197 protein-coding genes and 3 pseudogenes (2 of these 200 only partly in view) are annotated in these 230,686 nt (G+C 43.9%); 102 read left to right on the forward strand and 98 right to left on the reverse strand.

Annotation, left to right across the window (positions count from 1 at the left end; genetic code table 11):
• Positions 1-343, forward strand: partial view of a 23S rRNA (adenine(1618)-N(6))-methyltransferase RlmF gene (gene rlmF / locus ONE56_RS06180; protein ID WP_423840427.1) — the 3' portion only. The gene continues 785 nt to the left of window position 1, outside the view; the window shows 343 of its 1,128 coding nt (coding positions 786-1,128); the start codon falls outside the window, past its left edge; it ends in the stop codon at positions 341-343.
• Between the two features lie 178 nt (positions 344-521).
• On the opposite strand, the gene ONE56_RS06185 is transcribed toward rlmF, so the two are convergent.
• Together ONE56_RS06185 and ONE56_RS06190 are read right to left on the reverse strand one after the other, a co-directional pair.
• Positions 522-1,289, reverse strand: a complete 768-nt coding sequence (locus tag ONE56_RS06185) for an ABC transporter ATP-binding protein (RefSeq protein ID WP_423840428.1) — start codon at positions 1,287-1,289, stop codon at positions 522-524.
• Positions 1,290-1,291: 2 nt separating this feature from the next.
• Entirely contained in the window at positions 1,292-2,344 is a 1,053-nt protein-coding gene (locus ONE56_RS06190) for a FecCD family ABC transporter permease (protein WP_423840429.1), read from the reverse strand.
• A 191-nt stretch (positions 2,345-2,535) separates the two neighbouring features.
• Here ONE56_RS06190 and ONE56_RS06195 point away from each other — a divergent pair, with 191 nt between their 5' ends.
• Positions 2,536-3,618, forward strand: a complete 1,083-nt coding sequence (locus ONE56_RS06195; protein WP_423840430.1) for an ABC transporter substrate-binding protein — start codon at positions 2,536-2,538, stop codon at positions 3,616-3,618.
• A gap of 145 nt (positions 3,619-3,763) precedes the next feature.
• Here the strand turns inward: ONE56_RS06195 and ONE56_RS06200 are convergent, their stop codons facing one another.
• The 12 genes from ONE56_RS06200 to proV all read right to left on the reverse strand — a co-directional run bounded on the left by ONE56_RS06200 (position 3,764) and on the right by proV (position 14,824).
• The gene (locus ONE56_RS06200) at positions 3,764-4,201 is read right to left on the reverse strand and encodes a hypothetical protein (protein WP_041157058.1); all 438 of its coding nucleotides are present in this window, start codon (positions 4,199-4,201) and stop codon (positions 3,764-3,766) included.
• Positions 4,202-4,340: 139 nt separating this feature from the next.
• Positions 4,341-4,724, reverse strand: coding sequence for a hypothetical protein (locus ONE56_RS06205; RefSeq protein WP_041157057.1), 384 nt, complete (start codon positions 4,722-4,724; stop codon positions 4,341-4,343).
• 199 nt (positions 4,725-4,923) lie between these two features.
• Complete coding sequence (locus ONE56_RS06210; protein WP_423840431.1) at positions 4,924-6,336, reverse strand: ATP-binding protein; 1,413 nt, start codon at positions 6,334-6,336, stop codon at positions 4,924-4,926.
• Positions 6,326-6,982, reverse strand: coding sequence for a response regulator (locus tag ONE56_RS06215; protein ID WP_041157055.1), 657 nt, complete (start codon positions 6,980-6,982; stop codon positions 6,326-6,328). Before ONE56_RS06215 ends, ONE56_RS06210 begins: the two co-directional genes overlap by 11 nt.
• A gap of 3 nt (positions 6,983-6,985) precedes the next feature.
• Positions 6,986-7,621, reverse strand: a complete 636-nt coding sequence (locus ONE56_RS06220) for a tetratricopeptide repeat protein (protein WP_423840432.1) — start codon at positions 7,619-7,621, stop codon at positions 6,986-6,988.
• Positions 7,622-7,648: 27 nt separating this feature from the next.
• Complete coding sequence (locus ONE56_RS06225) at positions 7,649-8,443, reverse strand: SDR family oxidoreductase (protein ID WP_041157053.1); 795 nt, start codon at positions 8,441-8,443, stop codon at positions 7,649-7,651.
• 8 nt (positions 8,444-8,451) lie between these two features.
• Positions 8,452-9,135 carry a TenA family transcriptional regulator gene (locus tag ONE56_RS06230; protein ID WP_423840433.1) on the reverse strand — a complete coding sequence of 228 codons (684 nt, stop codon included), beginning with the start codon at positions 9,133-9,135 and terminating at the stop codon, positions 8,452-8,454.
• A 10-nt stretch (positions 9,136-9,145) separates the two neighbouring features.
• Positions 9,146-10,678: an AMP-binding protein gene (locus ONE56_RS06235; protein WP_423840434.1), complete on the reverse strand. Its 1,533-nt coding sequence runs from the start codon at positions 10,676-10,678 to the stop codon at positions 9,146-9,148.
• Entirely contained in the window at positions 10,653-11,297 is a 645-nt protein-coding gene (locus ONE56_RS06240; protein ID WP_041157050.1) for a thermostable hemolysin, read from the reverse strand. Before ONE56_RS06240 ends, ONE56_RS06235 begins: the two co-directional genes overlap by 26 nt.
• A gap of 249 nt (positions 11,298-11,546) precedes the next feature.
• Positions 11,547-12,554: a glycine betaine/L-proline ABC transporter substrate-binding protein ProX gene (proX, locus tag ONE56_RS06245; RefSeq protein ID WP_041157049.1), complete on the reverse strand. Its 1,008-nt coding sequence runs from the start codon at positions 12,552-12,554 to the stop codon at positions 11,547-11,549.
• Entirely contained in the window at positions 12,547-13,632 is a 1,086-nt protein-coding gene (proW, locus tag ONE56_RS06250; protein WP_041157048.1) for a glycine betaine/L-proline ABC transporter permease ProW, read from the reverse strand. Before proW ends, proX begins: the two co-directional genes overlap by 8 nt.
• Positions 13,633-13,636: 4 nt before the next feature.
• Positions 13,637-14,824 (reverse strand): glycine betaine/L-proline ABC transporter ATP-binding protein ProV, encoded by a 1,188-nt coding sequence (gene proV / locus ONE56_RS06255; RefSeq protein WP_041157047.1) that lies wholly within the window; start codon positions 14,822-14,824, stop codon positions 13,637-13,639.
• 522 nt (positions 14,825-15,346) lie between these two features.
• Here proV and ectA point away from each other — a divergent pair.
• The 4 genes from ectA (at position 15,347) to ONE56_RS06275 (ending at position 19,129) form a co-directional block, all read left to right on the forward strand.
• On the forward strand, positions 15,347-15,880 hold the full coding sequence (gene ectA, locus ONE56_RS06260) for a diaminobutyrate acetyltransferase (RefSeq protein WP_041157046.1): 534 nt from the start codon (positions 15,347-15,349) through the stop codon (positions 15,878-15,880).
• Between the two features lie 50 nt (positions 15,881-15,930).
• Complete coding sequence (ectB, locus tag ONE56_RS06265) at positions 15,931-17,196, forward strand: diaminobutyrate--2-oxoglutarate transaminase (protein ID WP_041157045.1); 1,266 nt, start codon at positions 15,931-15,933, stop codon at positions 17,194-17,196.
• Between the two features lie 15 nt (positions 17,197-17,211).
• Positions 17,212-17,598: an ectoine synthase gene (locus ONE56_RS06270; protein ID WP_415679477.1), complete on the forward strand. Its 387-nt coding sequence runs from the start codon at positions 17,212-17,214 to the stop codon at positions 17,596-17,598.
• A 91-nt stretch (positions 17,599-17,689) separates the two neighbouring features.
• Entirely contained in the window at positions 17,690-19,129 is a 1,440-nt protein-coding gene (locus ONE56_RS06275) for an aspartate kinase (protein ID WP_041157043.1), read from the forward strand.
• A gap of 203 nt (positions 19,130-19,332) precedes the next feature.
• On the opposite strand, the gene ONE56_RS06280 is transcribed toward ONE56_RS06275, so the two are convergent.
• On the reverse strand, positions 19,333-19,830 hold the full coding sequence (locus ONE56_RS06280) for a fasciclin domain-containing protein (RefSeq protein ID WP_041157042.1): 498 nt from the start codon (positions 19,828-19,830) through the stop codon (positions 19,333-19,335).
• A gap of 137 nt (positions 19,831-19,967) precedes the next feature.
• Here ONE56_RS06280 and ONE56_RS06285 point away from each other — a divergent pair, with 137 nt between their 5' ends.
• From ONE56_RS06285 to ONE56_RS06305, 5 genes are all read left to right on the forward strand, one after another.
• The gene (locus ONE56_RS06285) at positions 19,968-20,558 is read left to right on the forward strand and encodes a DJ-1/PfpI family protein (protein ID WP_331439239.1); all 591 of its coding nucleotides are present in this window, start codon (positions 19,968-19,970) and stop codon (positions 20,556-20,558) included.
• A gap of 39 nt (positions 20,559-20,597) precedes the next feature.
• Positions 20,598-21,293: an aspartate/glutamate racemase family protein gene (locus ONE56_RS06290; RefSeq protein WP_331439238.1), complete on the forward strand. Its 696-nt coding sequence runs from the start codon at positions 20,598-20,600 to the stop codon at positions 21,291-21,293.
• Positions 21,294-21,302: 9 nt separating this feature from the next.
• Entirely contained in the window at positions 21,303-21,740 is a 438-nt protein-coding gene (locus ONE56_RS06295; protein WP_041157039.1) for a GNAT family N-acetyltransferase, read from the forward strand.
• A gap of 135 nt (positions 21,741-21,875) precedes the next feature.
• A complete protein-coding gene (locus ONE56_RS06300; RefSeq protein WP_041157038.1) occupies positions 21,876-22,205 on the forward strand; it encodes a zinc ribbon domain-containing protein YjdM in 330 nt (109 codons plus the stop codon).
• A 57-nt stretch (positions 22,206-22,262) separates the two neighbouring features.
• Complete coding sequence (locus tag ONE56_RS06305; protein ID WP_041157037.1) at positions 22,263-22,658, forward strand: ACT domain-containing protein; 396 nt, start codon at positions 22,263-22,265, stop codon at positions 22,656-22,658.
• Here the strand turns inward: ONE56_RS06305 and ONE56_RS06310 are convergent.
• The 5 genes from ONE56_RS06310 to ONE56_RS06330 all read right to left on the reverse strand — a co-directional run bounded on the left by ONE56_RS06310 (position 22,655) and on the right by ONE56_RS06330 (position 27,823).
• Complete coding sequence (locus tag ONE56_RS06310) at positions 22,655-23,776, reverse strand: ABC transporter permease (protein ID WP_415679478.1); 1,122 nt, start codon at positions 23,774-23,776, stop codon at positions 22,655-22,657. The two genes, ONE56_RS06305 and ONE56_RS06310, sit on opposite strands and share 4 nt — an antisense overlap.
• Positions 23,773-24,939, reverse strand: a complete 1,167-nt coding sequence (locus tag ONE56_RS06315) for an ABC transporter permease (protein ID WP_423840435.1) — start codon at positions 24,937-24,939, stop codon at positions 23,773-23,775. The genes ONE56_RS06310 and ONE56_RS06315 overlap by 4 nt, the downstream gene beginning before the upstream one ends.
• 22 nt (positions 24,940-24,961) lie before the next feature.
• Positions 24,962-25,945 (reverse strand): HlyD family secretion protein, encoded by a 984-nt coding sequence (locus ONE56_RS06320; protein ID WP_041157036.1) that lies wholly within the window; start codon positions 25,943-25,945, stop codon positions 24,962-24,964.
• A gap of 3 nt (positions 25,946-25,948) precedes the next feature.
• Positions 25,949-27,364 (reverse strand): TolC family protein, encoded by a 1,416-nt coding sequence (locus tag ONE56_RS06325; protein ID WP_331439235.1) that lies wholly within the window; start codon positions 27,362-27,364, stop codon positions 25,949-25,951.
• A 231-nt stretch (positions 27,365-27,595) separates the two neighbouring features.
• The gene (locus ONE56_RS06330; protein ID WP_041157035.1) at positions 27,596-27,823 is read right to left on the reverse strand and encodes a hypothetical protein; all 228 of its coding nucleotides are present in this window, start codon (positions 27,821-27,823) and stop codon (positions 27,596-27,598) included.
• A gap of 442 nt (positions 27,824-28,265) precedes the next feature.
• On the opposite strand from ONE56_RS06330, the gene ONE56_RS06335 reads away from it, so the two are divergent.
• The gene (locus ONE56_RS06335; protein WP_423840436.1) at positions 28,266-29,885 is read left to right on the forward strand and encodes an ATP-binding protein; all 1,620 of its coding nucleotides are present in this window, start codon (positions 28,266-28,268) and stop codon (positions 29,883-29,885) included.
• On the forward strand, positions 29,882-30,568 hold the full coding sequence (locus tag ONE56_RS06340) for a response regulator (RefSeq protein ID WP_041157033.1): 687 nt from the start codon (positions 29,882-29,884) through the stop codon (positions 30,566-30,568). Before ONE56_RS06335 ends, ONE56_RS06340 begins: the two co-directional genes overlap by 4 nt.
• Before the next feature lie 125 nt (positions 30,569-30,693).
• Here ONE56_RS06340 and ONE56_RS06345 read toward each other — a convergent pair whose 3' ends face one another.
• Positions 30,694-32,829, reverse strand: a complete 2,136-nt coding sequence (locus ONE56_RS06345; protein ID WP_423840437.1) for a TonB-dependent siderophore receptor — start codon at positions 32,827-32,829, stop codon at positions 30,694-30,696.
• A gap of 157 nt (positions 32,830-32,986) precedes the next feature.
• The gene (locus tag ONE56_RS06350; protein WP_423840438.1) at positions 32,987-33,907 is read right to left on the reverse strand and encodes a helix-turn-helix domain-containing protein; all 921 of its coding nucleotides are present in this window, start codon (positions 33,905-33,907) and stop codon (positions 32,987-32,989) included.
• 469 nt (positions 33,908-34,376) lie between these two features.
• Between ONE56_RS06350 and zwf the strand changes: the two genes are divergently transcribed.
• From zwf to ONE56_RS06370, 4 genes are all read left to right on the forward strand, one after another.
• Complete coding sequence (zwf, locus tag ONE56_RS06355; protein ID WP_423840495.1) at positions 34,377-35,879, forward strand: glucose-6-phosphate dehydrogenase; 1,503 nt, start codon at positions 34,377-34,379, stop codon at positions 35,877-35,879.
• The gene (gene pgl / locus ONE56_RS06360) at positions 35,876-36,592 is read left to right on the forward strand and encodes a 6-phosphogluconolactonase (RefSeq protein WP_423840439.1); all 717 of its coding nucleotides are present in this window, start codon (positions 35,876-35,878) and stop codon (positions 36,590-36,592) included. Before zwf ends, pgl begins: the two co-directional genes overlap by 4 nt.
• Before the next feature lie 39 nt (positions 36,593-36,631).
• Positions 36,632-38,080, forward strand: a complete 1,449-nt coding sequence (gene gnd / locus ONE56_RS06365) for a decarboxylating NADP(+)-dependent phosphogluconate dehydrogenase (protein ID WP_423840440.1) — start codon at positions 36,632-36,634, stop codon at positions 38,078-38,080.
• A 567-nt stretch (positions 38,081-38,647) separates the two neighbouring features.
• The gene (locus tag ONE56_RS06370) at positions 38,648-38,785 is read left to right on the forward strand and encodes a hypothetical protein (protein WP_164833058.1); all 138 of its coding nucleotides are present in this window, start codon (positions 38,648-38,650) and stop codon (positions 38,783-38,785) included.
• A gap of 88 nt (positions 38,786-38,873) precedes the next feature.
• Here ONE56_RS06370 and ONE56_RS06375 read toward each other — a convergent pair whose 3' ends face one another.
• A complete protein-coding gene (locus ONE56_RS06375) occupies positions 38,874-40,643 on the reverse strand; it encodes a sigma-54-dependent Fis family transcriptional regulator (RefSeq protein ID WP_423840496.1) in 1,770 nt (589 codons plus the stop codon).
• A 322-nt stretch (positions 40,644-40,965) separates the two neighbouring features.
• Here ONE56_RS06375 and exaC point away from each other — a divergent pair, with 322 nt between their 5' ends.
• Positions 40,966-42,486 (forward strand): acetaldehyde dehydrogenase ExaC, encoded by a 1,521-nt coding sequence (gene exaC, locus ONE56_RS06380; protein WP_041157025.1) that lies wholly within the window; start codon positions 40,966-40,968, stop codon positions 42,484-42,486.
• A gap of 75 nt (positions 42,487-42,561) precedes the next feature.
• On the opposite strand, the gene ONE56_RS06385 is transcribed toward exaC, so the two are convergent.
• The 3 genes from ONE56_RS06385 to ONE56_RS06395 all read right to left on the reverse strand — a co-directional run bounded on the left by ONE56_RS06385 (position 42,562) and on the right by ONE56_RS06395 (position 45,847).
• Entirely contained in the window at positions 42,562-44,088 is a 1,527-nt protein-coding gene (locus tag ONE56_RS06385; protein ID WP_041157024.1) for a tripartite tricarboxylate transporter permease, read from the reverse strand.
• A 19-nt stretch (positions 44,089-44,107) separates the two neighbouring features.
• Positions 44,108-44,602: a tripartite tricarboxylate transporter TctB family protein gene (locus ONE56_RS06390; protein WP_041157023.1), complete on the reverse strand. Its 495-nt coding sequence runs from the start codon at positions 44,600-44,602 to the stop codon at positions 44,108-44,110.
• Between the two features lie 273 nt (positions 44,603-44,875).
• Positions 44,876-45,847 (reverse strand): tripartite tricarboxylate transporter substrate binding protein, encoded by a 972-nt coding sequence (locus ONE56_RS06395; RefSeq protein ID WP_041157022.1) that lies wholly within the window; start codon positions 45,845-45,847, stop codon positions 44,876-44,878.
• A gap of 270 nt (positions 45,848-46,117) precedes the next feature.
• On the opposite strand from ONE56_RS06395, the gene ONE56_RS06400 reads away from it, so the two are divergent.
• The 10 genes from ONE56_RS06400 (at position 46,118) to ONE56_RS06445 (ending at position 58,358) form a co-directional block, all read left to right on the forward strand.
• On the forward strand, positions 46,118-46,516 hold the full coding sequence (locus tag ONE56_RS06400) for a GFA family protein (protein WP_041157021.1): 399 nt from the start codon (positions 46,118-46,120) through the stop codon (positions 46,514-46,516).
• A gap of 264 nt (positions 46,517-46,780) precedes the next feature.
• Complete coding sequence (locus ONE56_RS06405; RefSeq protein ID WP_331439149.1) at positions 46,781-47,500, forward strand: GntR family transcriptional regulator; 720 nt, start codon at positions 46,781-46,783, stop codon at positions 47,498-47,500.
• A gap of 12 nt (positions 47,501-47,512) precedes the next feature.
• Positions 47,513-48,409 (forward strand): methylisocitrate lyase, encoded by an 897-nt coding sequence (gene prpB / locus ONE56_RS06410; RefSeq protein WP_423840441.1) that lies wholly within the window; start codon positions 47,513-47,515, stop codon positions 48,407-48,409.
• 134 nt (positions 48,410-48,543) lie between these two features.
• Entirely contained in the window at positions 48,544-49,686 is a 1,143-nt protein-coding gene (gene prpC, locus ONE56_RS06415; RefSeq protein WP_331439147.1) for a bifunctional 2-methylcitrate synthase/citrate synthase, read from the forward strand.
• Between the two features lie 176 nt (positions 49,687-49,862).
• The gene (gene acnD, locus ONE56_RS06420; RefSeq protein ID WP_423840442.1) at positions 49,863-52,466 is read left to right on the forward strand and encodes a Fe/S-dependent 2-methylisocitrate dehydratase AcnD; all 2,604 of its coding nucleotides are present in this window, start codon (positions 49,863-49,865) and stop codon (positions 52,464-52,466) included.
• A 9-nt stretch (positions 52,467-52,475) separates the two neighbouring features.
• Positions 52,476-53,672, forward strand: coding sequence for a 2-methylaconitate cis-trans isomerase PrpF (gene prpF, locus ONE56_RS06425; protein ID WP_423840443.1), 1,197 nt, complete (start codon positions 52,476-52,478; stop codon positions 53,670-53,672).
• Positions 53,673-53,751: 79 nt separating this feature from the next.
• Entirely contained in the window at positions 53,752-55,644 is a 1,893-nt protein-coding gene (locus ONE56_RS06430; protein WP_423840444.1) for a propionyl-CoA synthetase, read from the forward strand.
• Between the two features lie 201 nt (positions 55,645-55,845).
• Positions 55,846-56,322, forward strand: coding sequence for an N-acetyltransferase family protein (locus ONE56_RS06435; protein WP_423840445.1), 477 nt, complete (start codon positions 55,846-55,848; stop codon positions 56,320-56,322).
• 282 nt (positions 56,323-56,604) lie between these two features.
• Positions 56,605-58,062, forward strand: coding sequence for an NUDIX hydrolase (locus tag ONE56_RS06440; RefSeq protein ID WP_041157015.1), 1,458 nt, complete (start codon positions 56,605-56,607; stop codon positions 58,060-58,062).
• 74 nt (positions 58,063-58,136) lie between these two features.
• Complete coding sequence (locus tag ONE56_RS06445; protein ID WP_041157014.1) at positions 58,137-58,358, forward strand: VF530 family DNA-binding protein; 222 nt, start codon at positions 58,137-58,139, stop codon at positions 58,356-58,358.
• Positions 58,359-58,475: 117 nt separating this feature from the next.
• Here the strand turns inward: ONE56_RS06445 and ONE56_RS06450 are convergent, their stop codons facing one another.
• The 3 genes from ONE56_RS06450 to ONE56_RS06460 form a co-directional block, all read right to left on the reverse strand.
• Positions 58,476-60,632 (reverse strand): TonB-dependent receptor, encoded by a 2,157-nt coding sequence (locus ONE56_RS06450; RefSeq protein WP_423840446.1) that lies wholly within the window; start codon positions 60,630-60,632, stop codon positions 58,476-58,478.
• A gap of 251 nt (positions 60,633-60,883) precedes the next feature.
• Positions 60,884-61,840: a GntR family transcriptional regulator gene (locus tag ONE56_RS06455; protein ID WP_041154943.1), complete on the reverse strand. Its 957-nt coding sequence runs from the start codon at positions 61,838-61,840 to the stop codon at positions 60,884-60,886.
• 189 nt (positions 61,841-62,029) lie between these two features.
• A complete protein-coding gene (locus ONE56_RS06460; RefSeq protein ID WP_331439140.1) occupies positions 62,030-62,839 on the reverse strand; it encodes a Cof-type HAD-IIB family hydrolase in 810 nt (269 codons plus the stop codon).
• A gap of 175 nt (positions 62,840-63,014) precedes the next feature.
• Between ONE56_RS06460 and queE the strand changes: the two genes are divergently transcribed.
• Complete coding sequence (queE, locus tag ONE56_RS06465; RefSeq protein WP_041154942.1) at positions 63,015-63,665, forward strand: 7-carboxy-7-deazaguanine synthase QueE; 651 nt, start codon at positions 63,015-63,017, stop codon at positions 63,663-63,665.
• Positions 63,666-63,679: 14 nt separating this feature from the next.
• Complete coding sequence (queC, locus tag ONE56_RS06470) at positions 63,680-64,375, forward strand: 7-cyano-7-deazaguanine synthase QueC (protein ID WP_423840447.1); 696 nt, start codon at positions 63,680-63,682, stop codon at positions 64,373-64,375.
• Here the strand turns inward: queC and ONE56_RS06475 are convergent.
• From ONE56_RS06475 to ONE56_RS06490, 4 genes are all read right to left on the reverse strand, one after another.
• Positions 64,335-66,335, reverse strand: coding sequence for a tetratricopeptide repeat-containing diguanylate cyclase (locus ONE56_RS06475; RefSeq protein ID WP_423840448.1), 2,001 nt, complete (start codon positions 66,333-66,335; stop codon positions 64,335-64,337). The two genes, queC and ONE56_RS06475, sit on opposite strands and share 41 nt — an antisense overlap.
• 274 nt (positions 66,336-66,609) lie before the next feature.
• On the reverse strand, positions 66,610-66,963 hold the full coding sequence (locus ONE56_RS06480) for a DUF2750 domain-containing protein (protein ID WP_041154940.1): 354 nt from the start codon (positions 66,961-66,963) through the stop codon (positions 66,610-66,612).
• A gap of 147 nt (positions 66,964-67,110) precedes the next feature.
• A complete protein-coding gene (locus ONE56_RS06485) occupies positions 67,111-67,731 on the reverse strand; it encodes an OmpA family protein (RefSeq protein WP_423840449.1) in 621 nt (206 codons plus the stop codon).
• Positions 67,732-67,733: 2 nt separating this feature from the next.
• Entirely contained in the window at positions 67,734-69,050 is a 1,317-nt protein-coding gene (locus tag ONE56_RS06490) for a TolC family outer membrane protein (protein ID WP_423840450.1), read from the reverse strand.
• A gap of 399 nt (positions 69,051-69,449) precedes the next feature.
• Here ONE56_RS06490 and ONE56_RS06495 point away from each other — a divergent pair, with 399 nt between their 5' ends.
• Positions 69,450-77,099 carry a Calx-beta domain-containing protein gene (locus ONE56_RS06495; RefSeq protein ID WP_423840451.1) on the forward strand — a complete coding sequence of 2,550 codons (7,650 nt, stop codon included), beginning with the start codon at positions 69,450-69,452 and terminating at the stop codon, positions 77,097-77,099.
• Positions 77,100-77,179: 80 nt separating this feature from the next.
• Here ONE56_RS06495 and ONE56_RS06500 read toward each other — a convergent pair whose 3' ends face one another.
• Positions 77,180-78,373 (reverse strand): class I SAM-dependent methyltransferase, encoded by a 1,194-nt coding sequence (locus ONE56_RS06500; protein ID WP_423840452.1) that lies wholly within the window; start codon positions 78,371-78,373, stop codon positions 77,180-77,182.
• Between the two features lie 169 nt (positions 78,374-78,542).
• Positions 78,543-79,946, reverse strand: a complete 1,404-nt coding sequence (locus ONE56_RS06505) for a methyl-accepting chemotaxis protein (protein WP_423840453.1) — start codon at positions 79,944-79,946, stop codon at positions 78,543-78,545.
• A gap of 89 nt (positions 79,947-80,035) precedes the next feature.
• Between ONE56_RS06505 and yccX the strand changes: the two genes are divergently transcribed.
• Positions 80,036-80,308: an acylphosphatase gene (yccX, locus tag ONE56_RS06510; RefSeq protein ID WP_423840454.1), complete on the forward strand. Its 273-nt coding sequence runs from the start codon at positions 80,036-80,038 to the stop codon at positions 80,306-80,308.
• A 2-nt stretch (positions 80,309-80,310) separates the two neighbouring features.
• Here the strand turns inward: yccX and ONE56_RS06515 are convergent, their stop codons facing one another.
• From ONE56_RS06515 to ONE56_RS06540, 6 genes are all read right to left on the reverse strand, one after another.
• Positions 80,311-80,640: a TusE/DsrC/DsvC family sulfur relay protein gene (locus ONE56_RS06515; protein WP_014231912.1), complete on the reverse strand. Its 330-nt coding sequence runs from the start codon at positions 80,638-80,640 to the stop codon at positions 80,311-80,313.
• 347 nt (positions 80,641-80,987) lie between these two features.
• Positions 80,988-81,650, reverse strand: a complete 663-nt coding sequence (locus ONE56_RS06520) for a Bax inhibitor-1/YccA family protein (RefSeq protein ID WP_331438873.1) — start codon at positions 81,648-81,650, stop codon at positions 80,988-80,990.
• Positions 81,651-81,895: 245 nt separating this feature from the next.
• Positions 81,896-82,645 (reverse strand): amino acid ABC transporter ATP-binding protein, encoded by a 750-nt coding sequence (locus ONE56_RS06525; RefSeq protein ID WP_331438872.1) that lies wholly within the window; start codon positions 82,643-82,645, stop codon positions 81,896-81,898.
• A gap of 23 nt (positions 82,646-82,668) precedes the next feature.
• Positions 82,669-83,766 carry an amino acid ABC transporter permease gene (locus ONE56_RS06530; protein ID WP_041154327.1) on the reverse strand — a complete coding sequence of 366 codons (1,098 nt, stop codon included), beginning with the start codon at positions 83,764-83,766 and terminating at the stop codon, positions 82,669-82,671.
• Position 83,767: 1 nt separating this feature from the next.
• Positions 83,768-84,973, reverse strand: a complete 1,206-nt coding sequence (locus tag ONE56_RS06535) for an amino acid ABC transporter permease (protein ID WP_423840455.1) — start codon at positions 84,971-84,973, stop codon at positions 83,768-83,770.
• A 216-nt stretch (positions 84,974-85,189) separates the two neighbouring features.
• The gene (locus ONE56_RS06540) at positions 85,190-86,218 is read right to left on the reverse strand and encodes an amino acid ABC transporter substrate-binding protein (protein WP_423840456.1); all 1,029 of its coding nucleotides are present in this window, start codon (positions 86,216-86,218) and stop codon (positions 85,190-85,192) included.
• A 461-nt stretch (positions 86,219-86,679) separates the two neighbouring features.
• On the opposite strand from ONE56_RS06540, the gene ONE56_RS06545 reads away from it, so the two are divergent.
• Positions 86,680-87,600, forward strand: coding sequence for a bifunctional precorrin-2 dehydrogenase/sirohydrochlorin ferrochelatase (locus ONE56_RS06545; RefSeq protein ID WP_331438869.1), 921 nt, complete (start codon positions 86,680-86,682; stop codon positions 87,598-87,600).
• A 98-nt stretch (positions 87,601-87,698) separates the two neighbouring features.
• Here the strand turns inward: ONE56_RS06545 and ONE56_RS06550 are convergent, their stop codons facing one another.
• Positions 87,699-88,181, reverse strand: coding sequence for a YajQ family cyclic di-GMP-binding protein (locus ONE56_RS06550; protein ID WP_041154325.1), 483 nt, complete (start codon positions 88,179-88,181; stop codon positions 87,699-87,701).
• A 28-nt stretch (positions 88,182-88,209) separates the two neighbouring features.
• Positions 88,210-89,259, reverse strand: coding sequence for a 3-deoxy-7-phosphoheptulonate synthase (locus tag ONE56_RS06555; RefSeq protein WP_041154324.1), 1,050 nt, complete (start codon positions 89,257-89,259; stop codon positions 88,210-88,212).
• Between the two features lie 323 nt (positions 89,260-89,582).
• Between ONE56_RS06555 and ONE56_RS06560 the strand changes: the two genes are divergently transcribed.
• On the forward strand, positions 89,583-90,080 hold the full coding sequence (locus ONE56_RS06560) for a DUF4442 domain-containing protein (RefSeq protein ID WP_331438868.1): 498 nt from the start codon (positions 89,583-89,585) through the stop codon (positions 90,078-90,080).
• An 18-nt stretch (positions 90,081-90,098) separates the two neighbouring features.
• On the opposite strand, the gene ONE56_RS06565 is transcribed toward ONE56_RS06560, so the two are convergent.
• A complete protein-coding gene (locus ONE56_RS06565) occupies positions 90,099-91,451 on the reverse strand; it encodes a hypothetical protein (RefSeq protein ID WP_041154322.1) in 1,353 nt (450 codons plus the stop codon).
• Between the two features lie 131 nt (positions 91,452-91,582).
• Between ONE56_RS06565 and ONE56_RS06570 the strand changes: the two genes are divergently transcribed.
• Entirely contained in the window at positions 91,583-92,416 is an 834-nt protein-coding gene (locus ONE56_RS06570; protein WP_041154321.1) for a CvfB family protein, read from the forward strand.
• Between the two features lie 323 nt (positions 92,417-92,739).
• Here ONE56_RS06570 and rsmF read toward each other — a convergent pair whose 3' ends face one another.
• From rsmF to ONE56_RS06590, 4 genes are all read right to left on the reverse strand, one after another.
• Positions 92,740-94,176 carry a 16S rRNA (cytosine(1407)-C(5))-methyltransferase RsmF gene (gene rsmF, locus ONE56_RS06575; RefSeq protein ID WP_423840457.1) on the reverse strand — a complete coding sequence of 479 codons (1,437 nt, stop codon included), beginning with the start codon at positions 94,174-94,176 and terminating at the stop codon, positions 92,740-92,742.
• A 174-nt stretch (positions 94,177-94,350) separates the two neighbouring features.
• Positions 94,351-97,002: an MlaD family protein gene (locus tag ONE56_RS06580; protein WP_423840458.1), complete on the reverse strand. Its 2,652-nt coding sequence runs from the start codon at positions 97,000-97,002 to the stop codon at positions 94,351-94,353.
• On the reverse strand, positions 96,995-98,263 hold the full coding sequence (locus ONE56_RS06585) for a PqiA/YebS family transporter subunit (RefSeq protein WP_423840459.1): 1,269 nt from the start codon (positions 98,261-98,263) through the stop codon (positions 96,995-96,997). Before ONE56_RS06585 ends, ONE56_RS06580 begins: the two co-directional genes overlap by 8 nt.
• A 24-nt stretch (positions 98,264-98,287) precedes the next feature.
• Positions 98,288-100,084 carry an ABC transporter ATP-binding protein gene (locus ONE56_RS06590; RefSeq protein ID WP_423840460.1) on the reverse strand — a complete coding sequence of 599 codons (1,797 nt, stop codon included), beginning with the start codon at positions 100,082-100,084 and terminating at the stop codon, positions 98,288-98,290.
• A gap of 93 nt (positions 100,085-100,177) precedes the next feature.
• Here ONE56_RS06590 and ONE56_RS06595 point away from each other — a divergent pair, with 93 nt between their 5' ends.
• The 14 genes from ONE56_RS06595 to rmf all read left to right on the forward strand — a co-directional run bounded on the left by ONE56_RS06595 (position 100,178) and on the right by rmf (position 121,650).
• Positions 100,178-100,651, forward strand: coding sequence for a GAF domain-containing protein (locus ONE56_RS06595; protein WP_041154318.1), 474 nt, complete (start codon positions 100,178-100,180; stop codon positions 100,649-100,651).
• A gap of 98 nt (positions 100,652-100,749) precedes the next feature.
• A complete protein-coding gene (gene proQ, locus ONE56_RS06600; protein ID WP_423840461.1) occupies positions 100,750-101,376 on the forward strand; it encodes an RNA chaperone ProQ in 627 nt (208 codons plus the stop codon).
• A 17-nt stretch (positions 101,377-101,393) separates the two neighbouring features.
• A complete protein-coding gene (gene prc, locus ONE56_RS06605) occupies positions 101,394-103,403 on the forward strand; it encodes a carboxy terminal-processing peptidase (protein WP_331438864.1) in 2,010 nt (669 codons plus the stop codon).
• A 194-nt stretch (positions 103,404-103,597) separates the two neighbouring features.
• A complete protein-coding gene (locus ONE56_RS06610; RefSeq protein WP_331438863.1) occupies positions 103,598-104,284 on the forward strand; it encodes a hypothetical protein in 687 nt (228 codons plus the stop codon).
• Positions 104,285-104,623: 339 nt separating this feature from the next.
• Entirely contained in the window at positions 104,624-107,230 is a 2,607-nt protein-coding gene (pepN, locus tag ONE56_RS06615) for an aminopeptidase N (RefSeq protein WP_423840462.1), read from the forward strand.
• Between the two features lie 68 nt (positions 107,231-107,298).
• Positions 107,299-107,520, forward strand: coding sequence for a DUF2835 domain-containing protein (locus ONE56_RS06620; RefSeq protein WP_423840463.1), 222 nt, complete (start codon positions 107,299-107,301; stop codon positions 107,518-107,520).
• Positions 107,521-107,720: 200 nt separating this feature from the next.
• Positions 107,721-112,562, forward strand: a complete 4,842-nt coding sequence (locus tag ONE56_RS06625) for an NAD-glutamate dehydrogenase (RefSeq protein ID WP_423840464.1) — start codon at positions 107,721-107,723, stop codon at positions 112,560-112,562.
• Positions 112,563-112,933: 371 nt separating this feature from the next.
• Positions 112,934-113,944 carry a quinone-dependent dihydroorotate dehydrogenase gene (gene pyrD, locus ONE56_RS06630; protein WP_423840465.1) on the forward strand — a complete coding sequence of 337 codons (1,011 nt, stop codon included), beginning with the start codon at positions 112,934-112,936 and terminating at the stop codon, positions 113,942-113,944.
• 170 nt (positions 113,945-114,114) lie between these two features.
• Positions 114,115-114,657 carry a cell division protein ZapC gene (locus tag ONE56_RS06635; RefSeq protein ID WP_041154312.1) on the forward strand — a complete coding sequence of 181 codons (543 nt, stop codon included), beginning with the start codon at positions 114,115-114,117 and terminating at the stop codon, positions 114,655-114,657.
• A gap of 613 nt (positions 114,658-115,270) precedes the next feature.
• Complete coding sequence (rlmKL, locus tag ONE56_RS06640) at positions 115,271-117,394, forward strand: bifunctional 23S rRNA (guanine(2069)-N(7))-methyltransferase RlmK/23S rRNA (guanine(2445)-N(2))-methyltransferase RlmL (RefSeq protein ID WP_423840466.1); 2,124 nt, start codon at positions 115,271-115,273, stop codon at positions 117,392-117,394.
• A 26-nt stretch (positions 117,395-117,420) separates the two neighbouring features.
• Complete coding sequence (locus ONE56_RS06645; protein ID WP_041154310.1) at positions 117,421-117,663, forward strand: glutaredoxin family protein; 243 nt, start codon at positions 117,421-117,423, stop codon at positions 117,661-117,663.
• On the forward strand, positions 117,641-119,560 hold the full coding sequence (locus tag ONE56_RS06650) for an ABC transporter ATP-binding protein (RefSeq protein WP_041154309.1): 1,920 nt from the start codon (positions 117,641-117,643) through the stop codon (positions 119,558-119,560). The genes ONE56_RS06645 and ONE56_RS06650 overlap by 23 nt, the downstream gene beginning before the upstream one ends.
• Positions 119,561-119,567: 7 nt before the next feature.
• Positions 119,568-121,310 (forward strand): DUF3466 family protein, encoded by a 1,743-nt coding sequence (locus tag ONE56_RS06655; RefSeq protein ID WP_423840467.1) that lies wholly within the window; start codon positions 119,568-119,570, stop codon positions 121,308-121,310.
• A gap of 166 nt (positions 121,311-121,476) precedes the next feature.
• Complete coding sequence (gene rmf / locus ONE56_RS06660) at positions 121,477-121,650, forward strand: ribosome modulation factor (RefSeq protein ID WP_014231881.1); 174 nt, start codon at positions 121,477-121,479, stop codon at positions 121,648-121,650.
• 139 nt (positions 121,651-121,789) lie between these two features.
• Here the strand turns inward: rmf and fabA are convergent, their stop codons facing one another.
• Both fabA and ONE56_RS06670 read right to left on the reverse strand, forming a co-directional pair.
• On the reverse strand, positions 121,790-122,308 hold the full coding sequence (gene fabA / locus ONE56_RS06665) for a bifunctional 3-hydroxydecanoyl-ACP dehydratase/trans-2-decenoyl-ACP isomerase (RefSeq protein WP_041154307.1): 519 nt from the start codon (positions 122,306-122,308) through the stop codon (positions 121,790-121,792).
• A gap of 64 nt (positions 122,309-122,372) precedes the next feature.
• Positions 122,373-124,019 (reverse strand): Lon protease family protein, encoded by a 1,647-nt coding sequence (locus ONE56_RS06670; RefSeq protein WP_331438857.1) that lies wholly within the window; start codon positions 124,017-124,019, stop codon positions 122,373-122,375.
• 235 nt (positions 124,020-124,254) lie between these two features.
• Between ONE56_RS06670 and matP the strand changes: the two genes are divergently transcribed.
• From matP to ONE56_RS06700, 6 genes are all read left to right on the forward strand, one after another.
• Positions 124,255-124,704 (forward strand): macrodomain Ter protein MatP, encoded by a 450-nt coding sequence (gene matP / locus ONE56_RS06675; RefSeq protein ID WP_041154305.1) that lies wholly within the window; start codon positions 124,255-124,257, stop codon positions 124,702-124,704.
• 9 nt (positions 124,705-124,713) lie between these two features.
• Positions 124,714-125,025 carry a DUF3634 family protein gene (locus ONE56_RS06680; protein ID WP_331438856.1) on the forward strand — a complete coding sequence of 104 codons (312 nt, stop codon included), beginning with the start codon at positions 124,714-124,716 and terminating at the stop codon, positions 125,023-125,025.
• A gap of 145 nt (positions 125,026-125,170) precedes the next feature.
• The gene (locus ONE56_RS06685; protein WP_423840468.1) at positions 125,171-125,494 is read left to right on the forward strand and encodes a hypothetical protein; all 324 of its coding nucleotides are present in this window, start codon (positions 125,171-125,173) and stop codon (positions 125,492-125,494) included.
• Positions 125,495-125,577: 83 nt separating this feature from the next.
• The gene (locus ONE56_RS06690; RefSeq protein ID WP_423840469.1) at positions 125,578-125,904 is read left to right on the forward strand and encodes an antibiotic biosynthesis monooxygenase family protein; all 327 of its coding nucleotides are present in this window, start codon (positions 125,578-125,580) and stop codon (positions 125,902-125,904) included.
• A gap of 134 nt (positions 125,905-126,038) precedes the next feature.
• The gene (locus ONE56_RS06695) at positions 126,039-126,584 is read left to right on the forward strand and encodes a DUF2726 domain-containing protein (RefSeq protein ID WP_423840470.1); all 546 of its coding nucleotides are present in this window, start codon (positions 126,039-126,041) and stop codon (positions 126,582-126,584) included.
• A gap of 225 nt (positions 126,585-126,809) precedes the next feature.
• Positions 126,810-127,325 carry a hypothetical protein gene (locus tag ONE56_RS06700; RefSeq protein WP_423840471.1) on the forward strand — a complete coding sequence of 172 codons (516 nt, stop codon included), beginning with the start codon at positions 126,810-126,812 and terminating at the stop codon, positions 127,323-127,325.
• A 66-nt stretch (positions 127,326-127,391) separates the two neighbouring features.
• Here ONE56_RS06700 and ONE56_RS06705 read toward each other — a convergent pair whose 3' ends face one another.
• The 5 genes and pseudogenes from ONE56_RS06705 to ONE56_RS06725 all read right to left on the reverse strand — a co-directional run bounded on the left by ONE56_RS06705 (position 127,392) and on the right by ONE56_RS06725 (position 133,110).
• Positions 127,392-127,820 (reverse strand): phage protein, encoded by a 429-nt coding sequence (locus ONE56_RS06705; protein ID WP_423840472.1) that lies wholly within the window; start codon positions 127,818-127,820, stop codon positions 127,392-127,394.
• Between the two features lie 324 nt (positions 127,821-128,144).
• Positions 128,145-129,459 (reverse strand): annotated as a pseudogene (locus tag ONE56_RS06710) (ISNCY family transposase).
• Between the two features lie 281 nt (positions 129,460-129,740).
• Positions 129,741-131,468, reverse strand: coding sequence for an ATP-binding protein (locus ONE56_RS06715; protein ID WP_423840473.1), 1,728 nt, complete (start codon positions 131,466-131,468; stop codon positions 129,741-129,743).
• The gene (locus tag ONE56_RS06720) at positions 131,458-132,639 is read right to left on the reverse strand and encodes an FIST signal transduction protein (protein WP_423840474.1); all 1,182 of its coding nucleotides are present in this window, start codon (positions 132,637-132,639) and stop codon (positions 131,458-131,460) included. Before ONE56_RS06720 ends, ONE56_RS06715 begins: the two co-directional genes overlap by 11 nt.
• A 114-nt stretch (positions 132,640-132,753) precedes the next feature.
• Positions 132,754-133,110: a hypothetical protein gene (locus ONE56_RS06725; protein WP_041155234.1), complete on the reverse strand. Its 357-nt coding sequence runs from the start codon at positions 133,108-133,110 to the stop codon at positions 132,754-132,756.
• Positions 133,111-133,367: 257 nt separating this feature from the next.
• On the opposite strand from ONE56_RS06725, the gene ccoN reads away from it, so the two are divergent.
• From ccoN to uspE, 10 genes are all read left to right on the forward strand, one after another.
• Complete coding sequence (ccoN, locus tag ONE56_RS06730; protein WP_041157185.1) at positions 133,368-134,795, forward strand: cytochrome-c oxidase, cbb3-type subunit I; 1,428 nt, start codon at positions 133,368-133,370, stop codon at positions 134,793-134,795.
• Positions 134,796-134,808: 13 nt separating this feature from the next.
• Positions 134,809-135,429, forward strand: coding sequence for a cytochrome-c oxidase, cbb3-type subunit II (ccoO, locus tag ONE56_RS06735; RefSeq protein ID WP_041157184.1), 621 nt, complete (start codon positions 134,809-134,811; stop codon positions 135,427-135,429).
• Between the two features lie 9 nt (positions 135,430-135,438).
• Positions 135,439-135,612, forward strand: a complete 174-nt coding sequence (locus ONE56_RS06740; RefSeq protein WP_331439266.1) for a cbb3-type cytochrome oxidase subunit 3 — start codon at positions 135,439-135,441, stop codon at positions 135,610-135,612.
• Positions 135,612-136,586 carry a cytochrome-c oxidase, cbb3-type subunit III gene (ccoP, locus tag ONE56_RS06745; protein ID WP_041157183.1) on the forward strand — a complete coding sequence of 325 codons (975 nt, stop codon included), beginning with the start codon at positions 135,612-135,614 and terminating at the stop codon, positions 136,584-136,586. The genes ONE56_RS06740 and ccoP overlap by 1 nt, the downstream gene beginning before the upstream one ends.
• Before the next feature lie 103 nt (positions 136,587-136,689).
• Positions 136,690-137,166, forward strand: a complete 477-nt coding sequence (locus ONE56_RS06750) for a FixH family protein (RefSeq protein ID WP_041157182.1) — start codon at positions 136,690-136,692, stop codon at positions 137,164-137,166.
• 4 nt (positions 137,167-137,170) lie between these two features.
• Positions 137,171-139,552 (forward strand): heavy metal translocating P-type ATPase, encoded by a 2,382-nt coding sequence (locus ONE56_RS06755; RefSeq protein ID WP_423840475.1) that lies wholly within the window; start codon positions 137,171-137,173, stop codon positions 139,550-139,552.
• Positions 139,553-139,562: 10 nt separating this feature from the next.
• Positions 139,563-139,727 carry a cbb3-type cytochrome oxidase assembly protein CcoS gene (ccoS, locus tag ONE56_RS06760; protein ID WP_041157181.1) on the forward strand — a complete coding sequence of 55 codons (165 nt, stop codon included), beginning with the start codon at positions 139,563-139,565 and terminating at the stop codon, positions 139,725-139,727.
• Positions 139,728-139,736: 9 nt separating this feature from the next.
• Positions 139,737-140,414, forward strand: coding sequence for a sulfite exporter TauE/SafE family protein (locus ONE56_RS06765; RefSeq protein WP_423840476.1), 678 nt, complete (start codon positions 139,737-139,739; stop codon positions 140,412-140,414).
• Positions 140,415-140,504: 90 nt separating this feature from the next.
• Complete coding sequence (locus ONE56_RS06770; RefSeq protein ID WP_041157179.1) at positions 140,505-141,251, forward strand: FNR family transcription factor; 747 nt, start codon at positions 140,505-140,507, stop codon at positions 141,249-141,251.
• A gap of 179 nt (positions 141,252-141,430) precedes the next feature.
• Positions 141,431-142,384, forward strand: coding sequence for a universal stress protein UspE (uspE, locus tag ONE56_RS06775; RefSeq protein ID WP_331439269.1), 954 nt, complete (start codon positions 141,431-141,433; stop codon positions 142,382-142,384).
• A 127-nt stretch (positions 142,385-142,511) separates the two neighbouring features.
• Here the strand turns inward: uspE and ttcA are convergent, their stop codons facing one another.
• The 3 genes from ttcA to ONE56_RS06790 all read right to left on the reverse strand — a co-directional run bounded on the left by ttcA (position 142,512) and on the right by ONE56_RS06790 (position 145,124).
• Positions 142,512-143,405: a tRNA 2-thiocytidine(32) synthetase TtcA gene (gene ttcA / locus ONE56_RS06780; RefSeq protein ID WP_041157177.1), complete on the reverse strand. Its 894-nt coding sequence runs from the start codon at positions 143,403-143,405 to the stop codon at positions 142,512-142,514.
• A 228-nt stretch (positions 143,406-143,633) separates the two neighbouring features.
• On the reverse strand, positions 143,634-144,293 hold the full coding sequence (locus ONE56_RS06785; RefSeq protein WP_331439270.1) for a DUF2987 domain-containing protein: 660 nt from the start codon (positions 144,291-144,293) through the stop codon (positions 143,634-143,636).
• A gap of 21 nt (positions 144,294-144,314) precedes the next feature.
• Positions 144,315-145,124: a hypothetical protein gene (locus ONE56_RS06790; protein ID WP_423840477.1), complete on the reverse strand. Its 810-nt coding sequence runs from the start codon at positions 145,122-145,124 to the stop codon at positions 144,315-144,317.
• 343 nt (positions 145,125-145,467) lie between these two features.
• Here ONE56_RS06790 and potA point away from each other — a divergent pair, with 343 nt between their 5' ends.
• The 4 genes from potA (at position 145,468) to ONE56_RS06810 (ending at position 149,553) form a co-directional block, all read left to right on the forward strand.
• Entirely contained in the window at positions 145,468-146,637 is a 1,170-nt protein-coding gene (potA, locus tag ONE56_RS06795) for a spermidine/putrescine ABC transporter ATP-binding protein PotA (protein ID WP_423840478.1), read from the forward strand.
• Positions 146,618-147,478 carry a spermidine/putrescine ABC transporter permease PotB gene (gene potB / locus ONE56_RS06800; RefSeq protein ID WP_331439271.1) on the forward strand — a complete coding sequence of 287 codons (861 nt, stop codon included), beginning with the start codon at positions 146,618-146,620 and terminating at the stop codon, positions 147,476-147,478. The genes potA and potB overlap by 20 nt, the downstream gene beginning before the upstream one ends.
• Entirely contained in the window at positions 147,478-148,248 is a 771-nt protein-coding gene (gene potC / locus ONE56_RS06805) for a spermidine/putrescine ABC transporter permease PotC (protein ID WP_041157173.1), read from the forward strand. Before potB ends, potC begins: the two co-directional genes overlap by 1 nt.
• Before the next feature lie 267 nt (positions 148,249-148,515).
• Positions 148,516-149,553: an extracellular solute-binding protein gene (locus ONE56_RS06810; RefSeq protein WP_041157172.1), complete on the forward strand. Its 1,038-nt coding sequence runs from the start codon at positions 148,516-148,518 to the stop codon at positions 149,551-149,553.
• Positions 149,554-149,666: 113 nt separating this feature from the next.
• Here ONE56_RS06810 and cobB read toward each other — a convergent pair whose 3' ends face one another.
• Positions 149,667-150,404, reverse strand: coding sequence for a Sir2 family NAD+-dependent deacetylase (gene cobB, locus ONE56_RS06815; RefSeq protein ID WP_331439272.1), 738 nt, complete (start codon positions 150,402-150,404; stop codon positions 149,667-149,669).
• A gap of 173 nt (positions 150,405-150,577) precedes the next feature.
• Between cobB and ONE56_RS06820 the strand changes: the two genes are divergently transcribed.
• Complete coding sequence (locus ONE56_RS06820; RefSeq protein ID WP_164833060.1) at positions 150,578-150,751, forward strand: hypothetical protein; 174 nt, start codon at positions 150,578-150,580, stop codon at positions 150,749-150,751.
• A gap of 104 nt (positions 150,752-150,855) precedes the next feature.
• Here ONE56_RS06820 and ONE56_RS06825 read toward each other — a convergent pair whose 3' ends face one another.
• The 5 genes from ONE56_RS06825 to catB all read right to left on the reverse strand — a co-directional run bounded on the left by ONE56_RS06825 (position 150,856) and on the right by catB (position 155,076).
• Positions 150,856-152,076, reverse strand: coding sequence for an ammonium transporter (locus ONE56_RS06825; protein ID WP_041157170.1), 1,221 nt, complete (start codon positions 152,074-152,076; stop codon positions 150,856-150,858).
• 380 nt (positions 152,077-152,456) lie between these two features.
• Entirely contained in the window at positions 152,457-153,143 is a 687-nt protein-coding gene (locus tag ONE56_RS06830) for a DUF4336 domain-containing protein (RefSeq protein ID WP_423840479.1), read from the reverse strand.
• A gap of 252 nt (positions 153,144-153,395) precedes the next feature.
• Positions 153,396-153,821, reverse strand: a complete 426-nt coding sequence (locus ONE56_RS06835; protein WP_423840480.1) for an N-acetyltransferase — start codon at positions 153,819-153,821, stop codon at positions 153,396-153,398.
• A gap of 86 nt (positions 153,822-153,907) precedes the next feature.
• Positions 153,908-154,291 carry a GFA family protein gene (locus tag ONE56_RS06840; RefSeq protein WP_423839532.1) on the reverse strand — a complete coding sequence of 128 codons (384 nt, stop codon included), beginning with the start codon at positions 154,289-154,291 and terminating at the stop codon, positions 153,908-153,910.
• A gap of 152 nt (positions 154,292-154,443) precedes the next feature.
• On the reverse strand, positions 154,444-155,076 hold the full coding sequence (gene catB / locus ONE56_RS06845; protein ID WP_423839533.1) for a type B chloramphenicol O-acetyltransferase: 633 nt from the start codon (positions 155,074-155,076) through the stop codon (positions 154,444-154,446).
• A gap of 176 nt (positions 155,077-155,252) precedes the next feature.
• On the opposite strand from catB, the gene ONE56_RS06850 reads away from it, so the two are divergent.
• The 4 genes and pseudogenes from ONE56_RS06850 (at position 155,253) to ONE56_RS06865 (ending at position 158,387) form a co-directional block, all read left to right on the forward strand.
• On the forward strand, positions 155,253-155,498 hold the full coding sequence (locus ONE56_RS06850) for a type II toxin-antitoxin system CcdA family antitoxin (protein ID WP_423839534.1): 246 nt from the start codon (positions 155,253-155,255) through the stop codon (positions 155,496-155,498).
• Positions 155,498-155,807, forward strand: a pseudogene (locus ONE56_RS06855) (CcdB family protein). The gene ONE56_RS06850 and the pseudogene ONE56_RS06855 overlap by 1 nt, the downstream one beginning before the upstream one ends.
• Positions 155,808-155,937: 130 nt before the next feature.
• Positions 155,938-157,136 (forward strand): annotated as a pseudogene (locus tag ONE56_RS06860) (IS4 family transposase).
• Positions 157,137-157,343: 207 nt separating this feature from the next.
• The gene (locus tag ONE56_RS06865) at positions 157,344-158,387 is read left to right on the forward strand and encodes an IS110 family transposase (protein ID WP_423839535.1); all 1,044 of its coding nucleotides are present in this window, start codon (positions 157,344-157,346) and stop codon (positions 158,385-158,387) included.
• 487 nt (positions 158,388-158,874) lie between these two features.
• Here ONE56_RS06865 and ONE56_RS06870 read toward each other — a convergent pair whose 3' ends face one another.
• Entirely contained in the window at positions 158,875-159,621 is a 747-nt protein-coding gene (locus tag ONE56_RS06870; RefSeq protein WP_423839536.1) for a helix-turn-helix domain-containing protein, read from the reverse strand.
• Positions 159,622-159,719: 98 nt separating this feature from the next.
• Here ONE56_RS06870 and ONE56_RS06875 point away from each other — a divergent pair, with 98 nt between their 5' ends.
• A complete protein-coding gene (locus tag ONE56_RS06875; protein ID WP_423839537.1) occupies positions 159,720-160,748 on the forward strand; it encodes an IS110 family transposase in 1,029 nt (342 codons plus the stop codon).
• A 351-nt stretch (positions 160,749-161,099) separates the two neighbouring features.
• Here the strand turns inward: ONE56_RS06875 and ONE56_RS06880 are convergent, their stop codons facing one another.
• The 10 genes from ONE56_RS06880 to ONE56_RS06925 form a co-directional block, all read right to left on the reverse strand.
• Complete coding sequence (locus ONE56_RS06880; RefSeq protein ID WP_423839538.1) at positions 161,100-161,885, reverse strand: hypothetical protein; 786 nt, start codon at positions 161,883-161,885, stop codon at positions 161,100-161,102.
• Between the two features lie 334 nt (positions 161,886-162,219).
• Entirely contained in the window at positions 162,220-162,636 is a 417-nt protein-coding gene (locus ONE56_RS06885; RefSeq protein ID WP_041154336.1) for a hypothetical protein, read from the reverse strand.
• Positions 162,620-163,672: a formate dehydrogenase subunit gamma gene (locus ONE56_RS06890; RefSeq protein WP_423839539.1), complete on the reverse strand. Its 1,053-nt coding sequence runs from the start codon at positions 163,670-163,672 to the stop codon at positions 162,620-162,622. Before ONE56_RS06890 ends, ONE56_RS06885 begins: the two co-directional genes overlap by 17 nt.
• A gap of 14 nt (positions 163,673-163,686) precedes the next feature.
• A complete protein-coding gene (gene fdh3B, locus ONE56_RS06895; RefSeq protein WP_041154338.1) occupies positions 163,687-164,295 on the reverse strand; it encodes a formate dehydrogenase FDH3 subunit beta in 609 nt (202 codons plus the stop codon).
• Positions 164,296-164,306: 11 nt separating this feature from the next.
• Positions 164,307-167,162 (reverse strand): formate dehydrogenase subunit alpha, encoded by a 2,856-nt coding sequence (locus ONE56_RS06900; RefSeq protein WP_423839540.1) that lies wholly within the window; start codon positions 167,160-167,162, stop codon positions 164,307-164,309.
• A gap of 10 nt (positions 167,163-167,172) precedes the next feature.
• Complete coding sequence (locus ONE56_RS06905) at positions 167,173-167,373, reverse strand: transcriptional initiation protein Tat (protein ID WP_423840497.1); 201 nt, start codon at positions 167,371-167,373, stop codon at positions 167,173-167,175.
• Between the two features lie 68 nt (positions 167,374-167,441).
• Positions 167,442-168,074, reverse strand: a complete 633-nt coding sequence (locus ONE56_RS06910) for a TorD/DmsD family molecular chaperone (protein WP_423839541.1) — start codon at positions 168,072-168,074, stop codon at positions 167,442-167,444.
• 9 nt (positions 168,075-168,083) lie between these two features.
• Positions 168,084-169,742: a 4Fe-4S dicluster domain-containing protein gene (locus tag ONE56_RS06915; protein WP_423839542.1), complete on the reverse strand. Its 1,659-nt coding sequence runs from the start codon at positions 169,740-169,742 to the stop codon at positions 168,084-168,086.
• A 300-nt stretch (positions 169,743-170,042) separates the two neighbouring features.
• On the reverse strand, positions 170,043-170,855 hold the full coding sequence (locus ONE56_RS06920; protein ID WP_423839543.1) for a DUF3306 domain-containing protein: 813 nt from the start codon (positions 170,853-170,855) through the stop codon (positions 170,043-170,045).
• On the reverse strand, positions 170,845-171,303 hold the full coding sequence (locus tag ONE56_RS06925) for a DUF3305 domain-containing protein (protein WP_041154344.1): 459 nt from the start codon (positions 171,301-171,303) through the stop codon (positions 170,845-170,847). The genes ONE56_RS06920 and ONE56_RS06925 overlap by 11 nt, the downstream gene beginning before the upstream one ends.
• A gap of 397 nt (positions 171,304-171,700) precedes the next feature.
• On the opposite strand from ONE56_RS06925, the gene ONE56_RS06930 reads away from it, so the two are divergent.
• Entirely contained in the window at positions 171,701-172,525 is an 825-nt protein-coding gene (locus ONE56_RS06930; RefSeq protein ID WP_041154345.1) for a formate dehydrogenase accessory sulfurtransferase FdhD, read from the forward strand.
• Positions 172,526-172,860: 335 nt separating this feature from the next.
• Here the strand turns inward: ONE56_RS06930 and ONE56_RS06935 are convergent, their stop codons facing one another.
• Positions 172,861-174,450, reverse strand: a complete 1,590-nt coding sequence (locus ONE56_RS06935) for an ABC-F family ATPase (protein WP_423839544.1) — start codon at positions 174,448-174,450, stop codon at positions 172,861-172,863.
• Between the two features lie 294 nt (positions 174,451-174,744).
• Here ONE56_RS06935 and ONE56_RS06940 point away from each other — a divergent pair, with 294 nt between their 5' ends.
• On the forward strand, positions 174,745-177,090 hold the full coding sequence (locus ONE56_RS06940; RefSeq protein WP_423839545.1) for an ATP-binding protein: 2,346 nt from the start codon (positions 174,745-174,747) through the stop codon (positions 177,088-177,090).
• Between the two features lie 109 nt (positions 177,091-177,199).
• Complete coding sequence (locus ONE56_RS06945) at positions 177,200-178,096, forward strand: mechanosensitive ion channel family protein (RefSeq protein WP_331437445.1); 897 nt, start codon at positions 177,200-177,202, stop codon at positions 178,094-178,096.
• A 91-nt stretch (positions 178,097-178,187) separates the two neighbouring features.
• On the opposite strand, the gene ONE56_RS06950 is transcribed toward ONE56_RS06945, so the two are convergent.
• Both ONE56_RS06950 and ONE56_RS06955 read right to left on the reverse strand, forming a co-directional pair.
• Complete coding sequence (locus ONE56_RS06950) at positions 178,188-180,170, reverse strand: sensor histidine kinase (RefSeq protein ID WP_423840498.1); 1,983 nt, start codon at positions 180,168-180,170, stop codon at positions 178,188-178,190.
• Between the two features lie 49 nt (positions 180,171-180,219).
• Positions 180,220-181,677: a sigma-54-dependent transcriptional regulator gene (locus ONE56_RS06955; RefSeq protein ID WP_423839546.1), complete on the reverse strand. Its 1,458-nt coding sequence runs from the start codon at positions 181,675-181,677 to the stop codon at positions 180,220-180,222.
• 293 nt (positions 181,678-181,970) lie between these two features.
• Between ONE56_RS06955 and ONE56_RS06960 the strand changes: the two genes are divergently transcribed.
• From ONE56_RS06960 to ONE56_RS06985, 6 genes are all read left to right on the forward strand, one after another.
• Positions 181,971-182,789, forward strand: coding sequence for a substrate-binding domain-containing protein (locus ONE56_RS06960; protein ID WP_041154350.1), 819 nt, complete (start codon positions 181,971-181,973; stop codon positions 182,787-182,789).
• Positions 182,790-182,795: 6 nt separating this feature from the next.
• Positions 182,796-183,494: an ABC transporter permease gene (locus ONE56_RS06965; RefSeq protein WP_423839547.1), complete on the forward strand. Its 699-nt coding sequence runs from the start codon at positions 182,796-182,798 to the stop codon at positions 183,492-183,494.
• Positions 183,495-183,541: 47 nt separating this feature from the next.
• Positions 183,542-184,261, forward strand: a complete 720-nt coding sequence (locus ONE56_RS06970; protein WP_041154352.1) for an energy-coupling factor ABC transporter ATP-binding protein — start codon at positions 183,542-183,544, stop codon at positions 184,259-184,261.
• Positions 184,239-184,826 (forward strand): molybdenum cofactor guanylyltransferase MobA, encoded by a 588-nt coding sequence (gene mobA / locus ONE56_RS06975; RefSeq protein WP_331437447.1) that lies wholly within the window; start codon positions 184,239-184,241, stop codon positions 184,824-184,826. The genes ONE56_RS06970 and mobA overlap by 23 nt, the downstream gene beginning before the upstream one ends.
• Positions 184,823-186,601, forward strand: a complete 1,779-nt coding sequence (locus ONE56_RS06980; RefSeq protein ID WP_423839548.1) for a bifunctional molybdopterin-guanine dinucleotide biosynthesis adaptor protein MobB/molybdopterin molybdotransferase MoeA — start codon at positions 184,823-184,825, stop codon at positions 186,599-186,601. Before mobA ends, ONE56_RS06980 begins: the two co-directional genes overlap by 4 nt.
• Before the next feature lie 147 nt (positions 186,602-186,748).
• Entirely contained in the window at positions 186,749-187,012 is a 264-nt protein-coding gene (locus ONE56_RS06985; protein WP_041154354.1) for a DUF2960 domain-containing protein, read from the forward strand.
• A 76-nt stretch (positions 187,013-187,088) separates the two neighbouring features.
• Here ONE56_RS06985 and nagK read toward each other — a convergent pair whose 3' ends face one another.
• Complete coding sequence (nagK, locus tag ONE56_RS06990; RefSeq protein ID WP_423839549.1) at positions 187,089-187,997, reverse strand: N-acetylglucosamine kinase; 909 nt, start codon at positions 187,995-187,997, stop codon at positions 187,089-187,091.
• 167 nt (positions 187,998-188,164) lie between these two features.
• A complete protein-coding gene (locus ONE56_RS06995) occupies positions 188,165-188,920 on the reverse strand; it encodes a tRNA-uridine aminocarboxypropyltransferase (protein WP_423839550.1) in 756 nt (251 codons plus the stop codon).
• Positions 188,921-189,028: 108 nt separating this feature from the next.
• Between ONE56_RS06995 and ONE56_RS07000 the strand changes: the two genes are divergently transcribed.
• Positions 189,029-189,856 (forward strand): sterol desaturase family protein, encoded by an 828-nt coding sequence (locus ONE56_RS07000; RefSeq protein WP_331437450.1) that lies wholly within the window; start codon positions 189,029-189,031, stop codon positions 189,854-189,856.
• 30 nt (positions 189,857-189,886) lie between these two features.
• Here the strand turns inward: ONE56_RS07000 and ONE56_RS07005 are convergent, their stop codons facing one another.
• From ONE56_RS07005 to ONE56_RS07015, 3 genes are all read right to left on the reverse strand, one after another.
• Entirely contained in the window at positions 189,887-190,264 is a 378-nt protein-coding gene (locus ONE56_RS07005) for a hypothetical protein (RefSeq protein ID WP_041154358.1), read from the reverse strand.
• A 229-nt stretch (positions 190,265-190,493) separates the two neighbouring features.
• On the reverse strand, positions 190,494-191,039 hold the full coding sequence (locus tag ONE56_RS07010) for a DUF3750 domain-containing protein (protein WP_041154439.1): 546 nt from the start codon (positions 191,037-191,039) through the stop codon (positions 190,494-190,496).
• A gap of 721 nt (positions 191,040-191,760) precedes the next feature.
• Positions 191,761-193,767, reverse strand: a complete 2,007-nt coding sequence (locus tag ONE56_RS07015; RefSeq protein WP_423839551.1) for a methyl-accepting chemotaxis protein — start codon at positions 193,765-193,767, stop codon at positions 191,761-191,763.
• Between the two features lie 137 nt (positions 193,768-193,904).
• On the opposite strand from ONE56_RS07015, the gene ONE56_RS07020 reads away from it, so the two are divergent.
• Complete coding sequence (locus ONE56_RS07020) at positions 193,905-194,432, forward strand: C40 family peptidase (protein WP_423839552.1); 528 nt, start codon at positions 193,905-193,907, stop codon at positions 194,430-194,432.
• Positions 194,433-194,522: 90 nt separating this feature from the next.
• On the opposite strand, the gene ONE56_RS07025 is transcribed toward ONE56_RS07020, so the two are convergent.
• From ONE56_RS07025 to ONE56_RS07035, 3 genes are all read right to left on the reverse strand, one after another.
• Positions 194,523-194,867, reverse strand: a complete 345-nt coding sequence (locus tag ONE56_RS07025; protein ID WP_041154361.1) for a DUF3802 family protein — start codon at positions 194,865-194,867, stop codon at positions 194,523-194,525.
• A 114-nt stretch (positions 194,868-194,981) separates the two neighbouring features.
• Positions 194,982-195,965 (reverse strand): sensor domain-containing diguanylate cyclase, encoded by a 984-nt coding sequence (locus ONE56_RS07030; RefSeq protein ID WP_423839553.1) that lies wholly within the window; start codon positions 195,963-195,965, stop codon positions 194,982-194,984.
• Positions 195,965-196,939 carry a response regulator gene (locus ONE56_RS07035; RefSeq protein ID WP_423839554.1) on the reverse strand — a complete coding sequence of 325 codons (975 nt, stop codon included), beginning with the start codon at positions 196,937-196,939 and terminating at the stop codon, positions 195,965-195,967. Before ONE56_RS07035 ends, ONE56_RS07030 begins: the two co-directional genes overlap by 1 nt.
• Before the next feature lie 225 nt (positions 196,940-197,164).
• On the opposite strand from ONE56_RS07035, the gene ONE56_RS07040 reads away from it, so the two are divergent.
• Together ONE56_RS07040 and ONE56_RS07045 are read left to right on the forward strand one after the other, a co-directional pair.
• Positions 197,165-198,031 carry a fructosamine kinase family protein gene (locus ONE56_RS07040; RefSeq protein WP_423839555.1) on the forward strand — a complete coding sequence of 289 codons (867 nt, stop codon included), beginning with the start codon at positions 197,165-197,167 and terminating at the stop codon, positions 198,029-198,031.
• A 262-nt stretch (positions 198,032-198,293) separates the two neighbouring features.
• Positions 198,294-198,488, forward strand: coding sequence for a CPXCG motif-containing cysteine-rich protein (locus tag ONE56_RS07045; protein WP_041154365.1), 195 nt, complete (start codon positions 198,294-198,296; stop codon positions 198,486-198,488).
• Between the two features lie 113 nt (positions 198,489-198,601).
• On the opposite strand, the gene ONE56_RS07050 is transcribed toward ONE56_RS07045, so the two are convergent.
• Complete coding sequence (locus ONE56_RS07050; protein ID WP_423839556.1) at positions 198,602-199,213, reverse strand: riboflavin synthase subunit alpha; 612 nt, start codon at positions 199,211-199,213, stop codon at positions 198,602-198,604.
• A 326-nt stretch (positions 199,214-199,539) separates the two neighbouring features.
• On the opposite strand from ONE56_RS07050, the gene ONE56_RS07055 reads away from it, so the two are divergent.
• Complete coding sequence (locus ONE56_RS07055; RefSeq protein WP_423839557.1) at positions 199,540-200,910, forward strand: MATE family efflux transporter; 1,371 nt, start codon at positions 199,540-199,542, stop codon at positions 200,908-200,910.
• A 164-nt stretch (positions 200,911-201,074) separates the two neighbouring features.
• A complete protein-coding gene (locus ONE56_RS07060; RefSeq protein ID WP_423839558.1) occupies positions 201,075-202,088 on the forward strand; it encodes a DUF3080 domain-containing protein in 1,014 nt (337 codons plus the stop codon).
• Here ONE56_RS07060 and ONE56_RS07065 read toward each other — a convergent pair.
• The 5 genes from ONE56_RS07065 to hrpA form a co-directional block, all read right to left on the reverse strand.
• Positions 202,078-202,926: a DNA ligase gene (locus ONE56_RS07065; protein ID WP_331437458.1), complete on the reverse strand. Its 849-nt coding sequence runs from the start codon at positions 202,924-202,926 to the stop codon at positions 202,078-202,080. The genes ONE56_RS07060 and ONE56_RS07065 overlap by 11 nt on opposite strands.
• Before the next feature lie 167 nt (positions 202,927-203,093).
• Positions 203,094-203,495 carry an ATP-binding protein gene (locus ONE56_RS07070; protein WP_041154369.1) on the reverse strand — a complete coding sequence of 134 codons (402 nt, stop codon included), beginning with the start codon at positions 203,493-203,495 and terminating at the stop codon, positions 203,094-203,096.
• Between the two features lie 160 nt (positions 203,496-203,655).
• Positions 203,656-205,239, reverse strand: coding sequence for a BCCT family transporter (locus ONE56_RS07075; protein WP_331437460.1), 1,584 nt, complete (start codon positions 205,237-205,239; stop codon positions 203,656-203,658).
• 370 nt (positions 205,240-205,609) lie between these two features.
• On the reverse strand, positions 205,610-206,089 hold the full coding sequence (locus ONE56_RS07080; protein ID WP_041154440.1) for an outer membrane beta-barrel protein: 480 nt from the start codon (positions 206,087-206,089) through the stop codon (positions 205,610-205,612).
• Positions 206,090-206,367: 278 nt separating this feature from the next.
• On the reverse strand, positions 206,368-210,369 hold the full coding sequence (hrpA, locus tag ONE56_RS07085; RefSeq protein ID WP_423839559.1) for an ATP-dependent RNA helicase HrpA: 4,002 nt from the start codon (positions 210,367-210,369) through the stop codon (positions 206,368-206,370).
• A 184-nt stretch (positions 210,370-210,553) separates the two neighbouring features.
• Here hrpA and ONE56_RS07090 point away from each other — a divergent pair, with 184 nt between their 5' ends.
• Positions 210,554-211,138 carry an FMN-dependent NADH-azoreductase gene (locus ONE56_RS07090; protein WP_423839560.1) on the forward strand — a complete coding sequence of 195 codons (585 nt, stop codon included), beginning with the start codon at positions 210,554-210,556 and terminating at the stop codon, positions 211,136-211,138.
• Positions 211,139-211,159: 21 nt separating this feature from the next.
• Here ONE56_RS07090 and ONE56_RS07095 read toward each other — a convergent pair whose 3' ends face one another.
• Positions 211,160-211,510 (reverse strand): hypothetical protein, encoded by a 351-nt coding sequence (locus ONE56_RS07095; protein ID WP_423839561.1) that lies wholly within the window; start codon positions 211,508-211,510, stop codon positions 211,160-211,162.
• 333 nt (positions 211,511-211,843) lie between these two features.
• Here ONE56_RS07095 and ONE56_RS07100 point away from each other — a divergent pair, with 333 nt between their 5' ends.
• The 3 genes from ONE56_RS07100 to ONE56_RS07110 all read left to right on the forward strand — a co-directional run bounded on the left by ONE56_RS07100 (position 211,844) and on the right by ONE56_RS07110 (position 214,824).
• On the forward strand, positions 211,844-212,194 hold the full coding sequence (locus ONE56_RS07100) for a hypothetical protein (RefSeq protein WP_041154373.1): 351 nt from the start codon (positions 211,844-211,846) through the stop codon (positions 212,192-212,194).
• A gap of 25 nt (positions 212,195-212,219) precedes the next feature.
• Entirely contained in the window at positions 212,220-214,184 is a 1,965-nt protein-coding gene (locus ONE56_RS07105; RefSeq protein ID WP_423839562.1) for an alkaline phosphatase D family protein, read from the forward strand.
• A 199-nt stretch (positions 214,185-214,383) separates the two neighbouring features.
• Positions 214,384-214,824 (forward strand): TerB family tellurite resistance protein, encoded by a 441-nt coding sequence (locus ONE56_RS07110; RefSeq protein WP_041154374.1) that lies wholly within the window; start codon positions 214,384-214,386, stop codon positions 214,822-214,824.
• Between the two features lie 326 nt (positions 214,825-215,150).
• Here the strand turns inward: ONE56_RS07110 and ONE56_RS07115 are convergent, their stop codons facing one another.
• The gene (locus ONE56_RS07115; RefSeq protein WP_423839563.1) at positions 215,151-215,681 is read right to left on the reverse strand and encodes an exonuclease domain-containing protein; all 531 of its coding nucleotides are present in this window, start codon (positions 215,679-215,681) and stop codon (positions 215,151-215,153) included.
• Positions 215,682-216,031: 350 nt separating this feature from the next.
• On the opposite strand from ONE56_RS07115, the gene ONE56_RS07120 reads away from it, so the two are divergent.
• The 3 genes from ONE56_RS07120 to ONE56_RS07130 are packed head-to-tail and all read left to right on the forward strand — an operon-like array spanning position 216,032 to position 221,488.
• Positions 216,032-216,664 (forward strand): DUF2760 domain-containing protein, encoded by a 633-nt coding sequence (locus tag ONE56_RS07120; protein ID WP_041154376.1) that lies wholly within the window; start codon positions 216,032-216,034, stop codon positions 216,662-216,664.
• Positions 216,664-218,616: an Hsp70 family protein gene (locus ONE56_RS07125; RefSeq protein ID WP_423839564.1), complete on the forward strand. Its 1,953-nt coding sequence runs from the start codon at positions 216,664-216,666 to the stop codon at positions 218,614-218,616. Before ONE56_RS07120 ends, ONE56_RS07125 begins: the two co-directional genes overlap by 1 nt.
• 58 nt (positions 218,617-218,674) lie before the next feature.
• Positions 218,675-221,488 (forward strand): Hsp70 family protein, encoded by a 2,814-nt coding sequence (locus ONE56_RS07130; protein WP_423839565.1) that lies wholly within the window; start codon positions 218,675-218,677, stop codon positions 221,486-221,488.
• Positions 221,489-221,597: 109 nt separating this feature from the next.
• Here ONE56_RS07130 and ONE56_RS07135 read toward each other — a convergent pair whose 3' ends face one another.
• A complete protein-coding gene (locus ONE56_RS07135; protein WP_005394200.1) occupies positions 221,598-221,792 on the reverse strand; it encodes a hypothetical protein in 195 nt (64 codons plus the stop codon).
• 85 nt (positions 221,793-221,877) lie between these two features.
• Here ONE56_RS07135 and ONE56_RS07140 point away from each other — a divergent pair, with 85 nt between their 5' ends.
• From ONE56_RS07140 to ONE56_RS07155, 4 genes are all read left to right on the forward strand, one after another.
• Positions 221,878-222,564: a DNA-3-methyladenine glycosylase I gene (locus ONE56_RS07140; protein ID WP_423839566.1), complete on the forward strand. Its 687-nt coding sequence runs from the start codon at positions 221,878-221,880 to the stop codon at positions 222,562-222,564.
• Between the two features lie 280 nt (positions 222,565-222,844).
• Positions 222,845-224,584, forward strand: coding sequence for an ABC transporter transmembrane domain-containing protein (locus tag ONE56_RS07145; protein ID WP_041154378.1), 1,740 nt, complete (start codon positions 222,845-222,847; stop codon positions 224,582-224,584).
• Positions 224,585-224,587: 3 nt separating this feature from the next.
• Positions 224,588-226,363 (forward strand): ABC transporter transmembrane domain-containing protein, encoded by a 1,776-nt coding sequence (locus ONE56_RS07150; protein WP_423839567.1) that lies wholly within the window; start codon positions 224,588-224,590, stop codon positions 226,361-226,363.
• A gap of 187 nt (positions 226,364-226,550) precedes the next feature.
• On the forward strand, positions 226,551-227,099 hold the full coding sequence (locus ONE56_RS07155) for a hypothetical protein (protein WP_041154380.1): 549 nt from the start codon (positions 226,551-226,553) through the stop codon (positions 227,097-227,099).
• Positions 227,100-227,216: 117 nt separating this feature from the next.
• Here the strand turns inward: ONE56_RS07155 and ONE56_RS07160 are convergent, their stop codons facing one another.
• The 3 genes from ONE56_RS07160 to ONE56_RS07170 form a co-directional block, all read right to left on the reverse strand.
• Positions 227,217-227,429 (reverse strand): hypothetical protein, encoded by a 213-nt coding sequence (locus ONE56_RS07160; RefSeq protein ID WP_041154381.1) that lies wholly within the window; start codon positions 227,427-227,429, stop codon positions 227,217-227,219.
• Between the two features lie 311 nt (positions 227,430-227,740).
• A complete protein-coding gene (locus ONE56_RS07165) occupies positions 227,741-228,946 on the reverse strand; it encodes an aromatic amino acid transport family protein (protein ID WP_423839568.1) in 1,206 nt (401 codons plus the stop codon).
• A 207-nt stretch (positions 228,947-229,153) separates the two neighbouring features.
• The gene (locus tag ONE56_RS07170) at positions 229,154-229,756 is read right to left on the reverse strand and encodes a 2OG-Fe(II) oxygenase (protein ID WP_423839569.1); all 603 of its coding nucleotides are present in this window, start codon (positions 229,754-229,756) and stop codon (positions 229,154-229,156) included.
• A gap of 285 nt (positions 229,757-230,041) precedes the next feature.
• Here ONE56_RS07170 and ONE56_RS07175 point away from each other — a divergent pair, with 285 nt between their 5' ends.
• A protein-coding gene (locus ONE56_RS07175; RefSeq protein WP_041154384.1) for a LysR family transcriptional regulator crosses the window boundary here: on the forward strand, positions 230,042-230,686 show its 5' portion. The gene runs 300 nt beyond the window's last position; 645 of the gene's 945 nt are visible here — the first part of the coding sequence; it begins with the start codon at positions 230,042-230,044; its stop codon lies off the right edge, out of view.

A 230,686-nucleotide genomic window follows, 5' to 3' on the forward strand; every position in this document is an offset into this window, starting at 1 on the left:
TCAGCGTAAAAAAGGCGTGAAGCCAACAAGTGCAGACCCGGTTAAGCCAACGCTGAATTTCGGTGGTCAAAATGCCGAACTTTGGTGTGAGGGTGGGGAAGCTGCATTTATCCGTAAAATGGCCAATGAAAGCCAGGCATTCAGCGCTCAAGTGCTTTGGTTTACGACCCTAATTTCTAAGAAAGACAATGTACGCCCTATGCGCAAACAATTGGAAAAATTGGGTGTGAAATCAATCCGAGTTGTCGAAATGAGCCAAGGACAAAAAATCAGTCGATTCATTGCTTGGTCGTACATGGACAAAGAACAAAGAAAGGTATGGCGGTCTCTGAGCTCGCATTAAACCAATCAATAGAGATTCATTCCCGCTTACTAAAATGCTCATTCACTCCGGATCAATGTTATCGAGCCAAAGTGATTGAGCATTGTTATTGCGTGTTGTGTTATTGAGCTGTGAGAATCAATGAGGTGTGAGCCCCGATGGACTGCATTTCGGCAAAGCGTTTTCTTTGCAGTACTTTTTAACTGGCCTTCATGGTACGAACGAAGGGCACGCCATTATCATCATGATGGACGCTTGCTTCCACTTGATAGATATCTTTGACTAACTCAGTGGTCAACACGTCTTTTGGCGATCCTACACAGATTAGCTCACCTTGTTTGATAACTAATAGGTTATCGGCGTATTGAGCCGCGAGATTGAGGTCATGGAGTACCATCACACTCACGTAGTTCTGCTCGCGCGTTTGAGTGACAAGATGGTCGAGCAAAACATGCTGGTGATGGAGGTCCAGCGCACTGACGGGTTCATCAAGCAACATGATTTGCGGATTACGCATAATGGCTTGAGCGAACAAGATCATCTGGCGCTGACCACCACTCAGGGAACTGACGTCACGGTTCGCTAAGTGCGCCATGCCGATGCTGTTCAATATGTGCAAGCCTTCAGCCAGTAATTGGTCATCGATCCGCAAACTCAAGCAGTCTAAGCGCCCCATCAATACCACTTCAATTACACTCAGACTCACTTGCAGGCCAATATCTTGTGGCATGTAGCCAAATTTGGCTCGCCATGAGGACAGCGACGTTGTATCGAATTTGTCGTCGTAATGAGAAATGGAACCACTTTTTAGAGTTACATCACCAAAAATGGCTTTAAGCAACGTGCTTTTACCTGCGCCATTTGGACCCAACACCGCGGTCACCTGACCCGGCTCAAGCGTGAAGTTAAAGTTGTTCGCGAGAGTTAATGACTCAATCTGAATATTGACGTTTTTTGCTGTTAACATGATTAACCTCGCTTCGCCAAGATTAACCAAAAGAAGAAGGGCACACCGATAATCGCGGTAACGATACCGATAGGAAACAGCGCACCCGGCACGATAATCTTAGACAGTACAGACGCGCCCGATAGCAAGAAAGCGCCAATTAAGAAAGAGAGTGGCAGGAAGAATCGCTGATCTTCACCGACCATCGACTTGGCCATGTTTGGCGCAACGATACCTACAAAACCGATGATGCCCACAAAGCTGGTGACCGTAGCGGTGATCACCGCGACGATAAATAGTGTTTTGAGACGTAAGCGAGTGATATTGACACCCACACTTTTAGCTCGCTCTTCACCAAGACGGAGAGCGGTGAGTTTCCAAGCATCTTTCAGTAATAAAAGCCCACCAAGTAGCACAACACCAGTGGTAATCGCGACGGTATTCCACGTTGCTTTGGTTAAACTACCAAACAGCCAAAAGAGTATCTGCTGGCTAAGCTCAGGTGAAGAGACGAACTGAACCAGAGACAGCAAGGATTGGAACAAGAAGAGCAGGGCAATACCAGCCAGAATCAATTGGCCCGAGCTAATGTGACGAGCTGATGCTAATGAGAACAGAAAACAGGCGGATAACATACAACATAGGAATGCCCCTATCGGTACAGCATAATTGCTGCTCAAACCAAAAGAGCCCATGTATAGCGTGATGGCAGCACCAAAACCAGCCGCTGCCGCCATCCCCAACGTATACGGACTTGCCATGGTGTTATTGAGTAAGGTTTGCATCTCTGCACCACCCATGCCAAGGGCACCACCAACAACAATAGCCATGATGGCGATGGGTAATCGTAGCTCGGTGACGATGATCTGTGTTGAGGGCTCAACGTGGAATGGCAAACCGAGAAATTCAAAAATAGAGTGCAGGACTTTGGTCGCATCAAGCAAAGAGGGACCCGTCATAATGTCCAATACGAAGGTGGCGAAAATCAGTGTGCTAAAAGCACCAATAACCATAAATCGACGTTTTTCGCTCTTGCGCTGTTGTTGGATGAGTTGTTCTAAATCTACAGATTGCACGAATTACTACCTAGTTAGTGTCAGCTTAGACTCCTAAACGGTCTATAGAAGAAACCACAGTACCTGTTGGGAGATGCCGATACTACCACTAATGATAGTTAGTTGCATTATCATTAGTAAAAGAATTATGATACGCGAAGCGAAGGCGGACGCGGAACGCCAGACTGATATAATAAAAAGGAATCTTGTTGATGTTGAAACATTTATTGGCGCTTGCAGCGGTGTGTGTGAGCACGATGGCATTTGCCGAACAAACGACGGTTACTGATGTGTTGGGACGAGAGGTAACATTTGACGCTCCTGCAAAAAGAGTCGTGGTTGGATTTTACCCAGAAGACTACATGGCAATTGGTACGGAAGCGGCTTATGACAACGTTGTAGGTATGTCAAAGTATATCTGGCAGGCTCGTACAGCAAGTTGGCAAGCGTATGTAGCGCATCGCCCATCGCTTGATGAGATTCCAGAAATTGGTCGTGTAGACACCAATGCGTTTTCTGTCGAGAAGGTAATAAGCCTGAACCCAGACGTTGTCATGCTAGCGGATTGGCAGTTTAAAGCCTTGGCATCTGAGGTTGAACGCATGCAGAGTGCTGGTATCGCCGTTGTTGTAGTCGATTACAACGCACAAACTGTCGAACGCCATGTCCAAAGTACTAAACTGATTGGTGAAATCACAGGTCAGCAAGCGCGTGCAAAAACCATCGCAAATGAATACCAACAAAATGTCGACATGATCAGTCAACGTTTAGCAAAAGCGAATTTAGATAAACCCAAAGTATATACCGAATATGGTGCTTCAGGTGTTGGTGAAGTTGGTTATACCTTTGGTAAGAATATGTGGGGTGCGATAGCAACAATGGCGGGTGGTGAGAATATTTCCGCGCCGTTCGTTGAATGGTGGGGTAAGTTAAACCCAGAGCAGATCATCGTTGCAAACCCAGATGTGATTGTCATTACTGGCTATGAATCAGGTGGTAGTGATGACGCAATGATAATGGGGGAAGGTATCGACGAAGCTTTAGCGAAAGAAAGATTAGCAGGCTTTAAAAATCGTATCGGCTGGTCTTCAATTTCTGCAGTCAAAAATAATCGTATGTATGGAGCATACCACGGTGCTTGCCGAACGATTATCGATGGCGCATTGATCCAATTTTATGCCAAGATCATGTATCCAGAGGTGTTTAGTGATCTCAACCCCAAAGCGGCCTACGATAGTTTTTATGAAAAGTACCTGCCAGTAAAACCGGTTGGTACCTTTATGACTGAGCTTTAGCTTCATGTCATAGCTTCATGTCATAGTTTCAAGCCTTATCGGCGAGGTTAGTCTAGTGTGATTACCTTTGGCGATAAGGCTTGTTTAATAATGCCACGTTAAGCCTTTTTAATTTTATATCATTCAGTAACTTAACGTTATCCAGTCAAAACGTATTCATCGGAATACCGGCCACTTCAAATCGCGCCATTACGGGTCTTTCACTTTCCTGATACCAGCTTGCTGGCATATTTGGTTTGAGCTTCGCTTGATCGCTCTTGCTGATCACTACGTAGTGCAAAAACTCGTTCAGTGTTTGCTCCATAGCATGAAACGACATATCTCCATCTTTACTTAACGCTTTTAATAAACCGACGACGGTTTCTTCGGGAATCAATGGCTCTATCACGCAGTGCTTACGAGTTTGGATTGTCTTCGAAGCTGGTAGCTCGTTGCGGGCGGACTCCCAACATGGTTTGTTCGTCTTACTGACATGGTTGTATTTGTAGCAGTAAAAGCTAAACAGGAAGCGTGCAATACTGTGCCAGCGTTCCGCTTGTACTTCTAACCAGATATGTTGAAGTTCGATGTCAGCGTCGGTCATAATATTATCGGTAGGTAAGGAAACGATGAGAGCAGATTATACCTGTCCAACATCGGCTTTATGAATGATATTTTTCTTTTCGTTTATCCAAAATAAAAGGAGCTCACAGAGCTCCTTTTAAAACGATGTTTAGAAAACATTAGATTCGCGACGCATCATAGCCTGAAGCAAGCAGCAATTCACGTTCACGTTTAATCAATTGAGCACGATCTTCGATCAACTCATTTAGTGCTTTCGAAGGCTTACCCGCTATCGATTTAAATGCCTCAAACGAGTCTGCTTGGCTGATTTCATCGATCATGCTGCTGATAACATTACGAGCTTCACAAGGATTATCTTCGGTTTTGAAGTATTCGACTTGTTGTGCGGCTGCTTTCATTTCTGTAAGTAGCTCAAGTGGACTGCTGTCTTTTGCCACCGCCATGTAGTTATCCAGCACTCGTTTTGCGTACAAAAGCTCTGTTAGTGGGATATCACGCCCGCTCTCAATTAGGGACTCACTAAGGATCATACTTGCGCTCATTGCCATTCCTTTACTTATCGTCTAAGCAGATATTCATATTAATGTGAGTCTAATTTATTGAAGTCTCAATGGGAATGGCTACGAACTGATTCACCGATGATTTTTTCCAATAACTGTGTGAATGCTCGTATATTGTTCTCACGGCTTAAAGGGGCTTGATATTCAGATGTGATAAGTCCGTTCACTCCGCCACCTGAAGCTAGGTAAGAGGAAAGGTGATCACAAACTTGTTTACGCCATTTTGATGAGGCGCTATTTCAATCGTTGCACCATGTAACGTTGCGATGTCCTTGCATATTGACATCCCTAAACCCGCACCGTCACCTTTCTCTGTATGCCCCCGGTAGAATTGCTCGAAAATTCTTTCACGAGTTTCTTTTGGTATCTCAGGACCAGTGTCTGAAACGAACACTTTGAGTACTTTTCCTTCATTGATTGCACTGACTTCGATTTCGCTATCGGACCCCGAGTATCGAATCGCATTGTCGATCAGGTTTCGGAACAACACTTCTAGCAGAATTCTGTCACCAAGCAACTGCGCTTGGAAAGGTTGTAAGCTAATTTCTTGACCATTACGTAACGCCAACGGGGCTAAATCGGCAATCACGGTTTGCAAAAGCGCTTCCAGCTTGATGTTTTGTACCGTTTGTTCCGACATACTCTCGACTTTGGCTAAGGTAAGCAGCTGTTGAATTAACCTATCCGTTCTATCAATGCCTTGTAATATGTTTTCCAAATCGCGTTTCAGTTGCTCTGGTTCGTGACTTTGGAGTGCATTTTCTGCGTTGAGCCGTAATATTGTTAGGGGAGTTTTAAGCTCGTGTGCCGCTGCACGGGTAAATCGTTTTTCTCGTTGCCAAGCGGATTCTAACTCAGAAAGTAATGAGTTCAATGCATCAACCAATGGCGCCAGTTCGGTTGTGTTGTCAGTCACATGAATGCGCTCAAGATGATGAACATTGCGTTGAGAGATAGCCGTTCGTAAAGCGTTTATAGGGCGGAAATATCGATTGATCAGCCAAAATAGTAAAAGTAGTAAAGTCGGCAACAAAATGATTTGTTCAACGAGTGTCGACAACGCAATTTCATTGATGATTTCTTGTCTTATCTCCTGCTTTTCAGCTACTACGATGTACTCATTTTCGTAGTTAGTATTTGGAAACGCGAGTTGAAATGTTCGCCACTGAACGTCGTCCCGATTAATATCTAAATAGCCGGAGCGGTCGGCGGATGAAGACAAAGATGGCAATTCTGGATCGGAGCTCCATAACAGCACATTGTTACGATAAAACTGGAAAATGATATTTTGTTCGTAAGGGTGTCCGAATTCGGTCGCTTTGTCATCACTACCATTAGATAACTTTTGAATGTTATGTATCCAGCTTTCGAACTGCTTTTTATGCTGAGAGAGTCTGTTTTGCTCCGATGAGATAGAAAGCGTTAGCAGCATAAGTTTTGCCGATTGGCCAAGCCTAGCGTCGTAGACTTCCTCGACTTCATGTTTTGCAGATTGAAAACTGAAGTACAATGAAACGATCAATAGCGTACTAACCAGCAAGCCAACAGACAGTGTCAGTTGACGTTTAATGGAGTAGGGCTTGTTACTTTTCAAGAATGTACCCCACACCCCGTATGTTTTTGATTTCGATGTTTGGGACTTTTTTGCGCAGGTTGTGAATGTGAACTTCTATGGCGTTGTCGCTTGCCCCTTCGTCCCAACCGTGGAGAGATTGTTGCAACTGATCCTTACTCTGAACTCGACCAGCGTTGGTGATCAAACTTGTTAGTATTTTGAATTCATTTCGGGTGAGTTTGAGCGGTGTATCTCCGTATCTGATAGTTTGTTCAGATAGAGATAACGACAACAGCCCAACTTGGATGATCTCATCAGCGCTACCAGATAGTCGGCGGATGATTACTCTAAGCCTTGCGAGAAGTTCTTCTAACGCAAAGGGCTTCCCTAAGTAATCATCGGCACCGCCATCAAGACCTTGCACACGATCGCGTATATCATCTCTTGCAGTAAGTATCATTACCGGTAGCTTAAAGCCGTTCTTACGGATGTTACGCAAGACGTCTAACCCGTCAATATCGGGTAAGGTCAGATCTAAAATGACTGCTGTAAAAGCTTCTGCTTTTAGTGCACTAGTCACACCAGCTCCTTTCTCAAGCCAGTCTACAGTGTAACCATGGCGACTAAGCGAAGTCACCATGGATTGACCGAGGAGTTTGTCGTCTTCTACCAGTAATAAACGCATAGATTATTTTATTTTTCCTAGTGTTGTTTCGATTTCCGATCTCCGTCCTTTATCGGCTAAAGGGCGATCAGGTCGTGGGGACGCTTGCATTGCACGAGTGAGGTACAATTTTGCTTCGTCATATCGGCCTTCTTCTGCTAGATAATCACCATAAAAATAGTTTGGATCGATGCCGTTAGGGTTGATCTCTAACGCTTTTTTTAACATTTGTTCGGCTTTGTCATCATCTCCAAAACCGATTGGCCATCCTGGGACTTTATAATATAGGGATCCCAAGCTTGTGTACGCCGAGCCTTCGAGTGTTTTTGGTGATGTTTCAATCACTTTTTCTAGCAGGGCTTTTGATTCTTTAACTAACGATAATGCACCTAAACCGCCTTGTGCGCCAGCAAGAGATGCTTTATTGATGGCAAGCCAAACGGTGAGCTCTGGATTGTTGGGCTCTCTGTCCAGGTAAATACTGGTTTTTGCGATAGCGCGATGAAAGCATTGCTCTTGCTCATCGCCACTAGGCGTGTTGTATTGACACTCTGCCCACTTTTTTTGTACATCATGAAGTGGTGTATCGGCCGCGAATGTATGGGTTGATGCCAACGTTGAGCATAGGGTTATCGTGTAACATAGCGTTTTAATGTTCATCGTTCGTGTCCTTTTGTCATCAATGCGTTAGTGATGTACGCGATTGACATATTGCTGAATGGTGTCTTGCTGTTTTCTGATCGCAGAAGAAACCACACTGGGTAGCAGTTGATTGATGCGCGCAAACAGTTTTTCTGGCCAACCAATCCACTTCGCTGAAATTTCTTTTTCCAACATAGTGACAACATGTTCAGCGACGACTTGTGGCATATCCATCTTGTTTCCTAGTTGTTGGTTCATTTCGTTGACACTATTGCTGTTTAATGACGTTTTTGTCGCTCTTGGCGCTAAATAGAGAGCGCGAATGCCCGTAGCAAACAGCTCTCGGTCTAATGCTTCAGTAAATCGATGCAGTCCTGCTTTAGCTGCGCAATAGGACGTATAGCCCGGGTAGCCGATGGATCCGAATGTTGACCCAATATTAAGGATGATACCTGGCTGCTTTAACCAACTTAGAGCAGATTTGCACAACAGCATTGGTGCAAGAAGGTTTAGTTGGATATCCGCTTCAATCTGTGCGCTGTTTTTATGGCTCAATAGCGAGAAATCGTTACAGCCCGCGTTGTTGATAATGGCATCCACTTTGTTCACTTGCTTAGCTCGATTGTTAATCTCGCTTCGGCCTTCTATTGTCGTAACATCGGCAACCAACACGTCGTGAACCTCTTGGTTTGGTAGTGATGATTTGAGCGTGAAGAGCGTTTCTTCATGTCGTCCGACGAGGATTAACTGTGCGCCTCTACTCGCGAGTTCTGTTGCAATGGCCTGGCCAATGCCACCCGTTGCGCCAGTGAGTAAAATGCGACTGTTTTCAATCTGCATGGTTCACCTCACGCGGCTTGCTGCTTGGAATAAGATGGCAACTCTCTTAGCATCTGCTCGTAGAGAGAAAACACCATATTGGCGGAATCAATGATCACTTGCTGATCGAGTGGGTCAGTTATTTTGTTCATTAATGACTCAAAAAACTTCAGGTGGTCTTGATCTAATACGCTGTGTGAAACGAGATACGTCATTGCTGAAGGTGGTAAGTTGAGTGTCGATTGGATTTTTTCTGCCATTTGTCCTCCAATACCTACGCTGGTTCCTTCCAATACCCACACCATGCCAAACAATGCCAACGGGTTGTGGCGATCAATATTGTGATACAGATAAGACACCATCAGTTCAATTGCTTGCCCGACACGACCATCTCCCTGATTGTGGCGAACGGCATCAGCATCACCACCACATGCTTCAATGTCATTGAGAATCCACTCTTGATGACCTTTTTCTTCCTCGATGTATTCTGCAATTGCGCTGCGAACCCACTCATATTCTGCAGATAAACGACCACCACAAGCCATGAGAAGAGGAACGGTATGCTTAACGTGATGATAAGCCTGGGTCAGAAATGCGATGTACATTGGTTTAGATATGTGGCCTTGTTGTACTTCCGCAATCACAGGCGCCGTGAGCATTGAGTGTTGAGCGGCAGAAGTCTGTTGTTTGAGTTGTTCAAAAAAAAGGGTCATAACCTTCTCCTTAAGAAGCGATAGATGACTGGAGAGAAAGGTCGATTCGTTGTACCTCTTCGCCTTCCAGTGTGAATTTTGGTATGTCGTGTGCAAGCCATTTAGAGATGCTACGCTCGATTGCGTCACGCTTAAGCTTGCCGTTTTCGGTGTACCAACTCGGAATTCGTTGTGGGTTATCCATCACCAATAAAACTTGAATTCGGGCATAATCAGGAAGCGTGCTATTTAACGCTGAGATTTTTTCTTCTAAACCCTCGCTCTTTGTAACGATTGCACATAAAGCCTGTTGGTCGTCTCCGGTGACGATCAGTGGCGTATTGGGCAAAAATGCTAGCGCTTCAGACTCGACCCATTCTGGTGATACATTTCGTCCGTACGCTGTCACGATAAGATTTTTTTTGCGACCTGATAGAGTGATGTAACCTTGATCGTCAATCTGAGCCAAATCGCCAGTTGCTAACCATTCTTGATGAAAGGGTTCGTTTAAGTAACCAAGGGCGATACTGCCTTTCACAAACAGTTCTCCATCGTCTGCGATTCGGGTTTGAGTATGCGTCAACGGTTTCCCACATGTGCCGGGTTTGAATTCCGCAGGCGTATTCAAACAGACGACGGAACCACACTCAGATAATCCATAACCTTCAAAAGCGGGTATGTTTAAAGCACGGGCTGCACTAATCAATTGTGAAGACACTCTTGCACCGCCGACGGCAACAAATTTTAGAGAAAGCGCGAGGGGTGGCTGAGTTTTTACGATGTGTATTAATGCCAAGAGTAAAGCAGGGGTTAACACTAAGCTGTCTGGTTTAACCTCGGCTAACGTTTTCGTAAATTGAGAGGTATCAAAGTGGCTAGAGCCCATCAGTCCTGTGTGTTTTCCGGGCAGGATCGTCGCGGTTACTCCCAAGATTAATGGTACGTATACACCCGTAATATTTTCCAGCAGAGTAGATAGTGGCAGCAAGACCAAATGAGACTGCGCTAAGCCTTTGACTGCATGTGAGAGCGATGTGGCAACTTGGAATAAATGCTCATTGCTTAAACATACGCCCTTGGGTTGGCCAGTCGACCCAGAGGTAAACGTAATTTTCCCGGTCCCTTCAAGATAAGGGGCATGTACCGTGGGGAATGTATGTGTCAATGGTAAGCCAGAGACTCGTAGTTGTTCGTTTGGCGTTGGCTGAATGATACCGTCAGGTAAGGCAACGTTGTTCCAATCTCCTAGTAAGGTATCGACGTTTGACTGGATTAAAATATGCCTTATTTGGCTATCAGAAAAAAACATTGGGATAGGAACAACAACAATGTTTGCAGCCATTGCAGCAAGATCGATGATGGCCCAATTAATGTTATTTTCTGCACGCAACGCGAGCACTTTAACATTGTGCGCCTTTAGTTGAGACGCAGCATATTGAATTTGATCGAACAACTCAGAGTAGGTTAATTGAACGGTTTTTCCAGTATCGTCCTTTCCCACAAATGCTAAGTGCTCTGGTTGGGTCATTGCCCAATTTTTAATGGTGTCTAGGAGCGTATTCATTATTATTCCATGCTTGTTGACGTTTTCGTTGTTGGAGTGTTCGAAGGCGTTCTAGCCCTTGGATTAAGTTTCCGGCAAGAACTCGAGGCTGGTGCTCGTAGTATGACCCCCAGGTTGATTGAGCATCATGGACTTTGCCAGGGTCGGCATGGGTGATGATTTTTGACTCTAAACCAAAGCGCGTCATCATAGCGTGCAGTGGATCTGTGGCAGTAAAAATGCACCATTCAAAACCAAGTTCCACTAACCGTTCCGCAATGAGGTAGAAGTGAAGACCTGACATGCCTTTAGCAAATGAAGCTAGATGCCCGAATTCCACCAGATTGGAACGCTGCACTTCACATTCAAATAGATTGGAAACCAGTGTTTGTGCCTCTCCCTCTAAGTATTGTTCTAGGAAAAGAGGTTCCTGATCAGCGACGCGAAAGCCGCAAACTGAAATAATATGGTCGTTCTTAATTAGGGTTAAATACTCAGGCATAAATTGCTTAAGTTCAGCGCAGAATGCTTTTTGGTAGCGCAGAGAAACATGATCAATAACGTCGCTCCACAACGGGTGTTTTGAATCAACGATGTCCAACGTAAAGCTATCTTGAGAAGTTCTTACATTGAGTTTCATTTGCGATTCCTTTGACTGAGTGAATACCAATAAAGTAAAACGCAAAACTTAAGGAACTCTTAAGGAGTGAAAATTAAATGAGATAAAGGGAAGTTGGGAGTGAAGATAAGATGTAAAAAATAAGAGCCAATTGCGATGAACAATTGGCTCTTAGCGAGTTTATTAACTAACCGTATTGTTTTGAAAAACAGTGTTGTTTTGAAAAACAGTGTTGTTTTGAAAAACAGTGGTTATGCCTGGTCCTGAGGGCTACATCGCCGCTTTTTTGGCCTCGGCAATCCAACTATCAAACAGGTCTCGGTTAGCTTTAATCCAACCATTTACGTGAGATTTAATGTCAGCTGAGGTATTTTTACCTTTGCTCATCATCATGTTCTCTGCACTCACATCGTTGATGTTAAGCTTCATGATTTCGAAAAGTTTCGCTGCGGCAGGATTTTTTTCTGCAAATTCTTTGTTTGCAACAATTCGCATTGAGTTCATCTCGAAACCATAGTTTTTGCCATTGGCAAGTGTTGTGTCAACGTCTTTACGATCACCAGGAAGCGATGAAAAAGGCACTTCTAACCAAACCACATCTTTACCCGGAACTAAAACGCCACTTACCCAATATGGTGTCCACGTGTAGTAAAGGATTGGGTCGCCTTTTTTGTAACGTGAAATAGTATCAGCGATGATTGCAGCATAGTTACCTTGGTTGTGCGTGACAGTGTCACGAAGGCCGAAGCTATCAAGTTGATGTTCTATGACCATTTCGCAACCCCAACCAGGGTTACAGCCAGTTAAGTCAGCTTTACCATCGTCATTCGCATCAAACAACTTCGCGATCTTTGGATCCTTTAGCTGACCAATGTTAGTGATGTTGTACTTTTCAGCTGTTTTCTTGTCAATCAAGTAGCCTTGAGCGGCACCGCTGATGTACTCGCCTTTAGTGAAAAACTTGTCATCGCCTCCCGCCATTTCGTATTTACCTGAATGGAGTGGATACCAATATACAGCCAAAAACGTTGCATCGCCTTCTGCGATAGACGTGTAGGCGACATTGTAATCAACCTCTTTTGTCGGCTTCACATCGTAGCCAAGCTCTTCGAGTGCTCGATTGACGATCAACGTCTGAAACGTTTCTTCGGCCACCGTCGATTGAACAGGTTGGACGCTAACGCCTTTACCTGGGAGATCTTCTGCGACACTATAAGTGGAAAATGCCATTGTACTAAGTGCGCCTATCGTCAGCGCGTTCTTCCATGAGTTAATCATTAACGTTTCTCCTAGTTTTTAGGTCATCTTGGTTCGTCTTTGTTTTCAATTTTAAAAGGTATGAAACAGGACCTGTGTGATACCAGCGCAGCTTAGTATTGCCTGCATTTACGCCGAGGACTTGGGTAATTCGGTCCAACAAGATCGCCAGTATGACAATCCCAAGACCACCAACTGCAGCAAGCCCCATGTCCAGTCGTCCGATACCACGTAATACCATTTGTCCCAATCCACCGACGGCGATCATGGAGGCAATAACCACCATAGAAAGTGACAGCATTAAGGTTTGGTTTACGCCAGCCATAATCGTCGGTAGTGCGAGCGGTAATTGAACGCGATACAACATTTGCTTTTTGTTTGCGCCAAAAGAGTGGCCAGCTTCGATAAGTTCTTCGGGTACTTGCTGAATACCTAAAATAGTAAGGCGTACTACTGGTGGTAAAGCGAAGATGATAGTCACCACCACGCCAGGAACGTTACCGATACCGAATAACATAACAATGGGCACCAGATAAACGAAGGCTGGGGTAGTTTGCATCGCATCTAAAATTGGTCTGACAAACTTTGCCGCTGTGTTACTACGTGATAACCATATCCCCATGGGGAGGCCTATTAATAAACAGAAAAACACCGCGGTTAACACCAGTGCCAACGTGGTCATCGCTTGCGACCATGCGCCGATTAAACCAATAAACACAAGAGAGACGAGTGTTGAAAGGCCTAATTTGAGGTTCGAAAACTGCCAAGCCAATAAAAATAGAATCAGTACCATGATTGGCGCGGGAGTTGAGACCAAGGCGGTTTCAAATGATGTAAGGATAAAATCAATTGGAATTCTAATCGCTTGAAAGACCGGACGACCGTGTTCAACCAACCAATTTAATCCATTTTCGACCCAATGATCGACAGGAAGAATTGCATCCTGAAAAGGATGCATGATATCGAACGGTGCTTGTTCGACAACTTCTGTATTTAACCAGTCATTGTTTCCCGCAGCTTCACCGCCTTGCGCCCAAGGATCGCTTTGTGCTGGGGCTGTTTGTGACCACGGATCGTTATTTGATTGTTCTGATGACATCGTATTAATCCTTATCTAGCGTTTGCAGAAGACGTGATTTAGTCACGACACCAAAGTAATTACCGTGTTCATCAACCACAGGAACAGAATAGGGAACGCCACCAACAATCCCAAGAATGTCATTGATTGATTGTGTGGGTTCTAGTGTCACCCCATCTTCCAGTAGAGCACTGGCGAGTGAACGGTTTTCCTTGTGAGCTAAACGCAATGAGTCAATAGACACAATGCCGGAGTATTTACTTGATTTGTCAACGACAATGCCATATTCACGGTCGTTATCCATGAGCATCTGCATAGCAGAACCAGGACCATCGTATTCTGACTTTTTGAATACCGCAGCTGGCTTTTTACGCGCGATATCTTTCGCAGTGAGTGCGCTGGCTATGTTTACGCCTCGGAAAAAGGCTTCTACATAATCATTGGCCGGATTGTGTAAAATTTCGTCGGGAGTACCAACTTGAACGACATCACCATTTTGCATGATGGCGATTCTATCCCCGATCCTCATCGCCTCATCCAAGTCATGAGAAATAAATACAATTGTTCGTCTGTCGTCATTTTGGAGTCTGATCAGCTCGTCTTGCATTTCTGTACGAATAAGAGGATCGAGAGCGGAGAAAGCTTCGTCCATTAGCAAAATGTCTGGGTCACAAGCTAAAGCTCTTGCTAAACCGACACGCTGTTTCATACCGCCGGACAGTTCATCTGGGAATGATTCAGAATATGGACCAAGACCGACTCGTTCTAGTGCTGAGAGGGCGCTAGCTTGACGGGTTTCTATGTCTACGCCTGCCAACTCCAAACCAAATGCTGCGTTTTCGATGACACTCATATGGGGCATAAGCGCAAAGTTTTGGAAAACCATGGAAATGTTATTGCGGCGAACTTCTCTGAGTTCATTTTCAGAAATGTGGGCAATATCTTTGCCTTTGAGATAGACATTTCCCTTAGTCGGCTCGATAAGTCGATTGAGTAGGCGAACAAGCGTCGATTTCCCTGAGCCAGAAAGGCCCATGATGACAAAAATTTCTCCTTCGTTGATCGAAAGAGAGACATCATTTACACCAACGGTTAAACCGGTTTGTTCGAATATCTTGTCTTTATCGTTCCCTTTTTCGATAAGAGAAAAAGCACGTTCTGGTGCTTCACCAAACACTTTATAAAGTCCCTTAACTTCCAGTATGGGATCCATGTTTATCGTCCTTTTTTATGTGCTTAACGCTTTGTACTCTAAACAATTTTCTGGAATATTTCAACGTGCTGCAATTATCTTGGAACGAAATAGGCTCATATGTAACCAAAAGGTTACTGTGTGAATTTTGAGTTATTTGTCTTTAAAAACAGTTACTTGATGTGATTTTGATTGTGTTTATTCTATGAATCCATGAATGTGTGAATTAATTTTGAATATTAATTGACCGATTTTGTCGTGTGAGGCTGTTTGCGTGCCTCAGGGGTGTTAGGCGGTTGTGAATTTTTTAAAATTTAGAGCACTAATCTTTTGCTATCTTGGCATGATTTTTGGCAAATATTGTATAATATTCACACAACAATTTAGACCTCAAAGTATTTTAAGATTTGATTAAGGCTGTAAAATATGTGATATTGATCACAATTATTCGCTTAATGCTGTCAAATATTTGATTTTTGGTGGCGATAGATGCGCATAATAATAGCGAAATTTAATTAGACCTCAAAGGATATGGTTTTTCACATGATCACATCAGCACCTTGGGTTCTTTATCCTGAGATTGATAAAGAAACAAACAAAAAATGGATTTTTCGTGAACCTAAAATCTCTGATGGTGACGACATATATAGCTTGATTGCAGACTGTCCACCATTGGACATGAACTCTTCTTACTGCAATTTTTTACAGTCTTCTCATTTTAGCAAAACCAGTGTTTTGGTTGAGCAAAATGGTGACATAGCGGGGTTCATTTCTGGTTACAAAAAACCAGATGAGCAGAACGTTCTGTTTGTTTGGCAGGTTGCAGTTTCTCCTAAGTTTAGAGGGAACGGATTAGCACTTCGTATGCTTAAAGAACTGCTTTCACGAGAAAAACTAAACAATGTCAACATGGTTGAAACGACCATAACGGAAGACAACAAAGCCTCTTGGGCACTTTTCAAAAAATTGGACGCGATGAATGGCAATTTAGGCCAAGTCAGCACATTTTTAGATGAAGATGCCCATTTTAAAGGCAAGCACGATACAGAATATCTGTATCGAATTCCTCTAAAGTAATCCTCAACACAAGTAATCCACAAACAATAGGAATCAAAAACGGTCTTATCATGGATATTTTTAAAAAGCAGGAATCTAACGTACGCTCTTATTCAAATAATTTCCCAGTTGTATTTCGTAAAGCGAAAGGCTGCTGGCTAGAAACAGAACAAGGTGAGCGCTACTTAGACTTCCTAGCTGGCGCAGGATCTCTTAACTACGGACACAATAACCCTGTACTCAAGCAAGCTCTGCTCGAATACATCGAAATGGATGGTATTACTCACGGTTTAGACATGCATTCAGAAGCGAAAGCTGGTTTTCTTGAAGCCTTAAACCGCTACATCCTTGAACCAAGAAAGTTGGACTACAAAGTTCAATTTACCGGTCCAACGGGTACCAACGCAGTAGAAGCTGCTCTAAAACTGGCGAAGAAAGTGACTGGTCGTTCTAGCGTAGTTGCATTCACAAACGGTTTCCATGGCTGTACTGCTGGCGCGCTAGCTGCGACAGGTAACCAGCATCATAGACAAGGTAATGGTTCTAGCTTGCATAACGTTACGCGTCTGCCATATGAAGGATATGCGGGAGTTGATGGTTTGGCTCTGTTTGAGACGATGCTAAACGACAATTCTGCCGGTATGGATAAACCTGCTGCTGTTCTTCTAGAAACGGTGCAAGGTGAGGGTGGCTTAAATGCGGCGTCTAACGAGTGGCTACAACGATTAAGCAAAATCTGTAAAGCGAACGATATATTAGTGATTGTCGATGATATTCAAGCTGGTTGTGGCCGTACTGGTACATTCTTCAGCTTTGAACCATCAGGCATTAAACCGGATATCGTCACTCTGTCTAAATCGATTGGTGGTTACGGACTACCAATGGCGGTTGTATTGCTTAAGCCAGAGCTTGACCAGTGGAAACCTGGTGAGCATAACGGCACGTTCCGTGGCAACAACCACGCGTTTGTGACTGCAGCGAAAGCGCTAGAAATTTACTGGGCAAACGACGACTTTGAAACGCATATTAAACAGTGTTCTGAACGTGTGAGTGAAGTCATTCAGCGTTGTGTGAAGCGCTACCCACAAATGTTCGTCCAAGAAAAAGGGCGCGGCATGATGATCGGCATTGAATGTGTGAATGGTGATATGTCTGCTGAAATTACCAAGGCTTGTTTTGATAACGGCATGGTGATTGAAACCGCTGGACCAGACGATGAGATTGTGAAGTTCTTCTGTCCACTGACGATCAGCGAGTCAGAGCTGGATCAAGGACTCAGCATTTTTGAAAGTGCAGTAGAAACAACTGTTGCAAAACACTTCAAACAAGCATCTTAAAAGGATTTTTAAATTATGATCGTAAGAACTCTTGAAGAGTGTCAAAACAGTGAACGACGCGTTGTATCAGATAACTGGGAAAGCGTCCGTATGTTGTTGAAAGATGACAACATGGGTTTTTCTTTCCACATTACGACGATTTACGAAGGTACTGAAACACATATTCATTACCAAAATCACCTAGAGTCTGTTTACTGTATGAGTGGTGAAGGTGAGATTGAAGTTGTGGGTGGTGAAACGTATCCAATCAAACCTGGTACGCTATACATCTTAGATAAACACGATGAACATTACTTACGCGCTTATAAAAATAAAGAAATGGTAATGGCGTGTGTATTTAACCCACCGATCACTGGCGCTGAAGTACACGACGAAAATGGCGTATATCCACTCGTTGACTAAGCATCAATGACTTAATGTGAGGCGTTTAAACGCCTCACACATCAAATCTCTTTTCTTTTTTTTTAAAGTTACCAATCAAAAAAGGTATATCATGACTTTTACCGTAGAAAAAATCGGCGGTACATCAATGACGGCATTTGACGCCGTTTTAGACAATATTATTCTTCGTCCCAAAACACCCTATAACCGAATCTTCGTTGTTTCGGCTTACGGTGGTATGACAGATGCGCTATTAGAATGTAAAAAAACGAGCAAAGCCGGTGTATACCAACTGGTTGCTAAGCGCGATGACAGCTGGGAAGAGGCTCTAGCGTACGTTGAAAATCGTATGCTACTGACTAACGAAAACATTTTTGCTGATCCAATGAATCGTATGCGAGCAGATAAGTTTATTCGCTCACGCATTTCGGAAGCGAAAAACTGTATTGCCAATATTCTTGAGACATGCCAATACGGTCAATTTTCATTGCGCCAGTATTTGCCTCAAATTCGTGAATTTCTCTCTTCGATCGGTGAAGCACACAGTGCATACAACACCACATTGAAGCTCAAAAATATGGGTATCAACGCTCGCTTTGTTGATTTATCTGGCTGGGATACGCAAGAGCCAATCAGCTTAGACGATTCAATTCGCGACGCGTTTTCAGATATCGATGTGTCAAAAGAGCTACCGATCGTGACAGGATATGCTTACTGTAAAGAAGGGCTAATGCACACTTATGACCGTGGTTATAGTGAGATGACATTTAGCCGTGTTGCTGCGATTACGCAGGCTGACTTAGCGATTATTCATAAAGAGTACCACTTGAGCTCTGCTGACCCACGTGTTGTCGGACCTGAAAAAGTGTTGCCTATTGGTAGTACAAACTATGATGTAGCGGATCAGCTCGCTAACTTAGGCATGGAGGCGATTCACCCTAATGCCGCGGCAGGCTTACGTGAAAGTGGTATCGAACTGCAAATCAAAAACACCTTTGAACCTGAACATGAAGGCACTTTAATTTCTTCTGGTTATCGTCCGGAAGAAGACAAAGTTGAAATCATCGCGGGTAAAGAGAAAGTTTTTGCTTTGCACTTGTTCGACCAAGCAATGGTGGGCAAGGTTGATAACGTGAGTTATGAGTTGATGGAAATTATCTCAGACGCACGAGTCAGTTTGATCGGTAAAGAAATGAACGCAAACTCGATTACCTATTATTTGGGTGGTAGCGCAGACAGCTTGAATAAGGTTCTCTACAAAGCTGAAAAATGCTATCCAAAGGCGTCAATTAAAGGTCGTATGGTGGCATTGATTTCAGCAATTGGTTCTCAGATTGACACGAACAAAACCTTGGCGAAAGGCGTGTTATCGTTGATGAACAGTGGTGTTACTCCGGTTGCTCTTCACTCGTCATTACGTAACGTGAACGTTCAATTTGTGGTGAGTGATAAAGAATACCAACGTGCTATTTGTGCCTTACATGATGAGTTTTTCGAACCGTTGGAAAAGTCTGGATCATTAGAAACGGAATCAATAGAAGACGTTGCTTAGGCTTGATTACCGACCTTAATGAAAACTATGTAAGCAATAAAAGAGTGATAAGTGACAGTCGATCAATAAACGTAAAAATCGATAAATATAAAAAGGGGCTTATGCCCCTTTTTTGCTTATGCCTCTTTTTGTTATAGTTTGACGCCCTATTGTTACAGTCCCGCCCTTGGGACCACCCTTTCAGTTCAAGGTGAGTGACAATCTTATTCAGGCATCAATACGGTATCAATGACGTGAATCACGCCGTTACTCGCTTTTACATCGGCAGCGACAACGTTGGCATCGTTTATCATCACCATATCGCCATCAACCGTGATTTTTACTTCACCTCCCTGTACGGTGTTTGCCGTATCCATTTTGACAACATCGGCCGCCATCACTTCTCCTGGTACAACATGATAAGTCAGAATGGCGACAAGCTTGTCTTTGTTTTCTGGTTTCAACAGTGTTTCAACTGTGCCTTCAGGAAGTTTAGCGAACGCTTCGTCTGTAGGGGCAAATACGGTTAAGGGGCCATCGCCTTTCAATGTGTCGACCAAATCCGCCGCTTTTACTGCCGCGACGAGTGTAGTAAACGAACCATTTTCGATGGCAGTATCGACAATGTCTTTTTTCATACCATGATTGTGAGCATAGGCACTCAATGGCAAGACTAGTGTTGCGGCGAATAGATATGCTAGTGTGACGTATCGTTTAAACATGGTAATTTCCTTTTCTTGATGAATTTTTAACATGGATCACCGTTTATTTACGTCCGTTTTGGCGGATCGATCATAAAGCAGTGTGAACGGCCAATTCTGTTTCAAGATTAATAGCGACCATAAAACATGGAGTGTTGATGAACATTGGAATTTATATTTACGACGACGCCGAGGTATTGGATTTTTCCGGTCCCTTTGAGGTGTTTAGTACCGCAAAGCGATTAGATAACAACGATTGGAACGTATTTTTGGTTTCTGAAAATTCGGCACCGGTTGTCGCGCGTGGTGGTTTTACTGTCTTGCCACATTACGCTATTGACGATCATCCGAATATTGATTTACTGGTCGTTGTTGGTGGTATCCATACAGAAGAAATGACAAAGCAAAATGTACTGAGTTGGATCAATTCGTGCGCTCAACACGCTGAACACGTCGCTTCCGTTTGTACTGGCGCGTTTTTATTGGCTAGCGCAGATTTGTTGAATGGGTTAACAGTGACAACGCATTGGGAGGATATTTCCGATTTGGCTCGTCGCTTTCCTGCATTAACGGTCATCGGAAACCAACGTTGGGTCAGTTCAGGGAAATATACAACATCGGCTGGTATCTCTGCTGGTATTGATATGAGTTTACATCTTGTTGCAAAGCTAGTTAGTGAAGGGTTAGCTAAAAAGGTGGCCCGTCAAATGGATTACCGTTGGCAGATTAACGCTAAAGATATTTGCTGAACAAGTACTTGTGGTTACTTGATTATAGAAGGACGATAGATGAAGACAATTGGATTACTCGGTGGGATGAGTTGGGAGTCAACGGCCAGTTACTATAAAGCGCTAAACGAAGGCGTTAAGTCTCGTCTCGGCGGATTACATTCAGCAAAGATCTGTCTATATAGCGTAGATTTTGCAGAAATAGAGCAACTACAACATCAAGGTAAATGGTCAGAAACAGGTGTGTTACTCTCAGATGCCGCAAAGTCCGTAGAACGAGGCGGTGCGGATTTTTTAATGATTTGCACTAACACCATGCATAAAGTCGCACCAGAGATTGAGGCACAGATATCTATTCCTATATTGCATATTGCTGATGCTACGGCACAAAGCCTAATTCGAGATGGCATCACAAAAGTAGGCCTGTTAGGGACGCGCTTCACAATGGAACAAGATTTTTACAAGGGAAGGATCTCTGAAAAGTTTGGAATCGAAGTTATTGTTCCTTCCAGCAGTGAACAATCGGTGGTTCACGAAGTTATTTATCAAGAGCTTTGCCAAGGTGTTATTAATGACGATTCACGAAAGCGCTATGTAGAAATCATTGGCAACTTACATGCTCAAGGCGCACAAGCGGTGATCTTAGGCTGTACTGAGATTGCACTATTGGTTAAGCAAAGCGATACCGATGTGCCTTTGTACGACACGACAGAAATTCATGCAGCGCATGGTGTGGAATGGGCATTAAATCGCTGAGAGGTTGCAATGAAAACTGTAATTGGAAATAGCCCAGAATTGATACAAAAGGCGCAAGCTATTCGTCATCAGGTGTTTACTGTTGAACAAAATATTCCTAAAGAGCTGGATTTAGATGGGTTAGATGAAGAGTCTGTTCATGCATTAGTTACTGAAAATGAGGCACTCGTTGCGACTGCTCGATTAACGATAACAGCAGAGAACTCTTCTGTTATGGCTCGAGTTGCGGTAACTAAAACCTATCGAGGAATGGGCATTGCGTCTAATGTTGTTCGGTCATTAATGGAGTACGCTAGAAATCATGGAATAAGTTCAATAGAAATTCATGCCCATGGCTATTTACGTGACTATTATGAACAGTTTGGTTTTGTGTTTATTCAAGATGTTGAAATCGTCGGAGAACATCAGTTAATCGAAATGCATTACCAATTTAACCATATCACGTAGTGGTTTTATCTCTAGTGTCTGTTATGTTAGGTGCATCTTGCAGATGCTCATTAACGGGATTCATTAGCACAGCCAAACTGAATATGTTCTAAAACTAGAATGTGTCTCTTAAATAGTAATTTAAAATAGGTAGTTATGTCTTTTCCTCCATGTCCAAACTGTCAATCAGAGTACGTTTATCAAGACCAAAACCATCTTATCTGTCCAGAATGTGGTCACGAGTGGGACCCTTCCGAAGTTGAAGAGGGGTTTAGCGTTAAAGACGCAAATGGTACTTTGTTAGCGGAAGGCGATAAAGTGACTCTCGCCAAAGACCTAAAGGTGAAAGGCAGCTCTCTTGTGTTAAAAATTGGTACCAAAGCGGTTATAAGGCGTATTGTCGAAGGCAAAGACCATCAGCTCGATTGTAAAGTGGACGGTGCTGGTGAGATGATGGTCACCGCTAAATTCGTAAAGAAAGCTTAAGGCACTCAGTGCGATGTTAAATTTAGTGTTAAGTGTTTTGTTGTGGAGAGCAGTTGAATGGCAGGGATAACCCAGTTAGATGACTTATTAAAATCATTAAGTCCCCATTTATTGGAGCCAGAGTTCGTGTTTTGCTCTGTAACAGATGAGATAGCAGATTATGTATCATTTGATCCTGTTGCGACTTTTAAAGAAGCAGAAGGTTTAACACTTGTACTCGAAAAATCGGTCGCTTTGGATGCAGGGTTGGCGTTTGATGGAAGCTTCAAGCAGATTACATTAACGGTGCACTCCAGCCTTGACGCGGTAGGTTTAACGGCTGCGGTTGCCACCAAACTTGCGTCAAAAGGAATCAGTGCCAATGTGATCGCTGCTTTTTATCACGATCACATCTTTGTACCGTCCGCTAAGGCAGAGGATGCGATAGCCGCATTACGCGAGTTGAGCGTTTAAACTCTTCTCGCTCGCCAATACGCAATCCCACCCCATAACACAGTAAGCAACCACAGAGCGGTCCAATGGGTCGCAACTTGTTGCCATGTTGCGCCCATTTGATTAAGAGCAAGAAAGCCTTTGATAGCCCAAGTGCTTGGACTCAAATCTGCTATCCAAAGTAGGGGGCTTGGAATGGATTCCACTGGCCAAATGAAGCCTGCGAGGAAGACCAACGGCATGGAACTCACCAGCACAACCAGTGTGACCAGTTCTCGCCGAGGTAATAGAGTGCCAAGCCAGAACCCTAATCCACAACTACTTAGCAGAAATGGTAACAGCAATGTCAGTAGCTCGCCGGCTTTGCCAATGTGATTGACATCTAAGCGTTCGAAACTTATACCAAAGTAATAGGCGCTGAGAACGTAATAAATGACAACGAAAACCAAGGTCCTGACCAACAACAAAGCAGGGATTGAGGCTTGTGACCAGTAGCCTTTTCCGAGACGTTGTGAACCGGTTTGTAAGCCCACTGCCATTATCAATGTTTGCTGTAAAATAAGGACAAACACAGCAGGAACAACGTAATCGATATAGCCCATTGTGGGGTTAAATGTCGGTTTCATATTGAGCTTAATTGCTGAGTTGTTATGGCTTGCTAGACTAAGGGGCGTGCCATCAATCAACATCTTACTCACTTTGACTTGCGCACCTAAGGTTCCGCCCGCTTTTGCTAACCCTTCTACAACAGTACCATAGACCAAAAAATACGAAGCATCCGCTGCATAGGCTAAGGTTGGGCTTTTCCCCAGCAGTAGATCTTTATAAAAGTGTTCGGGAATGACTAAGAACCCCGTGATATCACGCTTTAAGAACGCATATTTGGCATCCTCAATGGTGCTTAGCCTCGAAACGACGCTTACTTGAGGCGTTGCGTCTACCATTCGCTCTAGTTTAAAACTCGTTTGGCTACCATCGAGGTTAACGATGGCAATGGACTGTTCTCTTGGCGTTTGTTGCGTGTAAGGCAGTGGGTACAAGAACGAATAGAACACAACCCCACCAAAGACCGTTAAGGTCACCACTGGATTCGTCATTACCGAGCGGATTTCTGCCTTAATCAATTGCCAGAGCGTCATGCTATTTCCTCATGTTGGCGTTTATGAGTCGCGCTACGGTGTTTGCCCATTAGAGCTACAGTGATTAACAAAGGCACAATATACGCGCTCATTGGCCATAAGTGACTGAGGGATTGCGCTATTTGTGCACCATAGTTTGCTTGTTCTACTTGAATTTCGATGTAGTGGCTGATTGGCAAGAACGAGCGCCAAAGCATGGCGAGTGTATTCATGTCTGATACAGGAAACGTGATGCCCATAAAAGCAAAACTAGGTGCAGTAAATGCGCCAGCAAAACTCATTGCTCGAGCTGGGTCCATTGTTAGAAAGAAAAACAACGCTCCCATGATGATACAGGCAATAACTGTGGCGAATTGCGCCAAAACTAACACCAAAAAACTGCCCGCCATTGGCCAGTCAAGTAATCCATAGAACCAATACAAATACAGTGCACCTTGCACCATAAATACTGGAATGTATTGTCCTAAAATCATAAACGTTCGAGCGTAGGGTTGATTACCAAGAAACTCGAAACCATTTTTATGTCCGTAAATGCGAAAATTTGCGGCGAGAACCAGTATTGTACTGACCACGATACAAATCTGCCAAATCGCCGGCACGATAGCGGTTACGAGAAACTGCGCATAGTTGTTGTTCTGATTAAACAGGGCTGTTACTTGAGTGGATACCGCAACAGTGTTTCCAATCGCTGACAGTGCGGTTGTATTTCCTTTTGCAAGTCGATTCATGACTTCCAGTTGAGCGTCAAAATAGCCTTGAGCTTGTACAACTGCCGAGTTGATCAACTTAGCCACCAAAATATATTGGCTGTTATAAAATACCGAGAGTTGTGGCTGTCGGTGTTGCAGAATGTCTTGGTCGAACCTTGGCGGGATAACCGCGTATGCGTAGATTTTACCATTGATCATCGCATTTTTGGCTTCGCTTGCATCAGCATATGCATAGCGCACATCTAAGGCAGAAGAAGCGTCTAACGTTTGCGTGAGTTGACGTGACAGCTGCGAATGTTGCAGGTCCACGCCCCCCATGGGCAAGTCACGGGCAATGCCTGATGAGAATACGCCCCAAATGATCAACGCAAGCAAAAGGGGGATACAAGTCAAACAGGATAACAGCCATTTATCGTGCTGTAAGACATGCCGCTGTGAAATATGAATTGTCATCGTCTCGACCGTATGAATATCGTTAAAGTTCAACAACGACGCTCATACCCATGCGCAACGTAGCATCGAGTTGCTGAGTGGGTCTTGCTTCGACTTCAAACGTTCTGAGGTCAAACCCTTGTGAGGCATCTGTCGCACGCCAAGTTGCAAAATCTCCCATTGCAGCTACGTGCGTGACTTTAAACTCAATGTTTTGGTCTAGTGCAGGCAAGTACGCCTCAAATGTCGAACCTTTTGAGAAGTACTTTAAAAGATCTTCACGGACATTCAGTGTGGCCCATGCATCTTTGGTGTCGATCACGGTAACGACAGGAAAGCCTTGCGGAGCCAGTTCTCCACTTTGTAGCAGTACTTGAGACACTTCACCGTCAAACCAGCTGTGTATTTGGGTGTCTTTCGCATACGCTTCCACCTCTGCTACAGCACCGGATGCCATACGTGCTTTCTCGGCTGCGGCTACTTTTGTTTCGCTTCGGGCGCCTTCTCTTGCCATTTCGTACATTTGAAAAGCGGCACTTTCCGTGTACTTTGCGGCTTGCCATTGAGTGAGCGCTTCATCGCGCTTTTGTTCCGCAACAACGCCATCTTCATACAAGTTATTGACTCGGTTATAGGTTTTTTCTCGTAAGTTGGCGGCGGCTTTTGCTTTCAACCATTGATCTTTGGCGGCCCGGATTTGTTGATCGCGAGCGCCGTTTTCTGCTTCTTGTGCGAGTGCGTCTGCCGCTTTTTCACCTGCTTTTGCTTGCTCCAATTTGGCCTCTATTTCTGGGCTATGAAGCGTAAAAATAAGTTGGCCTTTTTGAACCTCTTCGCCTTTACGCACAAGAACCTGGTCAATACGCCCCGGTACTTTCGATGAAATGCTGTATTGCTGTGCCTCAATCAAACCTTGAAGGCGAACTGGGCTTGGCTGATAGGCTTGGTAAAACTGATAGCCAACCCAAGAGGTAATACCCAAAGCACAAAGCGATAGTAAGACGGGTTTCAATGATTTTGTTGCCATACTTTATTGAACCTCTTTGGATTGAATAGCAGGAGAATAGGCGGTGTTTTGATATTGTTGGAAGCTGTTCATCTCGTTGCTGAGTGCCAACAGTTTGGTTAATGATACTAAGTAGCGGAAGCGTGCCGCTGAGATTTGTGTCTCTATACTCGCGACGTAAAGCTGAGCGTCGACAACATCCAGTGAAGAAGAAAGCCCTTGGGTAAACGCTTTTTCTCTGAGCCGTAAATTTTCGTTCGCTAAAGAGATGCTAGACTCCAGCCCTTTAACCTCATCGATTGCTTGTTGTGCTTCTAGGTAGGTCTTTTGAACCAATAAAGAGAGATCTTGCTTAGCTTGGGATTTCAAAGCATTGACTTGTGAAAGTACACTTTGTGCCGCTTTCACTTTTTCGCTTCGTCCAGACGATTCAATTAATGGCACGTTGACACCAACACCAACGAGCCAATCGGGTTTAAGCTGACTAGCAAGGGAGTCATCTTCATACAAGGTGTAATCACCGTATAAGTACACATCGGGATAATATTTGCCTTTTTCTGCTTTGAGTAAGCTGGTGGCTTGTTTGTGTTTGGCGTCGAGCAGAGCTAAACCAGGATAGGTCTGCAATGTCTGTTGTGTAAATGCGCTGAGAGGAGGGAGATGATCGTTTATGAACAACGACTCTGACGGTTCAACCACATCATTTACCGCAAGGAGTTTACCAAGGGCAGCTTGGGCAATGCTTAAGTCACTGGCCGCTTTCCGTCGTTCTACCGATGCTTTATCTAAAGACGCTTCTGCTTGAAGACGTTCAACTCGTGCTATTTGACCTTGTTCTTCGAGCTTTACCGCAAAGTCTCTGTGTTTCTTTAAGCCATTCTCGACCATTTCTCGTGTTGTTAACACTTCTTGCGCCAGTACAACAGAAAAATAATATTTTGATAAATCCTCAAAACGTGCCTGTTGCTCCATCTTAAGCTGGCTTTTCGCTTCTTCTGTTTTTCCTGCTGCTGCAGATTGCGCAGCAGAAATTCGACCACCAGTAAAGATTGGCCATATAGCTCGAATAGACGAAGAAAAAATATCTTGCTCGGTAATGGTTGACGTGGTGCTAGCAAGGCCACTAAAAATAGGCTGAAAAGCGGCAGGTATTGATAGGTTAGTGCCGGTGCTGTCCAGGATTTGCTTACCCGATAGTGTCACATCAGTGTCGAGGCGAGTGTAGTTTGCTCCAACAGTCACTTGAGGTAAGTTAAGGTTGCTGGTCGCCCCCTGTTGATACTGATAGTTTTCCACGTTGGCTTGTTGCGCTTTCAGAGAAAAGTTGTTTTCTAATAGCACTTGCCATGCGTTGTCGAAAGTAATGCGTGAAGCGTAGCTAGCCGGAGAAAGGACACAAGTGATAAGGCCTAGTAGCCAAAATTTTCCAGTAAGTTTCATAATGGCTCTTATTGTAGAGTATTGGCTCTAATATAAAGCAATAAACATTGCGTGTTAAGTATTAACCGCGTTTATACAATCACAGAGTCGCGTAGAACTTTGAGACGTTCGCACGTTTGCGTTTATGTTTATACACTTTGCTTATGTGTTTATACACATTGTCTACAAAGGTACAAAACGTCTCATAATTCTTTAACTACCTACTTTACGGGATGTTACTTGTAGGTTGCATTATTTTTTGCAAGGGCAGTGAAACTCCGCTCTCCACTCCAGTTGTCGTGAGCCTCGTATAGTATTCAACAAGTCCTTACCGCTCATTTGAGGGAAGGACATCAGCACTTTAAAGTCTAATGTGCCTCCATCTTTTTTCTCATAAGCTCTTACATGAGTAAAAGTTGAATACATATTATCCGACAACATGGCCTTATTAAGGCAAATTCCCAAACTATCACGTTCCATTTTTGGTGTTCCTTATAACTATAAATACACCTCTGTTTATAGTTTTCAGTATGCAGGTGGTGTCTAAACATTTGTTATATAGTCAGTATTTTGAAGTTTTTTAGTTTATTAATTGAAATGACTGACAGGTATGTTGAGCTTGTTTTAGACTTCCGATTTCCACTGCTTTATCAAACGGCTCCTTTGGCTTATTTGAATAAAAAGTATACGCCTGAAAATCTAAAAATGCTTCAACATTCATCAAAAATATGACGTGACCGCACTCATGGATTTCGGTCCAATCAGTGTACTGAATAGAGGAAACGTTGCTCTACGAGTGGTGTTGGTCGAATCAGATACGCATATAACTCTTTACTCTTCACAAATTTATGATTTTGCGACAGCTTGACTGTTAGTTAAATGTTAAGTTTCACCTCGGAAGTTTAATGAAAAGGAACAACTCATGAGTTGGAGCACGATCAGCTTTAGAAAGCGTATGCTGATAATTATGACGCTCTCAGGGTTGATTGAGTTATTGGTGCTGGTTGCAGCCGGTGTCACCTATTTAAAAGTAAACCAAGAACAAGAAATGGGTGAGAAAGCGCTTGGCGTAGCCCGTTTCCTAGCGAGTTCATCGATTGTGCGTGAAATCGTACAAAGTCAAAACGGAGAGGCTTATCAGGCCCGATTTTTAGAGCTTACAGATGCTATCGGTGCTGCTTTTATTGTGATTGGAGATAAGGACGGTGTACGTCTGATTCACCCAGTCGAGGATCGCATTGGCAAGCCAATGAAAGGAGGAGACAACCGACGAGCTCTTGAAGAAGGCCTTTCTTATGTTTCGACGGCAAAGGGTTCGCTAGGGTTTTCTATTCGTGGTAAAGCGGCGGTCTTTGACTTGGAAGGGAATGTCATCGGTGTCGTGTCTGTAGGCTATTTGCTGGATAGGCTGCAAGATCGAATTGAACCGTTTTTAGCTTTTTTAATACTCATGGTTGTCATTGTGGTGGTCGCGAACGCACTGGTGTCAAACTATGCGTCTCGCAGATTTCAGCGCGCTATTTTGGGCTTTGAACCAGAGGAAATTGGTCGGCTGTATGGCGAATTAGAAGTGACCATGGGCACGATTAAAGAGGGAGTGCTAAGTATTGATTCACAAGGCGTACTACGTTCAATAAATCGCAGTGCGTGTCAGATCTTGGGAATAGAGCGAGACGCCGCACTCAATAAACCGCTTACCGATACGATTCCTGATAGTGATTTGTATACGGTATTAGAAACCGGACAAGAAGATCATGACATTGAGATATTCTTGAATCACAAGCGGTTGATTGCCAACCGTAGCCCTATCAATGTTGATGGTAAAATTGTTGGTGCCGTTTCGAGTTTTCGTTTGCGTGATGAAATCAACGAACTTACAGAACAATTGTCGCAAACCAAAGAGTATGCCGATCTCTTACGTTCTCAAACTCATGAGCATAGAAACAAACTCAACACCATTAGTGGCCTTGTACAAATGGGTGAGCTGGAAGAAGTGCAAAAGTTAATTGGGCAAGAAGCCGCTCACTACCAAGCCATGATCGAGTTTTTGAGAGATACGATCAAAGATCCTTTAATCGCTGGGATGCTACTGGGCAAAACAGAACGAGCGCGAGAGCTAGGATTGCAATTAGTAGTAGAGGAGGGAAGCCGTTTAGAACCATTGACTGAGTGGTTAAATGCAGAAGATCTCGTGACAATTTTGGGCAATCTCATTGATAACGCGTTTGATGCAACTATGACGGCGATTCGCGACGAACCGAACGTGGCGGCTGACCGCAGGAACATTGATGTTTCGATCAGCGATTATGGTAACGAAGTTATTCTAGAAGTAAGCGATCATGGTTGTGGTTTGCCTAGCGATATAGAGCCTCAAATGCTTTTCGAAAAAGGCATTTCAACGAAATCTCGGCATAACCGTGGCGTTGGTTTGCATTTGGTTAATCAACTCGCGATACGTTATCACGGCCACGTTGAGCTACTACCTAATTTACAACAAGGAACAATAATTACTGTGTATTTGCCGAAGGAAGAACAAGTATGAGTAACGCGACTCGAGTCATGATCATTGAGGATGATTTGGCAATTGCAGAGTTACATCATAAGTATCTAAGCCAACTTGATGGTTTGGATGTGGTAGGTATTGCAACGTCGCGTATGGAAGCAGAAATGCAGATTGACATCCTTAAACCGGACTTATTGTTGATGGATGTTTATCTTCCTGATGGAACGGGATTAGAAATTCTCAATACATTGCGTTCGAGTAACCTGACTTGCGATGTTATTTTAATTACTGCCGCGAGAGACGTGGATACCTTGCAACAAGCGATGCGAGGAGGCGTTGTAGACTATCTGCTCAAGCCCGTTATGTTTCCCCGTTTAGATGCTGCTCTTAAAAAATACATTGCTCAGCGTCAACAACTGGATGTAATGAAAAGTTTGGACCAAAACTTGGTCGACCAAATGCTACGCTCAAGCGATATGTCTGATAGTGCGGTTAAACGTTTACCAAAAGGGATTGACGGCGTAACCTTGGATAAAATTCGGGAGCTATTTACCGGCAGTGAATCACTGACAGCTGACGAAGCAGGCCTAAGAATTGGGGCAAGCAGAACAACAGCAAGACGATATCTCGAATACTTGATCAGTGCCGGTGAACTAGAGGCCGATTTAAACTATGGGACAGTAGGGCGCCCAGAAAGGTGCTATAAAAAAGTGATTCGTTGACACTCAAAACGGCCACTTCAAAAATAAAAGATGATGCAAAAGTAATACAAAACACAAAAAGCGGTGACGAGCTTTCGCCACCGCTTTTTTTGTGTGATAAGAGTGTTCACCTGCTCGTCGAACGACTAAAAGTTATACTCTAACCTCGCTTCAATCGAACGTTCTGCCCCAAACCAGCAGTTACTGCTGTCAAAACACGAGTAGTATTCTTTGTCGAACAGATTGCTCGCGGAGATGGTCACTTTCGCACCATCAAGGGATTGAGATGAAGAAGAAAAGTCATAGCTCGCGGCTAAATCGACCAGTGTATAATCTGGCACTTGATCGCTGTTTTGCGCATCGAGTTGTGTTTCTCCCACGTACCGGACACCGGCACTTGTGCGCAGGCCATTGAGTGTACCTTCGAAGAAGTAATTCGCCCATAAGGAAGCGCTTTGCTCTGGGACCCAAACTGGCACTTTTCCCTCTTGGTTGTAGTAGTTGTCCTTGGTTATTTCCATATCAATATAGCTGTATCCAAGTGTGACATCTGCTTGCGGTGTCGCTTGCCATTTCGTCTCGATCTCCACACCCTTTGATACGACTTTACCTGCCTGATAATTGGGTGCATAAGGATCATTTGGATCCGTTAATACCGCGTTTTTCTTTGTAATATGGAATAACGCTAAGTTGGCAGACAGTGAACGGGTCAATGGTACATACTTCAACCCAAACTCCCACTGATGTCCAGTGGATGGTTCGAATGCAGTGCCATCGGCATTTGCTCCAGCAATTGGCTCAAAACTTTCCGAATACGTCAGATAAGGCGAAACTCCGACGTCCAGTTCGTATAAGCCACCGACGCGGAAGGAAATGTTGTTATCGTCAAGCTCTTCTTTACCATCTGATACCGATCCTAAGTAATCACTCTCTGTATCTGTTTCTGATTCGTATTTATCCCAACGAAGTCCCGCAATCATTATTAGCTTATTGAAACGCATTTGATCCTGAAAGTAGAGACCAATCTGTTTGGTACTAATGTCGAGGTCTTGTTGGTAAGGGAAGTTGAGTGTCTCGCGGTTAATGCTGTTGTGATCGGGATTAAAAATATCCTGAGTCAGCGAGTAATCTAACGTGTCTTTGTATGTTACCTCTGAATCGAGCTGTTGGTAATCCAAGCCGAACAGTAGGTTATGTTCGAGACGACCAGTTGTAACGAGTCCTGAAAGTTGGTTGTCGATGACAAAAGACTTGGACGTTTCATCGGTCAGGTAGGCATTTCGACCAACCGTCCGGTTATCGGTGTTTAAGGCGTTGCTGTAGGTATTTTCTTGGTATGCGTCCGCAGCCATATAACGAGCATTTTGTAAAAACTGCCAGTTGCTGTTGAAATCATGCTGAATCTTATAGCCAAACATCAACACTTCGCGCTCATATGTGTTCCAGTTTTCATCCCCTAGATACGTATTTGGCGACATAGAACCCAAAGGGTTTTTAGCCACAGAGCCGGAGGCTGGAACCGTGGTATAAATCCCCGCTGATGGGTCGTTTTGATAGTAAAGGTTAACGTTGATGAGGGTGTCATCTGTTGCTTGCCAGTTCAGAGAGGGAGCAAGAACGTATCGCTCGTTTTCTGATGTATCAGCTTGACCATCGCGCTGCTTAGCCAGACCAACGATGCGGTAATCTACTTTGGACTCCCCAAGCTGTCCTGTGCTATCAAACGTCAGTTCTTTAAGGTTGTTTGTGCCTGTGGCGACTGATATTGAGTGCGCAGACTTGGATTGAGGTGCTTTGGCAATGATATTAACCATACCACCTGGGGGTATATTCCCGTAAAGGACAGACGTCGGTCCTTTAAACACGTCAATTTGTTCTAGTGCCACCGCATCAATTTGCGGTTGTAGGTTCCATCCGTTGTACAACAATGGCAGTCCATCATAGAAATTAGTGTAATTAATGAATCCGCGAATATTGAATAAATCGAGACGGCTTACCGCGCCACCACGCAACTCGGTATTCACTCCAGGGGCATAACGCAATGCTTCTCCAACGGAGCTGACCCCGCGCAAATCCATCTCATCCTTGGTTAAGGTTGTCATTGCTTGAGGCGTTTCGTAGGGTTCGAGTGCGGTCTTGGTGGCGGTATTTCGATATGTTTCACCCAGCACGGTTACGGTGTCGTACTTTGTGATGTCATCACTTGCGCTAACATGACTGGCAAGTATTGTTGATACCACTATTGCTACCAGAGACCGACGAAGTCGCGTTTGTTTATCCATAATTGTGTTTTCCACTACTGTTACTACTTTTTTTGTTGATAATGATTGTCATTTCTATTTTATAGAGAGTAATAATGAAAACTTAACAATTTGGTGCAAATCGCTCTTTATCTGATTCGAGTAACGAAGCGTGTAAATAAGAAGCGTGTAAATAAAATTAAGACTTGCCGCTGCATTGCAGTGATTTGATTGGAAGCCAGTAATGCATTTTCGCGCTGTCATCATTTAGCTTGTAGTTGCTCGGATAGACTTCTAGCTCATATCCATCAACGCCTCGATAGTTGGAGTTAGGGAGCCATTCGAGAATAAACCAAGTTAATGTGTTCGCTAGCTCAGAAACTTTACCTACATGCGTGATCACCGCATAGGTTTGATGAGGCACGACTAGAGTGTCTAAGTGAAGTTTTCCTAGCTGATCATTGTTTGCACCTTCGCTCAGTTCAAATCCTGCCCAGTATTCGAGTAGACCAGCATTGCAATTGGAGTTTACGACATCAATCACTCCAAGTGATGAGTGGGGCGCATCTATCCCTTTGCTCATGAGCGTATTCCAGACCGATGGAACCTTTTGATGGAAGTCGGGGGTTGGGGAGAGTAACCCGCGGATGGGCTGATGAATACCCGCGAGATGAAACGATGGTTTGGTTTCCACTTTCACTTCAATAAATTGCCCGCTGCGGTGTGGACTCGTAGAGGACCGCTTTTCGGTTAACGGCTGTCGTAAGCCCGTCAATTGCTGCCTTTTACGGTACTCTCTAGGGCTGATTGAGAACATTTGCTTAAAAGCGCGGCTGAATGCAATTTCAGAAGTAAATCCAACGTCTATAGCAATGTCCAACGAGCGCTCGCGGCTGTGAATAAGCTTCTCCGCAGCGAGACTCAATTTTAGGGCTCTGACGTAAGACGCGACGGTCATTCCTGTATGCTGTTGGAAAACACGTTGCAATTGCCAACGTGACCAGCAGCTTTTTTGGGATATTTCATCAACGCTGAGTGGTGACTCTAGGTTGTGATGAATATAATCCAACAACTTTTGGATGCGATTAATTGCGTTCGTGTTAACAGTGCTCAGACTCATACATGGTTGTTATTGATGATCATAAGCTTTATTATCTAATATTGAGAATCATTATCAACAATGTTGAGTGGATTTTTTTCATGACTTATAAACAGCGTGACGATGTTGTCAGGGTGGCGGTTTTTTGTCCTGCTTGCTGTGCCGAGTTAAATGAGCTGCAAAGTAGGGGAAACTTTTTTTATAATTAAAATACAGTTGGTTATGTGAGTTTTTGTAACTTATTTAAACGTTTGCATTCTCAAAGTATTGATGTAAATCAAATTGTCGTGGACAATACTGTCCCGAATCGGACTCTACTCCTTTGAGCTAAAGGTTGTGCTCATAAACAATTATTGGCCAGAGTAAAGTTTACCTATTAGTGTAATAGGTAAGACCAATTTTCTATTTTGAGGTACCATTGATAGGTTGGTTTCCTCCTTTTTAGCCGTATCCGGGCATACAATCAGTACCTCGTTTTAAGGGAAGAATGATGGTAATACCAGAAAACAGCAGCATCGTTATTTTTGGTGCTTCAGGTGATCTAACATATCGCAAGTTGATTCCTGCTTTATACCACCTCTATGCGAGCAAACAGCTTCCAGATAACTTTACGATTCTCGGAGTCAGCCGCACTGAATACAGTGACGAGTCTTACCGTGAAAAACTGCAAAAATCACTTAAAGAAATGGAAAAAACTGAGCCAGAAACGCTCAGCGCATTCATCAACCATCTTCATTATCAAGCGATCAACACCTCTGATACACAAGATTATGGCAAGTTAGCAACACGATTAGATGAGTTAGCTGCTCAATATGGTCATGATCAACGCAACACGCTTTTCTACCTAGCAACACCTCCAAGCCTTTACAGCGTTATTCCAGCTAGCCTCGCAGCGCATGGTTTAAACAGCGAGGAAGATGGCTGGAAGCGATTAATCATCGAAAAGCCATTCGGTTATGATCTCGAGTCGGCGCGTACCCTTGATACGGAAATACACGAACATTTCCAAGAGCATCAGATCTACCGAATCGACCACTACTTAGGTAAAGAAACGGTGCAGAACCTTTTGGTTCTTCGTTTCTCAAATGCGATGTTTGAGCCGCTTTGGAACCGTAACTACATCGAATATGTTGAAATTACAGGTGCTGAGTTCTTAGGTGTTGAAGAGCGTGGTGGTTATTATGATAACTCTGGTGCCGTTCGTGATATGTTCCAGAACCACCTGCTTCAAGTCTTAGCAATGGTCGCGATGGAACCGCCAGCTCAAATTAACGCTGACGCTATGCGTGACGAAGTAGTGAAAGTACTGCAATGCCTTAAACCGCTAGATGACCAAGCACTACGTAACGACCTTGTGTTGGGACAATACACGGCGTCAGAGGTTCGTGGGCAGAGCTTACCTGGGTATCGAGAAGAGCCTGGTGTTGCCGACGACTCGCGCACAGAAACTTATATCGGTTTAAAAACTTACGTTAATAACTGGCGCTGGAATGGTGTGCCTTTTTATGTTCGTACAGGTAAGCGCCTGCCGACACGCGTAACGGAAGTGGTTATCCACTTTAAGCACACACCACATCCTGTTTTTGGCCAGAATGCACCTGAAAATAAGCTGATTATTCGTATTCAGCCAGATGAAGGCATCCAAATGAGTTTCGGTTTGAAAGAACCAGGCGCTGGGTTTAAAGCGAAAGAAGTGAAAATGAACTTCCATTATGCGGATCTTCAAGAAACGCAAATGCTCACCGCTTATGAACGTCTTCTTCTTGACTCGTTAAACGGTGATGCCACGTTGTTTGCGCGCAGTGATGCAGTTGAAGCATGTTGGCAGTATGTACAGCCAATTCTAGACTTCAAACAAGATCCCCAGTCACTCTTTGGATACGCATGCGGTACATGGGGACCAAAAGAGTCTGATGACTTGTTGCAGCGTAGTGATCGCGCTTGGCGTTTCCCATGCAAAAATTTAACAGATACGGATTACTGTGAATTATGATCAACCATAAGATTTATCAAACACCAGAGCAGGTCGTAGAAAGCCTTGCCAATGACATGAAAGCATTCAGCGAAATGGGCAAGCCTATCCATATTTCGCTTTCTGGTGGCAGTACGCCAAAAATGCTTTTCAACTTACTTGCGACGGATGCGTACGCGACTTCAGTTCAATGGCAAAACCTTCACTTTTGGTGGGGTGATGAGCGCTGTGTTGCTCCGGATGATGCAGAAAGCAACTATGGCGAGGCTAATGCGCTTCTTTTCAGTAAAGTTGCTCTGCCCGCTGAGAACATCCACCGCATTCGCGGTGAAGAGGATCCAGAAGTAGAAGCGGAACGTTTTGCTAACGAAATGCTAGACGCAATTCCATCTTTGCACGGTACGCCAGTGTTCGATTGGATCCTACTTGGTGTTGGCGCTGACGGTCATACTGCTTCTTTGTTCCCAGGACAAACGAATTACGATGATGCGAATCTGTCGCTGGTTGCATCACACCCTGAATCGGGTCAGCTTCGTGTGTCAAAAACCGCTCGCGTTTTAGAAGCAGCGAAGCGTATTAGCTACTTGGTACTAGGCGCTGGGAAAGCAGACATTGTTGAAGAGATCAACAGTTCGCCAGCTGAGGCACTGCCATACCCAGCTGCAAAGGTTCAATCCCAGTCTGGTCTCACAGAGTGGTACTTAGATTTAGATGCAGCTGCGAAAATTTCGTAACACGTTGCTCGTCATTAAAAGATTAATTGGAGAGAAATAATGAAAGGTGATATCGGTGTAATTGGCCTAGCGGTAATGGGTCAAAACCTTATCCTAAACATGAACGACCACGGCTTTAAAGTTGTCGCTCACAACCGTACTGCTGCGAAAGTAGACGAGTTCCTGGAAGGTCCAGCAAAAGGCACTAACATCGTTGGTGCATACTCTCTAGAAGAGTTAGTAGAGAAATTAGAAACGCCACGCAAAGTGATGCTAATGGTTCGTGCTGGTGACGTGGTTGATAAGTTTATTGAAGCACTTCTTCCATTGCTAGATGAAGGTGACATCATTATTGATGGTGGTAACACAAATTACCCTGATACAAACCGTCGCGTTGCTGCACTGCGTGAACAAGGCATCCACTTCATTGGTACTGGTGTATCTGGTGGTGAAGAAGGCGCACGTTTCGGTCCATCTATTATGCCAGGCGGAGCTCCAGAGGCTTGGGAAGCGGTTAAACCTATCTTCCAAGGTATCTCTGCAAAAACTGACGCGGGCGAACCGTGCTGTGACTGGGTTGGTAACGATGGTGCGGGTCACTTCGTGAAGATGGTTCACAACGGTATCGAATACGGCGACATGCAGTTAATTACTGAAGCTTACCAGTTCATGAAAGACGGTCTTGGTATGTCTGCTGACGAGATGCAAGCAGTATTTGCCGAGTGGGACAAAACAGAGCTAAACAGCTACCTTGTTGAAATCACCGCTGACATCCTTGGCTACAAAGACGAAGACGGCGAGCCGCTAGTTGAGAAAATTCTAGACACAGCTGGCCAAAAAGGTACGGGTAAATGGACGGGTATCAACGCGCTAGACCTAGGTATTCCTCTAACGCTAATCTCTGAGTCTGTATTCTCTCGTTGTCTATCTGCACTGAAAGACCAACGTGTTGAAGCTGAAAAACTGTTCGGCAAAACCATCACACCTGTTGAAGGCGACAAGCAAGAATGGGTTGATGCACTACGTCAAGCGCTTCTAGCGTCTAAGATCATCTCTTACGCTCAAGGCTTCATGCTAATGCGCGAAGCGTCTAACGAAAACGGCTGGGATCTAAACTACGGTAACGTTGCACTAATGTGGCGTGGTGGTTGTATCATCCGTTCTGCATTCCTAGGCAATATCCGAGATGCATACGAAGCAAACCCTGAACTAGCGTTCCTAGGTTCTGATGATTACTTCAAAGGCATCCTACAAAACAGCCTAGCAGCATGGCGTAAAGTTGCAGCTAAGTCTCTAGAAGCTGGTATCCCAATGCCATGTACGACTTCTGCACTGACGTTCCTAGACGGTTACACGACGGCGCGTCTACCTGCTAACTTACTGCAAGCTCAACGTGACTACTTCGGTGCGCACACTTACGAGCGTATCGATCGTAAACGTGGTGAATTCTTCCACACTAACTGGACAGGTACAGGCGGCGATACGGCGTCTACGACTTACGACGTTTAATCGTTTTAAGTAAACCAGTTTAAGTATAAAAGATGCCCATGTGGCATCTTTTTTATTCATCAAAGATTATATGCAGGTTCTATTGCTTGGTTTTGATGAAGTTGGTTCTGCTTTTTTAGGCAACTAAATACACAGTTTTTGTGTGGAGTATTTTCTTTACATCGTAAATATGAAATTTGTTTAAATTACATATAAAGTGCACTTTGTTGTAATAAAATGTGAATAATTTTTTTGTATTGCTGATTAGAAACAGGTAGTCATCGTGTTAGAACTGCGTGAACTCATCCTTTTCTATGTGAAGCTCTTATAACTATATATGTTTTATATCAATAGTTTACTAATATTTTTTATATGTAACAACTTGCATTTCTAATATTAAATACGCCTCAATGATGAAAATTAACTATATATCAGCCTGCGATCTACGCCTATAATACTCGGCCAAAAGGATGATGCTTAGTTAAACGATCTCCTTTAAATTTGAAATCGATAGGGATCCCGGTGAATGGCTTTCACTGGCTTCACGTATATTGCTATATAAATAACATAACCATTGAGGTTCTCATTATGACTCTTAATAAGTACTTTGTTTTCGTTCCGGTTGCACTTGAAACCGAAATTAAAAAAGAGACTGAAGTTAGTTCAAATAAAGAGGCTCAACGTCAGACACTATTAAAACAGGCGCAACAACAGGGCGGTCTGTAAGCTAGGTTTCAAATTAATAGAGCACCCATTCTTGGGTGCTCTATTTTTACAAGATAACGTCAGTGCTGAGGTTACTTGGCTATATATATTATTTTATTAATCCCAACGTTTTCAGTTTGCGGTAAATTGTATTTCGGCTGACACCCAGCATACGAGATGTTTTGCTTATATTGCCTTGGTTGGCCTGATAGGTTTGAACAAGTTTATCTTCTACCGTACTACGCATATCTCGTATTTCCGATACATCTGTCATCTCTTCCAGTGTGCTCTGAGCTTCGGTGAGTTTCTTCGCTAGGTGGGAGGGAACGTGTACAAGTTCTAGAGTCTCTTCTCCTTGGGCCATCAGAGCCGATACTTTTAATAAACTGTCCAGTTCTCTTAGATTTCCAGGCCATGAGTAGGAGAGAAAGAGAGAAAGAAGATGAGGGCACAGCTGTTGCCCAGGTTCGCCGTGTTTCCGATGAATATTCTCAATCAATTGCTTTTTGTCCGCACGATCTTCAAATTTAGGCAATTCAATGATTAATCCATTGAGTCGGTAATACAAGTCTTGGCGAAATTCTCCTAACTCTACTAATTTCTCGAGGTCTTTATGTGTTGCGGCGATGATTTGGGTATCAACTTGAATGGACTGATTGGAACCAACGGGCAGAACCGTCTTGTCTTGTAGAACATGGAGCAGACGGCTTTGTGCTTCCATAGGTAGATCCGCTATCTCATCGAGAAATAAGATCCCTTTGTGTGCCTGACGGATCTTACCTAGATAGCCTTTGTTACTTGCCCCGGTAAACGCGCCAGCAACATAACCAAACAGTTCAGATTCGACGAGATCTTTTGGTAGAGCACCACAATTTACGGAAACAAGAGGACCGGTTTTTCTTTGGCTATTTTTATGCAGCGCTTTGACGAACTCATTTTTCCCAACCCCTGTTTTCCCCAAAATCAGTAAGCTGATGTCCTTGTCAATCACTCGATTTGCTTGTTGCCAGCAGTGCTCAACACTGGAGTCACCGAAATGAAGGTCATTCGATGCGCTGATAGAGCGGTGTTGTACTTTTTCCTCTGTTAATGACGCTGTTTTATACACGATAGTTTGATCTGAATTCTGGAGGTCGAGAATGTCCTCTATCGATTGTCCGATAACATCACTGCGATGAAGTAACTGTGATGCTACTTGATTATGGGCCAAAACCTCACCGTTTCGGTTAGCAATAATAATGCCTTGCCAGCCACTATTAAGGAGACCTTGTTCACAGGCTATGTCCACGCGTATGTGCCCGTTTGGTACTTGGTTAAGCATTTGATTCTCGACGCGCTGAACCATAGTTTGCAGCAAGACTTGTGTTGATAAGTCATGCTTTTCTTGTTCACTGGTAATATCCAATATGCCAAGCAATCGACCTAGGTGGTCGAAAACAGGGGTGGCTGAACAACTGATGAAGCGGTGGTGCTGAATGAAATGTTGGTCACCAATAACCGATACAGGTTTCGCTTCCACTAGAGCGGTTCCAATCGCATTGGTCCCTTTGACTCTTTCTTGCCAGCAAGCTCCGGAACTGAGTGCGATTTCTGTGAGTCTCTCGCGGAATTTAGGTTGACCCCAACTGCCAATGACGATGCCGTCGCTATCAGTCAGGATTAAGCGACTGTCACTATGTGCAAAAGTCTGATTAAACAAAGGCAACGCAAACTTTGTCACCGCCTCTAAGAGGAAGTTAAGTTGGTGGCGTCGTTCTTCTAGGGTAGCAGGCGTCACCCTAATGTCCTCTGGGCGACGTCTTTGCTTCAAACCGGCTTGCGCACTTCGATTCCAAGATGTAGAAAGCCAGTTATTGTCGGTAAGATGTTGAATTTGCATGACTGTACCATTTTGCCACAATGTGGGTGTGTCATTTTGGAACACTTGAACAGTGCGGAACATAACGGACTTTAGCTCAGGCACTATCCACTCATATTGTTATTGTTTGTTAATCATAGTTTTACAATTAATTAACAACAAGTCACTCTGACTTGGCTTGTGACTTGCGTAATGTTGTTGGTCAACGGTGCGATAGCACACTGATACCTAAATAAACTCAAAAGGTGAACACTTAAGCATTAATGCTCTGATTACTAAGCCTTTAAATCATTTGGGTACATAACAACAAATGCTAAATGAACGAGAAACAAAAGGAAGAGTTATGATCTATGCACAACCAGGTAGTGAAAACGCCATTGTTAACTTCAAATCACATTATGATAACTTCATCGGGGGCGAATGGGTAAAACCGTCGAGTGGTGAGTACTTTGACAATATCTCCCCCGTTAATGGTAAACCTTACTGTAAAGTGGCTCGCTCGGGAGAAGCTGATATTAATTTAGCATTGGATGCGGCGCACAGCATTCGAGAGACGTGGGCAAAAACCAGTGTGACAGAGCGTTCTAATCTGCTGTTGAAAATTGCCGATCGTATTGAGCAGCACATTGAAGAACTTGCTTTGGTAGAAACATGGGAGAACGGTAAGCCAATACGGGAAACGCTCGCAGCGGATATACCACTGGTTGTTGACCATTTTCGCTATTTTGCCGGGTGTATCCGAGCGCAAGAGGGGAGCGCGGCTGAAATCGATCAAAATACCGCGGCGTACCATTTCCCTGAGCCAATTGGTGTCGTCGGACAAATTATTCCGTGGAACTTCCCCATTCTTATGGCTGCATGGAAAATTGCGCCAGCACTTGCAGCGGGTTGTTGTGTTGTACTTAAACCAGCAGAACAAACCCCAACGTCGGTATTGGTTTTAATCGAAAAAATCGCGGATTTGTTACCACCGGGAGTTCTCAATGTGGTGAATGGTTATGGCTCTGAAGCGGGCCAAGCGTTGGCGACCAGTAACCGTATCGCGAAGTTGGCTTTCACCGGATCGACACAAGTGGGTAATCACATTCTAAAATGTGCCGCTGACAACCTCATCCCTTCAACGGTAGAGCTGGGTGGCAAGTCACCGAACATCTACTTCCCGGATGTTTTTAACCACGAAGATGAATTTGTCGACAAATGCATCGAAGGCACACTACTTGGCTTCTTTAATCAAGGGGAAGTATGTACTTGTCCATCCCGCGTTTTGGTTCACGAATCCATCTATGACCAGTTTGTTGCGAAAGTTGCGGAGCGAGCGAAGTTGATTAAGCAAGGCAACCCCCTCGATACGGAAACACAAGTTGGGGCTCAAGCCTCTCAAGAGCAGTTTGATAAGATTCTTAGTTACCTCGAAATCGGTCGAGAAGAAGGTGCAAAAGTGCTCTTTGGGGGGGAGATCGCGACCCAAGAAGGCGATCTTGAGCAAGGCTACTACATCCAGCCAACGCTACTAGAAGGGCATAATAAGATGCGCGTATTCCAAGAAGAAATTTTTGGTCCAGTCATTGCGATAACGACATTCAAAGATGAAGCTGAAGCACTCCAGCTCGCCAACGACACCGAATATGGTCTTGGTGCTGGCGTTTGGACCCGAGATCAAAATCTGGCATATCGAATGGGTCGCAACATTGAAGCTGGTCGAGTCTGGATCAACTGTTACCACGCGTATCCGGCTCATGCGGCATTCGGCGGTTATAAAAAGTCGGGTATTGGACGTGAAACGCACAAAATGATGCTAGGTCATTATCAGAATACCAAGAACTTACTGATCAGCTATAGTATCGATCCTCTTGGCTTTTTCTAGGTAAAACAACCAGAAACGAAAAAAAGCCATCGCTAGGATGGCTTTTGCGTCTATTAGGGGGAGTAATAGACTGAGTTACTGTTTAACTTTCACAGGTTGAGCTCTGAGCTTCTGGAATAAGTTAACAAATAACGGGCTGCTCAAAACCAAAACTGCTAGGACTGTAAAGGTTAAGGAAATAGGACGCTCCCATAAGAAGCTCAACTCGCCATCAGAAATCATTAATGCACGACGTAAGTTCTCTTCCATCAGTCCACCAAGGATAAAGCCAAGCAGTAATGGAGCGAGAGGAAAGTTTGCCAAGCGAAGAGCTATCGCCGCCATGGCTACGAGCAGCATTACAAACACATCCATGGTATTGAACGACACTAAGTACACACCAGTGATTGAGAAGAACAGAATCATCGGAAGGAGGACCGTTCTTGGCACCGCAAGTAATTTTGAGATGTACGGGATAAGTGGTAAGTTCAGAATAACCAGCACGATGTTGCCAAAGTACATTGAGATAATCACCGACCAGAACACATCTGGGTGTTCAACAAACAGGCGAGGGCCAGGCTGAATGCCGTAGGCGATCAATGCACCAAGCATGATTGCAGTCGTGCCTGAACCGGGAATGCCCAATGTTAGCAAAGGTACAAATGAGCCACTTGATGCTGCGTTGTTAGCTGATTCTGGCGCAACCAAGCCACGAATACTGCCTTTACCAAATTCTTCTTTTTTCTCTTTCGGAGCAAGGTTACGTTCCAATCCGTAACTCAAGAAGGCTGCAATTGTTGCGCCCGCTCCAGGAAGTACACCTGTAAAGAAACCAAGAATAGAAGAACGGATAGAGACGGGGGCTACTTCTTTTATTTCTTCTTTGGTGACCTTCATGGATCCTATGTTGCTGAGCTTTTGCTGCTCTTCGTCACGAGTATCGTCAGAAGGCTTAAGAATGCCCATCAACGTTTCGCCCAAAGCAAATGTCGCCATTGCTAACAGCAGGAAGCTAAACCCATCCATTAAGTCGGTCAGTCCAAAGGTAAAGCGTTCCACACCGACACCTTTGTCAATGCCAACCGTTGACAGCATTAATCCGAGAATTGTCATCATCCATGCTTTGATCACTTGACCTTTACCTGCAAACGCTGCAACGGCGGATAAACCAAGTAGCATGAGAGCAAAGTAGTCCGACGACTGGAAGCTAAGTGAAACCTTCGCTAGAGCGGGAGCCGCAACAAGTAACATGATTGCTGACAGTGTACCACCTGTAAAAGAGGAGTAGGCCGCGAGCGCCAGTGCTTTGCCTGCCTGACCTTTTTGTGCCATTGGGTAACCATCAAATGCGGTCACAACGGTTGAAGAGCAGCCCGGAGCATTGATAAGGATCGAGGACGTCGAACCTCCAAATACCGCACCATAATAAACACCTGCCATCAAAATCAGGCCAGATGACGGCTCAAGACCGTAAGTGATTGGGATCATCAATGCGATGGCAGAAATCGGGCCAAGACCCGGCAGCATGCCGATAAATGTACCGACGAAGCAGCCGACGATCACCATCATGATGTTCATTGGCATCACCGCCGTGGATAAACCTTGTAGAATTCCATCTAACATAATTCTTTCCTTTCTTTGGCTACCAGATGGTGAAAATTAAACCTGGCTCGAGGTAGATATCTAAACCTTGAGTGAGCAACAAGTAGAAGGCGATGACAAAAGGGAAAGAAGCGCCAAACAAAATGGGCTTACGTCTTTCACCGAGCAAGTAAAAGCCTGCGAGCAGGAAGAAGCCTGTTGCCAACACAAAACCTAGGTAGGTAAGCCCAAGTCCGTACAGTGCCATCAATGCCAGGAAGGCAATGAGCAATTTCCAGTTGAACGTCAACACCGCTCCGCTCTTTTTATCTGGTTGTCCTGTTACAAGCAGTAAAAGTGCTAATCCGATACCGATATAGGTAAGGATTGTCGGTAACGTACGCGCGGTAAACGGTTCGTATTCATCACCAGGGAATAGAGGGATTTGTGACGTTTGGTAACCGTAACAAAGACAAAAAAGAAGAAAGATCATTGCACCGACGCGATCACGACAGAGCAAATACTCTTTGGTAAAAAAGTTGGTTGAACGAGACATATTCAACTCCTAACAAAATAAAAAATCCGTATATGGGCGTTAATGTGCAAGTAAATTCATTAACAATTAAGCTTTTCGCTGCTAGTCGAGCCGCTTAATAATATCCAAATGACTTCCAGATGCTGGTTTCAGAGCAATCTTGCCCAACCATGCTTCTCGAGGTTGTTTGGGTATATAAACAAAGGAGTTTGTATGCCGAATGCCGACAATGCCCATATACGGTGAAACTTTAAGTGCAGAACACATAGGGGCGAACGGACTCGCCCCTAAGGGTTACTTCAGAAAACCTAATTCACGCATTAGATCGCCCATTTGCTGCTCTTGATCTTCAAGGAAAGCAAAGAACTCTTTATCTGCCTTGTAGTTGTCGATCCATCCATTTCGGTCACGAACAACTTGCCACTCGTCAGTGTTATACATCTTAGTGAAAGCGCTATTCCACTCATCAATCTTTTCTTGGCTGACACCAGGAGCGGCAAAAAATCCACGCCAGTTTGCAAAGACGGTTTCATTACCATATTCGGTGAGTGTTGGAATATTTGGAGCCGCATCTAGGCGTTTTGGTGCTGTGACGGCCAGTACTTTGACTTGTCCAGATTTGGACATTTCCAGTACTTCACCCAAGCCTGTTGATAGCAGTTGAGTTTCGCCAGAGAGCAGGGCCGCCATCGCTTTACCACCAGCATCGTATGCGATGTAACGGACTTTACGTGCATCAAAGCCTTCGCCTTTAAATGCCGCTGCAACAACGAGATGGTCCATTGAACCGCGCGCTGAGCCGCCCGCTATTTTTACGTCGCGAGGATTGGCTTTAAAGGCTTTTACTACATCTTCCCATGTGTTGTATGGAGAATCGGCTGAAGCCACGATTGCACCGTAGTCGGCAATTGTTGCAGCAACTGGTGTTAGATCGCGAAATGATTGTGGGAAGATGCCCGTAAGGGAGCGAACAACAATGGGGGTCGAGTTGACCATCAGTGTGTCTTCTTGGCGATCAGCAGTTTCAATTAGGTGAGCTATCGCTTTACCGCCACCGCCGCCAGAGAGGTTTTGGAAGGAGACCGTGTCAACAATATCTGCTTTCACTAAGACATCGCCAGTTCCACGAGCGGTCATATCCCAGCCGCCACCCGCACCACCAGGAATAAGGAAATGCATTTTTTCTACATCCGCAGCAAAAGTGTTGAATGAAAATGTAGCTGCGATGATTGACGCGGCGAGCGTTGGTTTGAATACCTTTAACATGTTCACGTTCCTTCTTTAGTGTGACCCTATTCTGTGGGTGGGTCTTTTTGTTTTGATGAGTATTACTATTGTTTCAGTTGTAAAGCTGAACTTTGTTGAAAGGTTAATGAACTGTTAATGATGTGTCTGTAAAAGGGAGATAAAGAGAATATTGGTTATAACGGTAATTCTGTTCATAAAGTTCACAGCGAAAAACTGGCGGTTGGTCACGCAGGTATGCCGAACATTAGGTCATAATGTTGCGAGTACCAACTTGATAAGGAGAGCTAAATGAAAGGAACATGTCTGTGCGGCGCAATAGAAGTGGTAGCAGAACCAAAAAATGAGGTGAGCCTATGTCACTGTTCAATGTGTCGAAAATGGTCGAGCGGGGCGCTTCATGCGGTGCACTGTGGCCCAGATGTCACTTTTAAAGGTGCAGAACCTAAACGTTATCAGTCGTCAGAGTGGGCGGTTCGAGGTTTTTGTGGCGAATGCGGTACCAATCTGTTTTATCATCTCCTACCAACCAACGAATACATACTCTCGGCTGGCCTGTTTGATAATCCAGATTTCAAATTGACGCTAGAAATTTTTACCGATGAAAAGCCGGATTATTACGATCTCAATCCACACTCGAAAAAGATGACCGCGCAAGAGGTCTTCGAGCAATTTGCACCCAAAGAATAGCTGGTTGCGGTTTTATGGCTCGGCAACAAGTTGGATTTCCTTTATTTTCAAATCAGTATAAATCTTTTAGTTGTCGACAATTTGTTTATTTTTATAAGTTCCCCCTTCATTAAACCTCTAAAATTTTAATTTTCCCCGCTTAAGACTAAGACCTTAGTCTAGATTGTCGACAATTAACTTGATTGTCGACACTTTGATGGTTTACTTTATATACAGATTAAGAAAATGTAGACATTTTGGTGTCGTTAACACGAGTGGTTGTATATGAACACTGAGTTGAAAACCCGATATAAAGCGATCGCATCCGAGAAAGAGCATACTAAGTCAGAAACGCTGACGGAGTCTCTCATCGAGGCAATCGTTAATGGGGACGTTGAGCCGGGAAGTAAAATCTCTGAGCCAGAGCTTGCAAGGAAATATCAGGTCAGTCGAGGGCCTTTGCGTGAAGCGATCATGCGTTTGGAAGGGCTTGGGTTAATTGAACGTATTCCGCATGTTGGCGCACGCGTAATTACGTTTTCACCAGAAAAGTTGATTGAGCTTTATGCCGTTCGCGAAGCGTTGGAGGGAATGGCGGCGAGACTTGCAGCGCGTCATATTACACAAGAAGAGCTATTGAGTTTGGAGATGCTATTGTCGACACATTCAAAGCATATTGACCAAGTTGAGGGTGCCTCATACTTCCACCAGCATGGTGACTTTGACTTTCACTATCGGATTATTCAAGCAAGCCGAAATAGCAAGTTAATCACGCTTCTTTGTGATGAGTTGTATCACTTGTTGCGTATGTACCGCTACCAGTCACCGCGCGCACAATCTCGTCCTAATGAAGCGCTTCATGAACACAAGTTTATCTTGGAAGCGATTCGTAACCGTGATGAAGAATTAGCCGAAATGTTGATGAGGCGCCACATATCTGGAAGTCGAAAACTCATTCAATCGCAAATTATTCATACAGAAAATGAAAGTATAGATAAAGACTAGAAGGAATTCGTCATGAGCTTAACACCGGGAGCGAAATTCAGACTCGCTATTGAACAAAACAATCCGCTACAAATAGTCGGCACAATTAACCCTTATTGCGCAATGATGGCGAAAAATTTAGGCCACCATGCGATTTACTTGTCGGGTGGTGGCATTGCGAATGCCTCTTATGGTTTGCCAGATTTAGGTATCACAACATTAAATGACGTTCTGGTTGACGTTGACCGTATTACTAACGCGTGTGATTTACCGTTATTAGTGGACATTGATACTGGGTTTGGTGGTGCATTCAATATTGCGCGCACGATTAAATCGATGGAAAAAGCGGGTGCAGCAGCCGTTCATATGGAAGATCAAGTGGCACAAAAACGCTGTGGTCACCGTCCGAACAAAGCCATTGTTAGCCAGCAAGAGATGGTTGATCGCGTGAAAGCTGCAGTTGATGCACGCAACGATGAGAGCTTTGTCATTATGGCGCGTACTGATGCACTTGCAGTAGAAGGCATGGACAACGCCATTGAACGCGCGATTGCTTGCGTGGAAGCGGGGGCGGATATGATCTTCCCAGAGGCGATGACCAAGCTAGATCAATATCTACAATTCTCTAACGCTTTGGAGCAAGCAACGGGCAAGCACGTTCCTATTTTGGCAAACATCACTGAATTCGGAGCAACACCACTGTATGGCTGTGATGAGTTAGCAAAGGCAAAAGTGGACATGGTGTTGTACCCACTCAGCGCGTTTCGTGCCATGAACAAAGCTGCAGAGACAGTATACAAACACCTTTTAGACGTGGGTAATCAGGAAGCATTGGTGGATTCAATGCAAACGCGTAAAGAACTGTATCAGCATCTGAACTATCACGATTACGAAGACAAACTAGACCAACTATTCTCTGAGGGGAAATAGGCGGCACAACAAAATAGTCGGAAGCCCAAGAACAAATTTTAGTCATACGAATATCAATCCAATAACGTGAAAGCCGTCTGGTTAATAACTAACGTTCCACAAGAGAACAAAGCCAGACCCAAAAGGAGTTGAACATGCCTCAATCTGTAGATAAGAAAGCAGAAATAGGTGGCGCAGGCCTGCGCGGTCAAAGCGCTGGAAGCACAGCTTTATGTACTGTCGGTAAAACGGGAACGGGTCTTACATATCGTGGTTACGATATCACTGACCTTGCAAATCATGCTCAATTTGAAGAAGTTGCCCATCTTCTGTTACGCGGTCACTTGCCGAATCAACAAGAGCTAGATGCTTATAAGACACATCTATTGAGCCTTCGGGGCTTACCCACTCAGTTGAAACAAGCTTTAGAACTGATTCCTGCTACTGCGCACCCGATGGACGTGATGCGTACGGGTTGTTCTGTGTTAGGTAACCTAGAACAGGAACTGAGCTTTGATGAGCAACTGCAAGCAACGGAACGTATGCTGGCGCTATTTCCTGCCATTATTTGTTACTGGTACCGTTTCAGCCATGATGGCGTGAGGGTTGACACCGAAGATCAGACCGAAGACTGCATTGGTGGTTATTTCTTGAGACTGCTGACGGATAAAGCGCCGAGTGATTTACATAAGCAGGTGATGCATTGCTCATTGATTCTGTATGCCGAACATGAGTTTAATGCGTCAACCTTCGCAGCACGCGTTTGTGCTTCAACGTTGTCAGACATCCATTCCTGCATTACCGCGGCTATCGGAACGCTCCGTGGTCCTCTTCATGGCGGGGCAAACGAAGCCGCGATGGAGATGATTGAAGATTGGCTGACGCCAGATGAAGCAGAAGCAAACATCATGAAAATGTTGGCAAATAAAGACAAGATCATGGGCTTTGGGCACGCGATTTATCGCGAAAGCGACCCACGTAACGCTTTGATCAAACGTTGGTCTGAAGAGTTGTCGAAGCACGTCGGTGACACGCATCTTTACGCGGTGTCTGAGCGCGTGGAATCGGTCATGAAGCGTGAGAAAGGTCTGTTTTGTAATGCTGACTTCTTTCATGCATCGGCGTACCACTTTATGGACATCCCAACCAAATTGTTCACACCAATTTTCGTGATGAGTCGTCTTACAGGGTGGGCTGCACACGTTTATGAGCAGCGCGCGAATAACCGAATTATTCGTCCGAGCGCGGACTACACGGGGCCAGACCATCAAGAGTGGGTACCGATTGAGAATCGCTAGCGCGTAACGCCTTCTCTTACGTTCTATTCTCTCCGCGTAAGAGAAGGCTCTTTCTCATCACTCACGTTATTAGAATAACGACATCTTAAAAAAGTTCTCCAAACTGCTTGTCGAAAGTGATGTTTCTAGAGTGATGGGGAGAAGGCCAAGATGTACAGATTGAATGGAAGCAAACCATGAGCACAACCATTAATACCCAATATCGTAAGTCGCTTCCGGGGACTCAACTTGATTACTTTGATGCCCGCGAAGCCGTAAATACTATTTCTCCTGGAGCTTATGAAACGCTCCCTTATACCTCACGCGTTCTTGCCGAGCAACTGGTACGCCGCTGTGATCCCAGCGTATTAGAAGACAGCCTTAAACAACTTATTGAGCGTAAACGCGATCTTGATTTTCCTTGGTATCCAGCTCGTGTTGTTTGTCACGACATCCTCGGGCAAACGGCACTGGTTGATTTAGCTGGTTTACGTGATGCGATTGCAGAGCAGGGCGGTGATCCTTCAAAGGTCAATCCGGTGGTAGAAACTCAGCTGATTGTTGACCACTCTCTTGCGGTTGAACACGCTGGTTTTGATCCTGATGCATTCGAGAAAAACCGCGTAATAGAGGAGCGTCGCAATGAAGACCGCTTTCATTTTATTGAGTGGTGTAAAACGGCATTTGAAAACGTCAGCGTTATTCCTGCTGGTAACGGTATCATGCACCAAATCAATTTGGAAAAAATGTCGCCAGTGGTACAAGCGAAGCAGGGTATTGCTTACCCAGATACGTGTGTAGGTACGGACAGTCACACTCCTCATGTTGATGCGTTAGGGGTCATCGCGGTTGGGGTTGGTGGTTTAGAAGCCGAGACTGTTATGCTGGGTCGTCCATCAATGATGCGCCTGCCTGATATTGTGGGTGTCAAACTAACGGGTAAACGCCAGCCGGGCATTACCGCGACAGACATTGTTCTTGCGATTACTGAGTTTCTTCGCAATGCGCGCGTGGTCTCTTGTTACCTTGAGTTCTTTGGTGAAGGGGCGCGAGACCTGACCATCGGTGACCGCGCAACCATCTCTAATATGACACCTGAATACGGTGCATCAGCAGGGATGTTCTACATTGATGAACAGACCATCACTTATCTGAAACTGACAGGCCGTGATGAGCAGCAAGTCGATCTAGTCGAGAAATACGCGAAACAAACAGGTCTTTGGGCAGATGATATGGTCACTGCTGAATATGAGCGGGTCCTTGAATTCGATTTGTCTTCAGTAAGCCGTAACATGGCTGGTCCTTCAAACCCTCACCGCCGTCTTCCAACTGCAGAGCTCGCTCAACGTGGTATTTCTGGCGCGTGGGAAGATAAAGAGGGCGAACTGCCAGATGGTGCAGTGATCATCGCTGCCATTACGTCTTGTACGAACACCAGCAACCCAAGAAACGTGGTAGCGGCGGGACTGTTGGCGAAGAAGGCGAATGAGCTCGGCCTTGTTCGTAAACCGTGGGTGAAATCGTCGTTTGCGCCGGGTTCTAAGGTTGCGCGTTTGTACCTAGAAGAAGCCGGCTTACTACCGGAACTCGAGAAGCTTGGATTTGGCATAGTCGGTTATGCATGTACAACCTGTAACGGTATGAGTGGCGCATTGGATCCAAAAATTCAACAAGAGATAATCGATCGCGATTTGTACGCGACAGCCGTGCTTTCTGGTAACCGTAACTTTGATGGCCGAATCCACCCATATGCGAAGCAAGCTTTCCTCGCGTCACCACCGCTGGTGGTCGCGTATGCGTTAGCTGGCACGATTCGTTTTGATATAGAGCGTGATGCACTTGGTACGGATCAAAACGGTAATCCAATTCATCTAAATGATTTGTGGCCAAGCGATGAAGAGATCGATGCGGTTGTTGGCAAGCACGTTAAGCCAGAGCAGTTTAATCAGGTTTACATCCAGATGTTTAAACTGGGTGACGCGGCGCAAAACACCAATCCACTTTATGATTGGCGCCCTATGAGTACGTATATCCGCCGTCCTCCGTATTGGCAAAAAGAGGGGGAAGGTGCGCTGGCGGGTGAGAGAACCCTGTCTGGCATGCGTCCTTTAGCGGTTCTAGGTGATAATATCACCACCGACCACCTATCACCATCGAATGCGATCATGGCAAGCAGTGCGGCAGGTGAATACCTTGCAAAAATGGGCGTTCCGGAGGAGGACTTTAACTCTTACGCGACCCACCGTGGCGACCACTTAACGGCGCAACGTGCGACCTTCGCTAACCCGAAACTGTTCAACGAAATGGTGAAAGAAAACGGCGAAGTTGTGCAGGGCTCTCTTGCTCGCATTGAGCCAGAAGGTCAGGTTGTTCGCATGTGGGAAGCGATTGAAACTTACATGAATCGTAAACAACCACTGATTGTTGTGGCTGGCGCGGATTACGGTCAGGGTTCATCTCGTGACTGGGCAGCAAAAGGTGTTCGATTAGCTGGGGTAGAAGCGATTGTTGCGGAAGGCTTTGAGCGTATTCACCGTACTAACTTGGTTGGCATGGGTGTGTTGCCACTGCAATTCAAACCGGATGTTAACCGCAATACATTGGAACTGGATGGCACTGAACTTTACGACGTAGTGGGTGATATTAAACCGGGCGCGGATTTGGCTTTGGTAATCACTCGCAGCAATGGAGAGAGGGTCGACGTGCCTGTGACTTGTCGCTTAGATACTGCTGACGAAGTTCATGTGTATAACGCGGGTGGTGTATTGCAGCGTTTTGCTCAAGACTTTTTGGCTCAATAAGGAGTCGCTATGAAAAACATTTCTCCTAACATGATGAGTCAAATAAAAGTACCTGCGACGTATATGCGTGGTGGAACGAGTAAAGGTGTCTTTTTCAATCTCGATGATTTGCCTCAAGAGGCGCAAGTGGCGGGTGAAGCGCGTGACAAGCTGTTATTGCGAGTGATCGGCAGTCCCGATCCTTATGCAAAGCAAATTGATGGCATGGGATGCGCAACCTCAAGCACCAGTAAAACGGTGATTGTATCGCGCAGTTCTCGTGATGGTCACGATGTTGATTACTTATTTGGACAAGTGTCCATTGATAAACCATTCGTTGACTGGAGTGGTAACTGCGGCAACTTGTCTGCTGCAGTCGGCCCGTTCGCGATTCATGCTGGCTTGATTCCGCAAGAATGCATACCTGAAAATGGCATCGTGACAGTGCGGGTGTGGCAGGTGAACATCAGCAAAACGATCTTAGTACATGTGCCTATCGTGAATGGTTTTGTGCAAGAGACCGGAGAGTTTGAACTCGATGGCGTGACATTCCCAGCGGCGGAGATTCAAGTGGATTTTGTAGACCCGGCAGACGGCGAAGGCAGCATGTTTCCAACGGGGAACTTGGTCGATGATTTGGTGGTGCCGGATGTGGGCACCTTCAATGCGACGTTCATCAATGCGGGCATTCCGACCATCTTTATTGATGCAGATTCACTTGGGTATCAGGGAACAGAGCTGCAAGACGACATCAATAACGATGATTCAGCGCTGGCCATGTTTGAATCTATCCGTGCGCACGGAGCTTTAAAAATGGGGTTGATTTCAGATCTTGAAGAAGCTCAAAAACGCCAACATACACCCAAAATAGCCTTTGTTTCTCAACCGAAAAACTATGTCTCGTCGAGTGGTAAGTTGGTCGCCGAAGGTGATATCGATGTGCTGGTTCGCGCTTTATCGATGGGGAAACTTCATCATGCAATGATGGGGACCGCTGCTGTCGCGATAGCCTCAGCTGCCTGTGTTCCGGGGACATTGGTGAACCTAGCTGCTGGGGGGGGAGAAAAAGAATCGGTAGTTTTTGGTCATCCGTCAGGAACGCTAAAAGTAGGCGCAAAAGCGCAGCAAACCGAACACGGCTGGATGGTACAAAAAGCCATCATGAGTCGAAGTGCGAGAATACTGATGGAGGGCTTTGTGCGTGTTCCCTCCGATGTCTTTGAATAAAACGAGAGTATTACCAAAAGTAGCAAATAACCGCTTATTTAGGGTGATAGTAAAGTCAGGACATACTGGAGGAAGCAATATGTCTTCATACGAGCAATCTTTATATGAAAAAGAATACCAATGGGCGCAAACAGAACCAGAGAGTTTTTGGCGTGCTCAAGCAGACAACATTGATTGGTTTGAGTCTCCAAAGACCATTTTGAAAGCGGACGAAAATGGCATCGAACGCTGGTTTCCAGACGGGGTGATGAACACATCTTGGTTGGCGCTAGACTACCATTGTGAGCAAGGTCGTGGTGATAGCATCGCCCTTATCTATGATTCACCAGTGACCGGAATTAAGAAAACGTATACCTACGCTGAACTACGAGACCAAGTGGCGAAGATTGCCGGTATGTTGTCTTTGCAAGGCGTTGAAAAAGGTGACCGAGTGGTCATTTATATGCCGATGATCCCAGAAGCGGCGATGGCCATGCTCGCTTGTGCACGATTGGGCGCAATTCACTCAGTCGTATTTGGTGGTTTCGCACCCAATGAGCTCGCGGTACGGATTGAAGATGCTGAGCCAAAAGTCATCATGACAGCGTCGTGTGGGATTGAAATTAACAAGGTCATTCCTTACAAACCTATGGTCGACCAAGCCATTATGGATAGCCGTTGGAAGCCGGAGAAAGTCTTAGTCTTCCAGCGCCCTGAATGTGAAGCTGAACTTGGCCAAGAACGAGATTTGGATTGGCAACAAGAATACAGCCAAGCACTCCCACACGCTTGTGTCCCTGTTTTAGCCACAGACCCTCTGTATATTCTTTACACCTCAGGTACGACGGGTAAACCGAAAGGGGTGGTCCGTGATAATGGCGGGCATGCGGTGGCGATGAAGTACTCAATGAATGCCATCTACAATATTCCGCAAGATGGCGTATTTTGGGCCGCGTCGGATGTTGGTTGGGTCGTCGGGCATTCGTATATCGTTTACGCTCCACTCATTCATGGATGTACAACGATTCTGTTTGAAGGCAAACCAGTCAGGACCCCCGATCCTGGCGCGTTCTGGCGGGTATGTGAGGAATACAACGTTGATGTGTTGTTTTCCGCTCCAACCGCGTTTCGTGCGATTAAGAAAGAAGATCCGGAAGGTGCGTGCTTAAAGCAGTATGACCTGTCTAATTTGAAAACAATTTTTATGGCTGGTGAACGCTTGGATCCTCCAACGCTTGAGTGGGTCCAAAGCAAAGCTGAAAAACCTGTGATTGACCACTGGTGGCAGACGGAAACAGGCTGGGCGATTTCTGGTAATCCGACGGGGATAGAAATGATGCCAGTGAAAGCGGGGTCATCAACTAAGCCTATACCTGGTTACCAAGTCGACATTCTTAATGAATTTGGTGAAGTAGTCGGTCCTAATCAGCAGGGTTTTGTCGCGATAAAACGTCCCTTGCCACCGAGTTGTTTGCCAACGGTATGGCGCAACCACGACCGATTCGACACGGGGTATCTGAGTCAGTTTCCAGGTTATTATGTGTCGGGGGATGGAGGCTATCTGGACGAGGACGGGTATTTGTTCATTATGGGACGAATTGATGATGTCATAAACGTCGCAGGGCATCGCTTATCTACTGGCGAGATGGAGGAGATTGTCGGTGGTCACCCTGCCATTGCCGAGTGCGCGGTAGTGGGTATCCACGATGATTTAAAAGGACAGCTTCCGCTAGGTTTTGTGGTACTGAAAGACGGTGTCAAAGTAGACGAGCTTGACTTGGAAGGCGAGTTAGTCGGAAAAGTACGCAGTGAGATTGGTGCGGTTGCTTGCTTTAAGCATGCGTTGGTCGTAGACCGATTACCGAAAACCCGATCGGGTAAAATTCTCCGTCGAACCATTCGTCAGATTGCCGATGGTGAGAAGTATACGGTACCTTCGACCATTGATGACCCAACCAGTCTCAATGAAATCGAGCGGGTATTACGCCGTTAGAATCTGTTGTGATTAGCTCCGTACTTTTGCCCCTGTGAATCTCGCCACCACAGGGGCTTTGATAATCCTTCTAGTTACACCAACGAAATTCACACTAATGAAGCAACATTAACCACATAAAATAAAAAGCTTGTGTGCTTGCCATCCTTCCACTTTAGACACAAACTACCAAAATTCCATGATTGGCAGTTGTCCTTATTTATGTCTGAATTTTTAATCAAGCCTGCGCGTTTTGAAGATCTTGAAAGCCTCAACGATCTGATGTTCGATTTGCATGATGAACATCATGTCCAATCTCCAGAATTATTTAAAACAGCGGAGGAGATTGAACAGGAAAAAAGTATCGCTCGTTATATCGATAACCCGGAATGTTTAGTGTACGTTGCAAGAGAGGCTGAGGTGATTATAGGGTTTGTATCAGGCCATTTTTGTGAGCTCATCTCTGCGGTCAGTAACCCTGTTATGATGGGCAGCGTTGACGAACTCTATGTTTTGCCAGCATATAGAAAGCAAGGCGTTGCAATAGCACTACTCGAAAAGATTGAATCAACTTTTACAGACTATGGTGTGAAGCAAATGTTTGTCGAGGTATGGGATTTCAATCAACAAGCACTCGCACTATACAAAAGGGAAGGGTTTGCTCCTCATATCCACTGCCTACGTAAACCGCTTTCGTGACCTCAAATCTTAACAAACTGTTACGCACATAAAGACAATCCACGATTTGATGGCAATATATGACTTTTAGCTGCCTTAAAATTAAGACTTTATGCATTATGCATGTATTTTCCTGACATAAAATTCATATTGGTGGCAGAATTGCCCGCTAAATTTGCGTTGTGTCTGAATATTGTCAGAGTTGCATTAAATCTGATTGTGTATGATGGTTGGTTCGAGTGAGCTTGTTTCTTCCAGTATTAGATGATTACGTAACAACTACTCCAATGAAAGGTTATATCTGTGCTGAGACTGCTGTTTTTTCTCACTGTCTTTTCTTCTCTGTTATCTGTATCACCGACAGTTCTTTCGAAGCCGTCTTCTTCGGAGGAGCAAGGCGCACAGAAAGGAGCGCTGTGTGTTATCCGTGCTGAAGATAAACTTGTTCTCGTTCATGAAATATTAACCGATAAAATATCATTACCCGGTGGGACCATTATAGAGGGTGAACAACCTGAGCAAGCCGCTCAAAGAGAAACCTGGGAGGAAACGGGTTTAGTCGTGACGGTCGGTAATGAGGTGGGGCGAACACCTACTGCGATTTTTTATGATTGTACTTCAGACTCAGAGATTATTGCGTTTGAGCTGGATAATGAGCTGGGAGGTAATGAAGTCCCTATTTGGTTTGCACCGCACTACGGTGTAGAGATCGCGTCTGCCATGCTTTTACCGCCAAATGAGCTCCCTTCTTCTCTCTACCGATACAAAGAGCAGTGGCGAGCTGTTATCCATTATTTTGATCATGCCACTGTTCAACCAGTGCGTTTTGTTGGTCATTTAATTGAGTCTGCCCCTGTGTTTCGACAACTCGAATTATCGTGGATGATGAGCTTACAAAGTTGGGTGGGGTCAGTATCAGAAAGCAGTGGACGAACAGTGAGTGAATTGGCCAGTGTTATCGAGAACCTGTCTTCTGCAACAACGTTGTTACTTTTGTTCCCTTTCGTGCTGATGCGCTTTGGCCATCGTTACGTTTATCAATTATTTTTCGCCATTTCTGTTACGTCACTAATGACTCTTATTGCACAGTTAGGCTTTGCTTTACCTAGCCCTAACGTGTACATACCGATGGCTGAATTAAGCGGTCAATTTGGCTTCAGTTTCCCTTGTTTACCCATTGCGATTTGGAGCTGTGTTTTAACCTTCTTCTTTCAACAAGCAGGTAAAGTCGGAGGGGCGGTGACTGTAGGTATCGCTTTAGGAATCACTTTATTGGTTATATTGGCTAAATTTTTCCTTGGTAATGCATTTATTCTAGACATGTTTTTTGGTGCATTGCTGGGTGTATTAGTCGCATGGCATGTACTTCGCTTGGAAAGTCATTCCGAGATTGACGTGGAACAATTGCTCACTTCTAAAGGTGTCTGGTTTGCGATGACGTTGATTACGGCCGTGGTCTCACTCATTTGGCCTTTACCAGTGTTTGGAAACTGGCTAGCAATACTACTTACGGCTTCTGCGTTAGTTCTCAGCTTTAAAGAGTCATCGACAACGTTGAATGTCCAGCAAGTTGTTTTTCTGTCGTTAACGCTTATTTTAGCCGAACAGTTGTATGCATATTCAGCATCCCAATTTTCGTATAGCGGATTATATTCTTTGGTGTTTGGTACGCTTCATTATCCTCTATTAATGGTTATGTTTGTCCTGCTCGCTAGAAAGCAAACATGTAAACAGAAACTGAAGAATCTGGGCTGCGGTTAAATAATAAAGTGATTTAAAGCAACACACTCTCTGGTACACTTAGCCGCCTCTCTCCGATGATAGAAACGTTAACAATGAGTGCTGAACAACCTAATAACCCGCTGCATGGCTTGACCTTAGAACAAATCCTCGTTCGTTTACAAGAACACTATGGATGGGAGGGCTTGGATGCAGAAATACAGATAAATTGCTTCTATAACAACCCTTCGATTAAATCGTCTCTAAAGTTTTTACGCCGAACACAGTGGGCAAGAGATAAAGTAGAAGCACTTTACATTGAGACGTTTTGTAAGTAGGACTTGAACCGAAGCGAACGTACGAACTTATCGAGAAATCACGGCTTTTCAGAGAAAAGCCGTGATTAATAACTACGTGATTAACAAGTACGTGATTAACAAGTACGTGATTAACAACTAGTAGGTTACTTGGTAATTAAGAGTGTAAGTGCGGCCACGACCTTTATAATCGTAGGCGGCAGAATCATAATGAGATGAGTAAACAATTTGAGCTCTTTGCCCCCAGATAGTGGTGTAGTCTCTGTCAAACAAGTTTTGGACGCCAAAACCGAGACTGCCTACAGGAAGTTGGTAGGAGCCCACTAAATCAAATACTGTGTACCCATTGAGTTTGTTGTGATCCGCATCTTCGTAATCAAACATGGTTTGGCTTTGAACTTTTAGCGCTAAATTTGTATCGTACCAACCCGCCCAAGCTTTGGCTTTTGAAGTACTTGCTTCACCTGCTGTGAAATCTTCCCAACCGTTATCGCCTTTTACTTCCGATACTACGTAATGGCCAGAGGCTCCTATTTGTATTTTGTCATCTAACCAATAGGAGGCAAGGGCTTCCAATCCATAGACACGCTTTTTATCGTCTATTTCATCGATAAGTAGCGTCGTTTTGTTGTAGCTTACCGATTTATCTGATTGAGAGTAATATGCGGCGGTTTGTATATTTAACTCTCCTGTGTCTAGACGATAGCCAAGTTCAAAACTATTCGTTTTTATCCCTGACATTTTTGACTTGTCGACGTTGATGCTTTTGTCCAACGTCCAGTGTTCGCCAACCAATGAATAGTTTCCTTGACCATAGTATTTGGCAGGATCGGCGAGATCGAAACCCTGTGAAAAGTTGGCCCAGATTTGTGAATCTTTATCGAGATGGTAGACCGTACCTAGATTAAAAAGGCCCACACTGTAGTCAGTTTTCCCACCTGGTACTACATCGGCCGAAGTGCCATTGCCTGCGGCAATTTGTTTTTGTTGGCTGTAACCAATGAAATCGTCAATATCGTTAGTGATGTATTGGTATCGAAATCCACCTTCTAGGCTCCAATCATCGGTTAATGCATAGTCGGCTTGTACGAATCCCGCAATAGAGCTCACTTCAACGCCGGGGTAGCGACCAACTTTTGCATAGGTTTTGTTGATTAAATTTCCAGAATTATTAGCCGTAGTTGAATCATAAAGTGCCTGATTGCTATCGAGTTTGTCTTGGTACGCATCAATACCATAAACGAAGTTAAATCGGTCAATGCTTTTCGCGAGTGCAGCTTTCAATGACACCACATCCGTAATTTGTTGGCCTGACGATTGATAATACGGCGTGTACGTTTGGTCTTCCTGACGATATGAGGCTTCAGCTATCAATTGATGACCAAGGAATTGTTCGTCGATATAAGAGGCACTGAACATCATGCGTTCTGTACCGTGTTCGCGATCAGAATCAAAACCTTTTCGTACATCAACAAAGTCTCTTCCGACAATGTAAAGTCCGTAAGGCGAGTCTTGTTGGCTATCATAATATTGCGCTAAAACGTTTAGCTTTTTAGTTTCTGAAATATTGACGCCAATAGTAGTGAGGACATCAACGGTTTGGTTAAATTGCAATGAACCTTGTGAAATGTCTGGTGTAACGAGTTCTCCATTGGCATCGAAGTAACCTTGCGTTTCGCTATAGACGACAGATGCACGCGCCTGTAATTTTTCATTACCTGCTGAAATGGACTGACCAATTTTATAATCAAAATCTTCGTTCGAGTTGAAGCCCGATGACCCGCTGACAAACGTTTCTAGCTCTAGGTCTTCGCTTTGAGCCTTTTTGGTGATGATATTAATGACGCCACCTGATGCACCTGCGCCATAGAGAGATGTTGCGCCTGAAAGTACTTCAATGCGCTCAATATTGAATGGATCAATAGAATCTAAGTAACGACTAATTTGACGAGAGGATTGCAAAGAAACACCGTCGATCATGACAAGCATTTTACGTCCGCGTAAGTTTTGCCCGTAGTTAGTTCGCGCGCCACTACTCACATCCAAAGATGGAATCGCGGAGGCTAGGATTTCACCTAGCGATTTCCCACCACGATATTCCTGTTCAATCAATTCAGATTCAATATACCAAACCGTACCTGGTATATCGCTGATTGCCTTAGGGGTTCGGCTAGAAACGACCACGAGCTTCTCATCGGTTGTGTATTCTTGTGCTTGGGCTGTAAACACTGTGCAAACCGTGCCAACCGCGATTGCTGCGGTGGAAACTTTTAAACGTCCTTTTTTAATGTTCATTTTCTTCTCTATGTTGATACAAAGTCTTTTGAGCAGTAAGCTGACTTTTAATTGCAAATAAGAATCATTATTATTGTATTTTTGGTGCAAAAATACAATATGGGGTTATAATTTTTGTTCGAGCTTGTTAAATTAAGCGGGGAGAAGCCTTAAACTACGAGTGCTACCACTTTAAAAAATCGTTTTGGAAATTAAGCGTATAGCATCAAAAAAGACAGGCCTTAATTAGACGAGAAGGGGATTGGAGCTGATTAGCTCTTCAAATTGGAAATTTTGTTGAGAAGTTGCTGCCGTTGTAACTCTGACGCATTCATCACTTCATTGTAAGTACGTTTCATCACGCGAATATCATTTTCTAATAACTGGGTGAGTTTATCTGCTGCTTGTTGGTTATACCCGCTCAGGAGTAATTCAATGATATCAAGCCTGCGCTGGCAAGAGGTAGTGACTGAAGATTGAAGTTGCATTGAGACAAGATCGGACGCTTTCCGCAGACGATTATGTTGTTGCATAATGCTCAAGAAAAAGCGATTACGTGAACATGCCGCTAGTTGTTCATGAAATTCGGCGCTGAGATTAAATAGTTGGTTAGCAGTGACCGATTTTGGTTTTGCTATAGCCTTTACATGCTTGTCACGGCAACGTTCTAGACCTTTTCGGTTAAGCTTCCAAGTTGGCTCAAGTAAACCGGCAGGTTCAAAAAGTAGGCGACAACGATAACTTTCCGCATGACTATCGAGAGTATTCAAAACTCCGTCAAGCTGCCATTTATAACCTGGACTATGGCGTAAGATGGCGTCGTTTTCCAATAAGCGTAATACATTCTGGACTTCACCGCGATGAGCGTTATAACGCTGCTGCAGGTCTTTCTCTGAAAATGAAGAGTTCAACTTGCCAAAAAACAAGTCTATTAGAATCTGCAAGTATAATTGTTCTTCACGAGATGGTTCATTACTGTTTTGGTAGCAATCGTTAATGTGTTCCGCAGCAATTTGTAATACGAACCCCTTGTAAGGAACTGCTTTAGTGACGCCTTGCGCGCACAGGTGTTTTAAAACGGCACGAACCGGCGTTCGCGAAACTTCGAATTGCTGCGCTAAGGATGACTCATTAAGGCTGCTACCTGCTTGTGCGTTATCGGCTTTAAGCCTTGCGATAAGCTTGGACAACAAATCTTGTTGGAGTCGAGTCATTGCAGTTGTGTTCATGAAACTCTAATCGTTGTTTTAATTACCTTAATTACAAATATGGTAAACATAAACGAATTGTATTGCTATTAATTGTTCTTCCATTACGTAAATGCGATTGGGCGGGTTTTCACAAAAGCGGCACGTAGACTCGCACCGCTTTGCGTATCTGCGAAGTGATTTATGTGAACGGGTAGGGAATATGGGTTATCAAATATCTAAAACAAATTTTTCTATGGCTTTGGCGACGCCGTGGTTGTCATTGCTTTCGGTAATGTAATCTGCGATCTGTTTGGTTTCTTCCATCGCATTTTCCATTGCAATACCGAGTCCCGCAAATTCCAACATATGATGATCGTTCTCTGCATCGCCCATACTGATCACTTCTTCAGCTTTGATTCCTAGGTGCTCTGCAATAGCAGCAATGCCAATCCCTTTATTGCTGAGCGGGTTTAAAAACTCTAAAAAGTACGCGGCACTTTGCACGACGGTGAAGGAGTCGCGTAATTCTTGAGGGACTGCAGCAACTACCTCGGTGAGTTTACTCGGTTCTGCGACCATCATTGCTTTGATGATTGGGTGATCGTCTTCCAATGATTCAAAGTTCATTTCAGTCACTTCGAGACCGTTTATTTTGGCCTCAATATCGGTGTAAGGGTTATTTTCATTGGTAATCAGGCCATGCTCTTGGCTAAATGCATGTACGTAAGCGCCGAGTTCCTTTGCATGTCGTGCAACAAGTTTTGCTGACTTACCATCAATAATGTTTTGATGAATGATCTCATTAGTACCGACGTTCTTTACAATGGAACCGTTGTAACAAAGCACAAAATCTTTATCAGAGCCAATATTTAACTCTTCTAACTTGCTCTGCATACCTTCAATAGGCCTACCGGATGCGAGCACAACAGTAACGCCTGCCTCACGAGCCTTAGCGATCGCTTGTTTGTTTTCTTCAGAGATGATTTTGTCGCTGTTTAACAAGGTACCATCCATGTCGAGGGCGATCAGTTTGTACATTTTACTTACCTTAAAAGTGAGGGAACTAACATCTAGACTCACTATGAAACTACAAAATGGCCTATTTTAACAATTAATTTTTGGTTTAAATTGACCTCGACACGCCGGTCCATTATGGTCTTCGCCTCAAAGTATGATGAGTTGAGTGAGTTCTACGTTGTATAAACTAAATGAGATGTTTGAAACCATCCAAGGAGAAGGAATCTTTACGGGTGTTCCGGCCGTTTTTATTCGTTTACAAGAGTGCCCTGTAGGGTGCTCATGGTGCGATACGAAACAGACTTGGGAAGCCGCAGAATCGGACCAGCGGACAATTGGTGATATTCTGGTTAAGACGGGAGACTCTCCAACTTGGTGTGTTGCATCAGCAAGTGACCTCGTAGAGCAATATAAGCATCAAGGTTTTAACGCAAAGCACATTGTTATCACTGGCGGTGAGCCGTGTATTTACGATTTACGTCCTTTGGCCGAAGCTTTTGAAATTATTGGGTGTCAGTGTCAGATTGAAACCAGTGGCACGTATGAAGTGATAACGACTAATAATACTTGGGTGACAGTGTCACCAAAAGTGGCAATGAAAGGTAAACTGCCAGTATTGAAGAGTGCGTTAGAACGCGCGAATGAAATAAAACATCCGGTAGGTACTCAGAAAGACATTGATCATCTTGATGAATTGTTGGCTTCTGCTGGCGTTTCTCCAAAAACCATAGTTGCACTTCAACCAATCAGCCAAAAACCACGAGCAACACAATTGTGTATTGATACGTGTGTTGAACGGAATTGGCGCTTATCGATTCAAACTCATAAATATTTAAGTATCGCTTAAACTTGGAGAGCAAAATGAAAAAAGCCGTCGTTGTTTTTAGTGGTGGGCAGGATTCAACTACATGCCTAGTTCAAGCACTGAAAGAATTTGATGAAGTTCATGCGATTACTTTTGACTATGGTCAGCGCCATAAGTTAGAAATTGAAGTCGCTCAGAAGCTAACTCAAGAGCTAGGGGTTAAAGCGCATAAAGTGATGGATGTTGGCTTGCTCAATGAATTGGCCATCAGTTCGTTAACCCGAGACGACATCCCGGTGTCTCATGAACTACAAGAGAATGGTTTGCCAAACTCATTTGTTCCGGGTCGCAATATACTGTTTTTAACCTTGGCAGGGATATACGCGTATCAGATTGGTGCAGATACCGTCATCACTGGTGTATGTGAAACCGACTTTAGTGGCTATCCAGACTGTCGTGATGATTTTGTAAAAGCAATGACTTCGGCGCTGGTAAAGGGTATGGACCGAATGCTTAAAATAAAAACGCCGCTTATGTGGTTAAACAAAGCCGAAACATGGGCGCTTGCCGACCAATATGACGCGCTGCAACTCGTGCGCGAAAAAACACTAACGTGTTACAACGGCATCATTGGTGATGGATGTGGAAATTGTCCATCATGTGACTTACGTAAAGTAGGATTAGACGACTACTTGAACAATAAAACAGCCGTTATGGCATCGTTGATTCAAAAGCAGAAGTCTCAAGGCTAATCGGCTCGTCATAAGCTTCGATAATCGTACCGCTACTGTTGTGTTTAGCCTGATACAAAGCTTGGTCTAAGATCGTATACAATTCATCAAAATTGGTTAATGGTTTTGATGTCGATAAATAGGCCAAGCATGCGGAAACGGTTACTGCTTTATTCTCTTCCGTCTCGCTTTTTCCCACATTTATGGTTTGTTCTGAAATGGTCTTATGTAAGCATTGAACACGGAAGGCTACCTCCACGTCATCGACGTTTGTTAGTAAGACGATAAACTCCTCGCCACCTAATCGACCAATGCATTCACCTTTGTTAAGTTGTGCGGCTATGCTGCTACAGACTTGTTGTAACACAAGATCACCGGTCGGGTGCCCGTACGTATCGTTGATGGCCTTAAAGTTATCTAGATCGATTAAAACTAAGACGTAACGCCTATCCGCTTTTGCATGAGTCGTCTGTTCTTTTATCGTTTTGATCGTAGTTGCTCGGTTTAACGCACAGGTTAAACTATCTAAGCGAGCTTTATTTTTTGTCTGGCGTTGAACGAGTAACGCTAAAATTAATAAGGTGATCAAACAGAACACTAATATATTGTAAGCTCGTTTTTGTTCAGTTAGCTTTTTAAATTCACTTTGTTGTAAACGACGTTCATTGTTAAGGCGAATGCGTTGAAGCTCAAATTCATATTCATTCTTGGATAAGCTTAAGGCTTCTAACGCCTTGCTTGTGCTAGCATCTCGACTGGCGAGCTCAAGTTTAGTGTACGACTCTGAATGCAACAGCGCCATTTTATAATTTTGATTGGCAGAATAAGCATCAGCGAGCAATCTTTCTGCTTTGGCTTGGAGAAGTGGTCTGGATATTTCGGTTGCTATAGTTAATGCCTTTTGACCATGTCGTATCGCGTTGGCAATGTCATTGTGTTTAAGATAGGAAAAACCAGCGGTTAAATGAGCCTCGGTTTGCAGATGCATGTTTTCATGGCGTTCACCAAGCCCTAACGCCGCATCAATGTAACTGACGGATTCTTCTAACTTCCCAACTTCAGCCATTGCAGAAGCAAGCCCTAAGTAGACAAGACCCTGCCCATAAGGGTAGTTAAGTTGCTCGAGAAGCATTAAAGAGTTCTGGTAATGAGTTATGGCTTTTTCAAATTTGTTTGCTTTACTGTACATGGCGGCCAGGCTGTGCTCTGTTTGCGCAACCTTTAACTGTTCTTCGTTAGCCTGACGCGCGAGTAGGGCTTGAATTAGGTATTTCTCAGACTGTTCGAATTGCCCCAGCTCTGCGAACAAATTTCCCACATCATTGTAGACACCGGAAGCATCACTTTGTGCTGGCATTACTTCCAACAGATGTCGATAAACACTTAGTGCTTTGTCATTTTCTCCACGAAAGTTGTAATTATTGGCAATGACTCGGAGTGCGAGATCGATGGGGACGCTTTCTTGGCGCTGTTGTTGTAAATGGTTCTCTAATGATGAGCAGAAAAAGTGAGCATTATCGTATCGTCCTTGTTGGTTCAAGGTGTAGCAAAGCTGATAGCTCATCAGCGCTTGGCTATCAATATCTGAGATGTTTTTCATCTCATTGCGCAACGTAATGAAACGGTCCACTGATGCTTCATAACTACCATGTTTACGTTCGTTTAGGGCAAGAATGTATTTTGATTCAAGCTCAGAAAAAGGGTTTTTGATGGTTTGACTGCTGCCATAGTAGGGTTGTTTGATGTTGGTCATATATTCGTAAATTAAACCACTTACATACAGCTTCTCACTGATCGAGTTGACAGTGTGGTATCTGTTTTGAAGCATAGTCAAGGCCGACTTAGAGTTTGTTTTCAATGTAGTTTGATAGACGGCATGCCATTGGGTAACACTTCGGTCTTGAGGTTGGGTTTGAGCTGTGTTCGCATGGACTTGAATGCCAAACAATAGGCATAAAAACAAGGGGGACAAGGTGCGCATTTTTGATCTGCGTTGTGTTTTTTTCATCGTAGGGGATATTATTTAGTGATTACTCATTATGTAATGTTTGGAAGGCGAGAGTGAAGGGTATAAACGTAATAAATAAAGCTAAATTATGAAGTACATCGGAATTTATACAGAAAAGGAAAGTACCTACAATCTAGTTCTAGAGGTTGTGAACTAAAAAATGAGACTGCAAATACAACACGGATATAAAAAGACCTCAGTACTTTGAGGCCTTATACAGTCTTTGGTTAGGATTAAGCTTTGTGGCTTATTCTACGTAAAGCTTGGCGAGATCTTGAGGTTCCATCTCTTTGCCTTCCAACTGATCGTTCCAGTTTGTTCCAACCAGAACGCCGTCCTCAGCAAGAGTGAGCAGCCAATCCTCAACAAAGATATCTAATGGGATTTCTAGAACTGAGAAGTCTGCCCATTCATCGACATTATGCGCTTGAGCATCTTCCTTAGAAGACCAAAAAGGCATGACTTCGCTATTCTCGAACTCAGTTGAATCGCAGGACAGCCAGCCTTCCTCATTACGTAATCCCCAAACCAGCTGGTTTGCTTTGGTTTCTGATACGAAAAGATCAAGGTTTGCCTGAATATCTGATGTAAGTTTGCTCATTTCAAAACTCTCACTATTATGATGCCGCTAGAGTAACACTAAAGGCTCAATTCCTAAAGCTTAATAGGGGGTTGTACAGTTAAAACAAAAGGGACCGAAGCCCCTTTTATATTTTTTTCATTGGTCACTTAAGCAGTGAGAAGATATTTAGTTTTTAGGTAACGTGGTAAATATTGTCCATTCTTTTTCGACTGCACCCTTATGACCGACGACAGTTGCTGTTACTCTTCGGTTTTGGGCATGAGTCACTTCGTCAGTTCCTTGAACTGCTAAAACAGTATCACCATAACCCACAATCGTAACACGGCTTGGACTGATGCCATTTTTGATCAGCTCTTGCCTTACATTTTGCGCGCGACGTTTAGATAAGTCCAAGTTGTGCTCTGCGGTTCCTGTGCGGCTAGCATACCCTTGAATTTCAATCGAGGTACTTGGGTATTCTTTCAGGAACTCAGACAGTTCACGAATTTGGTTAGTGAAAATAGGGTTAATGACGTCTGAGTCGTTGGCAAATAGAACACGAAGCTGCATTTGTTGCGACGTATTCGCATACTTACCACAGCCATCATTATCAATTTCTGCTCCAATAGGAGTGCCAGGGCAGAGATCTCTTTCGTTGATAACACCGTCACTGTCATCATCTACTAAATCAGCGGGTTGATCTGCAACTGGCGTTTCGATGTATTCGTATTCGTCACCATCTTTTTGGTTTGTCGAACTGCAAGCGGAGATGGCGAATGTGAGTGCAATAATAGAGAGGTATTTCATAATTAGTACTCCACTTTCTCTAGCCATTCTTCCGGAACTTCTACTCTTAATGCACTAAGAAGTTGGCCTGTCGCATTCATCACTCGATATTTCGCGTATTGCTCTGCGTACTTAGAATCAAGGTAATCTTTACGCGCTTCAAACAGCTCGTTTTGTGTATTCAAGAGGTCAAGAAGAGTTCGTTTACCAATCCTATATTGCTTTTCATACGCGATGACGGTTTCGGACGCAGAATCAACGTGATCAGCTAAAAATTCTTTTTGTTGCAGCGTCAAATCAAGTGCGCTCCAAGAAAGTTTCAGGCCTTCTTCTACATTTCGGTATGCACCTTCGCGTAAGTCTTTCGCTTTGTTCAATTGATATGCGTAGTTTTCTGCGTTAGCAACGTCACTGCCTCCGTTAAACAAGTTATAACGTAGGCGCAGCATGGCAAGTGTTTCGTCACTTCTGCCTTTTAAACCGTCTGCATCGTCTTTCCAAGTTTGCGAGGCCTCAATAGAGATCGTAGGGTAGTAGACCCCTTTAGATTGTTTGTATTGAAACTTAGCAGAGTCTACATCGGCAAGAGCAATTTGAATCACAGGATGTACTTGGTGAGCCAAACTGACGGCCTCTTCTTGAGTGTGAGGTATAAAATTTTGGTCAGCACGAGGGAAGATTAACCCTTGCGGTGTTTGCCCAACTAAGCGAGTAAACATGGTATGCGAGTCGTACAGGTTATTTTGGGCTGCAGCAAGATTTCCGTGCGCTTTAGCTAAGCGAGCTTCAACCTGCGTCATGTCCGCGGTCGACCCGATGCCAGACGTGACCCGTTTTTTGATGTCAGTATAAATATCTTTGTGTACCGCGAGGTTGTCTTCTGAGAGTTTTAACACCTCATAAGCTTTAACTGCATCTAGATAAACTTTCGCCACTTCAAGTGCCTTATCTGACGCATCAGCCAAGAGTTGGAATCTCACCGACTCAGCATCAGCCGCGGTTCGATCAATATCATTAAGCGTAGCACTGCCATCCCAAATTAATTGGGTTAAAGTGACAGACGCCTCTTTTCTGGTGTAGTCCGTATTGCCTCTACCTACTTCGTCTGATGGGTCAATTCCTTCATAACCAATACCTGCATCTAAATCCAATGATGGTAGGTAAGCGCCTGACGCAGCATCATTTACGTAGCGTCTACTACTGAATTCATTAAATGCACTTTTGATATCTGGGTTATTTTCTAACGTTAGGGCGACAGCTTGCTCTAACGTTTGACCGAAAACGGGTAAAGACACTAAGCAGCAACAGTAAAGAGCAGTGTTGAGTCGGTTCCATTTCACGGTAGCTCTCCTAAAAATCATGTCGATTTTTGTTTAATTATCTCAAATGTGAGATTGCGCATCACAAATAACAGAGTTTGGTAAGAAAATTATCAACCTTCTGTTAAACCAAGGCTTTTTCTCATTTAATTCAAGGCTTCATCGAACCGGATCTTATCATACAATATCAATATACCTAGCCATCAAATTGGCCAAATCTATATAAAGTCTTGAATTTTTAACATCATAGTACCGCTTCCTTGTGTAATACATGTCTGAACATTGAACCCCGCCCCTTGAGTTCATCAGCATGTAAGGCATTACACCTACGACGAAAAAACTATGATTTTGACTAAACTATAGACGTAAATGATGAGGTGACAAACTTTTGACTTAGTTTGATTTGGGGTGAGGTGGATTATGGATCGAGTAACTTTGAGCTCATTAGTGGGCAATATTGTGGTTATCGGACTTGACGGTAACATCAGAACGCTTGAGGAAGGAGAGCAGCCTCTTCCTGGAGAACTGGTAATTGAAGAGGTTTCAGACACTTCGGACATTTCTGATATCGTGGTTGAGCAGGTCACGCCTCAAGGAAGTTCAATAAATGTAACGGGTGACATTACCGCTTTGATTGATGCCATTGCAGCTGGTGAGGACCCAACACAACTCGGTGAAGATTTTGCTGCTGCAGCGGGTGGGGCAAATGGGTCTAGCCCACAAACAACGGGGGCCATCGCTCGAACTGGTGCGGAATCTCTTGCTAATACAAACTTTGAGACTCAAGGTTTAGAAGGTATTGGCTTCTCGGTGACTCAAATTCAAACGATTCTACAAATATTTCAGCCGCCAGAACCTACAGCCGCGCCAATTCCTGCCACGTCAGAAGTCTCTACCATAGACAGCCCAACCGTAAATGAAGGTGACTCTGTTATCTTTGAAGTGACCCTTGATCAAGCCACAGAGCAGGAAACTACGATTGATTTTGCGTTGGCAGATGTGACTGCCATCGGTGGTGAAGAAGGCGGAGATGGCGTCGATTATGTCAACTCACAAGTGTTGATAACTTTGCCAGATGGTACGACTCAACAGGTCGCCGTTAATGAAGATGGTACTTTTAGCGTATCCATCCCGGTCGGTGTTGAATCGTTCACTGTTGGCTTAGAGACGGTTGATGATGATATTTACGAAGGACCAGAGACCTTCACGCTAACAGGGACAACACCTGAGCAATCAACGCCAGCAACAGGTACCGCAACAGTACTTGATGACGGTACAGGCCCTGGACCGGATCCGGATGATGATCGTCCAAGTGTCTCTATCACGGATGCGGGCACCATCAATGAAGGCGAGACCGCAACTTTCACTGTGTCATTGAGTAACGGATCGGAAGATGAAGTGCAGGTACAGTTGGGTTTAAACCCAGACGAAACCGAAGTTGATGATTTAGGTACATTGGAATACAACACCGGCTCTGGCTGGGCAAGTGTGCCGGTCGATGGCGCAGTTACTGTGCCAGCGGGTATGACCGAGTTTGAGGTGCGCATCGCTTCCAATCAGGATGAAGTATATGAAGGTCCGGAAGACTTCAGCGTCACCGTAACCGGTATTGGTGCGGTTCAGGGCAGTGACACTGGCCTTGCCTCGATTGTGGATGACGGCACTGGTCCTGGACCGGATCCAGATGATGACCGTCCAAGTGTCTCTATCACGGATGCGGGCACCATCAATGAAGGCAATACCGCAACCTTTACCGTAACGTTAAGTAATGCGTCAGAAGATGCGGTACAGGTACAGTTGGCGTTAAACCCAGAGGAAACCGAAGCGGGCGACCTGGGCTCTCTAGAATACAACACCGGTGCTGGTTGGGTAGCAGTGCCCGTCGATGGCATGGTTACCGTACCTGCGGGTATGACGGAATTCGATGTGCGCGTTGCGACCATTGATGATGAAGTTTATGAAGGTGCGGAAGACTTCAGTGTCACCGTGACTGGCGTTGGCGCGGTTCAGGGTAGCGACACCGGTCTGGCGACGATCGTTGATGATGGCACATTAATAGACGATGACCGCCCAAGCGTGTCGATTTCTGATGCGGGTACGATTGATGAAGGCAATACCGCGACCTTTACCGTAACGTTAAGCAACGCGTCAGAAGATGCGGTACAGGTACAGTTGGCGTTAAACCCAGAAGAAACCGAAGCGGGTGATCTGGGCACCCTAGAATACAACACTGGCTCTGGCTGGGCAGCAGTGCCCGTTGATGGCATGGTCACCGTACCAGCGATGCTTACCGAATTTGATGTGCGCATTGCGACCATTGATGATGAAGTTTACGAAGGTGCGGAAGACTTCACCGTCACCGTCACTGGCGTTAGCGCAGTTCAGGGCCAAGATACGGGGACGGCGACCATTGTGGACGATGGCACCATTGTGGACGACGACCGCCCAAGCGTGTCGATCTCCGATGCCGGTCTTGTTGATGAAGGCAACACCGCGACCTTTACCGTAACGTTAAGCAACGCGTCAGAAGATGCGGTACAGGTACAGTTGGCGTTAAACCCAGAGGAAACCGAAGCGGGTGATCTGGGCACCCTAGAATACAACACTGGTGCTGGTTGGGTAGCAGTGCCCGTCGATGGCATGGTTACCGTACCTGCGGGTATGACGGAATTCGATGTACGCGTTGCGACTATCGATGATGAAGTTTATGAAGGTCCGGAAGACTTCAGTGTCACCGTGACTGGCGTTGGCGCGGTTCAGGGCCAAGATTCGGGGACGGCGACCATTGTGGACGATGGCACCATTGTGGACGACGACCGCCCAAGCGTGTCGATCTCCGACGCCGGTCTTGTTGATGAAGGCAACACCGCAACGTTTACCGTAACGTTAAGTAATGCGTCAGAAGATGCGGTACAGGTACAGTTGGCATTAAACCCAGACGAAACCGAAGCGGGTGACCTGGGTTCTCTAGAATACAACACCGGTGCTGGTTGGGTAGCAGTGCCCGTCGATGGCATGGTCACCGTACCAGCGATGCTTACCGAATTTGATGTGCGCATTGCGACCATTGATGATGAAGTTTACGAAGGTGCGGAAGACTTCAGCGTCACTGTGACTGGCGTTGGCGCGGTTCAGGGTAGCGACACCGGTCTGGCGACGATCGTTGATGATGGCACATTAATAGACGACGACCGCCCAAGCGTGTCGATCTCCGATGCCGGTCTTGTTGATGAAGGCAATACCGCAACCTTTACCGTAACGTTAAGCAACGCGTCAGAAGATGCGGTACAGGTACAGCTGGCGTTAAACCCAGACGAAACCGAAGCGGGCGACCTGGGCACCCTAGAATACAACACTGGTGCTGGTTGGGTAGCAGTGCCCGTTGATGGCATGGTTACCGTACCGGCGGGCATGACGGAATTCGATGTGCGCATTGGCACTACCGCTGATGATGTGTACGAAGGTGCGGAAGACTTCAGTGTCACCGTGACTGGCGTTGGCGCAGTTCAGGGCCAAGATACGGGGACGGCGACCATTGTGGACGATGGCACCATTGTGGACGACGACCGCCCAAGCGTGTCGATCTCCGATGCCGGCACGATTGATGAAGGCAACACCGCGACCTTTACCGTAACGTTAAGTAATGCGTCAGAAGATGCGGTACAGGTACAGTTGGCGTTAAACCCAGAGGAAACCGAAGCGGGCGACCTGGGCACCCTAGAATACAACACTGGTGCTGGTTGGGTAGCAGTGCCCGTCGATGGCATGGTCACCGTACCAGCGATGCTTACCGAATTTGATGTGCGCATTGCGACCATTGATGATGAAGTTTATGAAGGTGCGGAAGACTTCAGTGTCACCGTGACTGGCGTTGGCGCAGTTCAGGGTAGCGACACCGGTCTGGCGACGATCGTTGATGATGGCACATTAATAGACGACGACCGCCCAAGCGTGTCGATTTCTGATGCGGGCACGATTGATGAAGGCAACACCGCAACGTTTACCGTAACGTTAAGCAACGCGTCAGAAGATGCGGTACAGGTACAGTTGGCGTTAAACCCAGAAGAAACCGAAGCGGGTGATCTGGGCTCTCTAGAATACAACACCGGCTCAGGCTGGATGAGTGTACCAGTCGATGGCATGGTCACCGTACCAGCGATGCTTACCGAATTCGATGTGCGCATTGCGACCATTGATGATGAAGTTTATGAAGGTCCGGAAGACTTCAGTGTCACCGTGACTGGCGTTGGCGCAGTTCAGGGCAGTGATACGGGGACGGCGACCATTGTGGACGATGGCACCATTGTGGACGACGACCGCCCAAGCGTGTCGATCTCCGATGCCGGTCTTGTTGATGAAGGCAACACCGCAACCTTTACCGTAACGTTAAGCAACGCGTCAGAAGATGCGGTACAGGTTCAGTTGGCGTTAAACCCAGAAGAAACCGAAGCGGGCGACCTGGGCACCCTAGAATACAACACTGGTGCTGGTTGGGTAGCAGTGCCCGTCGATGGCATGGTCACCGTACCAGCGATGCTTACCGAATTTGATGTACGCGTTGCAACCATTGATGATGAAGTTTATGAAGGTCCGGAAGACTTCAGTGTCACCGTGACTGGCGTTGGCGCGGTTCAGGGTAGCGACACCGGTCTGGCGACGATCGTTGATGATGGCACCATTGTGGACGACGACCGCCCAAGCGTGTCGATCTCCGATGCCGGTCTTGTTGATGAAGGCAACACCGCAACCTTTACCGTAACGTTAAGCAACGCGTCAGAAGATGCGGTACAGGTTCAGTTGGCGTTAAACCCAGAAGAAACCGAAGCGGGCGACCTGGGCACCCTAGAATACAACACTGGTGCTGGTTGGGTAGCAGTGCCCGTCGATGGCATGGTTACCGTACCTGCGGGTATGACGGAATTCGATGTGCGCGTTGCGACCATTGATGATGAAGTTTATGAAGGTCCGGAAGACTTCAGTGTCACTGTGACTGGCGTTGGCGCGGTTCAGGGTAGCGACACCGGTCTGGCGACGATCGTTGATGATGGCACATTAATAGACGATGACCGCCCAAGCGTGTCGATTTCTGATGCGGGTCTTGTTGATGAAGGCAACACCGCAACCTTTACCGTAACGTTAAGCAACGCGTCAGAAGATGCGGTACAGGTACAGTTGGCATTAAACCCAGACGAAACCGAAGCGGGTGACCTCGGCACCCTAGAATACAACACTGGTGCTGGTTGGGTAGCAGTGCCCGTCGATGGCATGGTCACCGTACCAGCGATGCTTACCGAATTTGATGTGCGCATTGCGACCATTGATGATGAAGTTTATGAAGGTCCGGAAGACTTCAGTGTCACCGTGACTGGCGTTGGCGCGGTTCAGGGTAGCGACACCGGTCTGGCGACGATCGTTGATGATGGCACCATTGTGGACGACGACCGCCCAAGCGTGTCGATCTCCGATGCCGGTCTTGTTGATGAAGGCAATACCGCAACCTTTACCGTAACGTTAAGCAACGCGTCAGAAGATGCGGTACAGGTTCAGTTGGCGTTAAACCCAGAAGAAACCGAAGCGGGTGATCTGGGCTCTCTAGAATACAACACCGGCTCAGGCTGGATGAGTGTACCAGTCGATGGCATGGTCACCGTACCAGCGATGCTTACCGAATTTGATGTACGCGTTGCAACCATTGATGATGAAGTTTATGAAGGTCCGGAAGACTTCAGTGTCACCGTGACTGGCGTTGGCGCAGTTCAGGGCAGTGATACGGGGACGGCGACCATTGTAGACGATGGCACGCTCATCGATGATGACCGTCCAAGTGTCTTTATTGTCGAAGATAGTGTGGGCGTGAATGAAGGTACTGAGGCTGTCTATACCGTCCGGTTGTCAGCGGCTGCCGATATCGATGTGACGGTAAGGTTGATCACATCAACAGGAGGAACTAACACGGCAGAACCTAACGACATCGGTGCTATTAAAGTGACATTATCTGATGGTGTAACAGTAGTGACCGCCAACAGTGATGGTACGTACACGATTCCAGCAGGTGCAACCGATCTCAAATTGTTTGTACCAACCACGGACGATGATGTGTATGAAGGTGACGAAACCTTTACGGTTGCAGTACAAGGCGCTACAGGAGCACTTGGTAACGACACCGCGCTTGGCATTATTTACGACGGTGGTAACGGCCCAGGTCCCGATCCGGATGATGACCGCCCAAGTGTGTCTATCGTTGAAGACAGCGTGAATGTTGATGAAGGTAACAGTGCTACGTTTACGGTTCGATTATCGGCCGCTGCTGATCTCGATGTTACGGTTAATTTACGTACATTGACGGATGGTCTTAACACAGCTGAACCTGAGGATATTGGAGCATTCGTGGTGACGTTGGCGGATGGTGTCACAGTGGTAACTGCGAACAGTGACGGCACCTATACCATCCCTGCGGGTCAGACCGATCTGAAAGTGACGGTACCAACCACGGATGATGACGTTTACGAAGGAGATGAAACTTTCACATTAGAGGTTACAGCAGGTACTGGTGTACTTGGTAGTGATACTAGTATTGGTAACATCATTGAAGATGACCTTCCAAACACCCCTCCAACCGCTCGAGATTTCAACATACTACTCGACGTTGAAGACGGTATTTTCCCTGTTCAGGATGTTGAGTTTGATGGTCTTGGTGCTGAAAATGAGGATGAGATCTTTGATCCGACCCTACAACGTGTTGAAGACCTAGAAGACGATACGAACGCGCCAAACGATGATGACATCAGTATTCAAGTCACTGATCTTCCAGAGTATGGGCAGTTGTACTACTTAGACGGAAACAATCAAGAAGTCATCATTGACGAAGATACAATCTTTGCTGAAAACACTGACGTCAAATATCGTCTGACTGCAGATTTCTTTGAAGAACAGAGCTTTGATTCAAACGATATTATTGATGAATACGATGGTGACTTTATCGATGAATCTGTCAGTGTTAACGGCTTGACTTTCTTTGGAGGTACAATTTCTTTTGCTCCCAATGATGATCCATTGTTTGATTTTAACGGTCAGGTCAAAGTTGATACAGCTGCTCAACAGAAGGGCTTAGCAACAGTTACTAATAATGATACGTCGTCAAGTGGTCAAGGGAACGAAATTAATGAAGGTGAATTCATTACAATCAAATTGGATGAAGGACTCGAGGCGAATAAGGCAAAATTGAGTTTTGCTAGTTTGAATAACCAATTTAACAATAATGCTGCATGGATTACGGTGTACTTCATGTATGACGGAGAAGTCGTCGAGGCGAAAGATCTATATCTAAGTGATATGGATCAGACTGGGAACCATGAAGGTACTGCTAATGTGTCATTGGATAGTGGTAGCTTCGATGAAATTCGTTTAGCGCCACAAACAGACAGTTCGAGTGATAAAGCGAGCTTTACCTTGGTTGGCACAGAAATCACCAGCTTTACGCAGGTGGAAGATGATTTCACTTATCAAGCGATCGATTCCGATGGTGCGGTAAGTAATCAAGCAACTGTTGATGTAGAGTTTAATAACGTCACATCTGAAGAAGCAATCTCAACCGCCAACTATGCTACTCAGTCGAGTACGTTAACGGGCCTCGTCAACTCTGATGCCAATATCATTATGGGTGACGAACAAGATAACGAACTGGTCGGCACTAGTGGTAACGACATCTTAATCGGCGGTTTAGGTAACGACATATTGACCGGTGGCGAGGGTGATGATGTCTTTAAGTGGACAGAAATGAAGTCTGCTACCGATACAGTGACGGATTTCGGATCTGGTGATCAGCTTGATTTCGCAGATTTGTTCGAAGACGTCAGTCAGAGTGATCTCACTGCACTGCTGGATGATTTAGGCTCTGGTGATTACAGGGGAGAAATTGATGATATTAGTATCTCGGTTAAGGATAAAGGACATAACTCTACTTTGACCATTCAAAAAGACGGTATGGATCTGGAGGTGAATTTTGACGGCGCATCGGCTGCAGATATCACTAGCAGTTTGATGAGTAATTTAGAACAGCTCAAAGAGTAATGGCGTAAAGCAAAACTATGAACAAAAACGGAGCGTTGAAACGCTCCGTTTTTATAATAACCGAATATTAGAAATGCTAATTAAAGCACTTTACACGCAAAGCCTTTTAGGTAAAAACCTTCTGGGTAAGCCGTGTCAGTTGGGTGGTCTGCTGCTTGTTCAAAACGCTCTACAAATTTCACTTTTCGATTGGCATCGACTGCGGCATCGGCGATGATTTTTTGGAACAGCACTTGGTCCATTAACCCAGAGCAAGAGTAAGTAAGCAGTGTGCCACCAGGCTTTAGGATCTGCATGGCTAGCATGTTGATATCCTTATAGCCTCTGCATGCACCGTTAAGTTGCGCTTTGCTTTCGGCAAATTTTGGCGGGTCCATAATCACCACATCAAATTTAGTGCCTTGATCGCGGTACTCACGCAGCAACTTAAACACGTCTGCGTTTAGGAAAACAGCGCGCTTCTTAGAAATATCAAACTCGTTCAATTCAGCGTTAAATTTAGCCGTGTCCAGAGCAGGCTGAGAAACGTCCGCGTTAATCACGCGTTTTGCGCCGCCTTTAAGAGCATAAAGGCCAAAACCACCAGTGTAAGAGAAACAGTTTAGGACTTCTTTATCTTTGACATATTTCATGGACTGCTGACGGCTGTCGCGCTGGTCTAGGTAGAAACCGGTTTTATGGCCACCAACGATATCAACACTGATTTTCACGCCGTTCTCTTCGATGACCACAGATTTTGGTGGCTCTTCACCATGTAAAACGCCTGTGGTTTCTTTCAAACCTTCTTTTTTACGGACCGCAACGTCAGAACGTTCGTAAATATTGCAGTCAGGGAAGCACTCAACAAGCGCGTCTACGATTGCCTGTTTATTGTATTCTGCACCTGCACTTAACAACTGACAAACAAAGAAGTTTTGGTAGCGGTCGATTGTGATGCCAGGTAAACCGTCAGACTCAGCTGCGATTAATCGGTAACCTGTTAGGCCATCGCGTTCAATCACATCTTCACGCAGAAGCTGTGCGTCTTTAAAACGTTTAACGAAAAACGCCTTGTTGATGTCTTCTTTTTCAAAGCTCCAAATACGAGCACGAATTTGAGATTCCGGTGAGTATGCCGCTTTTGCTAACCATTTACCGTCGTGAGTGAATACATCAACGGTTTCGCCAAGTGCGGGATCACCCTCAACGTTGTTGATGCCTCGAGAGAAAATCCATGGGTGCTTACGCTTAACCGATTTCTCACGACCTTTTACCAAATAGATAGCAGCTGTCATTTCTTTAGCTCTTGTTGAATTTTGAAAGGGGCGTATTGTCCGGGATGTCGCCAGCAAAAGCAATAATGAATGGGTTTAGAAGGAATGTTGCAATGGAAAAGGGCCACCGAAGTGACCCTTTAAAGTGATTATCTCGAACAAAAAGGAACCTCCGAAAGGTTCACTACATCTAAGCTTTCAAGCCAATAAGTAATGATTCCATGGAATCACTTTGCTTACGTAGCTGATCGATATTTTGGGACGTGGTGTTGATCATATCATTAACGCTGTTTGCCTGGATTCGAATTTCTTCCACGCTCGACGCAATGTTGTCTGCGACGACACCCTGTTCTTCCGCGGCTGTAGCAATTTGCATACTGCTGTCAGAAATGGTTTGGTTTTTATCCGCGAGAGAGCCGATTTCTTGATTAACTTCATCCATCAAAGTATGGCCTTTATTCGCATTAGAAACCGTCACTCCCATGATTTGTGTCAGTGATTGGCTGTTGCGCTGAAGGGATTCAATCATGTTCTGAATTTCTACAGTGGCTTGCTGAGTCCGGCCCGCTAGAGCGCGTACTTCATCGGCAACAACTGCAAAGCCTCTGCCTTGCTCACCTGCACGTGCGGCTTCTATTGCCGCATTGAGAGCGAGTAGGTTAGTTTGCTCGGAGATAGCATTTATCGTCGTAACGACATCATCTATTTTTGCGGCATTTGCATCAAGATCTTCCACCGCTTTAGAGGCAGATTGTATTTCACTAGATAAGTTGGATATTGAGTGAAGTGTATTTTCAACTTTGAGTTGTCCCGATTGTGCCACATTACGCGCATCATCTGTTTGTGTGCTTGAGTCGTGAGCTAAGGTGGCGACTTCACGAATCGTTGAAGCCATTTGTTCTGTCGCGCTTGCTAGTGAGTTTAGGTGCTCTTGCTGCGTATTTGAAATCGTAGAGCTCTGAACAATGGACTGGTTTAGGTCGGAGCTGATTTGCTGCATTAACGCGACGGATTCTTGTATCGATAGAACCTGCTTTTGCTCTCGTTCTGCCACTTTATCAATTGTAATCGCGATTTCACTGAACTCATCTCGTACCGGGAAGAAATTCATACGAGCAGTCAAGTCGCCACTCGCTAATGTGTTGAGTGCCTTGTTCATGGTGAACATCGCGCCGCCGATAAAGGTCATGATGTAGTAAACACCAAGAGCAAATACCAACACACTCACTGCAATAATGCCGATTTGAATGCTAGAAAGCGCAGACCATAAGGTTTGGTTATTGTTTGCCGTGAGGCTGTACGCGCCATCGAGTACGGGTATAGCGTTAGGGCCGTCACCTAGCGTTATCGTTGTCGAGTCCGCGAGAATACCCATCACTTGTGCTTGAGACAAGTTACCGGCCTCGATAATGTCTTTCATCAATACAAGCTGCTCTTGTTTGACGTTGGAGAACATCGTGTTAGCTGCATCGTTGAATACTAGCGTAAGTATTGAGAGAGTGAGCAGTGGTAGGATAAAGAGTAAGTAAAACTTTTCTTGAATTTTTAAGTGAATGAGATATTTATCAATCCAACGAAATGGGATTTCTTTCATAATTATAACAACCTAATAAAAACCACTATTATTAGTGAAGTGAATAGACGTATCGAATATAACACTCAATGAATGGAAGCGGCACAAACATGAACTTAAAGTGTGAAAGATTTATCGTTAAAGGTTTAGTTCAAGGTGTGGGGTTTCGTTATCAAACCTCACACCAAGGTATGACATTGGGATTGACCGGCTATGCGAAGAATTTAAACAACGGTGATGTAGAGGTGATGGCATGCGGTACGGAAGCGCAAATTGCTGAGTTTTCCGAGTGGCTCGAAGAGGGACCGCGGACAGCAACAGTAGAAAGCGTCAGTAAAGAAAGTGCCTCTTATAAGCCTTTCCGCGGGTTCAAAATATTATAGCGCTATAAGCATTTAGCGGGTTTTGGTAGTCCTGCGAGTTTGGTTGCTTGTTTCGCTGGACCTTTCTTAAATAGCTTAAATAGGTACTTGCTGTTACCTTTTTCTGGCCCATGTGCCTTTTCCATTGCTTTTACCAGCATACGTACTGCGGGAGAGGTGTTGAATTCTTCGTAAAAGTCTCTTACAAAGTGCACCACCTCTAAATGTGCCTCAGTTAATTCTATGCCTTCTTCTTCTGCCAACAACTCAATCATACCTTCTTCCCATTGTGTATGGTCTAGTAAGTACCCTTGAGCATCAGTCTCAATTTCTTTGCCGTTATAAACGAACATGTTGTTCTATCCGTTACTGTTCTTTGAAGCCTATAGGTTATCTCACTCATATAGTTCTTCTCAACAAATTAATGAACTCTACCTTTTAAGCGGAGCGAAATCGTACAGGCACTTAAGGACAAACTGACGAATAAGTCGGATAGGATGAGCATATTCACATATCTGAATTTGTATGCGGTTTGTTGGGGATATTCCCGGGCGAGTATTTTTAAAGATGCATAAATATAAAAGGTTAATTCATTGATGGCGACAAAGTAGCGAGTGCTACAACCTTAACGCCAGTGAAAAGAAAAGCCCGAAGCTTCTGAAGCTTCGGGCTTTTTGGAGTTTCATTTAATACGTAGCGATTAGTCGTCGTTCATGATGCCTAAAATGCTTAGTAGGCTAATGAAGATGTTGTAGATTGATACGTACAGAGTAATCGTTGCAGAGATGTAGTTTGTTTCACCACCACGAATGATGCCTTGTGTTGTCATCAGAATAGCCATGGTTGAGAACACGATAAACAAGCTGCTCATTGCTAGATGCAGGATTGTTGATTGAATGAAGATGCTTGCAATCATACCAACCACCAGCACAACAAATAGAGACAACATAAGTCCACCCATCATCGATAGGTCACGTTTTGTTGTAAGCGCGTAGGCTGATGCCGCCATAAACGATAGGGCAGTACCACCCAGAGCGGTCAGTACCACATCACCCATACCTGCACCTATGTACATATTCAGGATTGGGCCGATTGTGTAACCAAGGAAACCAGTAAACAGGAAGGTAAACACCAAACCTAGACTGTTGTTACGGTTTTTCTCAGTCAAGAAAAGTAGACCATAGAAACCAACCAACATGATGATAATACCTGGTCGCGGCAAGTTGAATGCCATGGAGACACCAGCAACTAAAGCAGACCATAGCAGTGTCATTGAAAGCAGTGCGTAAGTATTACGCAATACTTTGTTTGTCTGTAGAGCACTTTCTTGTGTTGAAGTGCGGGTAAACATTGGACTATTCATAATCTTCCTCGATATGAGACTTTCTTTCTTTATATGTACATTTATGGGGTTGAAAGTTCAAAAAATCAAGCCCTAACCATGTATTGCCATGACAAAATAATAATGGAAATAAGGCGTTATGTATGCGGGAACTTGTAACACAATATTACTGTCTCGCATAGTGTAACAACTGCGTTTGCCATGTACCAAAAAGCACTGACGCGATCGCGGTCAGTGCTTATATATTCACACCTTAAAACAAAGACTTAATGATGTAAAATCTGAGCGAGGAAGTTCTTTGTGCGATCAGATTGCGGATTCTCGAAGAAATCGACAGGATTATTTTCTTCGATAATTTCCCCTGCGTCCATAAAGATCACTCGGTCCGCTACTTCTTTGGCAAAGCCCATCTCATGCGTAACACAAAGCATGGTCATACCTTCTTCAGCAAGTTCCACCATAACATCCAACACTTCACGTACCATTTCTGGATCGAGTGCTGATGTTGGTTCGTCAAACAGCATTACTTTCGGGTTCATACATAATGAGCGAGCAATAGCAACACGCTGCTGCTGACCACCAGACAATTGGCCAGGGTACTTATCAGCTTGATCTGGGATTTTAACGCGCTCTAAGTACTTCATTGCAATTGCTTCTGCTTCATCCTTGGGCATTTTCTTCACCCATATTGGCGCAAGCGTACAGTTCTCCAATACTGTCAAGTGCGGGAACAGGTTGAAGTGCTGGAAACACATACCGACTTCTCGGCGAACGGCCTCGATGTTTTTTAAGTCTTCGGTCAGCTCGTTACCTGAAACGTAAATTTGCCCAGCTTGATGCTCTTCCAACCGGTTAATACAGCGAATCATAGTCGATTTTCCCGAACCAGAAGGTCCACAGATAACGATCTTTTCGCCTTTTTTAACGTCTAGATTGATGTTTTTCAGTACGTGAAACTCACCATACCATTTGTTCATATCCTTAAGTTGGATCATGTAGTCTTGTTGTTGCGTCATAATACGTCCTTGATCTTGATGAGTTATCGTTTGTGACCGGTATGAAGTTTATTTTCTAGCCATATCGAATAGCGCGACATGCCGAAACAAAATACCCAGAACACTAACGCGACAAATACATAACTTTCCGTTGCAAAACCAAGCCATTCAGGGTCGGTGTTTGCGGCTTGTCCGATACCTAACACGTCAAACATACCAATGATGAGTACCAGACTGGTGTCTTTAAATAGACCGATAAAGGTGTTCACGATAGAGGGAATAGTGATTTTAAGCGCCTGTGGCAAAATGATAAGTCCGGTCTTTTTCCAGTAACTTAATCCAAGCGCATCAGCTGCTTCATATTGCCCTTTGGGAATCGCTTGTAGACCGCCACGAATGACTTCTGCCATATAAGCTGAAGCAAACATGACAACACCGATCAGGGCGCGAACCAATTTATCGGTATCTGAACCTTCTGACATAAACAGAGGTAGCATTACTGAGGCCATGAACAAAACGGTGATCAATGGAACACCACGCCATACCTCGATGTAGACCGTACACATACTGCGAATAATCGGCATCTCAGAACGTCGACCCAACGCTAGCGCCACACCGATAGGTAGGGACACAACGATACCAACGAGTGCGATGATCAATGTAACCAGTAAGCCACCCCATTTGTGCGTATCGACGACTTCAAGCCCAAATACGCCACCGTAAAGTAATGCAGCGATTAGAAATGGGTAAACATTGACAAAAAACAGCCACAACCAAACGCGTTTCGGTGTTTTTTCGTACGCCAGTAGCGCAGTAATGATAGCAAGTGTGATGTAAAACAGGCGAGGGCGCCACAGTTCGGCTTCAGGATAAAAGCCATACATGAACTGCTCCCAGCGAACACTAATAAAAACCCAACATGCGCCTTCTCGGGTGCAGTCGTCGCGTGTGGTGCCGATCCAATCCGCCTTTATAAACGCCCAGTCTGCGATGTTCCAAAGCGCGGTAATCGCAAAATACGCTAGAACAATCGTTAGGACGGAATTGACTGGACCATTGAATAGGTTTTTACGCATCCAACCAACCACACCAACCGTATTCGACGGTGGCGGGAGATCAGGCTGAAACTGATGTATGCTCATATTATCTCTCCACCAATGCCACTTTACGGTTATACAAGTTCATTAACGCCGATGTGACGAGGCTTAGCGTTAAGTAAACGCCCATCGTCATTGCGATAATTTCGATCGCTTGCCCTGTCTGGTTAAGCGTGGTACCCGCAAAGACTGAAACTAAGTCAGGGTAACCAATCGCCATCGCTAACGAAGAGTTTTTCGTCAAGTTTAAATATTGACTGGTCAAAGGCGGAATAATGATTCGTAAAGCTTGCGGAATGACAACCAGCTTCAGTGTTTTTGAGCGAGAAATGCCGAGTGACATCGCGGCTTCGGTTTGCCCGTGGTTAACGGCGTTAATGCCTGAGCGAACAATTTCAGCAATAAAAGACGCGGTGTAAACACTCAGTGCAATAAGTAACGCAGCCAGCTCAGGAATAATGCTGATGCCACCTCTGAAGTTAAACCCTTTCAGTTCGGGAAAATTAAGAGAAATTGGCATTCCAGCTAGGAGGTATACAACCACAGGGAGTACGATGATTAAGCCAAGTGCTATACGACCCATCGGAGTTTGTTGACCGGTCAAGCGCTGCTTGTTTTTCGCCCATATTGAAATGATGATGGTTGCAATAACGCCGATAACGAAAGCTGCTACTACTATGCCACTGCCGTCTTCCATCACAGGAGCAGGAAAAAATAGTCCTCTGACATTTAGGAATACAGCTTCACCTAGGCTGATACTTTGTCGCGGGGATGGTAATGCCTGAAGTACCGCAAAATACCAAAAGAAAATTTGAAGCAAAAGTGGGATATTTCGAAAAGTTTCAATATAGACAGCGGCAAAGCGGCTCACTAACCAGTTAGTAGAGAGACGAGCAACCCCCATGGTGAAACCAATCACTGTTGCAAAGATAATTCCTAGAAAGGAGACGAGAGCAGTGTTGAGAAGACCAACGATAAAAGTTCTACCGTAAGAGTAGGTTTCATTGTAGTCGATTAATGTTAGCCCTATACCAAAGCCAGCTTCTTGGTTTAAAAAGCCAAAACCTGTTGCTATGCCTCGTGCGTCTAGATTATTTAGAGCGTTGTTAACAATTGTGTAAAAGAAAAGTACCAGTGCTGCTATGGCAATGATCTGGAAAATAGCGGAACGAAAAGCTGGGTTATAGATCAGGCTTTTATTTCCACTTGGTTTGGACATCGTACTTGGCGATGCATCTTTCGTCGGTTTCATACAGCGATAACCTCAAACCTTAGTTATAAATACCATTTGTATGAATAAGAAAATCTCCTGCAGTCTTCATGACGCTCTTATTGCACATCCGACTTCAGTTGTAGGCACACTGATAGATGATGATTAACAAGCTTCAGGCCGACTTAATGAGTGTTCCTTACTCATTCAGGCTACGATCAAAAAAGGGCGGCAAACACCGCCCTGATCAGCTCATTTTTATCGGATTGGTGGCGCGTACATGAAGCCGCCTGCATTCCAAAGTGCATTAACACCACGAGAGATGTCTAGAGGAGAGCCCTTACCAACGGTTCTCTCAAAACTTTCTCCATAGTTACCGACTTGTTTGACGATTTGATAGCCCCAATCATCACGAATGCCTAGACCTTTGCCTTTAGGTCCATCGACACCCAAGATACGTTTGATGTTTGGATCGGTAGATTTCAACATCTCATCCGCATTTTTAGATGTTATACCGTATTCTTCCGCGTTCACCATCGCTGAAAGCGTCCATTTGGCGATGTTGAACCATTGATCGTCACCTTGGCGAACTACGGGGCCTAGAGGCTCTTTAGAGATGATTTCGGGAAGGACTTGAGCAGAGGAAGGATCAGCTAAGTTTAAACGCAATGCGTATAGACCGGATTGGTCTGTAGTTAGCACATCACAACGACCAGAATCGAATCCTTTAGAAGTTTGTGCCGCGGTATCAAATACCACAGGTTTATAAGACATGCCGCTATTACGGAAGTAGTCTGCTAGGTTAAGCTCTGTTGTCGTACCCGACTGAACACATACAGAGGCGCCATCAAGTTCTTTGGCGCTAGTCAGGCCAAGTTCTTTTTTCACCATAAAGCCTTGACCATCGTAGTAGTTGACACCTACGAAGTTAAGTCCAAGTGCTGTATCACGGTGTAGCGTCCAAGTCGTGTTGCGAGAGAGAACATCAATTTCGCCAGATTGCAGCGCAGTGAAGCGTTCTTTCGCAGTCAATGGTACGTACTTAACTTTGGTTTTATCCCCAAGAACCGCGGCTGCTAATGCTTGGCAATACTCTACATCTATGCCTTCCCATTCACCTTTAGAGTTCGGGTTTGAGAAGCCAGGTAGACCTGTACTGACGCCACAGCTTAAAAAACCCTGTTTTGTCACTTTGTCTAGAGTAGTGTCTGCAGCTTGCGCTGAGGTAGCCATCATGGCAGTAGAAGCCGCTACGATGGAAGCAAGAACTGTTAGTTTGTTTGCCATTTGTATCCTTCCTGTATGATCCATGTTAAATCAGGAGACGACCTGAACAATGTGTGTCCTAGTTATTTGTGTTGTTGTCCTACGTGGTTGATTTTTGGTGAAACGCTGTTCAACAAAGTAACCGACTTAAGCGTAGGAAAGAATCTGTGAATTCGCAATTATATAATTTAAATCAAGTTTTTAAGGTAGCGTCCTGCATACCTTGACTCTTAGAATGACGAAATGTTAATTGTTTGTAAATAGTGCAATTGGTGATCAATATGGTGCACCAGAATAAACCACATAAAATGTGGTGAAATGAAAGGATAAAAACCTACTAATAAAACAACAATTTAGAGTGGTCTGCTGAGTTGCGGCGAAATTCGAACAAAAATTATATCTAATGTCGAAATGGGATGATGATCATGCCCCATTTTTGGTAGCATGGAATCAATAGTTCATCAAAGTAATCATGGATCGAAATGCGATATTTTCCTCTGTTCTTAGATTTAATCAATAAACCTGTGCTCATCGTTGGTGGTGGGGAGGTTGCAAGCCGAAAAGTTGAAGCATTACTGAAGGCTGGGGCAGATGTAACCATTGTGTCTCCAACGTTAGTGGATTACTTAGCCAAAATGGCCGAAGAGCACCAAGTTGAATGGATACAGCGCTTCTATTCAAGTGACATTGTCACAAAGCGCTTCATTCAAGTATGGGCAACCACCGATAATCCTGACTTAAATCATCAAGTGTATAAAGATGCGAAAGAACTTGGGATTTTGGTCAACGTCGTCGATGACAAACCATATTGTGATTTTATTACCCCATCGATGATAAATCGTGGTCGTATTCAAATCGCAATTTCAAGTGGCGGTGCTTCACCTGTCTTGATTCGAAATATTCGAGAAAAATTAGAAGCCATTTTGCCCCAAAATATGGGACTAATGGCAGACTTTGCCAATTCCAAGCGCAATTCAATTAAGGCTGACTTACCCAGTGTCGACTTACGCCGTAAGTTCTGGGAAGCGTTTTTTGCGAACCCGTTGGTAGAGAATGCCCGGGACAATAGAGATTTAGAAACCATCTATAAAGCCACAATGGCGAGTCCACTGGATGAAAAGGGCAGTTGTACTTGGATTCATGTTGGTAAAGATCTCGAAATGTTGCCGATTAAGGCTGTACGTTACATGCAGCAAGCGGAGTTAGCCTTGCACTCAACAAAGTGTGAATCCGACGCTATGGAACTGGTAAGAAGGGACGCAGAGAGAGAATCCTTTACTAATGCGGCGCAATTATCGGATATGCTTACAAAAGCGAAACAAGAGAATTTGCGTGTTTGTGTCTTTATTCCTGATAACACCAGCGAGTTCATGCTGCTACAAGGGCAAGATCTTGTTATTTGATAGGCCCAAGTGACCTACCTTGAGTGGACACAAATATGAGTGGATACAAAAATGCCGACGAGCAATTCGTCGGCATTTTTATTGACTGACTAGGCTTCTTAATCACGGAAGTTATTGAACTGGAATGGCTGTCCTAACTCTGCTTCACGGATCGCTGCCATTGTTGCTTGTAAGTCATCGCGTTTTTTCCCTGTCACGCGGACCTTATCCCCTTGGATAGAGGCTTGAACTTTCAACTTAGCCTCTTTAATTAGCTTAACCAGTTTCTTTGCGGTGGGCGTGTCGATGCCTTGGCGGAAAACAATATTCTGATGCCAGTTTCTACCCGTCGCTTCTGGATCTTTGGATTCCATTGCATTGGCATCAATATTACGTTTAGCTAAATGACCACGTAGGATGTCGCGCATTTGCTTAAGTTGGAATTCGCCTTCAGCAGCGACTTTTACGTTTTCTTCTATGAGTTCAAAACTCGCATTTACATTTCGAAAATCGAAACGAGTCGACAGTTCACGATTCGCATTATCAACAGCATTGCGAAGTTCCACCGAATCAATTTCTGACACAATATCAAAGGATGGCATGAAGATTCCTCAGTTAATGAAGTTGTTATTATTTCGCTTTAACTGCATCGGCTAGCAAATCTAGCATCGTTACAGTGTCGTCCCAACTAAGACATGGATCAGTAATAGACTGACCGTAAGTTAAGTTGTTAATGTCTGTCATAGGCTGGTTGCCTTCTAGGATGAAGCTTTCCGCCATAACGCCTGCAATACGCGTACTACCAGACTTAATTTGATCACAAATATCACGAGCAACATCGATTTGCTTTCGATGTTGTTTTTGGCAGTTGGCATGACTAAAGTCCACAATCAATCGCTGTGGTAAGTCGAATTCAGCCAACGAGTCACATGCTTGTTTAACCGAAGACTCATCAAAGTTTGTACCGTTATCACCACCACGCAAAATGATATGGCCGTATGGGTTACCGCTGGTACGGTAGACCGTCATGCGTCCATTTTTATCTGGTGAATAAAAGTAGTGGGACGCTTTAGAGGCTCTGATGGCATCTATCGCTATTTTAACATTGCCATTGGTGCCGTTTTTAAATCCGACTGGACAGGACAACGCAGAAGCCATTTCTCGGTGAATTTGAGACTCTGTAGTGCGAGCGCCAATGGCCCCCCAAGAAATCAGGTCAGAAATATACTGGCCAGTAATCATATCTAGAAACTCTGTGGCCGTGGCAAGTCCTATCTTATTGATGTCTAAAAGCAGCTTACGTGCTTTATGTAGGCCTGCTTCAAGCGCATAGGAACCATCAAGGTTAGGATCGGTGATCAATCCTTTCCAGCCCACGACTGTGCGAGGTTTTTCGAAATAGGTTCGCATGACAATGAACAATTCGTTTTTGTACTGATGTTGAATGTCACTCAGTCGTTTGGCGTAATCAATTGCAGCTTCTGTATCGTGGACAGAGCAAGGGCCAACGATGACGAGTAAGCGATCATCGTCACCCGCAAGAATATTTTCAATCTGACGACGTGATTGCGCGATGCGCTCTGCCACATCATCGGTAATAGGATATGCACTACCGAGTTCGGCGGGGGTAGGCATTGGACCCATAGGTTGGGTTCTCAATTCATCTGTTTTTATAGGCATCTTGTAGCTTTATTCTCTATTACGAAGCAGTAAAGATAACGGAATTGGGGCCAGGAATAAACTGCTTCGCTGGATTCTTCGGCCGTAAACCCTAATTTGTCGGGAAAATTGTAGCAAGTGTTGGCTTTTCCATGGCCTTCCGGGGGCTTGTGATCATGGAAGAAGAAGTAAATAAACTAAACACCTGTTTAAGATCTACATTCCGTTAACATCTCTTTGACATGTCTGGTTTTCGTTGATTAACTGGTCTAATGAGATTTGTAGGGCGATGCGTTGAATACATCATCATCAAAAATCTGCCCAAACGGAAGGGAGAGTAAAGAATGTTATCTGCTGTAAGACGCGCAAACTTGTATCTTAAAGTCTTTGGTTTCACAAAGGTGCCGTTAATTTGGCTTTGTCGCCCCAAAATTATTGCGATTGATAGCCAGCATGTAGAGGTAAAAATTCCACTGCGTAAACGCACTAAGAATCATTTGAATAGTATGTATTTTGGCGCATTAGCAATTGGTGCGGATGTGGCGGGTGGTTTTTTAGCGATGAGTAAAGCAAAAGAAAAGGGCGAGTTAATATCACTTGCTTTTAAAGGAGTAAAGGCGGATTTTCTTAAGCGGCCAGAAGCAGATGTGCACTTTGTTTGTCAGGATGGGGATGTCATTGACCAAATGCTCGATCACACACTGGCAACGGGAGAGCGCGTGAATCGAGATGTAAAAATTATCGCGCTTTGCCCAACTTTGCATGGTGATGAACCTATGGCCGAATTTCACTTAACTCTTTCAATAAAAAAAGCCACTCAAGAGTCTAAGCAAGCGGCTTAAAGTTAAAGGAAACTGTGGCTAGGTGAGATGGATCTGTTCGATGGAAACAATTTTTGAACGATTCATCACGACTTTCCATCGATAGTATACTGGCTCGTCTTTGTGATTGTCTTCTTTGACAATCACGTTAACTAAATGGTGTTTTTCTATCGACTCTTTACTTACTTGCCCTTCATGTAAGTGGTAAACACGATTTGAGCTTTTATCCATCAATCGAAAAATGGGTCTCAAGTTGACGTATAGACTTTCTCTTGTTTGTTCGTATCCGCTTAAGAAAAGCGAGGTCGCCATCTCCGTTTTTTCGTGGTAATGAAGGATAGTTTCTTCTCGTTGAACGATGCGCTTTTTACGAATGCTTTTAATTTTATCTGGTAGCTTTGATAACGTTCTGTAATCAAGCCACTCTAATTTTCGTCCCACCACTTTTTTTGTCGTTGGATCAATGTATTTCTTGCGCCATTTCGGTTTACCTTTGCGAATCCAACGCCACATTGCATCACGTAAATCGTCTTTAAAAATTTCTCGAAGCGCATAAATAAAAGACAAAGCAATAATAAACGATGCAGAAATTTCTCCTAGATAGTCACGTGCCAAGATTACGGTCGAGGTGACAACGACCATCACCAAGCCAGTCGCTATCCCCTTAATTGCGCGTTTGATGTTGTTTCCCATTGAAATGGTTTGCTCCCGCAGCACAATAGGATGCTCAATTAAGCGTCTTAACAAACGCATTTTATTCGACAGGCGAATTACATTATCAACAACTTTTGATGAGTTGTATTTGTTCAATTTTCTGTGTGCTTGTTCCTTTTCACACAAGGTGATTAAACGGGACTTGATCGTGCTGTAGTCACCACCGCGCGGCAAATGAGCAATGAGTGATAAAAATTTTTGCTCGGTGTACCAAGACAAATAGTTGTCAATGTTCACGTAATAGCGCTTTAAATTTTCTTCGTAGGGAATGGATCGTCGAAGTCGTTTTAGAATGGCAAGCGTCAGTTTGATCACTTCATCAATTTCGTCTTCGGTGACAGAACTCGGGTCAAGTTTGTTTAAACTCGCAACCGCTTTATCTAAGGCAATGACATATTGATAGGCAAATAAGCTCAAACTTACGCGATATTGCTGATTGGATAGATGGCCTCGTTTTGCGAGTCGACTATGAACCAGAGGAAGCATGATTTCCGTACTGTAATATGAACGTTGTTGAGTTATGTAAGTGTAATAAAACTCTGACTCAGTAAGGATATCGGAGTTGAGGCCAAGTTCACCTGGGACGAAGAAATAAATATCAAGGTCGACACTCTTACTCTCTGCTAGCGAGTGACTGATTTTTAATGTAATAGAATCTTGCTTATCAACGGTGACCAAAAAAAGCTCCAAACATCTTGAGGTTATTTGGGGATATACCCAAATAGGATAACAGAGCAGAGTGGTTTTCTCTCTGATTTTCTTGTTAGTTTAGGTATAATTCAAAGTAAATTTACAAAGAGACAAAATCCATGATTAAAATTGGTCAAATTAACAGCTTAGAAGTCATTAAACAGGCTGATTTTGGCGTATTTCTGGATGGAGACGATTACGGTTCCGTTTTGTTGCCAAATAAGTATGTTCCTGAGGGGACTGAGCTTGGTGATTACATCGACGTGTTCTTGTACTTCGATTCAGAAAGCCAACTTGCTGCGACCATTGACAAGCCGATTGCCCAAGTGGGCGAGTGGGGCTTAATGAAAATTGAAGGTGTGAGTAGCACTGGTGCGTTCGTGAATTGGGGCATTAAGGAAAAAGACCTTTTAGTGCCATTTAGTGAACAGAGAACGCGTTTTTCTGCCGGTCAAACCATCTTAGTGTATGTCTACACAGATAACGCTTCTGGGCGTATTGTCGGTACAACAAAGTTCAACAAATGGTTGGATAAGACGCCTGCAAATTATGAAGTAAACGAGCAAGTCGACTTGATCATTGCGGAGCGCAGCCAGCTTGGCTATAAAGCTATTGTGAACGGCAAACACTGGGGCATGATATTTCCATCAGATGTATTTGGTAAGTTGTACATTGGTAAAAAACTGAAAGGTTTTATTAAGCAGATCCGAGAAGATGGAAAAATCGATTTAGCGCTGCAAAAAGTTGGCATTGCTAAAATGGACGATTTGTCTAGCAAAATTCTTGAGCAACTGGAAAAGAAAGGCGGCTTCCTGCCTCTCAATGACAAATCTGACCCTGATGCGATATTTGATGCCTTTCGTACGAGTAAAGGTACCTATAAAAAGACAATCGGCGGTCTGTATAAGCAGGGTAAAATCATTATTGAAAAAGATGGCATACGTCTGGTTTAATATTCGTTTGGCTTAATAAGCAAGACAAAACACTTAATCTACATTGAAAGAAAAAGATAATAAGTAGAAGGCAAAAAAAACGGCCCAAAGTCGTCCTTTTTTTGGGCCTAGGGGAAAATGGCTCCGTGGAGCCTACGCTAAACTTTATTTTTTATTTTCGGGGAAAATATCCAGTAAAAGAACGTCTCAAAATACGACTTAGTTTACTTGAGTTTAGTACAGCAAACCCAGATAGCTAGGGCTCTGAGACGCTTTCCGTGCTACAAAACAAAAAGCCATCATAAATATGATGGCTTTTCATTTAGTTATAGTATTACCACAGGTTAAAATAAGTTTTTATCTCGAACTAACTCCCTAGGTAAACCATTTTTAACGCGATTACTGACCCACTTACCTATGCCGATAACGGTGTTTTGGTATTTGACAAAAACCTCACCTTTTCCGAGCTTGATGTTTTCCGGAATATGCATTGGACGAACATCGCGCCCCATATACCATTCACGTGCTTCTTCGGTTGTTAATTCTATAACGTTGGCCTCCGAACCATTAGCGAGAGCAGTAGCCACTTGGTGTTGCCATCGGTAGCCGTTTTTATGTGTTTCTGCGATCTTTATTCCCATTCGGGAGAATCGCAGTTCACCAATCATGGGTTCCAGAGCGTTCGGGAATAACCAGACATCTTTATCTCGCAGCCAAATAGTGCACTCGTCAGGAAGATCTATCCCCAAAGCTGATTTAAGTTGTGTTGCAACATCGATGGATTCTTTTTTTGACGCTTTAGAGAAGGGGAATTTACCCATGCGCTTTTTCACTGTCGGAGCATCGACAGACATCACTTTTCGTATCCGAGCAACAAAGAAGCCTTCACAGTCGTAGACTTGTGGAAATATATGTAAGAAGCCTTCAGTAGTCAGTGACTCGTTCGCCTTATCAAACAAACCGTCTAAACTTTCAAACGTTACCGCGTCACCAAATGTATCTTTTAAATGGTGGCAAACTTGTTGGTTTTCTTCAGTGCTCAGAGTACAAGTTGAGTAGACCAGCACGCCGCCAGGTTTTAGTGCATGAAATGCGCTTTCGATAAGATCTTTTTGTGTCTCTGCAATGTCGAGTACCGATTGCTGGCTCCAGTTTTTCATGGCGTCTTCATCCTTACGAAGCGTACCTTCTCCTGAACACGGGGCATCCAAAAGCACCGCATCAAACTGCTCAGGTAGCCATCCGCCAAAAACACGTCCATCAAAGTTACTTAACGCAGCGTTTCGCACACCACATCTCTCTATATTGGCGTGCAGAACTTTGACCCGGCTGGCGGCATATTCGTTGGCAACTAAAACACCTTCATTTTGCATCAATGCGGCAATCTGCGTTGTTTTTGAACCGGGAGCTGCTGCCGTATCGAGAACGGAGTGAAAAGAGTCTTCGTCCATAAAGAGTGCAGAGACTGGCATCATTGAGCTGGCTTCTTGAATATAGAATAACCCCGACATATGCTCGGCGGTATTTCCTAATGGAACGCTCGTTTCGTCGGCGTCGATCCAAAAGCCTTCTTTACACCATGGTACGGGAGATAACGCCCATCCTTTTGCCGATGCTTTTGCAATAAAATCTTCAACACTGATTTTAAGCGTATTGACGCGAATACTTTTACGTAACGGTCTTTGACATGCAGAGACAAAGTCCTCCATGTTGAGATTAGATGGCAGGATAGTTTGAATTTTTTCCAGAAAGGCATCTGGGATGTAAACGTTAGGGTGCAAAGTGAAGCCTCGTCACGATATCTGTTGCGAAAATACAATTTGATGCGAGTTGCATGCGTTGTTGCGAATAGTATACGAAAGTAGGTAAGAAACGAATAGGCAAACAAAAAGAGCAGCGTGACTGCTCTTTATTAGGTAGTGAATAAACAGGTTGTTGACGTTAAGTATTTCGCGTTATGGCTTAGGAATCGGAGTGCGCCACTGTACCCATTCATCCTCGGCTTTAGGATATAAGTAAAAAGAGTGACCGCGCTTTGCTTTTGGCGGTAACTCGGTTTGCTCTGGAGTGGAGAAAGCAATGCCACCGCGTACGAGGCTATCAATTGTGCCTGCTTTGATATTTGCTCCGGTTAGGCCGATGGATACATCGACACCTGACACATTCCAAAAGACGCTATTTTGCCGGACAAGATAAGCAAACTCTGGTTTGATTTTGATGGTCGTGACGACTCGGTCAGAAAATTCCCCTAAGCTCACGTCTGTCACTTGTCCCACTTCCATTTGGCGGTAAAGAATCGGTGTACCGACTTGTACAGACCCTCTATGTTCGCTCTGAAGTGTGAACATTACCCCTGGAACGCGATGGAAACCGTTCTCTAGCTTAAAGTTGAATTTACCACGGCCTTTCGTACCCGGTACAACACTGATCGACTTAGAAACTAATGCGGCTAAGTTTTTGACCCCACCAAGTCCTATCTCTGGTTCAGTTAGCCAAAAATGCGATCCTTCGACCGCAATATCATCGACATACTCCGGTAAGATACGTGCGGTCACTTCTACTAAGCTACGTTGAAAGTTGGGTACCACGAGCGTCACTTCACCGACTTTGACGCCCTGATATTCGATAGGCATACCTTTAGTGACGACTTGAGAGCCATCAGTGAGCAGTGAAATAACGCGTCCGAATTTTCTCGCTTGGTTTTGATCGGCGTAAAGCTTCCAGCGATCACCGATTTTATTGTCGATACCTGGAACTGAATCAAACGCGATGCCACCTTGGATCAGGGACTTCAGTGGGTTTGCTTTGACGCTAATACCTGCAAGCGATGCATCTATCTCTATACCCGAGCGATTCCAAAATACCGTTTGTCCTGTGAGCAGGTGAGAAAAACGATTTTCGATGCTGACTTGAATCACTACGCCACCATCGACTAAACGAAAATCTGCCACACTGCCAACTGGAAGGTTACGATAGAGTAGAGGGCTGCCCTTTGAAATAGGGGGGAGTTCGGGCGCAAACAAGGTTAACGTTTTGGATCCACTTAGGTTGTAATGGGCCAATGCTGCTAACGATTCGTTTTGGAACAGCTGATATTCTTTTTGTATTTCGTTCGCACCTTCACTCACAAAGCTGATTGATCCGGTTAATAGTTGTTTCGCTGGTGGAACGGTGACACTCAATCCAGATTCCGTTAAGGTTGCAGAAGCGCTGCCAGTAACGTAAAAGCGGTTGTTGGATTTAATCAGGTGCTTATATTCCTGATCAATTAATACATCGAGAAAGACTTCATCTTGAGTCTGCTTTTCACTGCCTGTCAGTCCAACTTTGATAACAGAGCCGACTACTACGCCTTTGTAAAGTATATTGGCACCGCTATCGAGACCAAATGAGTTGTCAGAAACGAGTCGAATGGCGATCGACTTTTGCTGTTGTTGATTAAATACGTTTTTACGAATCGCAGTAAACTGACGAGAACGCTCACCCTCTCCAGGAACAATGGTAAGGAAGTTGCCCCGAACCAAGTTCGATATATTTTCGACTCCAGAGAGCGACACTTTTGCTTCCTCAAGAACAAAGCGTGTACCTGTGGTGAGCATATCGCTAAATGCGGGTTGAATAGCCGCTGATGCTAATATCACTTCTCTACCGTCAGAGAGGCTTAAGTCTGTTATTTGGCCGACTTCAATGCCTCTGTACATAATAGGCGCACCAGCGCTGCTAATGTTGTTATCATCCGGCAATGCGATTTTAACAGCAATGCCTCGACCCGCGGTTTTTAAGTCCTTGTAAAGAGGAAATTGCGTGTTTTCTTCTACTGGTTCACCATCGTCAGGAGAGTCAACGGCAATGGCACCGCCCAGCAAGGCACTCATACTTTCCATACGCACATCGATACCGTCAAAGCCGATGTTGGCCCCGATGCCGCTAACATTCCAAAAACGACTGCGACTATTGATAATGTGCTGATATTGAGTTTGTATGTTCGCTCTTATGGTCACTGACTTTGCATCTTCGTCCAACTGATAGCTGTATACCTCACCGATAGGGATCTTCTTATACACAATCTGAGAGCCCACAGAGACGCCACCTAAATCGCGACTTTTGAGTTGAATATTTAGGCCTTGCGTAACCCGCAAATCTGTCGGTGCGGAATCTAATGCGTGGAAGGTGGTTTCAAACTCCTCACCGTTACCGGGTTGAATCGAAATGTAGTTACCGGAAACTAGCGCATCAAGACCCGAAACACCGGAGATACTCGCGGTCGGTTTGACGAGCCAAAAACGCGTTTTATCGTTAAGTAGTTTGGTGGCTTCAGGGTATATGTCGGCATCGACATAAATGCTGCCAAGATCAGCAGTTAAGTTGATATCACGAACCATACCGACTTCGAGACCTTGATAACGAATGGTTGTTCGTCCTGCGACTAATCCTGCTGCATCTGAAAAGTAAATTTGTACCCGTTGTCCTGCATCATGGATGGATTTCATCACAAGCCAGCCAGCTAATATCATCGTGAGAATAGGCAGAAGCCAAAGGGGAGATATACCCTTACTCCTCTTAACTTCAGGCACGTATGAGGTTTGAGAACTGTTCTGATCACTCATTCATTGACTCTTTTTCTGATTGTTTTTGGGTTTGGTCCCAGATAAGTCTTGGATCGATACTATCAGCGGCAAGCATGGTAAATACGACCACGACACCAAAGGCGACGGCACCGTACCCGGGTGTAAAATCGAGTATTTGCCCGCGATCGACTAAGGTCATCATGATTGAAATAACAAACAAGTCCATGACTGACCATTTACCAATCCATTTTACTGCAAAGTAAATCATCATTCGTTGTCGTTTAAACACCGAACGTTTAAATTTGATGCACAGCATGATATACGCCAATCCAAGAATTTTAATCACAGGAACGACAATGCTGGCCACAAAAATAATAATAGCAATACCATACATACCGCTTTTTATTAACGACGCCACGCCAGAAAAAATCGTATCTTCCAGTCGTCTACCATTGGTTAATAATACCGAAATAGGGATTAAGTTGGCGGGGAAAATCGCAATGGTCGCCACAAGCAAATATGCCCAGGTCTTTTGTATCGATTGGGGTTTGCGATGATACAGTTTGTGAGCGCATCGGCGACAGTGACTGTTCTCTGGTTGAGATAAGTGACACTCATGGCAGTGTATGTTTTTATGTGAGAAATCAAAGCTTGTTTCGGGCCTCCATGTTTCCCAATAGCGACGCACACTAATCCGAGAAACGAGCAGAACCGTAAATATTTGCAGTAATACCAATCCAAAAAGCCCAGGGCCAACGAAAATATCCGAATAGTCCTGAAGTTTAAAGCACGAGACCGCAATGCTGACCAAAAACACATCTAACATCACCCAATGTTTCAGATGTTGTATCAGCCAAAGCGACGTTTTTAATCCTCGGAACCAGCGTAGGTGCATTGATAAATGTGCGGTTACAACGGATACACAAACGGTTAATGGTGCAAGAGAGCTGCAAAACATAATCAGCAACGCGAGTAGGACATAACCTTCGTCCATTAACGTAAGCATACCATCAGGAAGTGTGGCGGGAATCATCACGCCAACCAGTCGAATACTGATGAAATCAAAAAAATGGGATGGAATAAAAAGTAATAGGCACGTTATTGCAATAGCGAGATTACCTGAAAGGCTTGGGCTCCCACCGCGATAGAGTTGAGTTCCGCAACGAGGGCAATAGGCATGTTTACCGCTCGGAAGTTCGACGACATCAACGGCTAATTCACAGCCTTGACACAAGCGAACGCCACGGGTTTCTGTTTCGTGTTTCGATGACGCGGCGTGTTTGGACAAAGAGGCCGTCATGACGACCTCTCTAGATAACAGCAGTTATGCGTGAGACTGAATGCCTCCATATAATGTTTGATATAAGCCTTCTTGCTCAACTAACTCACCATGGGTTCCTGTTTGCGTCACTTTGCCATCTTCAAGCACATAGATTAAGTCCGCTTGCTTTACTGCTGATAGGCGGTGTGCGACGATTAATGTTGTTCTGCCGTGTAAGAATTCAGTTAATGCTTTATGCAATGCTGCTTCTGTCGCGGTGTCTAACGCTGAAGTCGCCTCGTCCAATATAACAAATTGAGGGTTGCTCAACACCATTCTTGCAATTGCTAGGCGTTGACGTTGCCCACCAGATAAACGAATCCCGTTGCGGCCAATCTCTGTGTCTAAGCCATGATTCAATTGCGCAATAACATCTTGGAGTTGAGCGACTTCAAGCGCCCGCCATAATGACACATCATCAAAGTCCCCACCAAGAGTAAGATTATGCCTCAAGGTATCGTTAAATAGTATAGGTTGCTGTAATACAACGGCAATTTTGTCGCGGATCACTTCAAAGCTGATATCTTCAGTGAGTTCATCATTGAAACGAATGCTTCCGGAGTTTTGGCTATAAACACCAATGAGCAATTGAATGAGGGTTGATTTGCCACCGCCACTTGCTCCAACCAATGCGACTTTCTTCCCTGCCGGGATATGCAAGGAGAGGTTATTCAAAACCTTATGTTCATTATTGTATGAAAAATCAACGTTCTCAACTTTCACGTCAACTTCTCGATGGCTGCCGAAAGGGTTAACTTTGGACACGGGTCTATGTTCTTCTTCAAGTTTTAACAAGTCATTAATGCGTTTCAACGCCGCTTTGGCGCTATACCAAGAAAATTGAATGCCAAGTAATTCTTGAACAGGAGAGAGCATAAACCACAGGTAACCGAACACGGCAAAAATCTGGCCAATCGTGAGATCACTGAACAGGACCATTAACATGGCAACTGCACGAAATAATTCGAAACCAATCAAGAACAGTAGAAAAGAGACTCGGCCAGCAGCTTCCGATTGCCAAGCGTACTTATCTGCGTCTATCCGAACTTGATCGGCGTTATTTTTTAGTTGTTGGAGGAATTCACGTTCTTTATTCGCGGCGCGCAGCTGATAGATGCCATCTAGGGTTTCGACCAAACGAGTTTGGAAAATTTCAAAAGAGTGGTTTTCCTTACGCTTAAGGTGTTTGACCATGCTGCCGAGTTTACGAGAAAAATAGATGACAACAGGGTTGACCAGTAGAATGAACAGACCAAGCCGCCAATCAAGCCACAGCAGTACAATTGCCGTTCCAATCACGGTCAAAAAACTGATAACGAATTTTGCTAAAGTAGAACCAATAAATTTATCAATGGTTTCAATGTCAGTGATAAGGTGTGCGTTGATTCCGCCACTACCTTTGGTTTCATATTGGCGAATACTGATGCGACCAAGTTTGTCGATCATTTTACTTCGCATTTCAAAGGTAATGGTCTTCGAGACTAGCGTGAATTGCCGGCCTTGGAGGATGTTGAGCGCTTGGCTAGCTGCTCGCATCAACACGACTAAGAACAAAGTGAAAAAGATGTAACCCGTAGGAGTGTGCCATGCTTCAGGGAGAATGGCATTCATTGCAGCCAAGCCACTGGCTGGTTGATCCAATAACACTTCATCGACCATCAATGGCATCAAAAGAGGAATTGGCACACTGATCAGGGTTGCAAGAACAGCGATTAAGTTTGCAACGATCAACTTGGACTTGTGCTTTTTTACTTGTGTTATCAACCAAGAACGGCTAATAGTGTCATCTTTCTGAGCCATTGTAATTAAGAATAAGTCCTATTATTAAGTAGGCCTGCATTTTAGCGCCATACAGTGAGAATGGAAGCGTTATATAGTAAGTAGGAAAGTAATATGAACAGTAAACAATATCAAACACTCACCAAACAAGCTGCAGCCCTGATCGAGTCAGAGCCCGATTTTATTGCTAACTTAGCAAATCTAAGCGCTCTTCTCTTTATGGAGCTCGAAGACCTCAATTGGGCAGGGTTTTACCTTACCAAAGGCGATGAGTTGGTACTTGGACCGTTCCAAGGTAAGCCGGCTTGTGTCCGTATTCCGATGGGACGTGGTGTCTGCGGTACGGCTGCAAAAACCAATACGACCCAAAGAGTTTACGATGTTCATGCATTTGAAGGGCATATCGCTTGTGACGCCGCAAGTAACTCAGAAATTGTGATTCCGTTTTCGATTAATGGAGAGGTAGCGGGTGTCCTTGATATTGATAGTCCAAGTATCGGTCGATTTAACGAAATAGACGAGCAAGGCCTAGTCCATTTGATGTCTGAAGTAGAAAAGCTGCTTAATTCACACGCGAACAATGCATAAATTCACCCGCGAGTGTGGTTTTTCCTTGTCATGTCACTATAATACGAGAATATTTTTTCTTAATGCTCTGCGGAAATCCGCTCAAACCAGGACCCCTCATGACTGAAAAGTTAAAAAACAGCAAAGAAGTTATTGCATATATTGCTGAATGTTTCCCTAAATGCTTTACTTTAGAAGGTGAAGCAAAACCTCTGAAAATTGGTATTTTTCAAGATCTTGCGGAACGTCTAAATGAAGACGAAAAAGTAAGCAAAACTCAGCTTCGTGCAGCGTTAAGACAGTACACTTCATCATGGCGCTACCTTCATGGTGTTAAACCAGGTGCGGTACGTGTTGATCTTGATGGCAACGCATGTGGTGAACTAGAAGAAGAACACGTAGAGCACGCGAAAGCGACACTTGCTGAAAGCAAAGCAAAAGTACAAGCGCGTCGTAAGGAACAAGCACAAAAAGCTCGTGAAGAAGGCAAGGGGAAAGCAAAACCTGCAGCTAAAAAGCCGCAACAGCCTCGTCGTTCTAACAAGCCTAAAGAGCAAAAACAGACTAAGCCTGTGGAAACACGTGCACTAAATGCTGAAGAAATTACAGTAGGTAATGCAATAAACGTGAACATGGGTAAAGGAAACATGGCAGCGACCATTGTTGAAATCAATAAGGATGATGTACGTGTTCAGCTAGCTAACGGCCTACAAATGGTTGTAAAAGCGGAGCACTTGCGCGCCTAAAGGAGATACTCCTACGCATGAATTGCCGTTCAAAACTGACACTGATCGCTGCTGGCTTATGGCTGGCAGCATCATCAGCTCAGGCTCTAGAAGCCAAATTAACCCTCAAAGACTTGCCAGTGCTTGCTCCGGAAGTTCAGCACGAAACGGCCAGTAAACGAGTTACCTCTCGATTCACCCGATCTCATTATAAGCACTTCAGTCTTGATGATGACTTCTCAAAGGCGATCTTTGAACGCTATATAGAAATGCTTGATTACAATAGAAATATATTTACTCAAGCAGACATAGACTCTTTTAAAGATTGGTCTACTCAACTAGATGACCAGCTAAAAGCGGGCAACAATCAGATCGCTTTTGATGTGTATAATCTTGCGATGAGAAAGCGTTTTGAACGTTTCGCGTATGCGCTTACTCTTCTTGATAACGAAATCAAGTTTGATACAGATGAAGAAATTGAACTTGATCGTTCTAAAGAAGCATGGCCAAAAAATGAAGCGGAAGTGAATGAGTTATGGCGCAAGCGTGTTAAATACGACGCGTTAAATCTAAAACTAACTGGCAAAGAATGGCCAGAAATTAAAGAAGTTTTAGAAAAGCGTTATAACAACGCCATGAAGCGAATTACTCAAACCAATAACGAAGATGCATTCCAGGTCTATATGAATGCTTTTTCTCGTCAAGTCGATCCGCATACCAGTTATCTTTCACCGCGAAATGCAGAGCAATTCCAGTCTGAGATGAACCTTTCACTTGAAGGTATTGGTGCCGTTCTTCAGATGACGGATGATTATACGGTGATTCGCTCATTAGTTGTTGGAGGCCCAGCTTCAAAAAGTAAGCAATTAGGCGAGGGTGATCGCATCATTGGTGTTGGTCAAGATGGCGAAGAAATTGTTGATATCATCGGATGGCGTTTAGATGATGTTGTACAGCTAATTAAGGGACCTAAAGGAACCAAGGTTAACTTACAGATTCTGCCTGAAGGGAATAACGCTAAGAGTTACATTGTCACTATTGTTCGTGACAAAGTGCGTCTGGAAGATCGAGCCGTCAAATCCGAAATTATTGAAAAAGATGGCAAAAAAATTGGTGTACTAGAAGTACCAAGTTTTTATGTTGGTCTATCAAAAGATACGGACAAATTGCTATCTGAATTCAACGCCAAAAAAGTGGATGGTGTGATCGTTGATTTGCGTAATAATGGTGGTGGTGCTTTAACAGAAGCGACCGCATTAACAGGGCTATTTATTAAAGATGGTCCAGTTGTGCAAGTGCGAGACAGTTATGGCCGTATCAAAGTTAACGCTGACAGAGATGGCAAAATTAGCTACGACGGGCCTCTCTCTGTACTCATCAATCGATACAGTGCATCGGCTTCTGAAATATTTGCAGCTGCAATGCAAGATTATGATCGTGCTTTGATTCTTGGTGAAAACTCGTTTGGTAAAGGGACCGTTCAGCAACATCGTTCATTGAATCATATCTACGATCTGTTTGATAAAGAACTTGGTTACGTGCAGTACACCATTCAAAAGTTCTATCGCATTGATGGTGGCAGTACTCAGAATCGTGGGGTCGCACCGGATATTACTTACCCAACCGCGGTAGAAGCATCAGAAACGGGCGAAAGCGTTGAAGAGAATGCGCTACCTTGGGATAGTATTGAAAAAGCGAATTATCAAACTTACCCAGATAACGATGGGTTGATTGCCAAGCTGACCAAACTTCATAACCAACGTATTGATAATGAAATGGAATTTCGTTTCATTAAACAAGACATTGAGAAGTATCGTAAAGAGAAAGACGATAACATGCTGTCTCTAAACGAAAAGGTCCGCAAAGAAGAGTCTGATAAAGCCGACGCGCTAAGCTTGGAGCGAATTAATGAGCGACAAGTCGCGCTGGGTAAAAAGGCATTCAAATCTTTAGATGATGTACCTAAAGATTATGAAGCTCCAGACGCGTATCTTGATGAATCAGTATCAATTATGATTGATGTGCTAAATCTAGAGAAGCAGTCGTAACAACTGTTCATGCATATAAAAAGAGCGAGCCGTAAGGTCTCGCTCTTTTTTTATGGTTTTATCTTCGTCTACCTGCCGCATTACAAGCGCGTTATCCTCTTATTTCACTCGAGTAAATTACGTGATATTGATCTAATTTTTAGCGAGAGTGCCGACAAAAGCCTAAGCTATAAGAAAACGATAAGGATGCCGATATGAAATGGTTCTTTATTATGCTTAGCTTGCTGTGTTTTAACGTGGTGGCTGCTAGTGCGGAAAACCCAAGTGTAAAGCAAGACGAGTTAAGTCATTTCGATACACCATTCTTGATTGGTGAATGGTATTTGATTAATCCTAATTCTATGCAAGAGACAACGGAAGACTTTCGTGTTATCAAGCTGACGTTAGGCTCTGACTACCTATTCTCAATTGATATTCAAAAACGGGATTATTCGGTTGACCATTGGGAAGGGAGCTACAGCGCTAACGAAGACACCATTGTGCTTGGATTAAATAGCGATGAGCCACAAATCTACCAATATCAGAACAATCACAACACTCTTGATCTTAATGGTGTGACGTTCACTAAAGGACTCTCAAATGCACTGGCCGGTATATGGTCTAGTTCTCATGTCTCCGGGGAAGGGCTGGTGGCAAATAACATCAACCATATGGATCTCATTCTTCAACCTGATTTTGTGTTTATGTTTCGTGTTTCAAATGAAGCGGGAGAAGAATCGATAAAGCAAGGCGTGTTTTATACCGAGGATGAGTACTTGGTTCTTTTATATGAAAATGGTGAGCAAGGTACGACGTATAAGCTCAATAAAAATGAATTGACCATTAAAGACCCGAACGGTGAAATGTACGCGGTACTCAATCGAGTTATCATCCCGCAATAGTTGATTTTGTGCGTTTAGAGATGGCAGCATGTTAATGCTTAGAGATTGATGAATGCGAAATAAAAAGCAATAGGTTTCATAATGACGAGGAGTGTTCGAGAGTAAGTCGTAGAAACGACATTATGATTTGTCTCGTCTGCATTTGCAGTGCTTTAGGCTAGACTTGGTTAAATATTGCCCGATAGATGTGATTAACTCGATAAAACCCCAGTTTTTTCTGATAATGACTTGTATTCTGATACCGCAACCCCTACTAATAGTTTATATCGTGATACCAATTCGAGACATTAAGTCGAGCGAATTGGTATTTTTGTAGTTCGACATACAAGGATTTACGACATGTCCCAAGCTCCTCAAGCCAAATATCGTAAAGATTATAAAGCACCATCTCACACTATTACCGATATCGATCTTACGTTTGATCTTTTTGACAACGACACTCGTGTTACTGCGTTGTCAAAGGTTGTTCAAAAGGGTGACACCAATACACTTGAATTAGATGGTGAAGGGTTAGAGTTGCTTTCGGTCAAAGTTAATGGAGAGGATTGGGCGCATCATGAGGTTAAAGATGCTTCATTGGTTTTGACGGATCTCCCTGCCGAGTTTGACCTTGAGATCATCACTAAAATAGATCCAGAGGGTAACAGCGCACTAGAAGGTTTATACAAGTCCGGTGGTGCATTTTGTACTCAGTGCGAAGCGGAAGGCTTTCGTCGAATTACATACTATTTAGACCGTCCTGATGTGTTGGCGAAGTACACGACTAAGGTGATTGCCGATAAAGCCAAATACCCATTTTTGCTAAGTAACGGTAACCGTATTGCTGAGGGTGAGGCAGAAAATGGTCGTCATTGGGTGCAATGGCAAGATCCACACCCAAAACCAGCGTACCTATTTGCGCTAGTCGCGGGAGATTTTGACGTTCTTCGTGATAAGTACACAACAGTATCTGGGCGTAGTGTCGATCTGGAAATTTTTGTTGATAAAGGCAATCTTGATCGTGCTAATCATGCGATGACTTCTTTAATCAACTCCATGAAATGGGACGAAGAACGATTCGGTCTTGAGTACGACTTAGATATCTACATGATCGTAGCGGTTGACTTCTTCAACATGGGAGCGATGGAAAATAAAGGGTTGAATATATTCAACTCAAAGTACGTTCTTGCTAATGATCAAACCGCTACTGACAAAGATTACCTTGGTATTGAAGCGGTCATTGGTCATGAGTATTTCCATAACTGGACGGGTAACCGCGTGACATGTCGCGATTGGTTCCAGTTGAGCTTGAAAGAGGGTTTAACCGTATTCCGTGACCAAGAGTTCTCGTCCGATCTCGGCTCACGTGCTGTTAACCGTATCGATAATGTTCGCATTATTCGTGGTCCTCAGTTTGCTGAAGACTCAAGCCCAATGTCTCACCCAATTCGTCCAGACAAAGTGATAGAAATGAATAATTTCTATACTTTAACTGTGTACGAAAAGGGCAGTGAAGTCATTCGTATGTACCATACATTATTGGGTGAGGAAGGCTTCCAGAAAGGGATGAAACTCTACTTTGAGCGCCACGATGGTACTGCGGCAACGTGTGAAGACTTTGTCTCAGCTATGGAAGATGCAAACGGCGTGGATCTAAAACAATTCCGTCTTTGGTACAGTCAGTCAGGAACACCAACAGTACGCGTCAGTAGTGAATATAATGCAGATGCAAACACTTACGCGCTGACTGTTGAACAATTTACTGAATCGACGCATGACCAAGCTGAAAAACAGGCGCTACATATTCCATTTGATATCGAATTGTACGATGCGAAAGGTCAAGTGATTCCGCTAGTTATCAACGGAAAATCAGTTAACAACGTACTTGATATCAAACAAGATACACAGACATTCGTATTCGAAAATGTTGCAGAAAAACCAGTGCCTTCATTGCTACGTGAATTTTCTGCACCAGTGAAACTGGAGTACGATTACAATGACGACGAGCTGATATTCTTGATGAAGCATGCGACCAATGATTTTGCTCGCTGGGATGCAAGCCAAATGTTGTTGGCAAAATACATTCGTCAAAATGTCATAAACGTTCAAGCAGGCAAAGAAATCCAGCTGTCTGAAGCGCTTATCGATGCATTTCGTGGCGTGATATTGGACGAAACTTTAGAGCCTGCATTTATTGCTCAAGTGCTTGCGCTACCGTCAATTAACGAGATTACTGGCTGGTATCAACAAGTTGACATTGATGCCGTGGACAAAGTGCTCAATAGCATTACAGTGTCACTTTCTTCGGCCCTCGAAGATGAACTCAGCGCCACATACCATACACTGAAACAATCGGAGTACTCGATCGATCATGACGCGATAGGCAAACGAGCGTTACGGAATCAGTGTCTGCAATTTTTAGCCTATACAGATGCGGGTAATCAGCTCGTTCAAGCGCAATATGAGTCTGCTAACAACATGACAGATACGATTGCGGCAATGACAGCAGCGAACAACGCAGGGCTAGAATGTCGTGAAGCACTGATGACTGATTACAGTGATAAATGGAAGCACGACGGTTTGGTGATGGATAAGTGGTTCATACTTCAAGGCAGCAATCCAGCAGAAAACGCACTCGAAGTAGTCAAAGAGACAATGGGGCATGAAGCCTTTAGCTTGAAAAACCCGAATCGTACCCGTAGCTTGATCGGTTCATTCCTAAATGCGAACCCAGTGCGCTTTCACGATAAGTCGGGAAGTGGCTATCAGTTTGCAGGTGAGATATTACGCCAGTTAAACGACTCAAATCCTCAAGTTGCCTCACGCATGATTGATCCACTTCTTAAGTTCCGTAAGTATGATGAAGCACGTCAATCGTTGATTCGCAACGAGCTTGAGAAGTTAAAAGCAATGGACAATCTAGCGAAAGACCTGTTCGAGAAAGTGACGAAAGCACTAGAAGAATAGCGACTAAGCTATAGGAAATAACAGTTAGATAGGAACGGAGAGTGGTCTCGATGACCACTCTTTAATTTATGAATCAGTATTACTTTACGCTCAATATTTCGTATCAGACCTTCGTATCACATTACTCAGGTGCCGCTAGCACTGTCCAAGTTGTGACTCACAATGGATTAAGAATACAGCTGCCAGCTACTCGATTTAGACCTTTTCTTAGTCAACTGGGGGTTCACGGTCAGTTTAGACTCACAACTGACCAAAATAATAAGTTTATAAAGTTAGAAACTCTGTCATAAATCGTATTTACAGAGAGTTAAATAGGAATCTCAATCACAGAATCGAACATTTCATTGATTTTCATGCCCATTAGTTGTTAAACATTTGTAAGTATGCTTTTACAATAAACAAACGCATTACCTATGCTTAGCTTAAGATTTTAAATTTGACGCTAAGTCCCCCTACAAAATAACAACGAATTCTAACGTGGAGTGTGAATATGACCGCGCGTGAAAATGTAGTGCCGGTTCTGCTTGAAAAAGTGTACCAACTGATTCAAGACAAACTTGAGCTTTCTCACCAAACGCTTGTAACCAAACTTGCTCAACACTTATTTAGGAACATCTCTGACGATGACCTAATCCAGAGGAATGAATCCGACCTGTATGGTGCGGTGGTCAGCCTTTGGCACCATATAAATGAAAAGAAACCCGAAGAGATTTCGGTTAGAGTTTTCAATCCAAACATTAGCCGCCAAGGTTGGCAATCGACACATACCATTGTTGAAGTTGTCGTACCAGATAGTCCGTTTCTAGTTGACTCCATCAAAATGGCTTTATCCCGTCTAGATTTGACTTGTCATTTAATGCTAAACAACCCAACCCAGTTAACAAGAGACAAGCAAGGTCATGTTACTGAGGTCAATGGTCAAGACGGGATGCTTCAAAGTCTGTTCCATATTGAAGTTGATCGCTTAACCAGCAAAGACGAAATGCAAGCATTGAAAGAAGAGCTACTGAGCATTTTTTCTGACACACGTTTAGTGGTTAATGACTGGCACCCGATGGTCGAAAAATTAAAGGCTGTCACTGATGAATTAGAACAAAACAAAGATCGTGTTTCTATCCAGGTAGAGCGCATCGGTGAAACCATCGCTTTTCTTCGTTGGTTGGGTGAACACAACTTTACCTTTATGGGCTATAAAGATTATGACCTTGTTGAAGTGAATGGCGATACAGAACTTAGACCAGCGAAAGAAAAGGGACTAGGTCTTTTTGCCGAAGATAAACGCGTTCGCAGTATTAAGCTTTCTGAGATGTCGGACTCAGCACGACTGGAAGCGAAAAAGCCTTACGCCTTGATCATTACGAAAGGTAACAAAGCGTCACGTATTCATCGTCCTGCTTATACCGATTACATTGGTATTAAAAAGTTTGACGAAAATGGCAAAGTTATCGGAGAACACCGTTTTTCTGGTCTCTACACTTCCGCGGTATACAACCAAGCGGTGCAGAGTATTCCATTAATTCGCGAAAAAGTTGATCGAATTTTGCTGGCAAGTGGTTACCGCCAAGGCTCTTATTCGTATAAAGCGCTGCACAACATCCTAGAAAACTACCCAAGAGATGAGTTGCTTCAAGCCAATGAAGAAGAGTTGCTTGAGGTGGGCACTGGCGTTGTGCAAATGCAAGACCGTGATCTATTGCGTCTGTTTGTACGCAAAGACCCATTTGGCCGCTTCTTTAGCTGTATGGTGTACGTCACTAAAGAGCGCTACAACACGGAGTTACGCCGACAAACACAACGCATATTTAAACAATACTTTGGCTGTGAGGAGGAGGTTGAATTTACCACATTCTTTTCTGAGAGTCCTTTAGCTAGAACCCATTACATCGTGCGTGTTGATAATAACAATATTGATGTAGACGTGAAGAAAATCGAGCAGAATTTAATGGAAGTTTCCACCTCTTGGGAAGACCGATTAAAAGAGTCGATCATTGAAAATCTAGGTGAAAGCAAAGGTCGTCCACTGTCAAAAGAATACATGAACGCTTTCCCTCGTTCATACAAAGAAGACATGATGCCAGGTTCTGCGGTTGCAGATATAGAACGCCTCGAATCGTTAAGTGATAACAATAAACTGGGGATGCTGTTCTACCGACCTCAAGAAGAGGGCACGGATTCTAAAGCTGTTCGCCTAAAACTCTATCACCGAGATGAACCGATTCATCTTTCTGACGTGATGCCAATGTTAGAAAACCTGGGGCTTCGCGTGATCGGAGAGTCACCTTATGAGATCGTGAAAAACAATGGACGTACATTTTGGATCCTTGATTTTTCAATGCTCCATAAAAGTGAGAAGAGCGTTGATCTTCGTGAAGCTCGCGATCGATTCCAGCAAGCGTTTGCCGCAATTTGGTCAGGCAACCTAGAAAGTGATGGCTTCAACCGACTACTGCTTGGTGCTTCACTAACGGGCCGAGAGATTTCCATCCTTCGAGCTTACGCTCGTTACATGCGACAAGTAGGTTTTCCATTTAGTCAGCAGTACATTGAAGATACGTTGAGCCATTATCCTGAGCTCGCAACAGGACTAGTAAAACTATTCGCTAAGCGTTTTGATCCGAAAAACAAAGGCAGTGAGAAAGGGCAAAATGATCTTGTCAAAAAACTCACCGAGCAATTGGATCGTGTCGAAAGTTTGGATGATGATCGTATTATTCGTCGTTACATGGAAATGATCATGGCGACGCTTCGTACGAACTATTATCAAACCGACGAAGACAAACAGCCTAAACCTTGGTTATCTCTGAAGATGAAACCAAGTGATATTCCAGAGATTCCACAGCCAGTTCCAGCATTTGAAATTTTTGTTTACGCTCCAGATATTGAAGGTGTTCACTTACGCGGAGGCAAAGTCGCTCGTGGTGGATTGCGTTGGTCAGATCGTCAAGAAGACTTCCGTACTGAAATTCTTGGTCTTGTTAAAGCACAACAAGTGAAGAACACGGTTATCGTTCCAGTCGGTGCAAAAGGAGGATTCGTTTGCAAGCGTCAACCATCATTAACGACTAGGGATGAAATTTTTGCCGAAGGTCAACGTTGTTACAAACGTTTTATTCGTGCTCTGCTCGATATTTCCGATAACATCATAGAAGGTGAAGTCGTACCACCAACGAATGTGATTCGACATGATGAAGATGATCCTTACTTAGTTGTTGCGGCCGATAAAGGCACTGCCACTTTCTCAGATTTAGCCAACTCGGTATCTGATGAATACAACTTCTGGTTAGGTGATGCATTTGCTTCTGGCGGTTCAAATGGTTACGACCATAAAGCTATGGGCATCACTGCAAAAGGTGGTTGGGAATCAGTGAAGCGTCATTTCCGCGAAATGGGAATTAACTGCCAAACCACTGACTTCACCGCTATCGGTGTGGGAGATATGGCGGGGGATGTTTTTGGTAATGGTATGCTCTTATCAAAACACATTCGTTTGCAAGCAGCATTTAACCACATGCATATATTTATCGACCCGAATCCTGACGCCGCAACAAGCTGGGAAGAACGAAACCGACTATTTAATCTTCCAAGATCGAGTTGGGAAGATTACAACAAAGCGTTGATTTCTCAAGGTGGTGGTATTTTCTCTCGTCGTTCAAAGTCGATTCAACTGTCGCCTGAAATCCAAAAAATGCTTGGTACCAAGAAAGCATCAATGGCGCCAAACGATCTGATTAAGACGATCTTAACCATGAAGGTTGATCTTTTATGGAATGGTGGCATCGGTACCTATGTCAAAGCGTCGACCGAAACACATACCGATGTTGGCGATCGAGCAAACGACATGTTACGTATCGATGGACGTGATCTAAGAGCGAAGGTGGTTGGCGAAGGCGGCAACTTAGGTATGACTCAACGCGGCCGTATCGAATACGCTTTGAACGGTGGCCGAGTGAATACTGACTTTGTTGACAATGTTGGTGGCGTTGATTGTTCAGATAATGAAGTCAATATCAAGATTTTCCTCAATGGTTTGGTTTCTAACGGCGATCTTACCGTTAAACAGCGCAACCAGATTCTAGAATCAATGGAAGAAGAAGTCGGTGACATTGTACTGGATGATGCGTATTGCCAATCAGAATCAATTTCGGTAACAGAACAACAGGGCGTTGGTATTGTTAAAGAACAAATTCGATTCATTCATACCATGGAGAAAGCAGGGTACTTAGATCGAGTATTAGAATACATCCCAGATGATGAAACCCTAATAGAACGCGAAAAACAAGGTGTTGGTCTAACCCGACCAGAGTTATCTGTATTGGTGGCTTATGGAAAAATGGTTCTGAAACAGCAGCTGGTCACCGACGAAATCGCGAATGATGAGTTTCATGCCAAACAGCTTGTTGCCTATTTCCCAAGTGCGTTACGCCGTAACTATAAGGCGCAAATGGTCAACCACCCATTGCGCGCTGAGATTATTGCGACTGCGCTTGCTAATCAGATGGTCAATGAGATGGGATGCAACTTTGTTACTCGTCTTCAAGAAGAGACAGGTGCAACCGTCGTTGATATTACTAACGCGTATAGCGCCGCCCGAGAAATATTCGGCTTTGCTGAGATATTAGAACAAACGCGAGCTTTGGACAACATCGCAACAGCGGATTCTCAGTATGAGATCCTGTTCAATATCCGTCGAGCACTGCGTCGAATTTCAAGATGGCTGTTACGCAATCGTAGTAGTAAGTCTACGGTGGCAGAACTCATTGCTATGTATCAGCATGACGTTAATGTTGTGGCAGATACCTTGGATACGATGTTGGTAGAATCAGAAGTCGAAGAGCATAATGATCTCGCTAACAACTGGATCAAAAAAGGGATCGAGGAAAAGCTTGCGCATCAAGTATCACGTTTAACGAGCCTCCAATGCGCGTTGGATATTTCGTCCATCGCCAAAGAGACGGGAAAAACAGTCGAGCAGACGTCCAAACTATACTTTAACTTGGGTGACCGCCTATCACTACATTGGTTCTTGAAGCAAATTAATAGCCAAGCAGTGGATAACAACTGGCAGGCACTTGCGAGAGCTGCATTCCGTGAAGATTTGGACTGGCAGCAACGCCAGTTGACTGCACAAGTTTTGAATTGTGCATGTGCATCGGACGAGCTTGACGTCATGGCAGCCCTGGAAGAGTGGATGGATGTGAATGAGCCTTCTTTGCATCGTTGGGAAAGTATTCTTAATGAATTCAAAGTTGGATCGATGCATGAGTTTGCCAAATTCTCTGTTGCACTGCGTGAGCTGGTACTACTCAACTTAAATTGCTCATCCAAGGATTAGGGCCGGAGTAGGTGGTTAGTTACTCCTCATTTCTATAGATAAGCAGAAATGAAATAGACAAGAACGACCAAGTAAAAGCCCCCAAATGTATACATCTGGGGGCTTTTTTAATGCAAACTTAACGTAGACAACCCAAATTTGGTTACGCTGTCACGTGTGTTTTTGTGTTTAACACATGAGCAAACGATTACATTCAATGAGAAAATATGAACTTTCTCAAAAATAAAGCCACTTTAACTTGTTGATTTTAAAGTAAGTATAAAATATTAACTTTGTATTTTAGCTAATACGTGCATTTCCATTGAATTGAGATAGAAAACAGTAAATAATATTGACCCGTTTACACGGGGCTTTTTTCTTTCGGAGGCACAATGCTTTACCGTCTAGCCAGAACTGGCTTTTTTCAACTTGATGCCGAAAAGGCACATGACCTTGCTATCAAGAACTTCAAACGTTTTACCGGCACTCCTCTCGATATTTTTTATCGTCAACAGTTACCTCATCGTCCAGTCGAATGCATGGGACTCACTTTTCGTAACCCTGTCGGCCTGGCCGCAGGATTAGATAAAAATGGTGAATGCATCGAAGCATTTGACGCTATGGGTTTTGGATTCGTAGAGGTCGGTACCGTGACTCCTCGTCCCCAACCTGGTAATGATAAACCTCGTTTGTTCCGATTGATCCAAGCGGAAGGCATCATCAACCGAATGGGCTTTAACAACTTAGGTGTCGATCACTTAGTTGAAAATGTTAAACAAGCCAAGTTCGATTGTGTTTTGGGCATCAATATTGGTAAGAACAAAGACACGCCGATAGAGAATGGGGCAGAGGACTACCTGATTTGTATGGAAAAAGTGTACGAATACGCAGGTTACATCGCAGTCAATATATCTTCACCAAATACTCCAGGGTTACGCTCGTTGCAATATGGCGAAGCGCTTGATGATTTGCTTTCCGAACTTAAAACGAAACAGGCAGAACTGGCAGAAAAATACGGTAAGTACGTACCGTTGGCATTAAAAATCGCACCGGATTTGAGTGATGACGAAATTACTCAGATTTGTGGCTCTTTAGTGAAAAACAATATCGATGGCGTTATTGCAACGAATACGACACTTGATAGAGCGGTTGTAGAGGGAATGAAGCATGCTAATGAGGCCGGTGGATTGAGCGGTCGTCCAGTACAGTCTCGCTCTACAGAAGTTGTCCGTAAACTTCATGAAGAACTTGGAGACAAACTGCCAATCATTGGAGTGGGTGGTATCGACTCTTTTGTTGCTGCAAAAGAAAAACTCATGGCAGGTGCGCAATTGGTTCAAGTTTATACTGGCTTTATTTACCATGGTCCAGGTTTAGTACGCGATATTGTTAAAAACGTATAGCGACACTCAACAAAAGTATAAATCAGCGACAATTTGACCAAGAAAAAGAGGAATTTGTTTCCTCTTTTTTTTTATCCGTTCATTTGTAAAATTTAAGTATTCAAGAGTAGGTAATTAAGCTTCTTACCTCTTTATCACTGATATACAACTAGTTAAGAGAGAATGGAATAATGCTTAAACCCAGCGACAAATGGAATTGGTATTTTGACGAGCATAAAGCTTGCTTAATGCTGGACCTGGGGGAGGACATGATTTTTCAAACCAACCTCCCTCGAAAACTATTGGTCAACTGTGCCTTCTCAATCAACGAATTCACCGTAGATGACGCCAGCGCGTTTCAAACCTTCAACGAACGCATCCGTTGTCTCGACATCAGTGAATACCGCCAAGCTGAACTCACTCTATACTGCGTAGCGGCTAAACGCTTTCATAAACCAGTACAACCCAAAAGTTGGTTCTTTGATGCTCAATCTGTTGGTCATGAGCCAGAAGAAGGGGACATGGTCTTCTTAACCAATCAATATTCAGATGGTGTATTTATTGTTCTTGAACCTGGAGAAACGTCCAGTTTATGTGCTTATGTTGGTCAAGATGAGTTTGTTTTAGACGGTAACAAGGCACTAGAGTTTGGTCAGCCTATCAAAGTTATGCACGATCGCATGTCTTGCGCCAACCATTTATTCGTTATCGCACCGATGGCAATGGTTGGCTAACCCCTTTTTAGATTCCTTATTTCGTTCCTTTGTTTGCTTTAATCGACCAGTATGGGTCGATTTTTTTTTGTCCTTATCTTTATTGATTCTCCCGAGCTGATGATTACCAAAGTCATTTTGTAATGAAATTGAACGCTTTATAGACAAATAACTATGAAGCAAGTCACCTTTGTTCTACTTTTTTTCTTAATATTTTCTCAAAAATTAGGCAATCTCCTGCCTAATATTTCACCGTTTATTCCTCTATAAGAGCATTTTGAAAGTAAATTACAGGGTTAATTTTCATCTGGTATATACCAAAATTAACGTAAATAAGTATTCACTTCTCTGATTTGAACCATATATCAATGGGGAGCCGAATCCGTGATAAAGGAGCGTATTTAATTAATGTCGGAACTTTCAGATCAAAATCATCAAGTGATTTAATGCTAGAAGTCACAGTGCTGGCGAGGCTACGAACAAAGTTAGACCTGCTGAGGCACTCTTCTTATGCTGAACTAGATGTAAACTGGTGAGTGTTTGCGCTAACGAGTAGGAAATTGTCTTTAAAAACGAGGCATTGATCGTAAAGTCAGGTATAATTGAAGCCATTTTTTATCAGCGAAAGAACACTATGAATCAATATCTCGCGGTAACTTCAAATGGCATGGAAAACTTGCTTGCTGAAGAACTGACTAAACTAGGCATCGAAAGTGCGAAACCAGTACAGGCAGGCGTAAAATTTACAGCAACCAATGAACAAGTTTATCGCTGTTGTTTGTGGAGCCGCTTGGCGTCTCGATTTGTACGTGTATTAGCTGAATTTAACTGTAACAGCGACATGGATTTGTACCTGTCGACCATGGCCATTAATTGGGTCAATCAGTTCCACAGTTCTAAACGTTTTGTCGTCGATTTTAACGGTACCAACCGTGAAATTCGCAACAGTCAATACGGTGCAATGAAAGTCAAAGATGGCATCGTTGATTGTTTTGAAAAGAAAGGTTTGCCTCGCCCAAACATTAGTAAAGAACAACCAGATGTGCGTGTTCATGTTCGCTTGCACAAGGAAAAAGCGTTGCTTGGTGTTGATATGGTAGGGAGTGGTCTTCATCAACGGGGTTACCGTCCAGAATCGGGGCGTGCACCGCTTCGTGAAACACTCGCAGCCGCAATTATTCAACGCTGTGGTTGGGATGGACATCAGCCGTTGCTGGACCCAATGTGTGGATCTGGCACGCTGTTAATCGAAGCGGCGATGATGGCGGCAAATATGGCGCCAGGTGTAAAACGTAAACAGTGGTGTTTTGAGTCTTTAGAAGACTTTGAACCAGAAGTATGGGCGGAAATTAAATCGGAAGCAAACGTACAGGCTCGCCGAGGTGTCAAAAAAGTTGACGCAAAGTTTTTCGGTTTCGATAACGACCCTAAAGTATTGAAAGTTGCGCAAGATAACGCACGTCGTGCTGGTGTTGAAGAGCTTATCGAGTTCACTCTTGGTGATGCTGCAACGATTAAGCGTCCATCAGGATTCGAACATGGTGTGATTGTATCAAACCCACCCTATGGTGAACGTTTGGGGACGGAACCGGGTTTGATAGCATTGTATACGGCTTTCGGTGGTCAGCTTAAATCTGAGTTTGGTGGCTGCAAAGCGTCTATTTTCTCGAGTTCAGATGAGCTACTGAGTTGTTTACGTATGCGTGCTGACAAACAGTTCAAACTCAACAACGGTGCGTTACCGTGTCACCAAAAAAACTACAGCATTGCTGAGCGTACTGAGGAAGAAGTAAGAGGCGCAGATAAGCCGGTTCAAATCGCTCCCGACTTCTCTAATCGTCTGAAAAAGAACATGGGTAAGATCGGTAAGTGGGCTCGCAAAGAAGAACTTGATTGCTACCGTATCTACGATGCCGATCTTCCTGAATACAATGTTGCTATTGATGTCTACGGTAACCAAATTGTCATTCAAGAGTACGCAGCACCCAAAAACATCCCTGAAGAAAAAGCAAAGCGTCGATTGACTGATATCATTCGTGCAACCATTCAGGTAACGGGTGTTGAAGCGAATAAGGTAGTACTTAAGGTTCGTGAAAAGCAAAAAGGGCGTAATCAGTATCAAAAATTAGGTCAGGTGTCGGAAACTCTAGAAGTCCATGAATACGGTGTGAAGCTGATTGTAAATCTTCACGACTACCTTGATACTGGTCTTTTCCTTGATCATAAGATTACTCGTCGTCGACTAGGCGAAATGGCAAAAGGAAAGGATTTCTTAAACCTATTCGCCTATACAGGTAGTGCTACGGTCCACGCTGCGGTTGGTGGTGCTCGATCAACCACTACTGTCGACATGTCGAATACGTACTTAAATTGGGCAAAGGACAATATGCAGCTTAACGGCTGTGTAGGGCGTCAACATCGATTTGAACAAGCAGACTGTCTTCAATGGTTAGAAAACGCGAAAGGTGAATACGATCTTATTTTTATTGATCCACCAACCTTCTCAAACTCTAAGCGAATGGAGGCGTCTTTTGACGTACAACGAGACCACATTAAGTTGATGGCTAATCTTAAGCGTCTACTTAGAGATGGTGGCACGATTGTATTCTCAAACAACAAGCGCCACTTTAAGATGGACGAAGCTGCGTTAGCTGAACTAGGATTGAAGGCTCAAAATATTTCGTCACAAACACTGCCGTTAGACTTTGCTCGCAACAAACACATCCACAACTGTTGGATAGTGACACACGCAGACTAATAGATTGATGTTAAAAAGGATTTGATGTGCTGATATTGTATAGCACTGAGGGATGCCATCTATGTGAGATGGCATTTGCTTTGGTGGAAAACGTCGGTTTGGCAAAACAGACAGACATCGTTGATATTGCATTCGATAACGATCTCTTTTCTCGTTACGGTGTCACAATTCCTGTATTAAAATATCAAGAATCTGAGTTGAACTGGCCGTTTGACTTGGAACAACTCACAAACTGGTTGGAATATAATGGCATTACTTACCATACATAATGCTCAACTTGCATTTGGCGACCACCCACTACTCGATCACGCAGAGTTCGCTTTACAAGAAAACGAACGTGTGTGTTTAGTAGGGCGAAACGGTGCCGGTAAATCAACATTAATGAAAGTGTTAGCCGGTGACATCGTGTTAGATGACGGCAAAATACAAGTGACGCAGGATGTCGTCGTCTCTCGCTTAGAACAAGATCCACCGCGTAACCAAGAAGGGACGGTATACGAATATGTATCGGGCGGTTTGGCTGAAATTGGCGAACAATTAAAGATCTACCACGATCTTCTCGATCTTGTTGCGAGTGACCCAAGCGAAAAACACATTAACCGACTTGCAAAAGTTCAGGAACAGCTCGATCACTCCAATGCATGGCGTTTTGATGATCGCGTTAAAAACGTCCTGAGTGCACTGAAGTTGAGCCCTGAAACGAAACTGAGCGATTTATCGGGCGGCTGGCAACGCAAAGCGGCTTTGGCTCGTGCGTTGGTTTGCGATCCAGACGTATTGCTCTTAGATGAGCCGACTAACCACCTTGATGTCACTACCATCGAATGGTTAGAAAACTTCCTTAAGGATTTTAAGGGTTCGATCATCTTCATTTCACACGACCGTGCTTTTATTAAATCAATGGCAACACGTATTGTGGATCTGGATCGTGGGCAACTTGCGTCTTTTCCTGGTGATTACGAAAACTATCTGACAGAAAAAGAAGAGATGCTTCGTGTCGAAGAAATGCAAAATGCTGAATTCGACAAGAAACTCGCACAAGAAGAAGTCTGGATTCGTCAGGGAATTAAAGCACGTCGTACGCGAAATGAAGGGCGTGTGCGTGCGCTTAAAAAGTTACGTGAAGAACGCCGAGATCGTCGTGATGTACAAGGTAAAGTGAATCTCAATATCGATGATGCATCTCGTTCGGGTAAAATTGTTTTTGAAGCAGAAAATATCGCCTTTTCTTATGACGGTAAGAAAATCGTTGATGATTTCAGCTTCAATATCATGCGCGGCGATCGTATCGCATTAATCGGACCAAATGGCTGTGGTAAGAGTACTGTACTTAAGTTACTGTTGGGACAGTTGGAAACACAAGCTGGTCGCTTGCATTGTGGCACGAAGCTTGAGGTCGCGTATTTTGATCAATACCGTGAGATTCTTGATCCCGAAAAAACGGTGATTGATAACCTGGCCGATGGTAAACAAGAAGTGATGGTCGGCGGGCGACAGCGCCATGCACTTAGCTACCTTCAAGATTTCTTGTTTGCACCAAAACGAGCCCGAACGCCCGTAAAAGCGCTTTCTGGTGGCGAAAAAAATCGCCTATTGCTTGCCCGTATCTTGCTGAAACCAAACAACTTACTTATTCTCGATGAACCAACTAACGATTTGGATATCGAAACGTTGGAACTTTTAGAAGAAATGCTTGCCAACTATCAGGGTACGTTACTCTTGGTGAGTCACGATCGTGAGTTTGTTGATAATACGGTTACAACGAGCTGGATCTTCGAAGGGGACGGTATCATTGAAGAGTTTGTCGGTGGTTATCATGATGCAAGGCAGCAACGTGACCAAGCATTAGCGACACGTCAAACGACTGAAAAAGCAGAAACGAAAACGAAAGTGGTTGAGGAAACTCCCAAAACAGCTCAACCTAAGAACAATTCGAAGAAGTTATCATATAAGCTACAGAGAGAGTTAGAGTCTCTTCCAGCGAAATTAGAACAATTAGAGTCGGATATTGAGGCACTGCAGGAACAAGTGAATGACCCGGAATTCTTCGCTAAGCCTGTAGATCAGACTCAACCCGTATTGGAACAGCTAACTGCTTTTGAGCAGGAGTTGGAAATCGCCTTCGAGAGATGGGAAGAACTCGAAGCAATGCAACAGGATAGTTAAGAATTCAATGAGTTGTAGTAACACACTAAAATTAACGACCATCGCGATGATGGTTGGCACAGCAATGAGCGCAAATGCCGCATTGTATCAAGTTGTCGAGGTTTCACCTCAAGATCATGGGTCTAACGGTGACTACGAAACCGCTTATGGCGTGGCGATTCAACAAGGTGATGTCGAAGATGTATCGACGGGTTCGCCTTTTGCGTTAGGGTGTTTTGATGCAGCGGCTAACTGTACAGCAGAGCAGTTCAAGCTTGCATTAGAAACGCGTTCAACCCAGATTTCTTCAGGCCAAGCGGTTGATGGCAACAGCTACAGAGAAGAAGTGCCTTTTGCTATGGATGCGGGTTTTTACTACCTTGAGGAGCGTGATGACTTTGAAAACTATTGTAAACGTCACCTTGGCTACAACACTTGCGACTCTTGGGCACGACTTAACTGGGCTCCTTGGAATAAGGAACGCAACGAGAAAGATTACGCGTCCAATGCGTTAGCGTTTGTTGAGGATGAAGGTGGTGCGTATTCAAACCAATACAATAATATAATTAATAGCCTTACCGCTGATGGCTATGTAGTGGGTAACCAAAGTATTGTCAGCGCGGATGATTCCTCAACTCTCGAAACTCGCAATACGGTTGTTGCGCCTGTGGTGCCAAACATCATTACTGGTGACGATGATGCAGAAGTGGTGGCAAGCCGAGCTTGGGCAACCAATGGCGTTTTCACGGTAGGTAGTGTTTCTAGAAAGGCGAATAACACCAATGGCACACACCATACTTCAAAAGCCGCAATCTGGGACCAAAACGGTAATGTCTCTGAGCTTGGCTGGCCGAGCGCGAAGTCTAAAGAAAACGAGCGTCTAGCCCAAGGCAGTATGCGTGACGTGGTTGTTGATGGCACGACCGTTTACGGCGTTGGCTACAATACTTATGACAACGATCGTAACCAGCTAAACGCGACCGTTTTTGTTGGTGAACTCAGTTCAGAAGGCGTAATTGATGACTCGGTCACTTGGCAAAACAAAGTGGTTAGCGGTGCACGCCAAAGAGAGAGTGGAGAGAGCATTCACTCCAATTCACGTTTAACTGATGTGAACGATCAATTTGTCGCGGTTGGTGAAGCGAAGCGAAGCAAAGTACAATCGGGTGCCTATGCAAATCGTTTGTTTGTTGTGAATGATGTTCGCTCTGACAGCATCAGTGCAAGCTATCTTACCTCTGGAATCTTTTTTGATGGTGCGGGTGGTAAAATTGGCTCGATTAACAACTACAACGAGATTGTTGGTCAGTTAGACGCTAACTCAATCCGTGAGCAAGACGGTAAGGCACGCCGTAAACGCGCTTTCATCTACCCATACAGTGGTAATGGCACAAATTCCGACCGTGCAGACACATTGTTTAGTAGTAAAGCTTGGTTCTTGGATGACTTAACCAATGGTGATGCAAATGATGCTATATCAGAAGCAAACAATGAATTCCGTATCATAGATGCGACCGATATTAACGATGCGGGTGTGATCTCTGGTACGGCGTTGAAGTGTGCGGGTGGTTACCGTTCTACAGACAACAACGCTTCTTGTGATGGCACTGAAGAAGTCGTCGCCGTTAAGTTGCTTCCGATCCCTGATGCGACGAGTGATGATATTGTGACTCGCAGCATAGAAGTAGAAAACGCAGAGCGCAGTGGAGCAGGCTTTGGTTGGTTAACTTTGACCATGCTAGGTCTACTTGGGTTCCGCAGAAAATATTAAAAATTTTCATTTCAAGCCCAGACTCACAGAAATGAGTCTGGGCTTTTTTATGTCTTGAGAAAATCCGAAACTTGATCGATTCTTATAAGTGGAGTCATAAAAACTCCATCAAAGTTTCACAAAAACAGAAGTACGTTTTTAAATGGATCTGTATGAGGAATTAACTATGAAGAGACAAAAGCGTGATCGCCTAGAACGAGCTCAATCTCAAGGCTACAAAGCTGGATTAAATGGAAGGTCTCAAGAGGCTTGCCCATATCAGCAAGTTGACGCTCGGTCGTATTGGTTAGGTGGTTGGCGTGATGCCAGAGATGAAAAAAACTCTGGTCTCTATAAATAACTCCCACATACATATGTAAGGATCTGAAAGGGCTCATAGGAGCCTTTTCTGCATTTATGCGATTGCTTCTATTTATCGGCAATAAAAAAGGCTCCAAGCGGAACCTTTCATTATTTTTTAAGATAGCTTCAAGATTGTTCTAGAAGTTTGAAGTATCTTGGAATAGACCGACTTTAAGGTCTTTCGCCACGTAGATCTCTTTGCCGTCAACGCATACTCGGCCATCGGCTAGCCCCATGACTAGCTTGCGGTTTACAACGCGCTTCATATGGATTTCATAAGTGACTTTCTTCGCGGTAGGAAGAATTTGACCGGTAAATTTCACTTCACCGACGCCTAGAGCACGTCCTTTACCTTTGCCGCCGACCCAACCAAGGTAGAAGCCTACAAGTTGCCACATCGCATCTAAGCCAAGACAGCCAGGCATAACAGGGTCACCAGGGAAGTGACAATCAAAGAACCAAAGATCCGGAGTAATATCTAATTCCGCAAGAATTAAACCCTTGCCGTAATCACCTTCGGTTTCTGACATTTTGGAAATACGATCCATCATCAGCATGTTTGGTGCAGGAAGTTGTGGATAACCCGGACCGAACAGTTCACCTTGGCTAGAAGCAAGAAGATCATCACGGTTATAAGAATCACGTTTGTTTTGCATTATCAATTACTCCAATTTTTGACAGACGCATCTTAGTGAACACGTGTAAGCTAAACAACTCCGATCAGTGCTTAACAAACCAGTTTTTGATGCGCTGCACAATTCCTTCTGAATGCTCGTGCCTTTCAAAGTTGTCAATACGTTCGGCAATTTTCTCAATAATACTGCCTTCTTCGCCTCGAAATGGCTTGTTCATTAAGATTGGGATGGCCTCATCAACCGTCGATACGGCCCAGATGTTAAACTGACCATTTTGAACACTTTCAATGACATCTTTGTGTAAGGCGAGATGCTTTAAATTAGATTTAGGCATAATAACGCCTTGATGTCCAGTAAACCCCTGATGCTTACAGACTTGATAAAAGCCTTCGATTTTCTCGTTCAATCCACCGACGGCCTGAACTCGACCAAATTGATCCACAGCGCCTGTTACCGCAATTTGTTGGTTTACAGGTGACTCAGACAGCGCACTAACAAAACAGCATAACTCAGCGAGAGATGCACTATCTCCATCGACTTCACTGTAGGATTGTTCGAATACAATCGAAGCAGAATAAGGTAACGGTTCATCAAGATTCATTGCAGAACTCAGAAAAGCTTGCATGATCATCATTCCTTTTGCGTGAAGGTTTCCGCCCAATTCCGCTTTACGTTCGACATCAGAGACATCACCATCACCAAAATGAATAACACAGGAAATACGTGCAGGTTCACCGTAAGAGACAGGGTGGCCGGCCATTTCAATCACCGTTAATCCATTAATCTGACCAATATGCTCACCTGTGGTTTCAATGATCACCTGACCATCAAGAATGTCATAGACTGCACGTTGAGGCAGATACGATTCGCGATAATACTTGTCGTCTATCGCTTTATCTATCGCATCGTAGCTGATTACATCGCTGTCGCTGTGTTGGCAGGCAAGATTGAGCAGTTGGCTATGCCAAAGAACGCCAAGGGGCAGATAATGCTGATCCTCAGTGTATCGCATACCTGCAAGCATTAATCTTCTTAAAGCTGGCTCATCTAAAGTAGGGAGCTTGTATTCAGAGCATAACCAGTTAACAAAACCGAGATACAGCGTTAAATTCGTTTCAGAAAGGTGTATGTCTTCTTCAACTTCCGTGTACATACTAAAGCCGGAAGTAAAGTCGTCATCCACATATTCTAGATCAGCCAACTGGCTGCGATCTCCGGTCACGATAAGTTTCACATCGTACGTGTTGGCGTTGACAGCTTCAGAAGCAAGTCGGTTAGGGCTTAGGTTCATCGGAGCGAAAGCTTGCTTTTGAATCGCGGACTTAATTGCTGGCCAGTACCCAGGGTTCGCCAGAATTAAATTGGCAGGCACGATCAAATATCCGCCATTGGCCTTCGACATTAAACCAGCTTCAAATGTCACTTCGCCTGTCGGGCTAGTGCAATAGCGATCAAATAAGATCTTGATATCAAGAGATTCCGTAGAGACAACGGGGATTGAAGCGCAATTTTCCAACGCGTCACAGATAAAACCACGGTATATTGAATTATCAACACTGTTAACCAGTAATACCCGAGTAAGGCTATTCATACTAGTAAAACGGGAGATTGTGGCCGACAGTCGGGGCTGCAAATCGAGAAATGTTTTTTCAGGTAGTGTTGAAGCAGACTTCAAAAGCGCTTCGTATTGATCGAACGAAGGCGTAACGTCTTGCCAATTAAGTTGGTTCATTAAATATCATCATAAATTAGTCTCTTGTCGCCATTATATACTTAAATGGCGTTGAGATGCAGGTTTCACCACTTTGATTCACTCTCGGTGAGTGTTGGCAAACAAACACGAAAATTTTGTTGGGTGATATTTAGACAAATGGGTGATCAACATCGATACTTCAGACAGATTTGTTTGCTTGAACGTAACGTTATGGGTTACGCTGTCACCAGATACTATTCACGGGTCGGAAAGGATGAAATATCAGCAACTTGAAAATTTAGAATGCGGTTGGAAATGGACGTATCTGATAAAAAAGTGGAAGGACGGAGAGGCAATTACTCGACATATTGACTCGAGTGAAGCTGATGCTGCTATCCAAGAGCTGCGTGGCCTCGAGCACGAGCCAACCCTTGTTCTCGCTTGGATTGAAAATCATATGTCAGAAGAGCTAGACAACAAGCTTAAACAGGCGATCCGTGCCAAACGAAAACGCCACTTTAACTCAGAACAAGTTCATACAAAGAAAAAGTCGATTGATCTGGACTATCGCGTCTGGGAGAAGCTTTCAAATCGTGCGAACGAACTAGGCTGTACGCTTTCCGATGCTATTGAATACCTTGTCTCTGAAGCATCAAGAAGCGAGAAAGCGAGTAAAAAGGTAACGTCAATTAAAGAAGATTTGAGTAAGCTACTGTCCAGTTAAGGAGTGCAAATGTTATACGTAATATTGATCGCTGCTGTTGTTATTTTTTGGCTTATCGCTGTTGATAGACCGGTACTCAAAGTCTCCTTTAGCGATGGGAAAATAAGTAAAGTGAAAGGGCATCTTCCACCAACTTTTAAACACAATTTGGAAGATATTAGCGAACATAACCCGTTCACTGGTGAGATGAAAGTCTACAACCAGCGCACAGGCATGCGCTTGGTATTCTCAAAACAAGTACCGAAGAAGACTCAACAAAGGATCAGGAACGTTTTTCCTCATCAAGGTTTTAAAACCAGCAAAGGTAAAAAGCGCGCATAGCGGACTTCAAACAGTGTCCATCTGATGTTTCTTAACCATTACTTATCCGTGTTAAATGGGACGCAAAACTGCGTCCCATTTTTGTATTAGCATCATTAAAAATTAATGATAAGCCAATGATTTAACGATAGATAAGTAAAGCTCAATGAAAAGATACGTTGTCACGTTTATAACTTTGGTTTCTCTTAGTTTTCCGGCCTTGTCGGACGATGCAGAAACAAACCCGCTTGCTAGAAAGATAAAGAAACAGCTACAAAGTAAAGTGAGCGGTAGGTTCGATGGCTATCACGGTTACTGTGACGTGATGATAGAAATGGAGCACAAGGGCAGTAAAGCCAGAATAAAACGCGTATCTGGCACCGGAGACAAAAAAGTCTGCCAATACGTAAAGTCCAATTTAAAACTAGGGAAACGTTTTCGTTACCAGTTCCCAGAGAAGTATATAAGACTCCATATTTCAACGGGTTAATGAATATCTCCAGATGCTAAATGATTAAACCAAGGTTACAGGGTAACGAACATGGAGCCCAACAATACTATACGGAGAGTAATATGTTTATAGCGGTGTACGAATTCGAAATAAAAGAAGGAACAGAGTCTCTATTTCGAAGAGCCTGGCTTGAAGTGACCAAAAGCATTTATCAGAATTGCGGGAGCTTTGGCTCTAGGCTCCACACATCCGAGAGACCCAATATTTTAGTTGGCTACGCGCAATGGCCAAGCAAAGCACAATGGGAAAAAGACCATCAACTAACGGACGCACTTTATCAAAAAGCACGAAATGAAATGCGTGATTGTCTCGTCCAATCCAAAACAGTGTATAAACTGGAAGTCTGTGATGATTATTTGCAAGAGACATTAGTCCCAAATGTTTCCTAGAGACCGGAAGGTGTGCACCGAGGCTTAGAGAAAGTATGAAAGTGAATGTGTTTAGCTCTGTTGATTACGTTAAAAAGTAAAAGACATGCTACTATGCGGGTCAGTATGCATATGATCGGGAAGTGGAATCAAAAGTGGTTGAATTAATAGCAATTTTATCGTTTATTTTTGTTATCTATCTGTTCAAAAGAACAAATAAAAACAGTAACGACAAAGCGGAAATAGAGCCTTTTACTGCGTCAAATACTAGCCTGCAAACAAGGGCAAATGCACTGAAAAAGAAACCTGTACCTCACAAAAAGAACGACTATCTTTGTTCAAAAAGTGAAAACGGTTTCTATCAGGTTCTTTTGAGAGTTTTGCCTTCAGACTATATTGTACATTGCCAAGTATCGATGATGGCGTTGATTCAGCCAGTAAACTTTAAAGATAATTCAAAGACTTGGGCTAAGAGAATAGATTACGTCATAACTGATCGAGATACGAAGATACTCGCCGTTATTGAGTTGGACGACTCTTCGCATCGGCAGAAGAAGCGCCAAGAGCGCGATTCATATGTAAACTCCGCTTTTCAAGGGCATCACAAACTAATTCGAATCGAAGCTCAGAGCAATTATGACCCCGTAGTAATTGCGTCTCTTTTAGAGAGAGATACACTTATCAAATGCAACGCTCTATAGCCCGTTCAGAAATATGGATAGGACGACCACCAGATTTTAAGCCGAGTAGGGAGCCGATACCGTGAGCGTGTCGATTGACCTCGACGGGCTTCACCGTCAAATTGACATTTTCTTTCCAAAATCGAAGCCAAAAAAAGCCGAACCTTATTAGCGATGGGGTTCGGCTTTTTGTTTTTTTTGTATCATGATAATTTATCCATCAACTAATTGAATGGATTTAAGATCATGAGAGCTTTTTTTGTTAACTCTTACAAGTGGGTGAGATTTTTTTACAAATGGTCATTCCATCATAAAACTCATGCTGAAAGTTGGCGTAAGGCTGGCGTATTCTTTCTTACTGTAGGTGCAATTACCTTCATGCAAGTTACTTTAGTTCTTATGCCTATGGAAAAGGAAGGAAACTTCAATCTCTACGAAGTAGAAAGAATTGAACAGATTGATATAAAAAAAATACTTGAACATGAGTGCAAGTTAGACAGCAAGGCGTATACGCAATGCTCTGTAGCCCAATATCATTTAAATAATGTAAATGTGTTATTGCCAATTTTTAAAAACGTAAGTCTTGTGGCTATTACACTCGGCATAATGCTTCTGTTCCTTTATTTAATTAGTTGTTTGGAGAAGAAGCCCGAAGAATTCGCGTCGTGGGTTGCAGAGCATCATAAAGATACGTCCTTAGATGGAAAACGTGATAACAAAGAGGATGTTCGTAGTTCAATTGACAATCAGAATGTTAGCTAGAAGTATCGGAGACTAGACAGCAAAATGGCTCATGATTTAGAAAATTGAACATTCAGACCAATTCATTTATCTATTCTTAGACTTAGTCGGTATCCATTCGGCGGCTTTCATTCTACGGCCGCCACGAAACGGCAACACATTTTCTTTTGCGGGGTAAATCTTGGGTTGGTCTACGTGACCATGCTTTTCGACAAGCTGGCGATGTTCATCACGCCAGAACACAAAGCTTTCCAATTCTTTAGGGTTGAACTCACGACCGGACGGCGTGATAAACACCGCACGTTTCTCACAGATTCGAAATCCTGACCAACGCACGTCATTAGGCAAGTAACCAAGCGATTTAATGAGTAGCAGTTTTTCCGCCATGGGATTGATGGGAACCGTGCCATCTAACCAACGGGTAATTGTTGGTTTGGACACGTGAAAAAACTCAGCGCCTTGCTTGATGGACGTAAACTCACGCCAATAAAGTGTGCGGAATGATTCGTGAAACATGACAACGCTCGCAATTTGGATAACAGGCTAAAAATATTTTTCTTGGTGTTTTTGCCGATACCGAACGCAACATTATGTGGCGGTCGGGGTTTTCGGTGTTTTTTGTAGATTGTTCAAAATGAACGATACAAATAGTACAAGTAACTTGAGTTATGGAAATGGACAAAATAAAAAATTACAGCCCGGTTATCAGACACTTATGTAATAGCTCATCAAAGTGTTAGCCTTTGTTAACAACCAACCCCTATGTTATTCCCACTTTAAAATGTCCTATTGTCAGCAAAGTAGAAATGTCCGGTTAGATAAGTTGAGCAAGTAGGAGAGTCAACGTTTATTGGTACTGGCTTTGAAGGTCTCAGGGTTGATTAATACCGGGTTGATGATTCGTAACTGCTCCTGGATCGCCCGTTGTTGAGCCCGTCGTTTTGGGGCACTTTTGCTGCGTGAACGTTTCTGTTGTTGCTCGAATTCATCTTGTTGCTGTTGGGCAAATTTTAAAACTTGTCCTAACCGTTTGTTGTCGACGATTTGAGTCTGTTGAACGTGCTCAAGCTTATCAAAGGTTTTGAAAGGTAGCTTGCGATGGCCGTAAAGAATGGCGATGTCGCCGTTTGGGTAGTCCAATACTTTGACGTTCTCATGCACCAGTCGGGCGTTTTCTTCCGTATTTTCAATTAAGTAAACCACTTTATCGTACTGAAAGGTCAACGCGTTGGAGAGCTTACGAATTTCCTGCCAACTGAAAATATCGTCAAGTTCCTGCGGGGTTTCCCGAACTTTGCGGTGCATGTCTTTTGGATAGTGCGCCGGTTTGGCGAAGCGTCGGTTAAAATCAGCGATGAAGTAGGGAAGCCAGGCATTGGCGTGTTCCATATTATCAATACCTTGCAGACGCATTTCTTTCACTAAGCGATCCTGTAACGTTTGATTGGCTCTCTCGACACGGCCTTTGGCCTGCGAGCTGTTGGCACAAATCAGCTCTATACCCAGTTCGCGTAATATACGCCCATACTGAGTCTGGCCAACTTGCTTGTGTTTTTCTTGGTTAACCCGAAATATCGAGTGCTTATCACTATAGAACGCCACCGGTTTCCCATGCTCATTGAGGTATTCTCGGGTTGCAATCATATAGTCGAAGGCGGATTCGGTCTCGCTAAAACGCAGGTTCATCAGCCGACCGGTCGCATCATCCAAACCAGTCATGATGAGAGCCATCAATTTGGATGAGTTCGCCTAAGCAGTCACGACGATAGCGAGGTTGATACACACGGGGCTTACGCTGTGAATGTGGCACCCAGAGACCATCGGCAATCATCCATTGACGGAGGGTTTCTTTACAGACGGCGAGATTATGCTGCTCAGTCAATTTTTCTAAGGCAAACGTAGGAGAAAAATCACTGTAGTGTTCTCGAATGATCTCTAGGACAGTAGCCTTAAACTGACTTGAATAACATCGGTTACTGGGACGACCTCTGGCGGCGTGCGCTAATGCAGAGGCACCTTGTTCATTTAGCAAGGACAAGAGCCTACGAACTTGTCTAGTTGAAAGATGTAGGATGTCAGCGGCATCCATTTGGCTTAATCGATGGTCACGTAAATCACTAAGCACTTTAAATCGCTGAATATCACGTTCACTCATAGCAATCAGCATCGGTTGATGTCCTCAAACGAATGGATTTCCATAAGTATAAGAGGACATTTTGAAATAGCTCATACCGGACATTTCTAAATAGCTCCTACACCCTAGGTGCGCATTATGTATATTATGTTAAATGGTGTGTGGGTCTATTTGAAATGTGGCCTTGTTTTCCCTCCTATCCCACTCAGATTTCAATTTAAAGCGTTCTATTAAACATAATGGCTATTTACCATAAAATACTTAATATAGGTCTTAATAATCTTCGATTGTTAAGACCTATATTAACGATCTAAAAACAACTGTATGGCGTCATAAATATCTTGTCGTCTGACAGGCTTTGATACAAAACCATTCATACCAGCAGCTAAACATTTATCGCGGTCACTTTCTAAAGCATGTGCGGTCAACGCTATGATTGGTGTATCGAGTCCTTTTTCGCGAATCAGGCGTGTTGCGGTAATCCCATCCATGATCGGCATGGATACGTCCATCAAAATCATATCGATGTTGACCGCGTTCTTTTCTAAGAACTTTACAGCTTCGGCGCCATTGCTGGCCATTTGAACTTTATGTCCTAGTTTGTTTAAGAGTAATTTAATGACAAGCTGATTGGATTGCGTGTCTTCTACGATCAGTAGATTTAACGCTTTACTTGGATGGTTTGCTTCAATCTTGACTGGAAAATTTTGTGTGCTTCGGGTTAACACTGGAATTTTTACAACGAACTTCGTTCCTAAGTTTTCTTGGCTTTCAACCTGGACAGTACCTCGCATCATCTCTATCAAGTGCTTGGTAATGGCTAGCCCTAAACCGGTACCGCCAAATCGTCTCGTTATCGAACGATCAATTTGATGGAACGCTGTAAACACGTACTCTAATTTATCTTTGGAAATTCCGATCCCTGTGTCTATTACAGTAATGGAAAGCTCGTTATTTCTCTCACGGACTTGCACACTGACTTTTCCCTTATCGGTGAACTTTATTGCGTTACCGATGAGGTTAAATAAGATTTGAGAAAGTCGCGTTGAGTCAATCCAATACTGTTGGTGTTCAGATACATTGCAATCCAGTTTAAATTCGAGCATTTTCCTAGTAGCTGATTGTTTCTGCTGAGAAAAAACAAAAGTGACAACGTCATGTAAATTCACCCATTGCTCACTAAGTAAAAAGCTCCCCGACTCTATTTTTGATAAATCCAATATGTCGCTCATGATGGTAAGTAAGAGTTCTGCTGAAAACTCCATTTGATTCAAGGCGTCACATTGTTCTTCTGATAATGTGGATTGGCGTAAGATGTCCAACATGCCAAGTACCGAGTTTAATGGGGTTCGAATTTCGTGACTCATCATGGCAAGAAACTCGGACTTCGCTTGGTTAGCCAATTCCGCTTCTTCGCGAGCTTTGGCAAGTTGTGCCGTTCTTACCTCTACGATACGCTGTAACTTTTCCTTGGTTTCAATATCAATGACCGCTCGTTCTATAAGAGGCCGAAAGCGTCGAAGTGTTTCTCTATTTTCGATACTGAAATGACCTTTTCGAGCGCCAACCAACAGAATAATATTTTGTGTTACTTCTGTACGTATCCCCGTTAGAATTACCGAATTAAAGTGACTTTTAACAAAGACATTCAACTTAGATAGCTCATCTAAGCGTGTTGGTTCAAACAGCAATATACATTCCCCATTGAGCGCTCGCTCCATGGCGTTACCGTGTAACCAATTTACTTGATCAAACACGCTATTTGTTGATATTAGCGTTTTGAAGGGATACCGTTCATCATCACGGCTTATCACAATAAAATCTTGAAAGTTAATGTGTTTTTTTAGTGCGTCATTTAAGCCAGTAAATATCTCATTGCGGTTTTTGGCTTCACTCATTGCAGAGATCGCGTCTAGTATTGCCTTGTTCTCGTCCGCGAGAAGGCGCTCTCTCTCTTTGGTCTGTTTTAGGTCAACCAGCGCTTCTTGCAAAGCCTCTTGTTGATACGTATCTAAATATCTATCTTTCATAAGGTTTGTGGAATATTGCCGATGAAATCATTAGGTTTCCATGCCCATTCTCACCACCAACAAACCTTCCCTGCTCTCCAAATGTAAACGGACAGATAAATGGTAGGTTGTTTAACTCATGATTAATTTGGTGGCACACGCTTTCCATATCTTGCTTTAGGTGCAACATTGGTCCCGCACAAAAAATATTTATTACCCCTATTTTACGAGATTCTCCGAGCTTTTGGTTGAAGGCTGCATTGACGACTTTAGAGGCTCTGGCAATAAGGTTCTCTCGGCTTCCTTTCATAAGCGTAAGCGACTCACCTTCGTCAATGTTAGTAAAGAGCTCTATTCCACCATTTGCGGTCTCTCTAATGGGATGTGATAACTTGTAATATGGACGATCGTATATGTAACCAGCTACACGACCTAAAGGAAAAGCACTAGAGCTTATGAACAAAAGGTCATTTTTATTGGAGCGACTTTCTTCGTGGTTTGTCCAGCGACGATACACATCTAACGCGGGTTGACCGTCGATTTCTAACAAAATTCGCTTGTCAGTTTTGGTTGCAACACCTGTTATATTGGTTGGCGTATGACCTGCACTAAAGGCGACATCAATAGGTTGTGATGAGTAGAAGAGTGTCAGACTGATTCCTTTCTTTTGGTAACCTTGAGATGTAATGATTGACCATTTACCCTCAACGTTATTGTCTGCAGAAGAGCCTCCGATGATGGGAACTAAGGTTCCGAACCGATCGTCAATCGATTGTATAATCGACTCTTCATCTCCTGGTGTTGCATGTAAAAGAATGAGATTGGGCACTTCCCCAACACGTTTGGCACTTTCTAACGCCATATCAAGAGCGACTGTCACTCCTTTAGGCTCAGTACATGGTGAAATGCCAGTTCCGTATGCGTGTGGCCCCAAATCGTATACCGCTAACACCGCAATGACTGGCCCTGAATGGAACCCTTCATCCGTCATTATCGCCTGGCACGAACTTGAACCTTGAAATGGAATACCGGGAAAAAAGTTTAACAGTGCTTCACGAACTTGCTTGAAGTCGTACTCCTCTGTGTAATAGCAAATGAGATAAGAAAGGTTCTCTTTGGCAAGTTGAGATCCAAACTTTTCAACGGCTAAGTACTCATCAGTGATGTGCGTATAAAGTGATCGACAGTGCATAGGTTCCAACGATTCTCAGTAACTTCCTTGTTTATACCATTCCCTCCATTTACGAAAGGTGGGAAAAGTACGTATTTCCTAATTTAGTTGCGATTATCGCGCGTCAGATCTGATTTATAAATGAATTAAGACAATGTTTCCGTCTATTTTTAGCCTAATTACCTTATTTTCTGATATGGAATTCCAGTCAATGATTTCGTCTGAAACACTTATGCTCGAGAATGCATTATCTTGATTCAGATCAATTTTTATTGTGTTGCTTTTCGTCGTTTCGAATGAAATGCCTTGTGAGTTACGTGTAATCGTAATTTTTTCTTCACCAATATTGACTACGCAGCTTCGTTTTTCTGAACAGTCAAGGCGCTCTATATCCTCATGTGTCAAGGTGCGCCAGAAAAACGCGATAGTTAAAATACTGAGAGTGATTAAGATTTGCGCAAGCCTCGCCTTTGTTAACTTTTGTGCAGGCATAATTTCCGAATATCCTTGTTACAAACTTCAAACTTTTGAGATAAAAAAGGCGTTCTCAAGCCTTAATAAGGTTACTAACCTGTCATTGAATTGTTAACTCAAGTATAGTTAGCCTTTGAAAATACCACTTTTTATAAAGTAAGTAATAGAAAATAAAGTGATGATAACACTTAAATTCTAAAGTTTGCTTGGGTGGTGTTACGACGCAAGTCGTGTTGGAAGTAAAGTGTAGTTAATTAGAAATTGGAAGCATGCAAATGAGCCAAGTACAGCAGCTTGAACAAAACTACAACTATACAGTCGTTCGTCAATTTACCCTCGTGACCATCTTGTGGGGTATAGTCGGTATGTCTGTTGGTGTTTTGATTGCCGCTCAACTAGTTTGGCCACAGCTAAACTTTGATACGCCGTGGTTGACGTACAGTCGTTTACGTCCACTGCATACTAATGCGGTAATTTTCGCGTTTGGTACGAGTGCCCTGTTCGCAACATCTTATTATGTTGTTCAGCGTACTTGTCAAACACGTCTTTTTGGTGGCCCACTCGTTGCCTTCACCTTTTGGGGATGGCAATTAATAATTTTAGCCGCAGCGATTACTCTACCTATGGGGATGACCACCTCTAAAGAGTACGCTGAACTAGAATGGCCTATAGATATCGCAATCGCGATAGTATGGGTGTCTTACGCAGTGGTGTTTTTTGGAACGCTGGTGAAGCGCAAAACCTCCCACATTTATGTGGCAAACTGGTTCTTCGGCGCGTTTATTATCACTGTCGCGGTTCTGCATATTGTGAACAGTATGGCAGTCCCTGTCTCTCTAACTAAATCGTATTCGATTTACTCGGGAGCTGTGGATGCAATGGTACAGTGGTGGTACGGGCATAACGCCGTAGGTTTCCTGCTTACAGCCGGTTTCCTTGGTATGATGTATTACTTCGTTCCTAAACAAGCTGAGCGTCCTGTTTATTCCTACCGTTTATCGATCGTTCACTTTTGGGCATTGATTTCTCTTTATATTTGGGCAGGTCCGCACCACCTTCACTATACCGCGCTACCAGACTGGACTCAGTCTTTGGGCATGGTCATGTCGCTAGTTCTATTTGCGCCATCTTGGGGTGGCATGATTAACGGTATTATGACGCTCTCTGGGGCTTGGCATAAACTTCGCTACGACCCTATCCTACGTTTCCTAATTGTGTCTCTTTCATTCTATGGTATGTCTACCTTTGAAGGCCCAATGATGGCGATTAAGACGGTTAACGCATTGTCACACTATACTGACTGGACGATTGGTCACGTGCACTCTGGCGCGTTAGGTTGGGTTGCTATGGTGTCTATTGGTTCGATCTACCACCTAGTTCCTCGTCTGTTTGGGCAAGAGCGTATGTACTCGGTTGGTCTAGTCAATGTGCACTTCTGGTTAGCGACTATCGGTACTGTGTTTTATATCGTGGCGATGTGGATCTCTGGTGTAATGCAAGGTCTGATGTGGCGTGCAGTTAACTCTGACGGTACGTTAACTTACAGCTTTGTTGAATCCGTAGAGGCGTCATACCCATTCTACTTTGTGCGTTTCCTAGGCGGTTTAATCTTCCTATCAGGTATGCTGCTAATGGCATACAACACGTACAAAACGGTTACAGCGCCAAAGGAAAGCCTTAAGGCTATTCCTCATCCGGCATAAGGAGATTTAAAGAATGAGTAATAATTCTAATAATCGCCATGAATTTCTAGAACGTAATGTCGGTTTGTTGGCTATTTTCATCGTTTTTGCTATCAGTTGGGGCGCGCTTGTTGAAATCACTCCGCTTCTGTTTCAAAAGCAAACCACTGAGCCTGTAGAAAACCTACGTGCTTATACGCCATTAGAAATGGAAGGCCGTGATATCTACATCCGTGAAGGCTGTAGCGTTTGTCACAGTCAAATGGTTCGTCCTTTCCGTTCTGAAACGGAACGTTACGGCCACTACTCTGTTGCTGGCGAAAGCGTTTGGGAACATCCATTCCTTTGGGGCTCGAAGCGTACTGGTCCAGATTTGGCTCGCGTTGGTGGCCGTTACTCTGACGAATGGCATCGTGTTCACTTAATGGATCCTCGTGAACTTGTTCCAGAATCAAACATGCCTGGTTTCCCATGGCTGGCTGAGAATGTATTGGACGGCAAACTGACACAGAAAAAACTAGAGTTATTCCGTGACCAGTTCGGCGTTCCATATGAAGATGAACAAATCGCGAATGCGGCTAAAGAAGTAGAAGGTAAAACAGAGATGGATGCACTCATCGCTTACCTTCAGTCTCTTGGTCATGCAATGAAGTAAGGGGGATATATGGATTACGGTACGATTCATAGTATTTATACCGTTGTGCTCTTCGCTAGTTTTATCGGCATTGTATGGTGGGCATTTAGCAAAAAACGTAAAGCGCGTTTTGAAGAAGATGCCAACCTAATCTTCGCTGACGAAGAACAAACGACCCCTAATAACCAAGGAGTGAAGAAGTAATGACTACATTCTGGAGTCTCTGGATTATCGTGATTACTATCGGTACGCTAGTGGGCTGTGCAATTCTCCTTACTTGGTGCGCAAAAGATAAAATGGGCGTCGAGGAAGGGGAAGACATGGGTCACGAGTACGATGGTATTCGCGAACTAAATAACCCGCTGCCAAAGTGGTGGACTTACCTGTTTGTAAGCACATTTGTGTTTTCAGCCATTTACCTTGCTCTCTTCCCTGGTTTAGGTAGCTTTAAAGGCTTCTTGAATTGGCAGAGTTCGAACCAAACGGTTCGTTCACTGGAAGAGTCGCAACAAGCGATTGCGGCGGCACAACAAAACAAGCAACTTGACCAATATGCAAAAGAATTAGACGATGCTGACGCCTACTTTGGTGAAGCTTTCCGTGCGCTTGCGCATAATGAAAATGGTTTACGCCCTATCCCTGAGATTGCTAAGGATCCCGAAGCATTGAAGGTAGGTCAGCGTTTGTTCTTACAAAACTGTTCACAATGTCATGGTTCTGATGCCCGTGGTCAAACAGGGTTCCCTAACCTGACTGACGATGCGTGGCTATATGGTGGTGAGCCTGAAGCAATAGTGACAACCATTTTACATGGTCGCATTGGTCAAATGCCGGCATGGAAGGATGCGCTTGGCGAGCAAGGTGTTCAAGAAGTTGTAAGTTATGCACTTAGCCTATCAGGACGTAAGGTCAACGCACGTGAAGCGGCGGCTGGTAAAGCACGCTTTGTGGTGTGTGCAGCATGTCACGGTACAGACGGTAAAGGTAACCCTGCAGTTGGTGCTCCTGACCTAACCGACCAAGACTGGCTGTTTGGTGATTCGCGTGCAGCGGTTACTGAAACAGTAATGAACGGTCGTTCTGGCGTCATGCCGGCATGGAAGGATATTCTGGGCGAAGACAAAGTTCAGCTTGTTGCTTCCTACGTCTGGAGCTTAAGCAACTCCGAGAATAAATAACTGAGACATTAAGTAACATATCAATAACAGCCCCTTTTTTAGGGGCTGTCTTTCCTTTAAATTTAAAGCCTTACATTTTCATTTAGCTGTTGAGAACTTTTTTATGGTAAAGCCTTGGTATAAACAGTTTTGGCCGTGGTTCCTAATAATCCTACCTCTTACGGTAGTCGTATGGACAGTCATTACCGTTATCGTTTTTTCGAAAAACTCCGTGTCTTTAGTTGCTGAGGATTACTATAAAAAAGGCAAAGGGATAAACGTAGACATCAGTAAAATGAATGTCGCACGTGACCTTGGTTTGCACGCGGTCCTTTCTTCAAAAAATAACAGCATCGTGGTTAAATTTGATAAAGGTGAGTTATCCCACTACCCGGCTTTGCTCGCGACATTTACTCACCGCACTCTCCCTGATCGTGACTTTTCTAAACTTATTACAGCCGATGCATCGGGCAATTACCGTTTAACGGCTGACGAATCTATTCAAGGACCTTGGTTTGTTGAACTTGAGCCCCACGACAAACAATGGATGCTTCAAGGCAAAATTGAGTTTCCAGCCGTTTCAATCGATTTGATGAAGTAACGCTATGACGCAATCCTGTTACCACTGTGGTGAAGATGTACCAGAAAACACGGATTATAAAGTAGAAATACTGGGCGATGTTCGTGATATGTGCTGCCCTGGTTGTAAAACCGTCGCACAAACCATCGTTGATAGTGGCCTTGTTTCCTATTATCAATATCGAACCACCCCTGCAGAAAAAGCGGATTTAGTCCCAGAGCAACTTCAAGCTCTCATTCATTACGACAATGAAGATGTGCAATCAGAATTTGTGCGCAATCGAGAAAATGTGTCAGAAGTGACGCTCTCTCTCGAAGGTGTCTCTTGTGCCGCTTGCGCATGGTTAATCGAAAAACAAGTGTCTCACACCAAAGGCTTGGTTTCGATTCGAGTTAATACTACAACGAACCGTGCTTTACTTGCTTGGGATAAAACGCAAGTTAAGCTAAGTGAACTGTTATCAGTTATCCATAAATTGGGCTACAAAGCCGCCCCTTTTGAAGCTGATAAGCAAGAAGCGTCTTATCACCAAATGATGAAGCAGTACCTTTATCGATTGGGTATCGCAGGCTTGGCCACGATGCAAGTGATGATGCTTGCCGTTGCATTGTACCTCGAAGTATTCGGAGATTTAGAGCCAGAATTTAAAAACTACTTTCGTTGGGTTAGCCTGATATTTGCAACCCCCGTTCTACTGTATTCTGCCTTTCCTTTTTACTTGAACGCTTGGCGTAGTATCAAAGGACGAACATTGGGGATGGATGTCCCAGTTTCGATTGCTCTGTTGTTTGCGTATGTCGCCAGCTTGGTAGCAACCGTTACCGAGCAAGGTGAAGTATTCTTCGAATCAATCTCTATGTTCACCTTCTTCTTGCTTGTTGGACGTTTTTTAGAAATGCGAGCAAGACGAAAAGCAGCAGCAGCCAGCGGCAACCTGTTAAAACTCATTCCAGCAATGGCGACAACGTTAGATGGTGAACAAATCCCAGTTAAGACGTTGAAAGTCGGTGATCGTATTCGCGTATTGCCTGGAGAACATATCCCCGCGGATGGAACGGTGCTTTCAGGACGTATTCACATTGATGAATCTATGCTAACCGGTGAGTCGGTCCACGTCGCCAAAAAGTGCGGCGATGCCGTCTATGCGGGAACGCTGAATGGAGAGGAATCTTTTGAGCTTGAAGTGACCAACTCGAAAGCGGATTCCGTTATATCTAACATCGTGCGTTTGCAAGATGAAGCACAACATTCAAAGCCAAAAATTGCCGAGATTGCAGATGTCGTAGCGCGCTATTTTGTTGGTGCGATTCTAATCATTTCAGCGGGTACCTGGCTTTACTGGCATCAGACTAAGCCAGATGATGCGTTTTGGATTATGTTGTCGGTTTTGGTTGCAACCTGCCCTTGTGCGCTTTCGTTAGCAACACCAACCGCACTAACTTGTGCAACCTCACGCATGGGTAATTTTGGCATTCTTTTACGTAAAGGACATGTTTTTGAGACGTTATGTAAGGTTAATCATCTCGTTGTCGACAAAACGGGGACGTTAACAAAAGGCGATATCGAAATTAGTCATACCGAACTGACAACGAATATGTCCGAAGAAGACTGTCTTGCTCTGGCTGCGGCGCTAGAATCTCACGCCAACCACCCGATTGCCCGTGCTTTCTCTTCATACATCAAGGACAAGGTGACGATTTCTGATGTCCAGAACGTAATTGGCTCTGGTGTAGAAGGATACTGGCAAGATAAGCTCGTTAAAATAGGTAACGCCTCTTTTGTACTGAATCAAACCCGCGACGAGAGCAACGCCGTGTATTTGTCGGTAGACACCAATCACGTAGCAACATTTTATTATAGAGACCCTATTCGTAAAGAAAGCCGTGACTTTATCCAGCGCTTTGCTGATGCAGGTATAAAAACTACGTTGTTAACGGGTGATTCAATTCAAAACGCTAAGCCAGTCGCCGATGAAGTCGGCATTGAGCACATTGTTGCTTCTGCTAAACCTGAAGATAAGCTTGCCTATCTTAAGAGTTTAGATAGCAATGATATATCGATGATGGTTGGCGATGGTATAAACGATGCGCCAACCCTTGCAGGCGCTCATCTTTCTGTCGCTATGGGCGGTGGGACCGATGTTGCTAAAGCCTCTGCAGATATGACGTTGTTGAGCGACAACTTAGACAAACTACTTGAAGCTCGCTCACTGGCACTGCGTACAAGAAAAATCATCCGTGAAAACTTGGCTTGGTCTTTAGGTTATAACCTGTTAATTTTGCCTTTAGCGGTCGCTGGTCTTGTTGCTCCGTATATTGCAGTGGTTGGCATGTCTGCAAGTTCAATTATTGTCGTGTCCAACTCTCTCCGCTTGCTAAAAGAAAACAAGCTAAAAGAGAATAATTAGAGAAGCAAACATGGAAAGTATCTACATTTTAATTCCAATCGCTATCGTTCTTGTGTGCGTTGCTGTCGCTATTTTTCTCTGGGCGGTAAAAAGTGACCAGTTTGAAGACCTTGAACGGCAAGGGCATAACATCTTACTCGATGAAGACGAGCAGTCTAAAGATAAAGACTCGTAGTACACTTTTATGAATCCAGACTTTATTGGCGCATTAATGATCGGCCTTGTTGGTTCTGGCCACTGTATGGGTATGTGTGGCGGTATTGCTTCATTACTTTCTATGGGCTCAACAAAAACCAAAGGCGCACGTTTCATCCCCCTACTTTACAACCTTGGTAGACTGACCAGTTACGCGTTCCTTGGAGCACTGGTTGGAGGAACGGTCTCAAGCTTGTCAGAAGTCAGTGGCCTAACACAGCCGCTAGCATGGCTGCGCTTTATTGCCGCTATTTTCATGGTAATGGTCGCGCTTTACATTGCGAAGTGGTGGCAAGGACTGCTGATTGTTGAGAGCGTTGGTCAGTACGTCTGGAAGTTTATCTCGCCTGCGGGTAAAAAATTACTACCATTGAAAAGTGCGTTCCATGCGTTACCGTTTGGTTTTGTATGGGGGTGGCTACCTTGTGGCTTGGTGTACTCTGCACTTACATGGTCTGTGGTATCTGGTAGCGCCATTAATGGTGGGCTTGTAATGCTTGCTTTTGGGATCGGCACTCTACCTTCTATGCTTGCTATAGGGTACGGTGCTCGCTACTTTCAAAAATTGCAAAATTCATTAATATTCCGAAATATAGCTGCATTAATCCTCATCTTTTATGGTGTTTACACGGCATTTGGGTCTATAAAAGCACTTGGTTTCATATAACTTAAAACTCTATTGTCTTAACATTTTTACTACCCTTTAGGATTAACCAGTGTTAAAATATTGATGTATATCAAATAGTGAAAGGTTATTATGATTTCTGAAAAACCTGCAACAAAGCGTATCCAATCAGGCGGTTGTGCCATTCATTGCCAAGATTGTAGCATCAGCCAACTTTGTATCCCGTTCACTCTAAATGAGGCGGAACTGGATCAGTTGGACCAAATCATCGAGCGTAAAAAGCCTATTCAGAAAGGACAAGAGCTTTTTAAAGCGGGTGATGAGCTTAAATCTTTGTACGCAATCCGTTCCGGTACGATTAAGAGCTATACGATTACAGAGCAAGGTGACGAGCAGATTACAGCTTTTCATTTGGCAGGTGATCTTGTAGGTTTTGATGCAATTACTGGTGACGCTCACCCTAGTTTTGCTCAAGCACTCGAAACGTCTATGGTATGTGAAATTCCATACGAAATACTGGACGACTTATCGGGTAAAATGCCTAAACTTCGCCAGCAAATCATGCGTTTGATGAGTAACGAAATCAAAGGCGATCAAGAAATGATCCTGCTTCTTTCAAAGAAGAATGCCGAAGAGCGTCTTGCTGCTTTCCTATTTAACCTATCAACACGTTTTTCTCAGCGTGGCTTTAGCCCAAGAGAGTTCCGTTTAACGATGACACGTGGTGATATCGGTAACTATTTAGGTTTGACAGTCGAAACCATCAGCCGTCTACTTGGTCGATTCCAGAAGTCTGAGATTCTTAGCGTAAAAGGCAAATATATCACTATCTTAGACCACGATGCATTGATGGAACTCGCAGGTGTAACTAAAGATTAACCCAATAAATTAAGATGTGGCTCTAGAAATGAGCCACATCATATTTCTCATAAAATCCCTTCGAAAGTCCTCTAAAACTTCTTCAAACTAAGCTAAAGTAAATTTATACGGTAAGTATTCCAATACACTGATTTATCTTATGTTCAGTAATCGGTTTCGCAATATAAGTGGGCTTAGTTATGAGTATATACAGTAAGATTCTTGTCGTTGCCGACATTAATAACGATGAGCAACCAGCACTTGCAAGAGCGGTTCAACTGGCTCGAAAAAGTGTGTCAAAAAGCCGAATCACTTTCTTTTTATCCATTTATGATTTCTCATATGACATGACTTCCATGTTGTCAGTGGATGAAAGAGATGCAATGCGTCGTGGGGTTATTCATCAAAGAGAGCAATGGATGCGCAAAATTGCTCAACCATACTTAGATCAAGATTTTGAATTTGATTTCGATATTTGTGTGGTCTGGCACAATCGTCCTTATGAAGCGATCATCGCTGAAGTATTCTCTGGCGGTCACGACTTATTGATAAAAGGAACGCGTAAACACGATGTTCTAGAATCGGTTATCTTCACACCAACTGACTGGCATTTGTTACGTAAATGCCCTATTCCGGTGCTCCTGATTAAAAACGCCAATTGGCCAGAGAAAGCAACCATTCTCGCTTCAGTGCATGTTGGCTCAGAAAACCCTACCCATATCGATCTCAATGACACAATGGTCGAACGTCTGAAAGAAATGTGCAATCGTTTAGATGCTGATCCATATATTGTTAACGCCTACCCTGTAACGCCAGCTAATATCACCATAGAATTGCCAGAGTTCGATCCAACGACGTACACTGATGCTGTTCGAGGACATCATTTGACGGCAATGAAAGCACTGCGCCAGAAACACGGGTTGGATGAAGAGCAAACAATTGTCGAGCAAGGTTTACCAGAAGATGTCATCCCAGAAGCTGTTGACCGCTTGGAAGCTGCGATGGTGATCTTGGGGACAACTGGCCGTACCGGGCTTTCTGCGGTATTTATTGGTAATACAGCAGAGCACGTAATCGACAAAATCAATTGTGATGTTTTAGCGTTGAAACCTAATGGCTACATTAGCCCATTAGATCCAAGCACTGCGACCTAGCTTTAGTCACGAGACTTAGCTATAGTCACGCACCTCTTGAGACTGGTTATGACAAACTTGTGTTGAGAGGTAAATATATAGGTAAAAAAAGGAGGCATATGATGCCTCCTTTTCAGTTTTTCACTGCTTAGATATTCGTTACATCGATAAACATTGACTCGTCTATATTCGTCGATGAAACCACAGCTTCACTAAACTCGTATTGTTCGCGGTTCCCTTCTCGGTCAAGAGGCAGGTTTTCAAAATCAAAAAGATCACGATCCGCAAGCTGACTTGGACTGACATTTTGGATTGATTTAAAGATAGCCTCTACGCGTCCTGGTGTTTTCTTATCCCATTCAATCAGCATTGCTTTGATCGATTGGCGTTGCAAGTTTTCTTGAGAACCACAAAGGTTACATGGAATAATTGGGAAGTTTTTATGCTCCGCGTAACGGATTAGATCCTTTTCACGGCAGTAAGTTAATGGACGAATAACGACGTTACGACCGTCATCAGAGCGCAGTTTAGGTGGCATTGCTTTCAAACGCGAGCCATGGAACATATTCAAGAACATCGTTTCAACGATATCATCCATATGGTGGCCCAGCGCCAACTTAGTCGCTCCAATCTTTTCAGCGAAAGAATAAAGCGTACCACGGCGAAGACGTGAGCATAGACCGCAGGTCGTTTTACCTTCTGGCACTTTCTCTTTAACAACAGAGTATGTGTCCTTGTCTACGATGTAGTAAGGAATATCCAACGTTTCAAAGTAATCTGGCAGAATATGCTCTGGGAAGCCAGGTTGTTTCTGATCTAAGTTGACCGCCACAACATCAAATTTTATTGGTGCGGCCTTCTGAAGATTCAGTAGGATATCAAGCATCGCAAATGAGTCTTTACCACCACTTATACATGCCATGACAACATCACCTTCTTCAATCATGTTGTAATCAGTAATGGCATTTCCAACATGTCTTCTCAAACGTTTCTGAAGTTTGTTGAATTCAAGGGTTTCTTTTCTTGTATCTTTCTGGTTCATTGCGGGCTCTCACATTGCCGATAGGCTCGACAGTAGGACTTCCTAACGTGGTTTTCTTTGGGGCGTGGATTATACGGTCTTTTCGCTCAGGATTAAATGTTTGTCTGTATTGAAAACGTAGAAATCCCGTTTATCTGTACTGTTACAACAAACAGTACCCACAGGAAATCAATCAAGAACAAAAAAGCCGCGGTTTAATGCCGCGACTCTTCGATTGGTGGTTCTGTTTTATTTAGCGTTTGGAAGATATGGCAAAACTCGCATGGTTGGCTCAGGCAGGCGCATATAACCCCCTTCACCAATTTCTGCTAAAGCGACTTGGACTTTACCGTTTACGATCGGTTTTTCTGTTCCGTCAGAAAACGAAATCACACCATTTAGTTGATTGGCAAACTCGAGCGTGACGCCCTGCACTTCTGGAGTAAACCAGCTCGCGAACATACCACCTAAGTCTTCTAACATGCTTTGCATTTGAGGCATAAGCGGCTTAAGTTGATCGTAAGTCACGCTTCCTTGCAAAGGCTCTTTGGTCATAACGACCAAAGAATAGTCACAGCGCGTGTCTTTTGGTGTATGAACAAATACCAATGGATTGGCCGACTTTAGGTTCTTATCAACAGGCAGTGGAAGCTCTTTTGAAGCTGGAATGACAAATTCTTCGTAGTGCTCCTCTTTTTCCATCCATGCCTTTTCAATCTCGCATAACTGCTTTGTTGTCGCATCCACGAAGAAGACACCAACTTTTACATCGTCATGCCCTTCCTTGATGTTATTTTTCAACTGGGTGTACAGTTTTGAATACGTAAACATGTATTCTTGAGCATGTATTGAAGGCGCTGATAGCATTAACGCTAAACCCGTTAACATGCTGACACTTAACTTTTTCATTTTATTTGATTTGTCCTAGGCTTATGCGTCAAATACTTGCGAGTTTCCACCATCGTTGTTGCTGTCGCTATCGTGATCATTTTTCTTGGTAACAACTCTCACTTTAATACCAAACATTTCTCGATACAGAATGCCTTTTAAGTGGAATAAAAACGGCAATACAAAAATGAGCCCAATACCATAAAACATCGCTGCGGCAATAAACATAAACATGACGCCTAAATAGAGAATAGCCACAACGAAAATTTTCTTATTGACTGCCCTTAGAGACAGTAAAAGAGATTGCATCGGTGACACTTTCTTTTCACAAATTAACAGAATCGAATGGCTGAACGCTAACGAAAGATACAAAGAAAGTGGCGCGAGAATCATGCCAACTAAACCTTGCAGTACAAGGCTGAACAACGTAGCAATGATGACGGGAACGGTAAACTGTAACCCTTTTCCAACGTGACTGAGTGTGGTTTTTAAACCCGCGACATGGCTCATCGCCATCAAACAGATGCCTGCATAAATTGGGGCACTGATGACCTCGTAACTAAAGTTGGCGATGTATATCGCTGAAACAATATCATTGTTAAACGAATCAGGATTCTGGAAGGCATCTAAGATAACGCTTGGGTCACCCAACTGCAGTTGTAGTGCGATATAAAAAATACCGACTTGAACAACAAGTAATACAATAATAGCAGGAGAAAATGATAGGAAGTGTTGCACTGTGGTACGAAAAGCTTCGTTGAAAACCGCACCAGCCTTTAACTTATAGTCGCCCGATAATGCGCGCTCAATACTACCACCCAGATTGACATCTTGTTCGAAATCGTTGTTCATATGTTATCCAAGATTAACTTGCAAATTTATTCACTGGTTTACCAGAAAATTCGTATAGCCGTCATTATAATGAAATCTTGTTTTATCTAAAGTCACAACACAGGCCATATCCTTGCAAAATTAGTCATATGGTTGATAATTGACCTCTTACAAGAGCATGAAATTGAAAACAATTGTTACCTACAACACAAGCCGTCTGAACTTTCTTTGTAGAAGAATAATTTCTATAAAAACAGTATGGTAAGTAATGATGCCTTTTACCTGCAAATTTTTTTCAGTCTATGAATGAAAAATTGCTTTGATTTCACAATATTGGTGATTATGATTCGCGCGACACCAGTGGATGATTAACATCAATTGGCGTAAACCCGAATTGAACGTGGGAGAAAAACAGACGTTGAAAGCTAAACAGCAAGCAGGAAAGCCAGTTATTCGTTTATCTGGTATCAGTAAGAGTTTTGATGATAAAGAGATCATCAGCAATTTAAATCTCGATGTGAATCATGGCGAATTTTTAACAATTCTTGGCCCCTCAGGATGTGGTAAAACAACCGTTTTGCGCATGATTGCAGGTTTTGAAACCGCTAATAACGGCCAGATAGTATTAGATGACCAAGATGTAACAGAGATTCCTGCCGAACAAAGACACGTCAATACGGTATTTCAAAGTTACGCCCTATTTCCTCACATGACCGTATTTGAGAATGTGGCATTTGGCTTACGCATGCAAAAAGTGCCTACCGCGGATATTGAACCTCGAGTTTTGGAGGCGCTGCGTATGGTTCGTCTGGATCAAATGGCGCAACGTAAGCCCCATCAGCTTTCTGGTGGGCAGCAGCAACGTATTGCTATTGCTCGCGCGGTGGTTAACAAGCCTAAAGTTTTGTTGTTAGACGAGTCGTTGTCTGCGTTAGATTACAAGTTACGTAAACAAATGCAGATCGAGCTAAAACAGCTTCAACGCCAACTTGGCATCACGTTCATTTTTGTGACACACGATCAGGAAGAAGCGTTATCAATGTCTGATCGCATTATTGTCATGCGTGACGGTATTGTAGAGCAAGATGGCTCCCCACGTGAAATCTACGAAGAGCCGAAAAACTTGTTCGTTGCGCGCTTTATTGGTGAAATCAATGTGTTCAACGCGATCATGAGCGAGCGAATTGATGAGAAACGCATTTGCGCGGAGATCGAAGGTGTTGAATCTGTCGTGTACTACGATAAGCCAGCGCAAAAAGGCGACAAGTTGCAAGTCTTACTTCGTCCTGAAGACCTGCGTATCGAAGAGATCAAAGAATCAGAAGAAAAAGGCATTGTTGGTCACGTCACTGAACGTACCTATAAAGGCATGACACTTGACTCTGTTATCGAACTCGAGTCTGGCATGCGAGTTATGGTCAGTGAATTCTTTAACGAGGATGATCCTGATGTGGACCACTCTATCGGGCAGAAAGTGGCGATTACTTGGGTAGAGAGCTGGGAGGTAGTCCTCAATGATAAGCAAGAAGATTAGCCTTCAAAACGCGATCATCACACTTGTCGTAGGGTGGTTAACTCTATTTGTTTTAGTGCCAAACTTAATGATCATTGGTACGAGCTTTTTGACACGTGATGAAGCCAACCTTATCGAGTTGACTTTTACATTGGACAACTACGTGCGCTTGTTTGATCCTTTATACGCAAAAGTGCTGATGCACTCTTTCTATATGGCGATCGTCGCTACCGTGTTGTGTTTGGTCATTGGTTATCCTTTTGCCTACATTGTGGCAAAAATGCCGGAGAAATGGCGTCCATTTATGCTGTTTTTGGTTATCGTGCCATTTTGGACCAATTCTCTGATCCGAACATACGGACTGAAGATAGTGCTTGGTACACAAGGAATTCTAAACAAGTCTTTGATGGCATTGGACATTATAGATAAACCGTTGCGAATTATGTATACCGAAACCGCTGTGATGATCGGTCTTGTGTATATTTTGTTGCCGTTTATGATTTTGCCGCTTTATTCGGCGATAGAAAAGCTAGATCACACCTACATCGAAGCCGCTAAAGACTTAGGCGCGAATAAGCTGCAAACTCTGACTAAAGTCATTTTGCCGCTGACAATGCCGGGCATCATCGGTGGTTGTTTGTTGGTTCTGTTACCCGCTTTAGGCATGTTTTACATCTCAGATCTACTTGGTGGCGCGAAAAACCTGCTGATCGGTAACGTGATTAAGAGCCAAGTGCTAAATGCACGCGATTGGCCATTTGGGGCCGCGACCAGTATTGCACTAACCATCGCGATGGCGATTATGCTTTATGCCTATTACAGAGCAGGAAAACTATTGAACAGAAAAGTGGAGCTAGACTGATGGGACGCACGATTCGATTTAGCTTTATGACATTAGTGTATGCGTTTCTCTATCTGCCGATCATTGTGTTAATTGTAAACTCATTTAACGACAATAAGTTCGGCATGAAATGGGGCGGCTTCACCACTAAATGGTATACCGCGCTGGTGAACAACGACAGCCTCATGCAGGCGGCATGGCATTCGTTAAACGTTGCGGTGTTTTCTGCATCGGCTGCAACCATTATTGGTAGTTTAACCGCTGTTGCCCTATTCCGTTATACGTTTAAAGGCAAAGGCGCGGTAAACGGTATGTTGTTTGTCGTTATGATGTCTCCAGACATTGTTATGGCGATCTCGTTGCTGGCTCTTTTCCTCGTTTTAGGCGCGCAGCTTGGCTTCTTTACGTTGTTGATTGCACATATCACATTCTGTTTGCCATTTGTTGTCGTGACGGTATATAGCCGTTTAAATGGTTTTGATGTGAAAATGCTCGAAGCCGCTAAAGACCTCGGAGCGAGTGAATGGGTTATCTTGAAACAAATCATATTGCCATTAGCAAAACCTGCCGTCGCGGCTGGTTGGTTACTCAGTTTCACTCTTTCTCTGGATGATGTGATTATCAGTTCATTTGTGACCGGGCCAACCTATGAAATTCTGCCATTGAAGATATATTCGATGGTGAAAGTCGGCATCTCACCGGAAGTCAACGCACTGGCAACCGTTATGTTAGTTGTCTCCTTGGTTCTCGTAGTTATATCCCAACTACTTGCAAGAGAAAAGGTGAAATAACCGTCGGTTGAATCCCTCGATATATCACAGAGAAATCTTTACATCACATAGAAATAGGCAGCGATCCGCTGCCTATTTTTGTAATAGACTGATATAATTATGTCTTGCTAAGTTTATTTACTCAGTTGGGCATAGAGTCGGTGGTCTCCTCGCCCACATGAAAACATTGAGTTCAAATAAACAGGATTGTACTTATCGCGCATTGGCTCAATGCTATCGCATTATCTAGTATTGCTCTGTCCAATTGCCAAACAGAACGGAAAACAAATGAAAAGTAAATTCTACGCAAGTGCCTTGTGTGCAGCGACGCTTATTGCAACTCCTGCCATGGCAGCAGATGAAGAACTGTACTTCTATAACTGGTCCGAATACATCCCAAGTGATGTGTTAGAAGACTTTACGAAAGAGACTGGGATCAAAGTCATCTACTCTACGTACGAGTCCAATGAAAGCATGTACGCAAAATTGAAAACTCAAGGCTCTGGTTATGATTTGGTTGTTCCTTCAACCTACTTTGTTTCTAAGATGCGTAAAGAAGGCATGCTTCAAAAGATAGACAAATCCAAATTAAGCCACTTTGCTGATCTTGATCCTAACTTTTTAAACAAACCGTTTGATCCAAGTAATAACTACTCTATCCCTTATATTTGGGGCGCGACAGGTATCGGCATTAATTCTGACATGCTTGATAAGTCTACTGTGACTAAATGGGATGATTTATGGGATAGCAAATGGGAAGGCCAACTAATGTTGATGGATGACTCTCGTGAAGTCTTCCATATTGCCTTAACAAAACTAGGCTATTCCCCTAATACAACAAACCCAGATGAGATCAAAGCAGCCTACGAAGAATTGAAAAAATTAATGCCAAACGTATTAGTGTTTAACTCTGACTTCCCTGCTAACCCATATCTTGCTGGTGAAGTGTCACTAGGCATGCTTTGGAATGGTTCGGCTTACATGGCTCGTCATGAAGGCGCAAATATCGAGATCATTTGGCCAGAAAAAGGCACGATTTTCTGGATGGACAGTTTAGCGATTCCAGCGGGCGCTAAGAATATCGAAGCTGCACATAAGATGATTAACTTCCTTCTTCGTCCTGAAAACGCAGCAAAAATTGCTTTAGAAGTTGGTTACCCAACGCCAGTCAAATCAGCATACGATCTGCTTCCTAAAGAATTCGTTAACGATACTAACGTGTTCCCTCCTCAAGAAGTGATGGACAGCGGTACTTGGCAAGACGAAGTTGGTGAAGCAAGCGTGATCTACGACGAGTACTTCCAGAAGCTGAAAGTCGGAAATTAAGTTAATTACTTGCTTAATATCAATGGTTAGTAATCAACTAAAATGAAATACTACGACCAGTAATTACAATAAAAAGCGGCAGAATAGCCGCTTTTTTTATGCATCAACGTTTATCATTTACTGTGTTTGGTATTTGGTTCCAACGCGAGTATTTCATCAACAAGCTTCGGCACTTCGATGCTGGCTTTCCCATAGCGCTTTTCTTCAAATTCACTTTCTACCGCACTGGGTTCTAGATTGATTTCGATCGTATGTGCACCGTGCATTTTAGCATCGTGTACAAACCCAGCAGCAGGATAAACGACCCCTGATGTACCGATAGAGATAAACAAGTCGGCTTCTTCAAGCGCGGCATAGATATCCCCCATACGCAAAGGCATTTCACCAAACCAAACGATATGTGGCCTCATCTGGGAAGGGATTTGGCAACAGTGGCATAACTCACCAGTGAGAATATCATCAGTATGTTCAATGACTTGATTCGACTCGCTGCATCGTGCTTTTAACAATTCGCCATGCATGTGTATCACATTGTGACTTCCACCTCTTTCATGCAAGTTATCGATGTTTTGAGTAATGACGGTGACTTTACCTTCCAGCTCTGACTCTAGGCGTCCAAGAGCAAGGTGGGCGGCATTCGGTTGAATAGACGGATCCTGCAGTTTTTTACGTCGTTGATTGTAAAAGTCTTGCACAAGGTCTGGATCGCGCTCAAACCCTTCTGGCGTTGCCACATCTTCAATGCGGTGGTTCTCCCATAGGCCATCCTGAGCTCGAAACGTTTGAATACCAGACTCCGCCGAAATACCAGCCCCAGTAAGTACTACAATATTTCTATAGGGGAAATTCATAACCTATCCTTGCTATTTTTTCATAAGCTTAACACTGAACGAATAGCAACAATAGTAATATGGATTAGACCATGGTCGTATTCAATTTAAATAATCACGGCTTATCGTTAATCTGGATTGTAAATTCAAGTCGTATAAATATTATTAAAACGATAAATTTTTGAGGAGCAGAAATGGCACGAGTATTAATAGCACTGATGTTATTAACGACGTTAGCAGGTTGTCAGTTAACCAACGTTGAAGGTGAGTTTGATGACGTTAAAGTGAGAGTTGGGACCAACGACGACGGTCATCACGGCCACGGTGACTTTTGCCCACCAGGGCAAGCGAAAAAAGGTAATTGTTAATTTACCTCCCAACAAAAAAGAGCGGTTTAAGAACCGCTCTTTTACTAAGTGTAATAAGGCCTGTGGACCTTTGAATCGACAGGCCTTATTACTATTCAGGCGGATTAATCTTCGTTGGTTGACGAAATCTTATGAATGGCCAAGTCAGCACCGTTAAACTCGTCTTCTTCAGAGAGTCTTATGCCAGTGACTGCATTAATCGCGCCATAGACGACTAAAGCACCAAGAACCGCAATCGAAATTCCGAGTAGCGTTCCCAAAACTTGTACCGTCAGGCTTACGCCACCAATACCGCCGAGCGCACTTTGCCCAAAAATTCCGGCCGCAATACCACCCCAAGCACCACAAATACCATGTAGAGGCCAAACACCCAACACATCATCAATTTTGGTTTTGTTTTGTAGATATGTGAAAAGGTATACGAACAGCACACCTGCAATCGCTCCTGTAACCAACGCACCGATTGGATGCATAAGGTCAGACCCCGCACAGACAGCAACCAGGCCAGCCAAAGGACCGTTATGGATAAAGCCAGGGTCATTTTTACCCGCCAAGAGCGACGCTACAATCCCACCGACCATCGCCATCAATGAGTTGATTGCCACTAGGCCGCTGATACCATCTAGCGTTTGCGCAGACATGACATTGAAACCAAACCAGCCAACACACAGAATCCAAGCGCCTAATGCCAAAAATGGAATGTTTGAAGGCGCGAAGTTAGTGTGTTTACCTGCACGTATACGACCTTTACGCATGCCTAGGAAAACAACAGCAACTAATGCAATCCAACCGCCGACACCATGCACGACAACAGAGCCAGCGAAATCGTGGAAACCAACGCCAAAGCTACTTTCGAACCACGCTTGTATGCCGAAGTTTCCGTTCCAAATGATCCCTTCAAAAAGAGGATAAACGATACCCACGGTGAAGAACGTTGCGATCAGAATGGGATAAAAGCGTGCCCTTTCCGCAATACCGCCCGATACAATCGCTGGAATGGCAGCAGCAAAGGTCAGTAAGAAGAAGAATTTCACTAGCTCATAGCCGTTACCTTGAGATAGCGTCTGAGCATCAGCAAAAAAGGTGCCTCCGTACGCGACCCAATAACCAATAAAAAAGTACGCGATAGCCGAAATACCAAAATCGGCGAGGATTTTAACTAAGGCATTAACTTGGTTCTTTTGGCGCACGGTTCCGACTTCTAGAAATGCGAAACCCGCGTGCATCAAAAAAACCATGATAGCACCCAGCAATAAAAAGAGAGTGTTAGAACTCTGTGTGAGAGTTTGTACAACGCCATGTACCTGTTCGGCAGTGACACTCATTATGTTTGTCTCCGTTAGTGTAATGCGCACTTATCCTGTGCAGTTAAATCAAACCATCACCATATTGGTGAATCAAACTTATAAAGCACCTAGCACAGCAATTTGTATTCCAAAAATACAAACCTGAATTTAAATAACTCAAGTTATTGATATTTATAATTTTATGAAGGAGAGTGGATAAGTCGTTATTTCGGAAGGATTATATAAGTTGCACCATATAGGTGTGTACGCACCATTTTAATGCGCACCACAATGTTATATTTGATGAAAAACACACCACATATACGCAACAAATTCACTAACAAAGTGCAAAAGAAATGTCGTTTTTATGGTTACTTGCACAACGAACGCTGACTTTCTGTAACTTTATAAAGGTCGAATCATAATAACCATTTAAAGGATTTTTTTAAGAACTTATCAGCATTCTCACTGACGATTTCACCGTGCGCCATGATCAATATCTGTGGGTTCCAAGACAACAATCTACTGAGGTGTTTCCGCGCGTCTTCTTTTCCAAACATAAAGCTTAAACGCCAGTCCAGTGGGGTTTTCCCATTGGGAGCAAGTATGCCCACCCCTTTCGCCACAAACCGTTGCCAATAGTTAAAATCTTGACCTGAAAAGTTCTCCACGAGATCCGTCACAATTAACGTACTGGAACGGTTATGGAAAAACACACACTCTTCCATTAAAGGAGATCCAGAAAACAGCTCTTGTTCAATGTCTGGTCCCCAAGGATAGCCGTGCGAACCATTTAGTGAACCATCAAAAGTGATATCACGACGCTTTTTCATGACCTCGTTTGTGCCGTAGGCTTCAGCGTCAGGATAAGCAGCCATCCATTCAGCTAAGAACAAATGGTGTAAATGGTTGGGAGCAATTAAGTACTTAACGCGGCCGAGACTGTTTACTTGCTCTGTAATCGACTCAGATAGTTTAATCGGACTGTGAACCCACAAATCTCCACTAGAAAGCCGGACCACGGTCATTCGCGTGGAAAAAGGTAACCCTAAGAACTGTACTGGCTCACCATCAAAGATCCATATTTCATCTGCTAACTTTCTCATGTTCCCCACCAACTTACTAACATATTCACAAAAGCAACGTATTTTAAAAATGCCTCGTGTGCCGAATCACTTTCAAATACCTGAATGCTCTTTGAACCTTCCCTTCCTATTCATCCTTCAACTTGGTTCGAAGACGACAAAACCAATAAGAAGCAGATGCTACTCCGTAGAGCAAAGATAGCGAAACATTCACGCTGCACGCCCTATTCGCCTAACGTCCGCTCAAGTACGGAAGCGCTCTTAAACTTATTGTTACATACCCGAACTCATTGTGTATTCTGGGTATCCAGTGTGCTCATCCAATTGTTCGCTCACCACTTTGAATCCTTGGGACAAATAAAACTGATAACTAGCCTTGTTATCCTTATATACGGAAAGACGTAATATCACTCTTTGAGCTTTAGCATGACTCAATAATTGCTTACCAATGCCTTCACCTTGACGCTCAGGAGAGACGAATATAGCAGCTAAGCTATCTTCATATAGTGCGTAAAAACCGACTACTCTCGACTCAGCTTCGTAAACGTAAGTTTCTGAAGCTGGGATGTAGATATTACGCATATTCTCTACTTGAGATTCCCAGAACTCCGCTGAGATAAAATCATGAGCTTTAACTGATGCATTAAGCCAAATCTCAAGAACGGAATCCATGTCATTTTCGTTGTACTTTCTTATCATTTTGAAGCTCTAAATCGCCGAGTTTATCCCGGTAAATACCGAGTACGCCTGAAATACCTTGTTGTAACACACCTCAATGTTTGCGATTACAAGTTAATACTGTCTTTGGGGTGATGAATACCATCATATATTTTGACTGGCTCCAAATCATAAGGATTAACACCCTCAAGACACGCAACGTTAATTGCAAATTGATGTGGGTTGGATCGCCTTTGATGATGAGTATAAATGCCGCAAGTTTTACAAAAGTAGTGCTTCGCCGTCATGGTATTAAATTGATAAAGGGTTAAGTTATCTTCACCTTTTACAATTTTGAGGTTTTCAAGCAAAACAGAAGCAGCAATTGCTCCGCGCTTCCTACACATAGAGCACGAGCAACGACGAGGGTCTTCTAGACCATTTGGCATCGTTAATTCCAACTCAACTGCACCACAATGACATTTTGCGCTGTGTACTCTTTTTATGTCCATATTCTTGCCTCCATGCTGACATTCTAGAACGTGTTGTAACGCATAATTAAGTGGTGAGTCACTCTACCACCAAACTCCATGACTGCACCGTAAACACGACATTTAACGCAAACCAAAAGTGACACGCGTTGAGGGTCTGATTGAATTGTTTGTTATAAGCGTACTAACGTTTTCCAATAATCATAGAGACCTGCGATATTTGAAGAGCACATTAAGCTCATCGCACCCTTAATTTGTTCTTCGCTCCATTCCCACCACTTCATTTCCAACAACTGAGATATCTCGGCTTCTGTGAACCTGTAACGTATATGTTTCGCTGGATTTGAGCCCACTATTGAATACGGAGCGACATCCTTGGTAACAACTGCGCGACTTGCGATGATTGCACCATCTCCGACAGTTACACCACTCATTATCATGGCTTCAGTGCCGATCCATACATCATTACCAATGACCGTGTCACCCGAACGCTCAAAACCATCTTTAGCATCTGCGAAATTTTCATTGTCTTGGTAGAAAAATGGAAATGTACTAACCCAGCTATTTTGGTGGCCTTGATTTCCTGCCATCATAAACACTGCACCCGAACCAATTGAGCAGTAACTGCCGATAATTAACTTATCAATATCGGTTCTATCCGGTAGAAGGTAACGAGCACAATCATCGAAACTATGATTGTGATAATAACCAGAATAGTAACTATGCTTACCCACGATTATATTTGGGTTAGTAACTTGTTCTTGTAACGACTTACCCACAAAAGGGCTCTCAAAATAATTGTTCACTTTATTCCTCTTGAAAGCTTATAACGCCTTGTATGTGAAATCTAATCGTACATCATTGATCTAATGAAGGATGAGAACATAGCGAAAAATTAGCCATTAACGCCGAAGTCGTTTGTTAGTATGCCTTTCGAGCGCCTATAATTATTGCGCACACAATATACGCACAGGTAATTATCATGAGAAATGCATATAGTACGCAAGCACCCAAAAAAGCAGCAAACTTAAGCTTGAATAGCGAATTACTAGCTGAAGCTAAACGACTAAACATCAACCTCTCAGCAACAATGGAAAAGGCACTTGAAAAAGAAGTAAACCAACGCCGCAAAGCTGAGTGGTTAGAACAAAATGCTGAAGCTATCAACGCTTGCAATGAACTAACTGAAAGTCACGGTCTGTTTTCCGATTCTTACCGAGTATTCTAATGTCACAGTTTTCACTATACCAAAAAAAGCACTGCCACCGCTTACCCATACTTTGTTGATGTTCAGAGTGAAATGCTTGATACGCTGAATACCCGATTAGTGATCCCCTTAACGCCAGTTGAAATGTTAGAAAAGAAAGCACCAACTCATCTATGTCCTGTGAACCATATTGATGAAGGTGACTTCGTAATCCTAACCTGCCAAATGGCGAGTGTGCCTATTAAGATCTTACGTGATCCGGTAAACGAACTGAGCATTTTTAGAAACGAGATTATTGCCGCTATCGACTTTCTGATTACTGGCATATAACGCCCAGCTCTTACGAATCCCCTCATAATTTCTATATAAAACAATGAGTAGACGCGCATTGCTTATTCTGATCTAATGAATTTCGCCAAAAACACACCTGATTAAATGGATTTAATAGGGAACCCTAACGATGCGCGACATTCAAATTCTACAGCAAACTCTCGAGAATCAATGCCCTGACATTCACAAAAAACGACTGAGATCTCTGATGCTTGCAACCAAAACTGTACTCGACGGCTCTGATCTCACATTGACCAAAATTGGGCGCGCACTCGACACCGATACCACCGTAAAGCATGCGATTAAACGTATCGACCGATTGCTCGGTAATCGCAACCTACACCGTGAAAAAGACGCCATTTATAAGTGGCATGCGTCCTTTATTACCCGTGCCAACCCTTTTCCTTTGGTGCTCGTTGATTGGTCAGATGTTCGCGAGCAGCTACGTTATATGACATTGCACGCTTCAGTCGCCGTTAAAGGTCGAGCCGTCACGCTTTATGAGCAGGCGTTTGAATACAAAAACTACAACTCTCCAAAGAGCCATCAATATTTCTCGATAAGCTTGAAATGCTCCTGCCCGAAGGCTGCACTCCCATCATTGTCTCGGATGCTGGATTTAGAAATACATGGTTTCGGCAAGTCGCCAACAAAGGTTGGTTCTGGTTGGGACGCGTACGTGGCGAAGTCTCGATAAAATGTGGTGATGCCCCTTGGCAGTGGAACAAGACCTTCTATCCTCAGGCAACTGACACGCCGCAGTTTTTAGGGGAAAACCAATTAGCACGGCGTTCGCCGCTCACCAGCTTTGCCTATTTATACAAGAGCCAACCTAAAGGCAGAAAACCCCATCGACACAGCCGAACCTGCCAAAAGTATTCAGCAGGAAAAGTATTCCACAAAGGAGCTAAAGAGCCTTGGCTTCTAGTAACAAACATCCCCAATCAGGTATTGAATGGAGTTAAAATCACTCGCTTATACGCCAAAAGAATGCAGATTGAAGAGTCGTTTCGAGATCTAAAAAGCCCCGCTTACGGATTGGCACTGCGCCACAATCGAACTCGCTGTACGAATCGTATCGATATCCTGCTGCTCATGGCGCTAATGGCAGAAATCATCATGTGGTGGAATGGCTTAATCGCCATGCAAGCTCAATGGCATTATGACTTCCAAGCCAACACCATCAAACATCGCCGAGTACTATCCATCCCTAGACTGGGTAAAGAGGTACGTTGTCATAGAAGATACCAAATAAAAGAATCTCAATATCATTGGGCTATGGTGGAATATCAACGTCTCACACACACTTGTGGCTTAGGTGAATTATGAGGGGATCCGCCAGCGCCCAATTAAGGTGTGAACAACGCCTCCACCCAACCTAAAGCATTGTGCCATTAACACTAAATTTGAAGTAGAAGCAAAAATGCCAAACGTTGTGAATCCCTCTTAAATTGCTTGATACTCATTGAGCCTCCTCCTCCAACTTAGCCTCTCGACTAAGCTGGAAGGCGACGAAACCAAAACGGAGAAGACTCTATGAGATTCTATAACAAGCAGCATAACTATTACTGTGGCATTGATCTGCATGCTCGCCTACTTTACGTCTGTATTCTCGATTCACTTGGCAATAAAGTTCTGCACAAGAAGATTGATGCTGATCCCGATGCGCTACTTGAGTTAATTACGCCTTATCAAGATAACATCGTCATCGGTGTAGAGTGCATGCATTGCTGGTATTGGGTAAGCGATATTTGCCTCGATTACGCATTTGACTTTGTACTCGGTCATGCTCTCTACATGAAAGCGATTCACGGTGGTAAAACTAAGAACGATCGTATTGATTCATACAAAATTGCTTCTCTGCTTCGTGGCGGTAACTTCCCTATTGCGTATGTTTACCCCAAAGCAATGCGGGCAACACGAGATTTACTGCGACGAAGAACTAAAATCATGCGCCATGGCGCTGATTTGAAAGCCCATGTCTCCAATACATTTAGCCAGTACAACCTCCAAAACCCCAATGTGCAATTACGCTATCCTTGTGCTCGTGAGCAAGTGCGTAATCAGTTCGGTGAATCCTCAATCAATCGAAGTATCGACATGGATTTAAATGTCATCGCTTTTTACACCAAGGAGCTGGCGAGTGTAGAACACTTTATAGAGAAAACCGCCAAGCAACATAGCGCTCAAGATTATCAACTCATTCAAACCGTGCCTGGTATTGGCCGCATTCTCGCCCTCACCATCTTGTATGAAATTGGGAATATCGAACGCTTCCCGTCGGTACAGAACTTCGCTTCTTACTCACGATTAGTCAAATGCAAAGCCGAATCGGCGGGTAAACAAAAAGGAACGAATGGCAACAAGATAGGTAACGCCTATTTAAAATGGGCGTTCTCTGAAGCCGCGGTTCTCTATTTACGTGGCAATGAACCCGCGAAGAAATACATTCAACGCCTGCAAAAACGCATGAGCAAAGCCAAAGCGCTGTCGGCGCTTGCTCATAAACTAGGTCGATGTGTCTACTTCATGTTGAGGAACAAAACGGTGTTTGATGAGAAACGATTTTTACCTGAATAAGTCGCACAATGAAGTGAGCTGAACGTCTAACTGGTGCTGAGTGAGAACACGTTACTGACTCAAGTTTAGTGGGATTTAAGCCCGATCAAGTCAGTTGTGTCAGGCAGTCCAAGCCCTCTTGCTTTGATTAGCCACTTCATTGGTGCGCACCCATAATATACCAACGAACAGCAAAGTTGCTTACACCTAGGCTGAGCCTGAAGATAACTGGAAAACAACGACCTTGGAAAGGCATTGTTTAGCCTTCTTTTTGAATAGCGCCAGTCAGGGTTAACCGATAAATGTCTAGTGACCCTATGAAAAGCCATAGGCAGCGGAGAGACCGCAATAAGAGATCCTCTATATGTGTTTGTCGTAAGCAATGCTCGATGACCGAAATGACAAAGCGAAGTAGATAACTTTGTTGTTCGAGAAGGGTTGGCTGCTAACGCAGCCAAAGGAACAGTATTGTCTATTGACAGGCAGAAGGCTCATATGTGTTAGATATTTATTGCAGCATTGTTTTGATTATCTGCTTCTTGTGCTCAATCATTTCATACAAAAATGAAGAGTATATTTTGTCACCCTGGAAATCTAGAAACTCTCTAAGCCCATGGTTAGAGTCAAAAATTTCTTCTTGCTCTAAGACATTAACTTGTTCGCACAGTGTTTTTAGCTGTTCAAGATGATAACCAAGCTCTAGTGTAGGAGTTGACGAATATTCGGTATCAATACGGGCATTTATTAGAAGTTCTAATTGCTCTCTATTTGCAACTATGGATTGAGTCCCATCCCGAACGTATACGACGCTAGACTTCAGTCCATTACCTTCTTTCAAGCAAAGTACTGGTAGTAGCTTTTCTGAATACTCGACAAGCAGTACTTGAAACTTTTTACCGACTAATTTTGGTTCTGATTCATCGTATACAAAGTTAAAGACGTCATATTTCACTTGGCTTGGGATGAATTTTTTAAGAGTTTTACTTAGATCGGCCATATCTACTAGCCTTTCTAACCCTCTATTATCAAATTCTCCATCGGAGTCTTCTGCGACACCAAAGATAATTGCGCCGCCCCCACTATTTGCTAACGCCAAAACATGTTTAGAGACTTGCTCAAGTTGGGGCCACTCTGCCTTAAAATCTAGATAGTCTCTTTCACCAATATTGTCATTAAAGATCTCTTTCAAAAAGCCTCGAGTAGGTTTTTCGAAAAACTGTCGAAATAGTTCATGTTGTGTTTTCTGAAGACTCATGTTTTCTCTCAAATATCTAACGAATGATATGGACTCCCTCTACCTGACACTTCACGTGCCATAGTTACTTATGACACGTTGATAATACGGAGGTGACTATGTCCACCATTCAAACTATTGGCATTGACCTCGCCAAGAATGTCTTCAGTATTCATGGCGTTGATGCATATGGCAAGTGTGTACTACGCAAAACGGTTAAAAGAAACAGACTGTTAGAGATCTTCGCCAACCTAGCGCCCTGCTTAGTCGGTATGGAAGCTTGCTCTGGCGCTCATCATTGGGCGAGAGAACTGAGTAAACTTGGGCATACCCCTCGCATTATGGCTTCGAAGTTTGTTATCCCTTATCGGCAAAATGAAAAGAACGATGCCAATGATGCTGAAGCCATATGTGAAGCCGTCAGCCGTCCCAAGACGCGGTTTGTCGCTATTAAAAGTGCAGAGCAACAAGCTGTGCTTACCCTGCATCGCATTCGACATGGTCTGATTAAAAACCGCACCGCCACCATTAATCAGTTACGTGGATTACTTTCTGAATTCGGTATTATTATTCCTCAAGGTCGATACCCACTCCAAAATACCATTTCCAGCATTCTTGAAGATGCTGAAAATGGGTTGCCTATGCTGGCTCGCGAACTGCTTTATGACTTAATCAATCGCATCCACGATATCAACGACGAAGTACTGCGATACGACCGCAAAATTTATACACTCGTCAGTCAGATGAAAGAAGCTAAAAAGCTCATGACTATTCCTGGCGTGGGAGAACATAGTGCAACAGCCATCATTGCTACCGTTTCTGATGGAAAACAATTTCGCTCCAGTCGCCAATTTGCCGCATGGATTGGGCTTGTGCCAAGACAATATACCACTGGCGGTCACGTCCAACTTGGGCGTATAACCAAACGAGGCGATAAACACATCCGTACGTTACTTATTCATGGAGCACGCGCTGTTATAGCAAGATGCAAAGACAAAACGGATAGAAACAGTCTCTGGTTACAACAATTAGTTGAACGTCGTGGCTATAAGCGAGCAACCGCCGCTTTAGCTGCTAAAAATGCCCGAATTATCTGGGCGTTACTGACTTCGGGAAACGAGTACAAAGTTAACTATATCAACGGTTAACCCCACCGAGTCAACACAATAGCAATTGATGACAATACGGTCAGACCGAGGTATCAAAGCCTGTTTAATTGGGAAGTAGAAAATACTGTCTAACGAATGAGGCTGGTACCAAGCGAATATCATCAAGGTAATGGCAATAAAGCCTGTCAAATACCGAATGTAGAGCTGCTGTCCGATCCACTGTTGTCAGAGAGAACTGTTGTTGACAAAAGAGGGAGTCCATGTAGCCCAATTAAGGTGTCAAGCACGCTACCACAACACTCAAACTGGACGCCATAATCACTAAACTAGACCCAAACCAAAAATGCCAAGCGTGCTAAATCACTCTTAAATTGTTTTGTTATATGCCCGCTAAAATGGAATTTCATCGTCGAAGTCCATCGGAGGTTCATTGTACGAATTAGGAGAATTCGGCATTAACAAAGGCAGATTCAAAACCTTATGAGCACGCTTGGTTGTATCACTGATATCCTTAGTTAGAGATAATGCACTCTCAGGCAGATTTTTTAGGTATGTGAGTTTTTCGATCCCCAAACCTACGTCACGTACAATATGAGTTAATTCTTGTCTAATTGACTCTTCTCTAGTTCCGAGGTCGTATACTTCAGATGTTAGCCGCTGAATTTCTTCTCGATAACTGGATATTTCGTTATCAATCTTAGCCATCTTTTCAGCATGTTCAGATCTAAACTGGATGATAGTTTCTGACATTCGTTGCTTTTCGTCAGCCCATGTATCTAGCTGTCTATCGCGCAGTTTTCGGTTTTCTTCTTCGTCTGAATCCAGCTTGGCGATAGTTGTTCTTTTAACGGTATAATAATGCTCTTGCAAAGTTTTTTGCTTAAATGCGTTACGATACTTATTAATTACTCCATCCACTATACGCTCGTAAAGCATATTTAAGATAGGCACCACTAGCAGATAAACAAGAGATATACCTAATGGAAATAGCAAGTCATTAGCTAATTCAAAGGTAGAGTCATTGATCATCGTTATCTTCTCAGCATTACTGCTAAGAATAAACAGCATTACATCTGCAATATTCCATATTGTCCATGAAAACACGTAAGCTCCTACCAACGGATTTTTAAGTCTACTGACAGTATTTTCTTGCAACGAATTGATCAATGTTTTCAAAAATATGCTCCTAAAATCATCACGCCACCCTGGGCATATACCGCTTTCTATAAGGCTTAGCGCCGCTTTTCAGCTACGCCTTGCGCCTTCTTTCAATCTAACTCTGTTATAGATACTAGCACTTATGTATATGAAATAATGACAATTTAACATTAATCTGTGTATTGACAGTAAGAACTATGCCGCAAAAAGCAGCTTAATTTTTGAAAGCGCGCCAAATCAAAATTACTGTATATTTAAACAGCCTTATTGATAGAGCCTAATATTCCGCTCTTTCCTTATCGTTTCGCTGAAAAAAACGGCCCTATTCCGGACCGTTTTTATTAACTAACCATCACAAGTTTGGGCCTGTTGACGGGCTATGAGGTTGGTTGTTCTTCAATTGTGTCATGCCTTGATACATGCGGATAAACCACACCAAGATGGCCAGTGCCGCGAACAACATCCCTATCCATGGGATAACGTAGGCGATGGAATCCAGCATTGTGCTCTTCACCCAATAGTCGCTCACCCCAACTAAAACCCCGTTGGATGTTGCAACCGTGACGATCAAAACCACAAAGAACGTAAGGTACAAGAAGAACGTACGGATTAGCCCATAGTAATGGGATATCACCACTTCGCTGTCTTCACCTTTATCCAAACGATAGCCAGCATAAACAATGGCGATAACGCCTGAGATCAAAAATGTAAACGGGGTAAAGCAACTTAGGATATACGCAACCCAAATCCCGTTATGATGTTTGTTCATTCGGTTTCGCTCCTTTGTTCTGGGGTGTTGATGTCCCCGCTTCGCCCATCGCTTCTTTTGACTTCACTTCTTCATACCAAAGGTCATGGTGTTCTTTCGCCCATGTTTCGTCGACTTCACCAGTCACCATACCTTCCAACGCACCTTCCATACCGAATAGGCCAATGTAGATGTGGAAAATAAAGCCACAGATAAGAATCAGTGCCGAAATACCGTGAACGAGGTTAGACAGTTCCATATCGCGTCGAGTTTGGTCAAAGATTGGGAAGTCTAAAATCAGGCCACTGGCTGCTGCTATTAAGCCAAAGAAAATCAAAAGCCAGTAGATCGCTTTTTCACCGCCATTCGAGAACCCCGCGGATGGATGTGTGCCTTTGTGCTTGCCCATCATACCACCCATTTTCATGAACCAACGGACGTCAGTCATGTTAGGGATGGATTTACGCCACCATTTTAAAAGCACCAAGATCAATAAGATGAAGAACAGCGGCCCCATGTAGTTGTGGTACTGTTTTGCCAGCATGACGATAAAGCCCCAAAACTCAGTGGGTATGTACGGCTTAAGAAAGTGCTTACCGTAGACCAACATGAGTCCGCTAAACGCCAGCGTTAAAAATGTAAACGCCATGCTCCAGTGCAACGCGCGATCTAAACGGGTCCAACGTAGTAGTTTTCTTCCGGTACGCGGTTTACTGAGCATTAAAGGGCCGACAAAGATGTACGCCATAACAACAATGGCGATACTACCAAAGATGGCAATGGCGCCTGCTGGTGACATCCATTTTTCTTTTAGGATGTACCACGTCCCACCTGGCGTACTAATTAACACGCCATGCTCTGCGCCCTGTGACGTCGTATAGCCTTCTTGCCCCTCTCTCACTTGACGCCAATAGTCAGCACCTGCAAGTTGTGTCATTTCTTGCTGTGCAACATCAGACGACGCCGCTTGTGCTGACGCTGGTATGGCAAAAGTGAGCAGCAATGTTGCCATGAGTGACAACATTGCCAGAGACGCACGTTTCAAAATGTTTAACATGAGTCTCTCCTTACCTAGCTTTTGGTTGCGTCGTAAGAAAGGTCGTTTCCGTCTGTCCAGCCTGCGTTTTTCGCGCCACGTTCAACGACACGCTGGCGGAAAACATCAGACACTTTGTTAGCGTCACCAGCTAACAGTGCTTTTGTTGAACATAACTCTGCACACATCGGCAGTTTGCCTTCTGCGATACGGTTTGCACCGTATTTTAGACGCTCTTCCTCAGAACCAGCTTCGGTTTCCGGGCCGCCTGCACAGAAGGTACATTTGTCCATCTTACCGCGTTCACCAAATGCTTCTTGTTTTGGAAACTGCGGCGCGCCAAACGGACACGCAAACAGACAGTAACCACAACCGATACAAAGGTCTTTATTGTGCAGTACAATGCCATCTTCGGTGTGCTCAAAACAGTCTGCCGGACAAACCGCCATACAAGGTGCATCGGTACAATGCATACACGCGACTGAAATCGAGTTTTCACCCGCTTCGCCATCATTCAATGTGACGACTCGGCGGCGCTGAATACCCCACTCAAGTGCGTCATCATTTTCGTTCTTACATGCTGTGACACAACCGTTACATTCGATACAGCGTTTGGTGTCACATAGGAATTTCATTCGTGCCATGGGTAGACTCCTTACGCTTTACGAATGTTACATAGGGTGACTTTGGTTTCCTGCATTAACGTAACAGGGTCATAACCATACGTGGTCGCCGTGTTCGCAGATTCACCGCTAATATAAGGCTGAGTACCTTCAGGGTATTTAGGACGAAGATCTTCACCTTCAAATTCGCCACCAAAGTGGAACGGAATAAAAGCTAAACCTGGTTTAACACGACGCGTTACCATCGCTTTCACTTTAATTCGCCCTTTTTCTGCACCTTCGACCCAAACATCGTCACCATCTCTGAAACCGAGATCGTTCGCGTCTTTCGGGTTCACCTCTACAAACATCTCTTGCTGTAGTTCAGCCAGCCATGGGTTTGAACGTGTTTCGTCACCGCCGCCTTCGTATTCAACTAAGCGTCCAGAGGTCAGAACAATTGGGTACTCCCCTGATTTGTCTTGATCTTGGATAGATTTGTACAACGTTGGAACACGGAAGATCGCTTCTTTATCTTCCCAAGTTGGATAATCCGTGACAAGGTCACGTCTTGGTGTGTAAAGCGGTTCTCGGTGAAGCGGAACGCGGTCTGGGAATGTCCATACAATAGCGCGTGCTTTCGCGTTACCAAATGGGATACAACCGTGCTTGATCGCGACGCGCTGAATACCACCAGACAGATCGGTTTTCCAGTTTTTGCCTTCTGCTGCGGCTTTTTCTTCCGCGGTTAGGTCATCCCACCAACCAAGCTGTTTTAGTAACTTGTCTGTAAATTCTGGATAGCCGTCTTTGATCTCACTGCCCTTGGAGTAACTGTCTTCTGCGAGCAGGTTTTTACCTTCAAACTCAACGCCAAAACGCGTACGGAAGTTACCGCCGCCTTCTGCAACCGTTTTCGACGTATCGTAAAGAATGTGCGTACCTGGGTGCGCCATTTCTGGCGTTCCCCAACATGGCCAAGGTAGACCGTACGTTTCACCGTTGATTGGTCCGCCTTCAGCTTCAAGTGTGGTTTTGTGGAACGTATGCCAGTTTTGCTGGTGCGCTTTCAGACGTTCAGGGCTTTGACCTGTGTAACCAATGGTCCACATGCCTTTGTTGAATTCACGGGTAAGGTCTTCAATCAGTGGCTGGTTGTTTTCGACACGAATGTTTTTGAACAGCACGTCGTCAAAGCCAAGCTTTTTCGACAATAGGTACATGATTTCGTGGTCAGGTTTTGACTCAAAGAGAGGGGCAACCACTTGGTCACGCCACTGTAAAGAGCGGTTTGAGGCGGTAACACTACCGTAAGTTTCAAACTGAGTTGTCGCAGGAAGCAGATAAACGCCATCGGTACGATCGTTCATGACCGCGGCAACCGTTGGGTATGGGTCAACGATAACCATCATATCCAGTTTCTGCATCGCTTTTTTCATTTCGACGCCACGAGTTTGCGAGTTTACCGCATGACCCCAATAGAACATCGCGCGGATATTTTCACGTTGTCGAATGTTATCTTTGTTTTCTAATACACCATCAATCCAACGCGATACCGGAATACCTGCACTGTGCATTGGTTTTTGGCCGCTGTATTCATTGTCATCGAAACGTGCTTTTACCCACTCGAAGTCGACGTCCCAGACTTTGGACCAATGACGCCATGCCCCTTCAGACAACCCATAGTAGCCTGGCAGTGTATCTGACAGCACCCCAAGGTCGGTTGCACCTTGTACGTTATCATGACCACGGAAAATGTTTGCACCACCACCAGATTTACCGATGTTACCGAGTGCAAGCTCAAGTACACAGTATGCACGTGTATTGTTGTTACCTGTGGTGTGCTGCGTGCCGCCCATACACCAGACGATGCAACCAGGACGATTTTCCGCAAGCAGTTTCGCTGTGTGGTAGACGTCTTTCTCTGCTACACCGGTAACACGCTCAACTTCGCTTGGTGTCCAATTGGCAACTTCCGCCCGAATTTCATCCATACCAAATACACGTTGACGGATAAACTCTTTATCTTCCCATTGGTTTTCGAAGATGTGCCATAACACACCCCAAATAAAGGCGACGTCAGAGCCGGGACGAAGCGACACGTAATGATCAGATTTTGCCGCCGTGCGAGTACGACGAGGATCGGCAACCACGATTTTACAGTTGTTCTTTTCTTTGGCGATTAAGATATGCTGCATGGCGACAGGGTGCGCCTCTGCAGGGTTAGAACCAATGAACAGCATCGACTTACAGTTATGCATGTCGTTAAAAGAGTTGGTCATCGCTCCGTAGCCCCACGTGTTTGCTACGCCCGCTACCGTTGTTGAGTGACAAATACGGGCTTGGTGGTCAACGTTATTTGTCCCCCAAAGCGATGCCATTTTCCGGAATAAGTACGCTTGCTCATTGCTGTGTTTCGCACTTCCTAAGAAGTACACAGAATCAGGCCCCGACTCTTCACGAATGTCTAAAACTTTGTTCCCAATTTCTTCTATCGCTTGTTCCCAAGACAATTTTTTCCATTTGCCGTTTTCAAGCTTCATTGGGTATTTAAGACGTCGTTCACCATGCCCGTGTTCACGCAAGGCCGCACCTTTCGCGCAATGTCCACCAGCATTAAATGGGTGATCGAATGCAGGCTCCTGCCCTGTCCAAACGCCATTTTGAACCTCAGCGTAAATACCACAACCGACAGAACAGTGAGAACAGATCGTGCGCTTGATTTCCGTTTTAGCATCTGGGTCAACGGCTTTAGCTTGCGCTTTTTTCATCATGCCCGGCGCGAATAAACTTGCCCCTACGACAGCACCACCAGCAGCAAATGAGGTGTTCTTAATAAAAGCACGGCGTGATACGCCTAGTTGATTGGTTTCTTTGCTCACACTATCGGAGCGTTTAACGAGTTTCATCGGTTATCTCCTATAGTGTGTCGTAGTAATCACGAATGTGTTGCGTTTCACGGTAGCCTTTGGTTTTTACTTCATTTTCTGAAGGCTCGATCTTTTCTGACGCAACCGCAGCTTTGGTCGTTCCCGCGACAACTGCTCCAGCAACGGCAGCGCTCGTTATGCCTTTGAGGATATCCCTACGGCTTTTGTTAATCTCATTGTTATCTTTCATCATTGCTTCCTTACCTGTCGGTAGACTTTCGGAGGCTGATGCCTCTCTATCGATATGACTCATCTTGATCACTCGTAATCGGTGACGTTTTTCACATCAATTTTTAATTTTGCTTTACTGCTTTTGGTATTCTCACTAAAGCGCACTTGTTCCAAGGTTAAAAACGCCTGACACAGCTGAGATACTGGCTTATAAAAGTTTGCACTCTCTGCGTTTTCAAGCTGACGCGTAAAGCGGTTAAACCATGGCGCGATGTGCTTGTTAAACACTACTTGTTGAAGTTCTTCATCTTCATTGGTGAGCATGGCCATGACTTCGCATAAAGCTGAAATATGATCTTCCGGCTCTTTAACATTCTCTTCTCGCTCAATACCAAGCAATTTAAGATCGTGACGGATCTCCGCCAACGGCTTTTCCATCATTGAACCGGTAAGATGCCAAGAGGCAAACGGCACCACTTCACCACGACCAATTCCTATGAAAAGGTCTTGATATTCGTCTTCGAGATCTTCACTGCTTGTACTGTTTGCAGCTTGTTGAAGTGAAAGCCAAGCTTGTTGCATCGCACTTTGTGAGGATTCAACTTCCAGTGATTTCAGAAACTCGATCACCTCTGCCGAAGGCGCGCTACGAAAAAGTGCTGACAAAATTAGGTATATTTCAGTTCTCAGTGTTTGCTCTTGTTCTTGGTGGTTGTCCACAGCGAACTCCTAATACTTGAGTTGTTTCATTGGATCTTCAGCCATGGACTCAAACATATCCACGACCCGGCAATCTTCACACATGGCAATACGGTTAATTGCGGCCTCATCGGTGAAGTGAGAGTGTCCACGAAGTTTGTTTTGCAGCATGTCGATCATCGACTGCGGAGCAAATGGCTTGTGACAACGAAGACATTCAGCGGCCTTTTCTTCATGAATGACCACGGGCTTTTGACGTGCCTCTTTGTCCCAATTCATTCTTGGAACCAGTGTTAATACATTCTCTGGGCATGCTTTGTCGCACAATCCACACTGAACACAATCTTGCTCAACAAATTTAAGTGATGGCGATTGACCATCAGTATGTAGCGCACGAGTCGGACAAACCGCTACACAGCTCATACACAAGGTACAGCCGCTGCTATCACAAGACACACTGCCATACGGAGCATTAACAGGAAGGTTGACCACGGTTTCTGTTGAACGAGATTCCGCAAGTGCATCTAGCGCCGTAAACAGACGCTGACGTTTATTTCCTTCTAAGTCCCCTAGCGCTATACCAAATGAATCAGTACACAGCGTTGGCATGCCTTCACGAAGCGATTCAAGATAAAGAATATCAACCGTTTCTTTTGCTATATCCAGTTGTTGAAGGAGTTCTTGGGCTATCCCCACTTCACTGTTGAGTACACGAATAATGGTTTCTGGCATGAATCGCGAAGCGGCGAATAGAACCTGTGTCGCACCATTCACTAGCGCAGCAAACCACGTATCAATACCCACGGAAGGGAGCTCTTCAACAACGATGGGAATCACGTTATCTGGCAATGCTTTGAGGGCCATTACGTTATACGTTTCATGGCGTGAACTGCAGATAAGAACGACTGGGTCAGTTCCCCCGGCGCTGCGATAGTTTGCTAGCGTACGCTCAATGAATTTTTGCGTATCTTGAGGCTCAGGGAGTGCATAGTGAATCGCTTCTGTAGGACATGCGGTTGCACAGGTTCCCACGCCTTGACACAGATATGGGTTGATCTCGATTCGATGTCCTGTCTTGTCACTGCCTTCACTCGACAATGCACCGGCTGGACAAGCATCGACACAACGTTCACAGCCTTTCACACCTCGAGAGCTGTGCGCACATAAATCGGTATCTAAACGGAAGAATTTTGGCTTATCAAATGTCCCCATGAGCGTCGGAATTTCTTCCAGTGCTTCAGCTAGTTTGGGATAGCCGCGTCCTACCGGATAATAACCAGGCACCGGGACTTCCTCAGACATACAGCTGCTGAGACAAAGATCGAGAACGATATCAAAGCAATCGTGATTGATCGCTACTTTGGCCAAGTTATTGCTGGTGCCTTTGTTTTCTATGATAACTTCAAAGGTTCCGAGAAAACCCGAGATCTGGACAGAGTTCGCGTAGTAAAGCTCAGGATAGGTGCCCTTTTCACCATCAGTCGAAAGCAGAGTCAGGCTGTTCATTTGTGATAACTGTGTGACCGCACTTTCGATGATCGCTGTAGGGCCGACGATCAGTGTATGCCCCCCACTTTCATAACTGACTGTAGGTGGGATCAAATTAGTCAGTTCGACAGTATTTTCGAAGGCATAAAGCCTCGCTTTCCCGTTACTAGAAGTTGCTTGTTGTAATAGTTGCTTCAGCATTGCTCATTCCATTTATGTATATGGATTATGGTGTTTTCCATCTTTCAGTGTAGTTAGCCGCGGAGATTCTGCCGATTAACTGACAAGTGTTGTAACGCAGTTAACCCATGTTTCACACCAGGTACACGATTGTCATTTTCAATTAGATGAATATTAAGCAACTTATAGCAAGCGCTGTGCCAAATAAATATTTCCTATATTTCAATAATTTATAAAGAACCAACTCTTTTAGTAAGGACAAAAAAACCGAGTGAGACATTTTGTCCCGCTCGGTTCGTTTGGTGTTCAGTCAAAATGTACCTACTTTTTATGTGGTATATTTTGTCCTAATTCATTCGTTTGGTTTAAATCATCCACATGAAGGTCTGACAGAGAAGCGGTATCTGAACCCGAAACCTCTTGATCTGCATGTTCTCTTGATGATGTATTCATCTCAGCATGGATGCCGTCATCTTCGGACGCATTGTGGGTGGTTTCGTGCGTGTCGACGTCATGAATGTCCGTTTTGTCGGCGTTCAATGATGGCGGAATTTCTTGGTTATTCTCTGCTACCCGTTCTTCTTGGTGAGCATGCGCTTGACCAGCGTCTTCTTCAAGCTCGGGTTCTGTTTCGTCTCTAACCCAATCTCTTAGCGTATCAGCAACCTCTTTTGATAACGACGTTAAGTTACTGTAGTCGTCATCGTAATCATCCAAACCATCGCGGACGTTAAACTCTTCCGAAAGAAACAATTTACGCAGTGCCGCTTTCTTTACGCTTTCTGACGCTTCTGAAACCAACAGCGCTGCAATGCTCGGTTCTTCTTCGTCACTGTTCTCCGGTTGCGATGTCGAGAGCGTCGTTTCGTTTGAAGATAAAGTTTCGTCTCCCGATAGAGCCACCTCCGCTGATGATAACGCAACGTTATGTTCCGCATTGGAAGGCTCGTCAGTCGAACGCTCAGAACTTAAGGTTGATGCCTCATCAGACTGCAAATCTTGAGTCTCATTTTGCTCAATAACGTTAGGCACAGCGGAAGGAGTAGCATCAACATTCTGCACATAGTTTGCGTCAGAACGCGTTGACTCTTCTAACTTTCGTTTTGACCAACGGCTTAAAAAGCTAGTTGCCATTCGCTCTACCTGCTCCGTTTCGCTTCTTACGTTTGACTTCTAGCAACTCACCATGACGACCTATAAACGCTTCCATCCATGCTTGTACCGCAAGTGGCATCGCATTCGACAATACGAGATTATCGCTATCCATGTAACGAGCGGCAACCGACTGAGAAGCAGTGATAAGTTGAATAGTCGGTTGTTCACCCGAGTCTAGGTTATCCATGACAAGAAAGAGTTTAGGTTGACGCGAGCTTAAGTTGAAGCGGTAGTCTGTGCGCTCATCTTTATACAGTTGCAACAAGCAAATACGTTTGTTCTCTTTTGATGGTGTTAAATCAAATCCAGTCAATTGCCATTGAGTTGTTACCCAGATGCTTGTGCTGATTTCATGTTCAACAAGCTCTATACCAAGAGGCCACGAATCTTCCGTCTTCTCGTAAATATGATCGATATTATTAGACATAACTCACCAGTTTTTTGTTTTGTAATACAGAGATAAGTATTGACTCCATCATGCAAGGCCTGATTACCTGTAACATTAAGCATTAAGCATTAAGCATTAACTAAAGCAATAACCGAGCCAGTCATATTGGATTCTATACTCTATTATGTTTAAGTTAAGTTGCTGAGTTAACAAACCTCAAACTGATAGTTGTGTCATTATTGCGATATTGACGTTATTGGTTGGTATTTTGTTCATCGTAGGTATTGATGCTGTTAAACGCTATGTTGGAATAAGATTTGCTTTTGAGTTCTGTTTAGTACTTATTTCTGTTGCTTATTGAATTTAGAAAAAACGTACCATCGAAAAACATTGAACTGGGACAACCCCTACCTCCCTCACGCATTAGGAAAAGACTGTGGTAAAACCAAATATAATTAAAACCAGTGACAATCCCCTGCAAACCATGGAAGTCGAGGTGTATGACGAGTATGGCGAAAAATTAGTAAAACAAGTTGCCTGCGAACGCCCTCTCACGGTGATGTTAAACTGGAAAGAAGTCGTGACACTGATGACGCTGGGTTCGCGCCCTGAAGCATTGGTGTTGGGCTATTTGAAAAACCAAAGCTTCTTATCTGATCCAGAAGCGATAGAATCGGTCATCATTGATTGGGAAACCAGTACAGCTGCTGTCATCACTGCAGAAAACACCGAGCATTTGGAAGGGGCGTTAAAAAAGAAAACCGTTACCTCTGGCTGTGGTCAAGGCACGATGTACGGCAACGTTATGAAAAGTCTTGAGAACTATCAAGTTCCTCAAGTTCAGTTTAAACAGTCCGAGATTTATGCTGCGTTAGAAGCATTAACTCATTATAACGACACATACAAAAAAGCAGGCGCGGTACACGGATGCGCGGTTTGCCAGGGGAACCAAGTTGTTTCGTTCGTTGAGGATGTGGGCCGACACAACGCCGTTGATACCCTAGCCGGTGAGATGTGGCTCAACCAACAAAGTGGCGAAGATAAAATCTTTTATACCACGGGAAGACTGACATCTGAAATGGTCATCAAAGTCGCGCAAATGGGAATTCCTGTGCTGCTTTCCCGTTCTGGCGTGACGCAAATGGGCCTCGATTTGGCGAAACAGTTTGGTATTACCACGATTGCACGGGCAAAAGGATTGCGCTTTCTCGTATTTACTGGCGCGGACAATATTGACTTTGATGTGAAAGGCGAACGTTAAATATTTATTAATTTATTGTAATTCTATTGATTGGTGTAAACTAATAGATAACCTCGGTGAATGTTTCTTCGGAACGATGGGTATCGCTGTGGTTGACTGCTTAAATTCACAAAGGATGTGAACTATGGAAAATGACCAGTTGTGGAATTTTTTGCTAACGCCAAGTGGCATCATGCTCTCGATGGTAATTACATTCGGTGTCGTTGGGATCTATGCTTACTTAGTCGGTCAATTCAGAGAATAGATAGATGGACTATCAATTAAAAAAAAGACCTCAATATTGAGGTCTTTTCTGTTTCGTATCAAACGCGAGTTACTTGAGTATCAGTGCTTTACTATTCAACACCACGTGATTTAAGAAACTCAGAATACGTGCCTTTAAAGTCCGTGATTTGACCGTCACGAATTTCAAGAATACGTGTTGCCAACGAGTCAACGAATACACGGTCATGCGAGACAAAGAACAACGTGCCTTTGTACTGCTCTAGTGCCGTATTTAGTGACTCGATGGATTCCATATCCATGTGGTTAGTCGGTTCATCCATGAGCAGCATGTTTGGTTTATGCATCATGATCTTACCTAGTAACATACGACCTTGTTCGCCACCAGATAGTACTTTGACTGACTTTTTAATATCGTCCTGACCAAATAGCATACGACCTAGGAAACTACGAACGACTTGCTCGTCGTCGCCTTCTTGGCGCCACTGTCCCATCCAGTCAGTTAAGTTCAGGTCTTCTGCGAAATCGTGGGCGTGATCTTGCGCATAGTAACCAATGTTTGAATTCTCAGACCACTTGTACGAACCCGTACGAGGTTCTAAAACACCCGCTAATGTGTTCAACAGTGTTGTTTTACCCACACCGTTTTCGCCGATGATCGCAACACGTTCACCCACTTCAAAAATGGCGTCAAAGTTTGCGAACAGATCGTTTTCAAAACCTTGGCTTAGGTTTTCAACAATAAGCGCATTACGGAATAGCTCTTTAGACTGTTCAAAGCGAATGAATGGGTTTTGACGGCTAGACGCTTTAACTTCATCCAACTTGATTTTGTCGATTTGCTTCGCACGAGATGTCGCTTGTTTTGCTTTCGATGCGTTTGCAGAGAAACGCGCAACGAACGTTTGCAGTTCAGCGATTTGTGCTTTCTTCTTCGCGTTGTCATTGAGTAGACGTTCACGAGCTTGAGAAGCCGCTGTCATGTACTCGTCGTAGTTGCCTGGGTAAACGCGTAGCTCACCGTAATCCAAGTCAGCCATGTGCGTACATACTGAGTTTAGGAAGTGACGGTCGTGCGAGATGATGATCATAGTGCAGTTACGCGCGTTTAGCGTGTCTTCCAACCAACGGATCGTGTCCATATCCAAGTTGTTGGTTGGTTCGTCAAGAAGCATGACATCTGGGTCTGCGAATAGAACCTGCGCTAGAAGCACACGAAGTTTCCAACCCGGTGCGACTTCACTCATTAGACCGAAGTGCTGCTCCATTGGGATACCAACTGCAAGAAGAAGCTCGCCCGCTTTCGCTTCGGCCATGTAACCGTCCATTTCCGCGAACTGAACTTCTAAGTCAGCCACTTTCATGCCGTCTTCTTCGCTCATTTCAGCAAGTGAATAGATGCGATCACGCTCTTGCTTCACTTCCCACAGTTCTTTGTGGCCCATGATAACCGTATCAATAACCGTGAACTCTTCGTATGCGAACTGATCCTGGTTCAGCTTAGCAACGCGTTCATTCGGGTCATAACTCACGTTACCACTGGTTTGTTCTAATTCACCACTAAGGATTTTCATGAAGGTTGATTTACCACAACCATTTGCCCCAATTAAGCCGTAACGGTTACCTTCGCCGAACTTAACTGAGATGTTTTCGAAAAGCGGCTTAGCGCCGAATTGTTGAGTAATATTCGCTGTGGAGATCAAAACCTATACCTTAGCAATTTGAGTGTATTTATAAAAACTGCGCAACGGTACTGGTTACAGCCTTACACTGCAAGTGTTGTTTTGATGAATGAGCAACAAAACTTTCCCTATAGCATCTCACCATCAGCGTTTCATGTATAAGACTGACGCGTTGAATAACCAAATATTGACACGCTTTATACTCTCGAGCCTATAGCCTTGCCGTTCAACAGTGGTGTTTGACGCAGCTTAAGCTCACTTATTGCCCCAGACCCACTATACTAACTCTAACTTTCTAAGTTCTAAGAGAAAACTATGCATTTCATGGTTCGAATTTTCACGCTAATCGCACTTGTTGTTTCCTGCTCATCTCACGCTGAGTGGAAGTATGATTTTAAAGCAGAGCCCGCGGCCTCGTTTGTGGTTCAATCCATCGCTCAGGAAGTCGATAAACTGCCAGATCCTTTGTTCATGACGGAGAATGACAAGCGCAAAGTAAACCAGTTGCTTAATGCGGTGATGAACGAGCAGCGTAAACAAACCCTGGTGTTTGAATCACACCTCAAGGCCTACCACAGCACAGGGAAAGACGATGAGTGGTTTGATACCCAATCAAGTTACCTTACGCTTAAGAGTTTGGGTCAGAGTAAAGAACGATTGTTACTCTTAACGGATTCCGCTACTCGCGACAAACTAACCGGGTTTGGGCCTTATGGTGTGACTCAGTTTAAGCAAGAGTGGCGACAAACAGAGTTAAACGTCCAATACTCCATATATTTTCAGATCCGTTCTTTCCAATCGTTAGTTAACGAAATCCTCATCTCACCTGTTCCCGTCGTGTGGGCTGGTATAAAAGTGCTGTTTATCTACTTCGGGTTAATTTGGTGGCTGGCAAACAGTAAACGCATTATCAATCTGTTTCGCGAAACTCAGTTAGACGATGTCACCAGTCCGCCAATCTGGATTCGATTGATCTGGTACGTCAGCCGCGCACATCGGGCCATCGCTTGGCTTATCGCTATCACCTTATCACTGCGCGTGCTTTCTGAGATTCAGAGCTTGCAGCATTTAGCGATTTTGGAAATATTAACCTGGTGGGTACTGGGCGGATCAATTGTGATCAGCTTTTTGCTCGAATTTACCTACCGAAACAGCCGCAGCTCAACGCCAGAAGTCATCGCGCTACGCTTATCAACCATTCGTCGCTACGTTTGGAGTGCGATTGTCGCGGGGGTAATTCTGCAAATTTCTATACGTACACTCGGCAAAGGGACTATTTATTCGTGGATTTACACCACGTTGTTCTTCTGGTTTGTGTTAGTCACTATCTCAGTTCTCCGCTTGTGGCGGACAAAAGTCTTTGATGTTGCAGAGAGCCTTTCCGATCGCCCGGTTTGGGTAAACTGGGCAATTCGCCGTAAAGACACCATGCTATTAAGTATTGTCGGTACTGCAATTTCAGCCGTTTGGCTTATGCTAACCAGTTTTCAACACCGGATTGTCGCGATGTTGTCTGGCTACACCATGTTTAGCCAGGCGTTGGCCTATCTGTTTCGAATAGAGGTTGCCAAGCAAACGGGCAACAATGTCGATGATGTCAACCTAGTACGTATACGGGGCGATCAGACCTTCGACTATATTTTACCGGGTAGTGAGGAGAGTAAATTGGTCGAGTATGCGACAGAAGAACTCAAAGTACTTTCCAACTACCTATTAACCGACAGTCCTGCGGTTTGTGTAATTTCTGGTGAGCGTGGTATCGGCACAACCACGTTCTTGCGTACGATATTAAGCAAAGTAAAGAATGCTCAGCCGATCTACATCAACTGCCCTTACTCAGGTTACAGCGACCTATTACAACAACTCGCGTTAGCGTTTGGTTTAGAACAAGATGCCACAGAGATTCAAGTTCTTGCGTACTTGCGTAAAAGCGACACGTCGTATTTCATCGCTGTCGATAACGCACAGCGCCTAGTAAAACCAATGGTTGGTGGCTTAAGTGGCTTGATTAAAATCACCAACTTACTTCGACGGTCCAAAAAAAATCACCGTGTGCTGTTAGCCATAGAGAAAGCCAGTTGGCGATTCGTCGACCGAGCACGCGGTGAGCGACTGTTGTTTGACTGGGTAGCCTTTATGCCTCGCTGGAGCGAGAAACAGCTTAGTGCCCTGTTTGATACTCGTATTAACCAGAGCATGCCACACCCTGTTACGTTCGATGGTCTCAAAGTACCGAAACAGTGGGATCAAGAAGATACCACCGAAGAAGAACGTGCCAAACTCGGCTTTTATCGCATACTTTGGCACTACTCGGATGGCAACCCTACCGTTGCGTTGCGCTTTTTCCGTCTTTCACTGCATCAACATAAAGAGACCCAACAAGTGGTTGTGCGCTTGTTTCATGCCCCGCAATCGCAAGAGCTTGAAAAAATGCCAAAACCTATGTTGGCGGTGTTGCGTTCGATTGTGCAACTGGAAGCGGCCTCACCTGAAGAACTGTCCGAGTGTACTCAACTGAGTATTGCGGAAGTGATTGGCACGCTACGCTATTTCCAAAGCCGAGGATTCATTGAATGGCGTGAGGAAAAAGCACGTGTGTCCGATCACTGGTTCCGACATATAACCAATGTCCTAGACCGCCAACATCTATTGGTGAAATAACAGTTATTTTCGAAATAACTATGAATTGTAAAAAACAATGAATTGCGAAAAAACGATGAATTGCAACAGAACAATAACTTTCGAAAGAATGATGATGAGTGAAAGTAGAATGATTAAACCGTTTCGCCTATTGGCCTTTTCACTATTTTGTGGCTCTGCTGTATTTAGTGGTTCCACTTTGGCGTCGGAAGACATCGCTAATGTGGAAAACATTCAGCAAATTGCCAGCCTGATCCGCTGGAGTGGCGTGTTCTTCTCCATAATTGTGATTGCTTGTACTTGGTTATTGCTCAAGTTCATGAATTCTATGGTCGACAGTATCGGCAGCCAATTTGTTCAGTACCGAATGCTGTTGCAAAAGCTGCAATCCTTCTTACAGTTTTTCATCTATTTAACCGCTGGCTCTGTTGTATTTATGATGAGTTTTCGAATCAACGATCAAATTCTCGCTTTGATCGGTGGTACGTTAGCGGTATCGGTAGGTTTCGCGCTTAAGGATTTGGCGGCGTCGTTTATTGCTGGGATGACGGTTATGGTTGATCGACCGTTTCAAGTGGGTGACCGCGTCACGTTTGAAGGCAATTACGGTGATATTATTGCGATAGGTTTACGCTCTGTACGCATGAGAACGTTAACCGACGATATTATTACTATTCCGAACAACAAGTTCTTAAGTGAAGTTGTCGTCAGCGGAAACTACGGTGCACTGGATATGCAGGTTGTCATTCCCTTTTATGTCGGAATGAACGAAGACATTACGTTGGCCCGTGATTTGATTCAAGAAGCAGCGTCTTCAAGCCGCTATATCCACTTGCCGAAGCCCGTCACCGTATTGGTAAAACAAACAATCACCGACAACTATCTGGCGATTCAGCTCACGTGTAAAGCCTATGTGGTTGATACGTCTTACGAGAAGTTATTTGAAACGGACATTACCCTTCGTGTCATGAAAGAGTTTAAGAAGAACGGCATTCACCCGCCCAAAATTGCGGTGCACACGGGGTAACTAGACAAAACACAAAAACAAGCATAAACCAAAGAACAAAGGTCAGCACAGTGGTGCTGACCTTTTTTGTTTAAACAATATATTAGGTTTATTACGCGATGTTCATGACATCCAATATCAATTCAGCTTTCTTGGGTAGGTAAATGCTAAAGGTACTTCCCTTACCCCACTCAGATTCCACTTTTAACTCACCGCCCGTTTGGCTCAAAATGCTCTGCGATACGGAAAGTCCAAGTCCGGTGCCGTTGCGCTTGGTCGTATAGAATGGTGAGAAGATACGGTTTAAGTTTTCTGGTTTAATGCCACACCCTTGGTCGGTCACGTGAATCACCGCTCCTTTGACGTCGCCAGACTCTAGCCAATCCTCACTCGTTACGGTCAGTTTGCCTTTCCCACCCATCGCATGAATCGCATTCATTTGCAGGTTAACCAAAATTTGCAGTAAATGATGTCGGTTTACTTCGACTGAAGATTGGGCTTTTAAATCTGTGACAAACTCAACATCGCGTTTTTTTGCACCGGTTTTTACTAGCGTGATGCTTTCGTCGACAATCGGGTTCACATGTTGCCACGTGATCTCATCTTGTATGCCACCTTGGCGACTGTATTGCAGCAAACTCTTGGTGATACATCGAATACGATCTATTTGAGTATGTATGGCATCTAGCTCCTCTTGGATGCATTTAGCGTCATCGCCAAGTTCAAATTGAATCAATTCCACATTGCCTAATATCACAGCAGTAGGATTGTTGATCTCGTGAGCGATACCTGCGGTAAGTTCCCCTAACGCAGCCAGTTTTTCATGCACCACCAATTTATCCCGTGTTTGATGAAGAAGGTGGATGTGGAGTTCGAGCTGTTCCGTTTTTTCGCGCAGACTGGCCGTACGTGTTTGCACTTTATGTTCAAGCTGAGCGGCAGCATTTTTTAGCTCAATTTTTCGTTCTTGCAGAGCATCAAGCATATTGTCGAACTGCTTCGCCAATTGTGCGAGTTCGTGGTCTTGGTTTAATCCCAGCTCACCAATTCGTTTTTCTTTACCCAATTGAACCAGCTTCACCACCCTGTGTATCTGCTCTATGGGTTTGAACAAGTCGCGAGAGCCTCGATAGACCAATGCACTGGATACGAGCAATAACAACAAGGTAATTACGCTTATTTCAGCAATATTGGTCATATAAACTTTAACGAATGGCCATATCAAATAACCGGTATAGAGCATGCCAATCACGTTGTTGTGCTGATCTCTTAACGGCTGATATGCCGTGATATACCAATCGTTGTAAACGTAAGCACGATCGACCCAATGTTTTCCATCTTTTAGTACGTGTTCTGATACTACTGAACTGACTTTGGTACCAACCGCCCGCCCTTGTGTATCATGGTCATTTAAAGGCACGTTGGTACTTACCCGCAGATCGTCAAGGAATACGGTGATGGTCCCAACAGGTCTTAACTGGTCACTGTTATCAGGATAAATAAGATCGCGAAGTTGATCGACCAAAACGGTACTGTTGTTGAGTAGTAAACCACCATCGAGGAATCCGATGAGTTGATTATCTTGGTTACGGATGGGGATAACTGTCCGACTGACCAAACCGCGCGTTTCTGTTCGACCTGCTTGACCATACATCGACACGGCGGCACGAGACGCCAGTTCAGGGTTTAATTGACTCAGTTCACCTTGTTCCAGAACATCGAAAAAGGATTCTCGCTGCGTCAGGTCAATATAGCGTAATTTACTATCTGCTGCTCCCACTGGCTGAAAAGCGAGAAAATCTAAACCATAGCGATGCCGCTGCTGTTTGACCCAGGCTTGTAGCTCACGAGAAGGCATACTTTGATTAATTCTGAGGCGAAAGTCGTATGATTCAGCAAATGACTTAACATCGCTTGCTTGCTTTTTTTGCAACAATTCGATGCTGTTATTGGCCACACCAAGTCGTTGTGACACATCAAGCAAAGCGTTGTGCCACGTATAATGAATCGACCAATAAATGGTAATCCCAACCAGAGCAATCAAGGTGAGAAAAATTGGAGCAGAAGTGAGGAATAACAAGCGATAACGGACCATGGTTTTAAACCTATGCATCCATTTCGCTACCCCTCGATATCGCATAGTTCTAACTCGCGTATCCGTCATTTTCTGTATCCCATTCCTTGTATTTTCTCTCTAGCGTTTTACGTGCAACGCCAAGATCGCGAGCCGCAGCGGATTTATTACCATCATGTAAATGAACCAACTGTTCGATGTGCGCTCTTTCTACTTCTTTAAGTGTCCAGTGATTGGGATACCCTTCTGCCGTTTGAGCGTCGTCTGGCGACGAAGACTTCAACTCTACATTGAGCTCTTGTGGTAGGGAGTGAGGTCTATCAGGTAATGAGAGTTCGCCTTTTAACTCACGCCAATAATGCGCAGGTGGCTGGCCAAGCAAAATACAACGCTCAATCAAGTTTTTTAATTCGCGAATATTTCCTGGCCAATCGTATTGGTGCATGGCTTCGATGTCTTCATGCGCCCACTTTAGTGCCGGCATGCCAAGTTCGCGCGTTAACATATTAGCGAAGAAAGGCACTAATTCTGACAAGTCCTCTTTACGTTCACGCAATGGGTGCACATCTATTTTCAGTACATTGAGACGATAGTATAAATCGCGACGAAAATTTCCCTGGTTTACTTCTTCAATCAAATTGCGGTTGGTTGCGGCGACAACTCTTACATCGATGCTGATTTCTTTTTCCGAACCGACGGGGCGGATGGTTCGCTGCTCTAGCACACGCAATAGTGACGCTTGCATCGGCAAAGGCATTTCGCCGATTTCATCTAAAAACAGCGTGCCGTTGTTGGCGACCCGAAATAACCCCTCACGGGATTTTTTTGCCCCCGTAAATGCGCCAGAAGTATGACCAAACAATTCACTCTCTAACAATTCTGGAGCAATCGCACCGCAGTTAATTGGCACGAAAGGCCCTACTCGTCCACTCAATTCATGAAGTCCTCGTGCAACCAGTTCTTTACCCGTTCCGGACTCTCCTTCGATTAAAACCGATGCGCGAGATGGGGCAAATTGACTGATCACCTGTTTAAGCCGCTGTGTCGGTTCTGAACTGCCGATAATTTCCGAGGTATTGTGACGCTGATAATCCCGCTTGAGCGCATATTGCATACGTTCATTTAAACGTCGCTCCATGCAGCGTTCGATCGCTTTTAGCATTTGTTCGAGGTTAAATGGTTTGAGGATAAAGTCTGCAGCACCCAACTGGAGTGCTCGAATCGCAGTTTCAAGGTCTGCGTATCCTGTCATAAAAATAACGTCAGCACGCTTGTCGTCGTCTTCAAATGCCTCCTCCCATTCAATTCCTGAACGTCCGGGCAAATTAATATCCAACAAAATGAGATCGTAGTGACGGGAATGGCGCAAAGCTTCCGCGTCGTCAATGTTGCCAGCGATATCGACTTGGGAGAACAACTTTTGCAACGCCTTTTTTAAAATGGCTTGCATCCCTGGTTCATCGTCAACAATCAACACCGAAAATGCATGGTAATCTTGTCGAACACTAATATGAGGTTGAGTAGACATAATTTCCCTCGAATTTTCTTATTGGGACAGAGTGTACCAATTCTGCATTCAGATACCTTACAAAAAGTGCGACAATTTGTACCATCTCAAATTATAAATAAAATAACGCTATGAATTCGCGCACAATATCGTCAGTTTTACTTGTATATAATTAAAAAACGCCACAAGGCTTAACTATAATCTTGGCATTTAGCTTGCTAAGCCTTTGGCTAGATTTAACCGTGAAAACTCCACAGACCCTAGGATTCAGAAATTCGGACTTCTAAGGAACCTCACAAAGGATACACATAATAATGAAAAAAATAGCGTTAACGTTGGCTGCAACTTCAATCACATTGGTAAGCTACTCAGCTTTCTCTGCCCCAGACAACGATCAGATCCGTCTAGCAACGACGACCAGCACATACCACTCTGGGTTACTTGATTACCTACTCCCTAAATTCGAAAAAGAGACAGGGTATAAAGTCAACATTATTGCTGCTGGTACGGGCAAAGCGTTAAAAATGGGCGAAAACGGTGACGTCGATTTGGTGATGACGCATGCACCAAAAGCAGAAGCCACGTTTGTGGAAAAAGGTTACGGTATCTTGCCACGTAAGTTGATGTATAACGACTTTGTCATTGTGGGACCTGAATCGGATCCGGCTGAAATAAAAGATGACGAAAGCGTACTCGACGTATTTAAAGAAATTGCAAGTAAAGACGCGACGTTTATCTCTCGTGGTGACGATTCTGGTACACACAAAAAAGAGATGGGGTTCTGGGCTCAAACCAAAATAGAACCCAACTTTGGTGGTTACCGCAGCGTTGGACAAGGCATGGGACCGACATTAAATATGGCGTCCGAAATGCAAGGCTACACGATGACAGACCGTGGTACGTGGCTGGCTTACCAAAACAAGTTGGACCTAGAGATACTTTTCCAAGGCGATGAAATGTTGTTCAACCCTTATCAAGTGATCCTTGTTAACCCAGAGCGATACCCAACCATCAATAGTGAAGGCGCAAAAGTGTTCAGTGATTGGCTTGTCACCTCACACGGTCAAGAGCTGATCAACAGTTTTCGCCTAAACGGTAAACAACTGTTCGTGGCGAATGCGGATAGCAAATGATCCGACATGAATCTTGCTGACACCACACTAGAAGCACTTCACTTACTGGTGAATTTGGATGCAGAACTATGGGAGATCGTTGCGGTCTCCTTTAGTGTCTCTATCACCGCCATTTCTTTGGTGCTCGTTCCTGCGGTATTGATGTCATTTTTATTGGCTTACACCGATTTTCGTGGCAAATGGTTTTTGCTTTCCATCGTCAATACCCTTCAAGCCGTTCCGACCGTTGTGATTGGTCTGTTGCTGTACATGCTACTTTCACGAGCAGGACCTTGGGGCGGTTGGCAAATGCTGTTTACCCAAAAAGCAATGATCTTCGGTCAAATGCTGATCTGCTTTCCGGTGTTAGTTTCAATGATGCATGGCGCACTGCAATCAAGTGACCGTCGCATGGTTGAAACCGCGGTGACGTTAGGCGTATCCCTACCCCGCATCGCTGCGACGACCATTTGGGAAACTCGATTTCCTTTACTTGCGGCGGTTATCGCAGGGTTTTCTCGGATCGTCACGGAAGTTGGCTGCTCAATGATGGTGGGCGGTAATATCATGGGGCTGACCCGGAACATTCCTACCGCCATCGCGATGGAAAGCAGTAAAGGTGCGTTTGCACAAGGCGTTGCCCTGGGAATTGTATTACTATCACTAGCATTGGCACTCAATTTTTTCTTATCAAGTGTGAGAGGCAAAGGCTACTTAAGAACATAAAGCAACCGATTAGATTTGCTTTTTGTGTAGATAGGTAGAGGCGTATTATGACGATAAAAATCACCGCCGAGCAATTGTCCATGCGTTTTAATGAACGTGTGCTTTTTCATGTTCCAGAGTTAGCCATCGGCCCAAATGATGCGATCTATTTGACGGGCGATAATGGCGTCGGTAAAACAACGTTACTTAAGATCCTTGCTGGATTGTTGAAACCAACAACAGGTAAGGTCATTGCTCCTAAAGATTCTTGGCTAAAAAAACTGACTGGGCGCCATGGGCGCGATGATGTGGTTTACTTGCATCAGTCTCCGTACCTTTTTGATGGTAGCGTGTATGAAAACATCGCTTATGGAATCAAATATCATAAAATTACTGCTCAAGATAAACGTGCGTTAGTCATAAACGCATTAAGAATGGTGAAGTTAGAAACACTCGCTGACGAGCACATTTCTGTGTTATCCGGTGGTGAGAAACAACGCGTCGCCATGGCTAGAGCATGGATATTAACTCCGTCAATATTATTAATGGACGAGCCGAGTGCATCGCTCGATCAAGAGTCGATCGAACGTTTGGTGGTCATGGCGAAGGATTTATTGGAACGTGGTTCAAGTATCATCGTTACAAGTCATCAAACCAATGCGTTGACCGATTTATGTAAGAAACAATGGTTGATCAAAGAAAAGACTTTGGTAGAGTCGCCGTTGTTACATGTCATACCAAAACAAAATTCTCAAGAGAATGCATATGCTTCAACCAACACAAACTAGTTGGGTCATTTTAGCTGGTGGTCAAGCCAGCCGCATGGGTGGCAAAGACAAAGGGCTTATTGAGCTTAATCACAAGCCGCTCATCGCGCACGTTATTGAACGTTTATCAGTACAAACACCGAACATTTTGATTAACGCTAACCGAAATCAAGACGCCTATCGCCAGTTCGGCACTGTCTTTAGTGACCAATTTAAAGAATTCCCAGGCCCCATGGGTGGTATTCACGCTGGTCTTATCTATGCAGAAACTGATTGGGTTGGCTTTGTGCCTTGCGATAGTCCGCAGATTAACAGCGATATCGTTCGCCGATTTTGCCAAGCGGTAGAGGAAGATACGGACATATTGGTCGCGCATGATGGAAACCATCAACAGCCAGTATTTACGATGTATCACAAACGTGTATTACCCAAATTGACGGCATTTTTAGAGCGAGGCGATCGAAAAATCATTCTTCTTTATCAGGAATGTAACACCCGCTACGTCGACTTTAGCGACTCTCCGAGCTGTTTCGTCAACCTCAATACACCGGAAGAACTGGCACAATTTGGACAATTAGAATCATGATACACTCACTAACCATCCCTATTCTTGGCTTTGCGGCTTACTCCGGAACGGGCAAAACGACGTTACTTGAAGCTTTGTTACCGAAACTAACAGAGGCTGGCTTACGTATTGGCATGCTAAAACATGCGCATCACAATTTTGACGTCGACAAACCAGGCAAAGACAGTCACCGATTACGCAAAGCTGGCGCAACTCAAATGTTGATTGCGTCTCGTAACCGTTTTGCGCTGATGACCGAAACGCCTGAAGCCGAAGAAGCATTCGATTATCTGCTTAGCCGTTTTGATCACGATAAACTCGACGTGATTCTTGTCGAAGGCTGTAAAAATATAGCATTCCCAAAAATTGAACTGCACCGTGAAGAAGTCGGTAAGCCGTGGCTTTACCCTAATGACAAGAACATCATTGCCATCGCATCGGACGGTGGTGTACTTGACACTGACTTACCGCAAATGAACATCAACGATCTGGATGCAATAGCGAAGTTCGTTCTTCAATATGTACAAGATGCCAAAGTATCCGATTCCAAAGAGAAGGCCGCGGCATGTTGTGACACCCTGTCGCCAGCTTTCCTCTCAGTTAGCCAGGGTCAAGAAAAGATCTTGTCTCTGGTCAATACGGTTAAAGACACGGAACGATGCAATGTGAAACACGCACACGGTCGTGTACTCGCCGAAGATATTATTTCGCCAGTTAACGTTCCGCAATACACCAACTCGGCAATGGATGGTTACGCAATTCGTAGTGACGATCTAGACCGACAGTGTTATCAAGTCATGGCAGAAGTGTTGGCTGGTTATGCTTATGATAAGCCTTTAGAAATGGGGCAAGCGGTTAAAATCATGACCGGTGCACCCACACCAGTGAATGGCGACACTGTCGTTATGCGCGAACAAACCCTACAAAATGGTGACACTGTAACGATCAATGCATCGAGTATTAGAGCGGGTCAAAATGTACGCCAAGCAGGTGAAGACCTGACTATCGGTAGTGACGTATTCACTACTGGTACGCGCCTCACCTCCCCTGAAATGGGCATGATAGCCTCTCTTGGTTTTGGTGACGCGAGTGTATACCGCAAATTAAAAGTCGCCATATTCTCTACTGGTGATGAAGTACAAGCTCCTGGTACAGAACAAAAACAAAACTCGATTTATGACTCCAACCGTTTCACAATCATGGGCATGCTTGAACAGCTAGGGTGCGATATTTTAGATTTTGGAATTTTGGAAGACAACGAGCAACGTATGATCGAAGCGCTCGAGCGTGCAGCCCAACAGGCCGATCTAGTGCTAACATCTGGTGGCGTGTCCGTTGGAGACGCTGACTACATCAAGTTGGCGTTAGATAAACTGGGTCAAATTGATTTCTGGCGTATTAATATGCGCCCTGGTCGCCCGCTGGCGTTCGGACAAGTTAACAACACACCATTCTTTGGTTTGCCTGGTAACCCTGTTGCCGTGATGGTTTCATTCATTAACTTTGTCGAGCCTGCGATTCGTAAAATGCAAGGTGAGCAAGGATGGAAGCCGCTAAAAGTCAACGCCATCGCGAGCGAAAACCTCCGCTCTCGCCAAGGACGCACAGAGTTCAGCCGCGGTATTTACGAGTTGGATGAATCAGGTCAGTTAACCGTTCGTACAACGGGGAAACAAGGTTCAGGAATTTTGCGTTCAATGAGTGAAGCAAATTGTCTTATAGAGATTGCTCCCGCTGTAGATACGGTAAAAATCGGAGAAAGCGTGACAATCATCCCGCTTCAAGGCAGAATCTAGCTCCAAGCGCTGAATAGCAATATTTTTATAAAGGTCAGCAGTGCTGGCCTTTGTTTTTAGTCACATCCTATTTAATCACACACCCAAGCGCTGACTTGATGTGAACTGATTGACTAAAAACATTAACATTAGACTCGAGAGATAATTATGGCTCGCACTATTCTTTACACTTACAAAGCTGAAGATAAAGAACTGACGTTCTCTTACCAGCAACATCGCAATATTCATGAAGCGGTTGCAGAGGCCGAAGGTATCGACATCACTGAATACCTAAAAATGGAGCAGCAAATCGAAGCGATTTCTGATACCAAAGCAGTTCGTAACTACCGTGATAACCACTTCAAAAAACTTGGCTTTACAAAAATCACGTTGGCGCAAAAAGAAAACTTGGGTGTCGGAAAGAAAAAGTAAGACTTGTAGAGACGCAAACAAAAAGCCCTGTTACTCCAAAGTAACAGGGCTTTTCTTATTATTGACTCATTCGAACTTATTTGATGTTCAGGAATGCGGCGCCTCGTACACCACCAGAATCACCATGCTTAGCTTTGATGATTCTTGGACATTTTGCCACTGAAAGCAGGTACTTAGGAATACGTTTTGGCATTTCTTCGTAAATGAGGTCGAAGTTGGACAAACCACCACCTAAAACAACAACATGCGGATCCGTTGCGGTAAGAAGATTGCCAAAACAAATGGCTAAAAGATCCAAAAAGCGTTCCACATGTTCCACCGCGTTTGCCTCACCTTCAGCATTCGCTTTGATAATATCAATCGCTTTTTTCTCTTCGCCAAAATAATGCGCATACAGAAGTTCAAAGCCACGACCTGAAAGGTAACTGTCTAAGCACCCTTTCTTGCCGCAACCACAACCTAACAACGGTGCGTTGTCGCCAAGGTGGAACCAGGCATCAATAGGAAGACGCATGTGACCAACTTCACCCGCGACATGGTTACGACCAGAGAACACTTTACCGTCGTAAATAAAGCCGCCACCAAATCCAGTGCCTAAGATTAGACCAAGCACTGATGGGTCGTCTTTTAGCTCTTCATCCCACGCCTCAGAGAGCGCGAAACAGTTTGCGTCATTTTCAATTTTTACTGAACGACCAATTTTCGCTTCAAGATCAGCGCGTAACGGTTTGCCTTTAGCAGCAGGAACGTTCACGGTCAGTACCGTTGCATCATCCGCATCTTCCATACCAGGAAGACCAAGGCCAATCGTGCATTCACAGCCAAACTCTGCGTCATATTTATTGACTAGCCCGGCGACGGTATCAACTAATAATTCATAGTTATCAGTCGGGGTTGGTACGCGCTCGGTTGCAACGCGTTCAAGTTGCTCGTTAAAAGCACCAAATTCAATTTTAGTGCCACCGACATCAAAGCCGTAATACATTCAATTCTCTCCTAAAAAATGCCTAAACGACTCCCAAAACATGACTGGAGCCAAAGCTAAACTACTTGCATTATCCACATCTATACGCCTACAAACCGTGATGTCGTCTTGATTTATTTCTTGATTGGGACTGTCCGAACAACATTCCATCAACAAAAAGTCATTCCTTAGAGTGAACTCTCGTTTTTCATCCACGCTTTGAAATGTTGCAGGTGGGGTCGAGTTAGGTCACTTTTTACGCGCGTTTTGCTCAGCATGTAAGTCTCTCTAAACGCTTCAAACCAGAGTTGTAGGCATCGTGAAGCGTGTTCTTCACCAGCTTGTTGAAAAACTAATGTGGCCACCTCTGCGGTCGAAAGATGTTGTTCATTGTCGGAACGGCGCATCACATATTCTGAAAGCGATTGCGGTTCTATTGATAGCACGGGTAACGATTGTAAGTATTCAGAACGTCTGAATATTTTTCTCGCTTCGCGCCAACTGCCATCAATAAAAATCAACAACCACTTCTTTTGAATGCCGTTGGTGCTGACTAAATGCTCAGGAGACATGTCCTTTAATAACCGCTCAGGTTTATCTACATATTCGTCTGGGAACACAATGACTGGTTGATACGCTTCATTATTTAATAAATCTAGCATTTCTTTAGATGGTTCCGTTCGGTTCCATTGATAAACATAGGTTTCTTGAATCGTATCCGCAATCAGTCGACCCGTATTGCTTGGTTTAAACACTTCGTTTTCTGAAACGATCAGCATACAAGCAATATCGGATTCAACATTCGGCTGCAATGCACACAGGCAATACTCCTGAGCAACCTGACAATATTGACAACGTTGAACCTTACAGCCTCTCGCATTGAAGGGCTTAGTTGAAATCGATTGTCGGTGTTGGATTAGACGGTGAAACGAGTGAACTCTCATGTTTAGTCACGCTTAGTAAAAAGTTGGGCGCGATTCTACTGGCTAAAGCGCCTAGCCTCAAGGTATGGTGTAAGGACTAGTCAAAAGCCCGTTGTGAAGGAAACATTTGTGACTGAAGAAACATTCAGCGATCCCTCTTGGATAAGACTCAGCTGTTTTGTGAGTGTACTACTACTCTGTGCACTTTGGGAAAACCGCTTGCCACGGAAAACATTAACGGTGTCACGTCGGTTTCGTTGGTTGAACAACCTCTCACTCGTTGCGCTAAACAGTTTTTTCGTCACTATCTTATTACCTATAACCGCTTTTCAAGCAGCCGTTATAGGGGGTGAGTCTCAATGGGGAGCCTTTAACTTACTTGGCATGCCTTGGTGGTTAAACGTGTTATGCGGGGTTATCGCTCTCGATCTTGTGATTTATGCCCAACACGTCATGTTTCACCGAGTAAACTTTCTGTGGAAACTGCATCGTATGCATCATGCTGACCTAGACATTGATGTCACGACAGGAACTCGTTTTCATCCGGTTGAAATTTTGATTTCTATGGTGATAAAGATCGCGGCGGTCATTGCTCTTGGTATCTCTCCTACAGCGATCGTGATTTTTGAAATCCTACTTAATGCCAGTGCCATGTTTAATCATAGTAATGCAAAACTCGCTTTACCAATAGATGCTACGTTGCGCCAGCTAATTGTTACCCCTGATATGCATCGTGTGCACCACTCTGTCATTCCTAAAGAAACGCACTCTAATTTTGGTTTCTTTTTATCGGTATGGGATCGCCTGTTTGGAACCTACCGTGCTCAGCCAGAACTTGGGCATGATCACGTTATCATTGGTTTACCTGATCTGCGTGACGAAAACGAGCAAAGACTCGATAAGTTGCTGACTCAACCCTTCCGTTATCCGCAACCACCTAAGCATCCTAAGCATTAGGTCTGCTTGGGTGGTTGCATGGGTAAGCGATTAACGGAAAATTTGACGGGATTGTTTGCTACGCGCATTCCATAGCCATAACGTCACTCCAATAGCAAACCCCAAAAATAACGTTTTCATTTGTAGTGCTGTATTGTTGTCCAGTATTTGGAGCGTATAGTGCGCATGAGAGTTGAAAATGACATTAGTGAACAGAATAACTAACATCAAAGCCAGCCCCGCCCTGCGATACCTAACCAGCAGATATACCGACAATAAGTCCAGCACTCCTAGCGCACTCCAATACATATTTAGCCATTGTGGTGCAAAATCGTAAGGTAGGAAGCCACCAACAAGATTGTCGTAGATGTGCACTGCGCCACCAATGGTTAAAAAAATGCATAAGAGAAACACTACGAATTTATCCATCATCGTTTCCTTATCTGAAAGAATTCTGACTAGCGTATAGAACCAAACGAAGAATTTACATTCTAAACGTCATTTTTGGGAGCGAGTTTACGTTAGACGGTGCATTAGAGAATTGAGATACGATCCGTCGCTATCCTTAGGTTTCAAAGCTATTTGTCACTACAGGATAGCGCGTGGGGAAGAATTTCGCATCTTAAGGAAAGGGAAATGACAGTATTTTCGTCATATTCTAATCAGCATACCCACTACCAATAGCACGAAACGGCATATCCAAGCCAAGTTCGGGGATCTGTTTTCCTACCCACGCAGGGAAGGTATTACTGTTGGGGCCAGGAAACAAGGTGTACTCGTTTGCCCAAGGATAGGTTTGTACCACATGTTGTACCTTCGGGATAAGGTTTTCTGCTTGCTCTCCTTCGATGGAAAGGACTTTCTCCGGCTTGGCACCATACCAATATCGATCGGGCGTGGAGGTATTATATTGATATAACGCTGGTTGGCCACGTTCAACACGCCACCCGACAACTTCATAAACGGTATATTCATCTGCGTCTCGTGGCTTCACCGCTAACCAAGTGTGTACAGCAAACCAACCACGCCAACTGAATGCATCCGCCGCGTAAACTTCAATAACCGCATCCTTAACGGTTTGAGGGTTGGGCGCAATACCTGCGGGTTCTCGACTCGCGGTTCTCCAATCACTTTGGGTACACCCCACCAACAAAGATATGCTAAACAGTATGCTCAGTTTACTCTTATAGTTACGAAGACACATGAACTTCATAGGTCACCCCTTTCCGTTTGGGTAATAACCTTTAGTTTAACTGATATGTCTAACCGTCCTCAAGATATGTCGCTGTCCGCCCTTGTATGTGGCGAAATTACAATTAAACAGCATTCCTAGTAACGATGTTTTAACCGTAGGTAACCAAGATACCGATAAAACTAATGACTACGAAAAGTATATAGAATTGGCCCATTGTAATTGTCCTCTATTTAATTTGAGATTCTGATTACGAGCTTCACCTTTACCTTGCTATCATTCGCTACGAGTAGAACTAAGTGCTATTACCTACACAACAATGAGTTTCTACAGCAGCAATGAGGCTAAATTTTGGCAATTCCTTGTGAGCCTAGTTTTACTAGGTTTGCTTTTTGTTGCTCCCAATACGGTGCTAAGCAGTATCTGGCACGAGTGGGGATTTTCCTTAATGTCTCTTAAGTGAAGCACTTCGTACATAACAATGCCACCGTAGCTTATATGGACGATTAAATAATTTTATTAAAATTAATAATCACAAAATTACATAAATTCAGATAGTTAGAAAGTTACGGACCATTCTATTGAGTTGTTTTGATAGAAAAAAGACCCGATAACTTAAGACATTGAGACTGGCAAATGTGCACACTTACCGGTCTCAATGTCTTGTTATCAAGTTAAAATGTCTTGTTATCACGTTAAGGTGAGAGGTTCGCACACCCTTTGTAGAGCGGGATTAGCGTAGTTCGTATTTGTGTAACATGGCTTGTTGTTGCGCTGCAATTTCTGCCACTTGTTCCGAACTTTTTACCATCGCATCGAGTTGAAGTTTTGTGCGCTCACTTTGATCAGAAATGTGAGTGATAGCCTGAGAAACATCAGCCGTGGCGCGCTCTTGCTCTTCCGTTGAAAGTGAAATCTGTGTCACTCGGTCCTGTATTTGTTTTACTGCATTATTAATATCAGTAAATGTGAGCTTAACCTCTTGGCTCGATTGCAACGCATGCGTCATTTCCTCTCGAGATTCGTCGACGGCATTACGAGAACGCTCTGCAGCAACGAGTAACTCGTTCATCCTTTCACGAATATTGGTCGTTTGCTCGGACGTATCACGGGCCAACTTACGCACTTCATCTGCAACGACGGCAAAACCTCGACCTTGCTCCCCTGCACGTGCGGCTTCAATAGCAGCATTAAGAGCAAGTAAGTTAGTATTGTCTGCAATTCCACTAATCATATCTACCATCTCGCGGATTTGTTTTACTCTTAAATCCAACTCTTGCATTGATTGCTCACTAGTATTTAATGAGTGCGCAAGTGACTCCAAACGATCGCGGTTTTGCTCGACAGCTGAAACACCGACTCGCGTACATTCTGTTGCTCTAACGGAGTCCTCTTGAGACGATGCAGTAATGGTTGCTATTTCACGTATGGCAGCCTCTAACTCAGCAATTGTCGTCACCATGGAGACTAATGCCTCGTTTTGAGTCGTGAGTCCTTGATTGGTTAGCTCTGCTGCTTCATGGCTTATCTCTGCCGTTTGATAAAGCGTTTCGCAATTCTGTGTGACTACCGAAATAGAATCGTTGGTTGAGTCAATAACTTGATTCAGCTTCGCGGACACGTCTTTTAACTCCTGCGGGCCCTCTAATTTCGCTTTTTGGCGTAAGTTAAACTCGGTAAGTAACGTCAGACTAGTCTTGACCGAGTTTAGCCCGCGATATATCCAAATTCTTAGTCCAAACCACGTGAGTAAAATCATCAGAGAGATAATGCTCGCCGCGACGAGAACGACAGTACTGACGGTTTCTATCGTGTTATGCACTTGCGCTTCTTTTTCTGCAAGTAAGGTGGAGGCCGATTGAGAAATTTGATCGAGGAGTTGCATGATTTCATCGGCAAGCTGAGAAGCTTGATTAAAATCCCCTTGCTGTAGCTCGCTTTGCTCAAGTTTAGATAGAATCAAATGCAGAATCCCCTGCTCTTCAAAACCGTTCTGTACCATTTCATACGAAGCGTTAAGGCTTGCATATTCAGTGACTTCAGGGTGTAGTGCTTTAAAGTCTGCATAGGCCAACTCAATGCCTGCAATTCGATTATTCATCTCACGAAATTTTTGTTTGGCGCTGGCAAGATCGGTTTGCATCAATAACAGGAGGAATGTACTTTCCATTGAACTAGCAGATGCGATAAAACGATTTGCGGCATCAATAGAATTTGGATCATCACCACTTAAAAATGAGCTGATTCGACTCATCTCCGGTCCAATCGAACTTAACCCATACCGAAAGCCCCCTACAGCTGAGTCGACTTGGGTTTGAATCTCTACCACCGTCGATTGTTTGTTGAGTGTCGAGCTTGTTACTTGATGCAAGTGTTCAACTTTTTTAGCCAGTTCGTCCGTTAGATCAATAGAACCAGAGATATCCTGCACCAAGCCTTGGGTTTGCCCTGCTAAAACATCGATCTTGTTCTTTAATTCCGGAAGTCCTTGAGATTGTGTCTGCTGCACCCCGCTGTTTAATAATTTAACGATTTCTAGCACGTTTCTGGTTAACTTGGCGTTAGCCATCGCCATTGGCAGTGTTTTTTGAGACAAATCATTAAATTGCTCGCCAATTTCATCCATTCCTTTGAAACTTGACGTAGAAAGCGCTATAACGAGTGCTGTAATAGTTAAAAATATTGCACTGATAGTCTGAACTAGTGAAAGTGATAAACGGAAGCGGTTATTCGTTGTCATAATCTCGCGGTTCTTTCTTGGGGTTTAAACGAACTCGTTGTAAATCCGATACATGGATGGAACGAGAGCAAAAGTATCCCAATGGTAAAGAGTCGATATGACATTTGTGTTTCAATTGATAATTGCAAAAATAACGGGTGGGAATTTTGCGTCGAATTTATTTGTCTCTCATAATCTGTGGTCTGGTAACCGCATGTTCTTCAGCTCCCAAGCCAAATGAAGACACTACAGATGTTGTAAGCAACCATCAGGCCGCTTCGTCTCACCATACAACTAAAAACCATAAACAAACCCTGGCAAATAACCCGGATCTATTGCGATTTTACAATGAATGGCATGGGACACCCTACCGTTGGGGCGGCACTAAAAAATCAGGCATTGACTGTTCAGCGTTCGTTCAAAAAGCCTTTGTAAAAGCTTACCAGTTGTCTTTACCTAGGACGACGAGACAGCAGTCGAAACAAGGCGTTAAGCTGAGTTGGGAAGAGGCGCAATATGGCGATTTAGTCTTCTTCAAAACGACACGCACCAATTATCATGTTGGTATTTATATCGGCAATAAACAGTTTATGCATGTCTCAACGTCTAAAGGGGTGATGATTTCGAGAACCGACAACCCTTACTGGGCGTCTAAGTTTTGGCAAATACGTAGGGTGACACTGTAACCTCTTTTGGATGACGGGCTTTTGTTGAAGTCTATGTCCAAGTCCGTATGACCTTATGAATGTATGGTCGTATAAATAACAATGCTAACCTTAGTCATACGTTGCAACAGCAGAATCAAACAAGTTTTTGACTAATGCAATGTATTCATCCAGAAACGCAATCTGCTCATTAGTTGCTTTTTTCGACCACACGCCTGCAAGTACCTCGCTTAAATCATCCACGACTGCGTCAGCTTCTTTAAGCAATTTGAATCGAACACTAGAGTGAAGTTCAGGGTTTTGCTCAAAAATCGCCATAATATTTGACGCGACCATGTCTGTAACGACATCTTCAATGCTTTCTGTGCCTGTATCACCTACTTCAGTAGCAAAGATATCTAAGTTAAATGACAAGTGCTCAATTAAAGCAAGATATCCATCAGTTTCTACGACCACTGTTTTTCTCCGATTACATTACTAAGCTGAATGGGTTCCATATTAAGACATGTTTAGAAAATTTCATTAACTTATTACTAAATATCAGAGATGGATTATTTAAGCGTACAAAAGTTACTCAACACCCTCAGAAAATATGTCATCCTCATAAGTGCATGTTTGATTGCGGCCATTTTCTTTCGCGTTATATAAAGCGGAATCTGCGGCTTTTAACCAATGGATGTGATCGTCAAAATACGTTTTATACTCACAAACACCAATACTAATCGTATAGTTGATCACGCAGCCTTCGGCTTCTATGACTTCTTTTTCAATACGCTGCCTCAATCGTTCGGCAAAATAGTTTGCTTGCTCTTGATCCGTATTGGGTAGTAACACCGTAAACTCCTCACCACCAAAACGGCCGCAAATGTCACTGTTTCTCGCTGATTTTTTCAGAATATTAGCAGTACGACGAATCACTTCATCTCCCGCTGGATGTCCATAATTGTCATTGACCTTTTTAAAATGGTCTATATCGAAGATAACTAATGTAGACGAGCGATCGATAACTTTAATTTGAGCAAACTCATCTTTTAATGCGCTTTCCCAATGGGCACGATTAAAGAGTCCCGTAAGGCCGTCTTTTCGACTGATTTCAGAAAGGTGTTGATTCGTTTCTTTTAAGTGAATACGGCTTCTCGCGGTTTCTGATACATCATTAACCTGAATAGCGATATGGCTGACCTCTCCCGAAAGTGCTCGCAGTGGTGTAATTACGATATCCTGGAACATAAATTCATTGCTGTTAGAGACAGGAGAAAAGTTATTAAAACGAAACAGGTAAGGTCGATTTTCCCAACTAGAAAATGAACGAGTTTCGAGGTCTACAGAGGTGCGGATTTTGGTTTCGAGCCAGGAACGAGGGAGTTCATCAAAATGTTCAAACAAACATTGGCCAAGAATATCCTGCGATAAGACACCGCTGTAGGATTGCATAAAGCTATTCCAAACACAGACTTTGTTGTCACGATCGAGAACAATGAGCCCTGAATCCATTGTATCTAAGATTTGCGTGACCCAATGGAAATTGGCCATGTCCAGCGAGATATCGGACATTAGATTAACTCCATAATATCGTAAATAATTTCTACGGATGATCTGTCTAATAAAAACAGCACTTCACACTCAAAATCCAGTGATTCTGCCGTGTAAATATACTCAATGGTGAACAGTTCCCCTGACTCGACATTACCTTCACCATAGGCTGGTAACGAATCGATGATCCTAGGCTGGCGCAATGCAAAGGTTTTATCTAGCTGACTACCTAAAGAGGTTAAAAATGACGATACTAATAAATTCGACACATTCAAAATGATTTCGTTATGGTCAGTGAACGCTAAAAGATAGCCTAACCTTTCCCCAATTTGATTTATGTCTTTTCCTCTAAGGCAAACTAATGCTTCGCCATGAACTCCGCCTCCAACAAACCGCTGAGCAACGGCGACAGAACCATCACGGCCGATAACATCAACTAGCGTCATATGCAGTTCACCATAGGACAATGGACCAACATGAGGCACCGGAAGCTGGATAAATTCCTGTAGATGTTCCGCCATGATTGATGCGCCTTTACCTAACGCGATATTCGCTACTTCACGAAACTTAGACAAAGGCGTTGTTTCTTCTAACAAGGAATCAACGTCTGCTAAAGCTAATGTGGGTTTCTCGGCGTAACTTAGACCCAAGGTTTCATAAATAGGACTAATTTGTTCACTGGACAATGGCTTGGCAATAAACGCAAAAGCGCCCAGTTCCATACATCGCTCTCTGGCTCCGTGCTGTACGTCTCCTGAGACGACGACGACTTTGGTGTTGTAAGCACTGACAGGTAACGCCTTTAACACCTCAAAACCATCCATTATTGGCATGGTCAGATCGAGGAACAAAATATCGATATTTTGTTCCTTGAGAATGTTGAGTGCTTCATAGCCGTCGTGAGCTTCGATCAAACTCATTGAACTATTACGTACTATCGAGCGAGCAATCAGTTTTCTCGCAATAGTTGAGTCATCACAAATCAGTAACTTCATACTACCTATGGAACCAGAATCAAAAAAAGAAATAATACATGTTGAAAGATTTCATCTCTATATGCTAAGCGGAAATAACATCGACTTATTAGAGATTTGTTTCACATTTATACAAATTTTATGTTTTCTATTAAAGGTTTATACCTGAACTTTGTGCAATTTAGCGTCCATATTCTCATGAATGACCTAAACTAAAGGGGCTCAAGTAAACACACGAGGTTTTGTATGTGGCAAGCAATATCGCAACAGCTCTCTGATACATTGTTGTTCGACTATCAAATCACGGAAAAAGTTCGACTTTCCGGTGGTGATATTAGTGAAAGCTATATGATCAATGATGGAGAACAGCGTTACTTTGTAAAAATTAATAGCCGCGACTTTCTGTCCAATTTTCAGCTAGAGGCAGAAAGCTTACATCTACTTCGCGAAACTTCTACCCTGTTTGTTCCCGAAGTGGTGCTGGTCGGTAAAACGAAAAATTGCTCATTTCTGATTTTGAATTACCTACCCACGAAACCATTAGAAGACGCTAAAAATAGCTTCGAATTTGGTCAACAACTCGCCCGCTTACACCAATGGGGAGAGCAAAAAGAGTTTGGCTTTGATGCCGACAATTACATTGGCTCAACCTTACAGCCAAATCAGTGGCACAAAAAATGGTGTGTCTTCTTTGCTGAGCAGCGTATCGGCTGGCAATTGCAACTGCTAAAAGAAAAAGGGATCACACTCGTTGATATCGAAGACTTTATTTCTGTTGTGAAACAGAGTCTAGCGAACCACTCTCCTAAGCCGTCGTTATTGCATGGTGATTTGTGGAACGGTAATGTCGCGCTGACACCAGTAGGGCCTATCTGCTTTGATCCTGCGTGTTACTGGGGCGATAGTGAATGCGATATTGCAATGACAGAGTTGTTTGGTGGGTTTAAGCCGGAGTTTTACCAAGGCTATCAAGAGGTTAACCCAATACAGCTTGGCTATGATGAAAGAAAAGATATTTATAATCTTTACCATGTTTTAAACCACTGCAACTTGTTCGGTGGGCACTATCTTGAGCAAGCGCAGTGGATGGTCAACAAGATTATGTCTTATTGATTTATAAAGGTTTATCACTAAATAGTGTAAAACACCGAGAGACATCACCTCAAACTCAGTCATCTCGTACCACGCTGAGTTTGAGGTCAAACTTTGTACTTATTTCGATTCCATTAACAACGTCTATGCCTAATATTTTAGTTAACGTACCTGTGCTGACTTGCGAATATTCTTGCCGAAGACTTGTAGAGATCGGGCCGAGTCAGTGAAAGAGCTATCTTCTCTCAGGTTACATTAACCCCAGTTTATCAGGAGTTGTTGTATGAAAAACTATACGGAAAGACATGTACAATGTCCTCATTGCGGACACTCTATCGGAATTACCTTAGATGCAAGTAATGGTGATCAAGAGTTTTATGACGATTGCCCGGCGTGCTGCCATGCTATTCATCTCAACATGCATGTCGATGAATTGGCAAACAAAGTAGAACTATTTGTCGACGATAACTATGAGTAAACTTTAGATAACTATGAGTAAACTTTAGATAACTATGAGTAAACTTTAGATAACTGTGAGTAGACTTTAGAATGAAGAGGAGCTTGCTTATTGCTCCTCTCGCTGTGAGCACTTTAAATTTTTCTTTCAGCTAACACGCGCTCGACAGTATCAACGATTGCCTGAGTCTGCGGGTCAAATTCAATGTTGACTTTGTCTCCTGATTTGCGACAACCAAACAAGGTTCTGTTTAATGTTTCAGGAATCAAATGAACAGAAAAGCGGTTTCCATCGACCTCACCAATCGTAAGAGAACAACCATCGATACCAATATATCCTTTCGCTAAGACATACTTCATGGTTTCTATTGGTAGCTCAAACCAAATGGTACGATTGTTTGGTGTATCGATAACACCAATGATAGTCGCTACCTGACTAATATGTCCGGACATGTTATGGCCACCAATTTCATCACCAAATTTAGCAGCACGCTCAACATTGACGTAATCCCCTTCTATTAGCTGACCAAGATTTGTCAGAGCCAGAGTTGCTTGCATCAAGTCAAAGCTAATACGATTACCCGCAATATTCGTCACTGTAAGGCAACAGCCGTTATGAGCGACAGACGCTCCAATCTCTATGCCTTTACTAAGGTCACCATCGAGTTCAATAACGTGCGTTTGAAATTGCTCTTTCTTATCGATACTCACGACTTTCGCTGTGCCCTGCACGATTCCTGTAAACATACTGTTTTCCTACTTACCTAGATATAAAGCTACGAACTTAATGTCATGCTACGATGTTAACGTTTACTCCACTCACAAGTAAACTTTGATTTACGCCATTCTGCATGAGCCCTTTCTCGAACTCAGTGAAAATACTCCGCATTTGTAACCCAGTACTTCGAATACATGTGGCATATAAAGATACAATTGTTTATCATTTGCACGGAGCATATTTGAGGCATATTTCACCTTACCGTGGCTAAGCAAACTATCCGCTGGTCCACCTTACCTTTTTTGTCCTCTCGCTCTTCAATTATTCAACTTATTGTTCCGTTCTGGAGTATTGTGTGCATCACTATAAAGAAGAAGCATCAAGTCTTATCAAACTCTCGACCCCTGTATTGATTGCTTCTGTGGCTCAAACGGGTATGAGTTTCGTTGATACTGTTATGGCAGGAGGCGTCAGCGCGACAGACATGGCTGCTGTATCCGTCGCTTCAAGTATCTGGATGCCAACGATTTTGTTTGGTATTGGCTTACTAATGGCATTGGTTCCGGTTGTCGCTCAACTTAATGGTGCGGGTCGCCGTGTAAAAATACCTTTCGAGATACAACAAGGGATAGCTCTGGCCCTCCTTTTAAGCATTCCAACGATTGCCGTATTGTTTCAAACCCAGTTTATTTTGGAGTTGATGGACATTGAAGCACTACTCGCAGAAAAAACCGTTGGCTATATTCATGCGGTTACTTTGGCAGTTCCAGCTTTCTTATTGTTCCAGACCTTGAGAAGTTTTACTGACGGCATGTCACTCACCAAACCCGCTATGGTGATCGGATTTATCGGATTGTTGCTAAACATTCCTCTCAACTGGATATTTGTCTACGGAAAATTTGGTGCACCAGCCCTCGGTGGTGTCGGGTGTGGCGTGGCAACAACCATTGTTTATTGGATTATGTTTGCTCTGTTGCTGTTTTATGTCATGACTTCGCAGCGATTAAAAAGCATTGATGTATTTGGCGAGTTTCACCGTCCTCAATGGAAGGCTCAGCTACGATTGTTTAAATTGGGTTTCCCGGTTGCAGCGGCACTGTTTTTCGAAGTAACCTTATTTGCTGTCGTCGCTCTTTTGGTCGCTCCATTAGGGCCGATCATTGTTGCTGCGCATCAAGTTGCGATTAACTTTTCTACGTTAGTATTCATGTTACCGATGAGCGTCGGCGCAGCGGTGAGTATTCGAGTCGGACATAAACTGGGCGAAGAAAATGTAGAAGGCGCTAGGATTGCTTCACGTGTTGGTATCATTGTTGGTCTCCTATTGGCTATTGTCACTGCTATATTGACCATCTTATTCCGCGAATCTATCGCTCTTTTATATACCAATAATTCCGAAGTTATTGCGCTCGCGATGCAACTATTATTACTCGCTGCGATTTATCAATGTACAGATGCGGTCCAAGTTATTGCCGCAGGTGCGTTGCGCGGGTACAAAGACATGCGCTCTATATTCAACCGCACCTTTATCGCCTATTGGCTACTTGGACTGCCTATTGGTTATGTGCTTGGTCGTACTGATTGGATTGTCGAACCGATGGGCGCGCAAGGCTTTTGGATCGGGTTTATCATCGGCCTGTCCTCTGCCGCGTTATTGCTAGGCGTGAGACTCCGTTGGATGCACAAACAGAAACCCGAAGTACAGTTGAACTTTTCGATTCAATAACAAAGATATCAAAGCCAGCAATCGCTGGCTTTTTCATAACAAACCGTATATCTCGCTTAATTGATCCTGTGCTTTTTATTAACTTTGTAGATATGACAAAGATTTGAGTGCACGTATCCATACAAACTAGAATATTCAATAGTTGATGATGATCGGGATAGCTTGTGAGACTACTACTCTTTTTACCTATAGCTTCTATCGCATTGCTGGTAGGCTGCATCGATTTATTTTCCTCAGAGCAGGCCACGCTAGAAAAGTATCAGCAGCGGTTGGCAAATGTATTGGATGTAAAGGCGATTGAAATCACGCCAAAAGCGGCGATAACAATCCCTCCTCGCAGAGAATTGTTTCAACCTTTACCCCGGCTTTCGTTAGGCCTTCTCGAAAGTTTTCAGCTAAGACAGTGTGGGTTGTTTAGCCTGCTGGCAAACAAAAACTCCCAACTTGGAAAAGTTCAGGATGCGTTTCACGACCTTGAGTACCAAACCAAGTTACTTAAAACATTAAATCATTGTCTTACAAACTTTGACCTAAGTCGTGATGAACGAACAAAACTAGAACAGTTATACGCTCAAAAGTGGAAACATTTTCACACACACCTCGATAACTTATTGCTCACAAGCCATGCGATGCAAAAACAACTCACTGCTTCAGATTGGCTTTCTGTAGATTCGAAAAACCAAGTGGCGCAGGTGGTAGAGGCTTTAAGTTTGCTTATCGATATGTATGCAGTACCGAATAAAGCCACGTCACGCTTACCTAATGTATCAGTAGTTCAATACCAAGAGGTGATAGAAAAGTCTCGAGCCATTGGGCGGCTTTACTACTCTCTCAAGAATACATCACTCTGGTTAACACAGATCACTGAGCTGTTAGAGTCAAACCAAAACAAGGTTATTTGCGGGAAGAATCGCGACACGACACGGTTTCGCTATTTAAATAATGTTTTTCAGACCATTTACGTAGATGAGGTTCAGCCATATTTGGCCTATTTAGACAGCACATATCAAGACTTGAGTAAAGCGACTCAATTAGTGGAAGAGAGAATGTCTGCTCAAGATCAACATTATGGACTGACTGAAGTCCACTCAACATTTAGGCAAGCAACACTGGAACATGTCAGATTCTGGCAAGGTTTATTTAAGCGCTGTGGCGTCAGTATCACGCCTACTCTTTGAGTCGCTCACGTAAAAAACGCGCAAATTTGGGTTTTCCGTTTTGAGTAAAGCCGTTATAGCGGAACGTCACGGTTGACCCAACTTTTGGCGGAGTGCGGCGTACTTCATCCGTAAAACCACTGCCGATGTAAAACTCTACCCCATTCGGCATTCTAACGTGTATCGCTCCCATCATCCCCAACAAGCGTCCCGTACCGGGTTTATACCCAATCACCATCGCTTCTGTGTCTTGATAATGTTTTAATTTGAGCAAATCACTACCACGACCAGCTTGATAACGACTGGAAACTTTACGCAACATCACCCCTTCACCATCAGCAGTTGAGATCTTATCCAGTTGACGAAATAAATGCGCTTCGTCCTGGATCACCCGATGCTCGACAAATTTAATATGCGATTCATCAAGCTCGAACACTAATTCTTTGATGTTGTAATAACGTTTACGATAATCCCCTGCGGAATATGGCATATCGAAAATCATAAAGTCGATGTCACGCCAAGCACGCTCTACTGGTGTTTTATCTAACACGGTTTGTTGAACAATGTGAAAATTACCTCTTCCAGCCCAAAGCTCACCATCTAAAGGATAATTTGGTAAAGACTCCGTAAACCATGCTGGCGCATATATTCGGTTTCCATTTCGCGTCACCAAATGCTGCCCAGTCCAGTAAGCACGAATACCATCGAGTTTTTCACTGTACCAGTATTCCGATACATCGATGCCTTCCTGATAAGTTTCTGCAAGTGATACGTCTGGGTTAATATCCGTAATGGCAAACGTATCAGTGGAGGCGCCTGTGATTACGGCAAGTGCGATCAACGACATTTTTAATGGCATAAGGTCATCCTGTTCATTCAACGCGATCATTGAACCCTAACTGACACCATTAACCTATTTGTCATTATTTTTTATTCGAGCTAAACCTATCGCAGCGAGTAATGCAATGTAAGTTATTGGTTAAACTTTGGAGCAAGACTGCATAGTTAACAGGTTTCATAGCTCAACTACTTATGAGAATACTCTTCCCAATTTTTACGCATTTTTTCAATGGTTTCTTCAGGAACTTGGTGAATGCTCTGATACCCTCCCCGACAAATTCGCACTTCGACTTCAATACGTTTCTTTTTACAGTAGTCTAAATAGCACTTCATTTCCCACACACGTACAAATGTATTACTCACAATAACGTTAACGCCCCTACTTAACCATTTTCGTGTCTGGTTAAAGCACCAATCATGCGCTTGCGGCAGTAACATCGGCTCAAAATAATATTCGCCCGCTTGATTTTCAAAATACATATCAGCCTCGAAGTGCTTAGCCGGGAAATCGTTAAGCAACTGCTTGGCAAGTGTGGTTTTACCCGAGCCAGGAAGGCCTCGGATCAAGATCAACTTAGGGGTAGACATTTTTACGAAAACCGTGTGGCAAGGAAGAAACGTTAGACTGTAAAGACTTAAATGAAAAATGGAAGCCCAAAGTTGTTTTAGTACCATCCCCAAAAGAAAAATGCCGAGAGCAATGAGCTCTCGGCACAGACATAATAAGATTAAGTATCGAACATATCAATTATTGATAAGCAACAAGCTCCGTTCTAAGCCCTTTAACCAAGCTGACACACATAACTAGTAAAACAACAGTAAACGGCAGTCCTGTCGCAACAACACCTGATTGCAACGCTTGTAGAGCCTCTTTACCCCCGACCCAAAGCATGACAGCAGCAATGGCGCCTTCGATACACGCCCAAAAGATGCGCTGTGGAACCGGAGCGTCAATTTTACCACCAGCGGTAATGCTATCGATAACCAAAGACCCTGAGTCTGATGAAGTTATGAAAAAAACTAAGATCAGCATGATAGACAAGATCGAAATAGCTGAGCTATAGGGTAAATGATCATAGACATGGAATAAGGTTAAAGAGATATCCGTTAATCCATTAGTCCCAAGCTCGCCGATTTTGTTTACGACTTGATCAAGCGCGATACCACCAAAAATGGCCATCCAAACAATAGTAACGACGGTTGGAACGACAATAACTGCAAGAATGAATTCTCTAACTGTGCGACCTTTCGATACACGAGCGATAAACATGCCGACGAATGGCGACCAAGACACCCACCAAGCCCAGTAGAAAACAGTCCAACCTTGCATCCAGGTTTCATCTTCTCGACCATGAGGGTTACTGAGTGGAATGATGTATTCAATATACGCCTTAGTTGTATCAACGATTGAATCAATAGCGGTATCAAAAGTAATGAAGGTAATAAAGATAAGAAGTGCAAAAGCAACCACCATATTTATATTACTTAATAACTTCACACCGCCATCGATACCACGAATTACGGACAATACTGCAATAAAGGTAACAAACATGATGACTATCATTTGAGTACCAATACCACCATCAAGGCCAAACACATGGTTTATGCCACTCGTTGCCTGTTGAGCCCCTAAACCAAGTGATGTCGCCAAGCCGAACAATGTTGATAAAACAGCAAGGATGTCGATAACATGCCCTAACCACCCCCAAGCACGATCACCAAAGATAGGGTAAAAGGCAGAACGAAGCGAAAGCGGCAACCCCTTATTGAACGTAAAAAAGGCAAGAGCAAGCGCTACAAGGGCATATATTCCCCAACCATGGATACCCCAATGGAAGATGGTTGCGCCCATCGCTAATGATTTTGCTTCTTCTGAATATGGTACCGCGTTGAGAGGCATTCCCCACCAATCCGTAAAATATGCGGTTGGTTCGGCAACACTCCAAAACAAAAGGCCAATCCCCATACCAGCTGCAAATAGCATCGACAGCCATGACATTCGGGAATGATCAGGTGTCGCCTCTTTACCACCTAGTCGTATCTTTCCAAGAGGTGAAAGAAGAAGCACTAGCGCAAACAATACAAAAAAGTTCGCTGACCACATAAAAAATGCATCAAACTGCTCGATGATGCCGTTTTTCACGCCGTTTAAAGCGGTACGAGCGGTAACTGGGTCTACTAAAAGAAGTGAAACTAAACAAAGAACGATGAGACCTGCACTGATACCGAATACTGGGTTATGTATATCGAAACCCCATTTTTGAACGTTGTCCTGTCCAACTTGATAATCTGTGGTTTCGATACTGTATTTCTTAAATGCGTTATTATCCATATATACAAATTTAACGTTAATTTGAAACACTCCTCACATGAGAAGGATTTCAATACCGCCTCCATTAATTTGAGCTCTAATGACTTTAATTTGGCGAAGGAGTCTAACACTAATCACACATTTATGCAAAGTACGCAAATTTATTACATTTTTACGGCAAGTCGATACAAATGTAATCAACATCCGTCAAATTAATACTATGATGTCTAATTGTTTTTGAGGCGGGAGGGAGAATGAACAGTTATTTACTACGACTGGTATTATTAAAGCTTGCTATCAAAAAACGCATTGAGTCTGACTTCGGCTTAAATACAAAAACACCGGCCTTAACGTAAGCCGGTGTTTTCTTATAAGGTTTCTCGACTTGTACTTACAGGAAGTGTAGAGAAGCGTTTAATGAGAACGTATCAACATTATCTTTGTCGATAGTGTAGTTCATGTAACTTGCGCCAACAGATAGAGGACCAAAAATGAAGTACTCTGCACCAACGCCGTACATTAGATCGTAGTCGTCATCATCCTTGCCGCCTTTTACTTCTTTATCCCATTGGTGGATACCACCTTTCGCGTAAACATGCAGAGGACCAAAATCGATGCTTGGCTTAAGTGCCGCGTAGTAAGATGTCAGCTTAGTGTCTTGACCATCAACGTCGAATTTACCGTGTTGTGTCACACCCGCTTCAATACCGATGATAGGGAGGATACCAGTACCAACGTGAACAGAATAAGACGTATCCGTTTCACCTTTAAAGTCAGCTTGGCCAACCGATGCACCACCGTAAATCCAAGAATCTGCCATCGCTACAGAAGATGCGCTTAGAAGCGCCACTGCTAATAGAGTTTTTTTCATCATCTACCTTGTTCTCTTTTATAAATCCATACACTCACAAAATTGTAAGCGTCGGTACTGTAAACATAAGAGTGGCGAATAATTGCCACTCTAGTCCTTAAAATAGGTTTTCGCTACGTATCAGCAAGTCAAAGCAAGTATCACGCCAACCTACCACCGCATTACCCAAACTATAGCCACGATATTGCAGCCTTATTAAGTCTAGTAATTGTCAAGCGATGGTTAGTAATCATAACCCATTATCAAAATTGAAAAACCTGCTTCATTTTACTGGCCTATCAGCAAGCATCAATCGCATTTTTCACTCGTTTATCAGACACAGGATAAGGCGTGCCTAACTGTTGAGCAAAATAGCTTACCCTCAACTCTTCCAACATCCAGCGAATTTCTTTGACGTTCTCAGGAATCGCCACACCTTTCGGGATTTTGTTCAATAGTTCTTTGTAGTCATTGGTGACAGACTCGATTTTTAGCATGTGTAACCGATCTTTGTTTGGATCGATCGGTAATTTTTCCATTCGTCTTTCTATCGCCCGCAAATAACGCAGAATATCAGGAAGCCGCTTCCAACCGCATTCAGTTGCAAAGCCTTTGAAAATCAAACCTTCAATTTGCGCTTTAATATCTGAAAGTGCAAATGCCATCGTGAAATCAATTTTACCTTTTAGCTTTTTATTAATGTTGAATGCTGTCGTCAAAATGGTTTCTACTTGCTTTGCAATTTCGACCACTGTATCGCCCAGTTCTGCGCGAACGTACTCTTTCAACGCTTCGAACTTTTCTGGTTCCCAAACTAATCCGCCCTGCTCTTCAATCAGCTTATCAACTCCACAAGCGATGCAGTCATCAATCAGGTCAAGAACCTTGCCATAAGGGTTAAAATATAAGCCCAATTTTGACTTGTTAGGCAAGTTCGCATGCAGATATTTGATTGGCGAAGGTACGTTGAGCAGAATTAAGCGACGTTGGCCAGCGCGCATTGCTGTGACCTGCTCGTATTCCGTTTCATAAAGTTTTATTTCAACACTGTCTTTGGTATCCACCAATGCAGGGTAAGCTTTTACATCATAGCCCCCACGCTTTTGCTGGTAGACCTTTGGTAACTCACCGAAACTCCAAGTGTGTAGTCCTTGTTGCTCGATGTCATCATCCGCAACTTTGGACAACGTTTCCTGAACTTTGTCTTTTAGGCTTTCTTTTAACTCATGAAGGTCACGATTTTCTTTCAGTTTTCTATTACGATGATCCACTGCTCGGAATGTCACTTTTAAGTGATCTGGCACTTGATCCATATTCCAATCTTCGCGCAATACTTCCACACCCGTCATACGGCGTAGCTCTTTTTCCAATGAATCTAATAAAGGCGCCTCCATTGGTGTCACTCGCGCCAAAAATGCATCGGCATAGTTAGGAGCAGGTACAAAGTTTTTACGGATGGTTTTAGGTAACGATTTAATCAAGCTAACAACCAGTTCGTGACGCAGACCTGGGATTTGCCAATCAAAACCAGCGGGATCTACTTGGTTTAAAATTGGCAGTGGCAAGTGCACCGTGACACCGTCACTATCTTCACCTGGTTCAAATTGATAACTAAGCTTGAGTTTTAAACCATTTTGATGCCAAAAGTTAGGGTAGTCCAAATCGGTAACATGACTAGCATCTCCCTTGAACAACATCTCTTTTTCGAAATTAAGTAGTTCAGGAGTTACCTTCGATGTTTTTTTCCACCATGAATCAAAATGTTTACCAGATACCACTTCAGTACCGACACGTTGATCGTAGAAATCAAACAACTCATCATCGTCAACCAAAATATCTCGGCGACGTGATTTATGCTCTAGCTCTTCGACTTCTTGCAAAAGCTTACGGTTTTGCTTGAAGAAGGCGTGTTTGGTTTCCCACTCACCTTCAACTAAAGCACTACGAATGAATATTTCACGGCTAACCGCAGGGTCGATACTACCGTAGTTAACCAAACGTTTCGGAACGATTGGCACGCCATAAAGCATGACTTTCTCGTGTGCCATCACCGCGGCACGCTTCTTCGACCAGTGCGGTTCACTATAACTACGTTTGATAAGGTGTTTTGCTAGCGGCTCAATCCATTCAGGCTGGATTTTGGCAATAATACGTCCCCAGAGTTTTGAGGTTTCCACCAACTCCGCAGACATGATCCACTTGGGTTGTTTCTTAAATAAACCCGATGCAGGGAAAATATGAAAACGTGCGTTTCGAGCGCCTTGATATTCACTTTTCTCTTGGTCCTTCATACCAATATGCGACAATAAACCAACCAAGATTGCACTATGGACACCATGATAGGATGCGGGCTCATCATTGAGCTTAAAGTCCATTTCATGCATAGATTGATGAATTTGAAAATACACATCTTGCCATTCGCGTACCCGCAAAAAGTTAAGGTAGTCTTGCTTGCACTGTTTACGGAATTGATTACCTGTGAGCGCTTTTTGTTGCTTTTGAATATAGTCCCAGAGGTTAACAAACGTGAGAAAATCCGACTCTTCGTGGAAGAAACGTCGGTGCTTATCATCTGAAGATTGCTGTTTGTCGGATGGGCGCTCGCGCGGGTCTTGAATTGACAGCGCCGCCGCAATAATCATCACTTCTTTAAGTGCACCGTATTTAGGTGCTTCCAAGACCATACGCGCTAAACGCGGATCAATCGGTAAGCGAGCCAGTTGTCGTCCTGTTGTTGTCAGACGTTTTTTGGCCTCCTTCACATCTGGATTGATCGCGCCAAGTTCTTCTAAAAGGCGTACACCATCTTGAATGTTGCGCTTATCTGGCGCTTCAACAAATGGGAACGCTTGTATGTCACCGAGCCCGAGTGAAGTCATTTGTAAAATAACAGACGCTAAGTTGGTACGAAGAATCTCTGGATCGGTAAATTCTGGTCTTGACTCAAAATCTTCTTCTGAATAGAGACGAATACAGATCCCCTCTTCGACACGCCCACAACGACCTTTACGTTGGTTTGCACTCGCTTGAGATATAGGTTCAATAGGAAGACGCTGAACCTTTGTACGATAGCTATAGCGACTGATTCGTGCCGTACCTGGGTCAATGACATATTTAATGCCTGGGACCGTAAGCGATGTTTCAGCCACGTTGGTTGCAAGAACAATTCGACGACCTGCATGTGGCTGGAAAATCTTGTTCTGCTCTCCCGCAGACAAGCGCGCATATAGCGGCACTATCTCAGTGCTTTTCAAATTACGCTTAGACAATGCATCCGCAGTGTCACGAATCTCGCGTTCACCATTCATGAAAATCAGGATATCGCCCAGCCCTTCATCACACAGTTCATCAACCGCTTCAAAGATACCCTCTAGTTGATCGCGATCGGTGTCGTCATCGCCGCTTAACGGGCGGTAACGGGTTTCTACTGGGTAAGTACGACCTGATACTTCGATGATTGGCGCGTTGTCAAAGTGTTTCGAAAACCTTTCTGGATCAATCGTCGCAGACGTAATAATGACTTTTAAATCCGGGCGACGTGGTAACAGTTCTTTTAAATAACCCAAGATAAAATCGATATTCAAGCTGCGCTCGTGCGCTTCGTCGATAATGATGGTGTCGTATTGATTTAAGAAACGATCATGTTGAATTTCAGCCAACAGAATACCGTCGGTCATCAATTTTATTTGCGTGTTCTCAGAAATTTGGTCATTGAATCGGACTTTATAACCAACAAACTCACCAAGCTTGGTTTCCATCTCTTCAGCGATTCGGTTTGCTACTGAGCGAGCCGCAAGGCGACGAGGCTGAGTGTGACCAATCAAGCCGAACTTACCACGGCCCAATTCTGCACAAATTTTGGGTAGCTGGGTGGTTTTACCCGAACCGGTTTCACCGGCAACAATAACCACTTGGTTTTCTTCAATCGCCTTCGCGATGTCTTGCCGTTTTTGACTAACGGGAAGAATTTCTGGGTATTCAATTTTGGGGTGAGAATTGATGCGCTGCTCTGCAACCATCATTGACTTGGCGATGTCTAACGCAATTTCATCAAACACGGCATGGCGTGATGCCTCTTTTTTAATCTTGCTCGCACCAGAAATACGTTTGCTTAAGCGAAAACGGTCCCGCATCATGCACTGATTGAGTGCTTTGCGTAAGGATACGGCGTTATTCTGTTGCGACTGAGGCGGCTGAGTATTCACCTCGCGCTCAGCTGATTTTTTGGCGTTTTTATCACCTTTTTCAGCAACAGTTTGCTCTTTCTCAGGTGTTCTCTTTGTAGGCTGTGACGAAGTCAAAGCGTTTCCTATTCTTTTCATTACATAAAACTGCGCGAATTGTATCACACAAGCCTTGAAACTGGACAACCCAAAGGTTATTCAATTTTTTCGAACAACTTAAGCAAATGCATCAGGTTTTGAGTCAAGTTCCATGACTTATAATCCAGTGATTAGCCGAAAGCACTTAATTAAGGAACATCATATGTCTCGTGTATTAGCTCTTAAATCAAGCATTCTTGGTGATTACTCTCAATCAAACAAACTGGTTGAAGATTTCACAAAAAACGTAGCAGAAGACAAATTAATTGTTCGCGATCTCGCTGCAAATCCACTTCCAGTTCTGGACTTCTCCGTTGCGACTGCATTACGTGCGACAGAAGATCTTTCTCAAGAGCAGCAAGACGTCGTGAATTTATCTAATACATTGATTGAAGAGATTAAAGCTTCAGACACACTCGTGATTGCTGCACCAATGTACAACTTTACAATCCCTACTCAGCTTAAAAACTGGATCGATTTAATCGCCCGTGCTGGCGTGACATTCCAATATACAGAGAATGGTGTACAAGGTCTTATCGAAGGGAAAAAGGCCATTGTGGTAACAACACGTGGTGGTATTCATAAAGATTCAAACACAGATATCGTCACGCCATACCTGCGTACTGTTTTAGGGTTTGTCGGTATCACTGATGTTGAGTTCGTGTATGCAGAAGCGCTAAATATGGGTGAAGACGCTGCTGCTCAAGGTATGACATCGGCTCAAAGCCAATTAGCCGCATTGGCATAAGTAATCTGCATTTGCGCTAACTCATGATTCGAAGGGATTGGAGATACTGATCCCTTTCTCTTGTTTCTCATTGTTACTTTTTATTTGCTTCTTTTCTATGTCGGCCAACGCTTTTCGGTAAATCCGTTCTAACGACATTTCAGCTTCATTGACCATTTTTTCTATCATCGCATCAAAAGCAACGTCGCTTGGAATCGCGATTTCATCCCCTACACTGACTTCCAGTGAATTGTCGTAAATCACCAACCAATCATCGCCCTCTAAGTGCCCTTCTCCGTGGACCACAAAGAATCGTTTGGCGAATTCATCATTCGTACAGTTTATACCTTCAATTTGGATATTGAACGAGGAGTCGATACTCATCGTGCTCATTCCCTGCTCACTTTCCAATGCATTGCACACGTGCTTAACACTTGCGCGATAAGTGAATTTGAGTTGAGATAATGACTTTGTTGTCTTCATGCAGTCATGATGGTTGATAACCTAGCTCGGTACAAATCCGACCTTTGCACAAAGCGAGTGATTTCTCGTTCAAGCTCGGTACTATCACAACAAGTATTCACGGCTTGTTCAGAAAGAGGCGTCATCGTCAATTTTTTGATAAACGTAATTTTATCTAATGTTCTTTATTCATAAGCCGTTACAATAGTACACGTTGCAATCCAACGGTTACCTCAAAATCAACATAGACATAACGACGCACAAGTGAAAGCATCCGAACTCATTTCTATCCTCAACACTTTACCGCCTGAACACGATCCTGAAATAGTGATGGGAGAACAATGGCTGCCTGAACGGTTAGTCGAAACCCAACTCGATGGCGATTTGTTGTTTTTAAACTTTGATAATGCACCAGAAGATGAACAAGGAGAGGAAGAAGGCCGTGGCTTTGTTGAACACGAAATTGAGTTAATTCGTACTCGCTTACAACAAATTCTGGATGAAAATAGCGATAGCGCTTCCAAATCGGACGCGATCTTGGGAATATTTCTCATGGGTCATGAACTGAGTAGCTCACAAGTTATCGAAATCTTGGAAGAGTCAGAGACGCCATAGAACAACCATAGGATAAGGAGTCGCTTTGCCTGCACAGCCCAATATTAGTCGTTCCCCTAAACTTCCTTTGATCATCGCAGGTCCTATCCTACGTAAGGTAACGGCATCAGAAGTGAATATTTGGCTTGTCACGACTGAACCATTGCAAGGCAGTGTGGAAATAATCGACCTGCATTCTAAACAAACACATTACTCCGCTTCACTCGACCAGCATCAATCTCTACAAGTGGGTCAAAGAGCATGGGTTTCGCTACTGATGCTTACTGGAAGCTTTCCAACACAGCAGCCGCTTCGCTACCAACTTCATACCCAGCATGGATCACTTACAGAGCTATTACCCAATTTGAATTATGACCATGACGACAGTGCTTATCGCGGCGTCGAGTTTGTTATTAACGACAAAGCAGACTACGTACTACATGGCTCATGCAGAAATCCTCACCATTTTAGTGACGATACTCTGGTTGCAGCGGATACGAAAATTTCAAAGCAACAGGCTGAGTCCCGACCTAGCATGTTGATCATGAGCGGTGATCAGGTCTATACGGACCATGTTGCAGGCCCCACCCTGGATGCAATTGAGCAAGTAATCGATATCTTAGGTTTGCCGAGTGAAAAATTTGAACAGGCAGTTGTCGAGGACAGTACGTCACTTTATCAACACCCATTCCGTTTCTACGGACGTGATAAATTGCTACCACATTACATCGAGGAAGACCGCTTATTCAGTCGTTTTCTCCCAAAAAGGGAAATACCTATTTTCAGCGCAAAGCAATGCGAAAATCACCTAATCAGCTTTGCCGAATGTTTTGCGATGTATTTGCTTGTCTGGTCTCCTATCCTTTGGAAGCATGTAGAGCAAGATCGATTACTGAGGCGAAACTTCATCGTGGGTGGCCAACAGCTAGCCCCTAAGTGGCAAAAGCAATGGCGTGAAGAAAAAGTTCATATTGATAAATTCATTCAGGGTTTAGACAAAGTTCAACGTCTGCTGGCACATATTCCTACTTATATGATTTTCGATGATCATGATGTCACCGATGACTGGAACTTAACGATTGGCTGGGAACAAGCGGCTTACAACCACCCGTTTTCGAAAAGAATTATTGGCAACAGCCTGATTGCTTACTGGCTATGCCAAGGGTGGGGAAACGCGCCAGAGAAGTTTGGAGATGATTTCCTAAAACTTGCGAAGGAATTTTTAAATCTTGGAACAGAGAAAGCTCAAGATACATTCATTCAACACCTTTACCGCTTTGAAAACTGGCACTACACCATCCCAACATCTCCAAAAGTCGTTGTTCTCGACACCAGAACGCGCCGTTGGCGATCAGAGTCGAGAATGTACAAACCCTCAGGGTTGATGGATTGGGAAGCGCTAATCGAGTTCCATCAAGAGCTCGTTCATCAAGACAAAGTGATCATCGTTTCGGCAGCGCCGATGTTTGGTGTAAAGTTTATCGAAACCCTTCAACGCATATTTACCATTGCAAGACAGCCCTTGATGGTTGATGCAGAGAACTGGATGGCGCACCCAGGAAGTGCGAATACACTCATTAGCATTTTTACGCACACCAAGACACCAACCAATTTCGTTATATTGTCGGGAGATGTGCACTATTCGTTCGCTTATGATATTAAGCTGCGCTTTCGAAAAAATAGTCCTAATATCTATCAAATCACCTGCAGTGGAATAAAAAACCAGTTCCCAACCCGACTCCTCAACCTATGTGATGCACTTGATAGAATGCTGTATAGCCCCCGCTCTCCGCTAAACTGGTTCACAAAACGTAAGCGACTAAAAATCTATAAGAGAGCGCCCAGTACACATAACTTTTACCGACTGGTAAATCACAGCGCGATTGGTGAGTTACATCTGGATGAGAATGGAAAACCGAGTGATATTCGTATACTAACCAGTGATGGCGATGAAGTGTCCTTCCCTGCGACAAAGAGTGAAACAAGTGACGCTCCTGATCGTAGTACATAACGGGTAAAAATGTTCCCCCTTGTTTCCAACTATTGCACCTGCGTGAGGTTTGATCAATTGTTTGCCTCGATCGGTATAACGATTAGCTTCTAGCGGAAAACGTACCGAACGCAGGATTATTAAGTTATTAGGCGTTGGTCTTGAGATTCACCAGTCTCATGCCCATTTTAAAAACATAGACAACGACAAGGCGCTCAATATGTTTAACTCTCTCACCACCTTATTTAAACAACTTATCGACGGTTCAGACTTGAGTCAGATTAACACGGCTTCTCCAAATTTAGCGATCGCGTGTTTGCTCTGTGAGGTTTCTTCTGCGGACCATCAAGTAGATGAAAAAGAACACGAAACGATACGCTCATTGCTAGTAAAATTGCTTACATTAGATCAACAAGAAGCGGAATCGATCCTCAATCAAGCGCAAGCAAAAACGAAAGAGTCGGCTTCGTTGTACGATTTTACTTCACAACTGAGAGAGCTCTCTCAAGAAACCCGCTACGACCTGATCAAAAGTATGTGGGAAGTGGCGTACGCTGATGGGGAAATAGATCCACTCGAAGAAGCCGTAATTCGCAAAACGGCAGAGTTATTGTACGTGGATCACAGCGACTTTATTAGGGCAAAACTGCAGTCTCAATAACAACGTAACAAGGTCAGTCAACTAACAAGGACTAAGAGATAACATTAGTGTTGAGGCAGATAGAGGCTCTTGTTTTGATTTATGGATGTTCCTCAGAAGACCTTATTAGAAGCAAAAGCCAAGAACAAATATATCAGAATAATCAAAAAAGAAAAACGCGCTATTCAGCGCGTTTTAATCTAAAGCCATTTTGATTATTTTCGTCAAGCCAATGACAGTTATTAGTGTCTAATGTTTGATACAAGTTAAGCATATAGACGGCTTACTGTGTAAACACTCGGTAAAACTCATGTCATTGGTTTTAATAACCGGAAGCGGGATCACATTTAAAGCATGGTAAGTGCGAGTTTCGCTAAGTTATAGGCATCCACATACCCGGAGTGCTGTCGTCCTTCCCAATCAATGCCTTTTGCTTCTTGTGCAGCACGATGACCAATACGCTTATCTTTAAGACGGTTTTGAACTCGATAAAGTGTTGCTAAGTTGATAAATTCGCTAAACGGTGCGTCGATCCCCTTTTGCTGACACTCTTTGAGTAAAATCAAATCATCTCGTCCCCATGAAGCGTATATCTTATTACGGCCACCGAAGTTCTTAACCATCGATTTCAGTACTTCTTCCAGAGGCCGTCCCTGCTTCTCGATTTTTCGTGGTGTAATCCCTGTGAGTTCTGCACAAAACAAGGACACTTCATCATGTTCCGGCTTAACGTAGTACTGCGCTCGTTTAACGATCTCGCCTTTAGACAAATCTATTTCAGCTAACCCTACTTCGATGATCTCTCCTGTACGGCCAACGCCATTTTCGCTCCAGCAACACATTTCTAAATCGAAGCATACGATACGGTTATGGTTCATCGTTTGTCGTAGTTCCTAATATAAATTTGAAAGCGTGCAATACTACCGCAACGATATAAAAAACTCGAATTTACCCGATGATTAAATCACCGATTAACCGGGGGATCAGCGGAATCGCACAATATTGTTCAACAAACAATCAGGAATAACTTCTCATAGTTGCTTCAATCGTCGATTTTTCATCCGCTTCGAGCGCTATTATGATGAATTATTACAGCGTTAAGCCTTGAATATGCTAACATCCACCATCATTTTAGTGTCTAAACTTGGTGCAAGATCGCAAAGACGATCATTTCAAAGCTATGAGCCAATACTGAGCACCATAAAATTAATTAAAGAGAATAAATGTCATGAACATTGATTTGAACCTAATTCCTCAAACGTTTGATATGCTCCACGCTGGTCTGGCAGCATCGAGCGTTTTACTTCTTTTGGTTGCCGTTTCTCGTAAATCTAAGGTAGTGGAGAAAGTCGTCGAAAAGCCTGTCGAAAAAATTGTAGAGGTTGAAAAGCCTGTTGAAAAAATTGTTGAAGTCGAGAAAGTCGTTGAAGTTGAAAAAGTGGTAGAAAAAGTGGTAGAGGTTGAATCCAAGCTTGCTACCGCGTCTACAGATTCTGCTATGCAACTGCTGTCTATCATGCAGCAAGAAGCGCGTTTAATCGACTTTCTACAAGAAGACCTAACCTCATTCTCTGATGACGAAGTGGGTGCAGCGGCTCGCGTTATTCACACTGGTGGTCAGAAAGTATTAAAAGACTATGTAACCCTTGCTCATATCCGTAACGAAGATGAAGAAACTCGCATCACTGTTGAAGAAGGCTTCAACCCACAAGAAATTCGCCTAACAGGCAATGTGACCGGTAGTGCTCCTTTCAATGGCACTCTGGTACATAAAGGCTGGAAGGCAACGGCAATGAACCTGCCAAAGCTATCTGAAAACTACGATGCGTCTATCATTGCACCAGCAGAGGTTGAGTTGTAATGGAACACATGAATCAAGAAACCACTTCTCAAGAGCAGCCATCGGCAAAATTTAGTGTCGGTATCGATTTGGGCACCACGCACTGTGTTATCTCGTTTGTTGATACTCAGAATGAAGATGCTCGTGTTGAAGTCATGCCTATCCCGCAACTTACTGCGCCAGGTACGGTAGAAACTCGTAGCCAACTCGGCTCGTTTCTTTACCAGCCACACGAACATGAAATGAACCCACAATCTCGCGTTCTGCCTTGGTCTAGTGAACCCAAAGCTCTGGTGGGTGCTATTGCACGTAACTTGGGCGCTAAAACGCCAATCCGCCTGATTGCGAGTGCTAAATCTTGGTTGTGTCACGGTGGTGTAAACCGTCGTGAAGCATTTCTACCTGCTGGAAGCCCTGAGGAAGTAGAAAAAGTCTCCCCGCTTCGTGCAACAGAGCTTTACCTTGAGCACCTCAAAGAAGCATGGGACCACACACACCCAAACCATCAGCTTGCAGATCAAGATGTGACCATTACGGTTCCTGCATCGTTCGATCCTGCAGCACGCGACCTAACCGCTGAAGCGGCCCGCAACGTCGGTTTTGTCAATCTGACTCTTTTGGAAGAACCTCAAGCGGCACTTTACAATTGGATCGATAACAGTGAAGACAAATGGCGCGACGAGGTTGAAGTTGGCGACATCGTTTTGGTTGTCGATATTGGTGGTGGTACTACGGACCTTTCTTTGGTCGAAGTAACAGAAGATGAAGGCAACCTAACACTCAACCGTATCGCAGTAGGTGAACACATCCTACTTGGCGGTGACAACATGGATCTCGCCCTTGCCTACCGCTTGAAGATGAAACTGGCGCAAGAAGGCAAAGAACTGCAACCTTGGCAAGTTCAGGCGATGACGCACGCATGCCGTGACGCAAAAGAAGCACTATTAAACGACAGCGAACTTCAGTCAGTGCCAATCGTGGTACCAAGCCGTGGCTCTAAACTGCTTGGCGCAACGCTGAAAACAGAACTGACTCAACAAGAAGTACAGCAAACACTGGTTGATGGTTTCTTCCCACAAGTGACGATTAGCGATCACCCTGTTCAACGTAACCGTGGTGCACTGACGCAAATGGGTCTACCTTACGCGCAAGATGCAGGCATCACTCGTCACATTGCCGCGTTCTTGTCTAAACAAGCAAACGCGCTTTCTGCTTCAGGAAATGACAGCGCAGAATCAGCAGCTCAAGACTTTAACCCGTTCGCGAACATGCCTGGTATGCCAGGTGCGGAAGCAGCGCAATCGGCTGACTTTATAAAACCGACTGCGATCCTATTCAACGGTGGTGTTCTGAAATCAACACTGCTCGCAACGCGCTTAGAAGACACCATCAATGAGTGGTTGATTGAAGCCGACACTGAAATGGCTAAACGTCTTACAGGTGTCGATTTGGATCTTGCAGTTGCTAGCGGCGCAGCCTACTACGGTGCGGTCCGCCATGGTCAGGGGGTACGTATTCGTGGTGGTATTGCTTCGGCATACTACGTAGGAATCGAAAGTGCGATGCCTGCAATTCCTGGAATGGCCCCTCCGATGGAAGCGCTTTGTGTTGCACCATTTGGTATGGAAGAAGGATCAAGCGTTGATGTCCCTAGCCAACAGTTCGGTTTGATCATCGGCCAGCCCGTTAACTTCCAGTTCTTTGGTTCAACCGTTCGCCGTGATGACCTTGCTGGTACACATTTAGATTACTGGGCACCAGAGGAACTTGAAGAGCTGCCGGAAATTCAAGTTACCCTGCCTGTATCTGAAGGTCGAAGCGAAGGCGAAGTGGTTCCTGTAACCCTTGCTTCTCGCGTGACAGAGCTAGGTACGCTTTATCTCGAGGCTATTGCCGCTGATAACGGCCAAAAGTGGCATGTAGAATTTGATGTACGTGACGACGCAAAAAGCGACGCAAACGAAGAATACTAAGTAGCAATGACAAAACGGCATCCAATTGGGTGCCGTTTTCAAATACACGAAGGTTTGTATGGCATCTCCTTGTTTCCTTGTTGGTATTGACTTAGGCACCACAAACACTGTGGTGGCATATTGTGAAATCACCGACAACCTTGAACAGTCTGAAGTTTCCCTATTTGATATTGACCAGCTTATTGGTCCGGGCGAAGTGGTTCGTAAGGCACTGCTACCCTCTTTCCGCTACCATCCAGCTGAAGGACAAATATCACCGTCTGATTTAACGCTTCCATGGGACAACCAACCCGTACCTGGCGATATTAACAACGTTATTGTCGGTGAATGGGCGCGAGAATTAGGTGCGAAAGTCGAAGGTCGTCAGGTATCCAGTGCCAAAAGCTGGCTATCACATCAAGCGGTGGACCGCAGTTCCGATATACTCCCTTGGGCCGGCGCACAGGACGTTGATAAAGTCTCGCCTGTGATTGCGAGTGCCAGTTACCTCAATCACATTCGTCAAGCCTGGAACTACCGTCACCCAAGCAATAAACTGGAAGATCAAGAAGTGGTCGTTACGGTACCAGCATCGTTTGACGAGACAGCGCGTAAGCTCACTTTAGAGGCGGCCGAACTGGCTGGCTTGACGAAAATTGTCTTACTCGAAGAGCCACAAGCCGTATGTTACGACTGGTATGCACGCCACCAACAAACTGCCTCAGAAGAACTCAAAGAATTACCCTTAATTCTTGTGTGCGATGTGGGTGGTGGTACGACCGACTTAAGTTTGATTGAAGCAAAATTTGGCGGTTCAAGTGAAGAGCTTGCTTTGGATCGTATTGGTGTTGGCGAGCATTTAATGTTGGGCGGTGACAACCTAGACTTAGCATTAGCCCACTTAGCTGAAAACCGTTTTAATCAGAGTAAAAAGCTCACAGCAGCAAGTTTAACCAAGTTAATTCAGCAAACTCGTAAAGCGAAAGAAAGCTTGCTTTCTGCAAGTGCCCCCGATGACGTAAAAATCACCATGCTTGGTAGTGGTTCTAAACTGCTTGGAGGGACCAAGAGTATTTCTCTAAGCAAACAAGAAGTTCATCAAATTGCGCTGGACGGTTTTTTCCCGCTGTCAGAGTTTGGCGAAGTCCCTGATAAACGCCGCAGTGCGGTGGTAGAATTTGGTCTTCCTTACGTCGCTGATCCAGCAGTAAGTAAACACGTCGCTGAATTTTTAACTCAGCATCAGCAAGTCTCACGTGCCGCCCTTGGCATAGATGATGAGCAACAAAATGCCATTCCAGTCGGTATTCTGTTGAACGGTGGTGTGTTTAATAGTGACCTTGTTACAGAGCGCGTAACTACTTTGCTCTCCAATTGGCGTGGTGCGCCAGTTACGGTACTCGATAATCCTCATCCAGATTGGTCTGTAGCTCTCGGCGCCGTCGCGTTTGGTAAAGCAAGACGCGGCGCGCAACTTAAAATTGGTGGTGGTGCTGCCCGCTCCTATTTCTTGCATCTGCAAGAAAAAAACAAAATGGGTAAAGCACTGTGCTTACTCGCAAAAGGAACCGAAGAAGGACATGAAATTCGCTTAAGTGGTCGTCGCTTTTCCCTAACGTTAGGCGAGCCTGTTCGTTTCAACTTACTGACCTCAACGCACGATACCTTAACGAATAACACCACGATTCAAAATGGTGTCATCGCCGAGGTAGACCCTGACTTATTCACCCCCCTCCCACCATACATTACCACTCTCGAGGGTGAAGGTGCGGCGCTGCATGCTAACCAAAAAGAGCGAGTAGAAGTACAGCTTGCCTGTCAGTTGACCGAAGTCGGCACGTTGAAAATGGAGTGTGTCCGCGCAGACGATGACAGTAAGCGCTGGGCGTTAGAGTTCGAAGTTCGCAATAAACAAGTAGATGAAACCGAGGAAGTGCAACTTCACCCAAGGTTGAACGAATGTAAAGCGTTGATTGCTCGTCTGTATAGCGGCAACAAAAAGAGTGCAGATAGCAAAGAGATTAAAACCTTAGCGAAGGATCTTGAAAAGAAACTCGGCAAACGCGATGAATGGGACTTTACTACGCTCCGTCAATTGTTTGATGCATTTTCGCAAGGACGAAAGCGTCGTCGTCGCTCTGAACCACACGAAAAGAATTGGCTACGACTGTCTGGGTTTGCACTACGACCAGGTTTTGGAGATGCAACGGATTCATGGCGAATCGAACAAGTGTGGAGCCTGTATCAACAAGGCATTCAATTTAAGAATCATCAAGGCTGGACGGATTGGTGGGTATTCTGGCGCCGCATTGCGGGCGGTTTAAACCAAGAACAACAAGAAACAATACTTGCCGATATCGCTAAATATTTACATCCAGGTGCGATGAAGAACCCGCAGTCAGCAAAAGCGGCGCAAGACATGGGTTATGAAGCCATGGTTCGTCTCTCTGCCTCTTTAGAAAACCTTGAAGTGGAAGATAAAGTGCTACTGGCAACTTGGTTCTTGAGTAAAGCCATCAACCATAATCAATTCCAACAGGCGCACTGGTGGGCTATGGGTCGTCTTGCGTCTCGCACGCCACTTTATGGCAGTCAACACAACGTAATTCCACGTGAACAAGCTGAGCAGTGGCTTCCCAAATTGCTCGATCAAAACTGGCAAAAAGAACCAATGATCGCGTTTGCCGCTGTCATGATCTGCCGTAAAACGGGAGACCGATTGTTTGATATTTCTGATGATTTTAGACAACAAGTTCTAGCCAAGCTTAAACAGAGCAAAGTGCCAGAGTCTTGGGTGTCTTTGGTTGAAGAAGTAAAAGAACTCTCGGAAAGCGAATCAAAACGCGTATTTGGTGATGCGCTACCAAGTGGTTTAACGCTGGTCCATCATTAACTACGTAATCCTAGTCGTCAATTACGTAATCCCATTCTTTGCAAGATTAGAGACGCTCTGACTTACACAGCCCTTCACATCGAAGGGCTGTGTTTTATCTAAAAAGACATCAATTCATCTCTGTCGTAATGACCACATCTCGCGTTTCGTTATCCATATCACTAATGCCCACCACAGACACTTCACGATCGGATAGCGTTTCGATCAAGCTATCTTCTAAACCACCATCGGCTAACCAAGTATAAAATTTATCTGCGATGCGTTCGGAACCTTCGCCAACAAACGTTAATGTGACCTTTTTCATGAGTGGCACCCCATTAATTTACGATTCAGCCACTTAAGCGTAGTATGTTTGCTAAACATAAACAGCAAACAACGTAGAATTATTTATGACCATTGAAAAATTTGATGCTATTTATCAGCGTGCTGCAGAACGTAAAGGAGGAGAAAACCAGCTGGAACAGTTGATCTCTCACCCACTAAGTAAATCTGAATTGGCAAAGATTACAGACGATCGCTGGCTGGCCGCCTTCTCGATGAAAGTATTTCAAAGTGGCATTTCTTGGAGAGTCGTTCGTAACAAATGGCCAAATTTTGAAGAAGTCTTTTTTGGATTCAAAATTGAACCCTTACTGATGCTTTCAGACGAACAATGGGAAACCAAAGCAACGGACAAGCGCATCATCCGCCACCTTAAGAAAGTCATGTCTATCCCAGCTAACGCCCGCATGATTCACGAAGCTCAGCTTGAACATGGGTCATTTAGCAATATGGTCGCAAACTGGCCTCAAGATAATATCACAGGTCTGTGGAGCTACCTTAAAAAGCACGGTAATCGCCTAGGAGGCAATACAGGCCCTTACACACTGCGTCAAATGGGCGTTGACACGTTCATCCTTTCTAACGACGTAGAGGCTTATTTACGTAACTATAAAATCATCGAAGGCGGTAAAGATACGAAGAAATCTCTGGATGCTGCAAACAAAGCGTTCCTTCAGTGGCAACAAGAAAGTGTCAGAAGCCTCTCTGAAATCAGCCAGATCATTGCCTTTAGTACTGGCAATAACCGAATGTAAACAGAGCTTTAATATCAGGGGGAGCAATACCTCTCCCCTATCCTTCACAAGTTGTACGAGTATCCACTTTCACTGCCAAACTTATCCGTTAACATAGTTTTCACATAATATTGTTTAACCACACGCCAACAGACAGAACTGTAACATTTCGACAGAGCGGAGATTCAAAACTGGTACAATCTACCGTTTTTTAAAATTGTGCATTATTTGAGCTTGTAAACTATCCATTTAGATTAATAATAGTTCCATAAAAAATTCAGTATGTTAAGTCGGGGGCGTGATGAAAATCTTCTGGGAATTACGTTGGTATTTCCAACAAAAGTGGAAACATTACGTTGGCTCGATTGTTCTTCTAGCACTGATTTCTCTTCTCCAGCTAGTTCCCCCAAAAGCAGTCGGCATTATTGTTGATGGTGTTGTTGATAACACTTTAGATACAAACACATTAGTCCTTTGGTTGTTTGGGTTAGCCCTTCTGGCTTTCATTATTTATGGATGTCGAATTCTTTGGCGTATTTGGCTGTTTGGTGCCAGTTGGGAACTGGGGACCATTCTACGCAATAAGCTCTATCGACACCTCTCCTCTCAACCTCCTCGATTCTTCGAACGTTATAAAACTGGCGATTTGATGGCACGCGGAACTAACGATGTACGCAACATTGTTACGACAGCTGGTGAAGGTGTACTGACTGCCGCTGATTCCTTAATTACTGGGATCGCAGTGTTCATTATCATGGTTACCCAAATCAGCTGGAAACTAACTTTAATGGCATTACTCCCAATGCCTTTTCTTGCCATTGTTATTTTCTATATCGTACGTATTCTCCACTTGCGTTTTCGCACGGCTCAGGAAGCCTTTTCTACCATGTCTGACATGACACAAGAATCACTCAACGGCGTTCGCATGTTGAGAGCCTTTGGCTTAGAAGAGCAAGAACAAAAACGTTTTGAAGAAGTTGTTGAAGATACTGGCGATAAAAATATCGCGGTAGCCAGAGTAGATGCACGCTTCGATCCCGCCATTCAATTAACGATTGGTCTTTCCTTTTTACTCAGTATCGCTTCGGGAGCCTATCTTGTTGATAAAGGAGAAATAACGCTAGGCGATTTAACGGCATTTAATATGTACCTCGGGTTAATGATTTGGCCCATGCTCGCGTTCGCCTTCTTGTTCAACATTCTCGAGCGAGGATCAGCAGCATGGAATCGCTTACAAGAGATTTTTGATGAGAAGCCAGAAATTGTCAGTGGTGATATACCATTAGAAAGTAAACCACTTCCCCTCAACATCAACATTGATGAATTTCATTGGTCAAAGGATTTACCACCCGCCCTTGTCGATGTCGATATCTGCTTAGAACCGGGACAGATGTTGGGAATAGCCGGACCTGTTGGGAGTGGTAAATCCACCTTACTCACACTGCTTTTAAGGCAACATGAATTAGAGAAAGGTAATATAAAACTTGGCGATGTTGATATCAAAGAAGCTAAGCTGACTGAGTGGCGACAACGCTTTGCGGTGGTCAATCAGACACCATTTCTCTTTTCTACGTCTATTTTCGACAATATCGCACTAGGCAATCCGAGCGCCAACAAAGAGCAAGTTTATGAGGCAGCAAAACTGGCATGCGTTCATGAAGATATCGAGAAATTTCCAGAAGGTTATCAAACTGAAGTTGGTGAAAAAGGTATCACACTCTCCGGTGGTCAAAAGCAGAGAATTGCAATAGCACGAGCAATGTTACTTAATGCTCAAATTCTGGTTCTGGACGATGCTCTGTCAGCAGTAGATGGGAGAACGGAACACCAAATTTTGCAAAACCTTGAAACTCATTATCGCGATCAAGCGTTAATCGTTATTGCACACCGATTAACGGCATTAGAAGCGGCAGATGAAATCATTGTGTTGAATCAAGGAAATGTCATCGAACGTGGCCCTCATTATTCATTACTTGCCCACCAAGGTTGGTATGCAGAAATGTTCCAATACCAGAAACTTGAACAGGCAATGGAGGAGTAATAGATGAAACAAAGCAGCACATTTAAGCGGTTACTTTCTTATCCATTGTCACAACCCAAACCCATGTTTAAAGGGTTTTGCTTACTGTTTATCGCTGCGTTAGCAAGTGCCAGTGGTCCATGGCTGATTCAATATTTTATCGATGAACACATCGCGAAAGGCGAATACGGGCAAAATGTATTGATTCCTCTGGTTGCTGGCTATCTGCTCCTTCAAATCATTGCCGCCGTATTTCAATATCTTCAATCATTACAGTTTAGTATTGTAGCGGCAAATACGATAAAAATGATTCGTAAGCAGGTTTTCTCCGGTGTCATCAAACAGCCGCTGTCGGCTTTTGATTATACCCCTGCGGGCAAGCTTGTTTCTCGAATCACCAACGATACCGAGTCCCTTCAACAGTTTTATGAGTTACTCATTGCCACTGTGGTAAAAAACACCGTTATGATTTTAGTTATGCTGGGTGTGATGTCCCTGATGAGCTGGAAACTCACGCTTGTTGTTCTTGTGTTGCTTCCAGTCGTTATCGGCTTTATGTGCCTATTCAAAATATTAAGTACCCAAAGTTATCGAAAAATGCGGGATTTACTCACCGACATTAACGCCAACTTAAGCGAATCTATTCAAGGTATGAGTGTGATTCAGTTAATGCGGCAGGAAGAGCGTTTTAATAAGCAGTTTAACGATCTGACAGCAGAGCATTTAGTCGCTTCCAAGCAAGTGATTCGTTTGAACGGCTATTTACTGCGACCGCTAATGGATCTACTTGCAGGAATTGCACTGCTTTGTTTGGTCGCAATTTTTGGCTTCAACGGGGTCGAGTTGATTGGTGTGGGTGTGCTATACGCCTTTATCAGCTACCTAGCTCGTGTAACCGAACCTTTGATCGAAATGACGCAACAACTCGCCCTACTCCAGCAAGCTTTAGTTTCTAGTGAGCGAGTATTCGAACTTATCGACGCAAACGAACAAACCTATGGTCAAGACGCTCAGCCGTTGCAAACAGGACGTATAGAAATCAATAACCTCACCTTTAGTTATGACGGTAAGCAGAACGTCCTCAACAACCTATCCTTGTCGGCAAACCATCAGGACTTTATTGCTTTAGTCGGACACACTGGTAGCGGGAAAAGCACCTTAGCGTCGCTGTTAATGGGTTTCTATCCAACGAAAACGGGTGTGTTAAAGATTGATGACCGCCCGATAAATATGCTGAGTAAAGAGGTTCTGCGTAAAGATGTCGCCATGGTCCAGCAGGATCCTCACATCCTTCCAACATCAGTACGAGAAAACGTCTCGTTAAACCGAGATGTCAACGATTCACAAGTTTGGGATGCGTTAGATAAGGTGGGTTTGTCTGACCAAATACGCCGTTACCCAAATGGCTTAGACACTCAGTTAGGTCAAGGTGAAACTAACCTTTCATCTGGCCAGAAGCAACTACTGGCTCTCGCTCGCGTTTTGGTTGCGAAACCGAAGATCTTAATTCTGGATGAAGCGACCGCGAATATTGACTCTGGGACAGAAGCTTTAATTCAGAGTAGTCTTAAAGTACTTCGCCAAAACATGACCTTAGTCGTTATCGCTCATCGTCTCTCAACAATATTAGATGCAGACCAAATCGTGGTGCTCCATCATGGTGATTTAGTTGAGAAAGGCACGCATAAAACGCTACTGCAACAAAATGGGCGATATGCCCAAATGTACCAATTGCAGCAAGCAAATAGACAACTAAGGCAACTAGAGTCAGAGACAAAGCCGTTAGAAGAAGCCGTTTAATCTACCCATTCGCACAGACGAACACCTGCAAGTCACATTGCGGGTGTTTTCTCAACATTTATTGATATAATCCCTCGCTATCTAGCCCAAGGTCGTTGTAGAATCACATCGAACTTCAGCTCAACGCCTACTATATTCTCATGAGCTGATTACCTGATACTGCATATTAATCTCATGAACAAAGTCCATGGATAAAGATAAGTTTACTAACATCTACCGTTTGCCTGGCTCAATTCAAATACGCATCGGCAAGTGGCAAAAAACGTTTCGCGGCACCTCTGATTTAGTTTTGCATCAGGCGTTGATGGAGCGTAACAAACAATTTAAGAAACCAGACTTCCTTCCTAAGGGCTGGTGTATTAAACCCATTGATGAAAAAGATATTACTATTACCCATCATGGCAAATACATCCAAACTGTCATGCGTACAATGCTAGACAGAAAAGTATCCTATAAACGACTTTTTCTTTCTCGTATGAATGAAGAACAAGGCGAAAAAGTACTTCATAGCTACAAGCAGGAATGGGTACGTAAACATAATCAGATCGCGAAAAAATATAACCAAATAAAGAAAAAGCAGTTTTTGAACTTAGCCAGAGAAGAAGAGGAAACGCTTTACCCTTCGATTGAAAAAGGCGAATTTGATAAAACACTGTGGAATAAACTTGTGGTATCCGCATTTGGTCCACAAAAGAAATACAAAAACCCCCACTACGTTCGCAAAGCCGACTTCTAACTTTTATCGCAGAAGCCTCTATATACATAAGCTTTTAGATAACAACTTTTCCCAAAGCGTAAGCGGTCCGAGTTGATATAGGCTCCATGAGTGAGTTAGGAGCCTAACAATCCAATATTAATGTCGAGCGTCCACACCAAACTCACTGTCTTTATAGATATCCGCTAGTGATTTCTTCTTATCTTTAGCTGTACGCGTCTTCTTAGGTTGATAATGATATTCTTGCTCTTCCAATGCTTGTTCGTGCTCTTTTGCAGATTGAACAAATTCTGAATTCGCAAGCGCTTGTTGGCGTAAGCGGTTTACTCTCTCAAGGGTTTCCCACAACATACATCACCTCCAAACTTCATTGACATAGTACTGTATATAACAACAGTATTATTTAAAGATTCCTCCACGTCAACTTATTCGCTCAATCTTTGTACTAATGAAAAAACGCTATCTTAAACAGGTTAGAAATACCGATGTTAATAGAGCCACCATTCTCTACTTTATTTTTCTTAACTTACAACATAAGTATATGAACAAAATAAGAATTCCGCTAATTTCTTACAAAACAGTAAGCAAAATTTGAGTAAAAAAAAGCCAACGAGCAGAACTCGTTGGCTTTCAATGTTAACTGGCGTTGACCATTAACCTCATCAACCTAAAGCAGGTAATACTCCTAGAGTTATTAGCACCTGTGCCATAACAATGCCTACACCAGCGATACCGGTGAGAATCAGTGCCCCATGTCCACCAGCAACACGATAATCAGCCTCAAACTCACTTGAACGTCGGACTTTAACCACCATGACTAAGGGCAGAAAAATCGCCAGGATTGCCAACGCTATCGCTGCATAACCTAATGCCATAATGAACCCTTGAGGGTAAAACAAGGCAAACCCCAACGGCGGTGTGAAGGTAATCAAAGCCGCCAATACGCGATTTGGTTTTTCATTTTTACCTTTAATCGTATCGCCCAAAAACTCGAATAAACCTAGACTCACACCGAGGAAAGACGTCAATAGTGCCAAATCAGCAAACACACCAACAATACTTCCAAGGTTCGATTGATGTACCGTTTGCGATAGCTGACCAATCAGCGCACTTAAACCACCGTTTTCGATCAACGTGTTTTGGCTAACTACGCCTAAAGTAACAATCTGCCAAAAGATATAAATGACGAGTGGAATCGTAGAGCCGACAATAACGGCTTTTCGTAAAGATGATGTATCACCATCTAAATAATTAACGATTGCAGGAATGCTTCCATGAAAGCCGAAGGATGTAAAAATAACAGGGATAGAGGCAACGATTAAGCCTTGTTCAATAGGCATGCTTAATAGGTAGGACTCTGTTACGTTGGGCGCTAAGAAAAACAAGACGGCGACCATCGCGGCAAGTTTCATCGCAAAGAGCACGCGATTCACTTTATCTACCGTACCCGTCCCAATCGTCACGACCAACGTCACGAGCAGAGTAAAAATTATCGTCGCTGTAGGTCCGGAGATATCAAACGCAAACCATTCTAACAAACGGTCACCAAATTGCGCCCCGCCACCAGCAATGTATGCTGCACACAGAGAATAAAAAAGAAATAGCATCGCGAAACTGGCTACCCACTTTCCTTTTTGCCCCAAAATTTGCTTAGCTAAGGTGTGTAATGTCGCACTGCTATCTGCATACTGGTGTAGCTCAAGCATAAGAAGAGCGGTAAACGCCATTAATGCCCATAAGCTAAACATAATGGCGAGGGAGGTAGAAAAACCAATGCCAGCAGAGGCCAGAGGAAGAGCCAACATACCGGCCCCAATTGTAGTTCCTGCAATAATGAGGGTACTACCAAACACTTTAGATCGACTCATGTATATTTATCTTTACAACCAAATTAATTATTGTCAGCATCAAATTAGGCACGATTACCTCTATTTAATACCATATGTTTATTCGGGTGAATTTTGTAGGATCTTAATAGTAAGATCAAGCAAACTGTAAGGATAAAAAACCATAGGTGTAACGCATAGTTTACACTGACATATATCTCTTTAGAGTAGGAGCATTAGCCGGGAATTTTAGCTGGCAATGTCTAATACATTGTCTCGGACACCATTAATACGAAACCAACCCGCGACACTGTATCGCTCAGCATTTGTGGCAAGAACTTCATGCGGAAATTGTTCAGAGAGAAACACCAAAAGACGACCACCTTTAGGCGGCACCTTGGCAATCAGTTTATCCGCTAGATCATAAACGACCAGTTCACCCGCATCTTCTTCGTTCCACGCTTCATTAAGATAAAAAACTGTGGTTAAACGACGATTTTCATTGCCTTTAAAACTGTCAAGGTGCTTTTTATAGAAATCCCCTGCTTCGTATTTCGCAAAGTGCGCTTCATATTCAAACAAGCCCAAGAACAGATGACGGTTAACCTCATTACGGAGTTCTTCCATCTTGGTTAAGTAATCCTCAACCGGAGCGCCCATTTGTGGCGTCAACCACTGAATTTTATCACTTCGAATAGAAGCGATTCGAGTGGCATCTTCTTTTCGACCAATACGTGCTTTACTCCAATCCTCAGGGAGACATCCCCTTAAACGAGCAACGTCATTTTCAGATAAGAAATCATCCCAAATATAAAATCCATAAGTCGCTAGAGCGTCGATCAGTTCGTTCATCTTCTTTGTTTAATCGTTTGAGTTGGAGCGTTGGTATACGTAATCCAAGCCACTGCGGCAAATGCGATTTTTTGTCGCAACGACAAATGAACTGGTCGAGCTAACAAAACGTAAATATACGCGGTTAAGCGACAGTGACCACGTTAAATAATGCCGACTGAAATCAACAATTTATTTTGGTAATAACCGATTAATAAAGGTTTATATCCTATATAATTCTGATACTTGAGTATAATGCCATGTTACTGATATGATTAAACAAACAAAAATAACACCAAGTTAAACATGGACTACCTCGCCCTGTCGCGCATTAGCCTCAAGCACCTCACGGTGCTACATATACTACTGACTACCCATAGTGTCACCCAAGCGGCTGAGTGCCTTTGTGTTACTCCCTCAAGTGTGAGTAAAACACTCAGCCAATTACGTGATCTACTTAAAGATGAGCTATTTTATCGTGATGGTTCGCATTTGGTTCCGACACCCTATGCTCTGTATATTGGCCCATCCGTACACGGCATTCTTTCAAGTACTCATGGACTTTTGCATAAGGGTGAATTTAATCCCGCGTATTATCAAAATAGCTTCGCATTAGCCATGCGTGAGAGTTCATTTGAATTGTTTGCACCGATACTGCACCAGCTCTCTCTGCAACTAGGAAATCAAGCTCATATCAATGTGTACGCAAAAGAAGAAATGAGTTTTGAAGCATTGTTAAGGGGACAAATCGACTTGTTACTACTTCCACACGATCTAAGTCAGCCCCCAACCCAGAACAAGGACCTCGTATGGCAAACCATATTTAAAGATGAAATGGTCTGCTTGATGAGTGAGTCAAACCCATTAGCTGAGAGTCAGCTTTCTTTAGAAAAATATCTCTGCGCCCGCCATATAGGAATACACGATAAAGATCTTGCAAAACCATACTTC

This window comes from Vibrio mytili (assembly GCF_049563345.1).
In the GTDB taxonomy this organism is placed as follows: Bacteria; Pseudomonadota; Gammaproteobacteria; order Enterobacterales; family Vibrionaceae; genus Vibrio; species Vibrio mytili.

Excerpts from the sequence above, each read along its gene's own strand:
- ONE56_RS07160 (WP_041154381.1), bottom strand. The coding sequence starts at position 227,429 with ATGTTGTGGGAAACCCTTGAGAGAGTAAACCGCTTACGCCAACAAGCG.
- ONE56_RS06905 (WP_423840497.1), bottom strand. The coding sequence starts at position 167,373 with ATGAAAGATAACAATGAGATTAACAAAAGCCGTAGGGATATCCTCAAA.
- ONE56_RS07070 (WP_041154369.1), bottom strand. The coding sequence starts at position 203,495 with ATGTCTACCCCTAAGTTGATCTTGATCCGAGGCCTTCCTGGCTCGGGT.
- ONE56_RS07075 (WP_331437460.1), bottom strand. The coding sequence starts at position 205,239 with ATGGATAATAACGCATTTAAGAAATACAGTATCGAAACCACAGATTAT.
- proW (WP_041157048.1), bottom strand. The coding sequence starts at position 13,632 with ATGTCATCAGAACAATCAAATAACGATCCGTGGTCACAAACAGCCCCA.
- ONE56_RS06920 (WP_423839543.1), bottom strand. The coding sequence starts at position 170,855 with ATGGCAACTAGCTTTTTAAGCCGTTGGTCAAAACGAAAGTTAGAAGAG.
- ONE56_RS07125 (WP_423839564.1), top strand. The coding sequence starts at position 216,664 with ATGGAACACATGAATCAAGAAACCACTTCTCAAGAGCAGCCATCGGCA.
- ONE56_RS07120 (WP_041154376.1), top strand. The coding sequence starts at position 216,032 with ATGAACATTGATTTGAACCTAATTCCTCAAACGTTTGATATGCTCCAC.
- ONE56_RS06545 (WP_331438869.1), top strand. The coding sequence starts at position 86,680 with ATGCGATATTTTCCTCTGTTCTTAGATTTAATCAATAAACCTGTGCTC.
- ONE56_RS06945 (WP_331437445.1), top strand. The coding sequence starts at position 177,200 with ATGATTAAACCGTTTCGCCTATTGGCCTTTTCACTATTTTGTGGCTCT.
- ONE56_RS06820 (WP_164833060.1), top strand. The coding sequence starts at position 150,578 with ATGGCACGAGTATTAATAGCACTGATGTTATTAACGACGTTAGCAGGT.
- ONE56_RS06685 (WP_423840468.1), top strand. The coding sequence starts at position 125,171 with ATGAAAAGATACGTTGTCACGTTTATAACTTTGGTTTCTCTTAGTTTT.
- ONE56_RS07150 (WP_423839567.1), top strand. The coding sequence starts at position 224,588 with ATGAAACAAAGCAGCACATTTAAGCGGTTACTTTCTTATCCATTGTCA.
- ONE56_RS06330 (WP_041157035.1), bottom strand. The coding sequence starts at position 27,823 with ATGGAACGTGATAGTTTGGGAATTTGCCTTAATAAGGCCATGTTGTCG.
- ONE56_RS07115 (WP_423839563.1), bottom strand. The coding sequence starts at position 215,681 with ATGAACCATAACCGTATCGTATGCTTCGATTTAGAAATGTGTTGCTGG.
- ONE56_RS06460 (WP_331439140.1), bottom strand. The coding sequence starts at position 62,839 with ATGTACAAACTGATCGCCCTCGACATGGATGGTACCTTGTTAAACAGC.
- potA (WP_423840478.1), top strand. The coding sequence starts at position 145,468 with ATGATTAACATCAATTGGCGTAAACCCGAATTGAACGTGGGAGAAAAA.
- ONE56_RS06700 (WP_423840471.1), top strand. The coding sequence starts at position 126,810 with ATGAGAGCTTTTTTTGTTAACTCTTACAAGTGGGTGAGATTTTTTTAC.
- ONE56_RS06900 (WP_423839540.1), bottom strand. The coding sequence starts at position 167,162 with ATGAAACTCGTTAAACGCTCCGATAGTGTGAGCAAAGAAACCAATCAA.
- ONE56_RS06325 (WP_331439235.1), bottom strand. The coding sequence starts at position 27,364 with ATGAAACTTACTGGAAAATTTTGGCTACTAGGCCTTATCACTTGTGTC.
- ONE56_RS06445 (WP_041157014.1), top strand. The coding sequence starts at position 58,137 with ATGAGTGCTGAACAACCTAATAACCCGCTGCATGGCTTGACCTTAGAA.
- ONE56_RS06400 (WP_041157021.1), top strand. The coding sequence starts at position 46,118 with ATGAAAGGAACATGTCTGTGCGGCGCAATAGAAGTGGTAGCAGAACCA.
- ectB (WP_041157045.1), top strand. The coding sequence starts at position 15,931 with ATGGATATTTTTAAAAAGCAGGAATCTAACGTACGCTCTTATTCAAAT.
- acnD (WP_423840442.1), top strand. The coding sequence starts at position 49,863 with ATGAGCACAACCATTAATACCCAATATCGTAAGTCGCTTCCGGGGACT.
- ONE56_RS06965 (WP_423839547.1), top strand. The coding sequence starts at position 182,796 with ATGAATCTTGCTGACACCACACTAGAAGCACTTCACTTACTGGTGAAT.
- ONE56_RS06525 (WP_331438872.1), bottom strand. The coding sequence starts at position 82,645 with ATGACGCAACAACAAGACTACATGATCCAACTTAAGGATATGAACAAA.
- pepN (WP_423840462.1), top strand. The coding sequence starts at position 104,624 with ATGTCCCAAGCTCCTCAAGCCAAATATCGTAAAGATTATAAAGCACCA.
- ONE56_RS06840 (WP_423839532.1), bottom strand. The coding sequence starts at position 154,291 with ATGGACATAAAAAGAGTACACAGCGCAAAATGTCATTGTGGTGCAGTT.
- ONE56_RS06520 (WP_331438873.1), bottom strand. The coding sequence starts at position 81,650 with ATGAATAGTCCAATGTTTACCCGCACTTCAACACAAGAAAGTGCTCTA.
- ONE56_RS06220 (WP_423840432.1), bottom strand. The coding sequence starts at position 7,621 with ATGAACATTAAAACGCTATGTTACACGATAACCCTATGCTCAACGTTG.
- ONE56_RS06230 (WP_423840433.1), bottom strand. The coding sequence starts at position 9,135 with ATGACCCTTTTTTTTGAACAACTCAAACAACAGACTTCTGCCGCTCAA.
- ONE56_RS06940 (WP_423839545.1), top strand. The coding sequence starts at position 174,745 with ATGCATTTCATGGTTCGAATTTTCACGCTAATCGCACTTGTTGTTTCC.
- ONE56_RS06240 (WP_041157050.1), bottom strand. The coding sequence starts at position 11,297 with ATGAAACTCAATGTAAGAACTTCTCAAGATAGCTTTACGTTGGACATC.
- ONE56_RS07140 (WP_423839566.1), top strand. The coding sequence starts at position 221,878 with ATGACCATTGAAAAATTTGATGCTATTTATCAGCGTGCTGCAGAACGT.
- ONE56_RS06970 (WP_041154352.1), top strand. The coding sequence starts at position 183,542 with ATGACGATAAAAATCACCGCCGAGCAATTGTCCATGCGTTTTAATGAA.
- ONE56_RS07165 (WP_423839568.1), bottom strand. The coding sequence starts at position 228,946 with ATGAGTCGATCTAAAGTGTTTGGTAGTACCCTCATTATTGCAGGAACT.
- ONE56_RS06450 (WP_423840446.1), bottom strand. The coding sequence starts at position 60,632 with ATGAACATTAAAAAAGGACGTTTAAAAGTTTCCACCGCAGCAATCGCG.
- ONE56_RS06705 (WP_423840472.1), bottom strand. The coding sequence starts at position 127,820 with ATGTTTCACGAATCATTCCGCACACTTTATTGGCGTGAGTTTACGTCC.
- ONE56_RS06590 (WP_423840460.1), bottom strand. The coding sequence starts at position 100,084 with ATGGCTCAGAAAGATGACACTATTAGCCGTTCTTGGTTGATAACACAA.
- ONE56_RS06655 (WP_423840467.1), top strand. The coding sequence starts at position 119,568 with ATGAGTTGTAGTAACACACTAAAATTAACGACCATCGCGATGATGGTT.
- ONE56_RS06750 (WP_041157182.1), top strand. The coding sequence starts at position 136,690 with ATGGTAAAGCCTTGGTATAAACAGTTTTGGCCGTGGTTCCTAATAATC.
- ONE56_RS06295 (WP_041157039.1), top strand. The coding sequence starts at position 21,303 with ATGAAAACTGTAATTGGAAATAGCCCAGAATTGATACAAAAGGCGCAA.
- ONE56_RS06430 (WP_423840444.1), top strand. The coding sequence starts at position 53,752 with ATGTCTTCATACGAGCAATCTTTATATGAAAAAGAATACCAATGGGCG.
- potB (WP_331439271.1), top strand. The coding sequence starts at position 146,618 with ATGATAAGCAAGAAGATTAGCCTTCAAAACGCGATCATCACACTTGTC.
- ONE56_RS06725 (WP_041155234.1), bottom strand. The coding sequence starts at position 133,110 with ATGCCTGCACAAAAGTTAACAAAGGCGAGGCTTGCGCAAATCTTAATC.
- ONE56_RS07135 (WP_005394200.1), bottom strand. The coding sequence starts at position 221,792 with ATGAAAAAGGTCACATTAACGTTTGTTGGCGAAGGTTCCGAACGCATC.
- ONE56_RS06950 (WP_423840498.1), bottom strand. The coding sequence starts at position 180,170 with ATGGTCCGTTATCGCTTGTTATTCCTCACTTCTGCTCCAATTTTTCTC.
- ONE56_RS06370 (WP_164833058.1), top strand. The coding sequence starts at position 38,648 with ATGACTCTTAATAAGTACTTTGTTTTCGTTCCGGTTGCACTTGAAACC.
- ONE56_RS06340 (WP_041157033.1), top strand. The coding sequence starts at position 29,882 with ATGAGTAACGCGACTCGAGTCATGATCATTGAGGATGATTTGGCAATT.
- ONE56_RS07110 (WP_041154374.1), top strand. The coding sequence starts at position 214,384 with ATGTTTAACTCTCTCACCACCTTATTTAAACAACTTATCGACGGTTCA.
- proX (WP_041157049.1), bottom strand. The coding sequence starts at position 12,554 with ATGATTAACTCATGGAAGAACGCGCTGACGATAGGCGCACTTAGTACA.
- ONE56_RS06270 (WP_415679477.1), top strand. The coding sequence starts at position 17,212 with ATGATCGTAAGAACTCTTGAAGAGTGTCAAAACAGTGAACGACGCGTT.
- ccoS (WP_041157181.1), top strand. The coding sequence starts at position 139,563 with ATGGAAAGTATCTACATTTTAATTCCAATCGCTATCGTTCTTGTGTGC.
- ONE56_RS06375 (WP_423840496.1), bottom strand. The coding sequence starts at position 40,643 with ATGCAAATTCAACATCTTACCGACAATAACTGGCTTTCTACATCTTGG.
- ONE56_RS06995 (WP_423839550.1), bottom strand. The coding sequence starts at position 188,920 with ATGAGAGTTCACTCGTTTCACCGTCTAATCCAACACCGACAATCGATT.
- ectA (WP_041157046.1), top strand. The coding sequence starts at position 15,347 with ATGATCACATCAGCACCTTGGGTTCTTTATCCTGAGATTGATAAAGAA.
- potC (WP_041157173.1), top strand. The coding sequence starts at position 147,478 with ATGGGACGCACGATTCGATTTAGCTTTATGACATTAGTGTATGCGTTT.
- ONE56_RS06225 (WP_041157053.1), bottom strand. The coding sequence starts at position 8,443 with ATGCAGATTGAAAACAGTCGCATTTTACTCACTGGCGCAACGGGTGGC.
- ONE56_RS06550 (WP_041154325.1), bottom strand. The coding sequence starts at position 88,181 with ATGCCATCCTTTGATATTGTGTCAGAAATTGATTCGGTGGAACTTCGC.
- ONE56_RS06320 (WP_041157036.1), bottom strand. The coding sequence starts at position 25,945 with ATGGCAACAAAATCATTGAAACCCGTCTTACTATCGCTTTGTGCTTTG.
- ONE56_RS06485 (WP_423840449.1), bottom strand. The coding sequence starts at position 67,731 with ATGAAATACCTCTCTATTATTGCACTCACATTCGCCATCTCCGCTTGC.
- ONE56_RS06350 (WP_423840438.1), bottom strand. The coding sequence starts at position 33,907 with ATGAGTCTGAGCACTGTTAACACGAACGCAATTAATCGCATCCAAAAG.
- ONE56_RS06620 (WP_423840463.1), top strand. The coding sequence starts at position 107,299 with ATGAATCAGTATTACTTTACGCTCAATATTTCGTATCAGACCTTCGTA.
- matP (WP_041154305.1), top strand. The coding sequence starts at position 124,255 with ATGAAATATCAGCAACTTGAAAATTTAGAATGCGGTTGGAAATGGACG.
- ONE56_RS06850 (WP_423839534.1), top strand. The coding sequence starts at position 155,253 with ATGAGAAATGCATATAGTACGCAAGCACCCAAAAAAGCAGCAAACTTA.
- ONE56_RS06495 (WP_423840451.1), top strand. The coding sequence starts at position 69,450 with ATGGATCGAGTAACTTTGAGCTCATTAGTGGGCAATATTGTGGTTATC.
- ONE56_RS06300 (WP_041157038.1), top strand. The coding sequence starts at position 21,876 with ATGTCTTTTCCTCCATGTCCAAACTGTCAATCAGAGTACGTTTATCAA.
- ONE56_RS06890 (WP_423839539.1), bottom strand. The coding sequence starts at position 163,672 with ATGTTAAACATTTTGAAACGTGCGTCTCTGGCAATGTTGTCACTCATG.
- ONE56_RS07090 (WP_423839560.1), top strand. The coding sequence starts at position 210,554 with ATGTCTCGTGTATTAGCTCTTAAATCAAGCATTCTTGGTGATTACTCT.
- prpB (WP_423840441.1), top strand. The coding sequence starts at position 47,513 with ATGAGCTTAACACCGGGAGCGAAATTCAGACTCGCTATTGAACAAAAC.
- ONE56_RS06870 (WP_423839536.1), bottom strand. The coding sequence starts at position 159,621 with ATGAGTCTTCAGAAAACACAACATGAACTATTTCGACAGTTTTTCGAA.
- uspE (WP_331439269.1), top strand. The coding sequence starts at position 141,431 with ATGAGTATATACAGTAAGATTCTTGTCGTTGCCGACATTAATAACGAT.
- ONE56_RS06455 (WP_041154943.1), bottom strand. The coding sequence starts at position 61,840 with ATGAACACAACTGCAATGACTCGACTCCAACAAGATTTGTTGTCCAAG.
- ONE56_RS06825 (WP_041157170.1), bottom strand. The coding sequence starts at position 152,076 with ATGAGTGTCACTGCCGAACAGGTACATGGCGTTGTACAAACTCTCACA.
- ONE56_RS06810 (WP_041157172.1), top strand. The coding sequence starts at position 148,516 with ATGAAAAGTAAATTCTACGCAAGTGCCTTGTGTGCAGCGACGCTTATT.
- ONE56_RS06955 (WP_423839546.1), bottom strand. The coding sequence starts at position 181,677 with ATGTCTACTCAACCTCATATTAGTGTTCGACAAGATTACCATGCATTT.
- ONE56_RS06395 (WP_041157022.1), bottom strand. The coding sequence starts at position 45,847 with ATGTTAAAGGTATTCAAACCAACGCTCGCCGCGTCAATCATCGCAGCT.
- ONE56_RS07015 (WP_423839551.1), bottom strand. The coding sequence starts at position 193,767 with ATGACAACGAATAACCGCTTCCGTTTATCACTTTCACTAGTTCAGACT.
- ONE56_RS06530 (WP_041154327.1), bottom strand. The coding sequence starts at position 83,766 with ATGAGCATACATCAGTTTCAGCCTGATCTCCCGCCACCGTCGAATACG.
- ONE56_RS06785 (WP_331439270.1), bottom strand. The coding sequence starts at position 144,293 with ATGAAAAAGTTAAGTGTCAGCATGTTAACGGGTTTAGCGTTAATGCTA.
- fabA (WP_041154307.1), bottom strand. The coding sequence starts at position 122,308 with ATGCAAAACAAACGTGATTCTTATAACCGTGATGATCTTCTTGCTTCT.
- ONE56_RS06885 (WP_041154336.1), bottom strand. The coding sequence starts at position 162,636 with ATGAACAAACATCATAACGGGATTTGGGTTGCGTATATCCTAAGTTGC.
- ONE56_RS07155 (WP_041154380.1), top strand. The coding sequence starts at position 226,551 with ATGGATAAAGATAAGTTTACTAACATCTACCGTTTGCCTGGCTCAATT.
- ONE56_RS07095 (WP_423839561.1), bottom strand. The coding sequence starts at position 211,510 with ATGAGCACGATGAGTATCGACTCCTCGTTCAATATCCAAATTGAAGGT.
- ONE56_RS07045 (WP_041154365.1), top strand. The coding sequence starts at position 198,294 with ATGAAAAACTATACGGAAAGACATGTACAATGTCCTCATTGCGGACAC.
- ONE56_RS07080 (WP_041154440.1), bottom strand. The coding sequence starts at position 206,089 with ATGAAAAAAACTCTATTAGCAGTGGCGCTTCTAAGCGCATCTTCTGTA.
- ONE56_RS06315 (WP_423840435.1), bottom strand. The coding sequence starts at position 24,939 with ATGACAATTCATATTTCACAGCGGCATGTCTTACAGCACGATAAATGG.
- ONE56_RS06275 (WP_041157043.1), top strand. The coding sequence starts at position 17,690 with ATGACTTTTACCGTAGAAAAAATCGGCGGTACATCAATGACGGCATTT.
- ccoP (WP_041157183.1), top strand. The coding sequence starts at position 135,612 with ATGACTACATTCTGGAGTCTCTGGATTATCGTGATTACTATCGGTACG.
- ONE56_RS06650 (WP_041154309.1), top strand. The coding sequence starts at position 117,641 with ATGGCATTACTTACCATACATAATGCTCAACTTGCATTTGGCGACCAC.
- ONE56_RS06720 (WP_423840474.1), bottom strand. The coding sequence starts at position 132,639 with ATGCACTGTCGATCACTTTATACGCACATCACTGATGAGTACTTAGCC.
- prc (WP_331438864.1), top strand. The coding sequence starts at position 101,394 with ATGAATTGCCGTTCAAAACTGACACTGATCGCTGCTGGCTTATGGCTG.
- ONE56_RS06585 (WP_423840459.1), bottom strand. The coding sequence starts at position 98,263 with ATGACGGCCTCTTTGTCCAAACACGCCGCGTCATCGAAACACGAAACA.
- ONE56_RS06690 (WP_423840469.1), top strand. The coding sequence starts at position 125,578 with ATGTTTATAGCGGTGTACGAATTCGAAATAAAAGAAGGAACAGAGTCT.
- ONE56_RS06680 (WP_331438856.1), top strand. The coding sequence starts at position 124,714 with ATGTTATACGTAATATTGATCGCTGCTGTTGTTATTTTTTGGCTTATC.
- ONE56_RS06580 (WP_423840458.1), bottom strand. The coding sequence starts at position 97,002 with ATGAGTGATCAGAACAGTTCTCAAACCTCATACGTGCCTGAAGTTAAG.
- pgl (WP_423840439.1), top strand. The coding sequence starts at position 35,876 with ATGATCAACCATAAGATTTATCAAACACCAGAGCAGGTCGTAGAAAGC.
- ONE56_RS06310 (WP_415679478.1), bottom strand. The coding sequence starts at position 23,776 with ATGACGCTCTGGCAATTGATTAAGGCAGAAATCCGCTCGGTAATGACG.
- ONE56_RS06595 (WP_041154318.1), top strand. The coding sequence starts at position 100,178 with ATGAACAGTAAACAATATCAAACACTCACCAAACAAGCTGCAGCCCTG.
- ONE56_RS06790 (WP_423840477.1), bottom strand. The coding sequence starts at position 145,124 with ATGAACAACGATTTCGAACAAGATGTCAATCTGGGTGGTAGTATTGAG.
- ONE56_RS07050 (WP_423839556.1), bottom strand. The coding sequence starts at position 199,213 with ATGTTTACAGGAATCGTGCAGGGCACAGCGAAAGTCGTGAGTATCGAT.
- ONE56_RS06535 (WP_423840455.1), bottom strand. The coding sequence starts at position 84,973 with ATGAAACCGACGAAAGATGCATCGCCAAGTACGATGTCCAAACCAAGT.
- ONE56_RS06285 (WP_331439239.1), top strand. The coding sequence starts at position 19,968 with ATGAACATTGGAATTTATATTTACGACGACGCCGAGGTATTGGATTTT.
- ONE56_RS06475 (WP_423840448.1), bottom strand. The coding sequence starts at position 66,335 with ATGCGCACCTTGTCCCCCTTGTTTTTATGCCTATTGTTTGGCATTCAA.
- ONE56_RS06290 (WP_331439238.1), top strand. The coding sequence starts at position 20,598 with ATGAAGACAATTGGATTACTCGGTGGGATGAGTTGGGAGTCAACGGCC.
- ONE56_RS06980 (WP_423839548.1), top strand. The coding sequence starts at position 184,823 with ATGATACACTCACTAACCATCCCTATTCTTGGCTTTGCGGCTTACTCC.
- fdh3B (WP_041154338.1), bottom strand. The coding sequence starts at position 164,295 with ATGGCACGAATGAAATTCCTATGTGACACCAAACGCTGTATCGAATGT.
- ONE56_RS06515 (WP_014231912.1), bottom strand. The coding sequence starts at position 80,640 with ATGTTCGTTTATAACGGCAAAGAAATTGAGACTGATGCTCAAGGGTAC.
- ONE56_RS06765 (WP_423840476.1), top strand. The coding sequence starts at position 139,737 with ATGAATCCAGACTTTATTGGCGCATTAATGATCGGCCTTGTTGGTTCT.
- ONE56_RS06755 (WP_423840475.1), top strand. The coding sequence starts at position 137,171 with ATGACGCAATCCTGTTACCACTGTGGTGAAGATGTACCAGAAAACACG.
- ttcA (WP_041157177.1), bottom strand. The coding sequence starts at position 143,405 with ATGAACCAGAAAGATACAAGAAAAGAAACCCTTGAATTCAACAAACTT.
- prpF (WP_423840443.1), top strand. The coding sequence starts at position 52,476 with ATGAAAAACATTTCTCCTAACATGATGAGTCAAATAAAAGTACCTGCG.
- ONE56_RS06185 (WP_423840428.1), bottom strand. The coding sequence starts at position 1,289 with ATGTTAACAGCAAAAAACGTCAATATTCAGATTGAGTCATTAACTCTC.
- mobA (WP_331437447.1), top strand. The coding sequence starts at position 184,239 with ATGCTTCAACCAACACAAACTAGTTGGGTCATTTTAGCTGGTGGTCAA.
- ONE56_RS06235 (WP_423840434.1), bottom strand. The coding sequence starts at position 10,678 with ATGAATACGCTCCTAGACACCATTAAAAATTGGGCAATGACCCAACCA.
- ccoN (WP_041157185.1), top strand. The coding sequence starts at position 133,368 with ATGAGCCAAGTACAGCAGCTTGAACAAAACTACAACTATACAGTCGTT.
- ONE56_RS06385 (WP_041157024.1), bottom strand. The coding sequence starts at position 44,088 with ATGTTAGATGGAATTCTACAAGGTTTATCCACGGCGGTGATGCCAATG.
- ONE56_RS06865 (WP_423839535.1), top strand. The coding sequence starts at position 157,344 with ATGAGATTCTATAACAAGCAGCATAACTATTACTGTGGCATTGATCTG.
- ONE56_RS07040 (WP_423839555.1), top strand. The coding sequence starts at position 197,165 with ATGTGGCAAGCAATATCGCAACAGCTCTCTGATACATTGTTGTTCGAC.
- ONE56_RS07145 (WP_041154378.1), top strand. The coding sequence starts at position 222,845 with ATGAAAATCTTCTGGGAATTACGTTGGTATTTCCAACAAAAGTGGAAA.
- ONE56_RS07010 (WP_041154439.1), bottom strand. The coding sequence starts at position 191,039 with ATGTGTCTTCGTAACTATAAGAGTAAACTGAGCATACTGTTTAGCATA.
- ccoO (WP_041157184.1), top strand. The coding sequence starts at position 134,809 with ATGAGTAATAATTCTAATAATCGCCATGAATTTCTAGAACGTAATGTC.
- rlmKL (WP_423840466.1), top strand. The coding sequence starts at position 115,271 with ATGAATCAATATCTCGCGGTAACTTCAAATGGCATGGAAAACTTGCTT.
- rmf (WP_014231881.1), top strand. The coding sequence starts at position 121,477 with ATGAAGAGACAAAAGCGTGATCGCCTAGAACGAGCTCAATCTCAAGGC.
- ONE56_RS07170 (WP_423839569.1), bottom strand. The coding sequence starts at position 229,756 with ATGAACGAACTGATCGACGCTCTAGCGACTTATGGATTTTATATTTGG.
- nagK (WP_423839549.1), bottom strand. The coding sequence starts at position 187,997 with ATGTATTACGGCTTTGATGTCGGTGGCACTAAAATTGAATTTGGTGCT.
- ONE56_RS06740 (WP_331439266.1), top strand. The coding sequence starts at position 135,439 with ATGGATTACGGTACGATTCATAGTATTTATACCGTTGTGCTCTTCGCT.
- ONE56_RS06985 (WP_041154354.1), top strand. The coding sequence starts at position 186,749 with ATGGCTCGCACTATTCTTTACACTTACAAAGCTGAAGATAAAGAACTG.
- ONE56_RS06345 (WP_423840437.1), bottom strand. The coding sequence starts at position 32,829 with ATGGATAAACAAACGCGACTTCGTCGGTCTCTGGTAGCAATAGTGGTA.
- ONE56_RS06405 (WP_331439149.1), top strand. The coding sequence starts at position 46,781 with ATGAACACTGAGTTGAAAACCCGATATAAAGCGATCGCATCCGAGAAA.
- ONE56_RS06635 (WP_041154312.1), top strand. The coding sequence starts at position 114,115 with ATGCTTAAACCCAGCGACAAATGGAATTGGTATTTTGACGAGCATAAA.
- ONE56_RS06560 (WP_331438868.1), top strand. The coding sequence starts at position 89,583 with ATGTTATCTGCTGTAAGACGCGCAAACTTGTATCTTAAAGTCTTTGGT.
- ONE56_RS06480 (WP_041154940.1), bottom strand. The coding sequence starts at position 66,963 with ATGAGCAAACTTACATCAGATATTCAGGCAAACCTTGATCTTTTCGTA.
- ONE56_RS06200 (WP_041157058.1), bottom strand. The coding sequence starts at position 4,201 with ATGACCGACGCTGACATCGAACTTCAACATATCTGGTTAGAAGTACAA.
- ONE56_RS06540 (WP_423840456.1), bottom strand. The coding sequence starts at position 86,218 with ATGGCAAACAAACTAACAGTTCTTGCTTCCATCGTAGCGGCTTCTACT.
- ONE56_RS06875 (WP_423839537.1), top strand. The coding sequence starts at position 159,720 with ATGTCCACCATTCAAACTATTGGCATTGACCTCGCCAAGAATGTCTTC.
- ONE56_RS06770 (WP_041157179.1), top strand. The coding sequence starts at position 140,505 with ATGATTTCTGAAAAACCTGCAACAAAGCGTATCCAATCAGGCGGTTGT.
- ONE56_RS06960 (WP_041154350.1), top strand. The coding sequence starts at position 181,971 with ATGAAAAAAATAGCGTTAACGTTGGCTGCAACTTCAATCACATTGGTA.
- cobB (WP_331439272.1), bottom strand. The coding sequence starts at position 150,404 with ATGAATTTCCCCTATAGAAATATTGTAGTACTTACTGGGGCTGGTATT.
- ONE56_RS06305 (WP_041157037.1), top strand. The coding sequence starts at position 22,263 with ATGGCAGGGATAACCCAGTTAGATGACTTATTAAAATCATTAAGTCCC.
- ONE56_RS06915 (WP_423839542.1), bottom strand. The coding sequence starts at position 169,742 with ATGCTGAAGCAACTATTACAACAAGCAACTTCTAGTAACGGGAAAGCG.
- yccX (WP_423840454.1), top strand. The coding sequence starts at position 80,036 with ATGAACTTAAAGTGTGAAAGATTTATCGTTAAAGGTTTAGTTCAAGGT.
- exaC (WP_041157025.1), top strand. The coding sequence starts at position 40,966 with ATGATCTATGCACAACCAGGTAGTGAAAACGCCATTGTTAACTTCAAA.
- ONE56_RS06500 (WP_423840452.1), bottom strand. The coding sequence starts at position 78,373 with ATGACAGCTGCTATCTATTTGGTAAAAGGTCGTGAGAAATCGGTTAAG.
- ONE56_RS06610 (WP_331438863.1), top strand. The coding sequence starts at position 103,598 with ATGAAATGGTTCTTTATTATGCTTAGCTTGCTGTGTTTTAACGTGGTG.
- ONE56_RS07005 (WP_041154358.1), bottom strand. The coding sequence starts at position 190,264 with ATGGATAAATTCGTAGTGTTTCTCTTATGCATTTTTTTAACCATTGGT.
- ONE56_RS07030 (WP_423839553.1), bottom strand. The coding sequence starts at position 195,965 with ATGTCCGATATCTCGCTGGACATGGCCAATTTCCATTGGGTCACGCAA.
- prpC (WP_331439147.1), top strand. The coding sequence starts at position 48,544 with ATGCCTCAATCTGTAGATAAGAAAGCAGAAATAGGTGGCGCAGGCCTG.
- ONE56_RS06195 (WP_423840430.1), top strand. The coding sequence starts at position 2,536 with ATGTTGAAACATTTATTGGCGCTTGCAGCGGTGTGTGTGAGCACGATG.
- ONE56_RS06205 (WP_041157057.1), bottom strand. The coding sequence starts at position 4,724 with ATGAGCGCAAGTATGATCCTTAGTGAGTCCCTAATTGAGAGCGGGCGT.
- ONE56_RS06925 (WP_041154344.1), bottom strand. The coding sequence starts at position 171,303 with ATGTCTAATAATATCGATCATATTTACGAGAAGACGGAAGATTCGTGG.
- pyrD (WP_423840465.1), top strand. The coding sequence starts at position 112,934 with ATGCTTTACCGTCTAGCCAGAACTGGCTTTTTTCAACTTGATGCCGAA.
- ONE56_RS07065 (WP_331437458.1), bottom strand. The coding sequence starts at position 202,926 with ATGCCATTAAAAATGTCGTTGATCGCACTTGCCGTAATCACAGGCGCC.
- ONE56_RS06830 (WP_423840479.1), bottom strand. The coding sequence starts at position 153,143 with ATGAGAAAGTTAGCAGATGAAATATGGATCTTTGATGGTGAGCCAGTA.
- ONE56_RS06670 (WP_331438857.1), bottom strand. The coding sequence starts at position 124,019 with ATGAACCAACTTAATTGGCAAGACGTTACGCCTTCGTTCGATCAATAC.
- ONE56_RS06570 (WP_041154321.1), top strand. The coding sequence starts at position 91,583 with ATGATTAAAATTGGTCAAATTAACAGCTTAGAAGTCATTAAACAGGCT.
- ONE56_RS06335 (WP_423840436.1), top strand. The coding sequence starts at position 28,266 with ATGAGTTGGAGCACGATCAGCTTTAGAAAGCGTATGCTGATAATTATG.
- ONE56_RS06215 (WP_041157055.1), bottom strand. The coding sequence starts at position 6,982 with ATGCGTTTATTACTGGTAGAAGACGACAAACTCCTCGGTCAATCCATG.
- ONE56_RS06435 (WP_423840445.1), top strand. The coding sequence starts at position 55,846 with ATGTCTGAATTTTTAATCAAGCCTGCGCGTTTTGAAGATCTTGAAAGC.
- ONE56_RS06715 (WP_423840473.1), bottom strand. The coding sequence starts at position 131,468 with ATGAAAGATAGATATTTAGATACGTATCAACAAGAGGCTTTGCAAGAA.
- queE (WP_041154942.1), top strand. The coding sequence starts at position 63,015 with ATGTTTGAAACCATCCAAGGAGAAGGAATCTTTACGGGTGTTCCGGCC.
- proQ (WP_423840461.1), top strand. The coding sequence starts at position 100,750 with ATGACTGAAAAGTTAAAAAACAGCAAAGAAGTTATTGCATATATTGCT.
- ONE56_RS07035 (WP_423839554.1), bottom strand. The coding sequence starts at position 196,939 with ATGAAGTTACTGATTTGTGATGACTCAACTATTGCGAGAAAACTGATT.
- gnd (WP_423840440.1), top strand. The coding sequence starts at position 36,632 with ATGAAAGGTGATATCGGTGTAATTGGCCTAGCGGTAATGGGTCAAAAC.
- ONE56_RS06505 (WP_423840453.1), bottom strand. The coding sequence starts at position 79,946 with ATGAAAGAAATCCCATTTCGTTGGATTGATAAATATCTCATTCACTTA.
- queC (WP_423840447.1), top strand. The coding sequence starts at position 63,680 with ATGAAAAAAGCCGTCGTTGTTTTTAGTGGTGGGCAGGATTCAACTACA.
- ONE56_RS06555 (WP_041154324.1), bottom strand. The coding sequence starts at position 89,259 with ATGCCTATAAAAACAGATGAATTGAGAACCCAACCTATGGGTCCAATG.
- ONE56_RS06390 (WP_041157023.1), bottom strand. The coding sequence starts at position 44,602 with ATGTCTCGTTCAACCAACTTTTTTACCAAAGAGTATTTGCTCTGTCGT.
- zwf (WP_423840495.1), top strand. The coding sequence starts at position 34,377 with ATGGTAATACCAGAAAACAGCAGCATCGTTATTTTTGGTGCTTCAGGT.
- ONE56_RS07130 (WP_423839565.1), top strand. The coding sequence starts at position 218,675 with ATGGCATCTCCTTGTTTCCTTGTTGGTATTGACTTAGGCACCACAAAC.
- proV (WP_041157047.1), bottom strand. The coding sequence starts at position 14,824 with ATGGATCCCATACTGGAAGTTAAGGGACTTTATAAAGTGTTTGGTGAA.
- ONE56_RS06280 (WP_041157042.1), bottom strand. The coding sequence starts at position 19,830 with ATGTTTAAACGATACGTCACACTAGCATATCTATTCGCCGCAACACTA.
- ONE56_RS06625 (WP_423840464.1), top strand. The coding sequence starts at position 107,721 with ATGACCGCGCGTGAAAATGTAGTGCCGGTTCTGCTTGAAAAAGTGTAC.
- ONE56_RS06835 (WP_423840480.1), bottom strand. The coding sequence starts at position 153,821 with ATGATAAGAAAGTACAACGAAAATGACATGGATTCCGTTCTTGAGATT.